Raw genomic sequence first — 228812 nt, forward strand, 5'->3', positions numbered from 1 at the left:
GAGCACGACGTAATACAGCGTGAGGTCGGACGACAGATCCAGCACGCCGAACAGCTTGCCGCGCGGCACGCCCTGCAGGCCGTCTTCGCCGCCGGTGAATGGCACCTGAAGGCAGAAGAAATACAGCATCTGTGCCAGCGCCAGTGTGATCATCGCGAAGTAGATCCCCTGACGACGGATGGCGAGCAGGCCGACGATCAAACCGATGAACGCGCCCGCTGCAGTGCCCGCCAGCAGGCCAAGCTCCGGCGTGACATGCAGGTCGCGCATCATGTAGCCGGCCACGTAGCCCGCGCCGCCAAAGAACGCCGCATGCCCGAACGACAGCAGGCCCGTGTAGCCGAGCAGCAGGTTGAAGGCGGAGGCAAACAGCGCAAAGCACAGCAGCTTGGCGACGAACACCGGATACGCGCCCACCAGCGGCGCGGCAATCAGCGCCACCAGAAGCAGCCCGTACAGCACGTATTTGAGGGAAGAAGAGTTGGTCATGTTGGCCGCGCCGCTCATTTCTCTTTACCGAACAGGCCCGCCGGACGCACCAGCAGCACCAGCACCATGATCACGAACACCACGGTCGCCGACGCCTGTGGATAAAACACCTTGGTCAGCCCCTCGATCACGCCCAGGCCCAGCCCGGTGACGATCGAACCGAGAATCGACCCCATGCCGCCAATCACCACCACCGCAAACACGGTGATGATCATGCTCTGCCCCATCAGCGGCGAGATCTGGATGACCGGCGCCGCCAGCACACCAGCAAACGCCGCCAGCGCCACGCCAAAGCCGTAGGTAAGCGTGACCATCAGCGGCACGTTCACGCCAAAGGCTTCGACCAGCTTGGGGTTCTCCGTGCCGGCGCGCAGGTAAGCGCCCAGCTTCGTCTTCTCGATCATGAACCACGTGGCAAAGCACACCGCCAGCGACGCCACCACCACCCACGCGCGATAGTTGGGCAGCATCATGAAGCCGAGGTCGGTGGCACCCTGCAGCAGTTGGGGCGTGTCATATGGCAGGCCAGACACACCGTAGATGGCGCGGAACACGCCTTCGATGACGAGCGTCACGCCCAACGTGAGCAGCAGGCCATAGAGGTGATCGAGCTTGTAGATGAACCGCAGCAGCGTGCGTTCGATCACAACGCCCAGCAAGCCGATCGCCAGCGGCGAGAGCGCGAGCATCGCCCAATAAGGCACGCCCAGGTACGAGAAGCCCATCCACGTGAGCACCGCGCCCAGCATGAACAGCGCGCCGTGCGCAAAATTGATGACGTTGAGCAGCCCGAAGATGACCGCAAGGCCCAGGCTCAACATCGCATAGAAGGAACCGTTGACCAGACCCAGCAGCAGCTGGCTGAGCATGGCCGGTAGCGGAACGCCGAAGATTTCCATCGCGGTCAGGGGAAGAACACCAACACAACGTTGATGGCGCCGCCCCCCACACGGACGGCGGCGCCGGATTGCCTACGCTTTTACTTCTTCATCAGCGAGCACTTGGACTCGGCGGGCGTGGTGAAAGCCTGCTCGCCCGGGATCGTCGCGACAACCTTCAGGTAATCCCACGGCTTCTTCGATTCGGCCGGCGTCTTCACCTGCAGCAGGTACATGTCGTGGATGGCACGGCCGTCCTGGCGGATATAGCCCTTCGTGTAGAAGTCGTCGATCTTGGTCTTCTTGAGCTGGGCGATGACCTTGTCCGGATCATCCGTGCCAGCAGCGGCCACGGCCTTGATGTAGTTCGACACCGCCGAGTAATCCGCTGCCTGCAGGCTGCTCGGCATCTTCTTCATCTTCATGAAGTAGCGGTTGGCGAACTTGCGCGACGCGTCGTTCATGTCCCAGTACCAGCTGTCGGTCATCAGCAGGCCTTCGGCCGTCTGCAGACCCAGGCTGTGCACGTCGTTGATGAACATCAGCAGGCCTGCGATCTTCATCGTCTTGGTGATGCCGAATTCCTTGGCTGCCTTGATCGAGTTGATCGTGTCGCCGCCAGCGTTGGCCAGGCCCAGGATCTGTGCCTTGGACGACTGCGCCTGCAGCAGGTACGACGAGAAGTCCGATGCCGACAGCGGGTGCTTGACCGAACCCACCACCGTGCCGCCGTTGGCCTTCACCACAGCCGTGGTGTCGTTCTCCAGCGAGTGACCGAACGCGTAATCGGCGGTCAGGAAGAACCACGACTTGCCGCCCTGCTTGACCACCGCGCTGCCCGTGCCCTTGGCCAGTGCCACGGTGTCGTACGCATAGTGGATCGTGTACGGCGTGCACTCTTCGTTGGTCAGGCGCGCCGTGCCCGCACCGATGTCGATAAACACGCGCTTCTTCTCGGAAGCCACCTTGTTCATGGCCAGGCCCGTGGCAGAGTTCGTGCCGCCCAGCAGCATGTCCAGGCCTTGCTGGTCCATCCATTCACGCGCCTTCGATGCTGCAATGTCGGCCTTGTTCTGGTGGTCCGCCGTCACGAGTTCGATCGGCTTGCCGAGCACCTTGCCGCCCGCATCCTCGATCGCCATCTTCACCGCCTCGACACCGCCCTGCCCGTCGATGTCGGCATACAGCCCCGAAAGATCGGTGATGTAGCCGATCTTCACCTTGTCGCCGCTCACCTGCGCATGCGCGCCGAATGCGGCCGCCCCCAGCCCTACCGCCATCAATGCACCAGCCAGCTTCTTGAGTGTCATGGTCTTGTCTCCTGTGTCGTGCGCGCCGCGGATCACGCTGGCGCATGGGTCTTGCAAGTCGATCGGGAAAACCTCTTAAACGCCGAGCAGCTCGTGCAGCACCGGCATCTTGTCCTGCAACTGCGCCGCCTCGAAACGCTCGACGATGCGGCCGTGTTCCATCACATAAAACCGGTCTGCCAGCGGCGCGGCAAAGCGGAAGTTCTGCTCCACCATCACCACCGTGTAGCCGCGCTTCTTGAGCATCAGGATCATGCGGGCCAGCGCCTGCACGATCACCGGCGCCAATCCTTCGGAAATCTCGTCGAGCAGCAACAGGTTCGCGCCGGTGCGCAGGATGCGCCCGACCGCCAGCATCTGCTGCTCGCCGCCCGACAGGCGCGTGCCCTGGCTTTGGCGGCGCTCGGCCAGGTTGGGGAACATCTCGTAGATCTCGTCGATGCTCATACCGGCATTGCCGGTCTTGGCCACCTGGCCCTTCAGCACCGGCGGCAGCATCAGGTTCTCTTCGCACGACAGGCTCGAGAAAATGCCGCGCTCCTCGGGGCAGTACCCGATGCCGCAGTGGGCGATCTTGTGCGTGGGCAGGTCGATCGTTTCCACACCCTGGCCGCCAGCGTCATGCACGACGATGGAGCCTTTGCGCGTGCCCACCAGGCCCATGATGGCGCGCAGCGTGGTGGTACGGCCCGCACCGTTGCGGCCGAGCAGCGTGACCACCTCGCCGCGGTTCACGGTCAGGTCGACACCATGCAGGATGTGCGATTCGCCGTACCAGGCGTGCAGGTCCTTGATCTGGAGCGCGGGCGTGCTCATGCAGTGTTCTCGTGTGTTCGGGTCTAGCGTTCACTTACGTTTGATACGCGGCGTGCAGCCGCGTCGCGTGATCGATCAACGTCGATCAGTGGCCTCAACAGCGTCAACGGCCTCAATGGCCTTCCAGCGCCGCATCGGCGGTGCCCATATAGGCTTCCATCACCTGCGGGTTCTTCGAGACGTCTTCGTACGGGCCTTCGGCCAGGATCTGGCCGCGCTGCAGCACCGTGATCTTGTCGGCGATGGACGAGACCACGTTCATGTTGTGTTCGACCATCAGGATCGTGCGGCCCTGTGCGACGCGCTTGATCAGCTCCGTCACGCGGTCCACGTCTTCGTGGCCCATGCCCTGCGTGGGCTCGTCGAGCAGCATCAGCTCGGGCTCCATCGCCAGCGTGGTGGCAATCTCCAGCGCGCGCTTGCGGCCGTAGGGCAGCTCCACCGTCACAGTGTGCGCGAACTCGGTCAGGCCCACCTGTTCGAGCAACTCCATCGCCCGCGAATTCAGCGTGTTGAGCGACTGCTCGCTGCGCCAGAACGCGTACGCCGTGCCGAGCTGCCGCTGCAGTCCAACGCGAACGTTTTCCATCACCGTCAGATGCGGAAACACGGCGGAGATCTGGAACGAGCGGATGACGCCGCGGCGCGCGATCTGTGCCGGCTTTTCCGACGTGATATCGACGCCGTTGAACAGGATCGTGCCGCGCGTGGGCACCAGGAATTTGGTCAGCAGGTTGAAACAGGTCGTCTTGCCGGCACCGTTCGGGCCGATGAGCGCATGGATGGACCCACGCTGCACGCGCAGGTTGACGTCGGACACGGCGGTAAAGCCCTTGAAGCCCTTGGTCAGTCCGCGCGTTTCGAGAATGATGTCCTGCGCCATGATTCCCTCTGGTCTCCCGCCCTTTTTATGGTGCGGATGATTGTCAACGGCTGTTGCGTTGCAAAACATCGGGGTTTTTACCGAGACGATTACACCCTGCTTACCCCCCGGAAACCCGCACCGGTATTGGATTTCCGACTCACGCCCGGGGGTTACGTAGAGTTACCTATCGGGGCAATGCGGATTGCGCATCCAGTGGACACGGGCGGTGTGTCATGCCCGTGTCATCGGCACGCGAGCTGGTGTCAGGCCGGGACGGCCTCACCGCGGGCTCGGGCCTTGCGCGCGGCACGGATCATCTCGCTCGCCTTCTCCGCAATCATGATCGTCGGCGAGTTGGTATTGCCCGACGTAATCGTCGGCATGACGGACGCGTCGACCACCCGCAGGCCTTCGATCCCGCGCACGCGCAGCTGCGCGTCGACCACCGCGTTTGCATCATCGGCGCGCCCCATGCGGCACGTGCCGACCGGGTGGAAGATGGTCGTGCCGATCTCGCCGGCGGCGCGGGCAAGTTCCTCGTCGGTTTGAAACGCCGCGCCGGGCAGGTACTCCTCGGGCCTGTATTGCGCCAAGGCTGGCTGCGCGACGATGCGGCGTGTGAGGCGCAGCGAATCGGCCGCGACCTTGCGGTCTTCCTCTGTGGACAAGTAGTTCGGCGCGATGGTCGGCGCGGCAAACGGGTCGGCGGACGTGACATGCACCGTGCCGCGCGAGGTCGGCCGCAGATTGCACACGCTCGCGGTAAACGCATTGAACGCGTGCAGCGGATCGCCAAACTTGTCGAGCGAGAGCGGCTGCACGTGGTACTCCACATCGGGCCGCGACACGTGCGGGTTCGAGCGCGCGAACACGCCCAGCTGCGACGGCGCCATGCTCATCGGCCCGCTCTGGTTGAACGCGTATTGCATGCCGATGAGCGCCTTGCCCCACCAGTTTGAGGCGCGCGTGTTGAGCGTGGGCACGCCGTTCACCTTGACCACGCTGCGCAGTTGCAGGTGGTCCTGCAGGTTTTCTCCGACACCCGGCAGCGCCTGGCGCACCGGAATGCCGAGCGCCTGCAGACGTTCCGGCTGACCAATGCCGGCCAGCTCCAGCAATTGCGGCGAGTTGATCGCGCCCGCCGACAGGATCACCTCTTCGCGCGCGGCCACCGTGTAGTCCTGCCCGGCCCCGCGATACGTCACGCCAGTGCAGCGCTTGCCGTCAAACGTCAGCGCCCGGACTTGCGCACCCGTCACGATGGTCAGGTTCGGACGCTGCGAGGCCGGGCGCAGAAAGCCCTTGGCCGTGTTCCAGCGGATGCCGCGCTTCTGGTTGACCTCGAAGTAGCCAACGCCAAAGTTGTCGCCGCGGTTGAAGTCACTCGTGCGCGGGATGCCCGCCTGTACGGCCGCCTCGATGAAGGTCTCCAGCACCTGCCAGTGCAGGCGTTGCGGCTCGACGCGCCATTCGCCGTTTGCGCCGTGCCATGCGTTCGCGCCGCCGTGATAGTTCTCGCTGGCCTTGAACAGCGGCAGCACGGCGTCCCACCTCCAGGAATCATCACCGGTGATGGCGGCCCAGCCGTCGTAGTCTTCACGCTGACCACGCATGTAGATCATGCCGTTGATCGACGAGCACCCACCCAGCACGCGGCCGCGCGGGTAGCCGAGCGAGCGGCCGTTCAAGCCGGGTTCTTCGCGGGTGCGATAGAGCCAGTCGGTGCGCGGGTTGCCGATGCAGTACAGATAGCCGACGGGGATGTGGATCCAGTGGTAATCGTCCTTGCCGCCGGCTTCCAGCAGCAGCACGGAAACGTCGGGGTCGCGGGTCAGGCGGTTGGCGAGGACGCAGCCTGCGGAGCCTGCGCCGATGATGATGTAGTCGTAGGTGTCCATGTCTCCGTGCTTCTTTTCCTTGGTGTTATTGGTTTTTGTTTTTTGTGGTGCAACCAACTCACTTCAAATCAAATCCGCGAAGCCAACCACTCCGTCATCTTTCCGAATACCTCGCTAAGCAGCGGTTCGGCTTCGTTGAAGATCTCGTGGTACCCCGATTCAAACCACGCCAACGAGCGCAAATCCTCCGGCGCATTCGCATAAAAGTCGCGGCTGCCAGACGGATCGACAATCGAATCCGCGCCGCCGGCCATCAGCAGCATCGGCGCTTCCAGGCGCGGCGCGTCTTGCTGCGCCTGCGTGATCGCATTGAGCATGAACTCCAGCAATGATGCGCTGATCGTGCTTTGCACCAATGTGTCTGCCCGATAGGCGATGGCGATGCTCGGATCGTGCGAAAGCTTGGCCGGATCAACGGGATTGGGCACCGGCAACCTCGGCGCGATGGCGGAGAGAATCCCCCGCACGATGCCCGTTCCGAGCGGCAACTTCACGCGCAGTGCGGGCGATGACAACAGCACGCCGCGCACGGGGCGGATACGCGCGGTGGTGAAGCGCGCGACGATCAATCCGCCCATGCTGTGGCCGAGCACGAACGGCATCTCGTGCCATTCGGCGACCGCCGCATCGACGATTTCTGCGAGATCGGTGAGGTAGTTGTCTTGCGCGTCGAGCGCCATGCGCGGGCCGCCGCTCTTGCCGTGGCCCCGCAGGTCGAAGGCACGTACGCGCAAGCCCAGGTTGGTGAGCACCTTGGCCACATGCGGATAGCGGCCGCTGTGTTCGGCCATGCCATGGACGAGGATGACGGTGCCGCGCGGCTCGCCGGTGTCGGGCGCGGGCAACCAGGTGCGGACCAGCAGTTCAGTGCCGTCCTTCATGCGCTGGCGGCTTTCCAGCGCTGGATGGGCAGTGACCTGAGCGGGGGCTTGCGTCATCGGCGTCTCCTCCTTGGGTTGCCAGATTGTGGCATAGACGCCGCCTGTCGCAATCTGCGTTAATCGTGCGGCCCGTCAGTGGCAGCAGGCATCGGTGCCGCCGCTTTCATCACCCTCGCCGGCCACGCTCTGGAGGATCGGGCAATCGGGGCGGTCATCGCCGTGGCAGGCGTTGGCAAGCGTCATGAGCGTGTCGCGCATGCTTTGCAGCTCGCTGATGCGCGCATCGAGATCCGCCACGTGGCGCAGGGTGACAGCTTTCACATCGGCGCTGGCGCGTTCGCGGTCGTTCCACAACGACAGCAGCGTGCGGATCTCCTCCAGCGCGAAACCCAGAGAGCGCGACCTGTGGATAAAGCGCAGCACATGCAACGCCCGCGCGTCGTACATGCGGTAGTTGCCTTCGGTGCGCGGACTGGGCGGCAGCAGGCCGATACTCTCGTAGTAGCGGATCATCTTGGCCGACACGCCACTGGCCTTTGCGGCCTCGCCAATGTTGACGGGGCCTGGGTCGATGAGATGGGTGCGCGTCATGCGTTGTCTCCGGTGGCGCGCCAGCGGCGCAGCATCAGCGCATTGGTGACCACGCTCACGCTGGAGAACGCCATTGCCGCGCCGGCAAACGTGGGGTTCAGCAAGCCGAATGCCGCCAGTGGAATGCCCACCACGTTATAGATGAAAGCCCAGAACAGGTTCTGGCGAATCTTGGCGACGGTGCGGCGCGACAGGTCCAGCGCATCGCTCACCAGGCGCGGCTCGCCGCGCATGAGTGTGATACCGGCGGCCTGCATCGCCACATCGGTGCCCGTGGCCATGGCGATGCCGACATCGGCCGCCGCCAACGCGGGCGCATCGTTGATGCCATCGCCCACCATCGCCACCACATGGCCGCTCTGCTGCCAAGCCGTCACACGCGCGGCCTTGTCTTGCGGCAGCACTTGCGCGGCCACTTCGTCGATGCCGAGCGCGTGCGCCACGCTGTGCGCGGCGCCGGCGTTGTCCCCCGTCACGAGCGCGGTGCGCACGCCCCGCGTCTGCAGCGCCGCTACGGCCTCCTTGGCACCGGGCTTGAGCGCATCGCCAAACGCAATCAGGCCCCGCAGTTGCACCCCGCCTTCATCACGCTGCGCAAGCCACGAGACGGTGTTGCCCTGCGCCTCCAGCGCATCGGCACGCGTTTGCAATGCGCCGCGATCCAGTCCCAGTTCGTCCATCCACCGCGCATTGCCGAGTTGCAGCGATGCGCCATTCACGATGCCGCGCGTGCCGCGCCCCGCCAACACTTCCGGCGATTGCGCGGGCGTGATTGCACGGCCCCGCTCCATCGCATATTCACGCGTAGCGTGTGCCAGCGGGTGCGTGTTCTCAGCCTGCAGCGCGGCAAGCTGGTCGAGCAGCGTGTCGGTGTCGACGCCGGATGCCGCTTCCACCGCCGTCACACGCGGCTGGCCGACGGTGAGCGTGCCGGTCTTGTCGAAGACCACGAAATCCACCTGCTGGGCGCGTTCGAGCGCCTGCGCATCGGCAATGAGAATGCCGCGCCGCGCGCCCGCACCCGTGCCGGCCATGATGGCAGACGGCGTGGCAAGGCCGAGCGCACACGGGCAGGCAATCACCAGTACGGCCACGGCGTTGACGATGGCCGTCTCCCACCCCGCACCAGCGATGAACCAACCGGCCAGCGTGAGCAGGGCCGCCACCAGCACCGCCGGCACAAAGATGGCGCTCACGCGGTCGACCAGTTGCTGGATCGGCGGCTTGGCGGCCTGCGCGTCTTCCACAAGGCGGATGATGCGCGAAAGCATCGTGTCCGCGCCGATGGCCGTGGTGCGCACGAGCAGCACGCCGTCGGTGGCGATGGCGCCTGCGGTCACGCGGTCGCCTTCGTGCTTGGGCACGGGCAGGCTTTCGCCGGTCAGCATGGATTCATCGACGTGGCTCGCGCCTTCCAGCACCACGGCATCCACGGGGATGCGTTCACCGGCACGCACGGACACCACATCGCCCACGCGCACCTGGGCGACCGGGGTATCGCGCAGCATGCCATCGGCGCTGCGCACGCGAGCGGTATCGGGGCGCAGCGCCTGCAGGGCACGGATGGCCTGCGCGGTCTGGCGCTTGGCACGCACTTCCAGCCACTTGCCAAGCCGCACCAGCGTGATGACCACGGCGGCGCTTTCGAAGTACAAGTGCGGCGCATGGTGCATCCCGTCCGCACCGGCGCGCCACCACAGCCACAGCGACAGCCCATACGCCGCCGACGTGCCGAGCGCGACCAGCAGGTCCATATTGCCGGCACGCGCACGCAGCGCCTTCCAGCCCGCCTTGTAGAAACGCGCGCCAATCACGAACTGCACTGGCGTCGCCAGCAGCCACTGCACCCACGCAGGCAGCATCCAGCCGCCGCCGAACCACCCTGCGATCATGGGCAACACGAGCGGCACGGACAGGGCGGCGGCAATCCACACGGGGCCGGCACCTTCCCAGAAGTCGGGTTCGGCAGCAACGGAGGCGGCGGTTTCATCGGAAGCGACGCGCGCCTCGTACCCGGCGGCAGAGACTGCGGCGATCAGTGCATCGCTGCCGGCACCGCCCTGCACGCGGGCGCGCTCGGTCGCGAGATTCACGCTGGCTTCGGTCACGCCTGGCACGGCGCGCAAGGCACGTTCGACCCGGCCCGCACAAGCCGCGCACGTCATCCCGCTGATATCGAGGTCGGTGGAGGTCACGTCGGCAAGGCTGGCGGCGGTCATGGAAGCGTCCGTTCTGAAGAAGATGGCATCAGCCTAGACCTTCCCATCTTGGTAAGGTCAAGCCCTCATTCTACGCTTGCACTTCCCACGATGGGAAGGTTCATACTGCTCCCGTGATTCTCTTCCCTCTTTTCAGGAGCACGCCATGACAACGTCTTCCACAACCTTTTCTGTGACCGGCATGAGCTGCGGCCATTGCGTGTCGGCTGTCACGCGAGCAGTGCAGCAGGTCGATGCAAGTGCCAATGTACAGGTGGATCTGGACAAGCAGACCGTGGCCGTCACCAGCGGCGCCAGCGCCGATGCAGTCAGGGCGGCCATCGAGCAAGCCGGCTACCCGGTCAAATCTTCCGCCTGAGCCGGGCGTTGGCAACAAAAAAGGCGTGCCACAGCGGCACGCCTTTTTGTTGACGCGGAAGCCGCTTAGAAGCGGTAGCCGACGTTCAGGAAGGTCACGACCGGGTTGATCTTGATCTTCGCTTCGCTCACGACGTGGACGCCGGTCGCCGTGGTGCTGTCGATCGTTGCCGTGGTCTTGAGCGGCAGGTACGACACCGACAGGCCAACGAACCAGTCCTTGGTGATGGCGTACGTGGCACCCACGTTCAGCACCGGGTTCAACGAACCGTCGGTGGACACATTGCTCTTGCTGCCCGGGCCAGCCAGCTTCGTCTGGAAGGCGCTGTTCGTGATCTTCTCGTCGGAGAACCAGGTGTAGTTCAGGCCCAGACCCACGTACGGACGGAACTTGGTGTCGGCGTTGAAGAAGTACCACTTCGCCAGCACGGCCGGGCTCCATTGCTTGGCCGAGCCGATTTCGCCGTAACCTGACAGCGCGCCCGTCCCTTCGATCTTGTGGCGCGGCGGAATGCCACCCACCAGTTCAACGGCAACGTTGTCGGTAAAGAAATGCGTGAAGGCGAGACCAACGGTATCGGCTTCCTGAATCTTGGCGCCCGTGCCGGACTGTGACTGATTCACCGGGATACCGCCGATGCTCTTGACCACCAGCGGGTCGCTCGAGCTATTCGGCATCACGCGGAACCAGCCGAGGCTGACGATGTTGCTGCCGGCAGCTTGTGCGTGCGCGGCGGTGACGAGGATCATCCCGGCGGCAGCCGCCAGTGCTTTTTTATAGGCCATCTCTATATGTGCTCCTGTGTCAGACGCATCCGACGTAAACGTGATCAATACGTTGCGGTGCGCTCTACGTCTCCTCCCAGGCGGAAGGGATGGCCATTATCCCGTGTGATTGCCTTGGCTAGAACCCTTTTTCTAGAGGTTTTCTGTTACAAGCGGTGCCTGACATCCGCCTGGGGCGGGCGTCTTGAGCACATGCTAGGTTTTTAAACAGTTCTGGATTTGGATAGCGCCAGCACGCAGGCGGCCAGATCCCACAGGGCACTGCCGACGCTCTTGAACACCACGGGCGATATCGGCGCAGGCTGCGTAAGCGTGTCGGGCGGCATATCGATGCACTGTTGTAATGGCCGCACACGCGACCACGGCACACCGGCCTGCAGCAGGTCGCCGGCTTCGGCTTCCAGGTCGACCAGCGTATCGGCGTACAGCCGATCGACCGCAGCGGCATGCACGCACAGGCGCGGCGGCAGCTCGGCCATGTCGGGCCGAAACGCGCCAACCGCAGCGATGAAGTGATGCGCGCCCCACGCATAGCCAGCGGGGTGGCCAGGATCGCCCAAATCAGGGAGTACCGGTTGCGATGACGGTGTTGCCGTGACGACCAGCGGCGCCTGCGGCAGCACGGCACGGGCAGCATCTGCCACGCCCGCAGCGTCGCCGCCCGCCAGCGCCGTGGCGTCCATGCCGAGCGCGCGCGCGTAGCCCGCCAACCCATCCGCGCTGTCAGCCGTGCGGGCGATGATCGTGACGCGTCGTGTGCCGAGCCCGAAGCGGAAGGCTTCCAGGTGCGCGCGCGCTTGGGCACCGGCGCCGATCAGCAGCAAATCCCCGGCCGGCTCAGGCGCCAGCAAGCGCGCCGCCAGCAACGACACGGCTGCTGTTCGGTGCGCGGTCACGGTCGGGCCATCCAGCATCAACCGGCGTTCGCCGGTGCGGGCGTTCATCACCACCACCTCGCCGTGAATGGCCGCCAAGCCCTGGGCGGGGTTGTGCGGGTGCACGGTGATCATCTTGGTGATGGCGATGTCGTCATTGGACGCCGGCATCAGCAGCAGACTGCCGGAGCCCGCCACGGGCATCACGAGCCGCGCGGGCGCCTGGGCGCGGCCGGCGCGTGCATCGCGCAGCACCTGCGCGATGGCATCGGCCAACGCGGCATACGGCAAGCGGGCCGCCGTGGTGGCAGCGTCGAGGGTCTGCAACATGGGGCTCTCGCAGCGGAAGAAACGTCGGACAGACCTTATGCCGTGGCGCGGCGCGCGGGCGGCGTACGGCGCGTGAGCAATCCCGCACTGATGAGAAGCTGCGCAGCGGCGTAGCTCCACCAGATGGCCAGCTCATGGTCGGTGAACGGAAAGACGAACACGCTGATGCCGATCATCGCATCCGACGCTGCAAAGGCAAGCGCGCCCCAAGCTGTCAGCGGACCAGGCAGGCGCGCCAGCAATGCCGCGCACACCATCGCCGACAGCACGAGCATGTAGGCGATCACCGGCCCCTTCAACTCACCCAGGCCCGGCCAGTACCACAGCAGCATGCCGATGGCCACGCCGATCATCACGCCGACACCGATCATGCGGATGGCCGATGACACGCCACGCAGCCCCACCAGCACCCGCAGGTAGCACAAGTGCGCCAGCAAGAAGCAGCCCAGGCCGGCCATGAACGAAAACGACAGCCACGGCAGCGCAAGCCACAGATCTCCCATCGCGGAGAACCCCATGGCGCCGATCAGCCAGCGCCGCTCGCGCGGAATCTCGTGTAGCGAGGCGGCGCGCGCCAGCAGCAACGCCATGAGCATTTTCCACAGCGGCTGCGCGACGATGCGACCGACCAGCGGGGTGCCGGGCGGTACGTCCACGGCCACCATGGTCAGCATGCCGCCGTAGGTCACGCCTGCCACGGCAGCGGCGACCCACCACGCGCGAACCCGTGCCGGCATGCCGTAGCCGCCTGACAGATGCGCCGGCGCGTGCGCCGGATGCGTGGTGTGTCCTTCAACCATCGTGGTCTCCCGCCCAAGAGAGGCGATTCATATCAGCAAGGGATGTCGGCTTGCAGCGTGACACGCCGCGCACCCTGGCGCAAGGCGCGAATCTACCCACCAAGGTGGGATAGCGGCAACGCGCCATCCCGCTTCAAGGCCGTTAGTACGATATTGGAACGTACATTGTCCACACCCGGCACACGCATCAGCTTGCGCATGACGAATTCCGACAGCGCGGGCAGATCGGGCACCACCACGCGCAGCATGTAGTCGGCGTCGCCCGCCACCGAATAGCACTCCTGCACCGCGTCGAGCAGGCTGATCTCTTCATGAAAGCGTTCGACGATGGCGTCGCCGTGGTGCGCCAGCTTGACGCTCGCGAACACCGTCACGCCCAGCCCCAGCCCGGTCGGCGAGAGCACCACCCGGTAGCCCTCGATCACGCCTTCCGATTCAAGCCGCGCCAGGCGCCGCCCGACTTGGCTGGCCGACAGGTGGACTTGCTCCGAGAGCTGCTGATGCGTCGCACGGCCATCGCGCTGAAGGGCCGCCAGCAGAGCCAGATCGAAGGTATCAAGCGAAATCATGCACGTCTCCTGCGTTTACAAGCGGCATTCTGCATGATTTCCGCAAACTAGGCGCAATGGATCGCCGTTTTGCGGGCAACCCGCGTGGCCCCGCCCATACACTGGCCGGACTCTGATTGCACGAGATCGACATTACAAATGGCCATCGCAACCACCGCCCCCGATGCAGCGCAAAACGCCGCCCCGGCCGGCTTCAACGGCACCCTGACCGATAAGCTGCGTGAACAATTTGCCGAAGGCCTGGACGGCCAGACACTGCGCGCTGATTTCACCATGCAGCAGCCGGTGCACCGCTACACCGCTGCCGATCACGCAACGTGGCGCACGCTGTACGACCGGCAGGAAGCGCTGTTGCCGGGCCGTGTCTGTGATGAATTCCTGCAAGGCCTGTCGACGCTGGGCATGAGCCGCGATGCCGTGCCGTCCTTCGACCAGCTCAACGAAACGCTGATGCGCGCCACCGGCTGGCAGATCGTCGCGGTGCCGGGCCTGGTGCCCGACGAAGTGTTCTTCGATCACCTCGCCAACCGCCGCTTCCCTGCAAGCTGGTGGATGCGCCGCCCCGATCAGCTCGATTACCTGCAAGAGCCGGATTGCTTCCACGACATCTTCGGCCACGTGCCGCTGCTGATTAACCCGATCTTTGCCGACTACATGGAAGCCTACGGCAAGGGTGGCCTGAAGGCCGCGCGCCTGGGCCAGCTCGACATGCTGGCGCGCCTGTACTGGTACACAGTGGAATTCGGCCTGATCCGCACGCCGGCCGGCCTGCGCATCTACGGCGCGGGCATCGTGTCGAGCAAGAGTGAATCGGTGTACGCGCTGGATTCGGCGAGCCCGAACCGCATCGGTTTCGACGTGCGCCGCATCATGCGCACGCGCTACCGGATCGACACGTTCCAGAAGACCTACTTCACGATCGACAGCTTCGAGCAACTGTTCGATGCCACACGCCCGGACTTCACGCCGCTCTATCAAGAACTCGCCGCGCTGCCGACCATCGGTGCGGGTGATGTGGTGGAAGGCGATGTGGTGCTGAACGTCGGAAACCGCGAAGGTTGGGCAAACACGGCGGACATCTGAGCGCAGATCGTTGCGCGCTGACTATACTGCGCGCATTCAAGACAGAACTTCGCACCCATCATGATGCCGACCCTGAACGAAGACCAACGCAAGGCCCTTTTTGCCGAAGTGCCCGGCTGGACGCTGCAGAGCGAGCGCGATGCCATCCAGAAGACCTTCACCTTTGCCGACTTCAACGCCGCGTTCGGTTTCATGACGCGCGTGGCGATCAAAGCCGAGCAGATGAATCACCACCCGGAGTGGTTCAACGTCTGGAATCGCGTGGACATCACCTTGTCCACACACGATGCGAACGGGCTCACGCACCGTGACGCCGATCTCGCACGCTTTATCGAGCAGGCCGCAAAAGGCACAGGCGCGAAGTAATCACCGCAATGCTGGCGCTCAGCCCTGTGTGGCTGCGCGCCACGCCTCATACGCCGCCCGCGCCTTGTCGCCCAATTGCTCAGGGGCGATGCGGGTGGCGCCTTGTACAATCATCAGCGCATACGGCTTGGCCAGCGCCGACGCCTCGGCACACAGCCGCAGTTCTTCGCCTTCGGCGGGCGAACGGGCACGCCAGAAATTGATGGCGGCCTCCAGATCGGTGATGTTGAGCAGGGCATCGGTCATCCGCGCATTGTAGCGCTGCCAAATGATGCCGATCGCCACGATTTCGCCCTTGTTGTCCTTTTCCGCCCCGCACTCCGGATCGAGTCAATGCGCATCCTGCTGATTGAAGACGACCGCGCCATCGCCAGCGGCATCCATGCCGGACTCACGCAAGCCGGGCATCGTGTGCAGGTCGTGCACGACGGTGTCTTCGCCACTGAACAACTTGCCAGGCAGACACACGACCTGGTGATCCTCGATCTTGGGCTGCCCGGTATCGACGGCATGACGCTGCTGTCGCAGTTTCGTGCGCGCGATCGCGTGACACCCGTGCTGATCCTGACCGCCCGCGACGGCCTGCTCGACAAGGTGAACGGCCTGAACGCGGGCGCGGATGATTACCTGCTCAAGCCGTTCGAGATGCTCGAACTCGTGGCCCGCGTGGGCGCATTGCTCCGCCGTCGCGGTGATCCGACCGAACCCGCCGCGCGCCCTGACATCCTGGTCGGACGGCTGCGCATGAGCGGAGTGGAGCGGCGCATCTTTGTCGACGCCGCCCCGCTGGAACTGTCGCCGCGCGAATTTGCCGTGCTGGAGTTGCTGATGCTGCGCCAGGGCCGCGTGGTCAGCAAGGTGCAGTTGCAGGACCACCTTGCGAGCTTTGGCCACGCCATCGGCGAAGCCAGCCACGACGTGGTGGGCGACACGGCCATCGAAGTCTATGTGCATCGGGTGCGCCGCAAGATCGAGCATTCCGAGGCCGAGATCGTCACGGTGCGCGGCTTCGGCTATTTGTTGCAGGCACGCGCCGCGGCGTAGTTCTCGTCCATGTTCAAGCGCCACCGTCCCGCCTCGTCGTCGGCTTCAGCACCTCCGGCCAAGGGTGGCAACGGTGCCGTCAGCCTGCGCCTGCATCTGTTGCGTGCGCTGGCGACACCGCTGTTTGGCCTGATTGTGGGAACCGGTGCGCTGTCGTACTGGCTGGCGGCGCACTACACCGCGCAGGTGTTCGATCGCGCATTGGTGGGGGTGGCGAACACGCTGGCCGAGCAATTGCGCATCGCCGGTCCGCATGTGCCGGCGGCCAAGCTCTACGACATCGCACTGACCGCCCAAACACTCGTCCAGAACAGCGGCGAAGACCGCATCTACTGGCGCATTTCCGGCCCAGCAGGCACACTGGTCGGGCGCGACACGCCGCTCGGCTATGGCTCAGGCCAGGTTCGCATTGGCGAGGCGCGCGTGTTCTACAGCTGGATCGACGGCAAGCAGGTACGCGCCGTCCATCTGCTCGTTCCGGGTGTGAGCGCGGAGGTGCCCAAGCCGCGCTCGCCGCGCCAGCCTGCGCCGCCCGACCCCGAAGACGACGTTACGCGCCCCGCGCTCGCGCCCACGCAGGCGCAGACGGCACCGGCGTTCAATCCGTCCAACCCGCCCGATGCCATGCAGGCCGAAGGCGGCATCGTCGTGGAAGTGGCGGAGCTGCTGGACCATCGCGATACGGCCGCCAAGGAAGTGCTGCTGTCGGTGTCGATTCCATTGATCGTGCTGCTGGCGATTGGCGGGCTGATTCTTTCACTCGTGCTCAAGGAAGAGCTGCAGCCGTTGCAGACGCTGGCCGACACACTCAACAAGCAGAGCGCTCGATCAGTGACGCCGCTGCCGCCGGAATTAGCAGAACACGTGCCAGCCGAACTGCAACCGCTCATCAATGCGATGAACGCGCTACTCGCCCGGCTGCGCGACGCACTCGAAGCGCAGCGCACGTTCATCGCAGACGCGGCACATCAACTCCGCACGCCGCTGACCGCGTTGAAGCTGCACGCCGATCGCGCTGTCGACGCCAAGACATTGGACGACGCCCGCCCCGCGCTGCTCGAGCTGCAATCGGGTGCCAACCGCGCGGTGCGTCTATCGAACCAGTTGCTCACGCTGGCGCGTGCCGAGCCAGGTATGACGCTGGACCAACTGGGCACGCCGATGCGCGTCGATCTCGTCTCGCTAGCGTTCGATACCGGCGCCGAGTGGGTGCCGCGCGCGCTTGCACGCGGGCTGGACCTGGGCTTCGAGGCCTGGCCGCAGGAAGCCACGTCGCCGGGTTCGTTGCAGGCCCCGGTGCTGGCCAACGTGCTGCTCCTGCGCGAAGCCATCAACAACCTGCTCGACAACGCCATCAAATACGTGCCGGCCGGCGGACGCGTGACCTTGCGCGCCGGCATGGAGGCCGACGCGACGTCCCAGTGGTGGGGGGTCGTCAGTGTGGAAGACAATGGCCCGGGCATTCCACCCGAGCGGCGCGGTGAAGTATTCCAGCGTTTCTTCCGAGGGGATGCGGATCACCGCCCGGGACAGCCGCAAGGCAGCGGTCTGGGCCTGGCCATCGTGCACGACATCGTCCGTCTGCACGGCGGCACCGTCGCCATCGATGATGCGATTGCGCGCGACGGCACCCGCGTGATGCGCTTCGTGTTGCGCCTGCCGCTGGCAAGCGAGTCCGTCTGAACGGCGGACCTTCGGCTTACTTCTTCTTGGTCTTCGCGGGCGGCGCCAGCATCGTGCCGCGGCACCTCTTCGCGCCGCAGCGGCAAGCAAACTGTTCCTTCAGTGCCTTGGTCTGCCGACCTTCGATGACGAGGCCGTAGTCGTAGAACAGCTCTTCGCCAGGTTCGATATGGCGCAGCGCATGAATGAACACGCGACCATCCTCTTCCCGCGCTTCGCAGTTCGGCTTGCAGGCGTGGTTGATCCAGCGCGCGCGGTTGCCGCTGAACTTGGCGTCGATCACGCTGCCGTCTTCCAGGCTGAAGTAGAACGTGTGATTCGGATCGGACGGGTCATGCGGATGGCGGCGCAGTGCCTCCTTCCACGTTATGTGCTCGCCCTTGTATTCGATGATCTTCTTGCCGCGTGCGATCGCGACCACAGCATAGACACCACGTCCGTGCACACCAGATTCACGCACCTCAATGCGATCGCGGCGGCGCAGTTTGGCCGGAGCTTCCGGCGTGGGCGAGGACTCAGCCAGAGCCGGTGCGGTATCAGGGGACGTGCGTGTCATGAGGAAATGGCGCGGTAAAGCGAAACAAGAACGTCGATCAACGAAGCCGTGAGCCTACACCAAAAGCACGGCTTCTCGACACGTGCCGCAACCCCATGTCGTCCCACCAATGTGGATAACCCGGCCTGCAGCTGTGGATAACTACCGGCAAAGGCTGTTGGCTGTCTGTGACTGCCCTGTCGACGGTGTGGGCACAAGTGACGGGCTGCCAGTCGGGCGGTCGGAAAAATCAGCAAGCTATCCACCTGAGGACACACGCGGTACCCTCGGTTTTGCGTGCAACAAGTGCTTGAACATAAAGCGCTTTTTCCACTTATCCACAGAAACTATCCACCGTTATCTACTACTACTATCTGTATACATAAGAAAAAAGGTAAACCAACCGATCGACTTGCGTCGAACCTATCTACGAGCAGACAAGCCAACGGCAAACCAGGACATCAATCGTCAACATTGATGTGATGGGATCGCCTCGCAACGTAGGCCCCATGCGGGTTTGCGGAACCCGGATGCCAGGCGCGGTTACAAAGCTCACGTGCCGGCGCTGTTCGCATGCCGGTATCATGTCGCCCTTGGAGCCATCCCCCGGACGCTCTGTTGTGTGTTTTATCTACTCTTGAAGGGAGTCAAGCAATGACGAAAACCGAACTGATCGACGCCATCGCCAGCGGCGTAGACGGTCTGACCAAGGCCAAGGCAGAGCAGGCACTGAACGTGACGCTGCAAGCCATCATGGAATCCGTTGGCAAGGGCGATGCGGTCAGCCTCATCGGCTTTGGTACCTTCAGCCAAGGTGAGCGTGCCGAGCGTATGGCCCGCAACCCGCGCACCGGCGAAGAAATCAAGGTCGAAGCGGCCAAGACGGTCAAGTTCAAGGCCGGCCAGAAGTTCAAGGACGCTGTCAACGCCTAAGGCAATGACGACCCTGGCGTGACCAGCCGGGCTGGTTAGCGCCAACGACGTGGCATGCGATTGCATGCGTGAATCGACCGCCGCATTGGCATACCACGTCGGAAGGCCTGTCTCCTCGTCAGGCCATCCCTTCCCCCCTCTTTCATGCCCCGCTCTTTCCTGCGCAATTCGCTAGCTCTGCGCATTGCCCTGTCGATCGTCCTGGTCGCTCCCGCTCTCTGGCTTACCGGTTGCGCGACGCCGCCTGCGCGCCCGCAAGCCGAACCGCTGCCTGACAACGAAGTCGTACAGACCCGCCCAGGTGCCACGCCGCGCGAAAAGATGATCGAGATTGCCCTGACCGAATGGGATCGGTGGGGGCGCCAAGTGGTGCGTGTGGGGCGTGACGACACGTATTGCGTGGCCGGTGGTGGTCTTCCCGACCAGCCGCATGGCCGTTGGCTGACACCCGAAGACCCCACGCCTGCCCCGTCGGATGAAGAAAGCGGTACCGACATGCCGCTGCCCAATGCGGTTGCCACGCCTGCAGTGCCGCCCCCAACGCCCTGCCTGCGCTATCCGGACGGCACCGGCGGTGAAGCCACCGCGCGCGGCTGCATGCTGGCCAAGCGCTACTGGGGCATCGTCGGCAAGACACCGACCTGCCAGCAGTTGACCACCGGCGGCTGGGCGTGGTCTGCGGTGTTCATCTCGTGGATCATGCGCAAGGCCGGCCTGCAGAACGATCAATTCCTGACCGGCGCCACGCATGCGGAATATGTGACCGACGCGCGCGATCATCTGCTCAAGCATCCCGCCTTTGTCCTTGAGCGCACACCGGCCGTGCCGCGTCCGGGCGACCTCATCTGCACCGCACGCGGCGCCGATCGCTTCATGACGGATCCGGCGGAGATCCAGGCCGGCAGAACGCCCATGCACTGCGACCTCGTCGTCGAGGTGGACCCGGTGCGCCATGAGGTGAAATCGATTGGCGGTAACGTGCAGCAATCCGCATCGATGAGCATTACCGAGCTGAATAACGCCAATCAACTCGATCCTTATACCAATTCGGTCATGCAGTGGCTGGTGATCCTGCGCAACCAGTTGCCCTAGCAGACGGCAGATGTAACGTGGTTTGACGCCCGACGCAAATTCATTAACATGTGAATCACTTAAGCGCCGGCAACACGACCGGCGCATGGCCCCTGCGATCAGGAGACAGGTCATGACGGTGTTTTCGCTTTCGCCCGATTCCGGTTCGGACATCCAGGCCCATCGCCCGACCTGGTGCGGCCCAAGAGAATGGGGGGCGCGCGTGAAGCTGGCGGCGTGCTATCGCATCTTTGCGCAGCTGGGCTGGACCGAACTCATCTACAACCACATCACGCTGCGCCTGCCACCCGAAGATGGCAGCGCCGACGATGGCGGCCCGCATTTCCTCATCAACCCGTTCGGCCTGACGTATGCCGAGGTTTGCGCGTCGAACCTCGTGAAGATCGACCTGCAGGGCAATGCGCAGCGCGCGCCGGGTCAGCCGGACTGGCCCGTCAACCCGGCCGGCTTTACCGTGCATGCCGCCATTCACGCGGGTATTCCGGGTGCGCATTGCGTGATGCACACCCACACGACCGCCGGCATGGCCGTCGCCTGCGCGCGCGATGGTCTGTCGATCAGCAATTTCTATGCGGCGCAGTTGCACGGCAAGGTCGCGTATCACGACTTCGAGGGCATCACCGTGCATGCCGATGAAGGGCCGCGCCTGGTCAGGAACATCGGTGACAAGCCCGCGGTCATCTTGCGCAACCACGGGCTGCTGGCTTGGGGCGATTCGATTGCGCGGGCGTTTGCGGTGCTGTGGCTGCTCAACCGCGCATGCGAGATCCAGCTCGCCTCAACATCGATGGGCCCGGTGTTGGAGATTCCCGAAGCGATTGCGCGCAACTGCACGCGCGATTCGCTGCAGTTCAACCCAAACTTTGGCGCAGGCGAAGATGTGTTCGCAGCACTGACGCGCACCATCGACCGCATCGATCCTTCTTTCCGAACCTGATCACATGACACGCATTTGCATCGTGGGCGCCGGCGCTGTCGGCGGCTATCTTGGCGCGAAGCTCGCGCTGGCAGATCAACCGGTCAACGTGCTGGCACGCGGTGCGACGCTTCAGGCATTGCGAGCCGAAGGACTGCGCCTGACCGAAGAAGGCAATACACGGTCTGTGCCGGTGCACGCGAGTGACGACGCGCGCGCGTTCGGTGTGCAGGACGTCGTGATCGTTGCTGTAAAAGCTCCCGCCATGGAAAGCGTGGCGCAAGGCATTGCTCCGCTCATCGGCCCCGAGACCTGTGTGGTGGTGGCGATGAACGGCGTCCCATGGTGGTTCTTTGATCGGCACGGGCCGCTGGAAGGCCTGTGCCTGCAATCGGTGGATCCACACGGACGCATTGCGCAGGCCATTCCAACGAAGAACGTACTGGGTTGCGTGGTGCATCTGACGTGTTCAACGGCGGCACCAGGACACGTACGTCATGGGTTCGGTAAGCGATTGATTCTTGGCGAACCCGCAGGCGGCACCTCATCACGCCTGGATGCACTCGGTGCGCTCTTTGAACGCGCTGGTTTGCAGATCGAACGCAGCGAAGCCATTCAACGCGATATCTGGTTCAAGCTGTGGGGCAACATGACGATGAACCCGGTGTCGGTGCTCACGGGCGCGACGTGCGATCGCATTCTCGATGATCCACTGGTCAGCGCGTTTTGCCTCGGCGTCATGGAAGAGGCCAAAGCAATTGGTGCACGCATCGGCTGCCCGATCGAGCAGAGCGGCGAAGAACGCAGCGCGGTGACGCGTCAACTCGGCGCGTTCAAGACGTCGATGCTGCAGGATGCAGAGGCCGGACGCGGCCCGCTGGAGGTCGATGCGCTGGTGGCGTCGGTGCGGGAGATCGGTCAGCATGTGAGCGTGCCGACGCCGCAGATTGATGCCCTGCTGGGTCTGGTGCGCCTGCACGCCCAGACCCGCGGGCTTTACTGAAGAGAACGCCGTATCACGGCGCGAGCGCCGGATGCTTCAGCGCATGTGCCGTCTCAATCCACTGCTGGTGATACGCAGCATCGTCGCGCTTGAGACCGAGTTCGCCGTTCTGGTACGCCATCGCCAGGACCTGCACGGCTTCGGGCAATTCGTGTTCAGCCGCGTCCTGGTACAGCGCAAGCGCGCGGGCTTCGTCACGCGGCACGCCATCGCCGTCACGATACGCATTGGCCAGCATGAACATCGCTGCCGGAATCTCGTGGCGCGCCGCACGATCAAACCAGTGCGCAGCCTGCGTCGTGTCGATGGGCGTTCCGTAGCCGCTGCGATACATCACACCGAGGTAATACGCGGCTGCCGCGTCGCCCTTGTCAGCGGATTGACGCAGCAGGCGCAGCGCGCGCGGGTAGTCGCGTTCCACACCGCCGGTACCGAGCAGCAGCGCCTTGCCCAGCGATAACTGCGCACGTGGGTCGCTCGATGCAGCGGTTTCAAGCCAGCGCATCCCTTCGTTCCGCAAGGCGCCGTCGTGCGCGCTGAGCAAGGCTTCGCCCAACGCTGACTGCGCCGGCACGGAGCCGCTGCGTGCGCGCTGACACAATTGCTGCAGCGCCTCGGGCTCCATCGCTTGCACGACCATTGCGCGCCACGATTCCAGCTGCGTGGCATCGACGGCGGGTGCCTGGCGCGCATGCGACAGCCAACCGCCTGCCGCCACGATGATCGCCAGCGCCGCGGCCACGGTGAGCATCGGCACCGATTGTCGCGGAGATTCCATGGCCGGTGCACCCGCCCATGCGGAACGAAGAGATGGCATCGTCGGCTCCTGCTTACTGCGTCAGGTCGATCTGGTACACCGCCAAGCCCTTGCCCGAACCGTCATCCGCAGCCACCTGTGTGACGTTGGTGATGCCGGCGGCCGTGGCGCTGGCCAGCTTGTTGGGCGCAGACGTGAACTGCACCTGCGCCACCGAGCTCGCCAGCTTCGTGAAGCGCCAGCTGCGCTGCGAGCCGTTCGTCGCCCGCTTCACGCTGCCGATCTTCTTGATGTAGCTGATCAGCACGTCGCGGTTGGCATCGGGCGACGCATAGATCGTCTTGCTGCCGTCCAGGCCCGGGAAGTTGCCGCCGCCGCTTGCACGGTAGTTGTTGGTCGCCACGATGAACTGCGCTGCCGGGTCGAGCGCCACGCCCTTGTACATCAGGTTCTTGATGCGGCTGCCGACCGGTTGCGTGACGTCAATCTCATACGTCAGGTCCGGCGTGGTGAACATGTCGAAGTTGTAGCCCGGGAACGTGCTCACCAGCTTCTGCACCGTCGCCTGCGTCGGGTCGATGGTGTTGAAGCGCTTGGCTGCCGTTTCCAGCCAGTTCTTGATGTCGGAGCCCGCCACCTTCACGGCGTAGACCGTGTTCGGGTACAGATACAGGTCGGCCGCGTTGTTGATCGCCAGCGGGCCGGCCGCCACATCGGTGAAATCCGTACCGCCACCAAAGCCGCTCTTGAACGGCGCGCTCACCGACAGCACCGGCAGCGACGCGTACTGCGGCAGGTTCGCCTGAACGTACGCCGACACGTAGTCAGCCTGTGCCTGGTTCACGATCTCGATCGCACCCGGATCGCCCACGTCGGCAAAGTACGTGCTCATGTTGAAGTCGGTGCTGCCCACCGGCGTCTTCACGTAGTTGATCGTCGCCTGGTGTTCGGTGGCGATGGCGGCCGAGACCGTCGGGTCGGCCGCTACGTACGTCTTGTCGGCGTTCTGAATCGAGCGCGCTTCCACCGTGGTCTGCGTCTTGTCCACGGCCCAGTTCGTGCCGTTGAACGTCAGGCCCAGCTTGATCACACCCAGGTGCTTGCCCCAGTAGTTGGCCATTACAGTCGGCACGCCGTTCACGGTGCCGGCCACCTTGTCCACACCCGGCAGGTTGAACTGGCTGACCGTGCTCTTTGCATCCGGGAAGAGCTGGTGCGAGTGGCCGATCAACATGGCGTCGATGCCCGGCACGGTGGACAGCCACCAGCTGCCGTTTTCCATCGTCGGCGAATACGTCGAGTTATCCAGCCCGCCGTGCGAAATCGCGACCACAAGGTCGGCGCCCTTCGCGCGCATTTCCGGGATGTACTTGGCCGCCGTTTCCTTGATGCCGACGGTGTAGACCTTGCCGTCGAGCCAGCGCTTGTCCCAGCTCGTGATGGTGGGCGGCGTAAAGCTGATGATGCCGACCTTGACCGGCGCGCTGATCGTGCTGCCGTCCGGCGCCGTGGCGGTCACCGTCTTGGTGATGATCGTGTACGGCTGGAAAAACGGCGCATTGGACTTTGCGCTCATCACGTTGGCCAGCACCTGCGGGAAGGCCGGGCCCGCGCATTTCTGCTGCGTGGCCGGGTCGGGCAGGCCATCGACGTTGAACGTATTGCCCGTGACCTGCGACAGATACGGCAGGCCATAGTTGAACTCGTGGTTCCCGATACCGCCGCCGTCGTACTTGGCGGCGTTCATTACCTTGTAGATCGCCAGCGTCTGGTCGCAGGTGATGGGGCTCACCATGGCCTGGTAATCCGACAGCGCGGTGCCCTGGATGGTGTCGCCGTTGTCCAGCAGCAGCGTATTCGGGAATTGCGTGCGCGCCTGATTGATGAGCGTCGCCACGCGCTCGAAGCCGAGCGAATTGTCGGCAGCAAGCTTGAAGTAGTCGTACGACAGCACGTTGGTGTGCAGGTCGGTCGTTTCCAGCACGGCCAGCGTGGCCTTGGTGCCCGCGGGGGCAGCGCTGCCGGCAGGCGTGGTCGGAGTATCGTCGCTGCCACCACAGGCAGCCAGCGACATCGACAAGAAAACAGCAAGCGGCAACGCCGCCGAACACAATGGTCGGACTCGCATGAACTTCTCCCTGAAGTCTATTTTTGGTATGCGAACTACGGACTGCGGAATGCGATTGCTGCTGAAGCGAATGACAAGCAGACGCGCACGCAAAACCGGGGGAACCGTTTGCGCAATGCGAGAGGACAACAGACTGGACCGGGGGGCTCAGGAGCGAAGAAGTATCGAAAGCGCGCATGACGATGCCGTGACCGTCGGATGACATTTGCGCGTGGCGCCCGCCATGCGGAGATCGGCGCCGGCTGTGCGTCTCAGCCGGGTGGCCGATCGGCGGCTTCAAAAAATTCAAGGCGCTTCGTCAACAACGTTAGAATGAGCCCATTTTTCCGCGTAGCCGTTCTATGTCCCAGAAGAAAGCGCCGCTGTTCGAGATCCGCAGCGGCACCGTCGATGCCCTGCTGCTGTCGCCGCGCACCGCCGACATGGACGCCCTGGCCGCCGAACTCACGCGACGCTTTGCCGACACGCCGGAGTTTTTCTCCAACGACGTCATCGCCATCGATGTGCGCCGCCTGGCGGAAGACGAGCGCCTGCCCATCGACCGTTTGGTGGAGACCCTGACCGCGCTGCGCGCCCGCGCGATCGGCGTGGTTGCCAGCCCCGAACAGGCCGGGTGGGCCCAAGCCTTTGGCCTTCCGCTGCTCGATAGCCACGGCCGCCGCCCGCGTGGCGGAAATGACGCCAAAGATGCCGACCGCAATGACGCGCAGGACGCACAGGATGCGCCCGAGCACGCCCAGGCCGCTGAAGCCTCCGCCTCCACTTCCGCTATTCCTCCCGCCGATGCCGCGGCTATGCAGCCCGGCACGATGATCGTCGATCGCCCGCTGCGTTCGGGCCAGCGCATCTATGCGCGCGGCGACCTCGTCGTGCTCGATCTGGTGAGCGACGGCGCCGAGGTGATCGCCGAGGGCAACATCTACGTGTATGCCTCGCTGCGCGGCCGTGCGCTGGCAGGTGTGAAGGGCAACCTGGAAGCGCGCATCTTCTGCACGTGCCTGGAGCCCCAACTGATTTCCATCGCCGGCATCTACCGCACCGGCGAAACCCCGTGGCCCGACGCCTACGCCAGCAAGCCTGCGCAGGTCCGGCTCGCGGACAACACGCTGGTTTTCGAACCGTTGCGGATGAAGTGACGCACCCCGTGCGCCGAGCGATTTAACTTACAGAGTTACGAGCCATGACCAAGATCATCGTAGTCACCTCCGGCAAGGGCGGCGTCGGCAAGACGACCACCAGTGCGGCGTTTTCCGCCGGCCTTGCGCTGCGCGGCCACAAGACCGCCGTCATCGACTTCGACGTCGGCCTGCGCAACCTCGACCTCATCATGGGCTGCGAGCGCCGCGTGGTGTATGACCTGATCAACGTGATCCACGGCGAGGCCAACCTGAACCAGGCCCTCATCAAGGACAAGAAGTGCGAAAACCTCTTCATCCTCCCCGCCTCGCAGACGCGCGACAAAGACGCGCTCACGCGTGAAGGCGTCGAGAAGGTGATCGAAGGCCTGAAGGAAATGGGCTTCGAATATATCGTCTGCGATTCGCCGGCCGGTATCGAGTCGGGTGCGCTGATGGCGATGTACTTTGCCGACGAGGCCATCGTGGTGACGAACCCGGAAGTCTCTTCCGTGCGTGACTCCGATCGCATCCTCGGCATCCTGTCGTCCAAATCCCGCCGCGCGGTGGAAGGCAAGGAGCCGATCAAGGAACACCTGCTGCTCACGCGCTACAACCCGAAGCGCGTGTCCGAAGGCGAGATGCTGTCGCTGACCGACATCCAGGAAATCCTGCGCATCAAGCTGATTGGCGTGATTCCGGAATCGGAAGCTGTGCTACAGGCGTCCAACCAGGGCACGCCCGCCATCCACATCGAAGGCTCCGACGTGGCGAATGCCTACCACGACGTGATCGATCGCTTCCTGGGCAAGGAGAAGGAGCTGCGCTACGTCGAATACAACAAGCCGGGCTTCCTGCAGCGCCTGTTCGGCGGCGGAAAATAAGGAGACGCACATCCATGTCGATTCTGTCTTTCCTGCTGGGCGAGAAGAAGAAGACTGCAAGCGTTGCCAAAGAGCGCCTGCAGATCATCCTCGCCCATGAACGCACCGCCAGCGGTGCGCCCGCCGACTACCTGCCCGCGCTGCAACGCGAACTGGTGGCCGTGATCTCGAAGTACGTGAAGATCGGCAACGACGACATCAAGGTCAACCTCGAGCGCCAGGACAACCTGGAAGTGCTTGAGGTGAAGATCGAGATTCCGCAGGCCTGATTGCGCTTCAGCGCACACGAATGATGCGGCCCGCCGGTGCCTCCGGCGCGGCCGGCATCGGCCCCACATAGGCGGCTCTCGGGCGGATCAACTGCCCCGCCGCGCGCTGCTCCAGCGCGTGCGCAATCCAACCGGCCGTACGGCCCGCAGCAAACAGGCCAAAGCCTGAACCCTCCGGTAGCCCCAGCACGCGGCGGGTCGCCACCAGCGCGAAATCCACCGATGGCCCATCGCCCGTCAACCCGGCCACGGCGTCCATCACCGTTTGCAGCCGCTTGCGCACCGCGCCCGTCTTCGGCAAGTGCGCCAGGATTGCACCCGCGCGAGGGTCGGCCTGGCGATACAGCGGGTGGCCAAAGCCCGGCAGCGCATCGCCGCGATCCAGCCGGCGGCGCAGTGCCGTTGCCACGGAGCGCTCGCTTTCCAGCTCGCTCAGCAAGGCCTCCACACGCGCCGTGGTGCCGCCATGCCGGCCACCCGTGAGTGCAGCCAGCCCCGCACTGACCACCGCGCCCAGGCTGGCGCCGGTCGATGCGACAACGCGCGCCGCAAAGCTCGAAGCATTGAGTTCGTGATCGGCGCATAGCACCAGCGCGACGCGGATGGCCTCGGCGGCGTGCGCGTCAAGGTTCCATGCCTGCTGACATTGCAGATGCACGGGTGCGGTGTCTGGCTTGCGGCCGAGCATCGCGGCAAACACCACGCGGAGGAGGGCACCGGCATCGCGCGCCGTGCGTGCGGAATCCTGGCGCCACGCAGCTTCGTCGAGTGCCGGCAAGGCAAGCGTGCACAGCGCCATGCAGCGTTGGCGGATGTCCGCGTCTGCCAACGGCGTGAGCGCCGCGTACCAGCTCTTCGGCAACACCGGCGCGGGCGCGTTGAAGGCTGCGGCTTCTTCGTATTGCCACAGGTGCGCCGCAACGGCCTCTAGCGTGGCCCGTTCGGCCAATTCCACAGCAGGCGTGCCGCGGTAGAACAACTGCCCGTGATCGATCAATGTGATGGCCGATTCCATGACCGGCAGGCCCCAGTCCAGCGCATGGCGTACCACCTGTCGCGGGCGCCGTCCGCCGGAACGCTGATCGGCGAGCCGGGCCACATCGGCCTCGCGGTAGCGGCTGCCGCGGCCGTCGGGCGAAAGGTATGCCGCCAGCAGCCCGCGGCTCACATAGGCGTACAGCGTGGGGCGCGAGATGTGCAAGCGCTCGGCGGCATCGGCGGCATTGAGGTAGGTGGTCATCGGGCCGGATGAAGTGGGCGGCAATCGAGGTTGATCAGTCTAGTCAATGTTGACGCTATCTGCGGTGCGGGACTGTAATGGGCGCACCTTCTTTGCGGAGCCCCGCCATGCCGTCACCTGTTGCTGATGTGGTCGATCCTTCCCCGCAGACTGTCAGCCCCGCCGGCGCGCTCAGTCAGTTGTGGACCGTGCTGGGCCAGCCGGCGGATGCGTTGTCGCGCGCGACGCTCACGGGCACGGAGCCGGCGCTGCCGTCGTCGTTTGCCGTGGGCACGCTCGCGCAGAGCACCATCGCTGCCGCCGCGCTGGCAGCGGCGCAGGTCGATACGTTGCGCAGCGGGCGGCAGCAGACGGTGTCAGTCGACATGCAGCACGCTGCGCTGGAATTCCGCTCCGAGCGCTATTTCCGGGTCGATGGCCAGTTGCCGCCCGAACCCTGGGACAAGATCGCCGGGCTCTACCGCTGTGGCGATGGCCGCTGGGTGCGCCTGCACACCAACTTTCCGCATCACCGTGACGGCGTGCTGAAGTTGCTCGGCTGCGCGTATGACCGGGACGCCGTGGCCGCCGCGCTGAACCAATGGAAGGCCGAAGCGTTTGAAGAGGCGGCGGCGCAGGCGGGCATGGTCGTGACGGCCGCACGCACATTTGAAGAATGGGATGCGCACCCCCAAGGCATTGCCGTGGCGGGGCAGCCGCTGCTGACGATCGAGCGTATCGGCGATGCGCCGCCGCAGCCGCTGCCTGAACATGCCGACGGCCGCCCGCTCTCCGGCGTGCGCGTGCTTGACCTCACGCGCGTGATTGCCGGACCCGTCTGTGGCCGGACGCTGGCGGCGCATGGGGCCGACGTGCTGCTCGTGACAGCGCCGCATCTGCCCGCCATTCCGCCGCTGGTGATCGACACCGGGCGTGGCAAGCGCTCCGCGCAGCTTGACCTGCGCGATGCGGCCGCGGCCGCGCAACTCCGCACGCTGCTGCGCGACGCCGATATCTTCGTGCAGGGGTATCGGCCCGGGGGCCTGGCTGCGCTGCAGTTTGGTCCCGAGCAGGTGGCGGCCCTGCGCCCGGGCATCGTCTACGTGAGCCTGTGCGCGTACGGCTATGACGGCCCGTGGGCCAATCGCCGAGGCTTCGATTCGCTCGTGCAGACCGCCAGCGGCTTCAACTGGGCCGAAGCGCAGGCCGCCGGAGAGGCCAAGCCACGGCCCCTGCCCGCTCAGGCGCTGGACCACGGTGCCGGCTACCTGATGGCCGCCGGCGCCATGACGGCGCTCGCACGCCGCATGACTGAAGGCGGAAGCTGGCATGTGCGTGTGTCGCTCGCGCAGACGGCGCATTGGCTGCGCAGCTTCGGCCGCATGGCCAACGGGTTCGATGCGGCCGACCCGCGCTATGAAGAGATCGGTGCGTACCTGGAAACGTCGCCGTCGGGTTTTGGCGCGCTCACGGCGCTGCGGCACGCGGGGCAGCTTTCCGACACGCCGCCGCACTGGACGCTGCCCAGCGTGCCGCTGGGGACGCATCCCGCGCGGTGGTAGCATTCGCGCCTACCGTTTTCTCCGCCCGCGCCTGATACTCCGGGCGCACATGGCCCGCCGATGCTCAGTTACCGCCACGCCTTCCACGCCGGCAATCACGCCGATGTCCTCAAGCACGCCGTGCTTGTGCAGATGCTCGATTACCTCACGCAGAAGGACAAGCCGTTCTGGTACATCGACACGCACGCCGGTGCCGGCCTCTACGCGCTGGACCACGAATGGGCGCAGAAGAAGGCCGAATTCGATACCGGCATCGGCCCTTTGTGGCGCGCGGCCGCAGGCGGCGAAACGCTGCCGCCGCTGCTCGATGCCTACCTCGACCAGGTGCGCGAACTGAACCCGAACGGCGAACTCAGGCACTACCCTGGCTCGCCGTGGCTGGCGTGGCAGATGCTGCGCGACGCCGATCGCCTGCGCCTCTTCGAGCTGCACAGCTCCGAAATCAAGGTGCTGTCCAACAACTTCCGCGGTGCAGGCCGCAAGGTCATGCTGTACGACGGCGATGGTTTTGCCGGCATCAAGGCGATCCTGCCGCCGCCGCCGCGCCGTGCGCTGGTGCTGATCGATCCGTCCTTCGAAGACAAGCAGGATTACGCCCGCACCGTGCAATCGCTGCAAGACAGCCTGCAGCGCTTTGCGACCGGCATGTATGCGGTCTGGTATCCGCTCGTGCAGCGGCGCGAAGCCGCGCAATTTCCCTCGCGCCTGAAGCAGCTGCGACCGGCGGACTGGCTGCACGTTACGCTCACCGTGAAGCATCCGGTTGAGGGTGGCCTAGGCTTGCACGGCAGCGGCATGTTCATCGTCAACCCGCCGTGGACGCTGAAGGCGCAACTGCAGGAAGCCATGCCCACGCTGGTGCGCCTGCTCGGCCAGGACGACGGCGCCAAGTTCATGCTGGAAGGCGAATCCAGTTAAGCCTTCGGGCGGCGTGACGCCCGCATGTCACTCCCCTGCCACGTGCCCGTGCTACCTAGTCGGGCTTAGACTTGTACTGCGTTGCCCAAGCGCGGCGCCCCTCTCGGCAATATCCGCAAGATCGGCAGGAGCAACACACCATGAGCGAACGCGACGCAGCCCGGCAGGCGCGCCTGCAGGAAGACCTCCTCGACACGCTTGATGAAGAGCTGGAGATGGAAATCGACGACCACCTGCTCGGCGGGGGCGAAGGCATCAGCGATGAAGCGCGCGAAACCCGGCGCATGTACTTCCGCGAGCTGTTCCGCCTGCAAGGCGAACTCGTCAAGCTGCAGGACTGGGTGATCGAGACCGGCCACCGGCTGGTGGTGATCTTCGAAGGGCGCGATGCCGCCGGCAAAGGCGGCGCCATCAAACGCATCACGCAACGGCTGAACCCGCGCGTGTGCCGCGTGGCCGCGCTGCCGGCGCCCACCAACCGCGAACGCACGCAGTGGTACTTCCAGCGCTACGTGGCGCACCTGCCCGCCGCCGGCGAGATCGTCCTGTTCGACCGCAGCTGGTACAACCGCGCCGGCGTCGAGCGCGTGATGGGCTTCTGCACCGACGAGGAATACGAAGAGTTTTTCCGCTCCGTGCCCGAGTTCGAAAAGATGCTGGCACGCTCCGGCATCCAGATCGTCAAGTACTGGTTCTCGGTCACAGACGAAGAGCAGGAAGTGCGGTTCCAAAGCCGCATCGACGATCCGCTCAAGCAGTGGAAGCTCAGCCCGATGGATCTGGAAAGCCGCCGCCGCTGGGAAGCCTATACGCGTGCCAAGGAAGTGATGCTCGAGCGATCGCACATTCCCGAATCGCCGTGGTGGGTGGTGCTGGCCGACGACAAGAAGCGCGCCCGCCTGAACTGCATCCACCATCTGCTGGGCCAGGTGCCTTACCACCCGGTGCCGCATTCGCCGGTGCTGTTGCCCGAGCGCGTGCACCATGCGGAGTACATCCGCCACCCGGTGCCGGAAGAGATGATCGTGCCGAACGTGTACTGATCAGCCGGTACCTCCGTCAGCGAAAGAAAGGGCGGCCTGCGCGGTCGCCCTTTTTCCGTCAATGCGCGTTCAGACGTTCAGAAGAGCGCGCGGAACAGCCAGTGCAAGCCGCCTGCCAGCGCGATCGATGCGGGCAACGCCACCCAGGCTGCGTGCGGTTTTCATTGCGTCCTGGAGCCATTGGCTGCCCTCGTTTCGTGTCGACTCCGTGTCCGTTGATTGCCCAAAATTACACCGTCGGGCGGATCTCAAAACCCGGTACGGGCGCCTCATGATCGCCCGTGATTACGTCCAGTTGCGTGACCTGGGCGCTGTCCGGCCCTTCCCACATCCATTCCCGCATGCTCAGCACATTGGCCTCGGGGCCGGCCAGGAAGGCCTCGACGGCGCCGTCGGGGCGATTGCGTACCCAGCCGCGCAGGCCCAGCAGGCGGGCGCGCTGGACACACGCGGCGCGATAGCCCACGCCCTGCACACGGCCCTGTACGGTAATGATCACTTGCGCAATGACGGCCATGGCGGGTCTCCGAAGCAACCGGGCGATGTGTTGGATAAAACATGACAAACCGGCGCTGTCGTATCTCTGTCACATTTCTGGAATGTGACGTCGTCAGACTGACAACCGCGCGGCGGGCTCTGACGTTACGCAAGGTAAACTAGGCGGCTTGCCGCCGGGTGCCAAGCAACGCTTTCGCAAAGCACCGCGCCCAGCCCCGCACGGCCATGTATTGCGCCTCGGCCCAGGCCTTGAGGCGCCCAAATTTCGTCCGCGGTTTCCGTCCCGGTTATCCAAGATGCAGCAGAACGACAACGAAACCACCATCCGGGGCCGCTTGGGTACCACCTTCGGTACCAACCTTGGCGTCAATTTCGGCAACCTGCTGACGGCGCCGCCCAACCGGTTTGACCTGGCGCTGCTGCCGATCATCCTGGCCGCCATCGTGCTCGTGGCGTATGCCGCCAAGCAGATGAACGTGCCCTACACGCCCGGCGAACATCTGGACGTCAGCCTCGACGTCATTGAATTGCCTTATTACCTGCTGCGCACCAGCATCCGGATGCTGCTGGCGCTGGGCGCGTCGCTGGCGTTCTCGTTCGCGTTTGCGGCCATCGCCTCCAAGAACCGCACGGCCGAGAAGGTGATGGTCCCGGCGCTGGACATCCTGCAATCGATTCCAGTGCTGGGTTTCCTGTCGATCACGGTCACGGGCTTCATTGCGCTGTTTCCGGGCAACCTGGTGGGCGTGGAGTGCGCGGCCATCTTCGCCATCTTCACGTCGCAGGCGTGGAACATGGCGTTCTCGTTGTACCAATCGTTTCGCACCATCCCGATTGACCTGGAAGAGGCGGCCACGGTGTTCCGCCTGTCGAAGTGGCAGCGGTTCTGGCGCCTGGAAGTGCCGTTCGCCATGCCGGGCCTGCTGTGGAACATGATGATGTCGATGTCGGGCGGCTGGTTCTTCGTGGTCGCGTCGGAAGCCATCTCGGTGTCGGGCCACGACATCAAGCTGCCGGGCATCGGTTCGTACATCTCACTGGCGATCCAGCAGCAGAACCTGCCGGCCATCGGCTGGGCCATCCTGGCGATGCTGATCGGCATCATCCTGTACGACCAGCTGCTGTTCCGCCCGCTGATTGCCTGGGCGGACCGTTTCCGCTTCGACGCGATGTCGTCGGAGCGCGAGCCGCAATCGTGGCTGCTTGACCTGCTGCGCCGCTCCGAGTGGGTCAAGGCGCTGCTTGAGCGCACCGCCGCGCTGGCCGAGCGCACGCTTTCCTGGGGTGCCGAGCGCACGCGCCCCACCGCGGCCGGCGGCAACGGATTCCTGCCGCGCTTCCCGTGGTCGCACCGCGTGGCCGATGTGATCATCATCCTGGCCGCGCTGGTGGCGGTGGCGCATGTGCTGCAGTTCGTGCGCTCCGAGGTGGGCTGGGCCGAGGTCGGCCACGTCTTCTGGCTCGGCTTCCTGACCATGGTGCGCGTGATCCTGCTGATTGCGCTGGCTGCGCTGGTCTGGGTGCCGATCGGCATCCGCATCGGCCTGAACCCGAACGTGGCCCGCATCGCCCAGCCGGTGGCGCAGTTCCTGGCGGCGTTCCCGGCCAACCTGATGTTCCCGCTGGCGGTGATGCTGATCGCGCGCTTCGCGCTCAACCCCGAGATCTGGTTGAGCCCGCTGATGATTTTCGGCACGCAGTGGTACATCCTGTTCAATGTGATTGCCGGCGCGTCGGCCATCCCGACCGAACTCAAACTGGCCGCCCGCAACTTCGGCCTGCGCGGCTGGCTGCTGTGGAAGCGCTTCCTCATCCCCGCGGTGTTCCCCAACCTGCTCACGGGTCTGGTGACGGCCGCCGGCGGCTCATGGAACGCCAGCATCGTCTCCGAATACGTGTCCTGGGGTGATCGCACGCTGGTGGCAACGGGCCTGGGCAGCTACATCGCCGAGATGACGGCCAAGGGCGACTTCCCGCGCATTGCGCTCGGGATTGCCGTGATGAGCCTGTTCGTGGTCGGCTTCAACCGGCTGCTGTGGAACCGCCTGTACGACATCGCCCAAGAGCGCACCCGCCTGTAAGAACAGGCTCATGATCCTACTGCGCACCCCGATCTTGAGCGCGTTCTAAGACGACCTTATTTAGCTGAGAACACACATGGTTACCACCAGCACCCATAGCCCGAGCGCTGAAAGCGTCATGGAGCTGCGCGGCGTCTCGAAGATCTTCCGCACCGCAGACCACACCGACCGTGCCGTGCTCGAAGGCCTGGACCTCAACCTGCGCCAGGGCGAGATCGTCGCCATGCTCGGCAAGTCGGGCTCGGGCAAATCGACGTTGCTGCGCATCATGGCGGGCCTGGTGCGCGCCGATCGCGGCCAGGTGCTGTTTCGCGGGCGCGAGTACAGCGGCCCTGTGCAGGGCATTGCGATGGTGTTCCAGTCGTTTGCGCTGTTCCCGTGGCTGACGGTGCAGCAAAACGTGGAGCTGGGCCTGGAAGCGCAAGGTGTGCCCAAGGCCGAGCGTGAGGAGCGGGCCGAACAGGCCATCGACCTGATCGGCCTGTCGGGCTTCAACAGCGCCCTGCCGCGCGAACTCTCGGGCGGCATGCGCCAGCGAGTGGGCATTGCGCGCGCGCTGGTGACCGAACCCGACCTGCTGCTGATGGACGAAGCGTTCTCGGCGCTCGACGTGCTGACCGGCGAAAACCTGCGCGACGAAATGCTCGACCTGTGGGAAGACCGCCGCACCAATATCAAGAGCATCCTGATCGTCTCGCACAACATTGAAGAGGCGGTGATGATGGCGGACCGCATCGTCATCCTCTCGAGCGATCCGGGGCGCATCCGCGCCGAGGTGCGCGTGCCGTTCCCGCGCCCCCGCAACCGAGATTCCGCCGCGGTGCGCAACCTTATCGACGAAGTGTATGGGCTGATGACATCGCCGGAGCGCGTGGGCGTGCATGTGGGCGTGGAGCCCGCTGCCGAGCAGCTTGCCTACCGCCTACCCGATGCCGAGATCGGCCAGATGGAGGCCATCCTGGACCTGCTGGTCGAAGCGCCGTTCAACGGCCGCGCCGACCTGCCACACCTGGCAGAAGAAGCCGGCGTGACCGACGACGACCTGCTGCCCGCCTGCGAAGCGCTGGCGCTGCTGCAACTGGCCACCATCGAGCGCGGCGACATCATCGTCACGCCGTTCGGCAAGACCTACATGGAAACCGAACCGCCCGAGCGCAAGGTGCTGTTCGGCCAGAAGCTGCTGGAACGCGTGGCCCTGGCCGCGCACATCCGCGCCGAGTTGGAAGCCAACGAAGACGGCGAGATCCGCGAAGAGCATGTGCTGCGCGAGCTGGAGGCGTACCTCAAGCCCGAAGAAGCCGAGCGCGTGCTCAAGATCGGCATCGAATGGGGCCGCTACGGCGAGGTGTACGAGTACGTGTACAACACCGGCATGCTCACCCTGCCCCGTGAAGAGCGCGAGGAACGCGAAGAGCGTGAGGCGCAGGAAGGTGGAGACAACGCAGCGTAAGTGCGCGTTGCTGCTGATGTCAGAAGAGCCGCTCGATGCGGCTCTTTTTCATAGTCGCTACCGTTTGTAACCCCGTCAACGCCACCGCGAACCACGCCGTTTTGCGTGTGCGGGCATCGACTCTCGCAAGCCCGCCCGCTCCGGTCTTCCCCCGTCTGCCTTCCTTTGCCGCCCCGCCCCGGAGGTTGAAATGCGTCGCGCTTACCTTCGAACGTTGTTCGCTCTTTCGCTGGCCGTCGGCGCAGGCTTCGGCTTGGTGCATGCGGCCCGCGCCTGTGAGATTCCCGCACCCGTCCAGACGATCGATCCCCTCGGCTTTTACGACGACGCAGCCGGCTACGCGCGCGACGTAAAACCGATGCGCAATTCCATCGCGCAACTCAACGCATCAGCCGACAAGGGCGATTGGACGTGCGTGCTGAGCCAGCTTCGAACCTGGGCCGATGCCGATGCACTGATGGGCACGATTTCCGGCTATCAGGGCCACTACGAGCGGTCGTGGGCCGGAACGGATTTCGCCATGGTGCTGCTGCGCATGCCGAGCGACATTCGCAAGCGCAACCAGGCGCAGCTCGATGCCATCACACCGTGGCTCGAACGCATTGCGATCGCCACCCGCAACGCCGAGGCGATCAATCATCTGCACAACAACCTGGTGTACTGGGCCGGCCTCAACCTGATTGCCATCGGCACCGCAACCGACAACAGCGACCTGATCAACTCCGGACTCCTGCGCATTCGCGAGGGCATCCGCGATATCGGCCCGGACGGCGCGCTCGCACGCGAGGTCAAGCGCGGGGACCGTGCGCTGCACTACCACACGTTCGCGCTCATTCCGCTGGTGTTTGCGGCGGAGCTGGTGCAGCGACGCCATATCGATCTGTACCGGGAGAACGGCCACGCCATCGGCCGCCTGGCGAACCTTGTGATCAATGCGGTGGTTGACCCGGCGAGCTTCGAAAAAATCACGCCGATCAAGCAGGCGCTGTTTCCATGGACCCTCCAGGATGAGTTGTGCTGGATGGAGCCCTACTACGCCCACGTGCGAGACCCGAGGCTGCCTGCGTTGATTGCGCCGCGCCGCCCATTCTCTGAATGGAGGCTCGGCGGCAACGTTACGGCGGCGTGGGGCGCCGAGCTGCCCGGCCATTGAGAGGGGCCGGTGTTGTGTGGAATCCCGCTACCCACAAGCGCACAATCACCACCTCCGCCCCACCGCCAGGATCCCTCATGAGAAGGCTCTCGACCGTCGGCTTGTTGCGCCGCCTGTTCCGCGTTGTTTCCGTCATGGCGCTGATCTCCGCGCCCGCATCGGCGCAGCAAATCGTCAGCGATCTCTCGGCACAACCCACCGGCCGCATCCACTTCAACAGCGTCACCCCCAAGAGCAAATGGGAGCTGGTGCATCGCAAGTTCGACAAGACGCCCACGCCCGTCTGGGGCACGTTGTACCTGCCCGAGAACCTGCAGGGCCCGGTGCCAGCGATGGTGATCTCGCACGGCTCGGCCGGGCCGCAGCAGAAAGACGTCGACCGGTGGGTGCGGCTGTTCAACCAGATCGGCATGGCCGCGTTCGTGGTGGATTCGTTTGGCCCACGCGGCATTGCCAATACGATGGACAACCAATCGCAGTTGAACCCCGCCGCCAACGACGCCGATGCCCTGTTCGCGCTCAAGCTGCTGAGCACCGACCCGCGGATCGACCCGAAGCGCATCGGCCAGATCGGGTTCTCGCGCGGCGGCGGTGTGTCACTGGACATGACGCTCGACGCGTTCCGTAAAGGCGTCATCGATGACGACACGCGGTTTGCAGCGCTCATCGGCTTCTACCCCGGGTGCTCGGCGCTCTGGTGGGAGATCCCGCCGCCACCGCTGACCGGCGCCCCGCTGATGCTCGCGCTGGGCGAGAAAGACGACTACACGCCCGCGCAGTTCTGCCGCAACGCCGCGGAGATCATGCAGCGTGATGGGCAGACCGTGGAGGTGCACGTGTACCCCGGCGCGTATCACGACTTCGACAACACGCGTGCGTACTTCAAGTACTTCCCAGGTGCGACTACGGCGCGCGATTGCCCGCAGACCCTGATCGACGTGCAGCACGATGCGTACTACCGGCTGCCAGGCGGCGAGAAGTACGCCAACCTCCAGGCCATGCAGGCCGACTACACGCGCTGCACCACCCGGGGTGTCTCCACTGGCGCCAACCTGGAGCAAGCCAAACGCGGCGAGGCCGACGTCAACACGTTCCTGGTGAAAGCCATGGGCCTGTCGCTGCGCTAATGTAGCAATCTCTACAACATTGCAGCGGTTGTGACGCACACCTATGCTGCCGTCATGACCGCCTCCCCCGATTCCTGGTTGTTGCTGATCGTCAGCCTACCCACTGCCCGAGCCACCGCGCGCATGCGTATCTGGCGCGCCATCAAGGCCATCGGCTGTGCGGCGTTGCGCGATGGCGTCTACCTGCTGCCTGCGCGTGCCGAGCATGCGGCACAGCTCAACAAGCTGGCAGACGAGACGCTGCAGGAAGACGGCCAGGCATGGGTGCTGCGCGTGCAAGCCGGCGATGCGGCGGAAGACGCGGCCTACCGCGCCCTGTTCGACCGCACGCCAGACTACGCCGAATGGCTGGCCGAGCTGTCTGAGGCGCGCAAGACGCTCCCCGACCTGCCCACCGCCGAGCGCAACCGGCTTCTGCGCCGCCATGCCCGCGCCTATGAGGCCATCCGCAAGATCGACTTTTTCTCCAATGAAGCGACCGTGCGTGCCGATGCGCAATGGCGCGACTTTGCTGCGGCGGCCGAAGCCACACACTCGCCGGGCGAACCGCGTGCCGCGGCGGGCGGCATCCCCCGGCGTGATCCCACGCAGCACCAGGGCCGCCTGTGGGCAACCCGCCGGCACCTGTGGGTGGACCGCGTTGCCAGCGCCTGGCTCATCCAGCGCTTCATCGACCCGCACGCCCGGTTCCTGTGGCTCGACAGCCCGGCCGATTGCCCAGCAGAAGCGCTAGGTTTCGACTTTGACGGTGCCACCTTTACGCATGTTGGCGAGCGCGTTTCGTTCGAGGTGCTCATCGCCAGCTTTGGGCTCGATGACAACCCGGGGCTCGCGCGGCTGGGCGCCATGGTGCATGCGCTCGACGTGGGGGGCGCGGCCACGCCTGAAGCCGGCGGGTTCGAAGCGATCCTGGCGGGCGCCCGCAAACGGCTGGCAGATGACGATGCGTTGCTCGCAGAGATCGGCACCGTGCTCGACTCGCTGTACGTGCATTTTTCCGGCAGCCGGAAACCCTGACGGCTTTCACCCATGACAGGCAACTCATGAACCTTGCTCCCGAACGCCCCACCTACACGCTGCGGCAACTATTGCTGTATTTCCTGCGGCTTGGCGCGCTCGGCTTTGGCGGCCCCGTTGCGCTGGCAGGCTACATGCGCCGCGACCTGGTGGACACCCGGCAGTGGATCACCGAGGCCGACTACAAGGAAGGCCTCGCGCTCGCCCAACTCGCGCCGGGGCCGTTGGCGGCGCAACTGGCCATCTACCTGGGCTACGTGCACTACCGCATCGTGGGCGCCACGCTGGTCGGCATTGCGTTCGTGCTGCCTTCATTCCTGATGGTGGTGGCGCTGGGCTGGGCTTATGTGCGCTTTGGCGGGCTGACCTGGATGCAATCGGTGTTCTATGGCGTGGGTGCCGCAGTGATCGGCATCATCGCCATCAGCGCGCACAAGCTCACCACCAAGAGCGTCGGCAAGGACAAGCTGCTGTGGGCCGTCTACCTGTTGCTGGCGGCGGTGACGGTCGTGACTGAATCCGAGGTGGCGTGGCTGTTTGTGGCGGCGGGTGTGCTGGTGTGGTTCTGGCGCGCCCCGCCCCGGTGGCTGCGCCAGGGGCGCATGAACGCGGTGGCCGCCGCCCCGGTTGCCGCGGCCAGCGGCATGCTGGGCACGCTCGACTGGCCGCTGCTCTCGCAGCTTGGCGCGTTTTTCGCCAAGGCCGGCGCGTTCGTGTTTGGCTCGGGGCTGGCCATCGTGCCGTTCCTCTACGGCGGCGTGGTCACGGAGCATCACTGGCTCAACGAAAAGCAGTTCGTCGACGCGGTGGCCGTGGCGATGATCACGCCCGGCCCGGTGGTCATCACCGTCGGCTTTATCGGCTACCTGGTGGCGGGCCTGCCCGGCGCATGCGTGGCTGCGCTTGGCACGTTTCTGCCCTGCTACCTCTTCACCATTCTGCCGGCGCCGTACTTCAAGAAATACGGCAAGCTGCCAGCCATCCTTGCTTTTGTCGATGGCGTAACAGCAGCGGCCGTGGGCGCCATTACTGGCGCGGTGATCGTGCTGGCCAAGCGCTCCATCGTCGATGTGCCGACGGCGCTGCTGGCCGTGGCGACGGTGTTGCTGCTGGTGAAGTTCAAGAAGCTACCCGAGCCGGTGATCGTGGCGGGGGCAGCGTTGCTTGGCTTGGGGCTGTATCCGCTGCTGCATCGATGACACAACGCGCCCGGGCGTGACCTCATTTCCACTGGGTGCCGATCTCCGCCAACCCCGCCTTTTGCAGGTCCTCGGCACTCATCGCAATACGGAACTCGCAGTCTGCGTTGAACAGCAGAAACCACGGCTCGGCCAACGCTGGTATGTGCGAGGCCGATTCCACATTCACGATGAGCACCGCGCCGCGGTGGCCGCTCTGCTCGGTGAAGTAGACAGCTTCGGGCTTGCACTCGGCCATCACGCGCGGAATCAACTCGGCGATGGAGCCATCGCGCACATAAGTGTTGAAGGGTTCGTGCGGAATCCGCACGTTGACGAGCATGCGCATGGTTTGCCTCCTGGATGATGGCCAGGGCAAGCGCCGCGACAAAGCCGCCACGGCCGCGCATGGCCGAACACCGTAGGTATAGAACGGGCGCCGCGTTCGCGTTATCAGCCTTTGGCTAGGCGAGATGGCCTAGAGGCCAGGATGAGGGCACGCAGCATCCACGCCCTGTGCGGCACGGGAAGACTTTTCCTACCATGGCAACCACCCCGCCGTAAAAACGATGAGGTATGCAATGGCCCTTCCCACGCACACCCGCCAGACCTGCCCAACACACGATCCCGCCGCCCAGCGTATGCGCGGGGTCGTACGTACGCTATTCCTTGCGGCCGCGCTGCTGCCCCTGGCCGCCTCGGCTGCCGACCCCATCGATGACGCGCTGGAGCAATGCCTGAAGACCCCGCGCGGCGAGACCACGGCCGGCATGACCGAGTGCACGCACACCGCCTACCAAGCCTACGACCGGCAGATGAACACGCTATATCAGGCCGTGATGCGCAAGTCCGACCCCGTATCGCGCGAGGCCATCCGCAACGCGCAGCGTGCGTGGCTCGCCTATCGAAATGCCCAGAAGGCGGCCGACAACGCGCCGTGGCGGGCAGACAGCGGCTCGATGGCGAGCCCCGATATCGAAGGGCTGAACGTCGAGGCAATCCGGGCGCGCATTGCGGAGTTGGAGTACTACCCGCACTAGTCGGGCGTCAAGAACTCCGCTGTGGATAACTCACCCTCCCCCTGTGAATAACTCCAGGGACAAGCGTGTTGGTTCTCCGGGGTCAGCAGGCAGACAGCACGGGAACAACTTCCCACCGGGTCGACAGGGTCAGACGCGATGCCCCCGACTCATCCACGCGAAAGCACACGCTGTCCGGTGGGTTGTCCGTTCTGCAAGCCGTTGATACCAAAGCGGTTTTGCTGCTTATCCACAGGACTTATCCACCGTTATCTACTACTACTATCTGTATACATAAAGAAGTAAACCGATAAACCCTCTGTCGGGCATCGAGCCCGTGGCTGGGTTGTGGGTAAAGCCGCCTGCAGGGCAGGCCATGGGTGATGCAGCCACCGAACGCCTCCGCCCAATCTCTCGCGCAATAGCGTCAAGTGCCTCCCAAGTTGTTCCCGACATCAAGGGCTGCTCGTCTTGCTGCCGCCATATATTTCGAATATATTGGAAATATGGAAGAAAACGACGCTATACGATCCCTCGCCGCGCTGGCCCATGGAATTCGCCTGCAAGTGTTTCGCATGCTGGTAGTTGCGGGGCCGACAGGTCTGACTCCGGGCGCGATTGCCGAACAGCTCGACGTGCCGGGCGCCACGCTGTCATTCCACCTCAAGGAGCTGACAGCCGCGCGCCTGGTGACGCAGGAGCGCGACGGCCGCAACCTGATCTACCGCGCGGCTTATGACCACATGAACGCCCTGCTGGGCTTCCTGACGGCCAACTGCTGCCAGGGCGAAGCCTGCCTGGAAGCCAACGCCGCCGCCTGCAAATGCTGAAGGAGCATCCCCATGAAACGATTCCACGTCCATGTCCACGTTGACGACCTGAGCAAGAGCATCGCCTTCTACTCCAAGCTGTTTGCAGCTGAGCCGACGCGTGTGGAGACCGACTACGCCAAGTGGATGCTGGATGACCCGCGCATCAACTTCGCCATCTCGACGCGTGGCAGCGCCGCGGGCGTGGACCATCTTGGCTTTCAAGTCGATGACGCTGCCGAGCTGGCCGAACTGAAGGCCCGCGCCGAAGCCGCAGACATGGCCCTATTGGATGAAGGCGAAACCACCTGCTGCTATGCCCGTAGCGACAAGCACTGGATTACCGACCCCCAGGGCATCGCCTGGGAACACTTCCATTCGCTCGGCAACATCCCGGTATTCAGCGAAGACAAGAAGGAAGAAGCCGCGACGGAAAGTTCTGCCTGTTGCGCACCGCGTGCCCCGAAAGGCAAGCCGATCGGTATCGCAGTGAAATCAGACGCCGGCTCATCCTGCTGCTGACAGCGAATCGAACCCATGACCACCAACGTCCTCATCCTCTGCACCCACAACTCCGCACGCAGCGTGCTGAGCGAAGGCATGCTCAACCACTGGGCCAAACAGCTCGGCAAAGACGTGCGCGCCTACAGCGCCGGCAGCGCACCGAGCGGACGCCTCAACCCGTTCGCCCTGGAAGCCCTCACCAACGCAGGCATCGACACCACCGGCTACCGCAGCAAGAGCTGGGACGAATTCGTGGGCGACGGCGCCCCGCAGATGCGCATCGTCATCACCGTATGCGACAGCGCCGCAGCGGAAACCTGCCCCTACTGGCCCGGCAGTCCCGTGAAGGTGCATTGGGGCTATGCCGACCCCTCAAATGCCACGGGCGGTGACGAAGGCAAGCGCCAGGCCTTTGAGCTGACACGCCAGGCCATCGGCTACCGCATGCTGCAGTTGCTGGCCCTGCCGCTGGACACGCTCAGCAACGCCGAGCTGCAGGCCGCGCTGGAACGCATTGCACAGGCCTGAGCACCATGGTCGAACTGCGTAGCCGGCTCACCGCCGAAGCCCTGGGTACAGCATTGCTGCTGGCCATCGTGATCGGCTCCGGGATCATGGCCGAGCGCCTGGCGGGCGGAAACGTCGCCATCGCGTTGCTCGCCAACACAGCCGCCACGGTGGGCGGCCTCTACGTCCTGATCGAAGCCTTGGGGCCCGTCAGCGGCGCGCACTTCAATCCGGTGGTCAGCGCGGTCATGGCGGCCCGTGGCGAGCTGCCCGGCGCTGCCCTGCTGCCGTACATCGTTGCGCAAATGACGGGCGCGGTGCTGGGCGCATGGCTCGCGCACGCCATGTTCGACATGAGCCTCCTGCAGTTGTCCACCAAGGTGCGCAGCGGCACGGGGCAGTGGATTGCCGAGGCGGTGGCTACCGCCGGCCTGCTGCTCGTCATCCTGCGGGCGCCCAACGGGCGGGCCGCGTCGATGGTGGCGGCGTACATCGGCGCGGCGTACTGGTTCACGGCGTCGACGTCGTTCGCCAACCCGGCGGCCGCGTTCGGGCGCATGTTCAGCAACAGCTTTGCCGGCATCGCGCCTGGCAGCGTGCCGGGGTTTGTGCTGGCCGAATGCGCGGGCGCCGGGCTTGGCGTGCTGCTGCACAGCCTGCTTGAGCCGCGCTTTGCCGCAAGCGGCCATCCCAACGTCATCGAATCGTCGGGCGAGCATCCGCCGCAGACGTAACCCCGAGGCGCCAGCGCGCGCCTCCCACCCCTCTTGTTCACGCTTGCGCCCCGCGTGGCGCGTACTACTCTTGACGAGGCCCGGCATCGCGCGTTTCCGACGGTGTATGGCCCGATCTGCAGGCTGCTTTCCCCCGTCCCGGCCAGCCCCCGCTCCCCCCAAGAGAGAACAGCCATGCGAAAACTGTTTGCAGCCGTCGCGCTCATGCTGGCCATGACGCCCCTAGTGCAGGCGCAGGTAAAGCTCTATCCGCCGAGCTTTCGGCACCAGAACATCCAGACCGACGGCGCGACGCTGTTTGTGCGCGTGGGCGGCAGTGGCCCGGCGGTGGTGTTGCTGCACGGCTTTGGCGACACGGGCGACATGTGGGCGCCGCTGGCAGCCGAGCTGGCACGCACGCATACCGTGGTGGTGCCGGATCTGCGCGGCATGGGGTTGTCGTCGCACCCTGAAGGCGGCTACGACAAGCGCACCCAGGCCGGCGACATCCGCGCGGTGCTCACCAAGCTGAACATCGACCAGGCCGATGTGGTCGGCCACGACATCGGCACCATGGTGGCGTTTGCCTATGCAGCGCGCTATCCGGACAAGACCACGCGGCTGGTCGTAATGGACGCCCCCGTGCCGGGCGTGCCGCCGTGGGAACAGATCGTCCGCTCGCCCAAGCTGTGGCACTTCTCGTTCGGCGGCCCCGATGCCGAGCGGCTGGTCAAAGGCCGCGAGCGCATCTACCTCGACCGCTTCTGGAATGAGTTTGCCGGCAACCCCTCCAAGATCGACGAAGCCACCCGCGTCCACTACGCCCGCCTTTACGCCAAACCGGGCGCCATGCATTCAGCGTTTGCGCAATTCCTGTCGATTCCGCAAGACGCGGAAGACAACCAGAAATCCATCGCCACCAAGCTGCCCATGCCGGTGCTCGCCATCGGCGGCGCCAAGTCGTTTGGCGAAAACGAGGCCATCGTCATGCGCAACGCCGCCACCAACGTGCAGGCGCTGGTGATTCCGGATGCGGGGCATTGGTTGATGGAGGAGCAGACGCAGGCTACGGTGGGTGCGGTTGTTAAATTTCTGGCGCAGTAGCGTCGGTCTTCCTCATTGGTCTTTCAACGCATCTCAACGAAAGGAGTCTCCAATGCAGCCAGTCGTCCGAGTCTCGATTCTTCGGTGTGCGCCAGACAAGTTCGCTGAGATGCGGCAGATGATGAACGACCTCGAAGCCGTGCTGCGGCCCGGTATCGAAGCCATGCGCGGGTTGGTCGCGTTTTATGTGGGCGAAGACGAGTCAACGTCGTCGCTGTCGAACGTGAGCCTGTGGACTGACCTGGACGCGGCCAAGCAACTGGATACGTTCCGCCCGATGCTGGATTCGGGCAAGCCCTTTATCGACAAGGGCGGCACGTTTGAGCGGCCGATCATGAATTACCTGCCGATGTGGGAGTTGAAGCCGGTGGCGAAGGTTTGAGGGTTTGTCGCTGCCCTGGCATTCCCGCCCGTCACGGGAATGCGTCAACCTGTTGTTATTGGCTGTAACCACGCCGCTCTATGGCGGCTAACACATCCCACGTCTGCGGATCGATCTCGCGTCCCCCGAGCGACATCGAAACGTACGCGTCAATCGCATCCACAAAGCCTTTGATGAACGCCGGCGGGAACGACTGCGCAGAGAACACTTGAAGCTGTTCGCGCAGCATGCCTGGCCGGCATTGGCCGTGCGTGCACATGGCGGTGCGAGTTCGCTTGAGATACGCCTGTGCCGCGATGGCGCCGTTCAGGTAGGTGCGGTTCTTGGTGAGCCTGCCTGTGTCCGATGACGTGGGCGCTGCGGGTGGAGACGATGGTGGTGATGGATACGACGCGATTCTCCGCGCCGTCTGTTCACTGCTAGACATAAGGACCTCTCGGAGATGGTGAAAGGCCCAACTTTCGTCGCTAAACGAGGGAGGCGGGCCCGACGATGGGGTTAGCGATCCGGCTCTCCGAGAAAACCGGTAGACCCGAAGGTCTCCCCACCCGGCCCGCCATAGAAAGCGCGCGAGTGTGCTGAGGCCTGCCGCGTGTGACGGCGGCCTCTTCGGAGAGTTACGGATCGCTAAACCCGTGCTGCCGTTGGTGCGGCAGCGGGGGGAATTATAGCGATGGGGGTTACGCACCGGATTCTGATTTTCGTACGTCGAGCTCCAAGCTCGGGCGATCGAGCAAAAAGCCCCACACATCGAGCTCCGAGCTTGGGCAGCCGAGCAAAAAGCCTCGCAAGCCGAGCTCCGAGCTTGGGCAGCCGAGCAAAAAGCCTCGCAAGCCGAGCTCCGAGCTTGGGCAGCCGAGCAAAAAGCCTCGCAAGCCGAGCTCCGAGCTTGGGCAGTCGAGCAAAAAGCCTCGCACGCCGAGCTCCGAGCTCGGCCAGCCGAGCAAAAAGCCTCACGCGCCGAGCTCAGAGCTCGAACGGCCGAGCAAAAAGCCTCACACGTCGAGCTCAGAGCTCGGGCGGCCGAGCAAAAAGCCTCATATGCCCAGCACCGAGCTCGGGCCGTCGAGAACGCCGCTCGATGTGTCGAGTTGTGAAGGCCGCATCAGATCATTCTGATTCTTCGCCCAAAACCCCCTCCTGGCATTGCGGACCAGCGCCGTAGCCGCCAATCTCCCGCCCTCGTGCCCTTGATGGCACGGCACTGCCAATTGATTTGCGAGGAGTGAAATGCCGCAGAACTTGATTTCGTATCAGCTGACCTCGGCCGATCTGGCCGCCGTGGACGGCGCGCTGAAGACGCTGGAAGACCGGCTCGCCAGCCTGATCGACCTCACCCCGGTTCAGCGCCGAACGCTGGTGAAGATGGGCGACAAGTCCGAAGCCTTCGCGCGCAAGGCCGTGGAGGTGCTGAACAACAACCCCAACGTGCTGCCCGGCAATTTCGACCTCGCCGAACTGCGCCGCGATCTGGCGGGCTTCGATCAGCTACGCAGCCGCCTCATGCGCGTCGCCCGCATTCACGAACGCATGGCGGATTCGCACTTGGCGCTGGGCAGCGATGTGATGAGCGCCACGTTAGAGGGGTATGCGTTCCTCAAGGTGGCGGGCCAGGGCGAAGGGTTGGATGCGGCGCGCAAGGCGCTGGCGGTGCGGTTTAGTCGGGGAGCAAAGCGAAAAGGCGACGAAGCTGGCAGAAGTGATGAAAGATCGCCGGATGAGGTGCCGCGGGCGGAATACTCGTAGACGTGTTTGGATTAGGCGGAGAGGTTTGGTACGAGAAGGATGTGAAGAAAATCTTTTGAATTGGAATAACACAACTTCCAATAAATACGACACAAATCTCAATCCTTAAACTACGCCTTAAGTCCTAGCATTCTCGGAAATATCTTGTGAGAGATATTTTCAATCAACTGAATGCGAGGAAACTATGTGGGACAGCAATGCAGCTGCCAATTATGTTCGACAGCATGCGCAAAGCCAAAGCGGTGGGAACTGTGCAAAGTATGTCCGAAAGGCGATTGAAGCAGGCGGAATTAGTGTGGCGCCAACGCTATCGGCAAAGGACTATGGATTCCCCTTGCGTCAGGCCGGATTTATCGAACTGGGGGATGCTTTGTCGCCTCGTCGAGGTGACGTGATCGTGATCCAACCCATCCCGGGGCACCCTCACGGCCATATGGCGATGTTTGACGGATCAAGATGGATATCAGACTTTGTCCAGAACAATGGGTTTTATCCTGGGAAAGAGTATCGAACGCAAAAGCCGCCGTACAAGTTGTATCGGCATCATTGAGGCAAGCATGAAAAAAATACTCTCATGCTGGATTGCCAGTTTTCTGATGGCATTCTCGTGCGCTTCCTACGCCGACGCCGTGACATCTCTTGGTCCGCAAGCGAAGCAATTCTATGTCTGGTACATCAACAAGCAGGTGAACCAAGTGTTTCCGCTTCTAGATCATGAGATCGGTCGCTACGTTGACGCGTCCACGGTTGAGAGCCTGCGCAGAGACTACAAGCGAGATCAACTTCCTGGCGGTGCGGACTACTTCATGAAGGTGCAGGACTACGACGAACGTGACTGGCTCGCGCATATCAAGCCAGGTCGGCGGCTCACGTTCGGCGATGCTGTTGTCGTGCCTGTGAGTTTTGGATCGCGTAGCGAGGTCACTGTTCTTGTGTTTTTCACTAAGCAACATGATGGTTGGAAGATCATCAAGGTCGATGACATGCTGCCCTATTCCTCACCGGGTAACTGACAAAGAGACCATTGGGCTACTTTCCAGCGTTGACGAAATCTAGGCGTTGTAGTGTCCTTTCTATTGGGTTCGTGTCACCCGGCGGGCCAGAGCCAGCAGCTCTCGCCACCGCCGCTCACCTGTAAAAATTTCATGAACCGGGATTTGGCTAGTGAAAGACATCAAACGATTTCAATTTCTCCGATGGGTCGAATTCCGTGAGGCCGTTACAGCAGCCCAGGCCCGACCATCGCTGCCCACAGGTCGATATACCTACTATGACGAAACCTTCGGTTCAATCGCCGATCTCTTCCAGGACCCTTTAGCAGAAGGGGTGCAGCTTCGTCGCCCCTTAAACGACGACATCTCCAGTGAGCTTGGGGCGCTGGCCAAGGAGGTCGTTTTGTCCAGCATGCTCGCGCATACACCGCTAGAACCATACTTTTCCGTCGTCCATATCCTGAGGGATTCGCTCAACGGGAAAGGTGCGATACCCACGATTTCTGCAACAGACAATAGATGGATCGATGCAATTCAGATTGCTTTGACCTATCGCGAGCGCAGGGACATGCAGTGGGCTACAGCGAACCACCCCCAACCCGCGGATGTCACGTTCGCCCACGCGGTACGCTTCTTCAACAAGAAAAATATCAACGTTGGACTGATTGGCGATCAAATTTTGGTTTCATCAAACTGCGTCTGGTCAGCGCTTTCCGACACCGCAGTCGCGCCGATGATGGTCTTAGGAGATACGGCGGCAATCAAGCAAGTGGATCGCTGGTTGCAGAACAAATTTGATCCACTTGTTCGCCGCTTTCATCTCCATCCGACTCCGGATTTGATGGGGCGAAAGTTAGACCGCTCCGTACCGCTCGGCCACCTGTATCGCGCGGCGATCAAGACCCTGGGACGCAGACCTGGGCCCAGCAAGATTCGGGTAAAAGAGTCGGCAATAGCCGAAGCGGCGACCCATTTTGCAGCGCTCTACGAGGTGGAACCGTTCACAACTTACGAAACAATGTTTCCGCCCTATCCGAGGCGTGTCCTTGAAATGCTGCTTCGGGTGGTGTTGTATGACGAGTTATTCGCTGTGCCGCAATGCGACCCCGAGCACATGGAACTCCTAATGCTCAGTCTCTTCGCGGAGGTCTCTAAGGCCGATGCTTCGGTGCGCACGGGGTGGAAGTTCAATGACGCCGTCGTGCTTTGGAAAATTCTCCTGGCTGTATCCACTTCTGATGCCGCATCCACGTTCATTGACCGTTCGAATCTAGAGCGATTTTTGGCCCAGAACATTGGAGTCGCAGCCAGTGAAGCGCTGCTCAATGACTTCGCTCTTTCGGAACCGAATCGCCGCTATCGCGTACCGTCTGATGCTGCACTTGCAGACACACGAGAATGCGCCATCGCAAAAGCATCAGGCCAGCGATACTGGATCGCACCGCGCCCCTTTCTCGGGCCAGCATTTTTTTCGCGGCTCGTTGGACACTACGCAAGGGTGGATAAAGAGGCGAGCAACAAGATCGGGATAGCTTTTGAAACACACATGCTCGATCGACTGGCGCAGCTCGGCATTAGTTGCCGTCGTGCTGACATAGAAGGGAGCACTGGTTTTAAAGGCGGAGATATCGACCTGATCGTTGAAACCCCGGAAATCGTGGCGCTGTTCGAGATGAAGAAGAAAGGGCTCACGCGCAAGACGAATGCCGGCAATGAGGTCCAACTTGCAGTTGATTTGGCTCGCGGCGTTGTGCGAGGTTTCAACCAGTTGGCGCGACACGAGCTCACCTTACTTCGATCCGGAGAGTTGCGGTTTAGTGACGGTACGGCGCTATACCTGAGCGGGCGACGCCTCATCAAATGCGTGGTTTCACTTGCCGACTATGGCGGCCTCCATGACGGAGCTGTCGTGCGGAATATGCTGCACACGTTCTCGCAGGTTACCTTGAGCCCCGGTCCGTCGCTGACCGGAGAGCAACTGGCTCATCTCAAGGAGGCGAATGAACAATTGAGACTATTGCAGTCACGCTACAAGGATTTTGTGACGCTCTACCCTGACGACCCTCAGGCCAATCCATTCGACAATTTTCTATTTCACAACGTATTCTTTGTTGAACACCTTTTGCTCTCCGCGCGCACGGCCGATGGATTTTTGCAGGCACTACTAATGGGACACCGGGTGGTCACAGGATCTCGCGATCCATTTTTCGATCACGAAAGGCTGCGGCCGTTACGCATATAGGTCTGCAATAGGACGGTGGCCTACGGATCCTGAACGCAGGTTTGAAAGAACTGCGAATTTAGTTGAAACCTGCCAGCGAAACCGCAGCTGGCGCAGTTTCAGTTTTTACACGGCGTTTACACCCCTCCCCCAACCTTTACCCCGTTTTTACCCCCCTTTCCCTACTGTTGCACTGCACGCAGGCCCTGTGACGGGAGCCTGCCTGCACGCCGCATCCGGCCCCAGTTGACGCGCACCTGCGCCGGGCCGGGCGGCACCCAAACTACAAGGGAAAGGTCCATGCAAGCCAAGGCTTCTTTGCCCGCCACCATCATTGGCAGCATTGTTTCCATGCCGCGGCGCACTTCCCCCACATCGGCTCCACCTACCCCACATTCATCGGCAGCAGCACCATCTGCCTGCCCTGCACATGCAGGCGCGTCTGAATCTCGAGCGGCGTCTGGTTATGCAGCCATGCGGTCAGGAAGTTGACCTGTTTGAAGATCAGCTTGCTGGCAAAGCAGACGCTGTTCGGAAACGCGTCCATCGTGGTTTCGGCCAGTCGGGTGAATTCGGCAATCGGGTGGGTGCCGAAGGCGATGCGGTAGTCGGCCGCCATGCCGTGCCGCCGGCAATGCGCGACGTAGTACTCCAGCGATGCGCTGATGGTCTGCCGCAGGTGGTCCAGGTGCTCCGCGCCCTCGTAGCTCTGTGCGTCCACTTCGCCCACGGCCAGGAAGATGACGTTCTTGAAGTGACCCGGAAACAGCCGGTTGACCCAGAGCAGCGCGTGCATGCTGGCGCCGCGATGCTTGCCCACCAGCAGGATGGCAGTCGGCTGCGACGGGTCGGGTGTTGCCGGTGCCGTGGTTGGGTCAACTGCCGGCGGCTGGCCGGCAAACAAGGCGTCTTCCTTGGCGATCAGTGCGCGCGTTTCGTCGTAATGCCGCCGGATCAGGAAGCAGAGTGCGACCACCGCGCTGGTGACGACCACGGTCAACCAACCGCCGGCCATGAATTTCTCGACCAGCGTAATGACGAGCACCGTGCTGGTGACCGAAAGCCCAAGCGCCGACAGACCGAAGTGCGTGTACCAGTTGCCGCCATCGCGGCGGCGGCGCCACCAATAGGTGCACAGTCCCAGCAATGACAGGCTGAAGGTCAGGAAGACGTTGATGCTGTAGAGCACCACCAGTACCGCCACCTGGCCGTGCGTCCACAGCAGGATGATGACGCTGGCCACACCCATCACGATGATGCCGTTCTGCCGCACCAGTCGCGTCGACAGATCACGGAAATGACGTGGCACCCATGAGTCCTGGGCCATGTTCGACAGCACCGCGGGGCCGTCCAGGAAACCGGTTTGCGCCCCCACCAGCAGCAGGCCGGCCTCGAACGCAAGCACGGCGGCCAGCAGCGCATTGCGTGCGAAGTCGGAGCCCAGGCCCATGTGGTCGATCACGTTGCCGAACACCACGGCGTTGAGCGTTTGCCCTTCCACCGGTTTGGCCTGCCAAAGCATGTAGAGCAGGATGATGCCGCCCGCCGTAAAGGCCAGCGACGTTGCCATGTACACCATGGTGCGCTTGCCTGCGGGAACACGCGGTTCGGCCAGCATGTTGACGTTGTTGGAGACGGCCTCAAGCCCCGTATAGGTACCGCCGCCCATCGAGAACGCGCGCATCAGCAGCCCGATCATGACCAGCGGCCCGAACGCCTGCGACATGCCATGCGCCTCGCCGACGGCCTCGGGCACGACAGCGGCAAGGTGCTCGCCGTGCACCGCTACGCCATAGACGATCAAACCGAGGTGCAGCACCACGAAGCCGATGAAGATGGGCAGCAGCACGAGGATGGATTCGCGCATGCCCCGAAAGTTGAGCCCGGTCATCAGTACGACCAGCACAACCTCGGTGCCCAGCTTGAAAGCCTGCGCGCTCACGGGCAACAGGCTGAAGAACGCGTCGACGCCACTGGCGAGCGACGTTGCAACGGTCAGCACGTAGTCGACAAGGAGTGCGGCGCCCGATACGAGCCCGGGCCGGGGCCCGAGCAGCGCCGTGGCTACGCGGTAACCGCCTCCGCCAGTCGGAAACAGCTCGATGACCTGGTTGTAGCCCAGCGCGATGATGAACACCGTGGCGGCGGTGGCCAGCGCAAGGAACAACGCAAGCGGCGTGTGCTGGCCCAGTGCCAGGAAGGCTTCTTCCGGGCCATAGCAGGAGGATGAGAGACCATCTGCGCCCAGACCGACCCACGCCAGCAGTGGCGTTACGGCAATAGCGTGTCGTGTGCGCGGGTCCAGCGGGTCCAGTGGTTTGCCGAACAGCAACTGCCACATCTTGGCCAGGCTTGCCATGGTGTCTCCCCAGCAGCAGACGATATCGATGCGGGCGGCGTCGCCGCGGGAGGCTGTCTTTCTCACCCGTGCGCACCGAGTTAGATCGCGTTCTAGTGGGCAATCTAAAGCAACACCATCGGCAACGCTACCGATGCATGCCCAGGCTGCCTTGCCGTGCTGTTCGCCTGGAAACCCTTGTCCGGGACCGCAACAGTGCAGACGCGCCGGCAAGGCGTTTACAAGATTTTTCTACGGCCACGCCAAGTCTCTACACGTTTTTGACAACCGCCTGACTACCCTTCTATGAACTGGACTATGGGGGCGCAGTGCGCCCAATCATCATGACTTTGGCCGCCAGATGGCTACTCGGTGCGGGTGCCGTGCTCGCTCTCGTGATGTTGTTCCTGGTGCTCTACCTCGACGAGCGCAGCGCGTCCCGACGCTACGGGCGCGCAATCGAGCACCATGAAAAAGGGCTCTCGAACTCCGGGGATCCATCCTGAAGACTTCTCCTGCCGCTGCTGGTGCCGCTGCCGACGTCATCCGACGCCGCGCTGACGGCGCACGCGTTGCAGGCAACCTTTACAGGTTTTTTATGGACGTGGGGCGCAGTCTTTACACCGTCTTTGCGACGGCGTTCGTATAACAGCGACAGGCCGTCACGCTGTTCAAACGGCCACACCCCGGCAATGTGCAGGCAACGACCCGACTCACCCTGCCGCCGGTCGATCAACGTGATCAGGGTTACGCAATGCTCAAGCTTCTCGTCCCCGTCAACGGTTCCCGCCACGCGCTCGACGCGGTTCGCCATGCAGCCTTTCTCTGCCAGGACCGTTGCGCGTCGGACATTGTGCTGCTCAACGTGCAGACCCCGATTGAAGGGGGACGCGCCAGCGCCTACCACTCGCTGCAGGCCCTGCGCGAACTTGAAGAACAAAGCGGTGAAGAGGCCCTGCGACGCGCGCGCGCCATCCTGGACGATGCCGGCGCGCACTATGTCGCTCAAGTCCGGATCGGTCGCGTGGCCGAGACCATCGCGCAAACCGCGGCCGCCAACCAATGCGACATGATCGTGATGGGCTCGGCAGCCCGCTCGCCGCTCGGCTCGCTGATGGCCGCCCGGCTCTCCAACCGGTTGATGCGCCTGTCGCGCATTCCGGTGACGCTGGTTCGCTAACCAGCGTGCCCGTACGCAGGACGCTCGTCGTCATGACGTAGCGTTGCCGTCATCCGCGCGGGGCGCCGGCCAACACTTGCGTAGCCATCAAAGTCGACCGCGCCAGAGCCCGCCGCAATGCGGGTGGCCGTATTCCCCGAAATCCGACAACCAAGACCGGCGCTATCCGCTACGGAATGTCTCGCCTTTGCTCTGAGCTGTATCGCGGCCCGGTGTGTCTGGCTTGTGGGCTCTCCTGATGCAACCGGGGCAGTCATCGCCTGGGCAATCGACCGTTTTTACACGGCGTTTACACCCCTCCCCTCAAGCTTTATCCCGTTTTTATCCCCGCTTCCCTAATGTTGCACTGCACGCAGGCCCTGTGACGGGAGCCTGCCTGCACGCCGCAATCGGCCCCAGTTGATGCGCACACGCGCCAAGCCGGGCGGCACCAAAACTACAAGGGAAAGGTCCATGCAAGCCAAGGTTTCTTTGCACGCCACCGTCATCGGTGGCGTTGTCTTCTGTGCCGCAGCACTGTCGAGCGCGGCCGCTTTTGCGCAGTCCACTGACGCTGCCCCGGCCCCCGCCGCTACACCCGCCAGCCCGTTGACGGCCAACGTCACGCTGGCCAGCCAATACCGCTATCGCGGTCTCATGCAGACCAACAACAAGCCTGCCATCCAGGGTGGTGTGGATTACGCGCTGCCCAACGGCTTCTATGTGGGCAACTGGAACTCATCGATCAGCTGGCTGGGGGATTCCAACCCCAACGTCTCTGCCCCCATCGAGATGGATTTCTACGGCGGCTACAAGACCGAGCTGATGAAGGATGTGCCCATTGATGTGGGCGTGCTGCAGTACTACTACCCGGGCAGCTACCCCGACGGCTACACCCGCCCGCACACCACCGAGGGCTATGCGCAGATCGGCTACGGGCCGGTCACGTTCAAGTATTCGCATGCGTTCTCCAACCTGTTCGGTTTTGCAGATAGCCACCACAGCCAGTACTTCGATCTGTCCGGCAATTTCGACACCGGTTTCTGGGGCCTGACGCTGAACCTGCACGTGGGCTATCAACAAGTGCCGCACCAAGTGGTGCGCACGTCCTATGCCGACTGGAAAGTGGGCGTAACGAAGGATTTTGGTTCGGGCTGGACAGCTTCTTTGAGCTACATCGACACGAATGCATCGCGTCTGGCCTACACCAACACACGAGACAGCTACATGGGCAAGGCGACCGCCCTGCTCGCCGTGACCAAGACGTTCTAACCACCACGACCTGAAGGAAAGGGGAGCGCATATGGACCTCGTTTATCTCGCCGGCCTAGCGGTGCTGGCCCTGGCAGTGGGCGGATTGCTCGCCCTCTCCGGCCGGCTTGCCACCAAAGACCAACCCACCACGCACGCGATGGAGAAACAGCAATGACCTGGCTCTATGTGCTGTCCGGAGCCATCACGGTGGTTCTGCTCGTCTACTTGTTCGTGGCCCTCTTGTGGCCCGAACGCTTCTAACAACACTGCGAGGCACACCATGAATGCGTTCCTCCTCCAGCTGGCGATCTATCTGGTCGTGCTGCTGGTTTTGGCCAAACCGCTGGGCGCGTATATGACCGGCGTGTTTGGCGACAAGCCATCGCGCACGCACTGGCTCGGCCCCATCGAGCGGCTGTTCTATCGCGTGGCCGGCGTCAACCCGCAGGCCGAGATGGGCTGGAAGCGCTATGCGCTGGCCGTCATCGTCGTCAACGTGCTGGGCGCGCTGGCGGTGTATGCGCTGCAGCGCGCGCAGCAGTGGCTGCCGCTCAACCCGCAGGGCTTTGGCGCGGTCACGCCCGATTCGTCGTTCAACACGGCGGTCAGCTTTGTCACAAACACCAACTGGCAGGGCTATTCGGGCGAAAGCACGATGAGCTATCTCACGCAGATGCTGGGCCTGGCGGTGCAGAACTTCCTGTCTGCCGCCACCGGTATTGCGGTGGTGATTGCGCTCATTCGCGGTTTTGCGCGGCACTCGGCCAACACCATTGGCAACTTCTGGGTCGACTTCACGCGTGCCACGGTTTACGTGCTGCTGCCGCTGTCGATTCTGGTATCGGTGTTCTTCGTGAGCCAGGGCGTGATCCAGAACTTCGATGGCTACAAGGAGGTGACCACCGTCACCGCCACCACGTACGACAACCCGAAGATGGACGCGCAGGGCAACCCGCTCAAGGATGCCCAGGGCAACCCCGTCACGGAAAAGGCCACCACGCAAACGCAGACCCTGCCGATGGGTCCGATCGCCTCGCAAGAAGCCATCAAGATGATCGGCACCAATGGCGGCGGCCCGTTCAATGCCAACTCCGCGCACCCGTATGAGAACCCGAATGCGCTGACGAACTTCGTGCAGATGCTGTGCATCTTCATCATCCCGGCGGCGCTGTGCTTTACGTTTGGCGGCATGGTGGGCGATGGCCGGCAAGGCTGGGCCGTGCTGGCTGCGATGACGGTGCTGTTTGTGGTGCTCGCCGTCTTCCTGGCATGGGCTGAGCTGCACGCCAACCCGATGCTCGCCAACCTCGGCATCGATCAGGCCGTGGGCAACATGGAAGGCAAGGAGACGCGCTTCGGCATCGTGGCCTCGTCGCTGTTTGCCACCATCACCACGGCGGCGTCGTGCGGGGCGGTCAATGCCATGCATGACTCGCTGACCGCGCTGGGCGGCTTCGTGCCGATGTTCCTGATGCAACTGGGCGAAGTGGTGTTTGGCGGTGTGGGCTCGGGCCTGTACGGCATGCTGGTGTACGCCATCCTGGCCGTGTTCATCGCGGGCCTGATGATCGGCCGCACGCCGGAATACCTAGGCAAGAAGATCGAGGTGTTCGAGATGAAGATGACGTCGATCGCCATCCTCGTCACGCCGCTGCTGGTGCTGGTGGGCACGGCCGTTGCCGTGGTGGTCACGCAGGGCAAGGCCGGCATCTTCAACCCCGGCACGCACGGCTTCTCTGAAGTGCTGTACGCCTTCTCGTCGGCCTCCAACAACAACGGCAGCGCGTTCGCAGGTTTGTCGGCCAACACGCCGTTCTACAACATTGCGCTGGCTATCTGCATGTGGCTGGGCCGCTTCTGGATCATCGTTCCGGTGCTGGCCATGGCAGGCACGTTTGCCGCCAAGAAGCGCCTGCCCGTGACGGCCGGCACGCTGCCCACGCATGGGCCGCTGTTTGTGGTGCTGCTGATCGGCTCGGTGCTGCTGGTGGGCGCGCTCACGTACATCCCGGCCCTCGCACTTGGCCCCATTGCAGAGCATCTCGCCCGCTAAGCGCACGGCGAGTCGTCTACCCAATATCAACAGGTGCCTTATGGCTATCCGTTATCCCGAATCCGAACCGGCTGTGCGTACGGTCAAGCACAAGCTTGAGCCCACCGCCGGTACTGGTACTGTCGCAGCCACCGAGCCGCAGGCGCACGGCCCGCACAAGACGCTGTCTGCCAAGGAGGTGCGCAAGCTATCGATGTTCTCGTCGGCGCTGGTCAAGCCCGCCATTGTCGATAGCTTCCGCAAGCTGTCGCCGCGCGCGCAGGCCAAGAACCCGGTGATGTTTGTCGTCTACGTCGGCAGCATCCTCACCACCATCCTGTGGATCATGGCGCTGCGCGGTCAGGCTGAAGCGCCGGCTGGCTTCATCCTCGCCGTGTCGGTGTGGCTGTGGTTCACGGTGCTGTTCGCCAACTTTGCCGAGGCGCTGGCCGAGGGCCGCAGCAAGCAGCAGGCGGCATCGCTGCGCGGCATCAAGACCACCGTGCAAGCCAAGGTGCTGGCAGACCCGCACCGTCGTGACCGCGTGGAATCGCGCGTCGCCACCGCGCTGCGCCGTGGCGACATCGTCCTCATCGAAGCCGGCGACATGGTGCCCGGCGACGGCGAGGTCATCGAAGGCGTGGCCTCGGTGGACGAAAGCGCCATCACGGGCGAATCGGCACCGGTCATCCGCGAATCGGGCGGGGATTTCTCGTCCGTGACCGGCGGCACGCGTGTGCTGTCGGACTGGATCATCGTGCGCATCACCGCCAACCCCGGCGAGAGCTTCCTGGATCGGATGATCTCGATGGTGGAGGGCGCCAAGCGCCAGAAGACCCCCAACGAGCTGGCGCTGACGATTCTGCTGGTGAGCCTGACCATCATCCTGATGCTGGCGACCGTCACGCTGCTGCCCTATTCGATCTTCTCGGTGGAAGCGATGAAGGCGGGCTCGCCGATCACGATTACCGTGCTGGTGGCGCTGCTGGTATGTCTGATCCCGACCACCATTGGCGGGCTGCTCTCCGCCATTGGCGTGGCGGGCATGAGCCGCATGATGCAGGCCAACGTGATCGCCACGTCGGGCCGCGCCGTGGAAGCGGCCGGTGACGTGGATGTGCTGCTGCTCGACAAGACCGGCACGATCACGCACGGCAACCGCCAGGCCTCGCGCTTCATCCCTGCGCCGGGTGTGACGGCCAAGCAGCTGGCCGAGGCGGCATGGCTGTCGTCGCTGGCCGATGAAACGCCGGAAGGCCGCAGCATCGTCACGCTCGCACGCAACCTGGGCGAGGCGTCCATCGATGAAGCGGCCCTTACGAAGACGCAGCCCGTGTACGTCGCCTTCTCTGCGCAAACGCGCATGAGCGGCATCAACGTCTCCCATGCAGGCGACGCCCGTCAGATCCGCAAGGGCGCAGCCGATGCGATCCGCACGCATGTGACGCTGCTGGCCGGCAAGTTTCCGGAGGCCGTATCGACTGCCGTCGACGACGTCGCGCGCCAAGGCGGCACGCCGCTGGTGGTGTCCGACAACGACCGCGTGCTCGGGGTGGTGGAACTGAAAGACATCGTCAAGGCCGGCATCCGCGAGCGCTTTGCCGAGCTGCGCCAGATGGGTATCAAGACGGTGATGATCACCGGTGACAACCGCCTCACCGCCGCGTCCATCGCGGCAGAAGCCGGCGTTGATGACTTCATTGCCGAGGCCACGCCCGAGACCAAGCTCGCGCTGATCCGCGAACAGCAGGCGCAGGGCCGGCTTGTTGCCATGACCGGTGACGGCACCAACGATGCCCCCGCGCTGGCACAGGCCGACGTGGCTGTCGCCATGAACAGCGGCACGCAGGCCGCCAAGGAGGCCGGCAACATGGTCGACCTGGATTCCAGCCCGACCAAGCTGATCCAGATTGTCGAGATCGGCAAGCAGATGCTGATGACGCGCGGCTCGCTCACCACGTTCTCGATCGCCAACGATGTGGCGAAGTACTTCGCCATCATCCCGGCCGCATTTGCCACGACGTATCCGCAGCTCGCCGCGCTGAACGTGATGCACCTGGCCACGCCCGCATCGGCCGTGATGAGCGCGGTGATCTTCAATGCGCTGATCATCGTGTTCCTGATTCCGCTGGCGCTCAAGGGCGTGAAGTACCGCGCGCTGGGGGCCGCCACGCTGCTGCGCCGCAACCTCTTGATCTACGGCCTGGGCGGCCTGCTGCTGCCCTTCCCGGGCATCAAGATCATCGACATGTTCCTGGCCGCAATGGGCTGGGTTTAAGGAAGGAGTGCATTCATGGCAACCACAACTCAAGCGCGTCAACCTGTTCAGGCCGATGTGCCGCAACAAGGTGGGCTGCTGCGTGCGGCGCTGGTGGTGTTTGTTGGGCTGTCGCTCATTACCGGTGTGCTGTATCCGGTGGTGGTGACGGGGGTTGGCAAGGCGCTGTTTCCGGCGCAGGCCGGCGGCTCGATCATCGAGCGTCATGGCAAGGCCGTTGGCTCGTCGTTGATCGGGCAGAACTTTGATACGCCGGAGTATTTCTGGGGGCGGATCTCGGCGACGGCGCCGAACCCCTATAACGCGCAGGCGTCAAGCGGCTCCAACCTGGGGCCGAGCAACCCGGCGCTGACGGAGGCGGCCAAGGCGCGGATTGCGGCGCTCAAGGAATCGGACCCGACGAACACTGCGCCGATTCCTGCTGATCTTGTGACGGCTTCGGCTAGCGGGCTGGACCCGGAGATCAGTCCTGCTGCTGCGGCGCACCAAGTAGAGCGTGTGGCCAAGGCTCGCCACATGTCGCCTGATCTGGTGAAGAAGGTGGTGGCTGAGAACACCAAGGGGCCGGTGCTTGGGGTGTTTGGCGAGCCGGTCGTCAACGTGTTGGAGCTGAATCTGGCGTTGGATGATTTGAAGTGAGGGTTGTGGGCCACTGGCTTGACTTTGATGTTGGTGGTCTATCCCCCTTTCGTACCCTGCCGGGCACGACTCACTTTTCTTTGTCTTGCCAAAGAAAAGTAAGCAAAAGAAAGGCGCGCCCGAGATGGCGACTTCCCCTTGGATTTGTGTCGCGGGGAGGGAGGGGAGGCAAACTCGCTTCGCTCAGACAGGCCTCCCCTCTTTATCCTCCCCGCAACAAAAATCCAAGGCGCCATCTAGGGCAGGAACGTCAACGGCCAAAACGGTGGTTTACGTGGTCTGTCGAAGTTTCGTTTGTTGCGGTGTGCTGCTTCGCTTCGCTCGCACTCCACTGGTTCGCTCGCTTTGCTTCGCGTCTTGTCGCTTACGCTCTACTGCGGTGGTGCTTCGATGGTGTGGCCGTACCCTGCCCTAGATGGCGCCTTGAATTTTCGTAAGCGGGCGGAAAAAAGACGGGAAACTGTCTGAGCGCAGCGAGTTTTTCCCGTCTCCGCCCGCTTACGAAAATTCAAGGAATCTTTCGCCATCTCGGGCGCGCCTTTCTTTGCTTACTTTCTTTGGCAAGACAAAAAAAAGTGAGTCAGCCCCGGCAGGGGATGAAACAAGGGATGCACCACAAGAACGAAAAGCACCCAAAATACAAACCATGCCAGCCGACCAGCGCCCGAACCCCGACCAACTCCTGGCCGAACTCCAATCCGGCAAGGAACAGTCCGCCCGCGGCAAACTCCGCATCTACTTCGGCGCCTCGGCCGGCGTAGGCAAAACCTACGCGATGCTGGCAGCAGCCAAGGCCGCTCGCGCAGCCGGCATCGACGCCGTCATCGGCCTGGTCGAAACCCACGGCCGCGCCGAAACCGCCGCGCTGGTCGCCGACCTCGAACACCTTCCCACCCGCCAGATCGAATACAAGGGCCGTACGCTGCCTGAGTTCGATCTGGATGCCGCGCTGGCGCGAAAGCCCGCACTCATCCTCGTCGATGAGCTTGCCCACTCCAACGTGGCGGGCTCGCGCCACCCGAAGCGCTGGCAGGACATTGAGGATTTGCTCGCCGCAGGCATCGACGTCTGGACCACCGTCAACGTCCAGCATCTCGACAGCCTGAACGAGGCCGTCGGCAGCATCACCGGCATCCGCGTGTGGGAAACCGTGCCGGATGCGGTGTTCGATGCGGCCAACGAAGTCATCCTCGTCGACCTGCCCGCCGATGAACTGCTGCGCCGCCTGGCCGAGGGCAAGGTCTACATGCCCGAGCAGGCGCAGCATGCGGCGCGCAATTTCTTTCGCAAGGGCAACCTCATCGCCCTGCGCGAACTCGCCCTGCGCCGCACCGCCGACCGCGTCGACGATGACGTGCAGGCCTATCGCCGCGCGCGTCGCATTGAAAACGTCTGGCGCACGCGCGAGACCGTCGTTGCGTGCCTGGACCCGCAGGGCGATGGTGAACAGGTCATCCGCAGCGCCGCGCGTCTGGCCGCGCAACTGGAATGCGACTGGCATGCGGTGGCGGTGGTGATGCCGCATCTGCGTGCCGCCGATGCGCGCACCGAGCGTTTGCATGCCCTGCTCAAGCTGGCACAAGACGCCGGTGCCAAGGTGGAAACGCTGGCCGGCACCAACGCCGTCGAGGCAATCACCGGTTATATCCGCCGCCACAACATCACCAAGGCGGTGATCGGGCGGCCGCCGGAGAAGCGCTGGCGATCGGCGCGCGCGGTCGTCGTTGCGCTGCGGCTGGCGATCGGGCTGGAGCGCCGCCTGCCCAGCGGTGACTTTGCCGAAGCGCTCGCACGACATTGCCCCGAGGTCGACGTGATTCGCGCCGCGGCGGACCCGGCGCATATCCAGCTCACGCCGCGCGCAGCAGAGGTCGGCCGTGCTGATGTGCGCAGCGAAGCCCAGCGCGCGGCAGATGCGCAGGCCGGTTGGCTCAAGCCGTCTTACGTGGCCGCGTGCGTGTATGTGGGCGTGGCGACAGCGTTGTCCAGCCTCGTGCGGCCGGTGTTCGACCTGGCCAACATCGTCATGCTGTTCCTGGCGGCGGTGGTGGCGGTGGCGATGCGCCATGGGCGGGGTCCGGCAGCGCTGGCTTCGGTGCTGTCGGTGGCGCTGTTCGATTTCTTCTTCGTGCCGCCACGTTTTTCCTTTGCCGTGAGCGACGTACAGTACCTGCTGACCTTTGGGGTGATGCTGGCGGTCGGCATGCTGGTGGGCCAGTTGACGGCAGGCTTGCGTGAACAAGCGGAGGTAGCGGTGCAGCGCGAGGCGGCGGCACATGCGCTGTATGAGGCCGCACGCGAGTTGTCTGCCGCACTCACGCTGGACCAGATCGTCAGCATCGGTGGGCGCTTCGTCAACGCGACGTTTGGCGGGCGCTGCGCGTTCTTTTTCGTCGGGCTCGATGGGCGGCTGGGTGCGCCGCAAGTCGCCAAGCCCGAAGGCAGCACCGATGCACCGTCCGGCATGCCAAACCTGGACCGCGTGCTGGCCGATTGGACATACCAGCACGGCCAGCCTGCCGGTACGGGCACGCACACGCTGCCGTCGGGTTCGGTGCTGTATCTGCCCCTGAAAGCGCCGATGGCCATTCGCGGTGTGCTGGCCGTGGAGCCCGAAACCTTCCACGTGCTCGCACAACCCGACAATCGCCGCCAGATCGACGCCTGCGCCACGCTCGTCGCCATCGCCATTGAGCGCGTGCATTACGTGGAAGTGGCCCGCGACGCCTTGGTGCGGATTGAATCGGAGCGGCTGCGCAATTCACTGCTGGCCGCCGTGTCGCACGATTTGCGCACACCGCTCACCGGGCTGGTGGGGATGGCCGAGACGCTGTTGCGCGCGCAGCCGCCCCTGCCAGCGCTGCAGGCAGAAGCTGCGGCCGCCATTGGGCAGCAGGCGCAGCGCATGCGTACGATGGTCACCAACCTGCTCGACATGGCGCGCCTGCAGAACCAGGACGTCAAGCTGCGGCTGGAGTGGCAATCGGTGGAGGAACTCGTCGGCGCGGCGCTGCAGGCGATTCCGCTGCCCGATCATCGCGTGGTTGTGGATGACCTCGCAGCCCTGCCGCTCATCCGCTGCGACGGGCCGCTGATGGAGCGCGTGCTGTCGAACCTGCTGGAGAACGCGGGCAAGTTTGCGCCGGCCGGCACCGAGGTGCGTATCTCTGGCGAGATTGTCCACGACGAAGCACGCGGCAACGAACTCCGCCTGCGTGTGCGCGACCACGGCCCCGGCGTGCCGGCGGGTTCGGTGCAGACCATCTTCGAGAAGTTCACGCGCGGCGAGAAGGAATCGGCCACCACCGGCGTCGGCCTGGGTCTGGCCGTGTGCGAGGCCATCGTCAGCGCGCATCACGGCCGCATCTGGGTGGAGGCACCGGCTGACGGCGGCGCGTGCTTCGTCGTCGCCCTGCCCGCCGCCGAGCCGCCGCCTGTGGAGGACGCCGAGTCCATCGCCTAGCCTGCACCGTTGCAGGGCATATGGACATGCCGAAAAAGTCGTTCGGTTACATACGCCGCTATGACAGGATCACGTCACACGCCCGCCACCCGCGGGCGGATTTCATTCACGACAAGATCCACGAGGTTTCTCCATGTCCCTGTTCTCCCGCCTTGCGCGGGTGGCCGTACCGGCCATCGCCTTTGCCGTTGCCACCGCCGCCCACGCCGATACCAAGCAGATCAAGCTCGGCACCATGAGCGGCCCCGATGCGCAAATCTGGGAAGTCGTTCAGAAGGTTGCCAAGAAGGATGGCCTCGACGTCAAGATCATCGAGTTCAACGACTACGCTCAGCCCAACCCCGCGCTCGATTCGGGCGACCTGGACGCCAACGGCTTCCAGCACCAGCCCTTCCTCGACAGCCAGATCCAGGCGCGCCATTACAAGATCGTCAATGTTGGCCTGACCTACGTGGCGCCGATGGGCTTCTACTCGAAGAAGATCAAGTCGCTGGCGCAGCTCAAGGAAGGCGCCAAGGTCGGCATCCAGAACGATCCGTCCAACGGCAACCGCGCGCTGCTGCTGCTGCAGAAGGCCGGCGTGATCAAGCTGAAGGCGGGCGCCGGCACGAACGGCAACAACGCCACCCCGCGCGACGTGGTCGAGAACCCGAAGAAGATCAAGCTGATCGAGCTGGATTCGGCGCAGCTGCCGCGCTCGCTGGATGACTTGGACGCCGCTTCGATCAACACCGACTACGCGGTCAAGAACGGCCTGACGCCGACCAAGGACGCCATTGCACTGGAAGATCGTCAGGGTCCGTACGCCAACCTGATCGCCGTGCGTGAAAAAGACAAAAACCAGCCGTGGGTGAAGACGCTGGTGCGCGCCTACCAATCGGAAGACGTGCGCAAGTTCATCGACACGCAGTTCAAGGGTGCGATCTTGCCGGCGTTTTAAGCGGCGGCTGCTAAGTCAGCGGTTACTTTCGCGGGCTGACCCGAGATTGAAGCGTGGCATGCCGGGAGCCTGTCCAGTCTTCCGGTGCGCCGCCGCGTTTTGTTGCGCTGCGGCATTATGTGACAGGTGCAATCGTTTTCGTCACGCGTGGCGCCGTGGCAACGCTTGTAGCCTCTCGTTACATTAAGTAGTTCTACGTTATTGCAACGCAACAAACGATTCGCTATAGTAGGAACTGTCTCCTCCACCCTCCTTGGTGGATTGTGGCCCGAGCACCTGGTGCTCGGGCTTTTTTCTTTGGCGCGCGGCTTTTGTTCTTCTTCCGGCCGCCTTGCATCTCGGCCGGTTCCGGCTACCCTGAATTCTCGATTTTTCTGCGTGTTTCCCTCGGCGGCGTTGCCCGATAGCAACGAGCACGGATTTTTCAAGCGTGCGCTTCGAGCCACGCTTCAATCACTGCCACGCACGTCGGCGGAGAAAGATCAAAGCGCTGTTTGAATCACGTTTTCGCCGCGAATGTGCGCGCAACGGTGTGCTTTGTGCCGCTAACATCGCGAAATTTCGTCAGTTTTTGTCCTACAAGGGTTTCGGCGAACCCCGGACAGTCTGACCGCACCCCCTCCACTAAACTTCACCTTGCTCTCTCTTTAGAGAGCACTCCCCCCCTTTTGAGCCCGCCCCTGTTGCGGGCTTCATTTTTTTCGGGCACGATTTCCTCCATCCCGACGCTGTCGACACCGGCGCCGGAAGCTCAAAAGGTTGGGGGAATCTCTCAAGGCCCGCGCAGTTGAAAAGCTGCGCGGGCTTTGTTTTTTCCGGCGCCGCGTGCTGACTTCGCCTGACAAGGCTCCCCGGCGGTGATTCAATGGCGGCTGATGGTGCCGTCACACAGCGCAAACGGGATGCGCCTCGGCCCGATACCCACAACAACAAGGACTGGCCGATGGAAGGTTTCGCGCAACTCGCCGTGCTGGTGGTGGATGACCACCCCGTGCAACGGGCTGCCGCCCGGCAACTGCTCCATACGCTGGGCGTGCAGCAGATCCTGACCGCGTGCGACGGCCGCGAGGCGCTCTATCTCCTGCAGCTTTGCCACGTCGATCTGGTGCTGTGCGACATCGACATGCCCGCGATGAACGGTCCCGAACTGATGGAGCAGATGCACTTGCGCGGCGGCCGCATCTTTCCACGACAGGCGCCCGTGTGGGCGTGGGTCAGTGCGATGGATGCGCCAATTGTCGAGTCGCATGTCAGCCTGGCCGATGCGATCGGGTTGACGCGCACGCGCGGCGTGCAGAAGCCGCTGCGGCCTGCACACGTGCTGCCGCTGCTGGAAGAAGCCGCCGCGCGCGAACGGGACCGGGCGCCTGCCGCAACCGCCGGCTTGCCGCAGTTTTCTGACGACGAACTTGCCGCGCTCATCCACGAAACGCCCGAGCAGATCGAGGTCGTATTCCAACCCCAGCACGATCTGGCCAGCAACCAGATCGCCGGCGCCGAGGCGCTTTGCCGCTGGATGCACCCGGTGCATGGGCGCGTGTCGCCCGCCGCTTTCGTGCCGCGCCTGGAAGCGCTGGGGCTGGCGGACGGTCTGTTCTTCCACGTGTTGGAGCATTGCGTGCGCGTGCAGCACGCGCTGTCCGCGCACGCGTACCCCGTTTCGATTGGCGTGAATGCGTCTGCGCAGACGCTGAGCCGGGCCGGCACCGTAGACCGCATCGATGCCATCGTGCGCGAGGCGCGTATTGCGCCGGGCGCCATCGCCATCGAGCTGACGGAGGATTCGCCGGTGCACGATGCCGCGCAGCTCACCATCGCGCTCAACCGCTTGCGCCTGCTGGGCCATCCTCTGGCCATCGACGATTTTGGCGTGGGCATTGCCACGCTCAAGCTGCTGGCCGATCTGCCTTTCACCATCCTCAAGATCGATCGCTCGTTTACAGCCGCGGTGGACCAGGCCAGCCAGCGCGGCGTGATCTGCCGCACGATGATCGAGCTGGCGCGCGCGCTGCATCTCGAGTGCATTGCCGAAGGGGTGGAAACCGAAGCGCAGCGCCAGACGCTGCGCGCTTTGGGCTGTGCGACCGGGCAAGGCTATCTGTGGGCGGCACCACTGTCCGTGACCGCGTTTCTTGCGCACGTGCAGGCGGCGGCTTAAGGGCGAACGCCACCGCGTCATTCAGTTTTCCTCAACCCAGATAAAAGCAGCTTCTGCCCCGAAAGGTTACGCGGAGCCAAAGTAAGAAAAGTCTGATCCCGCAGGGCATATCCGGTGAGTAAGGTACCGGCTCCTTTCAGCGGCGCTCCTGACTTCCATGACGGCTCCGATCTCTTCCACCCTGTTGCTCGCCGCGCCGGCCATGTCCTCCACGGCGACGCGCCTGACCTGACGGCGTGCGCATGTGCCCTGTCCTCTCGATCGTGCTGGCAGACGATCATCCGGTGATTCTCATGGGGCTGGCGGCGGCCATTGGGCAGTTTCCACAGCAGCAGGTCGTCGCACAGGCACACGACGGGCGCGAGCTGATGCAGGTGCTTGCGCACATCGACTGCAACGTCATCGTTACGGACTACAACCTGGGTGGCGAACCCGCCTTCGATGGCATGCAACTGCTGGTGCGCCTGCGTCAGCAGCATCCCAGGTGCGGCATCGTCGTCTGCACGATGGTCCACAATCCGGCGCTGTTACGCGGCATGCGGCAGATTGGCGTGGCTGGGATAGTCAGCAAGAACGATGACTTTGTTCATGCCGGACACGCCGTCATGGCGGCCGCGCGCGGCGTGCGCTATGACAGCCCGCGCATTCTGGAAGAGGCGGGACTCGGTTCCAACGACCGGAATGGGTTCGAGCGGCTGAGCGCACGTGAGCGGGAAGTGCTTCGCCTGTATGCCGCGGGCACGGCCGTGTCGGACATCGCACAGATGCTCGGTTCGAGCGTGAAGACCGTCAGCACACAGAAGGCCGTAGCATTGCGCAAGCTGGGCCTGGTGCGCGAAATCGATCTCTTTCAGTACGCCCGCGCCAGCGGGCTGACAGCGCCCCGCTGAGCGCCGGTCATCAACTTGCCTGGCGATGCATCGGCACGGCTTGCGCTGGTGCGATGGTGGTGCCGGATGCCAGCGCGGGTGCTGCGTCCACACCCATCAGCCAATTGAACAACGGCGTTGCCAGCAACGTGCCCACCAGTTGCGCCAGCATGTAGCCCGGGACATCGCCGGGGCGGATGCCGGAGGGGCCGTCGGTCAGCGCGCAGGCAAGAGCCAACGCGGGGTTGGCCAGCGATGACGACGACGTGAACCAGTACCCGGCCGCGATATAGGCGGCCACCACCAGCGGCAATTGCTTTGGCGCATGACGGCCGCATGCGATGCCAACCCCGATCAGTCCGAACGTTGCCAGCGCTTCGCTCCACCACAGCGCCGGCCCTGTGGCGGCGTGAGTGCCCGCTGCCCACGCCGGCATGCCGAACATGGCATGCGCGGCTGCCACACCCAGCGCGGCGCCCACGGCCTGTGCAGCCTGATAGGCCAGCGCCTCATGCCCACGCAGACCGCCCCGCAGCAACGCGGACAGCGTGACCGCCGGGTTCAGGTGCGCCCCCGACACTGGCGCGAACACCGTCAGCAGCGCCAGCAAACCGGCGCCGCCGGCCAGCGATTGCGCCAGCAGCGTCCAGGTGGCATCGCCGCCGGAGAGCCGGCTTGCGTGGATGCCCGTGCCGATCACTACCGCAATCAGCAAGGCCGTACCAAGCCCTTCCGCGACGATGCGGCGAGCCAGGGACGGTGGAGCAGACATGGCCGAAGCCGCGGTACGAAGGTGGGAAACAGTGGCCATGCGGGAAGAAGGCGAGCAATGCCAAGCGCATCGCGCGGGAGTGTGGAATCACCGCTGCGGCCGATCAATGCACACGGGCGCGCTTGTGTCGCGCGCCCGAGTATCGAATGGTGGAAGTGGTTTGATGGTGCGGCTCAGGCCGGACTTGCCGCGCTAGCGGCCGCCAGTTGCCGCTGCTGTGCCCCGAGCCGCGCAAAGCCCACGGCCGCTGCGCCGAGCGCTGCCAGCATGGCGATGCATCCCGCCATCGTGCCGCGCGCCATGCCGTTGGCACCGCCGGCAGCGGCAAAGGTGAAATACAGCCCGCCGATACAGGCGACGCCCAGTGCGCCTGCCAACTGCTGCACGGTAATCAGCAGCCCCGCCGCTGCGCCGGCCTGCGTACGTGCAACGCCCGTCAGCACCAGGCCGATCAGCGGGACGACGACCAGGCCTTGCCCTGCCCCGTACAGCGCCACGGCAATGCCGATGCGCATCATGTTCGGCGTGGCGGGGTGCGCCCATTCCGTCCCGAATCCCGCCAGCAGCACCAACAGGCCCACCGCCATCAGGCCGAGACCCGCCAGCAGCGCGCGAACGCCATAGCGCCGCACCAGCGCATTGGCCACCCGCGACGTGATCAAGAAAGTGATGGCCAGCGGCAGGATGGCCACACCCATGCGCACGGCTGACAGCTGCCGCCCGTTCTGCAGATACAGCGTCAGCACCAGGAAGAACGCCATCATCCCGATGTAGTGCAGCGCCGACGCCGTCAGGCCCGTCATGAAGGCGCGATGCTGCAGCAAGGTGGGCGGCAGCAGCGGCGTCCCGCCGGCGCGGTCGACACGGGCCTCGAGCTGCTGGAACGTTGCCATGCCCAGCACGCCTACGACCAGCAGTGCCAGGGTCCACACCGGCCAGTGCAGCTCGCGGCCGAACAGCAGCGGCACCAGCACGGCGGCCACGCTGACGGCCATCCACGCCACGCCGGCGGTATCGAGATGCACCTTTGCGGCGTCGGCGCTCGGGTGCGGAATCCAGCGCCAGCCAAGCAGCGCGGCAGTCAAACCGACCGGCACGTTGATCAGGAAGGCCGAGCGCCAGCCCAGCCCGGCGACGTCGGCGCTGGTGAGTGCGCCGCCCACCAGCAACCCGGCCGCCCCGCCGGTGCCCATCACCAGGCCGAAAATCGACAGCGCGCGGTCGCGCTCGGCGCCGGCAAAGAGCGCCTGCACGCTCGCCAGCACCTGCGGCACCATCATCGCGGCCGACAGGCCCTGCGCGAAACGCCATGCGATCAGCGCCGCCGCGCTGCCCGCCAGCCCACAACCGGCCGAGGTGGCGGTAAAGGCGACGAGACCGAGCAGGAACACGCGTCTGCGACCGAACAGATCGCCCAGACGGCCGCCAGTGATGAGCAGAATCGCGTAGCCAAGCTGGTACACCGCCAGCACGGCCTCCAGTTGCGCGGGCGTGGCATGCAGGCTCGTACGGATGCTCGGAATCGCCACATTGGCGATGAACGCATCGACGATGAACATGAATTGCGCCGTCACCATCACACCAAAGGCAAGCCAGCGGCGGCGTTCCGATACGGAGGAAGCAGAAGAAGGGTGAGTCACGATCGGCTCCGGAAAGAGAGGTGAACGCAGCGTAGGTGCGCGAGCCGATTCGATGCAGAGCTAGGATTAACCTAGGATTAGCTTGTCCCTCCCACCTGCGCATGCCAGCGTGTGTAATACCGCCATGGACGATTTCACCGCCGACCTTGCGCCCTTGCCCGCCGCGCCCCGCAACGAGCTGGGCGAGTTCCTGCGCAGCCGCCGCAGCCATCTGCGTCCGCAGGACGTGGGGCTGCCCGAGGGCAGCGGGCGCCGCCGCACCGCCGGGCTGCGCCGGGAAGAAGTCGCGCAGCTCGCCAACATCAGCATCGATTGGTACGTGCGCATCGAGCAGGGGCGTGACGTGCGGCCCTCGGTGGCGACCATCGAGGCGATCGGGCGGGCGCTGAAGCTGTCTTCGGATGAGCGCGCGCACATGCGGGGCCTGGCGCGCGCAGAGTCGGTCTTGACGGGTGCCGCGGCTGCGGCGTCCGGGCGTTCAGCCGCCGAAGCAGTGCCCGATGTCCTGCGCCGGGCCGTTGCCGGCATGGTCTTGCCTGCCCACGTGCGCAGCTATCGCACGGAGCTGCTGTGCTGGAACGAGGCGACCTCGGAACTCTTCATGGATTTCGGCACGATGCCACCGGAAGACCGCAACTCGCTGGTCTACATGTTCCTGTACGCCAATGCGCGCGAGCGTTTTGTCGAGTGGGAAAACGAGGCGCGCCGCATGCTGGCGAAGTTTCGCGCGGTGTACGACCCGCATGCAGACGACCCGGTGCTCGTGGCGCTGGTCGACCGGCTGCGCGCCTGCAGCCGCGAGTTCGATACGTGGTGGCGTCAGCACGAAGTGCGCGCCCAGCGTGCAGAACATAAGCTGATCCGCACGCCCGGCGGCCAGGTCGTCCGCTACGACTACATCGGCCTGCCGGTAATGGAAGACCCGCGCCTGCGCATGGTGCTGTACGTGCCCGTCGAGGACGGGGCCTGAAAGCTCAGGCCGTCAAGGCCGAGAGGATGGTGCCGGTGTCGCGCACGCGGCCCAGTCGCGGGAATACGTTCTCCACCGACGACCGATGCATGGCCGCATCGTTCGAGCTCATCGCATCTTCGGCCAGCACCAGCGCGTAGCCGTGTTCCCACGCGGCGCGCGCGGTCGATTCCACCCCCACATGCGTCGAGATACCGCCCAGCACGATGGTGGTGATGCCGCGACGGCGCAGTTGCAGATCAAGTTCAGTGCCGTAGAACGCGCCCCATTGGCGCTTGGTGATCTGGATGTCGGTGGGTGCGACTTCCAGCTCGGCGGGCTGTTCCCACCATTGCGCCGGCAGACCGCCCGGCTGTGTGGGCGCGGGCCGGTCGACGGGCTGGCGCGGCGCATCGGCGTAGTCCGGCGCCCACCCCACGCGCACCAGCACCACGGGCGCAGCCAGCTCGCGAAAGCGCTTGGCGAGCCTGGCGGACGCACTCAATACCTGCTCGGCCGAGTGCGGCCCCTGGGCAAACGGCAGGATGCCGCGTTGCAGGTCGATCAGCACCAGCGCGGTGGTTTTCGCAGACAAGGCAGACAGGGTTTGCAGCGGTTCAGACATCAGGTGCTCCAGGTCAATCGGAATCACGGACGGCGGATGACACACGTTGCCGTGGCGTGCGCGAGCAATGTGCCGTCCTGCGTCTTGAGCGTGCCCTCCGACACGCCGATCGTGCGCGAGAGATGCAGCACGCGCCCAACGGCCACCAGCGGTGTATCCACCGGCACGGCCTTCACCATCTTCACGTTCAGGTCAACCGTGCCGTAGCCGACGCCGGCTTCGAGCATCGAATGCACGGCGCAGCCGGTCACGGAGTCGAGCACCGTCGCCGCAAAGCCGCCGTGCACACCGCCCAGCGGATTGAGGTGGCGCTTGTCGGCCTGGGCACCGAAGTGCACGGTGCCTGCTTCGATGACATCCATCGTCATCGGGATGGTTTCGCTGATGGACGCGCGCGGGAGATCACCGTGCGACATGGCCTGCAGCAGTTGCAGGCCGGTCATTTGGGACGGATGCATGGGCGGGGTCTGGTGGAGGTGATATGAGATGAGACGAGGTGACTCAACACTCTACCGCGAGGCCGATTGCCGGGGCTGCAATGCATTGCATTGGGCGGCGCAACAACCGCGCGTCTGCGCATGCCCCAATACGGGTAGACCCTAGCGTTGCGCGCACGCCGACGCGAAAGGCTCCAGAAAGGTGCCCCCTTCTACGCTCGCCCAGCGATTGCATCGGCGGCCTGACCCACTGCCGTTGCGCGTTTCCCGAAGCCGGCATCACGACCGGACACCATCACCCACAAAGGAAGGAGACTTCAATGTCCCGCATCAAGTTTGCCCTTGCGGCAACTGCAGCTGCCGCGGCCACGCTGGCCGCCAGCGCCGCCCATGCCCAGTCAAACGTGACGCTTTACGGCCTGATTGACACCACCATCAGCACCGTCAACAACACCAACGCCGCGGGCGCGCGCACCACCGGTTTCCAGGTGCCCTGGTTCTCGGGCAGCCGCTGGGGCCTGACCGGCAAGGAAGATCTGGGCGGCGGCACGTCGGCCATCTTCAAGCTGGAATCGGAATTCGAGACGCCGACCGGCAACATGGACACCCCGGGCGTGTTGTTCAACCGCGACGCCTGGGTGGGTCTGTCGAGCGAATCGCTGGGCAAGCTGACCTTCGGCCGCCAGAACGCGATTGCGCGTGACATCTCTGGGATCTACGGCGACCCGTACACCAGCGAGAAAGTCGGTCTGGACGAAGGCGGCTACACCAACGTCAACAACTTCAAGCAGCTGATCTTCTACGCAGGCAGCGCCACCGGTACGCGCATGAACAACGGCGTGGTGTGGAAGAAGATGTGGGGCGGCCGCTTCCTGACGGCCCTGGGCTATCAGTTTGGTGAAGTGCCGGGCCAGTTCACGCAAGGCACCACCGAATCGTTGGCGCTGGGCTACAACGGCGACAACTTCCACCTCGCAGGCTTCGCGCAGCAAGCCAAGGTCAACGGCTTCATGGACCGCTCGTACTCGGTGGGCGGCAACGTGATCTTCGGCATGTTCCGCGTGAACGCCGGCTACTTCCACTACACCGGCGAGCAACCGGCCGCACTGGGCAACCGCAAGGACGACGCCTACACCGTGTCGCTGAAGATCGCTCCGCAAGGCGCCTTCGACTACGAAATCGGCTACCAGATCATGAAGGCCGGCAACGCCGCGTTCAGCGCCGATGGCAACACGCTCAACGCTTATGCCAACGTTGCGGGTGCCACGGCAGCGGGCAGCGGCCGCAAGAACACGCTGTACGGCTCGGTGTTCTACCACGTGTCCAAGCGCACGGAGTTCTACGTCGCGGCTGACTACATGAAGCTGAAAGATCAGTACATCGTGGGCGGCACCAACGGCCACAACAGCCAGACGGAGTTCGCCGTCGGTATGCGCACGCGCTTCTAAGCGCCTGTTTGGCTTGAGCTAGCGGCGCTCGCGCACCTGATCGACAAACCTGTTGGTGTAGGTGCGCGAGAGGTCGATGTGCTTGTCGCGCGCGTTGGCATTGCTGGCGGCGAGGACGCGCAGGACGGTGGGTGGGCCGTCGTCCGGCATGCGTCCGTCGGTGCTGAAGGTGGGCAACGCGGCGGCAAGCGCTTTTGTGTACAGCTCGGGATGATCGCGCCGGAATTCAGGCGGCATGCGGGCGGCAATGTCTTCTGCACCGTGCGTGTGCATGTAATGCAGGGTGCGCACGAATGCGTGGGCCAGTTTGGCAGCGATGTCCGGATGTGCTTCCAGCCATGCGGTCTGCAGGTACAGGCACGCGGCCGGGTACGAACCGCCGAGCGCCGCTCGTGTGCTCTCGAGCGTGCGCAAGTCGAGCAGCACGCGGGCCTCGCCGCTGTGCACGAGGCGCGAGACCGTCGGGTCGGTGGTCATGCCTGCATCGATGCGGCCGTTGCGCAGCGCAGTGACGAAACTGTGTTCCGCGCCAACCGGCAGCATGGTGTAGTCGCCGGCCGAGAGCCCCTGCTGCACCATCAGGTAGCGCGTGAGAAAGCTCGTGGATGCACCCAGCCCCGTCACGCCCAGCGTGCGGCCGCGCAAGTCACGCATCGACTGGACCGTCGCCGGCAAGCGTGTCGACACGACTTCCGCTTCGCCCGGCACCTGGCTGAATACGACAATGGCGCGCACTTCCTTGCCCTTGGCCTGGAGGTCGATGGTGTGGTCATAGAAGCCGACCACGCCTTGCGCAAAGCCGGTGAGCAGTTCGCTCTCCGCATCAACGCCGGCGGGCTGCGAGAGCAGTTCCACTTCGAGCCCTTCGTCGCGGAAATAGCCCAGACGTTGCGCCAGCGTGGCCGGCAGGTAGATCATCTTGGCGGTGCCGCTGACCATGAGCGTCAGGCGCGTCGGGTCTTGTGCGAGAGCATGCGAAGTTGCCACTGCCAGAAGGGCAGCGAGCCACGGCGTGATCCAGCCCCGGACGCCGTGTGCGCGGGCGGTCGTGCAGGTAAAAACACCCATTGAGTTGTCTCCGGCTCTTTTGTAGATATCGGTATCGCGCGGTCCGGATCTGGTGAGTGATGCCTCCGGCGCGCGTAGGCAGCCGCCACCATTCTAGGAAGCGGCAACCCACAAATCGCTTTCATTTTCCAGACGCGCTGTTTTCGCATGAAGCTGCTCCTGATCGAAGACAACGCCCCGCTGGCGCACTGGCTGTCCGAAGCCCTGCGCCGCGCCCAATTCACCGTGGATCACGCCAGCGATGGCGAATCCGCCGATACCCTGTTGCTGACGCAACACTACGACGTCGTGCTGCTCGATCTGCAATTGCCTACATTGTCAGGGCAAGGTGTATTGCAACGTTTGCGCGGCCGGCGCAACCCGGTGCCGGTGCTCATCCTGACAGCCAGCGGCGGGATCGACGACAAGGTCGCCTGCCTGGGTGCCGGCGCCGATGACTACCTCGTCAAACCATTCGAGATTCGCGAGCTGATTGCGCGGATTCAGGTGCTGGTGCGGCGCAGCACGCCAGATCAGTCTGTCGAGCTGCAATGCGGCGACCTGACATACCACACCGGCAGCCGCACCTTTAATCTGGCCGGCCAGCCCCTGGTGCTGCCCGCACGCGAGCACACGGTGCTTGAAATCCTGATGCTCAAGCTGGGTCGCACGGTGTCCAAACCGGCGCTGGTGAACGGCGTTTTCGGCATGGACGATGAAGCCAGCCCCGAGGCCATCGAGATCTATATCCACCGTCTGCGTAAGAAGCTGGAGCATTCCGCCGCCACCATCGTCACGCTGCGCGGCCTTGGTTACCTGCTGCGCGATGCCTCCGCCGCGCAGTCCTGATCAAGCGCCGGCGCAGTCCGCCCCGGCGCGTGCCCGCAGCCTGCGTGCGCGGCTGGTGCTATGGCTGGCGTTGCCGCTGGTCGTCTATGTGGCGGCCGATGGCTGGCTCGACCTGGCCGCCGCACGCCACAACGCCGATCTCGTGCACTTTCATGCGCTGGACACGGCCGCCCAGATGATCAGCGGGCAGATCGAATGGGACGAAGGCCGCCTGCGCGTGTCGGTGCCGCCGGCTGCGCTGGCGGTGTTTGCCGCGCCCGAAACCCCGGTGCGCGATCAGGTGACGTACCAGGTCAGCACCGAGCACGGCCGCCTGCTGGCCGGGCGGCTCGACTTCGGCACGCGCCCCGCGTTTGACGCCGCCGGCCTGGCCGATGCCGGCACCTACACCGATACCGTGGAGGGCCAGCCGGTGCACGTGGCCGCCGTGGTGCGCACCATGTACGACGCCGGGCGCACCGAACGCGTCGTCACGCGCGTCGCGCAAACCATGAACGGGCGCGACGCGATGATCCGCCAGCTGTGGTGGCCCGCCACCGTGCGCCAGCTCGCGCTCGTGGGGCTGGCGCTGGCGATGATCCTCATCGGCCTGACCCTGGAGTTGCGGCCGATCTTGCGGCTGGCCGGTAATGTGTCGGCACGGGCGCCCACCGACCTCGCGCCGCTCGACCCCGACGGCCTGCAGCACGAGCTGCAGCCGATTGCCGGCGCGTTCAACCAGTACCTGCAGCGCATTGCCGACAACGCGATCACGCAGAAGCGCTTCATTGCCGATGCTGCGCACCAGATGCGAACGCCGCTGGCAATTCTCGATACGCAGATGCAGGTGGCGGCGCAAACGAACGCCGATGCCGCGCTGCATGAAGTCCTGAAGGCCGCGCGAACCAGCACACGCAACCTGGCGGACCTCATCAACGACTTGTTGCTGCTGTCTCAGGCCGAAGCATCGGCCGCGACGAGCGAGGCCGTCGACCTCTCGCATGTGGCGCGCACCGTGCTGGAAGACCTGGCGCTGCTGGCCGATGGCCGCCGGATCGATCTGGGGATCGAACCTGCCGAGCAGCCCGTATGGACGTCGGGCAACCGCGCGCTGATTGCCGCCCTGTTGTTCAACCTGGTCGACAACGCTGTGCGTTACACGCAGGAAGGCGGCCACGTGACGGTGCAGGTGTCGGCGGACTACGGTTGGGCGATGCTGACCGTGACCGACAACGGCCCCGGCATTCCCCCCGAGGCGTACACGCGCGTGTTCGAGCGCTTCACGCGTCTGGACGGCACGCAGACCCAGGGCACTGGCCTGGGCCTGGCGATCGTGCGGCAGATCGTCGATCGCATGGGCGGCCAGATTGCGCTGGCGCCCGGGCCCGGTGGAACCGGGCTGGCGGTGACGGTCTGGCTGCGGCGGACGAACGCGCCCGCTGCAGGGTAAATCACCGCCCCTGCCTTACGGCTTCCGCACTTACTGCACCGACACAAACACCGGGTTCGAGTAGAACCACAGATCGTTGTAGTTGCGACCGTTGATGGCCTTGAAGCGCGCGGCGTTTTCCGTCACCACGGTCTTCTGGTCGGGCATCGGTCTCGAACCCATCAGCCAGGAAGGTGTCGGCCATTCATGGTCACCTCGATCAATGATGGGTTCAACCCGCGGAATCATTTCGCTGCGGTTTTCAACTGCTCCGCCATCTGCAGATGCTCACGCAGGGCCGGCAGGTTGTGCGCGAAAAATGCCTTGATGTCGGGGTCCTTCGCGCCCTTCGAGGCCTTGTCGAACAACGAGACGGCTTCCTTGTGGGCCTTCACGCCCACCTCGTCGGCGTAGGCCTTGTCGAATTTGGCGCCCTCCAGTGCATTGAGCTTGTCCACCTTCGCACGCTCGCCGGCGGGCAGGCTCTCTGGCACTGCGATGCCCTTCTTGCCGGCCAGCGTCTTGAGTTCGTCGCCAACGGTGGTGTGGTCCTTCACCATCCGTTGTGCAAAGGCGCGTACGTCGGGATTGCCTGCGCGTGTAATCGCCGCCTGGCTCGCCTGAACCTCTAGCATCCCGGCGGCCGCAGCCTTGGTGACGAAGGTGGTGTCGGACTTGTCCACCGCCGCCCGCGCCACGCTCAGCCCACCGCCAAAGCCAAGTGCAGCTGCCAGAAACAACGCGGCAACGCGCTGCACTCCAATATGCTGTGTCGATCTGTTCATGAGTCGTCCTCCTGCTCGCATGCGCATCACTTTTCGTTGCTGACGGCCTTCGAAACAGCGGCCGGCGTGTCGTATTCGTCGTCGGGCATGTCGCGCAGCGTCTTCAGTGTGCTGTCAACTGCGCCGTTGGCCTGCGCGGTCTTCACCAGCGCCTGCTTCTTCGCCGGGTAGGACGCGCCCTTCAGGGCCTTTTGAATGCCGATCGGCGAGTGCGCTGCGTGTTCATCCCCGCCGCCGTGGCCGCCGCGCTCATGCGACTTGGCACCGGCGCGTTCGGAGGATTTGCCGGCGCTGCCGTGGCTGGCGTGCCCGCCGCGCTCCTTGGCCGATGCGCTGCTGCGATTGCTCTGCGACGTCGATTTCGAGTGCGACGCGTACTTGCTCTTGTCGCGCGTGGGTTTCATGACACCTCCGCTGGTCGGGTTGATCGGGCCGTCACCGGAAATGGCGCGGCCAACGACCGTCTCGCAGCAGTGAACATGCCTGCGGTGCGGCGGGGTGGAAAGAGCTGGGGGGGCGGGCGACAGCTTAGTTACGTAGGCCCGACATCGTGCTTCAGTGCTGTGCTACGGCAACTCCGACGAGCGCCTACGCTGCAACGCCTTTGCGCCGGGCCGCACGCGGCATCGGCAGCGGTGCCTCGCCCAATGCGCGGCTGACCGCATTCGGTTTGTCGACCAGATCCTGCAGCGTATAGCCGTCGAGCACCTCAAAGTACGCCCGCAACGCCGCGTGCAGCACGCCACGCAGGCCGCACACGCGCGTGATGACGCAGTGGTTGTCGTCGCCGTGGAAGCACTCGACCATGCGGAAGTCGGGCTCGGTGGCGCGGACCACGTCGCCGAGGTTGATTTCGGCGGCCGGGCGGCCGAGCGTGATGCCCCCCGCGCGCCCCCGCACGGTATGCAGGAAGCCGTCCTGCCCAAGCTGCTGGACGATCTTGATGAGGTGGTTCTTGGGAATGTCGAAGGCATCTGCAATGCGCTGGATCGTGACGAGCTCGTCCGGGTGCACGGCCACGTAGATCAGCGTGCGCAGGGCGTAGTCGGTGTAGTCGGTCAGTCGCATGGCGGGGGTGCGGCGTTGCCGCAGGTAGAAACATTCATGAGAGGCACATCTTATCGGGAAGTTGCGCACAAGATGCGCCGGTTTGCCGCAGGTCAATTTGTTGCATCACAAATATACGTTTAATAGAATTCAGTGCAAGCGGTTGCCTGAGCACCAGGCCATCCAGAAAAAAGCGTGACGGCGCCCCCCGTCTTATTTGTTGCATATTTCACGCATATTTGGAGTCCAGCATGCTGTCCGACAAGTCCAAGCCCTACATCGATGCCAGCGTTCCGGTGCTGCGCGAGCATGGCTTGACCATCACCCAGACCTTCTATCGCAACATGTTCGCCAGCCACCCCGAGCTGACCAACGTGTTCAACATGGGCAACCAGGCCAATGGGTCGCAGCAGCAGTCGCTGGCTTCGGCGGTGTTTGCGTACGCCGCCAACCATGGCAACAACGCGGCGCTGGCGCCCGTGGTCAACCGCATCGTGCACAAGCATGCCGCTGTGGGCATCAAGCCGAGCCACTACCCGATTGTCGCGCGCCACCTGCTGGGCGCAATTGCCGAAGTGCTGGGCGACGCCGCCACACCAGACCTGCTCGCCGCCTGGGACGAGGCCTACTGGCTGCTCGCCGCCGAGCTGATCGCGGCTGAAGCGCGCCTGTATCAGCACACCGGCAGCGGGCCCGACCATCGTCAGCCGGTGCGCATTGTCAGCCGCCGCCAACAGGCCGAAGATGTGGTGTCGCTCACGCTCGAAGCGGTGGGGGATGCGCCGTTGGCCGATTTCCTGCCGGGTCAATACATCTCGGTGCAGGTGGAGCTGGCGCCGGGCGCACTGCAGCAGCGTCAGTACAGCCTGTCGGATGCGCCGAATGGCCGCACGTGGCGCATCTCCGTCAAGCGTGATGCGGGTGACGCCGATCGCCCTGCGGGCACCGTGTCGAGCTGGCTGCACGCCAATGCGCGCGAAGGCGACGTCCTGCTGGTCAGCCAACCCTACGGCGACTTCGTGCCGCAACTGGCGACCAGCAACCCGATCGTGCTGATGTCGGCCGGTGTTGGCATCACGCCCATGATCTCGGCGCTCAACACGCTCGCGCAGCAGAACAGCGCGCGCAAGATCGTATTCAGCCACGCCAGTCGCGCGGCCTCGCATGTTGCCCACGCGGACGATCTGGAGCGTGCCGCACAAGCGCTGCCTGCATTCGAGGCGCACGTATTCCTGGAGTCCGGCGAAGACGCGGAATTCGCGCAGCGCCCGGCCCACCCCGGCCGCATGACGGTCGACACGTTCGTGCGCGACCACGGGACGGAAGCGGACTTCTATCTCTGCGGCCCGCTGCCGTTCATGCAGGCACAGCGTGCGGCGTTGCTCGCCAGCGGCGTGCCGTCGGAGCGCATCCACCGCGAAGTGTTCGGCCCCGATCTGCTGGACGACACCCTCTGACCTGAACCACGGAAATCACCATGCCCCGCCAAGCCCCGTTGCTCACCATCGGCCAGCCCGACCCGGCAAGCCGTTTGCCTTACACGGGGCGGGCCGTCTTCGCGCTCGGCTTCCGGCCGTTCTACCTGTTGGCAGCCGCCTTTGCCGCGCTGGGGATGGCGTTGTGGGCAGCGTTGCTGCTGGGGGTGCTGCCGTCGGCGCAGGGCCCCGCCACCATGGCGCCGCTGTTCTGGCATGCGCACGAGATGGTGTTCGGCTTTGCGGCGGCAGTGGTGGTGGGTTTCCTCTTCACGGCGGGCAAAAACTGGACGGGCCTGCAGACGCCACAAGGCGCGCAACTCGCTGGGCTGGCGGCGCTGTGGCTGGCGGCGCGTGTGCTGATGTGGACGGGCCCCGTGCCGCTTGCGGTGGCGGCGGATGTGGCGTTCCTGCCGGCATGCGGCGTGGCGTTCCTGCGCGTTCTGCGGCGCGCAAAAAGCGCACGCAACTACGGCCTGGCGATCGCGCTGCTTGTGCTCGGTGCCATCAACGCGGCGTTCCATGCGGCGCTGGCTTGGGACGCGCCGCTGGCTGCATTGCGCTGCCTCGACGCGGCCGCTGGGCTGGTGTGCCTGTTTGTCACGGTCATTGGCGGGCGCGTCATCCCGATGTTCACTTCAAACGCGGTCCCTGGCGTGCACGTGCGCCGCGTAGTGTGGGCCGAGCGCGCTATCGTGCCGGCGACGGCGCTCGCCGTTGCCATGTTGGCGACGCCGCTTCAAGGCATCGTTCCGGCCATCGTGTTTGCGGCGGCAGCAGTCGTGCAGGCCGTCCGCTGGGCCGGCTGGGACACGCGCCGCACGCTGCGAACGCCCATCGTCTCCATCCTGCATGTGGCGTATGCCTTCCTGCCCATCGGCTTTGCCATGTTGGCTGCCGCAGCGCTCGGTTGGGGCGACCGTTCCACCGCGCTGCATGCGCTCACGGCAGGAGCCATCGGCGGCGCCATCATCGCAATGATCACGCGCACCGCGCTGGGCCACACCGGCCGGATGCTGCGCACGGGCCGGGCAGAGCATTTCGCCTACGCTGCCGTCGCGCTGGCTGCACTCGTGCGCGTCGCAGGCCCGGCGTTGCTGCCGCGCGAGGTGTGGATCGGCGGGGCGAGCCTGCTGTGGGTGGCGGCGTTCGCGACGTACCTGTGGCGCTACACGCCGTGGCTGATGGCGCCGCGCGCTGACGGCCGGGAAGGCTGAGCTTCACCCCTGCCCTTTCCGCCTCCGGCGGCTTCCGTAGAATGGCGCAGCCCCTTCGCACACTGCGCCCACGATGGATGTTCATTTGACGATCCACGGCCGGCACGACCTTGCCGGCCAACTCTATCGACAACTCCGCACCGCCATCCTCGATGGTCGGCTCGTGCCGGGCGAGCGTCTGCCCTCCACGCGCGACCTCGCGCTGCAGATCGGTGTGTCGCGCAAGACCACGCTCGACGTATTCGAGCGCCTCATTGCGGAAGGCTATCTACAGCCGCGCGCCGGCTCCGGCACGTTTGTGGCCGAAGCCACCGAAGGATTGCGCGCTCGCACGCCGGCCGCCTCGCCTGCGGCGCAACTTGCGTCGCCCACGCCAGCCGTACGCACCTTCGACACGCCCTGGAACAACATGCCCGCGGTGCTGCCCCTGCCGCGCGCGAATCTCGTCTACGACTTTGTGGGTGGCGTGACGGAGAAGCGCCAGTTTCCGTTCGACGTGTGGCGCCGTTGTGTTGCGCATGCGCTGCGCCAGCAGGCACGCGGGCGTGGCGGCTATCAGGACCCTGCGGGCGACCAGGCGCTGCGCCTGGCCATCTCGCGGTATCTCGCATTCAGCCGCGCGGTGGTGTGCGCTTGGGCCGATATTGTCGTCACGCAGGGCGCGCAGCAGGCCATCGACCTGATCGCTCGCGTGCTCGTGCGCCCCGGGGATACGGTGGCGATTGAAGACCCGGGTTACCCACCCGCGCGCATTGCGCTGCAGGCGCGGGGTGCCAAGGTCGTGCCGGTGCCGGTCGATGCGGAAGGCCTGGTCGTCGATGCGCTGCCCAAGCGCGCCAAGCTCGTCTACGTAACGCCGTCGCACCAGTTTCCGCTGGGCATGCCGATGAGCCTGGCGCGCCGCGCGCAACTGCTCGACTGGGCGCAGCGCCATGACGCGCTGATCATCGAAGACGATTACGACAGCGAATTCCGCTTCGACGGCCGTCCGATGGAATCACTCAAAAGCCTGGACGCTGCCGGTTGCGTGGCGTACGTGGGTACGTTTTCGAAGACGATCTTTCCGGAGCTGCGCATCGGCTACGTGGTGCCGCCGGCTTCGCTGGTGGCGCCGTTGCGGCACGCCAAGCAGGTGGCCGATTGGCACAGTGAATCGCTCATGCAGGCGGCGCTCGCCAAATTCATGCTCGACGGCGACTTCGGCAAGTACCTGCGGCGCATGCACAAGGAATACGCCGTGCGCCGCAATGCGCTGCTGCGGCATCTGCGTGGTCCGCTGGCACCGTGGCTGACGCCCGTGCCGTCGGCGGCGGGCATTCACATGGCGGCGCAGTTGCAGACGCCCTTGCCCGAAGCCGAACTCGTCAAGCTGGCGGAAAGCGTGGGCGTCGGGTTGTACGGCACAGCCAGGATGTATGTGGCGCGCCTGCCGCAGCCCGGGCTGCTGATCGGCTACGGCCACGTGAACGTTGCGGAGATCGACGCGGGCCTCGGCAAGCTGGCGGAGGTGCTGGCCAAGGTGGCTACCTGATATTCGCGAGGATTGGCGATTCCAAGGTGCCACTGGGGTGCCTACACTGGCTTCAGTTCTCAAGCACAGGAGCCATCTCATGGAACCCCGCCTCGACTTCTATCAAAGCAATCCCGCCGCCATCCAGGCAGTTATGGGCCTGGAAAAAGCGCTGGCCAAAAGCACGCTGGAAAAACCGCTGACTGAACTCGTGCGCCTGCGCGCCTCGCAAATCAACGGCTGCGCCTATTGCGTCGACTTGCATACCGCCGATGCGCGCAAGGGCGGTGAAGACGACCGCCGCCTGGCAACGGTGTTGGTCTGGCATGAAACGCCCTTCTTTACCGACCGCGAACGCGCCGCGCTGGCGTGGACGGAGGCGGTCACCCTCGTCGCACAAACGCGCGTGCCCGACGACGTCTGGCAGGCCGTGCGCGTGCAGTTCTCTGATGCCGAGCTGGTCGACCTGACGCTGCTGGTCAGCACCATCAACACCTGGAACCGCCTGGCCATCAGCTTTCGCAAGCTGCCCGCCTGAGCGCCGCATATACTGCCTCCCACGGCGCGCGCCGCACACGGAGGCCACATGCTGCACAACGTCCGCACCCTGAGCATCAACGTCGAGCGTCACTTCGATGACGTGGCCATGTTCCTGGCCGAGCCGCTGAACTTTCCGATCTGGGCGACCGGGCTGTCGGAAGGGCTCGCCCCCGCTACGCAGGGCTCGGGCGCGGCCCCCGATGAATGGATTGCCAAGGCCGCGCCCAGCAGCGACGAAGGCAGCGTGTTCATCCGCTTCAGCCCGCCCAACACCTTTGGCATTGCCGATCACTGGGTCCGCCTGCCGGACGGATCGATCATCTACGTGCCGCTGCGCGTGGTGCGCAACGGCGCGGGCACCACTGTCTCGCTCACGCTGTTTCAGCAACCGAACATGGATGACGCGCAGTTCGACGCCGATGCCGAATGGGTGCAGCGGGATCTCGTGAAGCTGAAGACGGTGCTGGAATCCGAATAACCGCTCAGGCCTTTTCCGCGCGCGGTGCTTGCGGCACCGTTTGCGGACCGGACGCGCCGGCGGGTGCAGCGGATGCCGGTGCTGCAGGTGATGCAGCCAGCGACGGGTCGCCCTGCGCATCCGATCCCTTCACCTGGCTCACCCAGAACACGCAGAACAACCCCGCCGCCACGGCCAGCCAGCCGTTGAGGCCATAGCCCTCGATGCGGCCGCTGGCGCCACCGGACAGCAGCAGCCCGCCAAGCCACGCCCCCACGCCAGTGCCCACCGACATCACCGCGCTGTTGGCCGAGAGGAACGCGCCGCGCACCTGCGGGGCCGGCACCGTGGTCATCAGCGCCTGCATCGGCACCATGCGGCTGGAGAGGATCACCATGAAGAACGGGAAGAACAGCAGCATGCCGATGAACGGCCAGTCAGGCAGATGCGTCATGAGCAGCACCGGGATGAACGCCAGCAGGGCCGCGCCCACGAACACGCGGCGACGGCCGTAGCGGTCCGCCAGCTTGCCGACGGCGCGCGAGCTGAAGAACGATGCCGCGCCGCCCGCCACATACAGCCACGACAGGTTTTCAGGCGCCACGCCGTGGTTGGCCACCAGCACCGGCGAGATGAACGGAATCACCAGCATGTGCGAGCCCATCATCACGAAAGTCAGCACGAAGGCACGCAGATGGCGCGGGTTGGTGAGCAACCGCCACAGGCCCGAGAGCACTTCGCCCAGCGTCTGGCTGCGATTGCCTGCCAGATGTTCGGCCAGCGGCGGAATGGTCCGCCGCGCGCCCAGCCAGATCAGCACCGTGAGCGCCGTCAGCAGGAAGAACGGCGCCGACCAGCCGAAATGCGCGCCAATGGCAATGCCCACAGGCACGCCTGCCATGGCCGCCAGCGCAAACGACGACATCACTACGCCGGTAGCCGCGCCGCGCCGCGCGGGCGGAATCACGTCCGACAGCACGGCCATGATGATCGACCCGAGCACACCGCCCGTGACGCCCGCAAACGCGCGGGCGAGCAGCAGCATGCTGTAACTGCCTGACAGCGCGCAGGCCAGGTTGGCCAGCGTGAAGAGGCCGTAGACGGTCAGCAGCAGCCGGCGCCGGTCGAAGCGGTCGACATAGGTGGCGGCCAGCAGGCCGGAGGCACCCGAGCACAGCGAATACACCGACACGGCCGTGGCGAACGCCGCCGGACCGATGCCAAACGTGTGCATGATCTGGGGACCAAGCGGCATCATCACCATGAAATCCATGATGACGGTGAACTGCGTGAGCGCGAGTAGCCAGAGCAACCGGCGCTCGCGCGAGGAATCAAGTAGAGGCATGAGGGCGAACGAAGAAAGAGAGGAGGCGGCGCACGCGGCTGCCAGCAGAAGGCAGTAGGCCGGCGCGCCGTGTTATGTCGAAAAACATATCTTACGATAGTTGTCGCGACATAAGAAGTCAAACTTTATTCAGCGGGATTCTGCGCCTCGTCACGTGGCCAAGGCGCGCGATGCGCTATTTCGCGCGCAGCATCCAAAGCACGTCCAGCACGTGCTGCGTCGATCGCTCGACGTGGCCGGCCCGGTGCGCGATGCCAAGTTCACGCCACAACGCCGGCCGCAGCGGCCGCATGGTGATGCGCACATCCGACGGTACGGCGGACGCCTCGTGCGGGAGCAGCGTGGCGCCATAACCGGCGGCAACGAGGCTTTTGATAGCGTCGTTGTAGTTGAGCTGGATGCGCGGCACGGGGTGATAACCGTCCGTGGCGAACCACTCGGTCGTCTGGCGCGAGAGACGTGTGGTGGCGTCGTTCAGGATCAGCGGCTGCGCGGCAAGCCACGCGGGCGTGATGCGTGCCGGACTCGTCCAGTGCGAAGGCAGGAACGCCATCACGGGATCGCGCCGCCACGGCTTGATCGCCAGCCCCGCCACCTGCGATTGCGGCAGCGCCACAAGGCCAATGTCGAGCGCGCCATCGGCCAGACCCGCCAGCGTTTCCTGCGAAGTGAGCACTGCCACCTGCACGTCGATGCCAGGGTGGTCTTGCCGGAGCACCTCCAGCGCCTGCGGCAGCAGATGCGCGATGGCGCCGGTGGATGCGCCCAGCCGTACGCGCCCGCTCAGTCCCTGCACCTGGCGTTGGATGTCGTCCAGCGCCTGCTCGGCATCGGCGAGCAGCTTGCGCGCGCGCTCCACCATCACCTCGCCAATGGCGGTGGGCTGCACCTGCCCGCGCTTGCGTGACAGAAGTTGCGCGCCCACGCGATCTTCCAGCTCGGCGATATGCAGGCTCACGGTGGGCGCTGCCAGATGCAGGGCCTGCGCCGCGTCGGCAAACGATCCGCGGCCTGCGACTTCGACGAGGGTGCGCAGGCGGTCCAGGCTGATCTCTCGCATGATTCAGAAAAGCTGAATGTGAGGGTTGGGAAATTCAACTTTTCATATTCTAGGTCGCGCTCGAAGATGGGGGCTCGCATTCATCACCAACTTCTTTCCCTGGGAGCGCCCCGCCATGTCCACGCCCCTCGTCTTCATCGACGGCGACCAAGGCACCACCGGCCTGCAGATTCACGAGCGGCTGCGCGGCCGTGTCGAGCGGCAGGCCCTGAAACTGCTGACGCTTCCCGCCGACGCCCGCAAAGACGGGCAACGCCGTGCCGAGGCGATCAACGCCTGCGATATTGCCATCCTGTGCTTGCCCGATGCGGCCGCGCGCGAGGCAGTCGCGGCCGTCGTCAACCCGGGCGTGCGCGTGATCGACGCCAGCTCCGCGCATCGCACCACGCCGGGCTGGGTGTACGGCTTTCCGGAGATGAGCGAGGGGCAGGCCGATCGCGTTGCGGCAGCGTCGCGCGTGACCAACCCGGGCTGCTACCCGACCGGCGCGATCGGGCTGCTGCGTCCGCTCGTGCAGGCGGGCCTCGTGCCGGCGGATTACCCGATCAGCATTCATGCCGTATCCGGCTATTCGGGCGGTGGCCGTGGCGCAGTGGAAACCTACGAGGGGCAGGAGGCAGCAAACGCGCTGCCGTTCCAGGTGTACGGGCTGGGTTTGGCGCACAAGCACACGCCGGAGATCCAACTGCACGCCGGGCTCAGGCAGCGGCCGATGTTCGTCCCGGCCTACGGCGCGTATCGCCAGGGCATTGTGCTGACGGTGCCGCTGGAACTGCGTCTGCTCAACGCCGGCGTTGACGCGACCGCGCTGCACGCATGTCTGGCTGACCACTACGCCAGCGCGCAGCATGTGGAGGTGATGCCGCTGCAGGCGCCGTCCGCCGTGCCGCATCTCGACCCGCAGGCGCTCAACGGCACAAACGATATGCGGCTGGGCGTGTTCGCCAACGACCACGGCCAGGTCTTGCTCACGGCGGTGTTCGACAACCTCGGCAAGGGCGCATCCGGCGCAGCGGTTCAGAACCTTGATCTGATGCTGGCGCGGTAGTGGCAAATCGAATGGAAGTCATCGCAACATTTAATTGGTCGATTGTGGGCGACTTCGCTATCGTCAACGCCGCCCGCGTACGAACCGCCTGTTGCTGTTTGCGCTCGGGGCCGGACCAACCCATTGCCTGAATGCAACATGTCTAAGACCACGTATTACGCGCCGCATGGCGGCCATCCGCCGCAGACGGATCTGCTGACCGATCGCGCGATGTTCACCGAGGCATATGCGGTGATCCCCAAGGGGGTGATGCGCGACATCGTCACAAGCTGGCTGCCGTTCTGGACCCAGACGCGCCTGTGGGTGATCGCCCGCCCGCTCTCGGGCTTTGCCGAGACCTTCTCGCAGTACATCGTTGAAGTGAACCCGGGCGGCGGCAGCGACAAGCCCGAGCAAGACAAGAACGCCGAAGCCGTGCTGTTCGTCGTGGAAGGCGAAGCGGAGCTGACGCTGCAGGGCAAGAAGTACACGCTCACGCCGGGCGGCTACGCCTTCATTCCGCCGGGCGTTGACTGGACGCTACATAACGTCAGCGATGCTGCGGTGCGCTTCCACTGGATCCGCAAGCACTACCAGGTCGTCGAGGGCATTCCCCTGCCGGAAGCCTTCGTGACCAACGAACAGGACGTCGAGCCGATCCCGATGCCGGGCACCAACGGCGCATGGGTGACGACACGCTTTGTCGACATGAGCGATATGCGCCACGACATGCACGTCAACATCGTCACGTTCGAGCCGGGCGGCGTGATCCCGTTTGCCGAAACCCACGTGATGGAACACGGCCTGTATGTGCTCGAAGGCAAGGCAGTCTATCGCCTCAATCAGGACTGGGTCGAAGTGGAAGCCGGCGACTTCATGTGGCTGCGCGCGTTCTGCCCGCAGGCCTGCTATTCGGGTGGCCCTGGCCGCTTCCGTTACCTGCTGTACAAGGATGTGAACCGTCACATGAACCTGACGTTGAACCCGTCGCGTTAAGCGTCGCATGTGTCAGATAAAAAGCCCGCCGGTGGTTTGCCGTCGGGCTTTTTCATGGCTGTCGCTTTTGATTCTGAGATTGGGCCTACTTGCGCGTCGCCACGATGAACAGGCGCGGAAACGGCAGCAGCACCGTGCCTTCGTCGAGTGCGGGATAGGCCCGGGCAATCATGTCGCGATAGCGCGTCAGGAATACGGGGCGCTCGTCCTCGCTCAGCGCTGCGAGGAATGGCCGCAGCGCGCTGCCCTTGAACCATTCGACCACCGCATCGACGCCGCCTTGCAGCGGATGCATGTACGTGGTGCGCCACACGTCCACGCGCGCGCAGCGGCGCGAGCAGCGCGTAATAGCGGCGCGCATCGAAGCGCTCCGTGCGCTCTACACCCTTGAGCTTGCCGGCCCACGGCCCCTCAGCGGCCACTTCGCGCATCAGGCGGTGCGCCGGTTCGTCAAGGTTGTCCGGCATCTGCACAGCCAGGTGGCCACCCGCCGCCAGCTTGCCGATCAGCTTCGGCCGCTGACGAACGATCCGTATGTCCTCGTCTGCCGCGACGATCATTCGCTGGCCAAGCGGCGCCGCATCCGGTGACAAGCCTTGCAGCCCCACCCGCTCATCTTTGCCGGCGAGGTCAGCGGCAACCGCAGCCTGCTCGATGGCGCGCTCAAGGCGAGCGGCGTGATGCTGCATTCGTTCTACGAAGTGCAGCGCAGCTCAACGGCGCTCGGGTTGGTGGCGGAAGGGTTGGGCGCGGCGGTGGTGCCGCGGCTCGCGCTTCAGAAGAGCGCGTACCCGATGATCCGCACAGTCGAACTGGTCGAGCCGGAAGTGTCGCGCACGCTGGTGCTCGTCACGCGCAAGGCGGCGCAGCTGTCGCCTGCGGCGCGTGCCCTATACGACCGCATCGCCGAGGGGGCAACGCCGGCGGTCTGATGCTGGCGCAGAGGGGGCGTGTCGTCCAGCGCCCCGCTCATGCAACCGCGGCCATTCACGCACGCGAGCCGTCGTTGCCGCCGGGGTAGCTCGTATCGCCGCGCCATGCCAGCACATCGTGTGCGCTGGCTTGCCGATCCGCGCCTTGCGCATACGGATCGAAGCGATCGTACTTCCACGACAGATAGCCATAGGTGTCGGCCTGGCGATCCGCACCTTGCGTGAACGGGTCCGTCTTGTCGACGGCGCCTTGCGTATACGGATCGAACTTGGCCTGCGCGGCGGCAGCCGGTTGCGCGATGAACAGTGCGGCAGAAGCGGAAAGCGTGGCGAGCAAGGCCAGAGTAATGCGGCGGGTATGCATGGTGAACTCCTCGTACAGTGAACGTGCCGCCGGAGGCGGCATCCATTGGATCGCTGGCGGAGCGTGGCCGCTCGGATCCCACAGGTTGGTCGCGGTGCACATGCAAACCTGACACTGCATCGACGAAAAAAATTGCCGCACCAGCCTGTACCTGCAGATACGCAGGCCACGCGGCAATGGATGCAGCCTTGCGAAAAACGCGTGGACGTTGGTGCGGTCAACGGGCTGATGGCGGCGGTCATCGAGGGCCACCTGAGCGATCACGTGATAAAGGAACCTGCCGAGGCGCAGCGCCAGGAAGATCCCGATGCAGTGATGCAGGTGATCAAGTCGTATCTGCAGTCGTGAGCGCCGGGCCTCTTGCGCCGTGCGGCCGATCCCGCTAGGCTGCCGCAACGCCATCGGCCGTGCCGCTTCACCGATTCCCAGAGACCCTCGTCTTCATGTCACGACTTCACGCCACCCTCCTCGCTGCCGGCCATCGCGCTCGCGTGGATGACGTGTGCGTGCAGCCCGGGCCCCTCCCTCCTCCTGTCGTCTCGTCGGGCTACGACGTGATCGGCGCACCGCCGCCGCCACATCTGCCCGCGCTCGGCTGACTCCCAGCCGCTTCGTTTCCGGTTGACCTGAACCAGGCTCGGGCACACGCCCGAGGCAGGCGCCTGCCTGCGCGCCGGAACCCGACATCTCTATTCGACAGGTGAGTGGTATGCGTTCCATGCAAGCCGCGCTGGCAGGCTCCGGCGCGACGGTTCTATTCGTGCTGCTGTGGAGCAGCGGTGCAATCTTTGCGGAGATCGGGGTGCAGCATGTCCCGGCGTTCGCGTTTCTGGTTGGGCGCTTTGCGCTCGCGTCTTTGGTGCTGGCGGGCCTCCGCCTCCGGCGCGGGCAGTGGTGGGCGGCGCCGGGATCACGGCTGAAGGTAGCCGCCACCGGTGCATTGCTGACCGGCGGCTATTCGATTTGCTATCTTCTCGCGCTCGACTCCGGCCTCACGCCCGGGCTGCTGGCCACGGTGCTCGGCGTGCAGCCGCTGCTCACGCTGCTGGTGACCGAGCGCACGTGGTCTGCACGGCGGATGGCCGGCCTCGTGCTCGCGCTGGGCGGCCTCTCGCTTGTAGTGGGTGGGGCCGACGCGCGCCAAGTGCCAATGGCCGGCTTCGGCTATGCGTTTGCCGCGCTCCTCAGCATGACGCTGGGCGCCATCGGCCAGAAGCGGCTGAACCAGTCGCCCATCGATACGCTGCCGCTGCAGAACGCGGTGAGTCTCGTGCTGTGCATGGGGTTTGCCATCGCGCATCCCGCGCAATCGCTGGCGTTCACGCCCATCCTGCCCGGCATCGCTGCCTTGTTGTGGATGGGCGTGGTGATGTCGGTGGGTGCGCAGTTGCTGTTCTACCGGCTCATGCAGCACGGCAACCTCGTCAACGTGACGAGCTTGTTCTACCTCGTGCCGGTTGTCACGGCGCTGCTGGATGATCTTGTGCTGGGGCATCGCCTTGCGCCCGTTGCAGTGGCGGGGATGGCGATGATTCTGCTGGGGTTGGCGGTGGTATTCCGGGTGCGGCGGTAGAGCGGTGTGCGGTTGCCATTGCATTAGGCGGCTGGCAACCGCACCGTCACCCGCAACCCGCTGGCACGATCATCCGCCTCGCCGAGTTCCACTTCCCCGCCGAGTCGCCGCACCACCGTACTCACGATCGACAACCCGAGCCCCGAGCCGGTCGCCTCGTTGCCGAGCACGCGATAGAACGGGTCGAACACGCGTGCGCGTTCGTCGATGGGGATGCCGGGGCCGGTGTCCTGCACGGCAATCGACACAACCTCCGCGTCAATGGCCACCGACAGGTCGATGCGACCGCCTTCCGGTGTGTAGCGGATGGCGTTGTCCACGAGGTTGCGCACCACGACGAAGAGATCGAGCTCGTTGGCATGCACGCGCGCATCGGCTTCGGTGGTGACGCCCATGTCGAGCTGCTTGGCGTCGGCAAGCGGCATGAGGTCTTCCAGCACGCTGCGGAACACGCTCTGGACGGAGACGGTGCCCGTTGGCACGCCGGTGGCCTCTTGCGCGCGCGCCAGGGTGAGGAGTTGTTCGAGCAGCCCGCGGCTACGCTCGATGCCCTGGCGCAGCGTGCCAAGCCGCGCCTGCGCGTCGGGCGACATCGCGGCCTGCCCGAGCCGCTCGGCCTGCAGCGACAGTGCGGAGAGGGGCGTGCGCAGTTCGTGCGCGGCATCAGCGACAAAGCGGTGCTGGGCGTCCATGGACTGTTGCACGCGCGCGAGCAGGCGGTTGATCGCCACCACGAACGGGCGCACCTCGTCGGGCACGGCTTCGGGCGCGATGGCGTGCAGTTGGCGCTCGTCGCGTTGGTCCACCTCATGCGCGAGCCGCTTGATGGGCGCGAACATCTTGCGCAACACGTGGGCGACGGCCAGCAGCAGGATCGGCACAAGTATCAGGAACGGCATCAACGTGCGCAGCGCGCTGTCGCGGGCGGTTTCGTCTCGCACGGCGGTTTCCTGCGCCACAGCGATGCGCTGGCCGTTGGCGAGCGTGCGGACCCACACGCGGTAGTCGCGTTTGCCCAGGCGTGCGGTCTGCATGCCGTCGGTCAGCACGGGCGGGCTGGCCGCAGGCACCGCGCCGGCCGGCGGCAACACCTGCACGATCACGCGCGCCTCCGTGTCCGAGACCTTGGGCGCGTCGGCCGCCTCGCCTGGTGCGGGCAGGTGGCCGGGGGCGAACATCGCCCCGACCTGGCGTAAGACGTCGTCCTGCAATTCATACGCTTCGCGGAAAGCCGAGGCAAACGCAAAGCCGCCGGCCAGCACCGCCACCGCCACGATGATCACCGACAGCCACACCGATAGCCGCTGCTGCACGGATGCAGCCGCAGATGTGGCTGCTGTCATTGGCCCCTCGGCACCATCCATCCCACTCCCCTGACGTTCTTGATGGCCTGCGCGCCGAGCTTTTTGCGCAGTGCGTGGATGAGGAATTCGACCGCGTTGCTCGCTACCTCGTGGCCCCAGCCGTAGATGCGCTCTTCCAGCTCCGTGCGCGAAAGGATGGCGCCCGGCCGCAGCATGAGCGCCTGCAGCAATGCAAACTCGCGCGCGGACAGGCGTACCGGCTCGGCATCGCCCATGCGCGCTTCGTGCGCGGCGGGATCGAGCGTCAGCACGCCATTGGTGAGCACGGGGCTCGCTGCCCCACCCTTGCGGCGCAGGACGGCGCGCATGCGGGCGAGCAGTTCAACCATCTCGAAGGGCTTGAGGATGTAGTCATCGGCGCCGCCGTCGAGACCGCGTACGCGCTCATCCACCGCATCGCGCGCGGTCAGGATCAGCACCGGGACAGGATTGTCGCGGGCGCGCAGGCTGCCGAGCACTGCATGGCCGTCCTTTCCGGGCAGGCCGAGATCGAGCAGCAGCAGGTCGTAGTGTTGGTGCGCGGCCACATCCAACGCGGTCTGGCCGTTACGCACCCAGTCCACCGCGTAGGCGGCGTCCTGCAGCGCGGCTTCCACGGCCGCGCCAATCATCGGGTCGTCTTCAACTAGGAGGACTCGCATTCAGTGTCGGGTGAACGGTCAGACCGATTGCAGCGCACCGCGCCCCGGGCCTGCCAACTCGGCGGATTCTCCAGAGCGATGGAGGAAGATTCCGCACCAGTCTGCCGAGGCAGACTTAGACGAGCCATAGCCGCCCGGTGGCCGATGCCTTACTGCGCCAGCTGCCGCAACTTCCATTCCCCGCTTGGCTGTTTGCACAGCCACGCGGTCCACTGCTCTTTGCTGCTGCCGCGCGCGAGTTCGCTCTGCAGGCGTCGGCACGATTGGCCGGCGTCGGTCTTCGACTCCAGCGGCGTAATGGTCGCGTCGATGGCGGGCTGCTTGCCCGTCGCCGCAGACGTCCATTGTGCGGGCGTGTTGTCGGCGGTGCTCCTCAGCACATCGCCGATGGCCTTGGTGAACGACTTCAACTCCGTCGGGCTCATCGAGCCGATGATGGTGCTGGCCAGCACGTTGCGGAAATAGGCAAACGACGGCGTGGCAGCAGCAAACAGTGCAGCGCCCGCGAAGGCGAGTGCAAGACGGCGGCGATGCGACATGGGGTCCCCCAGGATGTGAAGAAAAAGGTGCCTTCATCCTAAACCATGCCGCGTCGGGCTGTGGGGGTGCGCGCAGCGGAGCGTAGCTGCGACCGCCCCGCCGCCGTCAAGCCTTGGGCGCCTTCACGAGCACCACCGGGCATTCAGCATGGGCGAGCACCCGGCCTGCCACCGAGCCCATCAGCGCCTCGACGAACACGCCCCGACCATGCGAGCCCATGACGATGGCCGCCGCTCCCGCACCTTGCGCGTGATGCACGATGCGCTCCGGTGGAAAGCCCACGAGTGCGTGCCGCTCGAACGGCACGCCAGCCGCACCCAGGATCGCGCAGACCGAGGCCATGGCGCCGGTGCTTTCCTCCGCGTACCACGCGTCAACCTCTGCCTTGCCGACGAGCGATTTGATGTCGCCGGAGAGGTCCGGCATGCAATGCACGACGTGCACCGTCACGTCGCTGCCGAAGAGCGTCTTGTCGGCAATGCAGCGGGCGGCCGCATCGGAGTAGTTCGATCCGTCCGTTGCCAGTACCAGGGTTTTCATGTGGCCTCCTTGCCGTGTGTGCCGCCGCGCCCGTGCGCGGCTGGTATCTGTTTCCACGGTAAGCGCTGCTGAAAGCGGCGCGTTGATACGAGTCAACGGAAGCACCCGGTGCGATTACGCTGTCAGCGCTTGCACAGGAAGGCAGGCAAAATGCGCAAGTTGACCCAGACGCCGCGCCCCACATGACAACCACGCCATCCCTTTCCGATTACCCGCTGCAGTCGACCGACAAGCTCCGCTACGGCGACACCGACCGCCAGGGCCACATCAACAACGCCGTCTTCGCCACGTACCTGGAAACGGGCCGCGTAGAGATGCTCTTCTCGCCCGACAACCCGCTGGCGGCGCCCGGCTGCGAGTTCGTCATCGCGCAGCTCGTGCTCGACTTCCGCAACGAAATCCTCTGGCCCGGCTCCGTGCAGATCGGCACGCGCGTGGCGAGCGTGGGCCGCAGCTCGGTCAAGCTCGAGCAGGCCATCTTCCAGAATGGCGAATGCGCCGCGACATCGCAATCGGTGATCGTGCAGATCGACGTTGCCACGCGCCAATCAAGCCCCATTACCGACAGCGCCCGCCAGCGTTTGGCTGCGCTTACCGCCACCCCCGCCGGCGCTGAAGCGGAGTGACGCGCGCTGTACGCAAACGAACGCCCGCAGAAAATTTTTAACTTTGCTTGCACTTGCGCCCCTTGCCGGTGGGAAGATGGCTCTCCCGTTCAATCACGCGGAGGTGACCATGGGACTGTTGGATGAAGTGGGCAAGATCGCCGGCGCCGTCGCCGCGGTTGAAGCCGCCGAGAAAGTCGATCCGGATGCCGGCCTGCTGACCAAGGCCGTCGCCGCCGTCGCCGGTTTCAAGGGCGCGGGCGCGCTGGAAGAGATGATCGAAAAGAAGGAGGAAGCCAAGGCCGAAAGCGCCGAGGCGGCTCCGCAAGATGGGGCCGCGCCGCAGGCTTGATTGGCTTGCAGGCTCAAAAGGATTTGGGGGACCCCGCCGGTTGGCGGGGTTTTTGTTTTATCGAACCGATGAGCCCGCTGCGGCCTTATGGTTCAACCCAATTGTCTGGAGCGCATAGCTTCATTGATTTCAAGGGAATTGCTCCAAAGACATTCTCTTTTGGAATCAGGGAGAAGTATTTCCAGTCGGTTTCATTGACGAAAACCTCTCCGCTCTTGCATAGCATGTGTGCCTGCCTTGGTTGTTTTCCGCATGAAGCACCGCCAATTGCACAACGTTGCCATTGAGCAATCATGCCGACAGATTGAGGTTGGCCCTTCTTGAGTTCTGTGTACGTCTGAACATCGCGGGTCGCAATCGCCATATACATGAAGTCCAAGTCCGGCTGTACGGGCCTTGCTGCCTCTGCTCTGAGATACCGTGTGTGTAAATTAAAGACGTAGTGAACAAAGGCTAAAAGAATGGCCACTAGCATTAATGTCGACAAAGTGGCGGCTATTCGACGTGTCGTAGAGTTTCTTTTGCGTGTGAAGAAAAATCCGAGAATCGGGAATGCGAGAACAGTTGCGAGACCCGACAGCAAGGCGGCTTCGAGTTCGGGGCTTGCGCAATCCAATCCGCACCCGGGGTTGTTGTCAAAGGCGGTCATGATGCGTATGACGATCGCGGCAGTTACGAAACCGGTAAATACGAAACCCATTAGCATCATCACGCGCTTCACTTAACCTCCCAAAAGAGAATTTTCTTGGAGTCACCCAAATCAGAGAAGCCAAACGATGATCCAGGGAAGAGCGAATTCATTCCAAACATTCGGCCGACGGTTGCGATTGAGTTAATTGGCCCGCTGATTGTCAACCGCGAGCCGTTCCAAAGATCAATATGGCCACCGCTGGCGTCGCCCGCAGAATCGCTGCTGCGAGACCAGTAGCTATCGAACATGATGATGCCGGTTCTCCCCTTGACCTTCGATTCCCAATCCCTGCCTGTAATGTCTTCCGTTCTACGCAGTCCACAAAACGGGTGCTTGCTCAACCAAGACCCCATCTGATCCGCAAGGACAGCCGTGTACCTACCCTCCATCAGAATGCGCCCAAATTGGTGACCGGGCTTGACTGACACATTCGCAGGCGTGAACGACTTCATTTCTATGCCGACCTTGTGCAACGTCACACTCATCCGAATCGCGCACTGGTTTCCGAAGCCGGGTGGCACGCCGCCGGTCTTGGCATCCCGATAGGGCTCGCCCGTGACGTAGTTGTCCCAAAGGTCGGAAAACTTCACCGCTGGCACGTCGATCTTGCACACCGAGCCCCGCGTTGTATTGGTCCGAACCCGCGCCTTTTGTTTGAGCGGTTTGCGTTGCGCTGCCGTCATGCCTGTGCCTCCGTTTGCTTTGCCAGTGCCTCGTCGCCCCAGAGCACCGTGTATGGCTCTTCACCTTGCGTATCAATGCGCGGCAGCAATCCACTTGCGGGTACCCGCCCTGAGAAAGTGCGGCCGTCTTCGGTTTCGATGTAATACGGGATGCCCTCAAGGGCTGCGGACACGAGATGCGCCTGTTCGTCGTACGAAGAACAGGCATTGAAGTGCCTTGTCGCTGACAGCGCAGTACGCAAAGGGTTACTGCTTTCACCGAACCCCAGTGCAGCAAGCTCATGGTGCTCAAAACTCTGGAAGCTGTCGTTTTGAGACGCAATCATGATTGGCGGAGGCTGGCATTTGCAGATGCAGACGTCCCCCTCGAGTGCCTGCTCTTTCTCCATCATGAAATCGGGCCATCGCGGCCCTTGTGCGGCGATCAAGCCAACGGTCTTGCATGCGTGGCAGTAGACCTTGGCCCCAATGAATGCCAGCGCGGTACCGTTGTGCGTGCAGGTTTCCTCGCCTTCAAGCACTTCAGCTCCGACGGTTGATCCGTCGCCCTTCTTCAGAAAGTTGCGCCTCAAGTTAACCTCCTCGTTGGTGTTAGTCCTCGAGGATTCTCTTGGCCGAACGAAGCACCATGCGGGATTTGGCGAAATATTACGAATAGGATGGATGTATCCGATCGCTATAATCCCCACCGTCACCGCCTTCGCGGTGACCGGGTTTCGCAGCCCATTTCCCTCCAGACGGACAGCCGCTTCCGAGCGGCGTTTTCATGTCCGGTGCTTGCGCACGCCTATGTTTTTTGCGGCGGGCCGGGCAGGGAGACCTTCGGGTCTGCCGGCGAGCTGGAGTGGGCCGGTCTGCGAACCCTGTCGTCAGGCCCGCCACCCTCGTTCGCAGCGAGACCGGGTCTCCTTCAATCCACTCCAGGAGGCCACATGGCTACCGCACTCAGCGGGCATCGCCCCGCGTCTTACCCTTCCCCACCGCCTTGGCGCTGCAGGCTTCCCACACAACCGGGAGGTGCCGCATGTCGCTGACCAAAAACCGCCTCTACCTGGATGGCGCGGTGTCAGCGCGCGCGTTTCTGTGCCGCACGCACAGCGTCATGCGCGACCCTGGGCATTGCCGGCCCGGCAGGCTGCGCGAGCAGCTCACGTATTTTTCGGAAAACGCGTATCCGCCGGCATTCGTGAAAGGCTTTATCGATGCCATCGACGCGTATCTTTCGATGTCGCTCGGGGGGAGCGACGTGGATCCGCACACATGGGAGGTATTGGCCGCCATCGAGCGACGGCAGATCACCGCCGCATAACAACAGACAGAGCCATCCCCGAGACGGGCGGGGATGCCGGCACCACGCCGCAACGCCGTGGAAGGCGCTGTGGCATGCTGGGCCCTCACATTTGAGGCGCATACAGCGGGAGCCATCTTGAAGCTCGATCACATTGCCTTCGTCGCGCAATCGCTTGAGCAGGCGCAGGCCTATGCCGCGCAGCGGTTTGGCGTGGAGCTGCCTGCGGGCGGCAAGCATCCCTTGATGGGCACGCACAACCTGGTCACGCGGATTGCGCCCGGCGTCTTTCTGGAGTTCATCGCCATCGACCCGGAGGCGGCGGCGCCCAACAGGACGCGCTGGTTTGCGCTCGACCGCCTGACGCGGGAAGGCACATTGGAAGAGGCGCCACGGTTGTTCGGCTGGGTCGCGAGCCGTCCGGATCTGGCGCGCAACGTAAGCGAATCACCGCAGCACGAATTGCTCGAAGTGACGCGTGGCGATTTGCGATGGCACTTCTTTCAACGCAGCGACGGCGAAGCGGAAGCGGGCGGTTGCTGGCCCGCACTCATCGATTGGGCCGGCGGCCAAAGCCCGGTCGGCAGGATGCAGGAGGTTGGGCTGCGCCTGAACCAATTCCAACTCGCACATCCGGAGATGCCGGGCATCCGCGCAAAGCTTCAGGGGCTGGGGTGGGATGCTTCCGAACCGGAGAACCGATACGTCGAATTGTCGGAGGCGGCACGGCCGGCTTTGACGCTTGTGCTCGATACGCCGAATGGGCTCGTGCAGATCGAAGGCGGCGGCCTGTAACCGCTGGCCACGGGTCAGGCGGCGCGCCGCTCGCCCACCCGCTGCCGCGTAGAGAACCCGTCGCGCACGCACTGCGCCAACGCCAGCGCCGCCGCACTCGTGCCTTGCGCAGGCAGCAGCAGGCTGATCGCAAACATCGGCAGTTCCGGAAGGCCGGCTTCAGGCCCGAGGATGTCGAGGTCCGCCGGCACCGTCGGCGTCAGCCATGCCGTGACGGCCAGCCCGGTGCGCACCGTGGCGGTGGTCGCTTCAATGTTGCCGCTCTCGAACACCGTGCGCCATTCGATGCCGTGCTCGCCGAGCGCCTTGAGCACGCGGGCGCGGAAGGCGCAGTTTTCATCCACCATCGACAGCGGTAGCGGGCGCTTCGCATGCACGTTGCCGCCGCGCGGGCCGACCCACACCAGACGCTCCACGCACAGGCATTCGCCCGTGGCTTCGTCCACCGGCGCTTCGACCACGGCGACGTCCAGCTCGCCGCGCGCAATGCGCTCCGTCAGCTCGGGCGAGGTGCCGCAGACGATGGTCAACTCCACCGACGGCCACGCTTCGGTAAAGGCCTTGAAGATCGGCGGGAAAACGGTGCCGACCAGGTCGTAAGGCACGCCCAGGCGCACCGGCCCCTGCAGCGGGCGCGCCGCCATGTCGGTCCAGATTTCGTCGTTGAGGGCGAGCAGGCGTTTGGCGCGGCCGAGGAAGCGTTCACCTGCGTGGGTGAGTTCGAGCCGCCGGCCGTCGCGCTCGAACAGGCGGCACTCGAAGGCATCTTCGAGCCGCTTGATCTGCTGGCTGATGGCGCCCTGCGTGAGGTGCAGCGCGTTGGCCGCCACCGTCATGCTGGCGTTTTCCGCCACGGCAACGAAGGTGCGGACGAGGGTGATGTCGAGGTTCTTGGCCATCGCCACATTCTAGAAGCTAATGCTTGGGCACAAAAACCGCATCGTTGCTAATGGCTTGTCAGCGCACGGGGCGGGCGGATCGGTGGCCCGCTGTGTGCGGCATGCCCCGCTGCCAGGGTCGCGCGCAACCGTGTGCCAGTGCGGAATTGCTGCATTGCCGCATGTCGCAATCGCCACCAAGGCAACGGTCTGCCAACTGCAGCGTGCGGGTTTGCTGCATGCCGTCGAGCGATGCCTCTAATGCGGGTAAGCCCGGTCGTTTGAAACAACCCGGCGCGCCTACGATGTGAAGTCGTGACCGGCAACAAGCCGGCGGCGTCGCTCGCCCATTAGAAAACCATCCGGAGACATCCATGGCCAACGATTTGCCCACCTCGGCCCTCACCTTCGATTACGTCATCGTCGGCGCCGGTTCGGCCGGTTGCGCGCTCGCCAGCCGGTTGACCGAAGACCCGGACGTGACGGTCGCGCTGCTCGAAGCCGGCCCGCACGATCATCACCTGTCGGTCTGGGTGCCGGCCGGTTGCGCGGCGTCACTGCCGTTCAAGAACAAGCGCAACTATGGGTTCCAGACCGTACCGCAAGCGGGGCTTGGCGGCCGCCAGGGCTATCAGCCGCGAGGGCGTGGGCTGGGCGGCAGCTCGTCGCTCAACGCCATGATCTACATCCGCGGCACGCCCAGCGACTACAACCACTGGGCGGCGCTCGGCTGCACCGGTTGGAGCTGGAACGATGTGCTGCCCTACTTCAAACGCTCCGAAGGCAACGAACGTTTTGCCGGCCGCGATGACGACGCGCTGCACGGCGGCACCGGCCCGCTTCACGTGAGCGACCTGCGCACCGGTAACCCCATCGCACAGCGCTTTGTCGAGGCCGGCGTGGCCGCAGGCTACCGCCTCAACAACGATTTCAACGGCCCCGACCAGGAAGGCGTCGGCCCGTACCAGGTCACGCAATACAACGGCGAGCGCTGGAATGCCGCGCGCGCCTACCTGCATGGCGGGGACAAGGCCGACGCCACCTTCAGCCGCAATCGCCGCCAGTTGACGGTGTTGCCCGACACGCAGGCCCTGCGGATCGTGTTCGACGGCAAGCGCGCGGCAGGCGTGGTGGTCGAGCGGGCGGGCCGCACAGAAACGCTGCGCGCGCGCCGCGAGGTGATCGTCTCATCGGGCGCGTTTGGCTCGCCGCAATTGCTCATGGCCTCCGGCGTGGGCCCGGCGGAGCATCTGCGCTCGCTCGGCATTCCGGTCGTGCACGACCTGCCCGGCGTCGGCCAGAACCTGCAGGACCACCTCGACATCATCCTGCACAAGAAGGTCTTCAACCTGGATTTGATCGGCTATTCCGCGCGCGGCAGCGCCCGCATGCTGGGCGAGATCCTGCGCTACCGGCGCGAGCGTCGCGGCATGCTGGCAACCAACTTTGCTGAAGCCGGCGGCTTCATCAAGAGCCGGCCCGATCTGGCCGATCCCGATCTGCAACTGCACTTCGTGGTCGCCATGGCTGACAACCACAACCGCACGTTCAACTACGGCCACGGCTATTCGTGCCACGTGTGCGTACTGCGCCCGAAGAGCCGCGGCGAAGTGCGCCTGGCCACCGCCGACACACGCGCCGCGCCGCTGATCGACCCGCGTTTCCTGTCCGACCCCGAAGACATGACCGGCATGCTCGCCGGCTTCCGCGCCGTGAAGAGCATCTTCGCGCAGCGCCCGCTGGCCGACCTGGGCGGGCGCGAGCTGTATTCCGGAAACATCCGCGGCGATGGCTCCGACGACGAAGCCGTGCGCGCCCTGATCCGCCAGCATGCCGACACCATCTATCACCCCGTCGGCACCTGCAAGATGGGCAGCGCCGACGACGCAATGGCCGTGGTGGACCCGGAACTACGCGTGCGTGGCCTGACAGGCCTGCGCGTGATCGACGGCTCCGTCATGCCGACGCTCATCGGCGGCAACACCAACGCCCCGATCATCATGATTGCCGAGCGCGCTGCCGACCTGATGCGCCAGGGCGGACGCCTGACGTTGAATGTGGTGAGCGGCATCCCCGCGCAAGCAGTACCGGCCGAGGTGCATTGAGCAACAAGCCACATCCTGGCGCAAACGCACGCACACCGGTGGTTTGGCCGTTGGAGCCCTAGATGGCGCCTTGAATTTCTGTTGCAGAGAGGAAAAAGGAAGGGAAACTGTCTGAGCGAAACGAGTTTTTCCCTTCCCCTCTCTGCGACATAAATTCAACGAGTCTTTCGCCATCTCGGGCGCGCCTTTCTTTGGCAAGACAAAGAAAGCGAGTCAGCCCCGGCAGGGGATGAAACAAGGGATGGACCAACAACACCCATAGCCACCCCGCGTAAGCAAGACATTAGTTGCCAGCACTATCCGTAGGCGTATTAAACGAATCCCGCAGCAAATAACTCATCGGCACCTCCAGATTCACCCCGTTGGGCGGAATCGGCTGCTGGAACCACTTCTTGTAGAGCTTCGGCACCTCGCCATCGACAATCAGCCGCGTCATCGACTGGTCGATCAGCTTCTTGAACTCCGGGTCCTGCTTGCTCAGCATGATCGCGTACGACGATACGAGCTGCGTCTTGCCCGCCAGGCGGTAGTCCGCCGGGTTCTTGGCCGTGGCGCGCATGCCCGAGAGCAGGATGTCGTCACCGGCAAACGCGTTGGCGCGGCCATCGGCCAGCATCGCAAACGCGCTGCGCAGATCGTTGGCATCGACCACCTGCATCGTCATGCCCGTCTCGTTGAGCTTGCGTGCGAGGTCGGCATTGGTCGAGCCGCGCGCGGCCACTACCGTCTTGCCGTTGAGGTCTTCCCATTGCTGGATCGGCGAGCCGGTCCTTACCAGCATGCGGCCCTTGGTGATGTAATGCGGAATCGTGAAGGCGACCTTCTCACGGCGCTCGCGTGAGTTGTTGGTCGAGCCGCATTCCAGGTCGGCCTTGCCCGAAGCGACCACGTCCATGCGCGTGGCGGCTGTCACCGGCACGTACTGCACCTTCAGGTCAGGGCGCTTAAGCGAGGTCTTGATCGAATCGATCAGCCGCGTGCAGATGTCGATGGCATAGCCGACCGGCTTGCTGCCATCGAGGTACGAAAAAGGAATGGAGTCTTCCCGATACGCCACATGCACCGTGCCCGAGTCGCGGATGCGATCGAGCGTCGGGGTAGCGGCAACGGCGTTGGACGGGAAGAAGGCGGTGGAAACAGCAGCGGGAACGGCAAGCGCGGCCAGCAGCCACGTGCGCGCAGCGAACGGCATCGTCAAAGGTCCTAGGAGAGGTTCGGGCTTCTAATGGCCAGCCGACCGCATCGGGGCCCTATCGACGCGGCGGTGCGCGCAATCGATTGCCAGGCGACGTCCGCCCGGCTGCGCAGCATTGGCTGGGGCGCGCCGTCACTCCCCCCGGGGAATGCCAAAGCGTGAAGCAATGTCACGCGCCGCCATGGGCGCGCATTATGCGCTGAATGCGGGTATACCCTCAAGCACCTGTTCGGTGCGTGGATAAGCGGCCGGAGGTCGCGATGTGGTTTTGAGCGTTACACAAAAGCGTGCGCTCACATTTAGCCGCATCCCCAGGGTGCGCTACACGGGCCACGCGCGTTGCAGCACTGCGCCCAGTTCCTGCGCGTGTCCGTCGAGCGTGCCAAACACGCGGCCATGTTGATGATGGAAGCGGCTGGCGATAAAGCGCTCGGCGTCGTCCGGGTGGGCGTACGCCAGCATCAGCGCAGCCTGTGCCGTCAGTGCCAGCCCCTGCGCGATGCGGCGTGCGGAGGTTTCCTGGATGTCGCCCGGCTGATGCAGCATCGCCTGCAGCGCGGCCAGCTCCGCACGCACGGCACGGTGGCCGTGCGCGCGCTCGCCAATGTCGTGCACCAGGCGCAACGCATCGTCCGGCGTGCGGGCGATGGCGCGCAGCACGTCCAGGCACATCACGTTGCCTGAGCCTTCCCAGATGGAATTGACCGGCGCCTCGCGGTACAGACGCGCCATCGGGCCTTCTTCGACATAGCCGTTGCCGCCCCAGACTTCCATTGCCTCGCCGGTTGCTTCGATGGTGCGCTTGCAGACCCAGAACTTGGCTGCGGGCGTGACGATGCGCTTCCACGCTGCGGCCAGCGGATCGACATCGGCGCGCTCGAACGCGTCGCCCAGTTCCATCATCAGCAACGTTGCCGCTTGCGATTCGAGCGCGAGATCGGCCAGTACGTTGCGCATCAGCGGTTGGTCGGCCAGCAGGCGGCCGAACGCCATGCGGTGGCGTGCGTGGTGCAGCGCCTGCATCAGCGCGTGGCGCAGGATGGCCGCGCTGCCGATCACGCAATCCAGCCGCGTGTGTGTCGCCATCTCGATGATGGTCGGAATGCCGCGTCCTTCCTCGCCGATGAGGATGCCTTCTGCGCCGCGGAATTCCACTTCGCTGCTCGCGTTCGAGCGGTTGCCGAGCTTGTCTTTCAGACGCTGGATCTGGATCGGGTTCTTGCTGCCGTCATCGCGAAAGCGCGGGACAAAGAAGCACGACAGCGGCCCGTCTTCCGCGCCCATGCGCGCGACTACCAGGTGCGCATCGCACATCGGTGCAGAGAAGAACCACTTGTGCCCGGTGATGGCGTACGTCGCGCCACGGCCCTCGCCACGCAAGGGCGTTGCCACCGTGGTGTTGCTGCGCACATCGGAGCCGCCCTGCTTTTCGGTCATGCCCATGCCGACGAGGATGGCGGTCTTCTGGCGCCACGGCAGGTCACGTGCGTCATGTTCGCGGGCGTAGAGACGCGGCCCCAGATCGGCAAACAGCGCGGTCTCGTTCTGCAGCACGGGGATGCTGGCGAATGTCATTGTCGCCGGGCACAGCGTGCCGGATTCGATCTGCGCCTGCATGAAATAGCCCGCGGTGCGGGCGGCCCATGCGCCGGGGCGCGGGTCGGCAAACGGCAGGGCCTGCAGCCCCTGGCTGCGCATCAGGCCGAGCAGCGCATGCCACGCGGGGTCGAAGCGGATGGCGTCGATGCGCTCGCCAGTGCGGCTGTGGGTGTGGAGTTCCGGGTGGTAGGAGTTGGCCTCGGCGGCCCACTGCAGCGTCTCGGGCGCGCCGAGTTGGTCGCCGAAGGCTTGCAGCGCGCTGGCGTTCCAGCCGCCGCCCAGACGTTCGAGCGCGCCTTGCAGCGTGGTGTCGGACGTAAACGGGTTGAAGCCGGTCAGGTCCGGGACTTGGTTGAAGACGCGGTGCGTGGCCTCGGTGGGCATTGGGGGTCTCCTGGGTCACCTTTGTTTGTGAACACATGGTAGACCCGTGGCGGTTCGGCTGCGTAAACGGACTCCGTGGCGGGTGGCTGGTTGGTCGACCGCTCGCCATTGCGCGCCGCGCACCCTCGTAATGGAAATACAAATGCGAAGAGGCGGGTTTATTTAGACCGCCACTCCACAAGCGCTTATTCATTCGAAAATTCCAAAATGATCGGCGTCCGATATTTGAGTGATAAATGGTCTCTGTGTCTCAACGCCCGGTCATGCCGTCTCAATATGCATTCTATTAACGAGATAGTGCCGCGATATAAAGGGAAAAAAAGCCTAAAAAGCCTTGTGTGGTAACGGTTTCACCGGCGACCAGTGTTGACGGATGGGGAGGCTTTTCTTAGCATCGCGTCCGGATCAATGTGCCAGTCAAAATAAATAAGAAAGGCTGCGCTGGTCTGACGGGGGATTTCCAAGGGGTAACACGCAGCCATTGCACCGATTGTCGGTGCCGGTATGCAAATCCCACGCGCTATTCCCTCGTGACGGGGGAGTGCCTGGCAGCAGTCAGGCTCTGAATTTCGCAAGAACGCTCGAGAGAAAAAGCTCGCAAGACAGCGGGCCTGAACGAGGGAGAAATGCGCGTGCTCACACAAAACAGCCCGTTTGGCCGGCGTGGGGTTGCCGGATGGTCGATGTTCCGGCGTCTGGAGGCGCAGGGGCGGGAATGGCTGCGCCAGGGCCTGCTGGCCGTGCTGGCGATCTGGCTGACGGTGTTGTCGCAAGGAGCGCTCGCCGCTGCCTGCACCGTCTCATTCTCGACCAACATGAATGCGCAGAAGTCCTATGTCTTTACGGCTGCGGACACGAGCAACTGCGACCCCTTCCTATCCGGCATTGCTTACGATTCTTCCGGCGGTACAAACAGTTCATTCGGCCCGCTCTTTCTTACGGCGACCGCCCAAGGCGGCAAAGTCGCCATCTACAGCGGTTCGGTACCGCCATCGGGGGATCCGTATACCAATGGTTTCGTTTACACGCCGCCGAGTAACTTCAGCGGCACTGATACCGCCACGTTCTACACCAGCAATGACAGCGTCACCTGGGTGCCTAACGGTATCGTGAGCATTGCTGTAATCCCAACTGCGCCGACGGTGACGGGCATTGCGCCGAACACAGGGACGACCGGCGGCGGCACCTCGGTCAACATCAACGGCACCAATTTCACCGTCGCCACGGCCGTCAAGTTTGGCGCGACCAACGCCACCAGCTTCACTGTCAACAGCGCCACGCAGATCACGGCAACATCACCGGCGGGCAGTACTGGCGTTGTTGATGTGACGGTGACCAACGGCGGCGGCACCAGTACCACCAGCGCGGCTGACCGGTTTACCTACGTGCTGCCGCCAACCGCCGGTCCGACCAGCATTACCGTGGCGCACGGCAGTACTAACAACCACGCTACGGTGGACGTCACCGGTGCAACCAGCGTGGCTGTCGGCACGCAGCCGACCCACGGCACGGCCACGGTCTCGGGCGGGTCGATCACCTACACGCCCAACCCGTCGTACTCAGGCATGGACTCGTTCACCTACACGGCTAGCAATGCGGGCGGCACGACGGCGCCGGCCACAATCACCGTCACCGTGTCGAATGCGACGGTCAACTACGCGCCGTCCTCACCCGCTGGCGGCACTGTCGGTGCGGCCTACAGCCAGTCACTGGCGTCGGCCAGTGGCGGCACGGCGCCGTACACCTATACGATCGCGTCCGGCGCGTTGCCGCCAGGGCTGACGCTGACAAGCAACGGCATGCTATCGGGTACACCAACCGCCGATGGCAGCTTCAACTTTGCGGTAACCGCCACCGACAGCAGTACGGGCACGGGCCCGTTCTCTGCCACCAGCGGCGCGCTGTCGCTGGTGATCGGCACGCCAACTATTACCGTATCGCCGGTTTCGTTGACGAACGCGACGGTGGCTGCGGCTTACAGCCAGACGATAACGGCCAGCGGTGGCACAGGGCCATACACCTATGCCATCACCTCCGGTGCGCTGCCCGCCGGGCTCACGCTCAGTTCGGGCGGCGTGCTGTCGGGGACGCCCACGGCGGGCGGCACGTTCAACTTCACCGTGACCACCACCGACAGCAGCACCGGTACTGGCCCATATACGGGCAGCCGTACCTATACGCTGGTCGTCAATGCACCCACGTTGGCGCTCACCCCGGCATCGGGCAGTCTCAGTGCTTCAACCGGCGTGGCGTACAGCCAGACCTTCACAGGCAGCGGCGGTCTGGCGCCATACACCTATAGCCTTGCGGTCCATAGCGGGACGATGCCGACCGGTCTCTCGTTCAACACCGGAACCGGCGTGTTGTCCGGTACGCCGACCACCACGGGCGTGGTCAACTTCTCGGTGACTGCCACCGACCACGCAACGGGCGCGGGGCCGTACAGCACGTCTGGCACCTACACGCTGACCACCTCGGCGCCCACCATTACCGTGTCGCCCACCACCCTGAGTGCGGCGACTGTCGGCGCCGCCTACAGCCAGACTGCCGCGGCCGGCGGGGGTGCCGCGCCTTACAGCTACGCGCTGACTGCCGGTGCGCTGCCGACGGGCCTGAGCTTGAACGGCAGCACTGGCGCGATCACTGGTACGCCCACGGCGGGCGGCACCTTCAACTTCACGGTCACGGCTACTGATGCCAACAGCTATACCGGCTCGCGCGCGTACACCCTGACGGTCAACGCAGCCACCGTCTCGGTCAGCCCGAGCACGTTGCCGGGCGGCACCATCGCTACGGCATACAGCCAGACCATGTTGGCCAGCGGCGGCACAGGTCCCTACACGTATGCCGTCACGGCAGGTTCGCTGCCGACGGGGCTGACGCTGTCCAGCAACGGCACGCTGTCGGGTACGCCCACGGCGGGTGGGGTGTTCAACTTCACCGTCACCGCGACTGACAGCAGTACCGGAACCGGCCCTTACACGGGTAGCCGTGCCTACTCGCTGACGATTGGGTCGCCCAGCTTGACCATCACGCCGGCCTCGGGCTCTCTCAGCGGTGTCGCAGGCACCGCTTACAGCCGCAACTTCACGGCAAGTGGTGGTACGAACCCATACACCTATGGCTTCGTGGTGAATAGCGGCACTGTCCCCACGGGCCTTACGTGGAACGGCACCACCGGCAGGCTGGCAGGGACCCCAACCACGGCCGGCACGGTCAGCTTTACCGTCACCGCTACCGACAGTTCGACGGGGACGGGTGCTCCGTTTGCGGTAAGCGGTGTCTACACGCTCACCATTGCCGCGCCTAGCCTGACGGTATCGCCGGCCACGCTCCCCAACCCAGGGATTGCAACGGCGTACAGCCAAACCATAACGGCGGCCAACGGCACCGCGCCGTACACCTATGCTGTTACGGCGGGCGCATTGCCGGCTGGCCTGAGCCTGAACACCTCCGGGTTCCTGTCGGGTACACCCACCGCAGGCGGAACGTTCAACTTCACCATCACGACAACGGATGCCAACAGCTTCACGGCCAGCCGTGCCTACAGCGTCACCATCGGTGCGCCCACGGTCACGGTGAATCCGGCGGCCGCAACGTCGGCCCAAGTCACCACGGCCTACAGCCAGACCTTCACAGCTACCGGCGGTACCGCGCCCTACACGTACGCCGTCACCACCGGCACGTTGCCTGCGGGCCTGAGCTTGAACGCCAGCACTGGCGTTCTGTCGGGCACGCCCACTACGCTGGGCAGCAGCTCATTCACAGTGAGGGCCACCGACAGCAGCACGGGCACTGGCGCCCCGTACAGCGGTACGCGCAGCTTCACGATCACGGTGGGCCAGGTGATCGGCACCGCGCCGGCAATCACGGCCACCACCATGTCGACGGCACCGATCACGCTGCATGCAACGGCCAATGCAACCGGCGGTCCGTTCTCGTCCGTCACGATTGTCAATCCGCCTGCCAGCGGCACTGCCGTCGTCAACGGTCTGGACATCGTCTACACGCCGACCCAGACCACCTCCGGCGCAGTCAATTTCACTTATGCGCTGATCAACACGGCCGGCACGTCCGCGCCGATTCCGGTAACGGTCAACGTGAACGCCGTGCCGATTGCGGTGGCGCAGAGGCAGGCCATCACGTCGTCGGGCCAGGGGGTGAGCGTGGACTTGACCGAAGGCGCCACGGGTGGCCCCTTCACGGCGGCGACGCTGGTGTCGGTGGTGCCCTACAACGCGGGTACGGCCAGCATCGTGCAGAAGGCGATCCAGACACCGGCCGGCCTGAAGCCGCAGGCGGTGGCGGCATCGACGTACGTGCTGAACTTCACCCCGTCAGGCACCTACAGCGGCCAGGCCGTGCTGACGTACACGCTGTCCAACGCGTTCGCCACCTCGACGGCTGCAACGGTGCAGGTGAGCGTGGCGCCGCGCAAGGACCCCTCGGCCGATCCTGATGTGGCAGGTCTGATCAACGCGCAAGTGCAGGCCGCGCGCCGCTTCGCCACCACGCAGATTGACAACTACAACCGCCGCCTGGAAGCGCTGCACGGCACTGGCCGGGCACCCTCGAGCAACGGTTTGACGGTCGCCATGCCGGGCCATCGCGCAGACATGCAAGCGCGTTGCCAGGATGTGGCCGGCATTTCCGCGCACGATGCCTGCATGCGCGGTGACGGTCAGGGCGTGCGGCCATTCGCACGCGGCAAGCGCAACGCCGATGCGGCCAGCGGCAGCACCGACAAGTCAACCGCCGATGCCGGCCCCGATCTGCCCGGCGCTGATGCCGCCAGCGCGGGCCCGGACAACACCGACCCGAATCTCGCGTTCTGGAGCGCCGGTACGCTGGACTTTGGTTTTGCCAGCGCTGGCACGCAACGCTCCGGTTTCCGCTTCACCACAGGCGGTGTGACGGCCGGCGCGGACTACCGCGTGTCCGATCAGCTCTCGATCGGGGGTGGGTTTGGCTACGGGCGTGACTCCACCGACATCGGCAACGCGGGCACCAGGAGCACGGGCGACAGCTATAGCCTCGCGCTGTACGGCAGCTATCGCCCGCTGCCTTCGTTGTTCGTCGATGGTGTGGCCGGCTTCGGCACGCTCAGTTTCGACTCGCGCCGCTGGGTGACGGACTCCAACGACTTCGCCACCGGCAAGCGCAGCGGCAAGCAGGTGTTCGCCTCCGTGTCGGCCGGCTATGAGCATCGCGATCGTGCGTGGCTGATCTCGCCTTACGGGCGCCTGTCGGTCTCGCAATCGACGCTGGATCAGTTCACCGAATCGGGCGCCGGCATCAACGCGCTGACGTATTTCGACCAGACGGTGACGACGGTATCCGGCACGCTCGGCCTGCGTGCGGAATACACGCAGAAGACCAAGTGGGGCACGTTCCTGCCGTTCGCACGGGTGGAGTACCAGCACGACTTCAATGGGCAGAGCAATGCAGGTTTGGCGTATGCCGATCTGGCATCGGCAGGCCCTGCTTATTACGTGCCGGGTACACCGTTTGGGCGCGATCGCATGCAGATCGGGTTGGGGACAAAGTTCCGGACTGGCCCGCTCACGTTTGGGTTGGACTACAGCGTGATGGCGGGCATGGGGGGCTTGCAGCAGGGGGTTCGGTTGACGTTTGCTGCACCGTTCTGAAGCAACAAGCGGTAAGCGCTAACAAAAATCCAGCCTTCGGGCTGGCTTTTTGCTGGGCGAAATGTCAGCGCATCAGGGTGAAGTCGAGGATACCGCCGGCTTTTCCCCAGTCAGCAAGTAATGCATCAGTTCCCGCACCGGCCGAATCGCCTGCCCAAATGGGAGCTTGCCCGCACCGCGGAAAAACAATCCGCGCTCCACATCCCCACGCAGCGCCTGCGCAAGCTTCAGGTCAATGCAGAACTGCCCGACCTTGCCAATCCCATCCCGCAGCCCGCAGGTCTGCAAACAATCGAACCCCTGCAGACAATCCCGCACCTTGGCCTTGGCCTGCAGCGCGCTTTCGCGTGAGAGATACCGCGACAACCACGGCGTCATCACTGCCCGCGCCGGCAACCCAGCCACGCTGACAAACTCGCCGATATCCCCTTGCTCCGCGCCCGTCAGCACCCGCTTGAAGCGCACGTGCGCATCGCCCTCTTCCGTCACGGCAAATGCAGTGCCGAGCTGCACCGCAGCGGCGCCCTTGTCGAGCCAGTGCTTCACCTTGGCATGCGAATCGATGCCGCCCGCGAGGATGATCGGAATCTGCTCCGCCGCCAGTCCCAGCTTGATGAACAATTCACGGCATTCATCCAGCACGCGCGCAAACGAGAACCGCTCGTCTCGCAGATCTTCGATGCGGGCTGCGCCCAGGTGGCCGCCCGCATGTGTGGGATGCTCGATCACCACCGCGTCGGGCAGCCGCGCCTTCTTCATCCACCGTTTGAGCACGACGCCTACGCCGCGCGAGTCGGAAAGAATCGGGATGAGCGCCACCTTCGGATGCTCCGCCGTCATCTCCGGCAGATCGAGCGGCAGGCCCGCGCCCATGACGATCGCATCGGCGCCGCTCTCGCACGCCTGGCGCACCAGCGCAGGATGCGATTCCACCGCCTTCATCACGTTCACGGCGATCATGCCATTGCCTTGGCTGCCTTCACGCGCGGCGCGAATCTCGCGGTCCAGCGCAACGAGGTTGGCGGCGTTGATGGCGTCCTTGTCGCGCGATTTCTCGGTTGCGGCGACGAGATCTGCGTGGTGATGCCGCAAGTCGATGCTGGCGATGGTGCCGACGCCGCCTTCGCGCGCCACGGCGCCGGCCAGCCGGTGCGCCGAAATACCCACGCCCATCCCGCCCTGCACGATGGGTACGAGGCTGCGCCCCGCGAGTGTGAACCGACGCTCCAGCATGACAACTCCCAGCGGCAATGCCGCAATGCAATAGAAAAGGGATTGAGCGTCGCATAGGTGAAACGCGGCGGGGTTGCGCAAGATCAAGGCCGGCTGCGTCGGTGCGCGCCGCCGCACATTGCATGGCGGTTTGGACTGAAATGACCCGTCGGCCGTCACCTCATTGGTTTTCGTGCTGGCAACGCCGGCAGCCCTGTGCTTAAATTCAGCCTCGTTGGATGAAACAGGGGTGCCGTACGGATGGGCCGTGCGGCTGAGAGAGTCCCTTCGCACCCGATCCGGTTCGTACCGGCGTGGGAAGTTTCAGAACACCGCGTAGTCTCTGGCAGTCACCCATCAGGTTCTTCGGGTCACGCCACCTCTCCCGGTTTCGTCCACTGCCTGCTCCACCAGGCCACAGAATCTAGGACGAGACCATGCCCCAAGCCAAAAACGCCCCCGCCGCATCGTTCGACTCGCTGCAGTCCGAGCTCGACCAGAAGTTCGCCTATCCGGCCTCCAGCAAGACCTACATCAACGGCAGCCGCCCGGACATCCGCGTGCCGATGCGCACCATCAAGCAGACCGCCACGCGCACCGACAAGGGCGAGATGCTGAACCCGCCGGTGCCGGTGTACGACACGTCGGGCCCGTACTCCGATCCCGATGTGCACATCGACCTGCAGGCGGGCCTCGCCCCGCTGCGCGCCAAGTGGATCGACGAGCGTGGCGATACGGAAATCCTCTCTGGCCTGTCGTCCGAATACGGCCAGACGCGCGCCAACGACCCGGCCACGGCGCCCCTGCGCTTCTCGCACATCTCCAAGCCGCGCCGCGCCAAGGCCGGCGCCAACGTGAGCCAGATGCACTACGCGCGCCGCGGCATCATCACGCCCGAGATGGAATACGTCGCGCTGCGCGAATCGCTGAACCTGCAGGCACTGCAAGACAAGCCCGAGTACCGCCAACTGCTCAAGCAGCATCCGGGCTTCTCGTACGGCGCGAACCTGCCGCAGCGCCCGGAAGACATCACGCCGGAATTCGTCCGTGCCGAAGTCGCCGCGGGCCGCGCGATCATCCCCGCCAACATCAACCATACCGAGCTGGAGCCGATGGCCATCGGCCGCAACTTCCGCGTGAAGATCAACGGCAATCTCGGCAACTCGGCGGTCACCTCGTCGCTGGCCGAGGAAGTGGAAAAGATGGTGTGGGCGATCCGCTGGGGCGCCGACACGATCATGGATTTGTCCACCGGCAAGCACATTCACGAGACGCGCGAATGGATCCTGCGCAACTCGCCGGTGCCCATCGGCACGGTGCCCATCTACCAGGCGCTGGACAAGACCGGCGGCGTGGCTGAAGACCTGACGTGGGAGATGTTCCGCGACACGCTGATCGAGCAGGCCGAGCAGGGCGTGGACTACTTCACCATCCACGCGGGCGTGCTGCTGCGCTACGTGCCGCTCACGGCCGACCGCATCACCGGCATCGTCTCGCGCGGTGGTTCGATCATGGCCAAGTGGTGCCTGGCGCATCACAAGGAAAACTTCCTGTACACGCACTTCGACGAGATCTGCGAAATCATGAAGGCGTACGACGTGTCGTTCAGCCTGGGCGATGGTCTGCGCCCCGGTTGCATTGCCGACTCGAACGACGCCGCGCAATTCGGCGAGCTGCACACGCTGGGCGAGCTCACCAAGAAGGCGTGGGAGCACGACGTGCAGGTCATGATCGAAGGCCCGGGCCACGTGCCGCTGCAGCGCGTGCAGGCCAACATGGACGAAGAGCTGAAGCACTGCTTCGAAGCCCCGTTCTATACGCTGGGCCCGCTTGTGACCGACATCGCCCCGGGCTACGACCACATCACCAGCGGCATCGGCGCGGCCAACATCGGCTGGTACGGCACGGCCATGCTCTGCTACGTCACGCCCAAGGAACACCTGGGCCTGCCGGACAAGGAAGACGTGCGCGAAGGCATCATCACCTACAAGATCGCCGCGCATGCAGCCGACCTTGCCAAGGGCTGGCCGGGTGCGCAGCTGCGTGACAACGCGCTGTCGAAGGCACGCTTCGAATTCCGCTGGGAAGACCAGTTCAACCTCGGCCTCGATCCGGAGAAGGCACGCGCCTTCCACGATGAAACGCTGCCGGCCGAGGGCGCCAAGATCGCGCACTTCTGTTCGATGTGCGGTCCGAAGTTCTGCTCGATGAAGATCACGCAGGAAGTGCGCGACTACGCGGCCACGCTCGACGCCAACGCCACCGCCGCCGCAGTTAACCCAACTGCGGGCATGGAAGAGAAGTCGATCGAGTTCCGCAAGAGCGGCAGCAAGATCTACAGCTAACCCACCGGTGCAATGCCAACCTCAACTTCATTCGACGTAACGATCCTCGGTGGCGGCCTCGCCGGCCGCCTGTGTGCCTGGCAACTCGCGCAGACGGGGGTGCCCCCCGCGCGCATTGCCTTGGTGGAGCGCGGTCCGCGTGACGGCAGCGGTGCCGCGGCGTACGTTGCCGCGGCCATGCTGGCGCCGCTTGCCGAAGCCGCCGTGGCCGATCGTTTTGTCGTGGACTTGGGGTTGGCAAGCCTGGCGCTGTGGCGCGATTGGTTGCCCAAGCTGCGCACGCCGGTCTTCATCCAGGAGGCCGGCACGCTGGTGGTGTGGCATGCGGCGGACCGTGGTGAGGCGTCGTTGTTTGCCAACCACGTGCGCAATGCCGCGCCGCCCGAGCGCGTGGCCGCCGATCTGCGTGCCGTGGACGCGTCCGGCATTGCCCAACTCGAGCCGCTGCTCGCACAACGCTTCACGCAGGGGCTGTATCTGGCAGGCGAAGGTCAGCTTGACCCGCGCGGCGTGCTGGATGCGCTGGCGACCGAGCTGGAAGCGCTCGGCGTGCAACTGCGCTGGAATACCGAGGTTGTCGATCCGAGCCCCGACGCACTGGCTGCCGCCGGGCTGGGTGCGCGCCTGGTGCTCGATTGCCGGGGCCTCGGTGCCAAGCCGCAGTGGCCGCGACTGCGTGGCCTGCGCGGCGAAGTGGCGCGCATCCATGCGCCGGACGTGTCGCTCACGCGGCCGGTGCGCATGCTGCATCCGCGCTACCCGCTCTACATCGCGCCCAAGCCGGGCAATGTCTACGTGATCGGCGCGACCGAGCTGGAATCCGACGACATGTCGCCAGCAAGCGTGCGCTCCACGCTGGAATTGCTGTCTGCGGCCTACGCCGTGCACCCCGCGTTTGGCGAGGCGCGCGTGCTGGAGCTGAACACGCAGTGCCGCCCGACGCTGCCGGACCACCGTCCGGCCGTCCGCTGGGATGGCGCTGGCACGTTGTCGGTCAATGGCCTGTACCGGCACGGCTACATGATCGCGCCCGCCGTCACCCAAGCCGCGGTGGCAGCGGCGTGCGACGTGCTGGACGGCTGTGCCTTCGATACGGAAGACTGCGAATGGCCCGAGCTATTCGCCGCCGCTGCGTCGCCTGAACCTGTTTTGTCATGACGCTGAACGTCACCCTCAACGACCTGTCGCTGGCCCTGCCTTTGGGCAGCACGCTGGCCGACGCCATTGGTGCGGCCACGCCGCAACTGCAGATCGCGCCGCCGTTTGCCGCATCCGTGAATGGCGATTTCGTGCCCAAGGCGCGCCATGCGCAGCACGCGCTCAAGACAGGCGACCGCATTGCACTCGTGCAGCCCGTCGTGGGCGGCTAGGAGTCTTCGATGACCACTACGAACCTTTCCGCCGTGGCTGATCCGCTGCGCCTCTACGACGAAACCTTCGCCTCGCGCCTGCTGCTCGGCACGGCGCGTTATCCGTCGCCGCAATCGCTGGAAGACGCCGTGCGTGTGTCCAACCCGGCCATGTTGACGGTGGCGCTGCGCCGCCAGAGCGCCGGCTCGCCCGAGGGCGGCGCGGGCTTCTGGAAGATGCTGCGCGAACTCGGTGTGCCCGTGCTGCCGAATACCGCCGGCTGCTATTCCGCCGACGAGGCTTATACCCTCGCGCAGATGTCGCGCGAAGTGTTTGAGACCGACTGGATCAAGCTCGAAGTCATCGGCGATGACTACACGCTGCAGCCCGACACGCTCGCGCTGCCAGCCGCCGCCGAACGCCTCATCCGCGACGGCTTCAAGGTGTTGCCGTATTGCACTGAAGACCTCGTGCTGTGCCGCCGCCTGCTCGACGTCGGCTGCCAGGCGCTGATGCCGTGGGCCGCACCCATCGGCACCGGCCGCGGGCCAACCAACCCGTACGGCCTGCGCCTGCTGCGCGAGCGCCTGCCCAACGTGCCGCTCATCGTCGATGCGGGCCTGGGTGTGCCGTCGCACGCGACGCAGGTGATGGAATGGGGCTACGACGCCGTGCTGCTCAACACCGCCGTCGCACAAGCCGGCGACCCGGTGGCGATGGCGCAGGCGTTTGCGATGGGCACGCAGGCCGGTCGCCTTGCGCGGCTGTCGGGCCCGATGCCTGAGCGTGATGTCGCGCAGGCTAGCACGCCCGTCGTCGGCCTGCCGTTCTGGCATGCGGAAGAGAGAAGCGCATGAGCCTGTCAGCCTTGCGTTTTTCCGCCGCGTGGCCGGAAGCTGCAGCGCTTGCTGCGCAGATCGTCGATCGTCATACCGAAGCCTTCGGTCGCGCACCGCACGCCTGGAGCGTGACCGACCACGCTGACGAAGCCACGAGCGCCGCCACGGTCCTGCTGACGACCGATACGGCGCGAGCCGAACGTGCTCGCTCTGCTGGCGCCGCTGTTGTGTTGGCTGCAGTGGAAGGCGACCAGCGCATCGACACCGTGTACGACCGCCTCGGTATGTACCGCTTCACGTCTGCGGCGCAAGGCGATGCATTCGATGCGCGCTTCGTCGCCATCTTCGGTGCGGCACTCGCGCTGGCATTCGAACCGCGCGATGCGCTATGCGTCGCGCGCGCGTGGGTCGCGGAAGCGAATGCCGATGCGCTGGCCTGGCCCACGCAATTCGATGCATTGCCTCGCGTGCTCGAACCGGCGTTGCCGTGCCCGACCGCAGCGGAGCTTGCCTTTGCGCTGTGCCCGACGCAACTGGGCGTCTACGCCGTCGTGCCGGATGCGGACTGGGTGGCGCGCCTCGTCGCGCTCAAGGTGCCGACGGTGCAACTACGCTTCAAGTCGGACGACGCGCAAGCCGTGGTCGACCAGGTGCGCCGGGCAGAAGCCGCGGCGCGCGGCAGCGCCACGCGCCTGTTCATCAACGACCACTGGCAAGTCGCGCTTGACGTGTATACGCAGGCGCCCGACAGCGGCATCTACGGCATTCACCTCGGCCAGGAAGACATCGACGAAGCTGACCTGGTGGCGATCCGCTCGGCCGGTTTGCGCCTTGGCATCAGCACGCACGGCTTTGCCGAAATGCTGCGCGTCGCACCGCTGAACTCGAGCTACCTTGCACTCGGCGCTGTGTTTGCCACGCCCACCAAGACCATGCCGACGGTTCCGCAGGGCCTCGGCCGCCTGTTCGCCTACGCGGCCGCCATGCGCACGCGCGTGCCGGCGCCGCCGCTGGTCGCCATCGGTGGCATCGACCTGGCAGCGATGCCGCGCGTGCTGGAATCGGGCGTGGGCAGCGTGGCGGTGGTGCGCGCCATCACCCAGGCGGCCGATGTGCCGGCTGCGGTGGATGCACTGCAAGCGACGTTCGCGGCGCACGTGCGCGCGTAAGCATCGTCCGCCGCACGTCTGCGCGCTTGCGCCGCGCACCCGCGTTTTCGCTGACCTATCCTGTTCGTGCGCCGCTGCGTTTGTTGCCGCAGCGGCTTTCCGACACACGCTGCAGGAGACAAGACATGGCGGTCCAGCCCATCCCCGAGGGTTACCACAGCGTCACCCCGTACCTGAGCATCAAAGGCGCCGCGCGCGCGCTCGATTTCTATAAGCAAGCCTTCGGCGCCACCGAACTCGTTCGTATGGATGGCCCCGACGGCACCATCGCGCACGCTGAAATCCGCATCGGCGATTCCCCCATCATGATGTCGGACGAAGCGCCGGACACGGTCTGCGCCAGCCCCGACACGCTGCAGAGCACGTCGGTGGGGCTGATGATCTATGTGCCCAACGTCGATACCGTGTTTGCCAATGCCCTGAAGGCCGGCGGCACGGAAGTGCGCCCCGTGGTGGACCAGTTCTACGGCGACCGCTCCGGCACGCTCAAGGACCCGTTCGGTCACGTGTGGACGGTGTCCACGCATGTGGAAGACGTGGCGCCCGACGAGATGGCCAGGCGCATGGAGAAGTGGACGAAGGAGCAGGCGGCGGCATCGGCCTGACATCGGCGGTGCAAAGAAAAAAGCGCGGACGAGAGCCGCGCTTTTTTTTGTTCCTGCGTTCTCGACTAACTGCCGCGTCGAACATATCCCATCGTTGTTCATTCGTGCCGGCCTCAGGGGCGATGAAGTCAAAGAGTGTTGAGTCTCGTCGATTTCGTGCGCGCCGCTCCGACACTGGTGGATCTGTGTGCATTTGCATCTTCCACCCTGAGGTCCTGCACGATGACTATCCCTGAACAGGCTCTGCCCGAAACTACCGTCACCGCCCGCCGCCGCTCGTTCTACGGCATCAAGGTGACGGATATCACCCTACCCGGCGGCCCATGCCGCAAGGTCGTCTATCCCGCACCGCTGCCCGGCGTCATCATCTTCGTCCATGGCGTCAACTCCACCGGCGAATGGTTCGACGCCGCAGAGGAAGGCCTTTGCAAGGGGCTCAACGCCCGCCTACAACGCAACGACGAGCAGGTCGCCTACCCCAAGGAGAGCGGCAAGCTCCGCCCCATGCGCTATACAGCCGAGCTGACGGAAGACGGCTATATACGCCGCGACCTCAAAGCCAACACCTTCATTGAACCGGGCAGCGGCACCAGCCCCGTCATCCGTTTCCGCTGGGGCTACAAAGCCAGCAGCGAAGACGTCGTCCAGGAAGATGGCACCGTCCGCAACGAGCTTGCGAGTGTGGGCGGCAATATTCTGCTCGACGAGAAAAACGCCTGGGGCGGCGGTCCGTTCGTGAATGGCGCCTCCGCTCTGCCGGATCTGTTCGGCAAGGGCACTGACAGCGAAGTTTTGGGCGGTCTGTTTGAACTTCAGCACTTGCAGACGAGTGACCGCCAGATCTATAGCGCGCCCACGCGCCACTACCAGGCCTTTGCCGCGTGGCGGTTAGCCAAACTGGTCGCTCGCATCCGCGAGCTGCACCGCGACATCTTCGAACGCGATTGCCCCGTCACCGTCGTCTGCCATAGCCAGGGCAACATGGTGGGCTTGGCCTCTGCCTACTTCGGCGCCAACCATATTGAATTCGGAGCGAACAAAGAAACCGGCGCCAAAGGTTGGGGCGTAGCCGACACCTACGTCCTCGCCAACCCGCCTTACAGCCTGCGCGGTAGCCGCCTGGATAACTTCAGCCAATTTGACGGCGCAGGCCGCGTCACCTACGACGCGCGCGTTGCAGGCCTCAAGGGCTTCTTCGACATCGTGCGCCACTTCCGGGCCCGGGCCCAACACTACAGCCACCACGCCGTGGATCAGCTCGGATTCAACGCGTGCCCCAAGAATGGCGACACCCCGCGCACTGCCGCACAGGACAGCGCTGACCACCAGACCCGGGGGCGCGTCTTCCTCTATTGCTGCCCGCACGACCGCGTCATCTCTGTCTCACCGGTGCAGGGCATGGGCTGGCTTGGCTTGAACGACAAGGATGTGCAAGCCACCGGGGCTCAGCGCATTCTGTTCCAACGCGTCTGGGCGCAAACCAAGCCGGGTACCCCGTACAAGGTTGGGGCAGAACCCGGCTACCGTTACCGCTATTGGCACGACACCATCGGCGCAACGCCGGCCGATGTGGGCAGCGGTTGGGATGACACCACCGGCACCTTCAAACCGCGGAACACCAAGCCCACCTTCTGGACGCCGTCCCCTGACACCGCGGGCGTTTCCTTCGCCAGGATCTGGGGCGATTCGCGCAAGAGCATTTGGGGCAAGCTGGTCGCCAGCGCTGCCGGCGTTCCAATCCAAGCCATCATGTGGGGCGGCCAAGCCGTGAAGGGCGCCACCAACGTCAATGCCGACCCAGCGGATGACTGGGCCGTGCTGGTCAATGCCCCCCAGGTGCCCGGCGGCGGCATCGTGCCCCAAGCCGTCTACCTGCCGCACGGCGCGCCTCGACCCGGCGAGACCTCACATCCGGATGGCGTGCGCACCATCGGCCCCTTCAACGCGCACAAGGAATCCGCCAGCGATGCGCTGAACCGCAAGCGGAGCATTCCAGAAGGCCAGTTCGACCCCTACGCCGAGCAACGCAAGACCGGCCACGGCAATGCCGCCAGCGAAGCCGCCATGCGCTACGACCAGAACGCCGGGGTGCGCCAGCGCGCGCGGCGCGAACTCTACAACGACGACGGCTTCCTCAGAAAGGGCGTGCTCTTTGCGGAAGACGACGTCGAGAAGATGAACGCCGCACAACACCACACCTTGCGCGGCACCACGTTTGGCGCTTTCGAACAGCAAGAGCGCACCGCGCTGATGAAGGACGGCGAAGACGCGCAAGCCACCAACCACTCCACCATCCTCACCAACGCCATGCATGCCGAACATGTGCTCGCGTATGACGTGGACGTGGGCTTGTGCCACTTCGATGAGTTGTTGATGAACCAGTTGCGGCGGATGGCGGATTGGCGGTGGTGTGAGCCAGTAGACAAGGACGAATACCCGCCGGGGCGCGATCCCAAGAACGACAGCGAGTTCACGTACTACGGCACGAAGGCAGCGCTCTACGACAACGGCCCGTTGGAGCAACACAAAAACCTAGCGGCTATCAAGGGCGCTGTCAGGGCTATTGGCATTGACGACGCGCGAAATCCCGGGCGCTTAGATGCGTACCACACGTCGCCAGACGGACCACGCTACGCCTGAGGAACCCACATGCGCGATTCATTTCATCTCATCGCTTATCGGCGTGCCGTCACCCACGTGCTCGCAGCCGCCTGCTTGTTGCTTTCTGCCTGTCAATCCGGAGTCCAGATGCCCAATAACAAAACCTACTACCGCCAACCCATCGCCTGGCCGCGCATGCAAAAGCAAGCACAACAAGGTGATCAGGGCCAGGCCCCCGCCGCAGTCCTGCTGGGGGTGCAATGGCTTAACCCGCTGATGTGGCGGGACTACCCAACCCAATGGAATCTGCTGTGGGCACAAGGGCTCGCACAGCCCAATGACGACGACCTGCAGGCGAAGCGCTTCAAGCTGGGCGATGCAGTGGGGCAGCTGACGCTCGGCTTGTCGCGCCATGAACGATTGGAGGATTTTCCACATGTAAAGCGCGACAGATTCGAGTCGGCATTGAGCAAATTGATTACCGCCCCACTGCTCACCTTCAACGACTACCTGGAGGACGCGAATTATTTCTATTCCCTCAAGCGGGGTACCAGCCGCCCTAACTACTTCGACCCGAACGTGTTCTTTGGCTTGCCGCGCGAGTGGTTGAACACGCCAACCTACCTTGACGACACTCACCCCAGTACGGGACAGAAAGACCTTCTTGAAGAGCAAAAGGCCATGGGCATGCCCGCGCCCAGCATCCTCGCCTACGACGCCGCCCATGCCGAAGAACGCATGCGCGACTACTGGGTCACGCTGCACAAAGACGACAGGGGTAGGACCGTACGCGGTACGCGCGTCTTTCCGGAAATGATTATTGGCGAGCGCACCCTGTCACTGCAGGCAGTGCGGCGGCTGGTGTTTCACGAGATCGCAAGCGACGCCCAAGCCAAAAGCATGCTGCTCAACCCCGAAGGCAGGTTGCCCAACGTCACCGTGTCGGCAGGCGACACCAACGTCGGTTTCTACAACCTCCAAGACGCCCTCAAGTTCTTGGCGCAACACCCTGACAAGCTGGCGTGGGTATGGAACGTAGACGCGCCCAACTACCCCATGGGCGAGCAGACCAACGAAAACACCGCCCTGTTGATCCTCGGCCACCCGAGCGCCGACTGGGGCTACACAGCACTGGCCTCGTTCTACACCCCGCATCAACACCAAGGCGCCATTGGCAACAAGGCGGCCAACCCAGGTGGAGCATGGACCGGTCTCATGCAAGCCGTGCAAGCGCAGGCCGCAGAACAGCATCTGGTCGAGCGCGTCTACTACGACGTGCCAAAGCATGCCGACAATGTCACTTCCTTGATGCGGCCGTTGCGCGCCGCTATTCACCAGCAGTGGCCCGGCCTGGACCAGATCGCCAACGTATATAGCGTGGCGGAGCACATGGAGGGACCGGCGCGGGCAGCCAGCTTTGCCGTCAATGCCGCGTTTGCGGCGGCGTATGCCGACCAGAGCGGCAAGAGTGCTGTCGTCACCAGTGTGGCGGATTCCACCGACAGCTGGGCAGTGCTGATTGGGCCGCCGCCGGGTTGGCAGCCCAAGCCGCCCGTGACGTACTGGCCGCGCGCACGAGGCGAGAACCGGGCGTACTGGGCTTGGTTTGGGGAACGGACCGACGGCAATAAGGCCAACGTTCAATGAGCCCGGTACGAGACAGGTTCAGCGCGCCTGACACGTCACCTGCACATTGTTCACATCGCCATTGACCGTGCCGCTGCCATTCGTCACCACGCAGTTGGCCGATGCGGGCTGCGTGCTGATCGTCACCACATAGCTGCCGTCGAACGGCACCAGCCCGCCAAACACGAACGGGCCGTTAGCGGCCAGCGTGAGCGAATCGCGGCCGTTGTTGAGCAATACGATCGCCTGCCCGCCGGGCAGTCCGGACAACGTGCCGCCAATCGAGAAAGCGCTGCCGATGGGCGAGCCCAGGCTGATGTAGCCATTGCAGGCACCGAGCAGTGCGCACAGCGCTGCCACTGGCAGACAGCGCACCAGCGGGATCGGCAGGCGTTTCATGGCGGCTCCCCTGATCAGTCTTCCTCGACATCCACGTCGAGCGAACGCGGCGCTGCGAGCGGTCGCGGTGCGAACCCGTGGTTCAACGGACCCGCCCCGCGCCCAAGGGCCAGATGCCGGCCCGCGCCAATTGCGTGCAGCAGGTAATCGAGCGAGGCTTCGATGGCCGCTTCCAGCGCATCGCCACGCGCCAGATGTGCGGCAATGGCGGCCGACAGCGTGCAGCCCGTGCCGTGCGTGTGCGGCGTGTCGATGTAGGTGTGGGCGTAGATGCGCTCGGCGCCGTCGGCGGTGACCAGCACGTCTTGCAGCACGCCGTCTTCGCCGGCGGTAGACGCGCCGGCCAGATGCCCCCCCTTGAGCAGCACGGCGCGGGGCCCAAGCGCCAGCAGGTCGCGCGCGGCGGGCAGCATGTCGTCGGCGGTGCGCACCTCGCGGCCGAGCAGCGCGCTGGCTTCCGGCAGGTTCGGCGTGACAAGCAACGCGCGCGGGAACAGCCATTTCGCCATCGCCTGCGCCGTGGCGTCGCTACCAAGCTGCGCGCCGCTGGTGCTGACCATGACCGGATCGACGACGAGGTTAGCGATCGGGTGGCGGTCCAGCGCCGAGAGAATCGCTTCCACCACCTGCGGCGTGCCGAGCATGCCGGTCTTGGCGGCGTCCACGCCAATGTCGCTTGCCACGGCGTCGATCTGCGCGGCGACGATGTCTGGGGTGAGCGATTCCACCGCCGTCACGCCCAGCGTGTTCTGCGCGGTGATAGCGGTGATGGCCGACATGCCGTAGCAGCCGAGCGCGGCAAACGTCTTCAGGTCAGCCTGGATGCCCGCGCCGCCGCCGCTGTCCGAACCGGCGATGGTGAGCACGCGCGGCACGTGCGAGGCGGGAGCGGCAAACGCAGCGAGGGTCGGGTCGGTGATCGTCATGTCGTGCGAATGTTGGGGGGGTGTTTCGCACTATAGCGCTATCGCGCACCGACCGAAGCGTCAGTCCATCAGGTCGGTGTAATCGGTGGCGGCGTAGCGCTGGGCGCGTTCCCACGGCGCGGCGGCGGGCGCCGGCAATGCAGTCACGCGCGTGAGCTTGCGTTGCGTGCCGGTGGCGTTGCGCGATTCCACGCGACGCGGGTATTGGCCGGCCACGTCCCAATCGACGGTGACGGTGCGCTCGCCCTGCGTCGCGCGGTAGGTCTGCACGCCATTGCGTACCAGGCCTTCGGCACGCATGCCTTTGAGCGCCGCGGGGTCGAGCAGGTGATACGCCGTCGCCCACGAGCCGTCGAAGCCGATGTTGGAATATTCGGCCGGTTCCACGGCGTAGTTCTTCTGCTGCGACTCGCTCACCACGCGCACGGTCAGCGCGCCCTTGGCGTCGCGCTCAATCCAGCGCGGGGCAGTGTCGGTATCGGCGTGTTTGTGGCCGGCGTGGGCATTGGCGTGGTCATGCTCGGCGTGCGCCGACGCGGGCGGCAGTTCGCGGGCGATCCAGACGCGGTCGCCCTGCCGGTAGACGCGCTCGGCAAAGCGGACGTCGCGCTGGATGCCGTCGGCGCCGAGCGACGACAGTTGGTGTTCGACGCGCAGGGCGGTCAGCGAGTTGGATGAAGCAGGGCCGGCGGCCTGTGCCGTGGCAGCGAGCGCAGCGAGGGCAAACGAAAACAGAATGCGGACAGATCGGGTCATACGAATGCGGTCAGGCTGAAACGAAAAAAGCGCATGCCGATTGCCTCGGCATGCGCATCAATGGAAACGCAGGAATCAGAGGCCCATGGCCGTCTTGACCACGCCGAACACTTTCGTGTTGTCCAGCGTGCCCTTCAGCGGTGCGCTGCCCGGACCAGAGGAGAACAGCATCACATCCCCGCCGCCGTGCGTTTCCGAACCAGGCGTGCCGAGCTGCACCCCCACTTCCTGCAGGTAATCGTCTGCAGCCGTATCGACCGCGGCCACGTTGTCGCGGGTGGCCTTGCGCGTTGTGCCGCCGTTGCCGAACACCAGCGTGGTGTACGGCAGGCCGTCGGCGGCCAATTGCGGCTGGCCGGTCTTGATGTCGTTCGACACGCCGAGGATCGGGTTGCCTTTGCGGGGGTAGCCGTTGATCGTCATCGTGTGGTCGTGGTCGGCTGTGACGACGATGAGCGTGTTCGACAGATCCGCCGTGCCCAGCGCACGCTTGATGGCTTCGTCGAATGCGCCGGCATCTTCCAGTGCGCGCTTGGCATTGGTGCCGTGCAGCGCGTGGTCGATACGGCCACCTTCCACCATCAGGAAGTAGCCCTTGCCGTTTTTCTGCAGCACGCGGATGGCCTTCTCGGTCATGTCCGCCAGGCTCGGCTCGTCCACGCTCTTCTTCACGCGGTCCAGCTCGTAGTTCATGTGGTCGAGGTTGAACAGGCCGAGCAGCTTGTTCGTGGTGGCCGGGTTGACAGCCGCCAGTTGCGTGCCGGTGGACACATAGGTGTAGTTGGCTGCCTGGAACTGGGCGATCAGGTCGGTCGTGTCGGTGCGCTTGCTGCCCGTCGTGCCTTGCGGCAGGTAATGACGGCGGCCGCCGCCGAGCAGCACGTCCAGGCCATCCTTGAGCGCGGCGTTGTACAGCGCGTTGCCAGGCGTGCCTTGCGCGGCGATCTGGTTTTCACCGTCGCGGTGGCAGATGTGCGAATACGTGGCGGCCGGCGTGGCGTGCGTAACGCGCGTGGTCGTCACCGCGCCCACCGATTTGCCGGCAGCCTTGGCGAGTTCGAGCAGCGTCACGGCGGGCGTGCCGTTGTTGGCGGGGCACGTGCTGTCTGCACCGCTCACGTAGCCCTTGCCGGTGGCGTCGCTGGCCTTGGTGTCGGCCGACATGGAGATGACTTCGTTGTTCATCTTCACGCCGGTCATGTACGCCGACATCGACGGCGCGCTGTCGGTGGTCTGCGCATCGTTGGAGTACGTCTTGATGCGCGCCGTGCGCTTGAGCGATTCCATGGTCAGGCGGCCGGCCTCGCCCACCTTGTAGATGCGCGTGGCGGTGACGGTGGTCGGGCCCATGCCGTCGCCCAGGAAGAAGATCACGTTCTTGGCTTCACCGGCGGCGTGCGCTTGTGCGCAGGCACCGGCCGCCAGCGCCAGCAGCGTGGCGCGCAGGATACGGTTCGATTGCGTGTTCATGATGTGCCCTCTCCCTCTTACAGACCCACGGCCTGCTTGATGAGGCCGAAGACCTCGGTGTTGTCCATCGTGCCGGTAAAGCGCTCGGCGCCCAGGCCGCGTGCGCCGATGAAGACATCGGTGCCGCCATGCGTTTCGCCACCCGGAGCAACCGGGATCACGGCTTCCTGGTGGTAGCTCTTGTCGTACACGGCAGCATCGGTCAGCGCGCCGCGCGTGGCCGGGCGGTTCTCACCCGTGCCGAAGCCGATGATGGTGAACGGGTTGCCGCCCGTGTCGGTGGCGTTGGCGCCCGTCACGTAGTTCTTGAGCAGGCCCAGCACGCCGGGGTTGCTGTCACTGGTCGGACCCGTGCGCTTGGCGTAGCCGTTGAGCACCAGCGTGTGGTCGTGGTCAGCCGTGACGACGATCAGCGTGTTCTTCAGGCCCGGGTCGATCGTGTTGAGCTTGTCGATCGCGCCGCGGATGGCGGAGTCGAACGCCACCGTGTCCTGCAGCGCCTTGCGGGCGGTGGTCTCGTGCAGCGCGTGGTCGATGCGGCCGCCTTCCACCATCAGGAAGAAGCCCTTCTTCTTGGCGGCCAGCACGTCGATGGCCTTGTTGGTCATCTCGCCCAGGCTCGGTTCCTTGCTCGGATCACGATCCAGGTCGTACGACATGTGGCTGCTCGTGAACAGGCCGACGACCTTGCCGTCGGTGGCTTGCAGCGTGTCGAACTCGGCCTTGTTGCTGGCATAGCGGTAGCCGCCCGCCTTGAGTTCGGCGATCAGGTCACGGCCATCGGTGCGTGCGCCGCCTGCGGTGGTCGGCTGGAAGTGCTTGCGGCCACCGCCGAAGACCACGTCCACACCATCGCCCAGCGCAGCGTTGAAGCCTTTGCCGGCCGGCGTGAGCTGCGCGGCGATGGTGTTTTCGCCGTCGCGATGGCAGATGTGCGAATACGTGGCGGCCGGCGTGGCGTGCGTGATGCGCGTGGTGGTGACCACGCCCGTGCCGTAGCCCGCGGCCTTCATCAGTTCGAGCAGCGTCGTGACGGGCTTGCCGTTGCCGCTCGGGCAGGTGCTGTCGGCACCCGAGATGTAATCTTTGCCGCCCGCGTCATAGGCCATCGTGTCCGGCGACATCGAGATGACCTCGTTGTTCATCTTCACGCCGGTCATGTAGGCCGACATCGACGGCGCCGAGTCGGTCACCTGCGCGTTGTTCGAGAACGTACGCACGAAGCCGGTTTCCGGCAGCGTGTCCATGGTCAGCTCGCCGTCTTCGCCCACCTTGTAGATGCGCGCGGCGGTCATGGTGGTCATGCCCATGCCGTCGCCCAGGAAGAACACGACGTTCTTGGCGGGCGTGGTGGGCGTACCGGCGTCGGGCGCTGCGGTGCCGGCGTTGCTGGATGTGCCGTCGCTGCCGCACGCTGCCATGGCGAGCGCGGCTGCCACGGCGGCGGCGTACTTCGTAAGTTTGTGGTTGTGCATCGTTGGCTCCCTGAACGATGCCCGGCACTTTGGAGGCCGCGTGTTGCACATCCATGATGCGGGTGCGCCACTTCCTAACCGGATCGCAAGGTTGGCCTGTGACAGCGCATTGACACTACGGCGCGTTGCGCGCTACCGAGGCTCGATTGCCTGAGCAGACAACCGGTCCCGGGCCGGCAGGCGGGGCGATACGATGCGGCATCTGCGATTTGGCCCGCGCTTTCCATGCTCACTCGCCAGTTCGTCAGCCATGTCACGCTGCGGCGCGAGACCGTTACCGCCTTCGACGCCGATCCGTTCAGCCTGCCGGCCGTGCGCGCCCTCAATACGCTGGAGTTGCATCCCAAAGTCACGTTCTTCGTTGGCGAAAACGGCTCAGGCAAATCCACGCTCATGGAGGCGATTGCCGTGGCGCTCGTCTTCAACGCCGAGGGCGGCTCGCGCAACTTCCACTTCAGCACGCATGCGTCGCACTCCGAGCTGCACGCGCATCTGCGCATTGCCAGGGGCTTTCGCAAGCCGCGCACCGAGTTCTTTCTGCGCGCCGAGAGCTTCTTCAACGTGGCCACCAAACATCCAGCAGATGGATGAAGAACCGGGCCTGGGCGGGCTCGTGATCGATTCCTAAGGCGGTCGATCGCTGCATGCGCAATCGCATGGGGAATCGTTTCTCGCGCTGCTGATGAACCGCTTCGGCCCGAACGGCCCGTACCTGCTCGACGAACCGGAGGGCGGCGCTGTCACCGCAGCGGCAACTGGCGGTGCTCTCGCGCCTGCATGATCTGGTGCAGGCGGAAAGCCGGTTCGTGATCGCCACGCACTCGCCCATCCTGATGGCCTATCCCGACGCGTGGATCTACCAATGTGACGGCGGCGGCATCCGGCGCATCGCCTACGAAGGGACCGAACACTTTGAGGTCACGCGGGACTTTCTGGCGAATCCGCAGCGGATGCTGAATATGCTGCTGGAGCAATGAACGGCCGTGGTGGCGGACGGCCGAATCCGCTACAATCCAGCCCATTCCGAGGAGCGTTGCAACGACCGGCCCAAGTTCAGACGGGGCGGCCGCCAGGCTCGGAAGTTCAAACGGCGCTCGCAGTATCGTGGCTGACACGATGGCGAGAACGCTTCTATCCGGGGCCCCAGCATGGGCCCTGTCCCAGTGGTCATCTCCCCGCGTGCGGTCACCCCTCTTTTTCGGAGTGATCCAATGAACGCTGTCACCGATCTGAAACACGACTACCTCGTCGCCGACATCAAGCTGGCCGACTGGGGCCGCAAGGAAATCGCCATTGCCGAGACCGAAATGCCCGGCCTGATGGCGATTCGCGATGAGTTTGCCGCGAGCCAGCCGCTCAAGGGCGCGCGCATTGCCGGCTCGCTGCACATGACCATCCAGACCGCCGTGCTAATCGAGACGCTCAAGGCACTCGGCGCCGACGTGCGCTGGGCCTCGTGCAACATCTTCTCGACGCAGGACCACGCTGCCGCCGCGATTGCCGCAACGGGCACGCCGGTGTTTGCGTTCAAGGGCGAATCGCTCCAGGAATACTGGGACTTCACCCACCGCATCTTCGAATGGGCCGATGGCGGCACCCCCAACATGATCCTGGACGACGGCGGCGACGCAACGCTGCTGCTGCATCTGGGCGCCAAGGCCGAGAAGGACGTCTCCGTGCTTGCCCATCCGGGCAGCGAAGAAGAAACCTTCCTGTTTGCCGCCATCAAGGAAAAGCTGGCCAAGGACGCAACGTTCTACAGCCGCAACCTCGACGCCATCAAGGGCGTGACCGAAGAAACCACCACGGGCGTGCACCGCCTGTACCAGATGGCCCAGCGCGGCGAACTGCGCTTCCCGGCCATCAACGTCAACGACTCGGTCACCAAGAGCAAGTTCGACAACCTGTACGGCTGCCGTGAATCGCTTGTCGACGGCATCAAGCGCGCCACCGACGTGATGATCGCCGGCAAGGTGGCGATCGTGGCCGGCTACGGCGACGTGGGCAAGGGCTCGGCACAGGCACTGCGCGCACTGTCGGCGCAAGTGTGGGTGACCGAGATCGACCCGATCTGCGCGCTGCAGGCCGCCATGGAAGGCTACCGCGTGGTGACGATGGACTACGCCGCCGAGCACGGCGACATCTTCGTGACCTGCACGGGCAACTACCACGTCATCACGCACGACCACATGGCCAAGATGAAGGACCAGGCCATCGTCTGCAACATCGGTCACTTCGACAACGAGATCGACATCGCCTCCGTTGAAAAGTACCAGTGGGAAGAGATCAAGCCGCAGGTCGATCACGTGATCTTCCCCGACGGCAAGAAGATCATCATCCTGGCCAAGGGCCGCCTGGTGAACCTCGGCTGTGCCACGGGCCACCCGTCGTACGTGATGAGCAGCTCGTTTGCCAACCAGACCATCGCGCAGATCGAGCTGTGGACGGAAGCGGTGAAGGGCTCGAACAAGTACCCGGTGGGCGTCTACACGCTGCCCAAGCACCTGGACGAGAAGGTCGCGCGCCTGCAACTCAAGAAGCTGAACGCGCAACTGACCGAGCTGACCGACCAGCAAGCTGCCTACATCGGCGTGAGCAAGGAAGGCCCGTACAAGGCTGACCACTACCGCTACTAAGCCGTACCTGCCGGCGGCAATCTCCGCCGCCGGCATTCAACCCGAGGACTCCCCATGAGACTGCTCGCTGTCTGGGTCATCAACGCGCTGGCGTTGCTTCTTGTCGCCTATCTGCTCAAAGGCATTCACGTCAACGGCTTCGGCTCCGCGCTGATCGCGGCGCTCGTGCTGGGTCTGGTCAACACGCTGATCCGCCCGATCCTGGTGATCCTCACCCTGCCGGTGACGCTGCTCACGCTCGGGCTGTTCATCTTCATCATCAACGCGCTGCTGTTCCTGTTTGTCGGCAACCTGCTGGCGGGCTTCCAGGTGGCCAGCTTTGGCGCCGCGCTGCTGGGTTCCATCCTGTACAGCGTGATCTCGTGGCTGCTCTCGAGCCTGTTGCTGCGCGAGGCTTAAGGTTTCTGTCATGCAAGACCGTCAATTCAGTTTCGAATTCTTCCCGCCCAAGACGGCGGAAGGCGCCGAGAAGCTGCGCAACACACGCGCGCAGCTTTCGCCGCTCAAGCCGCGCTTTATTTCCGTGACGTTTGGCGCGGGCGGCACCACGCAGCAGGGCACGCTCGACGCCGTGGTGGAAATCCAGCGCGAAGGCATCGAGGCGGCGCCGCACCTGTCGTGCGTGGGCTCGTCGCGCGAGAGCATCCGCGGCATTCTCAACACGTATCGCGAGCACGGCATCCGCCGCATCGTGGCGCTGCGCGGCGATATGCCCTCAGGCATGGGCGAGATCGGTGAATTTCGCTTCGCCAATGAGCTGGTCGAATTCATCCGCCAGGAAACCGGCGAGGCGTTCCACATCGAAGTGGCGGCGTATCCGGAATACCACCCGCAGTCGCGCTCCGCCCGGCACGATCTGGAGAACTTCGCCCGCAAGGTGAAGTCCGGTGCGGACTCCGCTATCACGCAATACTTCTTCAACGCCGACGCGTATTTCCAGTTCGTCGACGACGCACGCAAGCTCGGCGTGGACGTGCCCATCGTGCCCGGCATCATGCCGATCACGAATTCGTCGCAGCTCATGCGCTTTTCCGAGATGTGCGGTGCGGAAGTGCCGCGCTGGATCGCCAAGCGCCTCGAAGGCTTCGGCGACGACCGTGAATCGATCCGCGCCTTCGGTCTGGACGTGGTGACGGCCATGTGTGACCGCCTGCTGCAAGGCGGCGCGCCGGGCCTGCACTTTTACACGCTCAACGCCGCCGGCTCCACGCGGGCGATCTGGCAGCGGCTGGGCCTGTAACCGGAAGAGCGCAGCAAAGGAGATCGTCATGGCGGCCGCACCCGATCCACTGATCGCCTGGTTGCTTGACGAACTCCGGCCGCTCGCCGCACAGATCGGCGAGATCCGCGCCCGCCGGATGTTCAGCGGTGCGGCGCTGTACTACGACGACATCGTGTTTGCGCTGGTGATGCGCGGCACGTCTTACCTGCGCGTGGACGACCTCACGCGCGAACGTTTCCTTGCTGAAAAATGCACGCCGTTCAGTTACGAGCGCAACGGCCGCACCATCAGCATGACGGGCTATCTGAGCACGCCGACAGAGGCGCTCGATGGTGGACAGCCATTGCGCGACTGGGCGCGGCTGGCCATTGAAGCCGCGCTGCGTGATGCCAATGCCAAGGCGGCCAAGCCGAAGCGCGCTGCAGCGAAGACTGCCAAGGCGCCCAAGGCAACAAAGACAACGGCGACCAAGAAGGTCGCCGCAAAAAAGACAGCCAAGCGCTGAACGCTCAGTACAGCGTGGTCTTCAGGCGCTCGGGCAATTCGCGATCATAGGCGTCGCCATCAAATGCGCCACCGCTGATGTGCTGCAGGATCTTGCCTGCGGTGGGCACGGCCGGTTTGTTTTCCTGTGCGCCGCGTTCCCAAAGCTTTGAGCGCACCAGCGCCTTCGAACAGTGGAAATACACCGTCAGCACCTGCACGAGGATCACGCTGCGCGGCAGCCTGCCCTGCACCGCAAATGACGCGAGCAGCTCCGGATCGGCCGAGATGGTGGCCGTGCCGTTCACGCGCAAAGTTTCACCCACGCCCGGCACGATGAAGAGCACCGACACGCGGCCGTCTTCGACGATGTTGCGCAGGTTGTCGATGCGATTGTTGCCGGGTCGATCGGGAATCGCCAGTAGGCGTTCGTTCAGGATGCGGACGAAGCCCGGCGCGTCGCCCTTCGGCGAGGCATCCGTGCCCTGCGCGCCCACCGATGACAGCACGATGAACGGCGACGCCTCCACGAACGCGCGGTAGTCGGCGTTCAGGTGGTCGATCTCCTTGAGCAGCGAGCGCGGGTTCGGGGCGCCATACACCGCTTCAAGGTCGGCAAAGGTTTTCAGCGTGTGGGACATGGTCTTCCTGTGGCGGATTAAAACGCGCCGCACTCGGTGATGATGCAGTCCATCGCGATGTCGTGCGATTGCGGTGCGATGGATTCCACGCGGCTCACTTCGTATGCCACGCCAATCGTGCGGGGGCGGTGTCCGGCGGCATGCAGCGCAGCGAGCGTGCGGTCATAGAAGCCGCCGCCGTAGCCAATGCGATAGCGCTGCGCGTCAAAGCCCACGCAGGGGATCAGCAAGGCATCGGGCGTTTCCGTCTCACCCGAGCGGGGGATGGGGATGTTGTACGCGCCGGGCGTCATTTCACAATTGGGCGTCCATCGCCGAAACTGAAGTGGCGAAACTTTGTCAGTCACTACAGGCAGCAGTGCATGGCGCGTGGCGTCGGCCGCCAGCCAGTGGTCCAGCACGGTCAACGCATCGAACTCTCCCTGCGTTGGCCAGTAGGCGGCCAGGCGCTTGACGGGCAGTGTATTCAGCAACCCAGCCAGGTGATGCGCCAGCGCAGCATCGTGGGCAATGCGATCCGGCAGCGCGGCGCGTGCATCGAGCAACATGGTGCGCAGCGTGCGGCGCGATTCGATTGGCGTGGTGGGATTGGCCGGATCGTGCGGGTTGCCTGAGGCTGGCATGGGATAATTCGGCAGACCTAACAGTGATTGGATGGGGCAGGAGATGACATTGAAGGCCAAGGCAGTATATCGCGCGGTCGCGCTGGCTTTTGCGGGCGTGGTGGGCATGAGTGTGGTCGGCCCGACGCCGCTGGCGGTGGCCGCAAAGCGCCAGGCGCCGCAGGGCATTCCAGCCAATCCGGATGACGCGTTTGTCGAGCTGCGCAACGCGGCGCGCCGCAACGATGTGTCGCGCAGCTGGGAGCTGGCCGACAGCCTCTCCGATTACCCGATCCAGTCCTACGTGCAGTACTTCCGCATCAAGCCGCAGCTGTACGATGCCAGCGGCTATGCGCGTACCGATGCCCCGGAAGATGAGATCCGCTCGTTCCTGCAGCGCTACAAGGGCGAGGCGATCGCCGACCGGCTGCGCAACGACTGGCTGCTTGTGCTCGGCAAGAAGCGCGATTGGGCCACCTTCGATGCCGAGTACCCCAACTTTGTGCTGAAGGACGATGCGCAGGTCGAGTGCTATGCCCTGCTCTCGCGCGCGATGAAGGGCCAGAACGTGGCAGCCGATGCACGGAACACGCTGTCGGATCCCAAGGGCTATGGCGAAGGGTGTGTCGACCTGATCGGCTATCTGGCGCAGTCCAAGCAGTTCACCCGTGCGGATGTGGCCTTTGCGGCGCGGCTGTCGCTGGAGCAGAACCTCGTCACGCAGGCGTCGCGCATTGCCGCGCTGCTGCCCGACGGCGATCGCGTGGACAACGATACGCTGGCCAACGTGACACGCATGGCGCGCAACGATCCGTCGCAGGCGACGGCGTATCTGTTGGCGCAAACCGGCAGCCTGTCGCGCGAAGAGCAAGGCGCGGGCTGGGGCGTCATCGGCCAGTACGCCGCCAAGAAGCAGACGCCGGATGCGCTGGACGCCTACCGTCGCCAGCTGACGCTCGGCGGCGATGCCTACCTCTCCGACGAGTCGCAGGAGTGGCGCGTGCGCGCGGCCCTGCGCGCGGGGGATTGGAAGATGGTGCGTCAGGCCGTTGAAAAAATGCGTCCCAGCCTGCGCGATCGAGACCCCGCCTGGACGTACTGGTATGGCCGTGCGCTCAAGGCCGACAATCGCAACGATGAAGCTCGCCAGCAGTTCCAGTCGATTGCCGGCCAGTTCAACTTCTATGGCCAGTTGGCGCAGGAAGAACTCGGTCAGCGCATCACCGTGCCGCCCCGCACGACCGTGGCCGACGCCGAGATCGACGTGATGGGCCGCAACCACCCGGGCTTTGGGCGTGCCAAGAAGCTGTACGACCTGAATCTGCGCTTCGAAGGCAACCGCGAGTGGAACTGGGAGCTGCGCAACATGAGCGACCGCGAGTTGCTGGCCGCAGCCGAATATGGCCGCAAGCTCGGCCTGCTCGATCGCACCGTCAATTCGGCGGACAAGACCAAGACTGAGCACGATTTCTCGCTGCGCTTCCCGACGCCGTACCTCAATGTGGTCCAGCGCAACGCCGATGCGGTGGGGTTGGACATTGCCTGGGCCTACGGCCTGATCCGCCAGGAATCCCGCTTCATCATGGACGCACGTTCGTCGGTGGGTGCCTCGGGCCTGATGCAGGTGATGCCGGAAACCGCCAAGCACATTGCCAAGAAGATTGGCCTGCCGGGGTTCCGCGTTTCGCAGATGAGCGACATCGATACCAACGTGCTGCTGGGTACGGCCTACCTGTCGATGATCCTGACCAACCTGGACAGTTCGGTCACGCTGGCGACTGCCGGCTACAACGCGGGCCCAGGCCGCCCGAAACGCTGGCGCTCGACGCTCGCGCGCCCGGTGGAAGGCGCGATCTTCGCCGAGACGATTCCGTTCAACGAGACGCGCACGTATGTGAAAAACGTGCTGTCGAACGCGACGTACTACAGCGCATTGCTGACAGGTCGCCCGCAGTCCTTGAAGGACCGCCTGGGCAAGGTGGTGCCGGAATCCGTGACGCCGGACGATCTGCCGTAAGCGCATCATCGTCATCCGGTTGTCACCCAATGCCCGCCGCAACGCGGGCATTTTTCATGGACGCGTGCGCTGGCTGGCGCACAGAAGTGTGGCCTGCGGCACGCCGTGTCGACTTACCTTGGGGGCGATCGCGTTCGGGATGTATTGTGGTGTTGCCCCCCCACCCGTCTTGGAGATGCCTCCATGCAGCCCTCCAATCTGCTCATCTTTGGCGGTACCGGTTTTATCGGTTCGCAGTTGCTGTCGCGGCTCGTGACGGAGACATTTTCTGCGCCGGGCCTGCCCGAAGGCCGCATGATCGTGCCCACGCGCGATCCTGAGTCGTCCCGCGCGCACAACCTCACGCTGCTGCCCCGTGTGGACGTGATGGATGCCGACATCTACGCCGACGACGCCCTCGACGCGCTGTTCCTGGCGCTGACCGAGCGCGGCGGCGAGCACTGTGCCGTCATCAACCTCGTCGGCGTGCTGCAGGATGCGCGCGAGATGCCGTACGGGCCGAACTTCCAGCGCGTGCATGTCGACCTGCCCCGCCGCATCGTCGCCGCATGCCGACGCCATGGCGTGAACCGGCTGCTGCACATGAGCGCGCTGGGCGCCGACCCGGCCGGCCCATCGATGTACCTGCGCAGCAAGGGCGACGGCGAACGCGTGGTCATGAACAGCGAGCTTGACTGGACGGTGTTCCGTCCCTCGGTAGTGTTCGGGCCGCAGGACCACTTCCTGAATCTGTTCGCGAGCATGCAGCGGATGGCGCCGTTTGTGCCGCTGGCCTGTGCCGATGCGCGCTTCCAGCCCGTGTACGTGGACGACGTGGCCGCCGCGTTCATCAATGCGCTCAAGAAGCCGGCGACGATCCGGCATGCTTACCCGCTGGTCGGGCCGCGCGTCTATACGTTGGCCGAACTGATGCGCTTTGCCGGACGTGCCAGCGGCCACCCGCGCTGGATCGTGCCGCTGCCCGAAGGCCTGGGTCGCATGCAGGCCGCGCTGCTGGAGCACCTGCCCGGCGCGCCGATCTCGCGGGACAACCTCGACTCCATGCGTGTGGACAACGTCAGCATGGAACCGGTCGCGCCCGAACTCGGCATCCACCCGCTCGGCATGGAGGCCGTGATGCTGCCGGCCCTGGCCGGCTTGGGGCCGGACCGCGGATTGCGTGCTGCACGTACGCGGGTCCATCGCTAGCCGCTACGGAAACGCGGAGGATTCGCCCTGTTTGTGAATCCGCTTCACAACCGTGGCCAATCCGTTTCATTTTGTGGCGCTGCAGCGCAGGGCTAGAATGGTTCGCTCGCCTTCGCGCTGCCGCTCGCCGCTTCCGATACAACAAAACTAGAGCGCCCGGCATTCCTGCGCGATGCTGGCGGGCTCCCACAACAATTGCAGTGCACTCTCCAAGGACGGGAATCATGAAACTGGTCATCGGCAACAAGAACTATTCGTCGTGGTCGCTACGGCCGTGGCTGCTCGCCAAGCAGGCCGGCATTCCGTTCGAAGAGATCCGCGTGCGCCTGCTGAGCGAGACCTTTGCCGCCGACGTGGCACGCCATTCGCCCGCCGGCCGCGTGCCGGTCTTGGTGGACGGCGACATGAACGTGTGGGATTCGCTCGCCATCTGCGAGACGCTGGCTGAGCGCTTTCCGCGCGCGCAACTGTGGCCGGCTGACCCGAAGGCCCGCGCGCATGCCCGCTCGATCTGCGCTGAAATGCACAGCGGCTTCACCAACCTGCGCAACAACATGCCGATGAACGTGACGGCCGTGCTGCCCGGCATGGGCTGGAACGTGGCGGTGCAGCGCGACATCGACCGCATTGCCGCTATGTGGACCGAGCTGCGCCAGAAGTACGCGGCAGAAGGCCCGTTCCTGTTCGGCCACTTCACGGTGGCCGATGCGTTCTACGCGCCGGTGGTCAGCCGCTTCGCCACGTATGGTGTACGTCTGCCGGAGGCCGCCAAGGCCTACGCCGACTCCATCCTCAACCTGCCCGCCATGCAGGAATGGATCGACGGTGCGCGCGCCGAGCATGACTTCCTCGCCGACGACGAGCCGTACCGCACCGCGCCGGACGAAGACACGCTGGTTGCCGCCAATCAATGACGGAACGCGCATCACAGACGGAAGCCATCGTCGATCCAGCCACGCACGGGCTGGATGTGTATGCCGTGGGCGGTGCCATTCGTGACGCGCTGCTCGGGCTGCCGGTGCAGGACCGGGATTACGTTGTGGTCGGGGCCACGCCCGAAGCCATGGAGGCACGGGGCTTTCGTGCCGTCGGCAAGGATTTCCCGGTGTTCCTGCACCCCGCTACGCATGCCGAATACGCGCTCGCCCGCACCGAGCGCAAGACGGCTGCCGGCTACAAGGGCTTCTCGGTCTACTACGCGCCGGACGTCACGCTCGAAGACGACCTCATCCGCCGCGACCTGACCATCAATGCGATGGCGCAGCGCGTGGCGGAAGACGGCGCGCTGGTGGGCCCCGTCGTCGATCCGTATGGAGGGCAGGCTGATCTGGCCTCGCGCACGTTCCGGCATGTATCCGATGCGTTCATGGAAGACCCGGTGCGCATCCTGCGGCTGGCGCGGTTTGCTGCGCGCTTTGCCGATTTTCATGTCGCACCCGAAACCAACGCGCTGATGCAGCGCATGGTGCAGGCCGGCGAAGTCGATGCGCTGGTGCCCGAGCGGGTGTGGCAGGAAATTGCCCGAGGCCTGATGGAGGCGCATCCGCAGCGCATGTTTGCCGTGCTGCGTGACTGCGGTGCGCTGGTGCGCCTGCTGCCCGAACTTGACCGGCTGTGGGGCGTGCCGCAGCGCGCCGACTACCACCCCGAAGTCGATACCGGCGTGCACACCATGATGGTGATCGAAACCGCTGCTGCGATGGCGACGTCGCTGCCGGTACGCTTTGCCGCGCTGGTGCATGACCTCGGTAAGGGCACCACCCCCGACGACGTCTTGCCGCGCCACATCGGCCACGAAGGGCGCAGCGTGCCGCTGATCGAAGCCGTCTGCCAGCGCCTGCGTGTGCCGACAGAGTGCCGCGAGCTCGCCCTGGTGGTGGCGCGCGAGCACGGCAACATTCACCGCTGCGATGGCTTTGATGCGGCAGCGCTGGTACGCCTGCTTGAGCGTTGCGACGCCCTGCGCAAGCCCGATCGTTTTCGTCAGGCCCTGCAGGCGTGCGAGGCCGATGCGCGTGGTCGTCTCGGGTTTGAAGACCGCAGCTATCCGCAGACCGCGCGTCTGCTGCGCGCGCTGGAGGCCGCATCATCCATCGACGCGGGCGCCGTCGCCATGCGCCATGCCGACAGCCCGGCGCACATCAAACAAGCCGTGCATCAGGCCCGCATCGAGGCCGTCGCGCAGGCCGGCGTCTAGGTTGGCACCCAGAGCCGGCCGTGCGGCCGCTTACTCGAACGGCGTGTCGTTCGGGTTGGCGTACAGCGCCTTCAACTGATCGTTCATCGGGAAGTTGAAGTTCAGGTTCTTGGGCGGCACCGGCTTTTCGAACCACTTGGCGTAGAGCGCCTTGATTTCGCCGCTCTTCATCACGCTGGTCATGGTGTCGTCCACCAGCTTCTTGAACTGCGGGTCGTCGCGGCGCAGCATGAAGCCGTAAGCTTCGAACGATTGCGGCGTGCCGGTCACGACCCAGTCGTCCGGCTTCTGCGCCAGCGTGCGTGAGCCGGCCAGCAGCACGTCATCCATCATGAACGCCGCCACGCGGCCGCTCTGCAGCGTGAGGAACGATTCACCGTAATCCTTGCCGCTGATCACGTTCATGTTCATCTTCTTCTCGTCGTTCATCCTGCGCAGGATGCGTTCCGACGTCGTGCCCGCGTTGGTGATCACCGACTTGCCCGCCAGGTCGGGAAAATCCTTCACGCCCGATTTCACGTTGGTCAGCAGGCGCGTACCGGCAATGAAGAAGGTCGTCGAAAAAGCGGTCTGCTGCTCGCGTGATTTCAGGTGCGTGGTCACGCCGCATTCGAGGTCCACCGAGCCGTTCTGCACCAGCGATGTCCGGTTCTGCGACGTCACCGGAATCTGCTTGATGTCCAAGTTGGGCTTGCCCGTCTTCTTCCTGACGGCGTCGATCACGCGCGAGCAGAGGTCTGCCGAGAAACCGACGATCTCGTTCTTGCTGTCGCGGTAAGAAAACGGAATCGACGATTCGCGCACGCCGATCAGGATCGTGTTGCTGTCCTGGATTTTCTTCAGCGTGCCGTCCAGCGCCTGCGCGTGCGCGCCGATCGCGAGCAGGCTGGCCAGTGCCAGCGGGAAGGTTCGGATACAGCGGGTGGTCAAACGCATCTTTCCTCCAATGGTTGTGGTGCGCGGCCTGTTGTGTTGCGGCCGTCTGTGCTTTGACTTCGTGGCGATGAATGCGGTGCGTCTTAACGGCCGAACCAGTTGCGCAACTCTGCCGCGCTGGCCAGCGGCAGGTGCAGCGCGTCGAGATGCCGCCGCAGGTTGCGGACGAGCGCCGCGTTGTCGGGCGCCGTGCTGCCGTCGGGCAGCGCCATGTTGTTTTCGAACCCCAGGCGCGCATGGCCGCCGAGCAGCGCTGCGCTGAGCGCGCATTCGGCTTCACGCGGGCCGAACGCACACATCGCCCAAGGCACGTTGGCGGTGATGGCACCGCCGTCGGTCCACGCTTGCAGGAAGGGCAACAGGTCGGTGGGATCGGAGCGCTGGCCGGCGCTGTAGCGGCCGAGCACGAACAGCACCCAGTGCGGCGTGTCGGGCAGCACGCCGCGTGTGCGCAGGTCGCGGTAGCGCATCACGTCGTCAGCGGAATAGAGGATGTACTGGATCGCCGTGCGCGCGGCGGCAAGCTCACCAAAGAAACGCGCGGCTTGCGCGTCGTGCGCGGCATCCGGTGCCAGTTCGCGCAGCGCGGCGGAAATCGCTTCAGGCTGCAGCGCACGCACCGATGCCATCTGCTGTTCGGGCGTGTAGATGCCAACGGCCTCGGTGGTGATCTGAATCACCAGCGCATCGCCCACGGCTCGTTGCACGGCGGCGATGGCCGGACGGTAGTCGTCAGGCTCCAGGCTATGCGTGCCGTCGGCGCGGCGCACATGCAGATGCAGCATCGCGGCGCCGGCATCCACGCATTGGCGTGCGCAGGCGGCCAGTTCGTCGGGCGTGATCGGCAGTGCGGGATGATCGGCGTGCGTCTTGCGCGCACCGTTGGGCGCAACGGCGATGGCGATGGGCCGGGTCACCACGCGGCCTCCAGCGCCTTGGTGGTGGCGGCGTCAACCGCATCGCCCAAGCGTTCGACGATGGCGTCGATGTCCTGAGCGGTGGCGATGAACGGCGGCGCCAGCAGGATGTGGTCACCGCGCCGGCCGTCAATCGTGCCGCCCATCGGATACACCATCAGGCCGCGCTGCATCGCTTCGGCCTTCACGCGCGCGTGCGTCTTGCATGCAGGTGCCAGCGGCGCCTTGGTTGCGCGATCCGCTACCAGCTCCACGCCGATGAACAGCCCGCGCCCGCGTACGTCGCCTACGTGGGCGTGGTCGGCAAAGCGTGCACGCAGCGCTGCACGCAGTTGCTCGCCACGCGCCTGCACGTTGGCAAGCAGGTTCTCTTCTTCGATCACCTTCTGCACTTCCAGCGCCGCCGCGCACGCAGTCGCGTGGCCAATGTAAGTGTGGCCATGCTGGAAGAAGCCGCTGCCTTTCGTGATCGCGTCGACAATGCGGCGATTCACCAGCGTCGCGCCGATCGGCTGATACCCGCCGCCCAGCCCCTTGGCAATGGCGACCATGTCTGGCACCACACTATCTTCCTCGCAGGCGAACAGGTAGCCGGTGCGCCCCATGCCGGACATCACCTCATCGAGCAACAGCAGCACGCCGTGGCGATCGCACACTGTGCGGATCTTGCGGAAGTAGTCACCCACCGGCGGCACCGCGCCGGCCGTGGCGCCCACCACCGTCTCGGCGACGAAGGCCGCGACGTTCTCCGTGCCGAGTTCGACGATCTTCGCGTCCAGTTCATCGGCCAGGCGCTGCACGTATTGCGCGTCGCTCTCGCCATCCAGGCGCTCGCGATACGCATAGCAAGGGGATACATGGTGGGCAGGCACTAGCAGCGGCAGGAAGGGTTCCCGGCGCCATGCGTTACCGCCAATCGCCAGTGCGCCCAGCGTGTTGCCGTGATAGCTCTGGCGCCGTGCGATGAAGTACTGGCGCTGCGGCTGGCCGATCTCAACGAAGTATTGGCGTGCGAGTTTCAGCGCCGCTTCAATCGCTTCCGAACCGCCGGAGACGAAGTACACGTGGTCCAGATCGCCCGGTGCCGCAGCGGCCAGGCGTGCGGCCAGTTCTTCGGCCGCGTCCGTCGTGAAGAAAGACGTGTGCGCATAAGCCAGCGCGCGCACCTGCTTGCAGATGGCGTCCACCACGCGCGGGTGGCCGTGGCCGAGACACGAAACGGCGGCACCGCCGCAGGCGTCGAGATAGCGCTTGCCGTCGGAGTCGATGAGGGTCATGCCATCGCCGCCGACAGCGGTGGGCAGCGTCTTGCGTGGGTCGCGGTGGAAGACGGAGGTGGTGGACGGTGTCATGGGCGATCGGGAACGGTCAACGTTGGGTGGGTGGCACAGCGACAGCCGCTTCACTGCGGCGGGCGCTGCGCACGTAGGCGGCTTGTTGCTTGAGCTGGGCGTCGCTGTCGGCCAGGTGGGCGAGCGCCGTTGGGCCGGCGTGGCGGAACCACGTCATCAGCAGCGCGTCGAGCAGCGCCATCGGTGCGGCCAGCGAATGGAAGAACGACGGAATGGCGACAGGCGCGACGAGGTGTTGCCACGCCAGTTCAGCGCCGGGGGCGATGGCGCTGTCGGTCACGTACACGAGGCGCGCCCCGCGCGCATGCGCGTACTGCATCGCCTCGATGACTTCGCGCGTGTAGGGATCAAAGGTGACAGCCACCACAATGTCGCCCTCGCCGCAAAAGCGCAGCGGGTCGGCCAGCGTGTTGCCGCTGCCAGCGCACAACGTGACTTTCTCGTCGAACAGCTGGGCGGCATAGCCGAACGCATGCGTCAGCGCCAGGCAGCTGCGCGCGCCCAGCAAAAAGACGCGGCGCGCCCTGCAGAGGGCGGCGGCCACGGTGTCGAGCGCCGCCAGGTTGGCCGGCGAAAACGCCGATTGCACATGCGCACCGATGGCCATGCCGATGCGCTCGGCGTCTGATGCGCCTGCCGCATCGTCGCCCTGCAACGCGCTGGCGCGGCCGGCAAAGCCATCGGCCTGTTGGCGCAGGTGGTTCACGCAGATGTCGCGCAGGGCGGCAAAGTCATCAAAGCCCAGCGCGCGTGCCAGGCGCGAGAACGTGGCCGGCGGCAGGTCGCAGCGGCGCGCCAGGTCCCGCATCGAGAGCAGCGCGATGTCGCGCTGGTGCGTCTCAAGCAACATGGCGGCGCGCTGCAATTGCGGGGACAGATCGCCCGCGCGGTCGCGCAGCGTCTGCATGAGCCCATCGAACGTCATGAGGTGATCGTGGTGATTCAACTGTTTCGTAAACTACTTATTTGAAACAGTTGAGTCAATACCGAATTCACCTTGGCGGCGGTGCGCAAAAAATAAAACGGCCGCATCTCAAGGCGTGCGGCCGTGGCGGGCAAACAAAAACGGAGGCCGAAGCCTCCGTTGTGCGTGTGATGCGCGCGTTTCTCAGGTTGCCGGTGCGTCGACCTGCTCCATGCGGAGCTGGAAGAACCCAGCCCCGATCAGGCCAAGCAGGCTCAGCGCCATGCACGTACAGGCAAGAATCATCACCGCGCCCAGCGACGAGATCCCGCTCATGAGCGGCGTATGCATCAAGGCTGACAGATTGCCGCCCACCCACATGGCCGCGACGAGGGCCATCAAACACATCAGCGCTGCGGCATTGCGCAACCATGTCAACCGCGTCTTGCGGCTGATGCCGTCGAAAGCGTGGAAATGGAAGTGGTGGTGACCGGTGCCAACGAGTGCCATGGAGAATCTCCTTGTGCTTGCCGTTTGATAGCGTTGAGTCACTATACCGAGACCTGCGACAGTTTGGCGCAGTTTGCGCCGCTAGGTATACCCTGAGCTGCGCTGCGTCAAGAGGTGCGGGTACATTTTTTGTGAGTGCGACACTGCGCCGCAGATCGGCGGCTGGAGCGGCAAAAGGGAGAGGGCGGGCGCCTGCGAATGGCGCCGCAGGAATGAAAAAAGACCTCGCGAGGAGGTCTTTTTTGTTGCTCTGCAAAATCGATCGATCTTGAAGAGCGAAGAATTTTGGTGGCCTGGGGCGGAATCGAACCACCGACACGCGGATTTTCAATCCGCTGCTCTACCAACTGAGCTACCGGGCCAAGCAAAGAAAAGCAAGTATGACAGGGTGTGCGCCTTGTCGTCAAGTACCTCCGAGCACTTTGATGATCAGGTCGCCGGTTCGCCCTTGTTACGCGAGAGTTCGACGCCCAGTTGCTTGAGCTTTCGGTACAGGTGAGTCCGCTCCAGACCGGTCTTTTCTGCTACGCGCGTCATGCTGCCGCCTTCACGCTGCAGGTGATATTCGAAGTACGCGCGCTCAAACAGGTCGCGCGCCTCGCGCAGCGGCATGTCGAACGAGAACTGCATGCCGCCGCTTTCGGCTGCACGGGTCGGTACGCCATTGATGTCGGTGCGCTCGAGCGCGGCGGGTGTACCTGCGGCGGCGTTTGGCATGGCGCCTGCGAGTCCCGCCACCGGAGCGGCAGCCGGTGTGGCCGAGCGCGGCTTTTCCTTGCTGCGCGACAGCCCCTGCTCCACCGCGGTCAGCAGTTTCTGCAGCGCGATGGGCTTCTCCAGGAAATTCAGCGCGCCGATCTTGGTCGCCTCGACAGCAGTGTCGATGGTGGCGTGGCCCGACATCATGATGACGGGCATGGTCAGCAGACCTTGCGACGCCCATTCCTTGAGCAGCGTCACGCCGTCGGTATCCGGCATCCAGATATCGAGCAGGACGAGGTCGGGCGTTGCGTTCGCGCGGTATTCGCGCGCGCGCTGCGCGTTCTCGGCGACTTCAACAACGTGCCCTTCGTCTCCGAGGATTTCGGAGAGCAACTCCCGGATACCCATTTCGTCGTCGACAACGAGGATGGTGGCCATGCTTTTCCTCTATGTGCGGCGGGATTGCCGTCCGCGCTACGCGAGTTTTACGAACAGTATGGAAACCTGGGCGCCGACGATGTCGGTACCCGATGTGCCCGATGTTGTGCTGGACTGGCGGTTGCGCAATTCGATGCGCGCCCCGTGCTCGTCCATGATTTTCTTCACCATGGCCAAGCCCAATCCTGTGCCCTTGGCTTTGGTCGTGACGTACGGCTCGAAGGCGCGGTTGAGGATGCGGGAAGAGAACCCGCCGCCGTTGTCCGCGATCGCAAGCCGCACGGCCTGCCGCCGCGCGCCCGAGGCGTCGTCGTATTCTACCGTGTCAGTTTGCAACACGACATGCGGAGCAGGTCGCCCGGCCGCTTCGTTCTCTGCCACGGCGTCCTGCGCATTCTGCAGGAGGTTGTGGATGACCTGGCGCAGTTGCGTCGGGTCGCCCTTGATGAGCGGCAGATTGGCGCCCAGCTTGGCCTCGATGACGGGATGGTCGCGGCGGTCAGGGTGATCGATGCCGTACAGGTGCAGCACCTCGGCGGCAAGCGCGTTGAGGTCCAGGTCCTGCAGCATGGCCGGCGGTGTGCGGGCGTAGTCCCGGAAGTCATCGACCATGCGCTTCATCGCCGCCACCTGGTTGACGATGGTGGTGGCGCCGCGCCGCAGCACTTCGGCGTCGGTGTCCGACAACTTGGGCGAGAGCTTCATCTCCAGGCGCTCGGCAGAGAGCTGGATGGGCGTGAGCGGATTCTTGATCTCGTGCGCGAGGCGCCGCGCGACCTCCCCCCACGCCACCGAGCGCTGCGCCGAGATCACGTCGGAAATATCGTCGAACACCACCACGTAGCCGCGCTCGGTGCCGTGTGCGCCCACCGACGGGCCGGGCAGGCGCGTGCCGCGCACCAGCAGCGTGAGGGGTTCATCTTCGTCTTCAAGCGGAATTTCGACCTGCTTCTGCCAGTGGGCTGCCGCGCCGCCGGCGGCCGTGCTTGCGTCTTGTTCGGCAAAGGCCTGTTCGACCACCGGTGCGAAGGCGGCCACCGGCGTGATGCTGGTCAGCGCCTGGCCGACCCACGCGCCGAAGGGCTGTTTGAAGATGCGCTCGGCACCCGGGTTGGCAGTCAGCAGCACGAAGCGATGGTCGAACACGAAGACGCCGGCGGTCAGGTTGGTCAGCACGCTCTCAAGATAGGCCTTCGATTGCTCAAGTGCCGCTCGATTCTGCTCTACGGCGCGGCGCGCGTCGGCCAGCTGCCGCGTCATCTGGTTGAACTGTTGGGTGAGCACGCCGAGTTCGTCGCGCGTATGCAGCTCTCGCTTGGGCGAGAGGTCGCCCTCGGCCACTTCGCGCGTGCCCTGGAGCAGCATCAGCAGCGGCCGTGCCAGCTGTGCGCCGAGCAGCAGCGCGAGCATCACCGCGATGAACACCGCCAGGAACAGCGTGAGCGTGAGCGTGCCGATGTACATCTTGCGCAGGCCCGTGCGGCCGAGCGCTTTCTCCTGGTATTCCTGGTAGGCGCGCTGGACGGCATCGGCATTGCGGGCGAGCGCCTGCGGCACCGGTTGCACGAGCTGCAGGAAGCGTTCGTCGCGGCCGCTCTCGCCGATCAGCCCGAAGCCGCGCGAAGTGCTGCTGCCATCGTCCGGCCGGCGGTCTGCCAGCAAACCGGTGCCGGCCCATTTGCGTGCGGGCGTGCTCAGCCCGAGGCTCGGCTCTTCGCGGAACGACGTGCCCAGCGCCACCACCACATGCAGTTGGTATAGATCGCTGCGGCGGCCACTGTTGCGTGCCGATGGCGCCGCGGCGGCCGGCGCGGAGGCGCCATCGGTTTCGGTATCGCTGCCGCCTTCCACGCTGGCATAGCCGCCCGGCGCGCGGGCCTGTTCGAGCACTGCCTGGTCGGGCAGGTTCGGCACAAGTGTGTCGTAGCTGTTTGACGCGGTGGCGATCACGCGGCCGCTGGCCGTGAAGATGGTCGCCTCCTGCACGCCGAACTGCTCGCGCAATCGATTGAGCGTGATGGCCGTGGCCGAGGTGGACCCATCGCCCACCTGCTCCGCGATCAGGCGGCCCTTGTTCTGCAGATCGGCCAGCGCCGTGTCCATGGTCGAGCGGCCAAGGTTCAGGCCGGCCTCCAGCGCCGATTCGACCTTCACGTCAAACCACGACTCGATACTGCGCGACACGAACTGCAGCGACACCAGATAGATCAGCACCCCCGGCAGGACGCCCACCACGCCGAAGAACACCGCCAGCTTGGTCATCAGCCGCGTGCCGAACTTGCCGCGCCGCGCGCGCAGCGCCAGCGCCAGCATCAGCCCGCCGATGATCACCACCAGCAGCACCCCGATGACGAGGTTGACCTTGTAGAGCAGCGCGAAATACCGGTCGAAGAACTCGGTGTTGGCCGATGCGGCAGCCAGCAGCCCGACCAGCACGATCGCCAGGAAGACGATGGTGCCGGCCACCACCTGATAGAGCAGCCGCTTGTAGCTGCGATCGAAGATCATTTGGCGGGCGCCAGCAACGTGCCTGCGCTGGACGGGCCGGCGCTCATCCCCCAGCCCGGATTGGGCGACAGGCCCGACGAACCGGAAGCAGGCGGCGAGGATGCCGGTGGGCTGGCCGGTGGCGAAGCAGGCGTGGGCGCCGGGGCAGGCGGCTCGTTCGGCACCAGCAGGCTGAAGCGCCTCCACTCTGAACTGAGATTCCAGTCGCGCGTGTTGACTGCGTTGATCTGGAATGGTTTGGGCAGCTGCGTCACGTCCAGGCGCATGCGTACCTCGGCCTGGACGGTTTCGCCGGCCTTGACGGCGCGCTGCTCGAACACGCGCCAGCCGCGCACGTGCTGCATGAAGTCGACGGCGTCTTTCAGCCGCGAGAATGGCACCTGCAGGCCGCCGGTCGATACGCGGTATTGGCGTGTGAGCGGGTGATACGACAGCCGCACCACACGCGTGGCGCTGATGGCGTGGTCGTCAAACCAATACCAGCGCGGGCGGATCAGCTCGAATTCGACCAGGAAGTAGAGCGCGATGCCCTTGTTGACCGCGTCTTCGAGGTTGCTGGGCAGGTCGAAATCGAAATCGGCGGACAGGTTCCAGCCGCCGTCGGCGTATTCGAGCTGGGCCCGGTTGATTTCGATGGACTGTGCGGATGCCGTGACCGGGCACCACAGGAACAGCATGCTCAATGCGACCAGCGCGACCAGCCGTTGCAGAATCTGCCGGAACCGGGTTTGCAGCAGCCGGATCGATGGGCGAAGGATGGCAGTCACAACGGTCGGTGCATCAGGGCCGTTTCTGGAAAACCGCGTAAAAGAAGCCGTCGTGATCGAGCGGCATGGGCGACGCGCCGGAGGCGAACCCGCTGGCCTGCGCCGCGTCGGGCGAGACCGGCAGCAACTGGCCGGGCGCGTGCAATCGTATCGCATCTTCCAGATGGCGTTCAAACCATCGGGCCTGGTCCTCGCCTTCCGTCGGAAAAATCGAACAGGTGACATAAACCAGCTTGCCACCGGGCTTCAGGCATGCCCACAGGGCGCGCACGATGTCCCGCTGCAGCGCGACCAGCGCCTTGAGGTCGGCCGGGCGACGCAGCCAGCGGATGTCCGGATGGCGCCGCACGATGCCGGCGGCCGAGCACGGCACATCGGCCAGGATGCGGTCGAACGGTCGGCCGTCCCACCAGGTGTCGGGTTTCGCCGCGTCGCCAACGCAAATGGTGGCGGTCTGGTTCAGGCGGGTGAGATTTTCGCTGATGCGCACGGCGCGTGCGGCATCCGACTCTAGCGCCGTTGCGTCCAGGCGGTCGGCTAGCTCAAGCAGATGGCCCGTCTTGCCGCCGGGTGCGGCGCAGGCATCGAGCACGCGTTGGCCGGGTGCCACGTCGAGCAGCGTTGCCGCCAGTTGCGCCCCGGCGTCCTGCACCGAGACATCGCCATCGGCAAAACCGGGCACATCGGAAACGGGAATGGCACGCGCAAGGCGTACAGCCTGTTCGCCGATGCGCTCGGCGTCGATGCCTGCTTCGGCCAGGCGCGCGAGATACGCGTCGACGGCAATGCGGCGCGGGTTCACGCGCAGCACCATCGGCGGGCGGCGGTTGCCGGCGGCCAGGATGGTTTGCCAGGCGTCGGGATACGCGCTGCGTACGGCGTCGATCCACCACATCGGGTAGTTGGTGGCGGCCGACGGATCCGCCTGCATGTCTGCGACCAGCGCAGGTTGCTCGCGCAGGAACCGACGCAGCACGCCATTGATCATGCCCTTGCCGTGCGAAAGCTTCGGGTCGGCCGACGCGGCCGTGACGGTCTGATCGACCACGGTGAGCGGCGCGTACGGCAGCGGGTCGTCCAGCAATTGCGCGAGCGCCACGCGCAGCAGATTGGCGGCGCCTTCGGCTGGCGGGCGCGGGATCAGCGTGCGGATCAGCCAATCGGTGCTGCCGAGCCATCGGGTGGCGCGGTAGGCGAGATCCTGCACGGCGCCGCGCACGGGTGCGGGCTGCCCTTGGCAGACGGCATCGATGGCTTGCGGCAATGCCGTGCCGTGCCGCAGCTTGCCCAGTGCAACGGCGGCAAGCGATAAGGCATGGGCGAGGGAATCGGGCGGCAGACGCATCGGGCAGCAGGAAATCAGGCGGACAAAATGCAACGAGCCCGCGATGGGCGGGCTCGTGCGGACTGCGGAAGTATAAAGGAAGCGCCCGGCCGGGCTGCCGCTTTTACGCCGGATATTGACCCGTCTGCGCCATCTGCATCAGGCGCGCGATGCGCTCTTCCGTGGCCGGGTGCGTGCTGAACAGGTTGGCCAGGCCCCCGCCGTGCAGCGGGTTCATGATCATCATCTGCGCGGTAGCCGGGTGGGCTTCAGCGGCGGCAAACGGAATGCCGGCCGCATAGCGGTGGATCTTGTCCAGCGCTGAGGCCAGCGCCTGCGGGTCGCCGCTGATGGTCGCGCCCCCGCGATCGGCCTCGAACTCACGCGCGCGGGAAATCGCCATCTGGATCATCGCGGCCGCCAGCGGCGCGAGGATCGCCACCGCAATCCCGGCGATCGGGTTGGCGGGACGGCCTTCGCTGTCGCGCCCGCCGAAGAACACGGCAAAGTTCGCCAGCGCCGAAATCGCGCCGGCCATGGTGGCCGAGATGGTCGAGATCAGGATGTCGCGGTGCTGCACATGCGCCAGTTCATGGGCCATCACGCCGCGCAGTTCACGCTCCGACAGGATGTTGAGGATGCCAGTCGTGGCCGCCACGGCGGCGTGCTCGGGGTTGCGGCCGGTGGCGAAGGCGTTGGGCTGGGCTTCGTCGATCAGGTAGACGCGCGGCATCGGCAGGCCGGCGCGGCCGGCAAGCTCCTGCACCATGCGGTAGAACTGCGGCGCGCTGGTCTCGTTGACTTCCTGCGCGTTGTACATGCGCAGGACCATCTTGTCGGAGAACCAGTACGAGAAGAAATTCATGCCCAGCGCGAACAGCAGCGCCAGCATCATCCCGCTGCGTCCGCCGATCATGCCGCCGATGACGATGAACAGCGCGGTGATCGCTGCCATCAACATGAAGGTCTTGATCCAGTTGAACATGGGGGCGTGGCTCATGTGGGTCTCGGGTCTTGTGAATGCGTTAGATCGCGATAATCGCTGAGAATTCAAGGGTTTGCGCGGCACTTGCGCGATATTTCGCCGCAGATGGCGCTTGACGCATCAACGGGTGGTGAACGCCAGCCGCGCGCCCAGGCCGATGAACGCCGTGCCGACCACGCGATCGAGCCAGCGCTTGATGCCGGGCTTGCCCGCCACCCGGCGCGTGACGCTGGCGGCTACCCACGCCACGAGGCTATTCCAGATCGTCGACATGACAATGAACACCGCGCCCAGTGCCAGGAACGCCAGCGCCTTGTGCGCGGCGTGCGGATCAACGAACTGCGGGAAGAACGACAGGAAGAACAGCACGACCTTCGGGTTCAGCACATTGGTGAGAAAACCCTGCATGAACAACGACTTGAGCGGACGCGGGCGTTTGGCGGCGGGCGTTTCCGCTTCTTCGGCCGGGGCGTCGTCGAGTTCGGGCGGCGCCAGCAGCATGCGGCCACCCAGGTAGATCAAGTACGCCGCGCCCACCACCTTGATGACCGTGAACGCCACGGTGGACGCGGCCAGCAGCGCCGTCAGCCCGAACGCGACCGCCAGCACGTGCACGCAGCAGCCCGCCGATACCCCCAGCGACGACAGCAGCCCCGCCGCGCGTCCTTGCGAGACGCTGCGCCCGACGATATAGGCCGTGTCGGGCCCCGGCGTTACATTCAGCAGAAATACGGCCAGCATGAAGAGCGGCAGATTGACGATGCCCAGCGCGGTCATGACGAAATCCTCTTCTATATAGAGGGGGCGGTTAGCCGCGCGATGCGAAGCGCTGGCCGGGCTGGATCGCCAGGCCTTGCAGGAATTCGCGTGCGGGCAGGCGCTTGCCGCCTGGCTTTTGCAGTTGCGTCACGCGTAGCGCGCCGGCGCCGCAGGCGATGGTGACGCCCTCGGCATTGGCGGCGAGTACCACGCCGGGTTCCGCCTCAGCCGGGCGATCGGCCAGCACCTCCGCCTGCCAGAACTTGATCGCCACGCCATCCAGCGCGGCCGAGGCGCCAGGAAACGGATTGAACGCATGCACCTGGCGCAGCAGCGCGGCGGCGTGGCGCGACCAGTCGAGCGCGGCTTCGTCCTTGGCGATCTTCTCCGCATACGTGATGCCTTCGGCCGGCTGCGGCGTGGCGTGGAGCTTGCCGTCTTGCGCCAGCTTGGCGAGCGCCTCCACCACCATGCGTCCGCCGAGCGCGGCCAGCGTGTCGTGCAGCGTGCCGGTCGTGTCGGTCAGGCCGATGGGCACGCGCTCCATGGCGATCATGTCGCCGGTATCCAGTCCCGCATCCATCTGCATGAGCGTGATGCCGGATTCGGCGTCGCCCGCTTCGATTGCACGGTGAATGGGCGCGGCGCCACGCCAGCGCGGCAGCAGCGACGCGTGGATGTTGATGCAGCCAAAGCGCGGCAGGTCGAGCACTTCCTGCGGCAGGATCAGGCCGTAGGCCGCGACGACCATCACGTCGGGGCGCTGGGCGGTCAGGGCGTCGATGACTTCCGCGGCTTCTCGCGGATATTTGCCTGCGCGGCGCAGCGACGGCGGCTGGAGGATGGGCGCGAATCCATGCGTGACTGCGTACTGCTTGACGGGGCTTGCCTGCAATTGCATGCCGCGGCCAGCCGGGCGATCCGGCTGACTCAGCACGGCAATCACGGGAAAGCCGGCCTGGTGGATCGCCGCCAGGGCAATCTGCGCAAATTCAGGCGTGCCGGCAAACGCTACGCGAAGGGTGGACGTCATGGATGGGAAACGGAAAACGAGGGGAAGCGCGCTACACGACAGCGTAGCGCATTGGGCCTAACGACGGCCGCGATACGGGGTGTCGGTCAGCGGCACAATGGGCTCGGGCGACGGCAGCGCCTCAGACACGCCATTGCCGCGCCGCTGGAACAGCGAGAAGGTTTCGTTCGTGTCGCCCGGACGGCTGCCGCGCCAGACCATTTCCCAGTTGTTGCCATGGGGGCGGCGTCGGGCGTGTTCCGGCCGTTTTTCGAGCACCAGTATCAGGTCGCAGGTGCGCGCGATCGGGTTGGGGCGGTGATCGTCGCCGGCGCCGCTGTGGCCCAGCAGCCATTTGACGGGGCGCACGCCGGTTTCGTAGTGCATCAGCGCGCGCTCGCTTTCGCCCATGCCGCGTGTGGCCACGCAGATCTGCGCGGATTCGAGCACCGGCTTGATCGCCTGGAACAGCGGTCGGTAGCTGCGGGCGTCATCCACCCACGGCATCAGCAGGGTGCCGAGCAGGCCCCACACCATACCCAGGCCTGCCGCCCATGCGACCACGCCCGAGCGCGCGGGCCGCAGCCACACGCAGACGGCCCACAGCGCCGTGATTGCCCCTGCCGCCAATACGGCAAACGGGTGGACCAGCATGTCATACGGCAATGGCAGCACGCGGCCCAGCACCTTGGCCAGCCAGCCCGGCAGCAGCTGCCCGCCGCTGGTAACGAGCGCGCCCCACACGGCCCAGACCACCAGCCCGAGCACACCAAACAACGTTACCGCCGCGCCCCATGCACGCGCACGCCATGCGGGCGCAATCAGCAGCAGCATCGGCGCGCCCAGCACGGCCAGCGCCGGCTGCAGCGGCATCAAGTAAACATCGCGCAGCACGGCCGAGCGCAGCACCACGGCAATCGTCACCAGCACGAACAGCGAAACGACAAGGTGCCCCTGATACGGCAGCAGCCACGCCGTGCGCGCGCCGCGTCCGCGTTGCCGCGCGAGCTTGTACAGCGACACGCCCAGCACGGCCACCGCCGGCCACACAGCGGGCGTGCCGGTCAGGAAGATCGATCGGATGGTGGTCGTCAGCGACCCTTTCTCGCCGCCCAGATGTGAGAAGCCGAAGAAGCGGCCCAGGTTGTTGACCCAGAACCATTCGATGAACAGGTCCGGCGATTCGTGCCAGAAGATGGCCGGCCAGATCGCCAGCCACGGCAGCGCCACCAGCAGCGATAGGCCATAAAAACGCCATGCCTGGCGGTTGCGGAAATCCGGCAGCAGCGCGATCGCCGCCAGCAGCGTGATCGCGAACAGTCCCGGCACAAGCACGCCCTTGCCCAGGAAGGCCACACCGATGCCCGTGCCGAACCAAAGCGCTGGGCGCAGCACATCGACGCCCTTTGCGCCACCGGCTTCGCTCTCTTTGACAAAGCGCACGAGGCCATACAGGGCGATCGCCGCGCCGGCCAACTGCGGCACATCGGCAATGAACTTGTGGACGTGCTCGACCAGCCCGATGCAGCCGGCAAACAGAAGCAGCGCGCCCAGCGCATAGTCGCGCAGCGCAGCACCGCCAGCGTCGAGACCGGCTTCGCGGCGTGCGGACAGCGTCAGCCCCGGACGTCCGCGCGCCAGATCCGCACCGACGCGCAAGCGCCAGTCGCGCGCTTCGCTGCGCAGCAGGCGCGCCGTGCGCCAGACCGCCCAGCACGTCAGCGCCATCCAGAACAGCACCGCCACGCGCACGGCTTCGTGGGGCGGCATGTCGGGCAGCGCCAGCGCGGCCAGCGCGCCCGTCCAGTACATCAGCGGGGGTTTTTCGACGAACGGCTCGAAGGCGACATTGGGGATGACCCAGTCGCCGCGCTCGATGATGTTGATGACGATGCCGAAGGAATACGGCTCGTCGGCCTTCCACGGCGCGCGCCAGAACGTGCCGGCAACAAAATACGCGCACAGCATCAGCACGACGACGGCGCGCCAACGCCTCGCCAGCAGCGCCGACAGGCGACGCGGGCTTACGTTGGTGCCTGCTTTGGCGGGAGCGATCGGCATCAGCGGGATGGAGCGAGGGCGCGCGTCGGCGTCGGCAGGCATCGGAACGCGTTCAACGGTGGGGCGCCGCGTCGCGTTGGTGCTTCTTGAGCTTGGACCGGATGCGCGTCTGCTTGAGCGGCGAGAGGTATTCGACGAAGACCTTGCCCATCAGGTGATCCATCTCATGCTGGATGCACACGGCCAACAGGTCGTCTGCCTCAAGCTCGAAGGTGTCGCCCTTCTCGTTTAGTGCGCGCACGCGCACTCGCGCCGGGCGGTCGACCTTGTCATAGATATCGGGCACCGACAGGCAGCCTTCGTCCCAGACCTTGTGCTCGTCACTTGCCCAGAGGATCTCCGGGTTGATGAACACGCGCAGCTCGTCGCGCGACTCCGACACGTCGATGGTGATCACGCGCTCGTGCACGTCGACCTGCGTGGCAGCCAGGCCAACGCCCGGCGCCTCGTACATGGTCTCGGCCATGTCGGCCACCAGTTTGCGGATGCGGTCATCCACAACGGCAACCGGTTTGGCGACTTTGTGCAGCCTCGGGTCAGGGTATTGCAGGATATTCAGTAGGGCCATGATGCTTGGCAACAACGGTTGCAGAAGGCCACGCTAACGAGGGGTTGCCTTCAATTGCGATCGCTTGGAATGTCATGCAGAATCGGGGGCGCTATCCGCCACATGGCTTAGGAAAAAGCCTGACGAATGTTGGATGCCATACCCCTCTTGCTGCAGCGCAGAACTGCGTACAGCTGCGGCGGTGAGGCGTCGAACAGGCACGCGGACCACTCGCCGATTCTTCATAGAATAATGCGCCATCGTAACACACCGATGCTCTCTCAGCCCGCCATGCAAGCCGCCACGAAAGCGCGCCAGCCTTACGTTTGCGCCCTGTCGGCGGTTGCCGCGGCAGCGCTTTTCTGCATGGGCGCCGCCCACGCCGCCGAGCGCACTGTGACGCCGGCGCAACAGGCGCAGGCCGCGACTGCCGCCCAAGCTGGCATCCCCGAATCCGAACTGGCCGCCACCGCGCCCGCACAGTACACCGTGCGCCGTGGCGACACGCTGTGGGCAATCTCGGGTAAGTACCTCAAGCGGCCACATCGCTGGCCCGAGCTGTGGGGCATGAACCGCGAGCAGATCCGCAACCCGCATCTGATCTATCCGGGCCAGATCCTGTATCTGCATCACGCGAATGGCCGCGCATGGCTGTCGAGTTCGCCGGCATCGGCGGATGGCAGCACGGTGCGCCTGTCGCCGCATACCCGCGTGTCGGGGCAGGACGGTGACGCCATCTCAAGCATTCCCGCCGCCGCCATCGAGCCGTTCCTGACCCAGCCGATCGTGGTGGATGAAGACACGCTGGCCACGCCGGCGCGCATCTTCTCGCTGCCAGAAGGCCGCGTTTATCTGGGCAAGGGCGAAAACGCCTACGCCCGCGGCCTGCCGCAGGGCGAAGGCGGCCAGGCCGGTAGCGAATGGCAGGCGTATCGCCCAGTCCGTCCGCTCAAGGATCCGGTGACGGGCAACGTGCTCGGCTACGAAGCCGACTTCCTCGGTACGCTGCGCGTGGTGCGTGCGGCGACCGGCCCGCAGGCGGTGACCAAGATGGAAGTGCTGTCGTCCAAGGAAGAAATGGGCGTCGGCTCGCAACTGATGCCACTGCCCCCGCGCGTGCCGGTGCGCTATGTGCCGCATGCGCCGGAAGGCGACATGCACGGCGCGGTCGCCAAGGTGACCGGCGGCGTACGCTTTGGCGGTACCGACCAGGTGGTTGTGCTGAACATCGGCAGCCAGCAGGGGCTCGAGCCGGGTCACGTGCTGTCGCTGGCACGCGCCGGCGCCGTCGTGAAGGACGCGACGGGCGGCAACGAAGCCGTGCAGCTGCCCGCAGAGCGCTACGGCCTGGCCTTCGTGTTCCGCGTGTTCCCGCACGTGGCCTATGCGCTGGTGACGGACGCATCGAACGCCGTGGAAGTGGGCGACAGCGTCAGCAACCCGATGTCGCAGCAACCCTGAACTACGCGCTACCGCAGTCCTCGATTTGACCGATGCCTCTCAGGCCGCGGCGTCCGCCGCGGCCGATTCCACTGCCGCCCTCTCCTGCACGCGCGATCCGACTGAACTGGCCGGGTGGCTTCGTCTGACTGAAACCCCCGGCGTTGGGCCCGTTGCCGCGCGGCAATTGCTGGCGGCTTTCGGGTTGCCGCAAGACATCTTCGCCCAGCCATATGCCGCGCTCGCCAAGGTGCTCCCGGAGCGGCAAGCGCGCGCGGTGCTCGCCGAGCCCGACGACACGCTCGCGGCGCTGATCGAGTGCACCGTCGCCTGGGTGAACGAGCCGGGCAACGCCATTTTCACGCTGGCTGATCGCGGCTACCCGCCCCGCCTGCTCGAACTGCCGGACCCGCCGACCCTGCTGTACACCAAGGGCAATGCTTCCCTGCTGCGCGCCGCAGCGGTGGGCGTGGTGGGCGCGCGCAGCGCCACGGCGGCCGGCATCGACAACGCGCGCGCGTTTTCCCAGGCGCTGTCGGCGGCAAGCGTGACGGTCGTGTCCGGCCTGGCGCTCGGCATCGATGCGGCGGCGCATGAGGGCGCGCTGGCTGGCCCGGGAAGCACCATCGCAGTCGTGGGTACGGGGCTGGATATTGTTTACCCGGCCCGCAATCGGGCGCTGGCGCATCGCATTGCCGAGGCTGGCGTCATCATCTCCGAATACCCGCTTGGCATGGGCGCACGCGCCGAGAACTTCCCGCGCCGCAATCGCCTCATCTCGGGCCTGGCGCGCGGGCTGCTGGTGGTGGAGGCGGCGGCGCAGTCCGGCTCGCTGATCACGGCGCGGCTGGCGGCCGAGCAGGGGCGCGATGTGTTCGCGATTCCGGGGTCGATCCATTCGCCACTGGCCAAGGGCTGCCACCTGCTGATCAAGCAGGGCGCCAAGCTGGTGGAAACCGCCGCCGATATCCTCGACGAACTCGGCTGGGGGCGTGCTGCAGCGCCGGCCAAACGTGCGGCGCGCACGGCCACGGTCCAGGTACCTGAGACTGCGCCGGCCCCCGCCCGCGCGGCGCCGAGTGCCGCTGAAACGGCGCTACTCGACGCGCTCGGCTTTGATCCCGTCGATCTGGATACCTTGTGTGAGCGCACCGGGCAGGCAGCGGCCGCGCTCTCCGCACAGCTCCTGGCGCTGGAGCTTGATAGCCGCGTCGAGCGTCAGCCCGGCGGGCGCTTCCTGCGGCTTCCGTGAAAGCGTGCCTACAATAGGCGCGCCGCTTCGTTACCCCGCTGGTCGCTCAGCGCCTTTTTTCATGCCACTGCTCTTGCCTGACACCGACGCCGCCACGCTGCACGCGCGCATTCGCTCGGGCCAACTCCTGGTGGCGTGCCTGTGTGCCGAGTGGTGCGGCACGTGCCGCAGCTATCGCAAAACCTTCACTGAACTCGCGGCGCGGCACCCGGAGTGCTGCTTCGTCTGGGTCGATGTGGAAGACCATGCCGACGCGCTGGGCGATTTCGATGTTGAGAACTTTCCGACCCTGCAGGTGCAGCGTGGGAACGATGTGTTGTTTTTCGGCCCCGTCTTGCCTCACGCGGGTGTCGTTGAGGGATTACTTTCGCGTGATCTGCACGTTGCGCCCACGGTGCCAGCGGCCCCGGACTTGCGAGGCTGGCTGTTGGAATCGGCGTGATCGCCGGCCTTGACAACCTCAAGCGAAGCATGCGCCACTCTATTGCGCCTGAAAAGGAACCGCGCTTATGATTGGCGGCCAAATTTGGGGCCGACGGGTTATTGAAGGCCGCCTAACGGGCACGCTGACAAGCGCCCGCGGCACTTGAAGTCGGCAGGCGTTGCCATAAGACTCTAAAAAACACGCGAACGGTCGTTATAGAAAAGCGACTTCTTCTTTACCCGATCACTTGCGATCGCCAGGATCCGCTCACATGTCCAAGGCTCTCATCATTGCCGAAAAACCGTCGGTCGCCGCTGATATCGCGCGCGCGCTGGGTGGCTTCACCAAGCACGACGAGTACTTTGAGAGCGACGAATACGTCCTCTCGTCGGCGGTTGGCCACCTGGTCGAGATTGCTGCCCCCGACGAATATGAAGTCAAGCGCGGGAAATGGAGCTTCGCCCATCTGCCGGTGATCCCGCCGCACTTTGATCTGCGCCCGATCGCCAAGTCGGAGTCGCGCCTGAAGGTGCTGACGCGCCTGATCAAGCGCAAGGACGTCACCGGCCTGATCAACGCCTGTGACGCGGGGCGCGAAGGTGAATTGATCTTCCGCCTGATCGCGCAACACGCGAACACCAAGCTGCCGGTGAAGCGCCTGTGGCTGCAGTCGATGACGCCGCAATCCATCCGTGATGGCTTTGGCAAGCTGCGCAGCAACGAGGACATGATGCCGTTGGCGGATGCCGCGCGCTGCCGCTCCGAGGCCGACTGGCTGGTCGGCATCAACGGCACGCGCGCCATGACCGCGTTCAACAGCAAGGGTGGCGGCTTCTTCCTGACCACTGTGGGCCGCGTGCAAACGCCCACGCTGTCGATCGTGGTGGAGCGTGAAGAGAAGATCAAGCGCTTCGTCCCGCGCGATTACTGGGAAGTACGCGCCGAATTCATCGCCGCGGCCGGCCTGTACGAAGGCCGCTGGTTCGACCCGAAGTTCAAGAAGGACGAGTTCGATCCCGAACGCCGGGATTCGCGCCTGTGGAGCGAGGCCGAGGCCAAGAGCATCGTTGCCGCGTGTCGCGACAAGCCGGGTTCGGTGACGGAAGAATCGAAGCCATCGACGCAGATGTCGCCGGCACTGTTCGACCTGACCAGCCTGCAGCGCGAGGCCAACGGCCGCTTCGGCTTCTCGGCCAAGAACACGCTGGGCCTGGCGCAGGCGCTGTATGAAAAGCACAAGGTGCTGACCTATCCGCGTACCGATTCGCGCGCGCTGCCCGAAGACTACATGGGCACGGTCAAGCAGACCCTCGACATGTTGGGCGAAAGCTCGCCCAACTACCTGACGCACGCGAAGAAGATTCTCGCCAACCAGTGGGTCAAGCCGAACAAGCGGATCTTCGACAACAGCAAGATCAGCGATCACTTCGCCATCATCCCGACGCTGCAGGCACCGAAGAACCTGTCGGAGCCGGAGCAGAAGCTGTATGACCTGGTGGTGCGCCGCTTCCTGGCGGTGTTCTTCCCGGCGGCCGAATACCAGGTCACCACCCGCGTGACCGAGATGGCTGGGCATCACTTCAAGACCGAAGGCAAGGTGCTGGTGAACCCGGGCTGGCTGGTCGTCTATGGTCGCGAGGCACAAGGCGAAGATGCCAACCTCGTGCCGGTCGCCAAGGACGAGAAAGTCAAGACTGACAAGGTCGAGCCGGTCGGCCTGACCACCAAGCCGCCCGCACGCTACAACGAAGCGACGCTGCTGTCTGCCATGGAAGGTGCCGGCAAGCTCGTCGACGACGATGCATTGCGCGAAGCCATGGCCGGCAAAGGCCTGGGCACGCCAGCCACGCGCGCGGCCATCATCGAAGGGCTGCTGACGGAAAAGTACCTTGTGCGTGAAGGCCGCGAGCTGATTCCGACGGCCAAGGCGTTCCAGCTGATGACGCTGCTGCGCGGCCTGGGCGTGGAAGAACTGACGCAAGCCGAGTTGACTGGCGGCTGGGAGCACAAGCTTTCCCTCATCGAGCGTGGTCAGCTGGAGCGTGACGAATTCATGCGCGAGATCGCGCAGATGACGCAGCAGATCGTCAAGCGCGCCAAGGAATACGACAGCGACACCATCCCCGGCGACTACGCGACGCTTTCCACGCCGTGTCCGCAATGCGGCCACGTGGTCAAGGAGAACTACCGCCGCTTCGCCTGCAGCCACTGCGACTTCTCGATCAGCAAGATCCCGGGTGGCCGCCAGTTCGAGCTGGACGAGGTGGAAGAGCTGCTGACCAACAAGACCATCGGCCCGCTGCAGGGCTTCCGCAGCAAGATGGGCCGGCCGTTTGCGGCCATCCTCAAGCTGGCGCAGGAAGATGGTCACTGGAAGATGGAGTTCGACTTCGGCCAGAACGACGAAGACGATGGCGAGCCGGTCGATTTCTCCGGGCAGGAAAGCGTCGGTCACTGCCCGAAGTGCAACGGCAACGTCTACGAGCACGGCCTGAAGTACGTGTGCGAGAACGCCGTGGCGCAGCCCAAGACCTGCGACTTCACCACCGGCAAGATCATCCTGCAGCAGGAGATCAGCCGGGAGCAGTTAGCCAAGCTGCTGACCGAGGGCAAGACCGACCTGCTGACGGGCTTCAAGTCGGCGCGCACGGGGCGCAACTTCAAGGCGTTCCTGGTCAAGCAGCCGGACGGCAAGATCGGCTTCGAATTCGAGCCGCGCGGCGAAGGCAAGGGCAAGCCCGGCGCCAAGACCGCGGCGAAGAAGACGACGGCCGCGGCAAAAACGCCCGCTGCCAAGAAGGCGCCGGCCAAGACCGCGGGCAAGACGGCCGCCAAGAAGGCTCCGGCGCGCAAGAAAGCCACGGAAGCCGAGACCGACGAGGAAAGCACCAGCGAAACTTGATTGCGGTTTCGCAGGCGCCCACGCAAACGGGAGGACACTGTCCTCCCGTTTTGTTTTGGCAATACGGTCTGCGCTTATGCGGCTTCACTCAGGCCGCGGCCCGCGCGCGCCTCACTGTGCTTGACCTCCATCGCTTGGGCCAGCATGTAGTCGATGAACGTGCGGACCTTCGTTGGCAGGAACTTGCGGCTCGGGTACACCAGCGACAGCGACCGCTGCGGCAGCTTGTACTGCGGCAGCAAGCGCACCAGCCGTCCGGACTCCAGATCCGGCCGGGCCATGTACGACGACAGAATCGCGATGCCCATGTCGGCGAGCACGGCACGGTGCATCAGTTCGGCATTGCTGGTGACGAGTGAGGGCTGCACCGGCACCGAAATCGACTGGCCGTCGGCGGTGCTCATCTCCCATTCGTGACGCAGTTGCGGGTGCCACATCGCAATGACGCGGTGCTCGGCAATATCTTCGGCGCGCTGCGGCGTGGAATGCTGGCGGAGGTAGGCCGGCGTGGCGGCCATGACCATCTCGGCGGAAATCATGCGGCGCGCCACCAGGTGCGAGCCGAGGCCGAGCTCCGAGACCATGATGCCGACGTCGCGGCCATCCTCGACGATGTCGATGGGGCGATCGGACAGCGCCACGTCAAACGTGACCTCGGGATAAAGCTGCTGGAAGCGCGCGAGCAGCATCGGTAGCACGTGCAGCCCGAACATGACGGGGGCGACGATGCGCAGACCGCCGACCAGCGCCTGGCTGCGCGAGGTGGCGAGCGATTCCGCCTCGTCAATGTCGAGCAGGATCTGCGCACAGCGCTGCAGGTAGGTTTCGCCCACGTCGGTCAGCGACAGGCTGCGCGTGGTGCGGTTGAGCAGGCGCGTGCCGAGATGCGCCTCAAGGTCGGCCACGTAACGCGTGACCACGGCATTGCTCATCGACAGATGCTGGGCCGCCCGGGCGAAGCTGCCAAGCTCCACCACCTTGGAAAACACCCGCATCGACTGCAAACGATCCATTCCAGCCTCTCACATAATTTGTTGTCAAAAATAGAACAAATCTGTCATGGCGGCAAATATTTAATATTGTCACAAGCAATTCACTGCCTAGGGGCGATCCTTGAATGTGAGCACGCGCTCATGTGAGAATGCCGACGCAATTTGCGTTTGCGATGTTTCATTGCCGGGGCTGCGTATCCGACTTCTCACCGATTGACGCAACAGCTGATTTGCGCCGAGACTTTATACCGAACGGTAGATTTTTGTGGGATTCGTCTTGCGCGAGGTTAGGTTCGGCCCAAATCGTGGGTGGAACAGGGTCTTGCGCAAATCGGTGCGGCGGTAGCCAGACGGCTTCGCCATACTCAAATGATGGATGCCGCGAACCCTGACCCGCATGAGCGCCCCGCAACGAGGGCAGCCAGCACGGCCGATGTATCGCCCCGCGATGCCGGCGGCCGAGGAGACACCACATGACCATCCAGAACCGCGAACCGGTCAATTATCTGGCAGGCGAGATGCCGCTGCACCGGTATTGCGCCCACCATGCGCAGCAAACGCCCGAGCGCATCGCCCTGTTGTGGTACGGCCGCACGATCTGCTGGCGCGAGCTGGATCAGGCCTCGACGCGGCTGGCGGTGCAGTTGCAGCGGCTGGGCGTGACGCGTGGCGATCGCGTTGCACTGTTTCTGCACAACTGCCCGCAAGCCATCATTGCCCATCTGGCCACGGCCAAGCTGGGTGGCATCGTCGTGCCGTGCGGGCCGCTGTCGCGTCAACACGAGCTGCGCGACCAACTGACCGATTCCGGCGCCAAGATTCTGGTGGCCGCGGCAGACCTGATGCCGATCGTCGAGGCCGCCCGGCCCGGCACGTCGGTCATGACCGTCATCACGACGCGCTATGCCGATCTGCAGCCCTCGCAGCCGGCCTGCCGCAAGGCGCTGGCCGTGCCGCCCGAACTGATTGCCGCCGATGCCTCGTCGGCGCCGCCGCTCAAGAACAAGCCGGGCGCCGCGCAGCTTGACCTGATGCAGCTGATGGCTGAGCCCGTGGATGTGGCTGAGCGCAACGCCGTGGCGGCTATCCAGGTGAGCCTGGATGACGTCGCGCTGATGGTCTACACCTCCGGCACCACCGGCCGCCCGAAGGGGGCCATGCTCACGCATCGCAACGCACTGTACAAGACCGCCGTCACGGTGCAGGTCAGCGGCATCCACGCCTCGGACGTGATGCTGGCGGTGGCGCCGCTGTCTCATATCGCCGGCATGCTGATGGGCATGAACGTGATGCTGTATTCCGGCGCGACGACCATCCTGCTCTATCGGTTCGATCCCCTGGCGGTGCTGCAGGCCATTGACCGCTACCGCGTGACACGCTGGTACAGCATGACGCCAATGAACCTCGCGGTCATGGCGCATCCGGACGCGGCGCAGTACCGCATGGAATCCTTGGTGGCCAACCCATGCACCAGCTTCGGTGTCACGCTGACCGAAGCGATTGCCGAGCAGTGGCGTGCTTTTGCCGGCTCGCAATGCCGCATCTACGAAGCCGCCTATGGGCTGTCGGAAACCCACACCTGCGACGCCATCACGCCTGCCGATGCCCCGCGCTGGGGGTGGCACGGCAAGATTGTCCCGCAGACCGAGGTACGCATCGTCGACCCGCATACCGGCGCAGAACTGCCACCCGGCCAGGCCGGCGAAATCACCATCCGCAGCCCCGGCGTGTTCCGTGGCTACTGGCAGCGAGACGAGGCCACGCGCGCCGTCCTGCACAACGGCTTTCTGCGCACCGGCGACATCGGCCAGGTCTCGCCCGACGGCTACCTTCAATGGCAGGGCCGCATCAAGGAAATGATCAAGGTGTCGGGCTACAGCGTGTTTCCGGAAGAGGTCGAGGCGCTGCTGTCGCGCCATCCGGGCATCCGCCAAGTGGCCGTGACGCCCATCCCCGATCCCGAAAAAGGCGAGGTCGTCTGCGCGCACGTGGTGCCGATGACCGGTGTAACGCTCTCGGAAACCGAACTGATTGCCTGGTCGCGCGACAACATGGCGCCGTATAAGGTGCCGCGGCGCGTGAAGTTCCATGAGGCGCTGCCGGCTACCGCGACGGGCAAGGTGCTGCGAAGGTTGTTGCGCGAAGACGCCATCGCCGCGTGAAAGCAAAACGGCCGCCAGAATTGGGCGGCCGTTTTGTCAGGTCTGCACGAAGCGTTTCTGTCGGGCGATGCTCATCAGGATGCCGATGCCCATGCCCAGCGTGACAAGCGCCGTCCCCCCATAACTGATGAGCGGCAGCGGCACCCCCACGACAGGCAGGATGCCGCTCACCATGCCCATGTTGACGAAGGCGTAGGTGAAGAAGATCAGCGTGATGGACCCGGCGAGCAGGCGCCCGAACAGCGTGCCCGCATTGGCGGCAATAAACAGCCCACGCAGAACCAGCAGCAGATACAGGAACAGCAGCACGCCGTTGCCGACCAGCCCGAATTCCTCCGAGTACACCGCGAAGATGAAGTCGGTGTGCTTCTCGGGGATGAACTCAAGGTGGGTTTGCGTGCCCTTCAGCCACCCCTTGCCCGTCACGCCGCCCGAGCCGATGGCAATGATCGACTGGATGGTGTGGAAGCCCTTACCGAGCGGATCGGTGGTCGGGTCGAGCAGCGTACAGACGCGGTGTTGCTGGTAATCGTGCAGGATCGGCCAGTTCACGCCCGGTGCGCAGATGCGCGATTCGAACGACACCACCAGCGTGATCGCCGTGACAGCAATGACCAGCACCGGCACGATCAGCCGCCAAGACAGCCCGGCGAAGTAGATCACGTAGATGCCTGCCGCCAGCACCAGCAGCGCGGTGCCCAGGTCGGGCTGTTTGGCAATCAACCCCACGGGAATCAGCAGCAGCAGGGCGGCCGCCAGATAGTCGTACCAGTGGATCACGCCCTCGCGCTTCTGGAAGTACCACGCCAGCATGAGCGGCATGGCGATCTTCATGATCTCGGAAGGCTGTACCACCACGCCGATATTGAGCCACCGCCGCGCGCCCTTGCGGATCAGCCCGAACGCCGCCACGCCAATCAACAACGCCACGCCGACGGTGTAGAGCGGCACCGCAAAGCGCATCAGCGTCTGCTGCGGCAGGTTGGCGATGATCCACATCAGCACGAACGACAGCAGGATGTTGCGGACCTGGTCTTCCACCCGGCCCGGCATGTCGATGGCGGCCGAGTACAGCGCGACCAATCCCGTGCCGAGCAGCAGGAAGACGATCAGCGCCAGCGGGCCATCGAAGCCGGTGAAAAGCGATTTGATGACGTTGAATATGCGGCGCTTGTCCAGTTTGTCCATGGCGAGATCCTCAAGCGCAAATATCAGGGCGCGGCCGGCTTGGAGGCCGGTTTCTGCGCGGGCTTCGGTGCCGGCTTGTTGCCCGGCTTGGTGTCCTTCGCACCCTTTGGCGTGGTCGCTGGAGCCGAAGCCGGTGCGGCAGCGTTGCCCCGTCCGCGCGGTGGCAGTTCGGGCGCCGGTTGTGCATGCGACAGCGCTTGCAGCACCTGGGCGTCCAGGGTGGCCGGGGCGACGGCTTCGGCGCTGGTGCCAGCCTCGCGCAGGGCCGGGGCTACCAGGTCCGGCGACAGCGGCGGCACACCGCGTGTGGTGCCCCCTGCCACCGACGACGCTGCCGGCGCCGAAGCGGCGGCCACCGCACTGGCGGCGGAGGCTGCCACGCCCGAAGCAGCAGCGACCCCGGATGCCGGCTCTGCGGTCACCTGCGGCGCAGCCGTCGCGCTGGCGATGGTGGCCGTCTTGCCGGTCGAGAACACACTGGGCGTATCCACCGGCGGTTGCTGCTGGGGCTTCGGTGCGGTGGCGGCCAGTTCCGCAGGCCACTTGCCGGTCAGGTAATAGTCCATGACCGCGCGTGCGATGGGTGCGGCCGATGCGGCACCAAAGCCGGCGTTTTCCACGATCAGCGCCAGCGCGATCTTCGGATGGTCCGCCGGTGCGAAAGCCTCGAACAGCGCATGGTCGCGCTTGTTTTCGGGAATGGCGTGGTGGTTGTACTTCTCGTTCTTGCCCAGCGAGTACACCTGCGCCGTACCGGTCTTGCCCGCCGACACGTACTGCGCGCCGATGAACGCCTTGGCCGCCGTGCCGGCCTGGTTCACGCCCACCATGGCGCGCTTGATCACGTCGATGTTCGCCTGCTTGAGCGGAATCCGGTAGCTCTCGGTCGGCACCGTCAGCGCGCGCGACTTGGACAGCGAATCTTCGACCGCCTTTACCAGGTGGGGCTTCATCACCACGCCGTTGTTGGCCAGCGTCGAAATCGCATGCGCGAGCTGCAGGATGGTGAAGTTGTTGTAGCCCTGGCCGATGCCCAGCGAGATGGTTTCGCCGTCGTACCACTTCTGCTGCTCGGGGCGCTTGTAGGCTTTGCGCTTCCAGTCGGTGGACGGCAGGATGCCGGTGCGCTCGCCCTCGATGTCGATGCCCGTCACCTGCCCGAAGCCGAACGGCTTCATGAAATCGTGGATGGCATTGACGCCCATGTCGTTGGCGAGCCGGTAGTAATACGTGTCGCACGACGCCACGATGGAGCGGTACATGTCGACCCAGCCGTGCCCGCCCGGCACGTCGTCGCGGAAGGTGTGGTTGCCGAGCGTGAACGAGCCCGGATCAGCCATGCCCCACTGCGGCGTGCGCTTGCCCAGCTCCAGCGCGCCCAGCGCCATGAACGGCTTGTACGTCGAGCCCGGCGGATACGTGCCGCGCAGTGGCCGGTTCAGCAGCGGCTTGTCCGGCGAGTTGTTCAGTTCGCCCCAAGTCGTGCTGTCGATACCCTCAATGAACAGGTTCGGATCGAACGTCGGCTTGGAGACAAAGGCCAGGATGTCGCCCGTCTCTGGCTCGATCGCCACCAGCGCCCCGCGCCGGTTGCCGAAGAGCTGCTCGGCCAGCCGCTGCAGGTTGATGTCGAGCGACAGGATCAGGTTGTTGCCCGGCGTTGCCTGTGAGGTCGACAGCGTCCGGATCGGCCGGCCACCCGCGCTCACCTCCACCTCTTCGTAGCCGGTCAGGCCGTGCAGCTCGGTCTCGTAGCTCTGCTCGATGCCGACCTTGCCGATGTACTCCGTGCCGCTGTAGTTGTTGGAATCCTTGCGCGGGTCATACGTCACGCCAGGCTGGCTGTTGGCATCGCTCATGTTGTCGATGCGGTCCAGGTCGCGCTCGGAGATGCGCCCGATGTAGCCGATCACGTGCGACGCCGATTCGCCAAGTGGGTATTGGCGGAACAGCCGCGCATGCACGTCCACGCCCGGAAAGCGGAAACGCTGCGCCGAGAAGCGCGCGACTTCCTGGTCCGTCAGCTGACTGCGGATCGGCAGACTTTCGAAGCTGCGCGCGTCTTCCATCAGGCGCTTGAAGCGGCGGCGGTCGCGCGGCTGGATATCGACGACCTGGGCAAGCTGGTCGATCGTGTTGTCGAGCGTGTCCTGCAGCTTGGACGGCGTGATCTCCAGCGTGTAGGCCGAATAGTTGCGCGCCAGCACCACGCCGTTGCGGTCCATGATGATGCCGCGGTTGGGCTCGATGGGCGCGACAGAGATGCGGTTGTCTTCCGCCTTGGCCGAGTACTGCTCGTGCTTGACCTGCTGCAGCCAGAAGAAACGCGCCAGCAGCAGCCCGAAGCAGATGAGCACGAACAGGGCGGCCGCCGCCAGCCGCAGGCGGAAGCGCGACAGCTCCTGTTCGACGTTGCGGATTTCGGTCATGCCAGGTGAGGGCGAATAGCGGGGCGCATCAGGTCGGCCGCCTTAGATGGGCCGGGTTTCGTCGACGCTCTCCGGGCGACGCTGCGGCGCCAGCAAGAAGGCGTTGGCGAACGGCCACAGGGCGGCTTCGATCAGCGGCGGCAGGATGACCTGCCAGTCCGGCAGGTGCGCGCCCATCAGCAGACGGATGACGATCGGTACGGCGTGCGCCAGCACCAGCAGCGGCAGCACATGCAGCGCCTGCGACAGCACCGTGAACCACAGCACGCGCCGGTGAATCGTGATCGCGAAGTACGACAGCATCGTGTACGCCATCGCATGTTCGCCAAGCAGGCGCGCTTCGTGCACGTCCATCAACAGGCCCAGCAGGAAAGCCACCACCATGCCCACGCGGCGCGGCTGATGGATGTTCCAGAACACCAGCACCAGTGCCACCAGATCGGGAATCCACTGCATGTGGCCCCACGGCATCAGGTTGAACAGGAACGCCAGCACGAAGCTGAAAGCGATGAAGCCAGGGTTGACCGGGCGCAGCAGATATTGGGGCGAGTTCATGATCGATGGCCTCGCTTCAGCGTTTTTGCGCTGAATCGGTGTCCAGCGGATTGCCGTCGGCGTCGGTCGGGCGCGGTGGCGGGGCGTTTTCGTCGGCTGCGGGCGCGGGTGCCGGCACATTGGCTTCGGCGGCGGCGCGTGCGGCGCGGTCCTTTTCTTCGCGGGCATCGCGGGCAGCGTTCTTGCCTTTGGCTGCGGGCGGCGGCGACAGATCCGTCGGCGGCGGGAAGCCCGATTCGTACTTCACGATCAGCAGGTGCCGGTTGCTGCGGATGCCGGCCACCGGCTCGCAGATCACGCGCGAGAACGCGGTATCAGCCTTGCGCTCGATTTGCGAAATGCGCGCCACCGGCAGGCCCGCCGGATAGACCCCGTCCAGCCCCGACGTCACGAGCAGGTCGCCCTGCTGCAGATCGGCCGAGGCGGCCATGAAGCGCAGGTCCAGCGCGCCCGGTCGGGCACCGCCAAAGGCGACGCTGCGCAGGCCGTTGCGCACCACCTCCACGGGGATCGCCTGGTCCTTGTCGGTTAGCAGCGTGACTTGCGATTCGAACAGCGACACGCGCGTCACCTGGCCGACCACGCCGCGGTCATCGATGACCGGGTAGCCGGCGCGCACGCCGTCCTTCGAGCCGCGATCGATCACGATGCGCTGCGTATAAGGGTCACGTGCTTCGTAGAGGACTTCCGCCGCCACCGTGGGCACCGCCGCGTGCTGCTTCAGATTGAGCAGCGTGCGCAGATTGCGGTTCTCGGCTTCGAGCTGCGAGGCGCGCAGCGATTGCTGCGCCTGGGCAACCGCCGATTCGCGCAGGTTGCGGTTATCGACGGCCAGCCTGGTGGACGATTGGGTGTAATCGAGCGCGGCGCGTGCCGTATCGCGTGGAATCAGCACCAGGCGCTCGACGGGGTACAGGATGACCGACACGACTTGCCGGACTACACCCAGCACGGACATGCGGGCATCGATCACCAGCAAGGCAAGTGCAAGCGCGAGCAAAGCGACCAGCCGCGCGGTGGCGGACGGACCCTGCTTGAAGAGGGGCGGCGGGGAGTAATCCATGACCCGGACGCTTCAAATGGGCACGGCAGACGCGTGACGGTCAACGTCAAGGTCAACGGCCTGCCGGCAACAGATTGGGTGTGGCGCTGGTGCGGTGCCCAAGCCCTGGGTGGGCGGAGCACGGTGCACCTGCGCGAGACGCATCTCAGCGGTCCGCGAAGGCGGCTGGCGTGACCACAACGGCAGTCACGAAATCGGTCGCAACAGCGGAACGCGGATCGGCGTGGCGCATGGTCCCGTTATTCGTACGAGAAGATGCTGCCGAGCTTGTCCATGCGCTCAAGCGCCATGCCCGAGCCGCGCACCACGCAGGTCAGCGGGTCTTCGGCCACCAGCACCGGCAGACCGGTTTCTTCGGCCAGCAGGCGGTCGAGGTCGCGCAGCAGTGCGCCGCCGCCGGTGAGCATCATGCCGCGCTCGGCAATGTCGGCGCCCAGTTCCGGCGGGGTTTGTTCCAGCGCGATCTTCACCGACGAGACGATCTGGTTCAGCGGGTCGGTCAGCGCTTCCAGAATTTCGTTGGACGACACCGTGAAGGCGCGCGGAATGCCCTCCGACAGGTTGCGGCCCTTCACTTCCATCTCGCGCACTTCCGAACCCGGGAAGGCCGAGCCGATTTCCTTCTTGATGGCTTCGGCGGTCTGTTCGCCGATCAGCATGCCGTAGTTGCGGCGGATGTAGTTGACGATGGCCTCGTCGAACTTGTCGCCGCCCACGCGCACGCTGCCCTTGTAGACCATGCCGCCCAGCGAGATGATGCCCACCTCGGTGGTGCCGCCGCCAATGTCCACCACCATCGAGCCCGACGGCTCCGACACCGGCAGACCGGCGCCAATGGCAGCGGCCATCGGTTCTTCAATCAGGTAGACCTGCGATGCGCCGGCACCCAGCGCCGATTCACGGATGGCGCGGCGCTCGACTTGGGTCGAGCCGCACGGCACGCAGATGATGATGCGGGGGCTCGGGCGCAGCAGCTTGGTGTCGTGCACCATCTTGATGAACTGCTTGAGCATCTGCTCGGTGACGGTGAAGTCGGCGATCACGCCGTCTTTCATCGGGCGGATCGCCTCGATATTGCCCGGCACCTTGCCCAGCATCTGCTTGGCTTCCTTACCGACAGCCTGGATGGTCTTCTTGGCGTTCGGGCCACCTTCCTGGCGGATGGCCACCACCGACGGCTCGTCAAGGACGATGCCCTTGTCGCGGACGTAGATCAGGGTGTTGGCAGTGCCGAGGTCGATCGCGAGATCGTTGGAGAAATAGCTGCGCAAAAAGCCGAACATCGAATGAATCCTGTTTTTCGAGTCATGGGCGGCCCAGCAGCAGGATTGCGGTGCTACGGCTGCACCTACGCGCGGACGTCGCAAGGGCATGCCATGCGGTCCGATCCTGCTACTGCGCTCCCGGGAATGTCGCGGGCTCCGTGGTGATCGACGGTGGGGTGCCGTGGCACTGGCCATCCTGCCGAGGCTGGGCCGCCCGGAGAGGGGGCCCCCAAGGAACCTTTGATTAAGTGTCGCCTGATGCTGACGGTGCGACTGCCGGGAGGTTCCCGGGGTACTTAATCAGAGGGTCCGTGACTGCACGAAGTCGCCTGCTGACTTAGAAATTTAGTCGGCAATCATACCTTATAATTCGAGCGTTTCGCGGGCGTTTGCCTCCAATTTTGCGGCCAATCGGCACATCCGGGGCCCACCTGCGCGTGCGTTGCGCGCAGTACCCGTCGCTTGCCGCAGCCGCTCATGCTGCCCGCCCGCCGCTGCACTCACTGATCCACTCCGATGGCACTCGAACTCTCCGACGTCAAACGCATCGCCCATCTCGCCCGTATCGAAGTCTCCGAAGGCGAGGCCGCGCAGACCCTCACGCAGCTCAACCAGTTTTTCTCGCTGGTCGAGCAGATGCAGGCCGTGGACACCACCGGCATCGAGCCGATGGCCCACCCGATCGAGCAGGTCCAGGCGCAAGCCCAGCGTCTGCGCGACGATGCCGTCACCGAGGCCGACCGCCGTGCGGACTACCAGCAATGCGCCCCGGCCACCGAAGCCGGTCTGTACCTCGTGCCCAAGGTGATCGAGTAACGCGCGGTAATTCGCGTAAACGGCGCGTCCGCGCTTGTCTTGAGCCCACTCCATTCGACGTCGCCGGCCGCTGCCGGCAGCCCATCCGAACGTATTCGATGACCGCATCCACGATCAAAGCCCTGTCCGCCCAACTCGCCGCCAAGGAGGTTTCGGCGGAGGAACTGGCGCGCCATTACCTGTCGCGCATCGAGGCCGGGGCGCACCTCAACGCCTTTACCCATGTCGACGCCGAGGCGACGCTTGCCCAGGCGCGGGCCGCCGACGCACGCATCGCGGCCGGCAACGCGGCGCCGCTGACCGGCGTCCCGATCGCGCACAAGGACGTGTTCGTCACCCGCGGCTGGCGTGCCACGGCGGGCTCCAAGATGCTCGGCAATTACACCAGTCCGTTTGACGCCACCGTCGTCGAGCGCCTGGGCGCGGCCGGCATGGTGACGCTGGGCAAGACCAACATGGACGAATTCGCGATGGGCTCGTCCAACGAGAACTCGGCGTTCGGCGCGGTCAAGAACCCGTGGAACCTCGAGCACGTGCCGGGCGGCTCGTCGGGCGGCTCGGCGGCAGCGGTGGCGGCCGATCTGGCGCCTGCTGCAACCGGAACGGACACCGGCGGCTCGATCCGCCAGCCGGCATCGTTCTCGGGCATTACCGGGATCAAGCCGACGTACGGCCGCGTGTCGCGCTACGGCATGATCGCTTTCGCTTCGTCGCTGGACCAGGGCGGCCCGATGGCGCGCACGGCCGAAGATTGCGCGCTGCTGCTGTCTGCCATGGCCGGCTTTGACCCACGCGATTCCACCAGTCTGGAACCCGGTCGCGGTGGCGACGTGGAAGACTTCGGCCGCCTGCTCGGCCAGCCGCTGCAAGGCGCAGATGCCGCACGCCCGCTGGCCGGCCTGCGCATCGGTCTGCCCAAGGAGTATTTTGGCGAAGGCCTGGCCGATGACGTACGCACCACGGTACGCGCCGCGCTGGCCGAGCTGGAAAAGCTCGGCGCCACGCTGGTCGACATCAGCCTGCCGAAGACCGAGCTGTCGATCCCGACGTACTACGTGATCGCTCCGGCAGAGGCTTCGTCGAACCTGTCGCGCTTTGACGGCGTGCGTTACGGCCACCGCGCGGCGGAATACCGCGATCTGGCCGACATGTACCGCAAGTCCCGTGCTGAAGGTTTCGGCTGGGAGGTCAAGCGCCGCATCCTGGTGGGTGCCTATGTGCTGTCCCACGGTTATTACGACGCCTATTACCTGCAGGCGCAGAAGATTCGCCGGATCATCGCGCAGGATTTCCAGAACGTGCTGGCCGGTGCCAACCGCCAGTGCGACGTGATCATGGGCCCCGTGGCCCCGACCGTCGCCTGGAAACTGGGCGAGAAGACGAGCGACCCCGTGCAGATGTACCTGGCCGACATCTACACGCTGTCGACCAGCCTGGCCGGCCTGCCGGGCATGAGCGTGCCGGCCGGTTTTGGCGCCAACGGTCTGCCGGTTGGCTTGCAGATCATCGGCAACTATTTTGAAGAGGCACGCATGCTGCAGATTGCGCATGCGTTCCAGCAGGCGACCGACTGGCACCACCCCCAGCCGGCGGCTTGAGGCCCGAACAGACGTATCCGCTCCATGCAGGAGGCACGCATGAACCACTGCATCCGCACTGCACTCGGGCTGGCGCTTGCCGCCGGCCTGCTGGCGGCGTGCGTGCCGATTCCGCTGCCGTCGATTCCGGGCATCAGCCGCCCGACGACCAAGCCGCCGCCGATTTCCGACCGCCGCATCGACGTCAACGGCTACTGCAGCCAGACCGAAGAAGACGGTTTCCGCGAGCAGGCGACGCTGACCGTGGCCGACAACAATGTCAGCGCCATGCAATGGCAGTTGTGGGTCGGCCGGCGCGGTTCGTGTCAGTTCGATTTGTCGACGTTCCGGCAGACCAAGCGCCGCCCCAGCATCGAGCTGCGCGAGCGCTACGGCAATTGCACGCTGATGGTCTGGCAGGACCCGCGCCGCGTCACGCTGGCGCACGCCAACTGCGAGGCGCATTGCACGCCCGGCATCTACGAAGAAGCCTGGCCGGTGATGTTCGACCCGCAAACGGGCCAGTGCGCCCGGAATGCCCGGTGACGCGGACATCGCTTCGTGTGCTGGCGGCGCTGGCGGGCGCGCTGGCGTTGCACGCCGTCGCGCAACCGACGCCGGACGCCGAAGGTGCCCTGCCGGATATGCCCGCTGCGCGTGCGCTGTCGTCGGCGGAGCTTGGCGTGCAGACGGTGGAAATTCCGCGTGCGTCCATGAAAGACGCAGAGGATGCACCGCAAACGCTGACCGCCTACTGGGTCGCATCGCCCCTCAAGGCGCCGGCGACCGGTGCGCCGGTGGTGATCGCGCTGCACGGCTGCAGCGGCCTCTACACGCCGGCCGGGGCGGATGTCAGGGCACTGGGCTCGCGGTATCGCGGTTATGCGCAGTGGCTGGGTGCGCGTGGTTACGCGGTGGTGTTTCCCGACAGTTTCGGCCCGCGCGGCAAACCCCACGGCATCTGCACCGAACGCACCGCCACGCGCGATATCAATGGCGCGGTGCGCCGCGCCGACGTGCTGGCAACGATCCGCTGGGTGGCGGGGCAGCCGGGCGTGGACGCGCGCCGCATCGTACTGCTCGGCTGGTCCAACGGCGCGCAGGCTGTGCTGGAGGCCGTCGACGCCAGCCGCGCCTGGCCCGCAGATACGCCCCCGGTTAATCGCGCGGTCGCGTTCTATCCCGGCTGTGCGTCGGCGCAGAAGCGGCCGGACTATCGGCTGAATGCGCCATTGCTGCTGCTGGCCGGCGGCAACGACGACTGGACGCCGGCTGATCACTGCCAGGCGCTGCAGACGGCCGTACTGGCGCGGCAGCCGCAGGCCCGTTTCGAGCTGGACATGTTTGGCGGTGCGTATCACGGCTTCGACGGCACGGCGCCGGTCACGGAGCGCAACGGCGTCCCGAAGGGACGTCGCTACGGAACGGTCACCGTCGGTGGCGATCCGGCAGCGCGCGAGGCCGCGTTCGCGAAGCTCGCGGCGTGGCTCGATGCGCCGCACCCCTGATCGCACCAGGCAAGAACACCTGAATACCGGAATACCTGAGTACCTAGACATTCACACCACAACAATCGACAGGACACACGCAACATGCAATGGGAAGTGGTGATCGGCCTCGAGACGCACACGCAGCTCTCGACGGTCTCGAAGATTTTCTCCGGCGCGTCCACCGCCTTTGGCGCGGCGCCCAACACGCAAGCGGCGCCCGTTGACCTGGCGCTGCCGGGCGTGCTGCCGGTGCTGAACAAAGGCGCCGTCGAGCGCGCCATCGTCTTCGGCCTGGCCATCGGCGCCAAGATCGCGCCCAAGAGCATCTTCGCGCGCAAGAATTATTTCTACCCTGATCTGCCCAAGGGCTACCAGATCAGCCAGTACGAAATTCCGGTGGTGCAGGGCGGCACGCTGACCTTCCAGGTGGAAGGCAAGAACGGCCAGCCCGGCTATGAGAAGACCGTGCAGCTCACGCGCGCCCATCTGGAAGAAGACGCCGGCAAATCGCTGCACGAAGACTTTGCCGGCATGACAGGCATCGACCTGAACCGCGCCGGCACGCCGCTGCTGGAAATCGTGACCGAGCCGGACATGCGCAGCGCCGCCGAGGCCGTGGCCTATGCCAAGGCGCTGCACGCGCTGGTGATGTGGCTGGGCATCTGCGACGGCAACATGCAGGAAGGCAGCTTCCGCTGCGACGCGAACGTGTCGGTGCGCCGCGGCCCGGACGCACCGTTCGGCACACGCTGCGAAATCAAGAACCTCAACTCGTTCCGCTTCCTGGAAGAGGCGATCAACTATGAAGTGCGCCGCCAGATCGAGCTGATCGAAGACGGCGGCACCGTGGTGCAGGAAACCCGCCTGTACGACCCGGACCGCAAGGAAACGCGCTCGATGCGCAGCAAGGAAGACGCGCAGGATTACCGTTACTTCCCGGATCCCGACCTGCTGCCGCTCGTCATCGGCGACGACTGGATCGAGCGTGTGCGCGCCACTCTGCCCGAACTGCCGGCGGCCATGGCTGCGCGCTTTGAGTCGGCGTACGGCCTGCCGAAGTACGACGCCAGCATCCTGACCGCCACCAAAGCGACGGCTGCCTACTTCGAGGCCGTCGTGGCCGATGCGGGCGCTGCGAACGCCAAGGCTGCCGCCAACTGGATCATGGGCGAGGTCGCCTCGAACCTGAACCGCGCCGATCTGGACATCGACGCTGCGCCGGTGTCGCCTGCGCAACTGACCAAGCTGCTCGCACGCATTGCCGACGGCACGATCAGCAACAACACCGCCAAGAAGGACGTCTTCCCCGCCATGTGGGCAGGCGAGCACGGTGGCGATGCCGACGCGATCATCGCCGAGAAGGGCCTGAAGCAGATGTCGGATTCGGGCGAGCTGGAGAAGATCATCGACGACGTGCTGGCAGCCAATGCCAAGTCGGTCGAGGAATTCCGCGCCGGCAAGGAGAAGGCATTCAACGCGCTGGTCGGTCAGGCCATGAAGGCCACGCGCGGCAAGGCCAACCCCGCGCAAGTTAACGATTTGCTGAAGAAGAAACTGGGCGCAGCCTGATGAGCACCTCCACGATGAACGCACAAGACGTCGCCAACTACCTGCAGGCGCATCCGGCCTTCTTTGAAGAGCACGCCGAGCTGCTGGCCGCCATTCAACTGACGAGCCCGCACAGCCATCGCGCGGTGTCGCTGCAGGAGCGCCAGATGGAAATCCTGCGCGACAAGAACAAGCACCTCGAGCTCAAGCTGTCGGACCTGATGCGCCACGGCAACGAGAACGACCGCACGCAGCAGCGCGTGCACGCATGGACGGCGCGCCTGCTGGGGGAGGCCGACACGCATGCGTTGCCTTATGCCGTGCAGGATGGTCTGCGTGAAATCTTTGACGTGCCGGCTGTCGCGCTGCGCGTGTGGCAGGTCGGCGAAGAATTCGCGCACCTGGAAGTCGCGCAGGGCGTGAGCGAGGAAGTGCGCCTGTTTGCGGCCGGCCTGCGTGCGCCGTATTGCGGCGCCAATGCGGGCTTTGAAGCCGCCGGCTGGCTCGACACGTCGGATACCGGCGGCGCACCGATCGAATCGCTCGCCATCGTCACGCTGCGCGTGCCGGTGCGTGGTGATGCCGACGCCAGCGCCGCGCCGGCATTCGGCCTGCTGGTGCTCGGCTCGCCGGACGCCCGCCGCTTCCATGACGGCATGGGCACGACCTACCTCGCGCAGATCGGCGAACTGGCCGCTGCCGCGCTCAACCGCCTGCGCGACTGAGCGCAGCCCGCCGCATGCCGCAATCCGCATCCGTCGATGACCATGGCGCCCAAGCGCCGCATCCGCAGATTGCGGCGTACCTGGATGCGCTGAAATTCGAGCGGCAGCTCTCGCCGCATACGCTGCAGAGCTACACCCGCGAGCTGGCCGTGTTGCAGCGCCTGGGTGCGCAGCACGCCGCCAATATCGACCTGACGCAACTGCAGTCGCACCACATTCGCCGCATGATGGCGCAGCTGCATGGCGACGGTTTGTCCGGTCGCAGCATTGCGCGGGCGCTGTCGGCGTGGCGCGGCTGGTTCAAATGGATGGCGCTGCGCGATGCCGCTGTCACCGCCAATCCCGTCGATGGCGTACGCGCCCCGAAGAGCCCGAAGCGGCTGCCGAAAGCGTTGTCCGTCGAGCAAGCTGTTGCGCTGATGGAGCAATTGCCCGGCGACGACGCCGAGACGATTCGCGACCGCGCCGTCAACGAGCTGTTCTATTCGTGCGGGTTGCGGCTCTCCGAGCTCGTCAGCCTCGACATGCGCCACGTGAAGGCCGGCGCGTATGAATCGGCGAGTTGGCTTGATCTGGAGGCGCGCGAGGTGCAGGTGCTCGGCAAGGGCAGCAAGCGGCGCACCGTGCCGGTGGGCACCAAGGCGACGGAAGCGCTGGCTGCGTGGCTGGCGGTGCGCGCGCAGCTTGCCAAGTCGGACGCCGCACCTGAAGACGCGCACGCGCTGTTTCTCTCGCCGCGGGGCAAGCGGCTGGCGCAGCGGCAGATTCAATTGCGCATGAAGCGCAACGCCATCGCGGCGGGTGTGCCGGCGGATGTGCACCCGCACGTGCTGCGGCATTCGTTCGCCACGCACATGCTGCAGTCGTCCGGCGACCTGCGCGCGGTGCAGGAACTGCTCGGGCACGCCAGCATTGCCAGCACGCAGGTTTATACTTCGCTCGATTTTCAGCACCTGGCCAAGATCTACGATCAGGCGCATCCCCGCGCGAAGAAGAAGTAGCGCATTGCCCGAGCCTTCGGGCGCCCCATCCCCAGTCGTATGCAAACCCTGATTCTGAAGCCCGGCAAGGAGCGCTCGCTGCTGCGCCGGCACCCGTGGATTTTCGCCAACGCCATCGATCGCGTGGAGGGCAAGCCGGCCTCCGGTGCGACCGTCATCGTGCGCGCGCACAACGGCCAGTTTCTGGCGCGCGCCGCGTTCAGCCCCGTCTCGCAGATTCGCGCGCGCGTGTGGTCGTTCGACGAAGCCGAGCCGGTCGACCACGCATTCTTCAAGCGCCGCATTGCCGCCGCCGTGGCGTACCGCCGCGCGTGGGTGCGCGACACCGACGCCGTGCGCCTCGTCATGGGCGAAGCCGACGGCCTGCCCGGGTTGATCGTCGACCAGTACGGCGCAGGCAAGGATGGTAACGGGGGCCAGCTCGTCTGCCAGTTCAGCGCCGCGGGCGTGGAGCACTGGAAGCAGGCGATCATCGCCGCGCTCATCAACGAGACGGGTTGCCCGAACGTCTACGAACGGTCGGACGTGAGCGTGCGCGAGCGCGAAGGCCTGGAGCAGATGACCGGTGTGCTGGCCGGTGCGGAACCTGCCGCCGACCTGTCTGCCACCGAGCACGGCGTGCGCTACTACGTGGATGTGCGCGAAGGCCACAAGACGGGCTTCTACATCGATCAGCGCGACAACCGCGCGCTCGTTGGCGCCTTGGCGCGCGATCGCGATGTGCTGAACTGCTTCTGTTACACCGGCGGGTTTTCGCTGGCGGCGCTCAAGGGCGGGGCGCGCTCGGTGGTGTCGATCGACTCGTCGGGCGAGGCGCTGACGGTGGCTGAGCGCAACGTCACGCTCAACGGCTTCGATCCGGCGCGTGCCGAATGGCTGGATGCGGACGTCTTCAAGTCGCTGCGCAATTTCCGCGCGGAAGGCCGCCAGTTCGACCTGATCGTGCTGGATCCGCCCAAGTTTGCGGCGTCGGCGCAGCAGGTCGATCGTGCGGCGCGGGCATATAAGGAGATCAACCTCGTCGGCATGCAGTTGCTGCGACCGGGTGGCCTGCTGTTCACGTATTCGTGCTCGGGTGCGATCGACGCAGACCTGTTCCAGAAAATCGTCGCGGGCGCGGCGGCCGATGCCAAGGTCACGGCGCGTATCCAGCGCCGGCTGGCTGGCGGCGTCGACCACCCGCTGCTGACGAGCTTTCCGGAAGGCGAGTACCTCAAGGGGCTGCTGCTGCAAGTCGGCTAGCAATTTGTCGCAATTTTTGGCTTGTCCCGGCAAGCCGCCATTGCGAAGATGCGGTCCTTCGTTTTCCGCATCTCGTCGATGGCTTCCAATGCTGCCCATCACGCGACGGGCTGGGCAGCAGGCCTGATTGCCGCCACCCTCGTCGCACAGGCTTCCCATACGTCTCTCGAACATCTCGGCAGCATCCTGGCGTTTTGCGCGGCGGTGGCCGGCAGCACCGCGCCTGACTGGATGGAGGTGGCCTGGTGGACCCGTGCGCGCCGCCTCTGGATCACGCACCGCACCGCCACCCATTGGGGCATCGGTTGGATAGCCGTGCTTGTTCTGTCGTACCAGGCGCTGGGCCATGCGCACCTGTGGGCGCCGCTGCTGTTCGGCTTCGCCTGTGGCGGCCTGATGCACCTGCTGGCGGACTGGCCGAATCCGTTGGGCGTGCCCTGGATCTGGGGGCGCCATTCCCTGAACTTGTGGAAGAGCGGCCACTGCGATCTGATTGTGGTGATCCTGGCATGGGCCGCGGCATGCTGGCTCGTGCGGCCGTTGTGGGCGGCGACGGCAACGCGCGTAGTTGGATGGTTCGCCCACGTGGCGCGATGAGCCGGCTGCATCGGCATCGTCTGATGGAAGCCGGGCCCGCGAACGACTAAGTTGGAACCGCCGGACGCCACGCGTCCGAATCCAACTTCGTTTGCGCAACGCTTGCGCAAACGCCCTCACCGGGAGTCGTCGATGACACTGGATGTGACGCGCCAAGACCCTCGCTACAACACGCTCAAACATGGCTTCAACCTGCGCTGGCCCACAACGGATGCACAGGCCGCCAGCCGCATCGCCCTCATAGAAAAGCCCGACGATGTGGCGCCCGCCGTGCAGCGCATCATCAACGCGGGCCAACGCCCGACGGTGCGCAGCGGCGGGCATTGCTATGAGGATTTCGTCTCCAACAACCCCGACGGCACGATCGTCGATCTGAGCCTGCTCGCTACGCCCGAGGTGCACGCCGACGGCACGGTGCGCATTCCGGCCGGTACGCAGAACTGGAACGGTTACCTGGAACTGTACAAACGCCACAACGTGACGCTGCCCGGCGGCTCGTGCTATTCGGTGGGCGCGGGCGGGCATATTTGCGGCGGCGGGTATGGACTGCTCTCACGGCTGCAAGGGCTGACGGTGGATTGGCTCTCGGCCGTTGACATCGTCACGGTGGACAAGACCGGCAAGACGGCTGCCCGCACGGTGGATGCAGCGCACGATCCCGATCTGTTCCGTGCGTGCCGCGGTGCGGGCGGCGGCAACTTCGGCGTCATCACCGGCTACACGTTCGCCAAGCTGCCCACGGCACCGCAGGAAGTCGCGCTCGCCACCGTGGCCTTCGACTGGGCCACCATGACGCCGCAGCGCTTTGCAGAACTGCTGCGCATCTACGGCGAATACTGGGACACGCGCGGCAAGGACCCTGACACGTGGGGCATGTTTTCGCTGCTCAAGCTCACGCACAAATCGTCGGGGCAGATCGTCCTGCTCACACAGTTTTGCAACCCCGACGGCACGTGCCGCGATCTCTCTGTCCTCAATGATTTTCTGAACCGCTTCCAGGCCTGCGCGCCCACGCCGGTCAAAGGGCGCCCGCCCGGCTACGGCCCCGCGCACAAACAGGGCGTGGGGCAGCTGCTCTGCTCCAAGCCGCACACCATCGTGCAGTACGACTGGCTGACGGCCACGCAGTATCTGAACGGTTCGGGTGCCAATCAGCGTGGCAAGTACAAATCGGCCTACATGAAGCGCGGCTTCACGGCGCGCGAGGCGCAGCGCATCTACGCCCACCTCACGCGGACGATGCCGGGCGTCGATCTGAGCCAGTCGCTGCTGCAAGTCGATTCGTACGGCGGCGCCGTCAACAAGGCGGAGCGCATTGGCGATACCGCCGTGCCGCAACGCTCTTCCATCATGAAGCTGCAGTACCAGACGTATTGGGCCGCGCCTGCCGATGACGCCGGCCACCTGCGCTGGATCAGCGATTTCTACCGTGACGTCTACGGCGCCCCCGACGTGCCCGCGCCGCACAGCGGCACGCCGTACCCCGGCGACCGGTACGAGGGCTGCTACATCAACTACCCCGACGTCGACATGCTCGCCTACCCGTTCTGGCCGCAGCTCTACTACGGCAGCGGCGACCTGTACGCGTTTCTGCAGGACGTGAAGCGCCGGTATGATCCGAACAACATCTTCCACCACGCGATGTCCGTGCGTGTTTGATGGAGCCATCCCATGACCAATCGTCTTCGTCGAACTTTCATGCAGTGGACTGGTAGCTTGCCTTTGCTGGGCGCTCTTCCCAAAACCGTCATGGCCCAGGCGGGCGAGCAACCCGCCGCGTCGGGCGCGCAGCCCGCAGGCAATGCTCGCCCTTCCCGCTTTGCCTATGTCGGCACGTACACGTTCAACGCACCGGGCGGCACCGCCGGCGGCCCGGCCGCACGTGGCATCTACGTGCTCGCGCCGCGCGGCGAGGCGTGGACCCAGGTGCAGGTGGTCGAAAGTGCCAATCCGTCATTCCTGGCCGTGCACCCGAACCAGCGGTTCCTGTACGCCATCAATGAATTGGAGGTCTACGAGGGTCGCCCAAGCGGCAGCGCCGAGTCCTATGCGATCGACCGGCACGACGGCAAGCTGACGCTGCTCAACCGCCAGCCGCTCTCTTTGTCGGGTACCAACCCTGCGCACGTGGTGGTGTCGCCGGACGGCAAACACCTGTGCGTGTCGATCTACAGCGGTGGCGCGTACAACCTCCTGCCGATCGGTGAGGACGGCAAGCTCGGCACCGTGTCCGGCATCTTCAAGGACACCGGCTCCGGCCCCCGCCCCGAACAGGAAGCGCCGCACGCGCACATGATGCTGTTCGACACCACCGGCCAGCACGTGATCGGTACCGACCTGGGCACCGACCGCATCAACGTGTTCGCCATCGAGGGCGGCAAGCTCGCCCCGCGGGATCGCGCGCAGCTCAAGCCCGGCAGCGGTCCGCGCCACCTGGCGCTGCATCCGCAGGGCAAGCTGCTCTACGTCATCAACGAACTCGAGGGATCGGTCGCCTGCCACGGTTACGACTCCGCTACCGGCCATGTGTCGGAGGAGCGCCAGCGCATCTCCACAACGCCCGCCGACTACACCGGCCAGAAGAGCGGCGCCGAGATTCTTGTGCACCCGTCGGGGCGCTTCCTCTACGCCAGCAACCGGAAGCTGAAGTCCGATCATCCGCTGGCCGACAGCGTGGCCGCTTTCGGCATCGACGCCTCCGGCAAGCTGGCGCCGCTCCAGTACTGGAACGAAGGTGTGCACTTTCCGCGCGCGATGACGATGGCGCCCGACGGCAGCCACGTCTACGTGCTCAACCAGAAGGGCGACACGATCCTGCGGCTGCGCATCGACGGGCAGACCGGCAAGCTGGACCAGCCCGCGGTGGTGGCGAAGATCCCGACGCCGGTGTGTCTGGTGTTTGCGGCATAAGCGGTAACGAAGAAGCGCGAAAAGAAACCCTGGGCGGTGCAAGGCCGCCCAATTGCAACTCAATTGCAGCAACCCGCGCCCCGTGGGACAATCTCGCGCATGAATACCCCGGCCTCGCGCGACGATCTCGCCACTCCGCAACCCCATTCGCCTGAAGAGGCTGCCCGCGCACGCCTGCGCGGCCTGGGCAGCCGTGTGACCGAGCCTCGCGTGCGCGTGCTGGCCGTGCTGATGCAGGGCGCCGATGCGCTCTCGCACCAGGCTGTATGCGACGCGCTGCCGGACGATTCCGGCATCGACCGCGTGACGGTCTACCGCGTGCTCGACTGGCTCGTGGCAGGCGGCATCGTCCACAAGACGGCAGGGACGGATCGCGTCTTCCGCTTCAGCCTGGCCGAGCACGATGCCGCGCGGGAAGCTGCGCACCGCTCGCACAGCCACTTCCATTGCACGCAATGCGGGCGCGACTTCTGCCTGGAAGGCGCCGAGCCGCCGGCCATGCCGATGGCCGCCCTGCCCGCCGGCTTCGCGGCCGACCATGCTGAACTCACCATCAAGGGCGCCTGCGCGGATTGCGCGCATCTGGCGCCCCATCACAAGACAGGAAACGCACCATGTCCAAAATGATCCCCGTTACCATCCTGACGGGCTTTCTCGGCAGCGGTAAGACCACGCTGCTCAAGCGCATCCTGACCGAACAGCATGGCATGAAGATCGCCGTGATCGAAAACGAGTTCGGCGAAGAGAACATCGACAACGACATCCTCGTGCAGGACGGCAACGAGCAGATCGTGCAGATGAGTAACGGCTGCATCTGCTGCACCATCCGTGGCGATCTGGTGAAGGGGTTGTCCGACCTGCTCACGCGCCGCGACAACGATCAGATCCAGTTCGATCGCGTGGTCATCGAAACCACCGGCGTTGCGAACCCCGGACCCGTTGCCCAGACGTTCTTCATGGACGACGAGATCGCCAGCCGCTACCTGCTGGATGCCGTCATCACGCTGGTCGACGCCAAGCACGGCAACATGCAGCTCGACAAGCAGGAAGAGGCGCAGCGCCAGGTGGGCTTTGCCGACGCCATCTTCATCACCAAGAGCGACCTGGTGTCCGCCGCCGATGTGGATGCGCTGCGCCACCGCCTGCTGCACATGAACCCGCGCGCGCCGATCCGCACCGCCAATTTTGGCGAAACGCCGATCGACACCATCTTCGACCTGCGGGGCTTCAACCTGAATGCCAAGCTGGAGATCGACCCCGACTTCCTGCGCGAAGACGATCATGACCACAACCACGATCATGATCACGACCACGCCTGCTCGGCCGATTGCGACCACGATCATGATCATGGCCACCACGGTCACGACCATCACCACCATCACGGGCACGCGCACCATACCGATCGCATCGCCTCGTTCGTCTTCCGCAGCGAACGGCCGTTCAATTACACCAAGCTGGAGGAATTCCTCTCGAGTGTGCTGAACATCTACGGCGAGAAGCTGCTGCGCTACAAGGGCGTGCTCTATATGGAGGGTGTCGACCGCAAGGTCGTGTTCCAGGGCGTACACCAGCTCATGGGTAGCGATGTAGGCGGAAAATGGGACGGCGAGACCCCTTCCAACCGGATGGTGTTTATCGGTGTCGACCTGCCGCGCGAAACGATTCTGAAAGGATTGGAGAACTGCCTGGCCTGATTCGGCGGCTTTCCCCCTCCTTTTGGGTGGCCCCGCCGCGCGCTTTCAGGCAGAATCCGGGCCGGATTTCCTGTCCGTGTTTCTCCGATAGTTCAGTTAATATCGTTCAGCTACAATAGGTCGGTTTAGAAGCACGTCGTCCGAAGCACGTCCGATAGGAGAGCAGGCGATGGTGACTAAGACCAAGGAAGGACGCGGCGCCAACGGCGGTGCCGGGCGGTCCGTAACGGAGTCGGCAGCAGCCCAGGCTGCGCCAGCCACCCGAAAAAAAGCGGCAGGGGGCGCCGCTGCGGGAGAGGCAAAAGGAGGCGCGCGGGGCGGCAAGTCCGCCGCCAGCCAGAATGAGTCCGACGCATCCCCGCGCGAGGACGACGCGACAGCCGACACGGCGCGCGATTTACCAGGATCATCCGCAGCAACCATGAGCAGCAAGAAACTACTCACCGAAGCCGAAATCCTGAAGATGGGCGACAAGGATTACATGAACGAGGCGCAGCTCGCCTTCTTCAAAGACCGGCTTGTAAAAATGCGCGACGAAATTCTCGCGAACGCCAATCAGACCGTCAGCGACCTGCGCGAGACCGTAGTGGTGCCGGACCCGGCTGACCGTGCCACCATCGAAGAAGAGCACGCGCTGGAGTTGCGCACGCGGGATCGTGAGCGCAAGCTGCTCAAGAAGGTGGAGCAGTCGATTGCCCGTATCGACGCTGGCGACTACGGCTACTGCGATGAAACCGGCGAGCCAATCGGCGTGCCGCGCCTGATCGCCCGCCCCACCGCCAACCTGACGCTGGAGGCGCAGGAGCGCCGCGAAAAGCGCCAGAAGATGCATGGTGACTGACGCACGCGTCGCATGCGTTTGACGCGTTTGTTTGAGTTTGGCAGCCCGGTAATCCACCGGGCTGTTTGCTTTGTTAGGCCACGAACCGAGGCCACTGATCATGTCCCGTCCGCTTCCTGTTACCGTGCTGTCCGGCTTTCTGGGCGCCGGCAAGACCACGCTGCTCAACCACGTACTCGCCAACCGCGAGGGCAAGCGTGTGGCCGTGATCGTCAACGACCTGTCGGACGTCAACATCGACGCGCAGCTCGTGGGCGATGGCACAGCCACCAGTGCGCAGCTCTCGCGCACTGACGAGCGCATGGTGGAGCTGTCCAACGGCTGCATCTGCTGCACGCTGCGCGAAGACCTGCTCGACGAGATCGCGCGCCTGGCCCGCGAAGACCGCTTCGACTATCTGCTGATCGAATCGACCGGCGTGGCCGAGCCGCTGCCGATTGCCGAGACGTTTACGTTTGAAGACGCTGAAGGCGACGTGCTGTCCGACCTCGCGCGCCTGGACACCATGGTCACCGTGGTCGATGCGCAGCACTTCCTGGCCGACTACGACGCTGCTGATTTTCTGTCCGATCGCGGCCAGGCGCGTGATGAAGACGACGACCGCACCGTGGTCGACTTGCTGATCGAACAGGTCGAGTTTTGCGACGTGATCGTGCTCAACAAGATCGATCTCGTGAGCGATGCCGAGCGCGAGCGCCTGGCCGGCATCCTGCATTCACTGAACCCGCGGGCGCGCATCGTGCCGGCATCGTTCGGCGCGGTGCCGCTGGACGAAATCCTCAATACGCATCGCTTTGATTTCGATGCCGCGTCTGCAGCCCCGGCGTGGCTGGCCGAGCTGCGCGGCGAACACGTTCCCGAGACCGAAGCGCTCGGCATTCGAAGCTTTGTCTATCGCCGCCGCGTGCCATTCCACCCGCAGCGCCTGTGGAACCTGATGCACACCGAATGGCTGCGCGAACACGGCCGCGTGCTGCGCTCGAAAGGCTATTTCTGGCTGGCCTCGCGTATGGACACCGCTGGCAGCTGGGGGCAGGCCGGCGGCGTGATGCGCCACGGCGGCGCCGGTGCATGGTGGGCTGCGGTGGATGAAGCCGAGTGGCCCGACGAAGAAGAAGCCCGTGCAGACATTGCCGACAAGATGCACGACAACGGTGCGCCCGCACGCTGGGGCGACCGTCGTCAGGAACTCGTCTTTATCGGCACGGACCTGGATGAAGCCGCGCTGATCGCGCAACTCGACGCCTGCCTGCTGACCGATGCGGAGATGGCTGCCGGACCCGAAGCGTGGGTCGCGCTGGCCGATCCGTTCCCCGCGTGGGCCTACGACGACCACGGCGATGAAGACGGTGACGACGAACACGACCACCAACACGGTGACGACTGCGACTGCGGTCACCATCACTGAGCACGCAGATCCCCTGCTTCATCGACGTTGACACCGGCGTCATCCGGTCCTGACAATCCCCGAACGTTTTGCTTTCGTCATGAACCATCGGGGAGTCGTCATGCCGGTCCTGCGTCTGCTGCGCGCCGCGAACCTTGTTGCCGCGCTGTCTTTTTCCACGACGCTCTCGGCGCTCGCGCCGATTGCGGCGCATGCTCAGCCGGCATCCACGCTGGTGATCGGGCTGTCGAGCGATGTCACTTCGCTTGATCCGCACTTCCACAACGTCACGCCAAATTCGAACGTGGCCGAGCATATGTTCGAGGCGCTGATTGCCAAGGACGAGAAGATGCGCCTCAAGCCTGGCCTCGCCGTGTCGTGGAAAGCCCTGAGCGATACGGTGTGGGAGGTCAAGCTGCGTCCCGGCGTGCATTTCCATGACGGCAGCGAGTTCACCTCGGCCGACGTCGTGTATTCGCTGGCGCGCCCGGCCACGATCAAAAACAGCCCATCGCCGTTCACGATCTACACGCGTGGCTTCAAGGAGGTGACGGCCCTCGACAAGCTGACTGTGCGCATCACCACCAACGGCCCCTATCCGCTGGTGCCGAACGACTTGTCGACCATCTACATGGTGTCGAAAAAAGCCGTCGAAAAAGCCGGCGCGGACGATTTCAACAATGGCCGCGCCATGATCGGCACCGGGCCGTACAAGTTCGCGTCGTTCACGCGCGGCGATCGGCTGGAGCTGACGCGCTTTGACGGCTACTGGGGTAAGAAGCCGCAATGGCAGCACGTGACGCTGCGCATTCTGACGGCAGACGCACCGCGCGTGGCAGCGCTGTTGGCGGGCGATGTGCAGGTCATCGAGAACGTGCCGAGCTCGGACATCAAGAAGCTGTCGGCTGACCCGGCGGTGTCGGTATTCAAGATGCCGGTGTTCCGCATGATGTATCTGCATATGGATTCGAACCGCGATGTATCGCCGTTCGTGACCGACAAAGCGGGCAAGCCGCTGCCGAAGAACCCGCTCAAGGATGCCCGCGTGCGCGAGGCGATTTCGCTGGCGATCTCACGCCAAGCCATCGTCGACCGCGTGATGGAAGGCGCGGCAGAACCGACGGGCCAACTCGTCAACAGTGCGCTGTTCGGCCACGTGCCGGGCCTGAAGGCACCGGTGGCGGACCTGCCCGCAGCGAAGAAACTGCTCGTTCAGGCCGGCTACCCCGATGGCTTTGCCATCACGCTGCACGCCACCAATAACCGCTACCCGAACGATGACCGCGTGGCTCAGGTGATCGCTTCGATGCTTTCGCGGGTGGGCATTGCCACCAAGGTCGAAACGCTGCCGTCAGCGTCGTTCTTCACGCGGGCGAACAAGCTGGATTTCTCGTTCCTGCAGGCCGGCTGGGGAGCAGATACGGGTGAAGCCAGTTCGAGCCTGAAGGCGCTGCTGGCCACCTTTGATCCGGCCCGCGGCTGGGGGGCGTCCAATCGCGGGCGCTATTCGAACCCGGCGCTCGATGCCAAGCTGGCTGAAGCCCTGCAAACCCTGGACGACAGCAAGCGCGAAAGGCTGCTGCAGGAGGCCACGGAAATCGGGATCCGCGATGACGGTGTGATTCCGCTCTACTTCAACATCAACGTGTGGGCAGCGCGCAAGGGTTACACGGTGGTGCCGCGTCTGGATGAACGGACCTACGCGTTCGATGTGACGCACTAAAACGGTAAGAAGCACCGTAAGAAGCGATTTTTGGCGCACAAAAAGCGTGCGTCGTGACGGAAATCAGGCTTGAAATCCTGTGGGCTGGCGTCAAGTATGAAGTTCTTTGGCCGGCCCGCTGGGGGCCGCGCCAAGCCGGACCCCTAGGAACAAGCGCATGGAACAGTATCACGGCACCACCATCGTCAGCGTGCGGCGCGGCAACCAGGTCGCGCTCGGCGGCGATGGTCAGGTCACGCTGGGCAACATCGTGATGAAAGGCTCGGCCCGCAAGGTGCGCGCCATCTACGACGGCAAGGTGCTGGTCGGCTTTGCCGGCGCCACCGCCGACGCCTTCTCCCTGCTCGACCGCTTTGAGGCCAAGTTGCAGAAGCACCAGGGCAACCTGCTGCGCTCCGCCGTCGACCTCGCCAAGGACTGGCGTACCGATCGCGCCCTGCGCCACCTCGAGGCAATGCTGATCGTCGCAGACCGCGAAGCCACCCTCGTCATCACCGGCAATGGCGACGTGCTGGACCCGGAAGGCGGCATTGCTGCCATTGGCTCGGGCGGCTCGTATGCCCAATCGGCCGCCAAGGCGCTGATGGAGAACACCGACCTCGCGCCGCGCGATGTGGTGGAAAAATCGCTGCGCATTGCCGGCGAACTCTGCATCTATACCAACACCAATTTCGTGATCGAGACGCTCGAATAAACGAGCGCCTTCATCGACAGGATTCCCATGTCTGAAACCATGACGCCGTCGGAAATCGTCTCCGAACTCGACAAGCACATCATCGGCCAGCACAAGGCCAAGAAGGCCGTGGCCGTGGCGCTGCGCAACCGCTGGCGCCGCCAGCAGGTGGGAGACCCGCTGCGCCAGGAAATCACGCCCAAGAACATCCTGATGATCGGGCCGACTGGCGTGGGCAAGACCGAGATCGCGCGCCGCCTGGCCAAGCTGGCCGACGCACCGTTCATCAAGATCGAAGCGACCAAGTTCACCGAGGTCGGCTACGTCGGCCGCGACGTCGACACCATCGTGCGCGATCTGGCTGAGATGGCCGTCAAGCAGACGCGCGAATCCGAGATGAAGAAGGTGCGCGCCAAGGCCGAAGATGCAGCCGAAGACCGCATTCTCGACGTGCTGATCCCGCCGCCGCGCGACATCGGCTTTGCGCAGCCGGAAGAGAAGGATTCGACTGCGCGCCAGACCTTCCGCAAGAAGCTGCGCGAAGGCCAGCTCGACGACAAGGAAATCGAGCTGGAAGTGTCGGCGGGCGCGCCGAGCATGGACATCATGGGCCCGCCCGGCATGGAAGACATGACCGAGCAGATCCGCTCGATGTTCGCGGGCCTGGGCCAAGGCAAGAAGAACCGTCGCAAGATGAAGGTGAGCGAAGCCTTCAAGCTGCTGATCGACGAAGAGGCGGCGAAACTCGTGAACGAAGACGAGCTGAAGCAGAAGGCGGTGGCCAACGTCGAGCAGAACGGCATCGTGTTCCTGGACGAGATCGACAAAATTGCCAGCCGCAGCGAATACGGCGGCGGCGAGGTGTCACGTCAGGGCGTGCAGCGTGACTTGCTGCCGCTGGTGGAAGGCACTACCGTCAACACGAAGTACGGGATGATCAAGACCGATCACATCCTGTTCATCGCGTCGGGTGCGTTCCATCTGTCCAAGCCGAGCGACCTGATTCCGGAACTGCAGGGCCGTTTCCCGATTCGCGTGGAACTGGATTCGCTGTCGGTGGAAGATTTTCGCGCGATTCTCACGCAGACCGATGCGAGCCTCACCAAGCAATATCAGGCGCTGCTGAAGACGGAAGGTGTTGATCTCGTGTTTGCCGAAGACGGTATCCGCCGCCTTGCCGAGATCGCATGCTCGGTCAACGAGAAGGTCGAGAACATCGGCGCACGCCGTTTGTACACGGTGATGGAGCGGCTGCTGGAAGACCTGTCGTTCCACGCGCACAAATCGTCAGGCGAGACGGTGACCATCGACGCCGCGTACGTCGACGAGCGCTTGAGCGAGCTGTCGGGCAACGAAGATCTGTCGCGCTACGTGCTGTAAGCGTGTAAGCAACGCATTCCAAAATGCCCTGCGGGCCGCATCGGAGACGATGCGGCCCGTTTTGTTTGGGCGCCCGCGAAGCCAAGCCGGGCAAGGGTTTGCTCAGGATCGTGCCGGGTCAGGTCCGTTATCTGCTGAAGAAGGTGGTGCCGCACAGACAAATGCGCGCCGCGCACCTGGCGTGCGCGATTCCAACCACGACAAGGAGAGAAACGTATGAAACCGATCCAACGCCTGGCCCTGTGCTGCGTGCTTGCCTGCGCCCCCTTTGGCATTGCCCACGCCCAGACCACACCGGCGCCCACCGGCCCCGCCGGCGCCTCAGCCCCGAACGATGCCAAGCGCGCCGCCCACGACAGTGCCGTGAAGCAAGCCGATGCCAATTACAAAGCTGCCAAGGACAAGTGCGATGCGATGAAGGGCAACGACCGCGACGTCTGCCGCGCGCAGGCCAAGGGCGATTACAACGTCGCCAAGGCCAATGCGGTGGTGGAGCGCGATGGCACTGAAGCCGCCCGCAACCGCGCCGCCAAGGAAAAGGCCGAGGCTGATTACGACGTCGCCAAGACCAGGTGCGATGCCATGAAGGGTAACGACAAAGACACCTGCGTGAAGGATGCCAAGGCCGCGTACACGCGAGCCAAGGGCGGTGAGGAGGTGAGTCACGCCAAGGCGACCGGCACTGCGAAGGACGTCAGCGAAGCGCGCCGCGATGCTGTCAAGGACACCAACGACGCCAACTACAAGGCCGCCAAGGAGCGCTGCGACGCCATGTCGGGCGATGCCAAGACGAAGTGCCAGAACGACGTGGCAGCCAAGTTCAAGAAGTAAGCCGGACGAAAGGGTCCATACGGGCGGCCTGCGGGACGCCCTGTTTTGTCTCAATCTCTCAATCGCAACGGAGGACGTATGAACTGGGATCAGATCGAAGGTAAATGGGATCAGGCCAAGGGCAAGATCAAGGAGAAGTGGGGGCAGCTCACGGACGATGACCTGACCGTGATCCGCGGCAAGCGCGACCAGCTTGCCGGCAAGATCCAGGAGCGCTACGGCTACACGAAGGAACGTGCCGAAGACGAACTCAAGGCGTGGGAGCGCGATACCCGCTGGTGATGCCGCGCTGATGTAGCCTCACGCGGCCGGCGTTCATTTGGCGACCGGCCGCTTGCCCAATTTGCGCTGCAGCGTCCGTCGGTGCATGTTGAGCGCCCGCGCGGTCGCAGAGATATTGCCGCCGTGTTCGGCGAGCACGCGCTGAATGTGTTCCCACTCCAGGCGCGCGACTGACAGCGGCGCGGGGTTTTCCATGGTCTGTTCGGCCACGGCTTCAGACACGCCCACCTGCAGCGCCAGCAGAATCGAATCGACATTGGCCGGCTTGGCCAGGTATTCGTCAGCCCCCAGCTTGACCGCCTGCACGGCGGTGGCAATGCTCGCGTAGCCCGTGAGGATCAGCATGCGCGCCTCGGGCAGCGCCTGACGTAGCGGGGCAATCCAGTGCAGACCGGAATCCGTGCCGCCGTGGGGCATGAGGCCCTTGTCGCTAGCAGCCAGATGTAGATCGACAGTGACATACGAGAAGCGTGTCTGGCGCGCCAGGGCCAACGCTTCGCCGCCGGTGTGGGCGATCTGCGGAGCGAAGCCGCGACGCGTGAGCGCGCGCGCCAGCGTCTGCGCAAAGACGTCGTCGTCATCGAGGATCAGAAAGGGGGCGGGCTGCTGCATGGTGTTCTCCGGGGCCGTACGTGCACGGGGCTGCGTCAGGCCGTCTCGTTATGTGAAGAGGGTGGGCGCGCCAATGATGGGGGCGGCGGCGTATTCCATCGGACCGCCAACCGGCAGGCGGAGTTCGGCAATGGCGCCTTGCGGCGGATTCGGGCGTAGCACCACGGTACCACCCAGGCGGCGCGCGGTGGTGGAGGCCAGGTACAGCCCGATGCCGTGACCGCCATGCCGGCTTGGCACCGGCGTGCGGCCGAGCGAGGTCCTCAGGTCTTCCGGCAAGCCCAACCCCGTATCGACGATGGACAGCACGATCTGCGGCGGCATATCGCGGAGCACGTCCGGATTGGCGTCGATCTTGGCGGTCAGCAGCAGCGGTACCAGGTCGCGTCCAGCGTGATGCTGGCTGCGGGCGGCGTTGTCCAGCAGGATCGTGAGGATCTGGCCGACGTTCACCGCATCGAGCTCCACCGCTTGTGCCGCAGGCGACGTCTCCGTGTGGAGGCGGATGTCCGGATGCCGCAGCTGCCAAGTCTGTGTGAAATCCGGTAGCCATTGGCCGAGCGGCTCGGGTGCGCCGTCGTTGGGCTTGCGCTGCAGGCGCGCCAGTGCGGCGCGGCACAGTTCGAGTTGCTGTTCGATGGCGCGCAAGTCTTCACGGTACGGGCCGAGCGGTGAATCGGGCTGCTTCGCGTCGTGCTGCAGCTCGCCGGTGATGACGGCCACGGTAGACAGCGGCGTGCCCATCTCGTGCGCCACGCTAGCGCCTTGCGACATCAAGGCTTCGATGCGTTGCTCGCGCAGCAGCCGCTCGCGCGCTTCGGTGAGCTGCGCCTCACTCTCGCGCAGTGCGGCCGACAGGCGCGCCGTAAAGCCGGCGATCATCGCGCTGCTTGCCACGAAATCGATCCACATGCCTGCCAGGTGATACGCCAACGCATCTGCCGGGTTCGCCAGCTTCAGCGGGATGTAGTTGCCGAGCATCATGCTGTAGGCGGCCAGCGCGTACAGCGTCAGGCCCACCACATGAGCGAGCGGCAGCATGGCCGCCGCGATCGCCAGCGCCGGCAGATAGAACGAGACGAACGGGTTGGTCGCGCCGCCGGTGAAATACAACAGGGCGGACAGCGCGGTCAGGTCCACCAGTAGCTGAACGGTGATCTCGATATGCTGCACGGGCCGGTTGCGCCGCACCCGCCACCCGGTCAGCAGGTTGAACAGCGCGTGCAGGCCCATCACGCTCAGCAGCGGCACCACCGGCAGTTGCACGCCAAATACCAGCGGCGCGAGCAGCATCAGGACCAGTTGGGTGGCCAGCAGGCTCCATCGCAGCCAGAAGAGGCGGCGTAGACTGGATGCGTCCAGCAGCGGGGCGGCAAGAGACAGGGTGGAAAGCATGGTGGACAAGTGTAAACGTGCGCACCGCGCGGTTCTCCGTGCGGCGATGCGTCAATCGGCCGCACAATTGTGCACCCAACCTATCTCCCCGCAGGCGCTGTGCTTTAATGCGCTGCACGTTTGTCCCCGACAGGAGCCCTGATGATGTCCCGATCGAACCGTTCTTCCGTTTGCCTGGCTGTGCTCACTGCTGGCCTGCTCGCCAGCGCCGCCGCTTTCGCACAGGTCACGGTGCAAGACGCCTGGGTGCGCGGCACGGTGCCGGGCCAGACGGCCAGCGGCGCGTTCATGACGCTGCAATCGGCGGACGGCGCCAAGGTGGTGGGTGTGACGACGCCCGTTGCGGGCACGGCCGAGATCCACGAGATGAAGATGGAAGGCAATGTTATGCGCATGCGCGCCGTCCCGTCGCTGGAGCTGCCGAAGGGCCAGACGGTGCAACTCAAGCCGGGTGGCTACCACGTGATGCTCATGGACCTGAAGCAGCCGCTGGCCAAGGACGCCACCGTGCCGCTCACGCTGAAGGTGGAGCTGGCCGACAAGCGCGTCGTCGAGCAGAAGGTCGAGGCCCGCGTGCGCGACCTGACCGCCGGCAACATGCCCGCCATGAACCACGGTGGCGAACACAAGCATTGATGGCTTGCGGCGAGTGTCGCTTCAAGCCACGTAAGGAAGCATTCCGATGGCTAACAAGACATTGGGCACTCGCCAGAAACTGACCTTCCGCATCGAGCCTTCAACGAAGGCCGGTACTGCGCGCCCGCGCAATTTTCTCGTTCCGCTCACCCGCGGCCGCAGGGCCGGGGCCCACACCGAAGGCGGCCACGCTGAACGCCAGCGCGGGCGGGCCGACGTCCGCCGTGCACTGCGCACGCTGGACGACGACAACAAAGACAAAGACTGATCGGTCAGCAGGATTCAGACGCTGCCTTTGCCTGCGCAATCGCTTCGCGCAGGCAACGCTGGCAGCGGCAGCCCTGTCCCGGGCGCCGCGCGCTGGCAGGTAGCATTCCTTCTGTCGTGCACCAGCATGTCGCGTCGGGCTGCTTACCGTCGCCGATCGCTCCGCAGCGCATCTGCGCGCCGCAGACCGCGCATACGGTGTTGGCGGCGGACGGGGTCACCCTTGGCTGCTCCCGTCGTCGTCTTGCCCGAGCTTGTGCATCGCCTGGCGCAGCAATCCCATCTGGTGTGAGAACCGCGTGCAGGCATCGCACGCGAACAGATGCACGCGCAAGCGCAGGCGTTCGCCGGTGCGCAGGTCGCGGTCCATTGCGCTCACCAGCACGCGGTGCGCTTCCTTGCAGGTGAGCATTCCCCAACGGTTTGGCATGTGGTCTTTCTCGGTGGTGCGATAGCGATGCGGTTCAGGCGGCGGCCGGCTGGTTGCCGAACCAGTGCAGGTCAAGGCACTCGCGCAGGCGCATGCGGGCACGGTAGAGCAGTGCCCAGGCATTGGTCGCCGTGATCTGCAATTCCTGACAGATTTCGTCGGTTTCCAGCTCCAGCCACTCACGCATCATGAAGACGCGCCCAACGCGCGGCGGCAGGCGATCGACGCACATTTGCAGCACGTCGAAAAACTCGCGCCGTGACAGCGCGGCATCGGGGTCGCCCCAGTCGGACGGTGGGCTCGTGTAGTGGCCGTCGGCGGCGAACAGACTGTCGAAGACCGCCTCGTCCGAACGCATGCCGGCCTCGTCGGATTCACCCCCCGCAAGCAGCGAGACGCGCACTTCGCGCCGCCCCGAGCGGATCGCATCGATGATCTTGTGTTTAAGGATGCCGATGACGTAAGTCTTGAGCGAGGCGTTGCCGGCAAAGCGCTCGGGATGTTCGAGCACCGCCAGGATGGTGTCGGCCACCGTATCTTCAGCCAGGGCGGTGTCGCGCAATTGCAGTTGCGCAAAGCGCAGCAGATGAGGGCGCAGCGCGTCGAGTTGGTCGGGTGCGATGGCCATGATTCCCCAGGGTGTTCTTTCGTGGCAACGGTATGGCGGGCACGCAAGGTGCGCCACCAGACCGTAGCGCCTTTTCTTGTAAAATCGCGCCTGCCGAAAATGGGCTGCTTCGTTTTTTTGTGTTGCAGGCGACATTCGGCGTTCCATCATACCTGCCCAACCGGATGTCACCGTCATGACCGCTTCTGCTGCCCCCGACCCTGCTGGCCTCGACCCCGAACTCGCGCATATCGCGCCGCCGGTGAAGGCTGAGATTCTTGCGCAGGCCCTGCCTTACATTCGCAAGTTCCACGGCAAGACCATCGTCATCAAATACGGTGGCAACGCCATGACGGAAGAAAAGCTCAAGCACAGCTTCGCGCGCGACGTGATCCTGCTCAAGCTGGTCGGCATGAACCCGGTGGTGGTGCACGGCGGTGGCCCGCAAATTGACGAAGCCCTGAAGAAGGTCGGCAAGCAAGGCGCCTTCATCCAGGGCATGCGCGTGACCGACGAAGAGACCATGGAAGTGGTCGAGTGGGTGCTCGGCGGCGAAGTCCAGCAGGACATCGTCATGCTGATCAACCAATACGGCGGCCAGGCAGTCGGCCTGACCGGTAAGGACGGCGGTCTGATCCGCGCCAAGAAGCTGAAGATGCCGGACCGGGAGAAGCCGGGCGAGTTTATCGACATCGGTTTCGTGGGCGACATCGAGACGATCAACCCGGCCGTGGTCAAGGCGCTGCAGGACGACGCGTTCATTCCGGTCATTTCGCCCATCGGTTTCTCTGACGAAGGCCAGGCCTACAACATCAATGCCGACGTGGTCGCCGGCAAGATGGCCGAGATCCTGAAGGCCGAGAAGCTTGTCATGATGACCAACATTCCCGGCGTGATGGACAAGCAGGGCAACCTGCTGACCGACCTGTCGGCGCGGGAGATCGACGAGCTGTTTGCCGACGGCACGATCTCGGGCGGCATGCTGCCGAAGATTTCGTCGGCGCTGGATGCCGCCAAGAGCGGCGTGAATTCGGTGCACATCGTCGATGGCCGCATCGAGCACTCGCTGCTGCTGGAAATCCTGACCGAACAGGCGTTCGGCACGATGATCCGCTCGCACTGATGCGAACCACCCGGGCGGTGCGGGTGCGCCATGCTGCGCGCACCTTCCCGCGCGAGGTGCCTGCGGGCTCCGCGCCCGCCCGGCAGCCGGTCTGGCTGTTTGACCTCGACAACACCCTTCACCACGCATCGCACGCGATCTTTCCACAGATCAACCGGCTGATGACGGCATACGTGGCCCGCGTGCTCGGCACGGACGACGCCACCGCCAGCCAAGTGCGCGTGGACTATTGGCGCCGCTATGGCGCCACGATTCTCGGCATGGTGCGCCATCACGGCGTCGACCCCGATGATTTCCTGGCCGAGGCCCACCGCTTTGATGACCTGCGCGCCATGGTGCGCGCCGAACGCGGCCTCGCCCAACTGCTGCGCGCCCTGCCCGGGCGCAAGATTCTGCTGACCAACGCGCCCGTCGCCTACGCGCGCGAGGTGTTGCGCCTCATTGGCCTGAAACGCGCATTCCTGCGCGAAATCGCCGTCGAACACATGTGGGTGCACCGGCGCCTGCGCCCGAAACCCGATCCGCTGATGCTTCGCCGGCTGCTTGCACGCGAACGCATTGCGCCATCACGCGCCATCCTCGTCGAAGACACGCTTTCTCACCTCAAACGCTATCGACGCCTGGGGATCGGCACGGTCTGGGTGACGGGCTATCTGCGGCGCGTGCCGCCGGGCGTCCAGCCGACCTCCGCTGCCGATGCATTGCATCCAATGCAAGCGGCAGCCGTGGGCGCGCGTGCAAATTCACCACATCAACCGGCCGCCACACCGATTTTGTTCGCCAACCGGCCCGGCTATGTGAGCGTGAAAGTAAAATCGGTGCTTCAACTAAAACGAAGGCTTGTTCGACGCGGCTAGGCAGTGGTAACTCCGCGCTCGCAACGGGAGAGGGGCCAGGAAGTCATGAGCAACGCGCAAACGGAGTTTCCGACCGCCGAGCCGGTCGCGGACGTCGCCATAGCAGCACCGCCGGTACGCAAACGCCCCCGCCCGGGCGAGCGCCGTGTGCAGATTCTGCAGACGCTCGCCGGCATGCTCGAGCATCCGCGTGGTGAAAAGATCACAACCGCTGGCTTGGCGGCACGGCTGGACGTATCCGAGGCGGCGCTGTACCGCCACTTCGCCAGCAAGGCGCAGATGTTCGAAGGGTTGATCGAATTCATCGAGCAGACCGTCTTTGGCCTCATCAATCAGATCACGCTGCGTGAAGAACACGGCCTGCGCCAGGCGCATGCCATCGCGCACATGCTGCTGTCGTTTGCCGACAAGAACCCGGGCATGACACGCGTGCTGGTGGGCGATGCGCTGGTCGGCGAAGACGAGCGCCTGCCCGAGCGCATGGCGCAGTGCCTGGATCGCATCGAAGCATCGCTCAAGCAGAGCCTGCGCATGGCGGTCACGCAGGGTGCCTGGCCGGCAGATACCGACATCGCTTCGCGCGCCAACCTGCTCGTGTGTGCGGTGCTCGGGCGTTGGCATCGGTATGCCAAGAGCGGTTTCCGGAAGTCTCCGGTGGAAGGCGCGGACGCGCAGTTGCGGGTGCTGTTGGCCTGAGTGGGCTTCCCCCCAAGCAAAAGCCCCGCGATGCGGGGCTTTCTTGTTGTGTGCCGCGTGGGTCAGCCGATGGTGCGTACCGCCTCCGCCAACGTATGAAAGCGCGCCGCAATCTGCTCCGTCTCCACATGGCCATAGCCAAGCAGCAGCCCAGGCAGGCGACGCGCATCGTCCTGGTAATACCGTGAGAGGGGGCGAGTGACGACGTCATTGGCGAGCGCCAGGTCGGCAACGGCCACATCGTTGGTGCTGGCCGGCAAGCCCAGCACGAGATGCAGGCCCGACGCACCGTCATGCACGGGCAGTGCGTCGCCAAACTCGTGGGCGATGGAAGCCAGCAGCGTTTCGCGCCGTTCCGCATACACACCGCGCATGCGCCGGATGTGGGAGACGAAATGGCCCTCCGCAATGAAGTCCGCCAGCACGGCCTGCGTGAGAATCTGGCCGCCGCGGAACATCTCTGACAGCCCCGTCGCAAACGCATCGGCCAGCGCCGGCGGCACGACCAGATAGCCAATCCGCAAGCTGGGGAACAGCACTTTCGAGAACGTGCCCATGTAAAGCACGCGCCCACCCTCATCCAGTCCTTGCAATGAAGGCAGCGGGCGGCTGCCGTAGCGGAATTCGCTGTCATAGTCGTCTTCGACGATCCACGCATCGGTTGCCTGCGCGGTGGCCAGCAGCGCGCGGCGTCGCGCCAGGCTCATCACCGAGCCGAGCGGATATTGGTGCGAGGGCGAGACCACCATGAGCTTCGGCGGCTTGCTGCGCTGGCGCCCGCGCGTGGGGAGGTCGAAGCGCATGCCTTCGTCGTCCACCGGCAGCGGCACCGTGCGCACGCCCGCAGCGGTGAGCACGCTGCGCACGCCCCAGTAGCCCGGGTCTTCGATCCACGCGCTGTCGCCGGCGTCGCACAGCAGTTGGGCGATGAGCTGGAGCGACGGATGGATGCCGGCTGTGATGATGATCTGCTCGGGCTCGCAGCGCACGCCACGCGCGGTGCGCAGGTAATCGGCCAGCGCGGTGCGCAGCGGCAGGTAGCCCGCGCCCACGGGATACGTCAGCAGTGCGGGCGACGGCTTGCGCAGCAGCCGGTTGTGCAAGCGCGACCAGATGCGCGCCGGAAACATCCGCACCTCCGGTACGCCCGGCATGAACGCGCCCCATTGGCGCGAACTGGCGCCTGCATCGCGCACCAGGGCACGGCCGCGCGTGGAAAGGATCGGCGCGGACGGGGCGGCCGCCTCGGCTATCGGCGCTGCTGCCACTGCGGCCACGGCTGCGGCCGGTGCAGGCGCCGCGTCCAGCCGGTCCGGCGCGGTATCGGCGACGAAGGTGCCGCTGCCTACGCCCGCCGAAACATAGCCTTCCACGCCGAGTTGTTCATAGACGTGGATGACTGTGTTGCGCGCGATGCCCAACTCCGTGGCCAGCTGCCGCGACGACGGCAGGCGCGTGCCCGGCTGCAGCTCGTCGCGCAGGATGCCCTCTTGCAACACGCGATACAGGCGGCGGTGGTCGGGCTCGCCCCCCGGCTCTGCACGGTCGAAGCGGCGTTGCAGGTAGTCGACCAGCATACTGGCGCGGTGTGTGGGTGAGTGGTCTGCCATGGTGTGCGATGGAGCCAAAGTGGTTCCAAAAGAAAATCCTGATTGGGTCTTATTGTACAGAGCCAATGAGGCCACACTGGCTCGCATCACCTCTTTCTTGACCCAACGCACACGACCGCCATGAACGCCCGAGACCCGCAACAGAACGCCCAATGGAATGCCCGCCGCCTCGCCGCTACGCCGCGCGGTGTCGGTGTGATGACCGATCGCTACGCCGAGCGCGCCGAGAACGCCCTGTTCTGGGACGTGGAAGGCCGACGCTACGTCGACTTCGCGGCCGGCATTGCCGTGGTCAACACGGGCCATCGCCACCCGCGTCTGGTGCAGGCCGTGCGCGAACAGCTGGATCACTTCACGCATACCGCTTTCCAGATCGTGCCGTACGGCTCGTACGTCGAATTGGCCGAGCGCCTGAACACGATCACGCCCGGCACGCACGCCAAGAAGACCGCGTTCTTCACCACCGGCGCAGAGGCAGTGGAAAACGCCATCAAGATCGCACGGGCGCACACGGGCCGCCCCGGTGTGATCGCACTCACGGGTGCCTTCCACGGTCGCACGTTCATGGGCATGTCGCTGACGGGCAAGGTGGTGCCGTACAAGACGGGCTTCGGGCCGTTCCCGGGCAGCATCTACCACGTGCCCGCGCCGGTCGCGCTGCATGGCGTGAGCACGCAGGATGCGCTGGATGCCATCCAGCGTCTGTTCAAGGCGGATATCGATCCGCGCCAAGTAGCGGCCGTCATCTTCGAGCCTGTGCAGGGCGAGGGCGGCTTCTATCAGATGCCCGCCGACTTTGTGCGCGCCATCCGGGCGCTGTGCGACGAGCATGGCATCGTGATGATCGCCGACGAAGTGCAAACCGGCTTTGCCCGCACCGGCAAGCTGTTTGCCATGGAGCACACCGGCGTGCTGCCCGACATCACGACGATGGCCAAGGGCTTGGCCGGCGGCCTGCCGCTGTCGGCCGTCACGGGCCGCGCAGAGATCATGGACGCGCCTGCTCCGGGCGGGCTCGGCGGCACCTACGCCGGCAACCCGCTGGCGGTGGCGTCCGCACACGCGGTGCTCGACATCATTGCCGACGAGAAGCTCTGCGAGCGTTCCGCCGCACTGGGTGCGCGCCTTGTCGACGCACTGAACGCTGTCAAAGCCCGCCAGCCGCGCATTGCAGAAGTGCGCGGCGTGGGCGCGATGGTTGCTGTCGAATTCAACACGCCGGACGGCAAGCCCGACGCCGACTTCACCAAGCTCGTGCAGCAACGGGCGCTCGAAGCCGGCCTGCTTTTGCTGTCGTGCGGTGTGTACGGCAACGTGATCCGCTTCCTGTTCCCGCTCACGATTGAAGACGCGGTATTCGAAGAGGGCCTTGCCATCCTGCAACGCGCACTGGAGGGCTGACACCATGACCCGCACCGACTTGCCGAGCGCGCCGGTTACGCCGCCGATCGCACTGAAAGACCCCGGCCTGTGGCGCACGCAAGCGTTCGTCGCCGGCACCTGGGCCGATGCCGATGACGGCGCCACACGTGACGTGACCGACCCGGCCACCGGCCGCAACATCGGCACTGTGCCCGGCATGGGCGCCGCCGAAACGCGCCGCGCCATCGATGCCGCACAGGCCGCGCAGCGCGTCTGGCGCAAGGTCAGCGCGCGCGATCGCGCGAAGATCCTGCGCAAGCTGGCCGATCTGATGATGGAGCATCAGCACGATCTCGCCGCCATCCTCACGGCCGAGCAAGGCAAGCCGCTGCCGGAAGCCGCCGGTGAAATTGCCTACGCCGCCTCGTTCATCGAATGGTTTGCGGAAGAGGCGCGCCGCATTTACGGCGACACGATTCCCTCGCCGCAGGGCGATCGCCGCATCGTCGTGCAGAAGGAGCCGATTGGCGTGAGCGCGGCCATCACGCCGTGGAATTTCCCCATCGCGATGATGACGCGCAAGGTCGGCCCGGCGCTGGCAGCCGGCTGTTCGATGGTGGTCAAGCCCGCGCTGGAAACGCCCTACTCTGCGCTGGCGTTTGCCGAGCTGGCAGTGCGTGCTGGCGTGCCGGCGGGCCTGCTGTCCATCGTCACGGGCGATTCGCAGGCGATTGGTGGCGAGCTGACGTCCAACCCGATCGTGCGCAAGCTCAGCTTCACGGGTTCCACTGCGGTTGGCCGCCTGTTGATGCGCCAGTGCGCCGACGACATCAAAAAGCTGTCGCTCGAACTGGGCGGCAATGCGCCGTTCATCGTGTTCGACGATGCCGACGTCGATGCAGCGGTGGAAGGCGCGATGATCGCCAAGTACCGTAATGCGGGCCAGACCTGTGTCTGTGCGAACCGCTTCTATGTGCAGCGCGGCATCTACGACACGTTTGCCGCCAAGCTGGCCGACGCCGTGCGTGCGCTGCGCGTCGGCAACGGTACGGAGCCCGGAGTGCAGCAGGGGCCGCTGATCCACATGCGCGCGATGGACAAGGTGCAGCAGCATCTGGACGACGCCGTACGCCAGGGCGCCCGCGTGCTGGTGGGCGGCAAGCCGCATGCCCTGTCGGCGCAGGGCGGCGCGTTTTTCGAGCCGACCGTCGTGGTCGATGCGAAGCCGGGCATGCTGGTCGCGCATGAAGAAACGTTCGGCCCGCTGGCGGCGCTCATCCCCTTCGACACGGAAGACGAAGCCGTGGCCGCTGCCAACGACACCGAGTTCGGTCTCGCTGCGTATTTCTACACGCGCGATCTGGGCCGGGCGTGGCGCGTTTCGGATGCGCTGGAGTCGGGCATGGTCGGCGTCAATACGGGCCTGATCTCGACGGCCGAAGCGCCGTTTGGCGGCGTCAAGCAATCGGGTCTGGGCCGCGAAGGCTCCAAATACGGCATCGACGAGTACCTGGAGATCAAGTACATCAACATGGCCGGCCTCTGACCGGCGTATGACAGAAGATTGGACGCATCACGCAGCAGTGATGCGTCTGCCGCCGCTTGCTCTATAATCACTCTCCTCTGGCGCGCCGATTTGACGACTGGCTTGCGGGCGCGCGGGAGTTCAGACATCCACGGATGTGGCGCTGGGCTCTCATTACAAATGCGGCTAAAGAGGTTCGGTCAGAGCGGGGTGGTGAAAGTAAGCGCCCTCCGTGCGCCACATGAGAACCCGATTGGTTGCGTGAACAGCGTTGCCGGTCGGGTTTTTTCTTTGGTGCCATGACAGACATCCAGGCTGACCCCGCGGTCACCGCAGCCGATGCGGCGCAGGCCGATACCTCCTCTCCGGCGGCACACCAGGGCAAGCCGGCCAACGCCATCGGCCTGGTCGTGCCCGAGCGCATGCACTTTGCCGAGCCGCTGCAACTGCGCAACGGCTCGCAGATCAGCGGCTACGACCTGATGGTCGAAACCTACGGCACGCTCAATGCCGACCGTTCCAACGCCGTGCTCATCTGCCACGCACTCAACGCTTCGCACCACGTGGCGGGCGTGCACGCCGAGGGCGAAGTCGGCTGGTGGGACAACATGGTCGGCCCCGGCAAGCCGGTCGACACCAACCGCTTCTTCGTCATCGGGGTGAACAACCTTGGGTCTTGTTTCGGCTCGACGGGCCCCATGAGCCCGCATCCGGAAACCGGCCTGCCCTATGGCGCGCGCTTCCCTGTGGTGACGGTGGAAGACTGGGTGAACGCCCAGGCGCGCGTGGCCGATCGTTTCGGCATCGAGCAGTTTGCGGCGGTGATGGGCGGCAGCCTCGGCGGCATGCAGGCGCTGGCCTGGAGCCTGATGTATCCGGACCGGCTGCGGCATTGCGTCGTGGTGGCGTCCACCCCCAAGCTGTCGGCGCAGAACATCGCCTTCAACGAGGTGGCGCGCAGCGCGATCCTGTCCGACCCCGATTTCCACGGCGGCGATTACTACGCGCACAACGTCAAGCCCAAGCGCGGTCTGCGCGTGGCCCGGATGATCGGCCACATCACGTATCTGTCGGACGAAGACATGGCCGCGAAATTCGGCCGCGAGCTGAAGGCGGATGACATCCGTTTCTCGTTCGACGTCGAGTTCCAGGTCGAGAGCTACCTGCGTTATCAGGGCGACAAGTTTGCCGAGTACTTCGATGCGAACACGTATCTGCTGATCACGCGCGCGCTCGATTACTTCGACCCCGCACTGGCCTACGGCGGCAGCCTGACCAATGCCGTTGCGCACACCAAGGCGAGTTACCTCGTCGTCAGCTTCATGACCGACTGGCGATTCGCCCCTGCGCGCAGTCGCGAACTGGTCAAGGCGCTGCTCGACAACAAGCATCCCGTCACCTACGGCGAGATCGACGCGCCGCACGGTCACGACGCTTTCCTGTTGGAAGACGCGCGCTACCACGCGCTGGTCCGCGCCTATTACGAACGCATCGCCCAGGAGATCGGCGCATGACAACGCAAACGCTGAACCCCGCGGCACCGTCGGCGGTGCCGAACATCCTGGCGGACCGGGCGGATTTTCGTGCCATCGCTCGCTGGATCGAGCCGCGCTCGACCGTGCTCGACCTCGGTTGCGGCGACGGCAGCCTGTTGCGCGTGCTGCAGGATGAGCTCGACGTGCTGGCCTACGGCATCGAGATCGACGATGCGGGCGTGCTGGCCTCCACGCAAAAGGGCGTGCACGTGATCCAGCAGAACATGGAAGGCGGGCTGGCGCTGTTCGAGGACAAGAGCTTCGATACGGTCATCCTTTCGCAAACGCTGCAGACCATCCACAACACGGCGCAGGTGCTGCGCGAGATGCTGCGCGTGGGGCGCGAGTGCATCGTGTCGTTTCCGAACTTCGGCTACTGGCCGCATCGGCTCTCGATTTTTCGCGGGCGCATGCCGGTGTCCAAGTCGCTGCCGTACGAGTGGTACAACACGCCCAACGTGCGTGTGCTGACCATCCGCGATTTTGAAGCGCTGGCGCCCAAGGTGGGGCTGGTGATTCTCGACCGTGTGGTGCTGCACGAAGGCAACGTGGTGCGCTGGGGCGCCAACTGGCGTGGCAGCGTAGCGGTGTACCGGGTGCGCGCCGGCTGATTGCCCGGGCATCGATGGACTTGCCGTGTGCTGGTTTGTGCGCGCCCACACGCAGCACAGTGGCGCGCTACACTGGACCCTCTTCCGGTGAGGAGCGTGCGATGAGCAGACAGACCAGGCGCAGTAGTCCGCGCATGCTGCAGACGGTGTTGGTGATTGCGATGGGGATGGCGGCGCCTTTTGCACTTGCCGCAACCTCGCCGCAAGCTGTGCGAGGCGACGCCGACGCCCTCACCCAGATCGCCATCGCGCACTATGAGAAGAACGATTTCGGCCACGCCTTCGATGAATTTGCCGAGGCAGCCCAGCGCGGCAACCGGCTCGCGCAATTCAACTACGCGATGATGCTGATGCGCGGCGAAGGCGCCGTCGCCCGGCCCGACGAAGCGGTCAAATGGCTGCGCCGTGCCGCCGACAACCAGATGACCCACGCGCAGTTTGCCTACGGCGAATTGTTTGAACGCGGCGAACTGGTACCGCGCTCGCTGGAAGAAGCCAACAAGTGGTACGAGCGTGCCGCCGCCGGCGGGCATGTCGAGGCGCAGCGTGCGCTGGCCACCGATTACTTCACCGGGCGCGGTGTGCCACGCGACTACGGGCGCGCATTCAGTTGGTACAAGAAGGCGGCCGAAGGGGGCGATGCGCCATCGCAGTACATCGTCGGCAGCTATTACGAGCGCGGCGAGCCTGGTGTCGTGCCGCAGGATATCGAGCAGGCCAAGAAGTGGTATGGCAGGGCGGCCGCCCAAGGCGATGTGGGCGCGCTCGGCAAGCTGCGTGAACTGGTGGAGAAAACCTATCGGGCCAAGCACGGCGATCCGCCCACAGCGGCACGTCGGTCCATGTAGGGCACGCAAGAAAAAACCGCCGGGCATGGCTGCATGCACCGGCGGTTTTTTGTTTGGGAGCGCGTTCAACCGGTCATCAACAGCAGCGGCCGACGCGTCCGGCGTAGCGCGCGTCCTGGCGTTCGCGGAAGAAGTCTTCGTACGTCATGACGGCCTGGCCGGGGTGCGTCTCCTGCATGTGCCGCACGTAGGTGTCGTAGTCTGGCACGCCGACCATCAGGCGCAGCGTCTGGCCCAGGTAGCGGCCGAAGTTTTCGAGTTCTTCGCGCATGCCCGTGCTCACGCGCCCAGCGCTTCGTACGGCGTTTCGTTGGCGGTCGGGCGGCTCGCGGCGCGCGCCTTGAGCACCGTGCGCAGGCCATACCACGCGATGCTGACCACCACGAGAATGAACAGGCCGCACAGGAACGCGTCAATGCGGTCGTTCAGCACCACCTGCTGCATCTGCGCCATCGACTTGGCGGGGGCCAGCAGCTTACCTTCGGCAATCGCGCTGGCGTACTTGTTGGCGTGCGCCAGGAAGCCGATCTTCGGGTCCGGATCGAACAGCTTCTGCCAGCCGGCGGTGAGCGTGCAGAGCAGCAGCCAGAGGGTCGGCAGCAGCGTCACCCACACGTAGCGGTCGCGTTTCATCTTGACCAGCACGCAGGTGCCGAGCGTCAGCGCAATCGCGGCCAGCATCTGGTTGGAGATGCCAAAGAGCGGCCACAGCGTGTTGATGCCGCCCAGCGGATCGACCACGCCCTGGTACAGGAAGTAGCCCCACAGGGCGACGGTCGCGGCCGTGGCAATGAGGTTGGCGACGAGCGAATCCGTGCGCTTGAGTACCGGCACAAACGTGCCCAGCAGATCCTGCAGCATGAAGCGCCCGGCGCGCGTGCCTGCGTCCACGGCGGTCAGGATGAACAGCGCCTCGAACAGAATCGCAAAGTGGTACCAGAAGGCCATCATGGCCTGGCCGCCCACCACCTGGTGCAGGATGTGCGCCATGCCCACAGCCAGCGTCGGGGCGCCGCCCGCACGGGCGAGGATGGTGTTTTCGCCGACGTCCTTGGCGGTCTGGATCAGCACGTCAGGGGTGATGACGAAGCCCCAGGTGGACAGCGTGTGTGCCACCGTATCGGGCGTCGCGCCCACCAGCGCCGCAGGGCTGTTCATCGCGAAGTACACGCCCGGGTCGATGACCGAAGCGGCCACCAGCGCCATGATGGCGACGAACGATTCCATCAGCATCGCGCCGTAGCCGATGAAGCGTGCTTGGCGTTCGTTCTCCAGTAACTTGGGCGTGGTGCCCGACGCGATGAGCGAGTGGAAGCCCGACACCGCGCCGCACGCAATGGTGATGAACAGGAACGGGAACATGTTGCCCGACCACACCGGGCCGCCGCCGCCAGCAAACTGCGTGAGCGAAGGCATCTGCATCTGCGGCGCGACGATCAGGATGCCGATGGCCAGCGCCATGATCGTGCCGATCTTCAGGAACGTCGACAGGTAATCACGCGGGGCCAACAGCAGCCACACCGGCAGCACCGAGGCGACAAAGCCGTAGCCGATCAGCATCCACGTGAGGGCCTTGCCGTCGAACGTGAACAGCGGCGCCAGCGCGGCATTTTCGTGCACCGCCTGACCGCCGATGATGGCCAGCATCAGCAGCACGAAGCCGATGATGGAGATCTCGCCGATGCGGCCCGGGCGGACGTAGCGCACGTACACGCCCATGAACAGCGCGATGGGGATCGTGGCGGCCACCGTGAAGGTGCCCCACGGCGAGCCGACCAGCGCCTTCACCACGATCAGCGCCAGCACGGCCAGGATGATGATCATGATGAGGAACGCGCCAAACAGCGCGATCACGCCGGGCACGGTGCCCATCTCGCTCTTCACGAGGTCGCCCAGCGAGCGGCCGTCGCGGCGGCTGGAGATGAACAGCACGATGAAATCCTGCACCGCGCCGGCAAACACCACGCCGGCCAGAATCCAGAGCATGCCGGGCAGATAGCCCATCTGCGCGGCCAGCACGGGGCCCACGAGCGGGCCTGCCCCGGCAATGGCCGCGAAGTGGTGCCCGAACAGCACGTGCTTGTTGGTGGGAACGTAATCGAGCCCGTCGTTGTAACGCCAGGCGGGCGTCTTGCGGGTGCCGTCCAGGCCGAGCACCTTGTCGGCAATGAAGCGGCTGTAGTAGCGATACGCGATCAGGTAGATGCATACGGCGGCCACCACCACCCATAGCGCACTGACTGCCTCGCCGCGCGCAAGCGCAACGGTGGCAAAGGCAGATGCGCCAAGAATGGCGACGACCAGCCAGATCAGGTGTTGCCTGACGAAGCTCATGTCGATCTCCTCGAACCTTGGTCGAAGCTATTTGCTGAACGCGGGATGTGGGTTCATCCCTGCGGTAAGTCCTGCCCCGTGACAGGGGCGTGTAGTATTTGCCAGCCTCGCCCCGCGCCACAAGCGGAGGACTACGCAGCACAGGTCCGTAGTTCTACGCAGGGGCCACACCCGACCGAGACCGCGGCGCCACCTTGCGATGCCGCAACGTACGCCGCGTTTTGCCATGAAGCTCCGCCAGAAGATCCTGCTGCTCGCCGTCGCGCCGCTGACCATCGCCATGCTGGCGATCATGCTGACCGTGCGGCACCAGTCGATTGCACTGGCGCGGCACGAACGACAGTTGGTGGAATCGGCGTACCTGCAGGCCAAGGAGACCGAGCTGCGGTCTTACGTCAAGCTTGCGCAGAGTGCCATCGCGCCGTTGCTTGCGTCCGGCCAAAGTGGCGACCCGGCCCGGGACGAAGCCACGCGCGACGAAGCGATGCGCACGCTCGCCCGCCTCGACTTCGGCACCGATGGCTACTTCTTCCTCTACGACTTGCGCGGCCGCAACCTCATGCACCCGCGCCAGCCCGAACTTGTCGGGCGCGACTTGTGGGACCTGACGGACTCCGGCGGCCAGCCGACCATCCAGAAACTGGTGGCTGCCGCCCAGGCCGGCGGCGGTTTCGTGCGCTACATGTGGGACAAGCCATCGACGCACCAGAGCGTGCCCAAGCTCGGTTATGTCGAACCGATTCCACAGTGGGGCTGGATGGTGGGCACCGGCCTGTACCTGGACGACATCGAACAAACCTTGCGTGAGATCGACCGGCGCGCGCAAGCCAACATCGACCAGACATTGGCCTGGGTGGTCGGCATCGCCGCGATCAGCATCCTGCTGGTGGCCGGCAGCGGGCTGGCGCTGAACGTGAGCGACCACCGCCAGGCCGATGCCAAGCTGCGCCAGCTCGCGCAGCAGGTGGTGAAGTCGCAGGAAGACGAACGTGCGCGTGTCTCGCGCGAGTTGCACGACGGCATCAGCCAGGTGCTCGTCTCGACCAAGCTGCTGCTGGAAACCGCGCATGGCCATCTCGAAGCGTCAGCGGCATCGCCGACGTCGATCGAACGGGCGGGCAGCATGCTGCGCCGGGCGCTCGACCGGTTGAACGGCGCGCTGGGCGAGGTGCGGCGCGTGTCGCACAACCTGCGCCCTGCGCTGCTGGATGATCTCGGCCTGGCTGCCGCACTGGAGCTGCTCGTGCGCGAAACGCGCGAGGCACATGAAGACAGCCAGCCGGGGTCTGCGATTGCGCTTGAACTTGTCGGCCCGCCGGTGCAATTGCCGGATGCGTGCAACACCGCGCTGTTCCGCATTGCGCAAGAGGCCGTCTCGAACATCGAGCGCCATGCCACGCAAGCCACGCGCATCGGCGTGCTGCTTGAAAACGATATCGATGCCGTGCGCTTGTCCGTTCGCGACAACGGCCCCGGCTTCGACGTGGAATCCGTGCAGGTGGACCCACAGCACGGCATCGGCCTGCGCAACATGCGTGAGCGCATGGCCGCGCTGGGCGGCACCTGTGCGATCGCCTCCGGCCCGCACGGCACCGAGGTGTGCGCCGTGCTGCCGCATGTCGTCATCGCCCAACTGGCTTCGGCCCCCTCTTCTCCACTCGTATGAACATGCGACCACCCACGCCCGTCAAACTGCTCCTCGTCGACGATCACCCGCTAGTGCGCGATGGCGTGCGCGTGCGGCTGGAAGCCGTGCCGCATTTCGAAGTGGTGGGTGAAGCCGGTGACGCGGATGCCGCCCTGCAGGCCGCGCGCACACTGTCACCCGATCTGGCGCTGATGGACATCGGCATGCGCGGCATGAACGGCATTGCGCTCACCGAGAAGTTTGCCGAGGAATTTCCCGAGATTGCCGTGCTGGTGCTGTCGATGCACGACAACCTGGAGTACGTGCGGCAGGTGATTCGCGCCGGCGCGCGTGGCTACGTGCTCAAGGACGCGCCCGCCAGCGAACTGGTCGAAGCCATCGACGCCGTGCTGGCCGGCCGGCCGTTCTACAGCGCGCAGCTGGCGATGCGCATGGCGGAGCAGGCTGTCATGCCTACACCGGTCGAGGCGCTCACGCCGCGCGAGCGCGACATTCTCGAGGGCATCGCCAAGGGTTATGCCAACAAGCGCATCGCCGACGAGCTGGGCTTGTCCGTGCGTACGGTGGAATCGCACCGCCTGAACCTCAAGCGCAAACTCGGCATCGAGGGGCAGGCAGAACTGGTGAAGTTTGCGGTGGAGCTGGGCAAGGGCCGTTAGGCGCCCTTCGCGCTGTCCACGTAATCGCGCACCATCGCCTCGAACGAGGTGTCGCGGCCAAAGCCCAGCGCATCGGCGCGCGCGGTATCGAAGCGCGCCGGCCAGCTTTGCACGATGGCCTTGATGCGCGCGTCCGGCTCCCAGCGGATGCGCGAGACCGGCGCATCGCCCGCCACCTTGCGCAACGCTTCCACCATCTCGCCCACGCGCACCGTAATGCCCGGCAGATTCAGTGAGCGGCGATGGCCCCATGCCGAGGCCGGCAGCGTGTACGCGTGCAGCAGCGAGGCCACGACCTGGCGCGGGGAGGCGAGCCACAGCTCAGTCTCGGCTTCCACCGGGCAGATGGCTTCCTCGCCTGACAACGGCTCGCGGATGATGCCGCTGGCAAAGCTCGAGGCCGCGCCGTTCGGTTTGCCCGGGCGCACCGACACCGTGGGGATGCGCACGGCGCGGCCGTCGATGTAGCCCTTGCGCGAATACTCGCCGACCAGGAATTCGCCCATGAGCTTCTGCACGCCATACGAGGCCTGCGGCGTGGCCGCCGTGTCGTCGGTGACAACGGCCGGCAGTTGGCCACCGAACACTGCCACGGAGCTGGCGAACAGCACGCGCGGCGCACGGCCGGTCTTGGCGTGCTGCGCGCGCAGCGCATCGAGCAATGCGCGCGTGCCGTCCAGGTTCACGCGCATGCCGAGGTCGAAGTCGGCCTCGGCGGTGCCGCTCACCACGGCGGCCAGGTGGAACACGCCGCCCACATTTTCGTCGATCACCTGCGCGATGAGGGCGGGGTCGGAGGCATCGCCGGTCACGTAGCGCACGCGCGCATCGGCAATCTGACCGGCCACCTGGTCCAGCACGATGAAGGTCTCAACGGGCTGCACCGAGCCGTCCGCAGCCGGCAGGCCCGGTTGCTGAAGCAGTGCCGCCAGCACGCGCTGGCCCAGGAAACCGGCGCCGCCGGTGATGACGATATTCATGGTGTCTCCTTCTTGCCTGACGTAAGCCGCCGGGCGTTTTGATCGATGCCTAGGGTAAACAGGGATGAAGCGCTACGACTCAACTTGTATGATGACACGACGAATTTACGCTTGCCAAGACATCCCTGCCACCATGTTTGAACGACTCGACGCCGCGCCCTCCCTGTCCGACCGCGTGGCCCAGACCCTGATGGACAAGATCGACGCGGGCGAACTGCGCCGCGGCGAACGCATGCCGTCCGAAACCGTGCTCGGGCAGGAATTCGGTGTGAGCCGAACCGTGATCCGCGAGGCCATCTCGCGTTTGCGCCACGAGGGCGTGGTCGAAGCGCGCCAGGGCAGCGGCGTGTACGTCACGCAGCAGGCCGGCCTCAAGCCGCTGCGGATCGACGCGGCGCAAGCCGGCTCGATCGATGCCGTGCTGCACATCATCGAACTGCGCCGTGCGCTGGAGGCTGAAGGCGCCGCCCTCGCGGCCCAGCGCCGCACCGACGCCGAGATGATCGAGATCGACGCCGCACTCGACAGCATCGACGCTGCGGTGGCGGCCGGCGGTGACGGCGTGACCGAAGACCTGCGTTTTCACCGCGCCATCGCGGCCGCCAGCGGCAATCCGTTCCTCGTGCAGGCACTCGGCTTTTTCAGCCAATACCTGGAGGAAGCGATCGGCGTGACGCGCAGCAACGAAGCGCGCCGCGAAGACTTCGCCCGCCAGGTCCGCGACGAGCACCGCGCGATGGTCGAAGCGATCCGCCACCGAGACGCACTCGCTGCACGCAATGCCGCGCAGACCCACATGTTCAATGCCGCACGTCGCTTGGCCGAGGGCCGCGATGCAGCGCAAGACTGATTTCAGGAGCCATTCATGACGCAATCGGCGGCTGACCGGAAGGTTGGCGTGATCGGACTCGGCGCCATGGGTCTGGGCATTGCCAAGACCCTGCGCAATCACGGCTACACCGTGCATGCCTGCGATGCGCGCCCAGGTGCCGCTGCAGATTTCGCCAAGGAAGGCGGCGTGGCCTGTGCGACGCCTGCCGAGGTGGCGGCGGGCGTGGACGTGGTGGTATCGGTGGTGGTCAACGCCGCGCAGACCGAAGCTGTGCTGTTCGGAGAGGCCGGTGCAGCGGCCGCCATGCGACCGGGCAGCACGTTTGTCATGTGTTCCACGGTCGCCCCGAACTGGTCGATTGCGCTGGAGGCGCGCCTCGCGCAGCAGGGCATTCTGTATGTGGATGGCCCCATCTCCGGCGGTGCGGCCAAGGCTGCATCGGGCCAGATGACCATGATGACCTCGGCCACGCCCGAGGCGTATGCGGCGGCGGGCGACGTGCTCGATGCCATGGCTGGCAAGGTCTATCGCCTGGGCGACAAGGCGGGCGCGGGCAGCAAGGTCAAGATCATCAACCAGCTGCTGGCCGGCGTGCACATTGCCGCCGCCGCCGAAGCCATGGCCCTGGGCCTGCGCGAAGGCGTGGCAGCGGATGCGCTGTACGAAGTCATCACCCATAGCGCCGGCAACAGCTGGATGTTCGAAAACCGCATGGCCCACGTGCTGGCCGGCGACTACACGCCGCTGTCCGCCGTTGACATCTTCGTCAAGGATCTGGGGCTCGTGCTCGATACCGCGCGCGCGACCAAATTCCCGCTGCCGCTGGCGGCTACCGCGCATCAGATGTTCATGCAGGCATCCACGGCCGGTTATGCGAAGGAAGACGATTCGGCCGTGATCAAGATCTTCCCGGGGATCACATTGCCGGAGGGCCAACCGAAATGAGCGCAGCGCCCACGTCCCGCCCGGTCCTCGGTTGCATCGCCGATGACTTCACCGGTGCGACCGACCTCGCCAACATGCTCGTGCGCGCTGGCATGCGCACGGTGCAGACCATCGGTGTGCCGCAGGCCGGCGGCGAGGCCATCGCGGCGGATGCCGACGCCATCGTCGTTGCGCTCAAGTCGCGCACGATTGCCGCGGCCGATGCCGTGGCGCAGTCGCTGAGCGCACTGCGCTGGCTGCGCGCGCAAGGCTGTTCGCGCTTCTTCTTCAAGTACTGCTCGACCTTCGATTCCACCGACGCCGGCAACATCGGGCCTGTGGCCGAGGCGTTGATGGCCGAACTGGGTACCGATTTCACATTGGCCTGTCCCGCATTTCCCGAGAACGGCCGCACGATCTTCCGTGGCCATCTGTTCGTGGGCGACGTGCTGCTCAACGCGTCGGGCATGGAGCACCATCCGTTGACGCCGATGCGCGATCCGAATCTCGTGCCGGTGCTGGCTCGCCAGAGTGCGAGCAAAGTCGGCCTGCTGCGTTACGACACCATCATGCGCGGCGCACAGGCCGCTCGCGATCGGGCCCAGCAATTGCGCGCCGACGGCGTGAAGCTGGCAATTGCCGATGCCATTTCGAACGACGACCTCATCGTGCTGGGCGAGGCATTTGCCGATCTACCGCTGCTCACCGGCGGCTCGGGCCTGGCGCTTGGCCTGCCGGCGCAATATCGCCGCGCGGGGCTGATCACCGCGCACGGCAACGCGGCGCAACTGCCGATCGTGGCCGATTCGGCGATCGTGCTGTCGGGCAGCTGTTCACGTGCGACGAACGCGCAGGTGGCGCACTGGCGTGTATCGCGTCCGGCGGTCCAGGTGGATCCGCTGGCGCTGGCCGAAGGCAAACCGGTGGTGGTCGAGGCGCTTGATTTCGTGCACCGCCATGCAGGTCAGACGGTGCTGGTATACGCCACCAGTGCGCCGGAGCAAGTGGCTCGCGTGCAGCAGACGCTGGGCGTTGAGCGCGCGGGCAAGTTGGTGGAAGACGCACTGGGCCGCATCGCCCGCACGTTGCATGCCGATGGCGTGCGCCGCTTCGTGGTGGCCGGCGGCGAGACCTCGGGCGCGGTGGTGCAGGCGCTCGATGTGCGTGCGCTGCGCATCGGTCCGCAGATCGACCCCGGTGTGCCCTGGACCGCCACCATCGATAGCGATCCGCTTGCGCTGGCATTGAAGTCCGGCAACTTCGGCACGGTGGATTTCTTCGAGAAGGCGCTCGCGCAACTGGCGCACGCAACCACGGAGCCGATCGCATGACCACCACGAACGAAAGCGCGCTACGTGAAGAGATCACCCGCGTCGGACAGAGCCTGTATGCGCGCGGTTACACCGTCGGCACGGCAGGCAACATCAGCGCGCGCCTGCCTGACGGCTGGCTCATCACGCCCACCGATGCCTGCCTCGGCACGCTGGACCCGGCACGTATCGCCAAGGTGCTGGCGACGGGCGAATGGGTCAGCGGCGACAAGCCGTCGAAAACGCTGGCCCTGCATCGCGGCATCTACGACCGCAATGCGGAGGCGCATGCCGTGGTGCACACGCATTCGACGCATCTCGTAGCGCTCACGCTGGCGGGCGTCTGGCACGAAGCCGACGTGCTGCCGCCCATTACGCCGTACTACGTGATGAAGGTCGGCCACGTGCCGCTTATCGCGTATCGGCGACCGGGCCATCCGGATGTGGCCGCGCGGATTGCCGCGCTGGCCAATGATGTGCGCGCCGTGCTGCTCGACCGGCTGGGGCCCGTGGTGTGGCACGGCTCGGTGTCGACTGCGGCTTACGCGCTGGAAGAACTGGAAGAAACCGCACGGCTTTGGTTGATGACCGAACCCAAGCCGGCGCCGCTGTCCGACGCGCAGATCGACGAACTGCGCCTGACGTTCGGGGCCCGTTGGTAGAGCAACCGGCAGCAGATCGGTAGTGCCCGCCGCTCGGCCCATATAACACTTACACCGGAGACAAAATGAACACCTCGACCGCCACCACGGCGGCGTTGCCTTCGCACGCCGTTTCAAAAGAGGACAGTGTCTACGCGCGCGTGTCGCGCCGCATCGTCCCGCTCATCATGCTGTGCTACGTGGTTGCCTATCTCGACCGCGTGAACGTCGGGTTTGCGAAGCTGCAGATGTCGCAGGCGCTGAATTTTTCCGAGACGGTGTACGGGCTGGGCGCCGGCATCTTCTTCCTCGGCTATTTTCTCTTCGAGGTGCCGAGCAACCTGCTGATGAACAAGATCGGCGCGCGTATCTGGATCGCGCGGATCATGATCACGTGGGGTTTGATCTCGGGCGCGTTTGCATTTGTGCAGACGCCCACGCAGTTCTACGCGATGCGCTTCCTCCTGGGCTTGGCGGAAGCGGGTTTCTACCCCGGCATCATCCTGTACCTGACGTACTGGTATCCGTCGCATCGCCGCGCGCGCATCGTGGCGATGTTCATGGCGGCCATTCCCATCTCGGGCATCTTCGGCAACCCGCTGTCGGGCTGGATCATGAGTGCGTTTCACGGAGCGGGCGCAGCCGGCGGCTGGCAGGGCTGGCAGTGGATGTTCGTGATCGAAGCCATCCCTGCCGTGCTCGTTGGGCTGCTGGTGCTCTGGAAGTTCGATGACAGCATCCGCAAGGCCAAGTGGCTGTCGGAAGACGAAAAGCAGATCCTCGAAGCCAACATTGCGGCCGACAACAAAGGCAAGACCGAGCACCCCGGCATCGGCAAGGTGTTCTCCGATCCGCGCGTGTGGATGATGAGCCTGATCTACTTCGCCTTCGTCATGGGCCAATACGGCTTGACGTTCTGGATGCCGACGCTGGTGAAGAGCGCCGGCGTGAAAGACACCTTCATGGTGGGCATGCTCTCCGCCATTCCGTATCTATGTGCGGCGATCACCATGGTGCTGATCGGCCGCAGCGCCGATGCACGCCGCGAGCGCCGCTGGCACCTGGTTGTGCCGGCGCTGATGGGCGCAGTCGGTTTTGCCGTGGTGGCAACGGCGGGTCACAACGTGGCCCTGTCGATCGTGTTCCTGTCATTGGCCGCCGCGGGCGTGCTGACGTGCGCGCCGCTGTTCTGGTCCCTGCCGACGGCGTTCCTGCAGGGCACCGCTGCTGCGGCCGGCATTGCCGCCATCAACTCCGTCGGCAACTTGGCCGGCTTCGTGAGTCCCTATATGATCGGTGCGCTCAAGGACATGACGGGCAGCACATCCGCCGGCATGTACGCGCTGGCGGGCGTGCTGGTGCTCGGCTGCATTGCCGTGTTGCGCACGCCGCCGAAGCTGGTCAATAAATAAGCAATCGTATTCAGAGGTCTGTCATGCCGCGCTTTGCCGCCAACCTGTCCATGATGTACCAGGAGCACGCGTTCCTCGACCGCTTTGCCGCTGCGGCAAAGGATGGCTTCGAGGGCGTGGAGTTCCTTTTTCCCTACGACTTCGACAAGGCCGATATCCGCGCCCGTCTTGACGATACAGGTCTCACGCAGGCGCTGTTCAATGCGCCGCCGGGCGATTGGGCGGGCGGCGAGCGCGGCATCGCCTCGCTGCCCGGTCGCGAAGAGGAGTTCAAGCGCGGCATTGCGACAGCGCTCGAGTATGCGCAGGTGCTCGGCAACACGCGTCTGCACGTGATGGCCGGCCTGCTGCCCGCCGGTGCAGACCGCGCACGCCATCACGCCACCTACGTGAGCAATGTCGCCTACGCTGCGCGCGAGGCTGCCGGCGCAGGCGTCACCATCGTGCTGGAACCCATCAACACGCGCGACATGCCGGGCTTCTTCCTCACATATCAGGCGCAGGCGCATGCGGTGTGCAAGGAAGTCGGCGCGGCCAACGTCAAGGTGCAGTTCGACCTCTATCACGCGCAGATCATGGAGGGCGATCTGTCGGTCAAGCTCAAGCAGTACGTCGATGGTGTGGGCCACGTGCAGATTGCTGGTGTGCCCGATCGCCACGAACCGGACAAAGGCGAACTGCACTATCCACACCTATTTGCATTGCTCGATGCGCTCGGCTACAACGGCTGGGTCGGCTGCGAATATCGGCCGCGTGCCGGCACCAGCGAAGGGCTCGGCTGGCTCAAGCGCTGGCGTGAGAGCCAGCGTTGACGCTGCACCACAAGAAGGAGCGGCGGCAATCTGCCCGGGCAGAGGTGCGTATCGCCAAGCGCTGATGCAAAAGAAAACCGCCGCTGCGCGATGCGCCAGCGGCGGTCGATTCCGGCGGAGAGGCTCGTCAGGCGCCCAATTGAGCGGGGCCGAGCGAGCGCGTTGCGGGGACGCGGCCGTATGCCGGCAGTTCGGCCTTGCGGGTTGCGGCTTCCAGTTGCATGCCGATCGCTTCGGCCGCATGCGCGGCCGTCGTGCCGCCAGTGCCGGCCACGAGCCGATAGCCGCCGCCGCGCACGGTCTGGATCAGGCCATCGCATGGCGTACCGGCCAGCGCCACGCGCAGTTTGCGCACATGCACATCCACCGTGCGCTCACCCACGAAAACATGGTTGCCCCATACGCGGTCCAGTAGCTGCGTGCGCGAATGCACGCGTTGCGGATGCGCGACGAGAAAGTGCAGCAGACGGAATTCCAGCGGGCTGAGCGCAATGGCGCGGGGGCCGGTTTCGGTCTGGGCAGTCACACCCAGCGTGAGCGGATCGAGGCGCAGACCGTTGACCTGCAGGATGTCGTCGCCATGCTGGTGCGGCGCGCGGCGGCGCAGTACGGCGCGGATGCGGGCATGCAGCTCACCCGTGTCACACGGTTTGACGACGTAGTCGTCGGCGCCGGCGTCGAGCGCGGCAATCTTGGCGCGCGCATCGCCATGACGGGACAGCACGATGACCGGCAGGTCGCGCGTCTGCATGTTGGCGCGCAAGGCCAGCAGCATGTCGATCGACTCGCGCTCGGGCCACGTCCACTCCATTAGGAGCAGCTCCGGCATGGCGGCCAGGATGGCAGGCTGCGCCTGGCTCGGATGGCTGACCCGTTGAACATCGTGTCCACCATCACGCAGGGAAAACGACAGACGCTCCCCCTCTGCCTGGTCGTGTTCGACCAGCAAGATCTGAATACCCACTTTGTAATACCTCCCGTCTAACCAGCCGACACACTCCGGCGAGCAGCCCTGCGGCTGCGCTCTGCTGTCTGCGGTGCGCGTTGTTATGAGTGCCATGCGGGCAATTGCGCCTGTGCTCGCATGTCTTTTCTTGCGGGCGCTGTTGCCCGGCCGTTGGCCTTGCGCGCATCGTCATGCTGCTGTCCCCGTCGACGATCGCCAGCGGAGCCTCCTGGGTGGTGTCCAGGGTGGTCCTGAGAAAGGTCTGCAAGCCCCTCGGTGCCAGTCGCAGCGTGCCGGACCATGCAATCGTTTGCACAGTGTGCGGTATCGCTTACGCGCAATCCGAGCCGGCGCCCCCCCGAGCGCCGGTGAAGCAGGGATCCCCCACCTCCGTTGGCATAAGGCTTGTTCGCCCTTTCCCGTTTCCTCTAGTCATGAACCCCCCTCTGGCTCAGAGAGAAAGGATTCCGTTTTGCCGGATTATAAGAATCCCGTAGGGATTCGTCACGCAGGAACTCTAAAATTTCGAAATTCATTCAATTCCCCGTGAACTGGGATGGCGCGGTTGAAATTCATTCTTCATAAAGCTACGCCCAGCAACGTTCTTGGCGGATACCATGCATGCAATGATTCAAGTCTGGCATAAATGCATAACGATTATGCTCGCGCCGGCATAATGATTGATTTCATGTGTGCGCCGGTATTTTTTACAAAACAATCGGATTTGCTAAAAATCAATTGATCTGTTTTGTGGCAGGGGTAATTCGTGCGATTTAAAACTTTAGGATTACTGCTCGTTGTTTGGGCAACCTGTTGTGGGCGGACGCAAAAAAGCCCGCGCGAGGCGGGCTTTCTTATCCTGATGCCGAGGAGGCAGCGGGCGTCAGCCGCCCAGGCGTTCTTCCAGGCGGGTCTTGGCATCGGGCAGTGCTTGCGGAAGGCCGTGCGCCAGTTTCGTGAACAGCTCGTCGTGTAGCGCCAGTTCCTGCTTCCAGGCGTCCGCGTCCAGCGAGATCACCTTGGCGAACTGCTCCGCCGTGAAGTCCAGACCGTCCCAGCTCAGCTCTTCGTAGCGCGGCGACACGCCAAAGACGTGTTCCTCACCCTGCGCCTGGCCTTCGATGCGATCGATCATCCACTTGAGCACGCGCATGTTCTCGCCAAAGCCCGGCCACACGAACTTGCCGTTTTCATCCTTGCGGAACCAGTTCACGCAGAAGATCTTCGGCAGCGTTGCGCCGCTGTCGGCCAGCTTCTCGCCAACCTTGAGCCAGTGTGCGAAGTAGTCGGCCATGTTGTAGCCGCAGAACGGCAGCATGGCGAACGGGTCGCGGCGCACCACGCCTTGCTGGCCGGCAGCGGCAGCGGTGGTTTCCGAGCCCATCGTCGCGGCCATGTACACGCCTTCGGTCCAGTCGCGCGCTTCGGTAACGAGCGGCACGGTGGTCGAACGGCGGCCGCCGAAGATGAACGCATCAATGGGTACGCCGGCCGGGTTGTCCCATTCCGGATCGATCGAGGGGCATTGCGCGGCGGGCGCCGTGAAACGCGCGTTCGGATGCGCTGCCTTGCGGCCGGTTTCCTTGGCGCTCGCAGGCGTCCAGTCCTGACCCTGCCAGTCGATCAGGTGCGCCGGCGGCGTGTCGGTCATGCCTTCCCACCACACGTCGCCGTCGTCGGTGAGGGCCACGTTGGTGAAGATGACGTTCTCTTTGAGCGTGGCCATCGCGTTGAAGTTGGTCTTCTCGCTCGTGCCCGGCGCCACGCCAAAGTAGCCGGCTTCCGGGTTGATGGCGTACAGGCGCGTCTTGCCGTTGGCGTCCTGGCGGGGCTTGATCCAGGCGATGTCGTCGCCGATGGTCGTCACCTTCCAGCCGTTCAGGCCTGCAGGCGGAATCAGCATCGCAAAGTTGGTCTTGCCGCAGGCCGACGGGAAGGCCGCAGCCACGTGGTACGTCTTGCCCTCCGGCGACGTCACGCCCAGGATCAGCATGTGCTCGGCCAGCCAGCCCTGGTCGCGGCCCATGGTGGAGGCGATCCGCAGCGCGAAGCATTTCTTGCCCAGCAGCGCATTGCCGCCGTAGCCCGAGCCGAACGACCAGATTTCGCGCGTTTCCGGGAAATGCACGATGTACTTGGTCGGGTTGCACGGCCACGGCACGTCCTTTTCGCCGGCGGCGAGCGGCTTGCCGACGGTGTGCACGCACGGTACGAAATCGCCGTCAGTGCCCAGCACGTCGTACACCGCGCGACCCATGCGGGTCATGATGCGCATGTTGACGGCCACGTACGGGCTGTCCGACAACTCCACGCCGATGTGCGCGATCGGCGAGCCCAGCGGGCCCATCGAGAACGGCACCACATACAGCGTGCGGCCGCGCATGCTGCCGTCAAACAGGCCGTTCAGCGTCTGGCGCATCTCGGCCGGGGCCGTCCAGTTGTTGGTGGGGCCGGCGTCTTCCTTCTTCTGTGAGCAGATGAAGGTGCGGTCTTCCACGCGTGCCACGTCCGACGGGTCCGACAGCGCCAGGTACGAGTTCTTGCGCTTGGCCGGGTTGAGCTGCTTCATCGTGCCGGCGGTCACCATCTCGGCGCACAGGCGGTCGTATTCCTCTTGCGAACCATCGCACCAGACGATGCGCTCCGGCTTGGTGAGCGCCGCCACCTCGCCCACCCACGCGGTCAGGCGCGGGTGTTTCACGTAATCGGGCACGTTCAATGCGGGCACGCCCTGCATCACGGGTTGATTCATGACCAAAACTCCAATGGAAGTGAGAAAGAAATCGGTGTCGGATCAGCACGGCGGCCGCGCCCAGCGGCGGGGTGGAAAGCGATCGACGGCGCATCGGAAGCGAGCCGGATCAGCGGTTTCCAGAGGGAGAGGTGAGGCAGGCGGAGGGACGGGAGCCGTGCTGATTTCACATTCAGTTACAAAGCGGTGCACTGACGGAAGGTGGGTTTTTCCGGGCAGCGAGGGCCGCGTGCGCTAAAGTGGCGGGACCGAGGTCAACAGACCGTAGAACAAGGACTCGTCACCAGCGAGGCTGCGCAAATTGCGTGCCCGCGGCGGGCAATTCCAAACGTCGACACGGATTGTCGTGCGACGAGGGATGGGAAGAATACCACCGCGAGGGATCGCTGTTTTTTGCTGCGCACCATTGTTCGAAGTGAGATGTCGATGAAGATTGCCGTACTGGACGACTACCAAGACGCTGTTCGCAAGCTGGATTGCTTCAGCCTGCTGCAAGACCACGAAGTCAAAGTGTTCAACAACACCGTCAAAGGTGTGGGGCAATTGGCCGCACGCGTGGCGGACGTTGAAGCCATTGTGCTGATCCGGGAGCGCACGCGCGTGACGCGTCAGTTGCTCGATCGCCTGCCCAAACTCAAGATCATCAGCCAGACGGGCCGCGTATCGCGCGACTCGGGCGGCCATATCGATCTGGATGCCTGCACCGACAAGGGTGTGGTGGTGCTGGAGGGGAAAGGCTCGCCGGTGGCGCCGGCCGAGCTGACCTGGGCGCTGGTGATGGCCGCACAGCGTCGTATTCCGCAATACGTGGCGAGCCTCAAGCACGGCGCGTGGCAGCAGTCGGGGCTGAAATCCACGACGATGCCGCCCAACTTTGGCATTGGCCGCGTCCTGAAGGGCCAGACGCTGGGCATCTTCGGCTACGGCAAGATCGGCCAGCTCGTGGCCGGCTACGGCCGCGCTTTCGGCATGAATGTGCTGGTGTGGGGCCGCGAAGGCTCGCAAGAGCGGGCCCGCGCCGATGGTTTTGCCGTAGCGGATTCGAAGGACGCGCTGTTCGAGCAGTCCGATGTGCTGTCCGTCCACCTGCGCCTGAACGACGAAACGCGCGGCATCGTCACGGTGGCCGACCTCACGCGCATGAAGCCGACCGCCCTCTTCGTCAACACGAGCCGAGCCGAGCTGGTGGAAGAAAACGGCCTGGTGACGTCGCTCAACCGCGGGCGCCCTGGCATGGCCGCCATCGACGTGTTTGAAACGGAGCCCATCCTGCAGGGCCACACCCTGCTGCGCATGGAGAACTGCATCTGCACGCCGCACATCGGCTATGTCGAGCGCGAAGGTTACGAGCTGTACTTCAGCGTCGCGTTCCAGAACATCCTCGATGTTCTGCAGGGCAACGTCGACAGCGTGGTCAATCCGACGGCACTGGCGCCTGCGCTGATCCGCGCATAACGCCAGTCGTTCTACCTGTCGTTTCCGTTAATCAAGCCGCGGCGCGCAGCTGCGGCTGATTGGCGCCCGCGCCGTCGAAGCGGAAGCTGTCCATGGCCAACGATCCGTATGTCACTGTGTCGACCACGTGCTGGGCCTGCACGCCGCCCGGCGTGGCTTGGCCCGGCTGGCCCATGGCGGCACCCAGGGCCACGTACAGCGGCATCAGGTGTTCGTCGGTCGGGTGGGCGTGGGCGGCGTTCGGGGCTTGCGCGCGGTAATCGCAGAAGCGGGTGAAATCGCCGCTGCGGATGCCGTCGGTCATCGTCTCGATCATCCATTCGCGGAAGGCCGTCACCCAAGGCTCGACCGGCACGCCGTGCTGCGCCATGCCCGGGCCGCGCATCAGCGCGCGCAGGTTGTGCGTGAAGCTGCCGGAGCCGACGATGAGCACACCCTCGTCGCGCAGCGGCGCGAGGGTGCGCCCCATCGCCATCTGGCATGCCGGCGACAAGCCCGGCATCAACGACACCTGCACGACGGGGATCTTCGCCTCGGGAAGCATCAGCATCAGCGGCACCCACGCGCCGTGGTCCAGCGGCTGGCGCGGGTCCAGCACGGTGGAGGCCTGTTCTTCCAGCCCGGGGACGATGTTGCCGTCGATCAGCGCACGGATGCGTTCTGCCACGTCGGGCGCGCCCGGCGGGGCGTATTCCAGGGCGTAGAGCTGCGGCGGGAAACCGCCGAAGTCGTGCCAGGCCTCCTGCTGCGCGCGGGCAGTGACGGCCGGCCGGCGCGTCATCCAGTGCGGTGAAACCACGACGATGGCGCGCGGCTTGAGGGCTGCCATCTCTTGCCCGAGCGCCGCAAGCATCTTGCCGACGGGGCCCGGATCGGCCGCCAGCATGGGCGATCCATGGGACAGATAGAGCACGGGGAGCATGTCAAATTTCCTGAAGAAAGTGTCTGCCATTGTGCGCCGACGCAGCACCTGTAACGTGCATGGATTTGCAGGGCGGGATCAGGAAAATTGAACGAGTGCGCTTACATGCCCAGCAATTCCTCCGCCACCGTCGGGTGCAGGCCGACGGTCGACTGCAGATGCTTGAGGCGTACGCCCATGCGCACGGCCACCGCCATCGCCTGGATGATCTCCGGCGCGGCGTTGTCGACGATGTGCGCGCCGAGCACGCGGCCGCTGCGCGCGTTGCACACCAGCTTGATCAGCGATTCCATGCCCGAGCCCGCAAAGCGCTGCTCCAGCGAGACAAAGCGGCGGACGACGATGTCGATGCGGTCGGCCAGGGCGCGTTTGTCGGTGTCCGGCCCGCGTTTGCCAAGTTCGGGCCAGCGCGTGCGCGCGTCGGCCTCGGTCAGGCCCACGCTGGCGATGGCCGGATCGCAGAACACGGCCATCGGCACGGTGTTCATGTCAGGCAGCTTGATCCCTTTGCCGAACAGGCGTTCGGCCACGTAGCGGCCCTGCGCGACGGCCACGGGCGTCAATTGCAGCGGGCTGCCGCCGCAGATGTCCCCTACTGCATGGACGCCGCGGGCGCGTGTACGGAAGTGGCGGTCGACGGCAATGCGCCCGTGCGCATCGAGCGTGACGCCTGCGGCCTCCAGGCCAAGGCCTGCGATGTTCGACGTGCGTCCGATGGCGCTCAGCATGCGCTGGGCGCGCAGCACGCGCGGAACGTCGCTGCCCTCGGTGCTCGCGTATACGGCCACGCCGCCGCCGTTCACGGCATCGCGTTCGACGCGGACGACGTCGGTGTTCAGGATCAGGTCGACGCCGCAGCCAGCCAGCGACTGCGCGGCGGCCTCGGCCACCGTGGCATCAAATTCCGGCAGCACGCGCGCATCGCGCGTCAGCACGGTGACCCGCACGCCGAAGCGCGCCAACGTGGACGCCATTTCCACCGCGATGACACCGCCGCCCGCGATGATGAGCGATGCGGGCAGCGTGTCCCAACCAAACACGTCGTCGGACGTGCACGCCAGCTCCGCGCCGGGTACGGGAAGCGGCGTGGGGCGGGTGCCGGCAGCCAGCACGATCTGGCGCGCACGCAGCGTGGTCTTGCCGGACTCGGCTTGCACCCTGACGATGCCGCGGCCGCGCAGCGAGGCCATGCCGCTCAGCCATTGCACGCCGGCATCGGCCAGGCGGGCGAAATGCGTTTCGTGCAGCCGCGCGACTTCGGTGCGCGTGCGGGCGATGGCATCGGCCCAGGCGTCCGAGGTGTGTGCGGCGCGCAAGCACCGAGCCATCGTCTGCGACCAGGCGGCACCGTAGCCGAGCAGTTTCTTGGGCACGCATCCGCGGTTGACGCAGGTGCCGCCGATTTGCGCGCGGTCGATCAGCAGCGTGCGGGCCCCAAGTTCCGCAGATCGGCGCGCAGCCGCGAGCCCGGCCGAACCGGCGCCGATCACGATCAGGTCAAACGCATGTGCAGGGTTTGCGGGCATGAGGTGTCCGTCGAAGAAGCATCGGCCGGACGACCTTGGCGGCACGCCGGCGGGCGCGCCATGTGCAGCAAGCGGCGCGCCCGCCGCCTGTCTTGGAGGAGGTGGTTACGCAGCCACTGCGGTGGTGAACCCGCGTGGAAGTTCGCGCAGGAAGGTTTCGCCGTCATGACGGCCCAGCGCATACGCGTCGCGCATGGCGCCCGGGCGGGTGTAATCCCAGCTCGAAATGGGGACCTTGCGTGAGGGCTGTACGTAAAAGCGGCGCTGCACGCCGTCGGGCACCGGCACATCCATGCGGAAATACGTTGGGCGCGGGTACAGGCGCGTGACCAGCACCAGCGCGTCGCCCGGGATGGCGTCCAGCGCGTGCACGGGCACGTTGTCGACCATGCCGCCGTCAAGCACCGGCCGCCCCGCGCGCCGCAGTACCGGCGTGAACGGCGGGGTGGAGGCTGATTGCAGCAGAAGATCCGCCAAGTCCTCGGGTGTGGCGCAGTCCTGCGCGCGCACGATTTCCGCCGTAAAGCCGAGGCGTGTGCCCAGCGTTGGGTGCAGCGTCTTGCGAACGTGCTTTTCGATGTTGTAGGCAATCAGACCTGCTGCCACCGCCGAGCGTGCGCCCAGCCAGCGCGGGATATGCGCCACGCCGATCCGGATCTCGGGCGCCTGTGCCAGCCGCCCGAAGCGGCCCTCGCTGAAGACCGTCAGCAGCGCCGTGCGGTACATGCCGTAGTGCGGAAACACGCGCTCACCGCGCAGCAGGTTGCCCCAATGGGCGTTGCGGGTGTTCTGGCGCAGGGCCTCGCCGTAGTAATCCATCAGCTCGGCGGAATTCCACGCATGCAGCATGCACGCCGTCGAAGCTCCCGCCGAGATGCCGGCAATCACGCGCGGCGCCAGGCCCAGTTCGGGCTGCACGACGTCCCACCAGCCGGCCTGCCACCAGCACCGGTTGCCGCCGCCGGCAAACACCATCTGATCGAACTCGGGCGCGTTCATGCCGGTTCCCCGGTGCGGACGGTAGCGGCCGCTGCCGGCTCCAGCCGCAGCGACGGCGCGTATTTGAGCGTGTCGATGCACGCATCCAGCAGTCGCTCACGCTTGGTGGCGAGGCTGGAGACGTCCGGGTAGAAGAGGTAATCGCCCATGATGCCGTTGAACGTGGCATGGAAATGCGCCACGGCCAGTGGGATGTCGAGGTCGGCCGGCAGCTGCCCGCGCCGCGTCGCCTGCTCGATGATGCTCGTCAGATGGGCCATGCCTTCTTCAAACGATTCCTGCTGGCGCTTGAGGATGGGGCTTGTGTCTTCGACGAATTCGCACTTGTTGAACATGATCTCGAAAACCTTGCGCCAGTGCGCGTCTTCCACGAGTTGCCGCAGCAGGAAGTTGCCCACCGTGCGCAGTTCGCCCAGTGGATCATTGGCCTCCACGCCCAGCGGGGTGCACATGGTCTCCATGGGCAGCTTCACGCGCTCGCACATGGCGGCAAACACGTCGGCCTTGTTGCGGAAGTGCCAGTAGATGGCGCCGCGTGTCACGCCCGCGGCCTGCGCGATATCCGATAGCGATGTGCGTGCCACGCCCCGCGCATAGAACACGTCTTCCGCCGCATCCAGGATGCGGTTACGTGTTTCCAGTGCCTCTTCCTTCGTTCGTCTGACCATGATCTTCCAGGGGAACGCCGTGCCACCCCGGGCGGCGTTCTTTCGATTGGCTTTTGTGCAATGCACAATTCAAGGCAACGCACTATTGCGCTTCGCACAACGCGGCAGCAGGCCGGTTGGCTGACAATCCTTGTCGCAGCGCGGTATCCGCTGCATGTTCGCTTGATCGCCGTCATTGCTACGAACTCCGGAAAGGTGTCAACGGAGTCCCTATTCCTCAATGGCGTCACTTACATACATACGCGAACGTATCTATAATAGCGCGCACTCCGTCCCTTGCCCATGGCCGTACGCGCCACATCCATCCCGGGCAGGTGCGCTGGGGCAGACTGTGTGTCTGTCGGCGACCAGGTCGGAGATCGACTGCCGATCGCTCCCGCGTCTTAGCTTTCTGGTCCGAGTTGTTGCGAGTTCGTCGCGAAGGCCATATCGCATGCCGCCAGATGCAGCTAGCATCGGACGTTTTCGTTTTTGTGTTTTTTTTGGTTTCGCTGACGGTTTGCCGGCGTCGCACTCGTTTGCGCGACGATGCGGCACCCGGCATTCCGCTTATCGCCACATGGGGTCATCTATGACGAACACCCGCCGTTATCACCAACTCGCTGCCGCCGCATTTATGGTGGTGGCACTTGCAGCCTGCGGTAACAAGCAGGCACAAGGGCCGGGCGGCGCCGGCATGCCTCCGACCGAAGTCGGCGTTGTGACCGTGCAGCCGCACTCCGTTGGCCTGACCAGCGAGTTGCCGGGCCGCCTGGAGGCTACGCGTGTGGCACAGGTGCGCGCACGGGTCGCGGGCATTGTGCTCAAGCGCACCTACGCAGAAGGCAGTGACGTGAAGGCCGGCCAGCAGTTGTTCCAGATCGATCCGGCGCAGTACCGGGCATCGCTGGACAGCGCCAAGGCACAGCTGGCGCGATCGGAAGCCACACAAACGCAGGCGCAACTGAAGGCCGAGCGCTACAAGCCGCTGGTCGCCACCAACGCCATCAGCAAGCAGGACTACGACGACGCCACCGCCGCCGCCAAGCAAGCCACCGCTGACGTGGCCGCCGCCCGCGCTGCCGTGGAAACCGCCAAGCTGAACGTGGGCTACGCCAGCGTGACATCGCCCATTTCCGGCCGTGCCGGTCTGGCGCAGGTCACTGAAGGCGCGCTGGTGGGCCAGGGCGAGGCGACGCTGCTGACGACCGTGCAGCAGATCGATCCGATCTACCTGACCTTCACGCAGTCGAGCACCGAAGTGATGCGTCTGCAGCAGGCGCTCAAGGACGGCAAGCTGGCCAAGGCCGGGGGTGATGCGGCCAAGGTCACGCTCGTGACGGAAGACGGCCGCGCCTACGCGCAAACGGGCAAGCTCTATTTCTCGGACCTGACGGTGGACCCTGCTACGGGCACGATCACGCTGCGCGCGATTGTTCCGAACGCCGACCGCACGCTGCTGCCGGGCATGTACGTGCGTGCCCGCCTGGAGCAGGCCGTGGACGAACAAGCCATCACGGTGCCGCAACAAGCGGTGACGCGCAGCCCGGACGGCGCCTCCGTCATGGTCGTCGACGAGAAGGGCACGGCAGCCGTGCGCCAGGTCCAGGCCGACCGCTCGACCGGTACGGAATGGATCGTCTCCAACGGCCTGAAGGCCGGCGACAAGGTGATCGTCGACGGCCTGCAGAAGGTGCGTCCGGGAGCTCCGGTCAAGGCCGTGCCGTGGCAACCGATGTCGGCAGGCCAGGGCAAGGGCCCGCAAGGTCAGGGCGGCCAGGGTAGCGGCGCAGCACCCGTACCGGCAGCCAGCGCGCCTGCTGCAAGCACTCCCGCTGCCAGCGCACCGGCAGCCAAGCAGTAAACAAGGAGCCATCGCATGGCAAAGTTTTTTATCGATCGCCCAGTCTTTGCCTGGGTGCTCGCGCTGTTCATCATCCTTGCTGGGGCGATTTCGATTACCCAGCTGCCGATCTCGCAGTACCCGACCATTGCACCGCCGTCCATCATCATCACGGCAACGTATCCGGGCGCAAACGCGAAGACGCTGGACGAATCCGTCACGAGCATCATCGAGCAGGAAATGAACGGTGCGGACGGCCTGCTCTATATGGAGTCGGTCAGCCAGGGCGGTAACGGCCAGGCGCAGATCACCGTGACGTTCAAGGCCGGTACCGATCCGGCGCTGGCGCAGGTGGACGTGCAGAACCGCTTGAAGCGCGTGGAAGCGCGTCTGCCTTCGCAGGTGACGCAGCAGGGTGTGCAGGTCGACAAGGCCCGCTCCAACTTCCTGCTGTTCGCGACGCTCGCATCCACCGACGGCAAGATGGATCCGGTGGCGCTGGGCGACTACATCTCGCGCAACGTGCTGAATGAAATCAAGCGCGTGCCGGGTGTCGGTCAGGCGATTCTGTTCGGCACGGAACGCGCCATGCGCGTCTGGATCGATCCGGCCAAGCTGGTCGGCTACAAGCTGACCCCCACGGACGTCTATAACGCCATCCGCGCGCAGAACGCGCTGGTCTCGGCCGGTACGATCGGTGATCTGCCGTCCGTCTCCGATCAGCCGCTCGCGGCAACGGTCGTGGTGGAAGGTCAGCTCACGACCACCGAGCAGTTCGGCAACATCGTGCTGGTGGCCAAGCCGGACGGTTCGCTGGTGCGCGTGAAGGACGTGGCGCGCCTGGAACTCGGCGGCCAGACCTACTCGACGTCTGCACGGATCAACGGCCAGCCGATCTCGGCGATTGGTGTGCAGCTTTCGCCGACGGGTAACGCGCTGGGCACTGCCAAGGCCGTGAAGGCCAAGCTGGAAGAGCTGTCGAAGTACTTCCCGGCGGGCGTGGAATACAAGGTGCCGTACGACACCTCCAAGTTCGTCCAGATCTCGATCGAAGAAGTGGTCAAGACGCTATTCGAGGCCATGGCGCTGGTGTTCCTGGTGATGCTGCTGTTCCTGCAGAACATCCGCTACACGCTGGTGCCGTCGATCGTGGTGCCGATCTCGCTCCTGGGCGCGTTCGCCACCATGAACGCGATGGGTTTCTCGATCAACGTGCTGACGATGTTCGGCCTCGTGCTGGCGATCGGTATTCTCGTTGACGATGCCATCGTGGTAGTGGAAAACGTCGAGCGGATCATGGCCGAAGAAGGCCTGCCCCCGCGCGAAGCGACCCGCAAGGCCATGGGCCAGATCACAGGCGCCATCATCGGTATTACGCTGGTGCTGATGGCCGTGTTCATCCCGATGGCGTTCTTCTCGGGCTCGGTCGGCGCGATCTATCGCCAGTTCTCGCTGTCGATGGTGTCATCGATCTTCTTCTCGGCACTCATGGCGCTGACGCTCACGCCGGCACTGTGCTCGACGCTGCTC

Annotated in this window: 209 protein-coding genes, 1 tRNA gene, 3 pseudogenes and 2 riboswitches (1 of these 215 running past the window's edge); of the genes and pseudogenes, 126 read left to right on the forward strand and 87 right to left on the reverse strand. The window is 64.9% G+C overall.

The annotated features are described in order from the left end of the window. From CFE42_RS14400 to CFE42_RS14440, 9 genes are all read right to left on the reverse strand, one after another. Positions 1 to 489, reverse strand: a 489-nt coding sequence (locus tag CFE42_RS14400) for a branched-chain amino acid ABC transporter permease (protein WP_296158491.1), incomplete at its 3' end; no start/stop codon positions are given. 14 nt (positions 490 to 503) lie between these two features. Further along, on the reverse strand, positions 504 to 1388 hold the full coding sequence (locus CFE42_RS14405; protein WP_004628588.1) for a branched-chain amino acid ABC transporter permease: 885 nt from the start codon (positions 1386 to 1388) through the stop codon (positions 504 to 506). A gap of 80 nt (positions 1389 to 1468) precedes the next feature. Further along, entirely contained in the window at positions 1469 to 2677 is a 1209-nt protein-coding gene (locus tag CFE42_RS14410) for an ABC transporter substrate-binding protein (RefSeq protein ID WP_004628586.1), read from the reverse strand. A gap of 75 nt (positions 2678 to 2752) precedes the next feature. Further along, the gene (locus CFE42_RS14415) at positions 2753 to 3493 is read right to left on the reverse strand and encodes an ABC transporter ATP-binding protein (protein ID WP_004628584.1); all 741 of its coding nucleotides are present in this window, start codon (positions 3491 to 3493) and stop codon (positions 2753 to 2755) included. 112 nt (positions 3494 to 3605) lie between these two features. Further along, positions 3606 to 4376: an ABC transporter ATP-binding protein gene (locus tag CFE42_RS14420; RefSeq protein WP_004628581.1), complete on the reverse strand. Its 771-nt coding sequence runs from the start codon at positions 4374 to 4376 to the stop codon at positions 3606 to 3608. 245 nt (positions 4377 to 4621) lie between these two features. Next, positions 4622 to 6256 (reverse strand): choline dehydrogenase, encoded by a 1635-nt coding sequence (locus tag CFE42_RS14425; protein ID WP_004628580.1) that lies wholly within the window; start codon positions 6254 to 6256, stop codon positions 4622 to 4624. A 68-nt stretch (positions 6257 to 6324) separates the two neighbouring features. After that, the gene (locus CFE42_RS14430; protein ID WP_004628577.1) at positions 6325 to 7194 is read right to left on the reverse strand and encodes an alpha/beta hydrolase; all 870 of its coding nucleotides are present in this window, start codon (positions 7192 to 7194) and stop codon (positions 6325 to 6327) included. A 75-nt stretch (positions 7195 to 7269) separates the two neighbouring features. Then, positions 7270 to 7728, reverse strand: a complete 459-nt coding sequence (cueR, locus tag CFE42_RS14435) for a Cu(I)-responsive transcriptional regulator (protein ID WP_004628574.1) — start codon at positions 7726 to 7728, stop codon at positions 7270 to 7272. Then, positions 7725 to 9947 (reverse strand): heavy metal translocating P-type ATPase, encoded by a 2223-nt coding sequence (locus tag CFE42_RS14440; RefSeq protein WP_004628573.1) that lies wholly within the window; start codon positions 9945 to 9947, stop codon positions 7725 to 7727. Before CFE42_RS14440 ends, cueR begins: the two co-directional genes overlap by 4 nt. A 145-nt stretch (positions 9948 to 10092) precedes the next feature. On the opposite strand from CFE42_RS14440, the gene CFE42_RS14445 reads away from it, so the two are divergent. Continuing rightward, a complete protein-coding gene (locus CFE42_RS14445; protein ID WP_004628571.1) occupies positions 10093 to 10305 on the forward strand; it encodes a heavy-metal-associated domain-containing protein in 213 nt (70 codons plus the stop codon). Positions 10306 to 10370: 65 nt separating this feature from the next. On the opposite strand, the gene CFE42_RS14450 is transcribed toward CFE42_RS14445, so the two are convergent. From CFE42_RS14450 to CFE42_RS14465, 4 genes are all read right to left on the reverse strand, one after another. Next, on the reverse strand, positions 10371 to 11090 hold the full coding sequence (locus CFE42_RS14450) for an OmpW family protein (protein WP_004628569.1): 720 nt from the start codon (positions 11088 to 11090) through the stop codon (positions 10371 to 10373). Positions 11091 to 11293: 203 nt separating this feature from the next. Continuing rightward, complete coding sequence (locus CFE42_RS14455) at positions 11294 to 12295, reverse strand: delta(1)-pyrroline-2-carboxylate reductase family protein (protein ID WP_004628567.1); 1002 nt, start codon at positions 12293 to 12295, stop codon at positions 11294 to 11296. A gap of 35 nt (positions 12296 to 12330) precedes the next feature. Further along, complete coding sequence (locus CFE42_RS14460) at positions 12331 to 13095, reverse strand: lysoplasmalogenase (RefSeq protein WP_004628564.1); 765 nt, start codon at positions 13093 to 13095, stop codon at positions 12331 to 12333. A gap of 92 nt (positions 13096 to 13187) precedes the next feature. After that, a complete protein-coding gene (locus CFE42_RS14465) occupies positions 13188 to 13664 on the reverse strand; it encodes an Lrp/AsnC family transcriptional regulator (RefSeq protein WP_004628561.1) in 477 nt (158 codons plus the stop codon). 138 nt (positions 13665 to 13802) lie between these two features. On the opposite strand from CFE42_RS14465, the gene phhA reads away from it, so the two are divergent. Further along, a complete protein-coding gene (phhA, locus tag CFE42_RS14470) occupies positions 13803 to 14747 on the forward strand; it encodes a phenylalanine 4-monooxygenase (RefSeq protein WP_004628558.1) in 945 nt (314 codons plus the stop codon). Between the two features lie 60 nt (positions 14748 to 14807). Beyond that, entirely contained in the window at positions 14808 to 15113 is a 306-nt protein-coding gene (locus CFE42_RS14475; RefSeq protein ID WP_004628556.1) for a 4a-hydroxytetrahydrobiopterin dehydratase, read from the forward strand. A gap of 18 nt (positions 15114 to 15131) precedes the next feature. On the opposite strand, the gene CFE42_RS14480 is transcribed toward CFE42_RS14475, so the two are convergent. Next, the gene (locus CFE42_RS14480; RefSeq protein WP_024542450.1) at positions 15132 to 15359 is read right to left on the reverse strand and encodes a DUF3717 domain-containing protein; all 228 of its coding nucleotides are present in this window, start codon (positions 15357 to 15359) and stop codon (positions 15132 to 15134) included. Positions 15360 to 15446: 87 nt separating this feature from the next. Here CFE42_RS14480 and CFE42_RS14485 point away from each other — a divergent pair, with 87 nt between their 5' ends. After that, on the forward strand, positions 15447 to 16157 hold the full coding sequence (locus CFE42_RS14485) for a response regulator transcription factor (RefSeq protein WP_004628552.1): 711 nt from the start codon (positions 15447 to 15449) through the stop codon (positions 16155 to 16157). A gap of 9 nt (positions 16158 to 16166) precedes the next feature. After that, complete coding sequence (locus CFE42_RS14490) at positions 16167 to 17840, forward strand: sensor histidine kinase (protein WP_004628551.1); 1674 nt, start codon at positions 16167 to 16169, stop codon at positions 17838 to 17840. 16 nt (positions 17841 to 17856) lie between these two features. On the opposite strand, the gene CFE42_RS14495 is transcribed toward CFE42_RS14490, so the two are convergent. Next, positions 17857 to 18396, reverse strand: coding sequence for an SET domain-containing protein-lysine N-methyltransferase (locus CFE42_RS14495; protein WP_004628549.1), 540 nt, complete (start codon positions 18394 to 18396; stop codon positions 17857 to 17859). Between the two features lie 633 nt (positions 18397 to 19029). On the opposite strand from CFE42_RS14495, the gene CFE42_RS14500 reads away from it, so the two are divergent. The 4 genes from CFE42_RS14500 (at position 19030) to CFE42_RS14515 (ending at position 22319) form a co-directional block, all read left to right on the forward strand. Further along, entirely contained in the window at positions 19030 to 19308 is a 279-nt protein-coding gene (locus CFE42_RS14500) for an HU family DNA-binding protein (RefSeq protein WP_004628548.1), read from the forward strand. Between the two features lie 144 nt (positions 19309 to 19452). Then, positions 19453 to 20400: a DUF2272 domain-containing protein gene (locus CFE42_RS14505; RefSeq protein WP_004628546.1), complete on the forward strand. Its 948-nt coding sequence runs from the start codon at positions 19453 to 19455 to the stop codon at positions 20398 to 20400. Between the two features lie 112 nt (positions 20401 to 20512). After that, positions 20513 to 21337: a class II aldolase/adducin family protein gene (locus tag CFE42_RS14510; RefSeq protein ID WP_004628545.1), complete on the forward strand. Its 825-nt coding sequence runs from the start codon at positions 20513 to 20515 to the stop codon at positions 21335 to 21337. A gap of 4 nt (positions 21338 to 21341) precedes the next feature. Next, on the forward strand, positions 21342 to 22319 hold the full coding sequence (locus tag CFE42_RS14515) for a 2-dehydropantoate 2-reductase (RefSeq protein WP_004628544.1): 978 nt from the start codon (positions 21342 to 21344) through the stop codon (positions 22317 to 22319). A gap of 13 nt (positions 22320 to 22332) precedes the next feature. On the opposite strand, the gene CFE42_RS14520 is transcribed toward CFE42_RS14515, so the two are convergent. Together CFE42_RS14520 and CFE42_RS14525 are read right to left on the reverse strand one after the other, a co-directional pair. Continuing rightward, complete coding sequence (locus tag CFE42_RS14520) at positions 22333 to 23136, reverse strand: tetratricopeptide repeat protein (RefSeq protein ID WP_004628543.1); 804 nt, start codon at positions 23134 to 23136, stop codon at positions 22333 to 22335. Between the two features lie 13 nt (positions 23137 to 23149). Then, positions 23150 to 25204, reverse strand: coding sequence for a bifunctional 2',3'-cyclic-nucleotide 2'-phosphodiesterase/3'-nucleotidase (locus CFE42_RS14525; protein ID WP_004628542.1), 2055 nt, complete (start codon positions 25202 to 25204; stop codon positions 23150 to 23152). A gap of 341 nt (positions 25205 to 25545) precedes the next feature. Here CFE42_RS14525 and minC point away from each other — a divergent pair, with 341 nt between their 5' ends. Genes minC through minE form a run of 3 tightly spaced genes read left to right on the forward strand, consistent with a single transcriptional unit; the run spans position 25546 to position 27472 of the window. After that, on the forward strand, positions 25546 to 26340 hold the full coding sequence (gene minC, locus CFE42_RS14530) for a septum site-determining protein MinC (protein WP_004628541.1): 795 nt from the start codon (positions 25546 to 25548) through the stop codon (positions 26338 to 26340). A gap of 44 nt (positions 26341 to 26384) precedes the next feature. Beyond that, positions 26385 to 27203: a septum site-determining protein MinD gene (gene minD / locus CFE42_RS14535; protein WP_004628539.1), complete on the forward strand. Its 819-nt coding sequence runs from the start codon at positions 26385 to 26387 to the stop codon at positions 27201 to 27203. 14 nt (positions 27204 to 27217) lie between these two features. After that, the gene (minE, locus tag CFE42_RS14540; protein WP_004628536.1) at positions 27218 to 27472 is read left to right on the forward strand and encodes a cell division topological specificity factor MinE; all 255 of its coding nucleotides are present in this window, start codon (positions 27218 to 27220) and stop codon (positions 27470 to 27472) included. A gap of 7 nt (positions 27473 to 27479) precedes the next feature. Here the strand turns inward: minE and CFE42_RS14545 are convergent, their stop codons facing one another. Next, entirely contained in the window at positions 27480 to 28712 is a 1233-nt protein-coding gene (locus CFE42_RS14545; protein WP_004628535.1) for a citrate synthase family protein, read from the reverse strand. A gap of 107 nt (positions 28713 to 28819) precedes the next feature. Between CFE42_RS14545 and CFE42_RS14550 the strand changes: the two genes are divergently transcribed. From CFE42_RS14550 to ppk2, 3 genes are all read left to right on the forward strand, one after another. Beyond that, complete coding sequence (locus CFE42_RS14550) at positions 28820 to 30253, forward strand: CoA transferase (RefSeq protein WP_004628533.1); 1434 nt, start codon at positions 28820 to 28822, stop codon at positions 30251 to 30253. A 60-nt stretch (positions 30254 to 30313) separates the two neighbouring features. Beyond that, a complete protein-coding gene (locus CFE42_RS14555; protein WP_004628531.1) occupies positions 30314 to 31171 on the forward strand; it encodes a 23S rRNA (adenine(2030)-N(6))-methyltransferase RlmJ in 858 nt (285 codons plus the stop codon). 140 nt (positions 31172 to 31311) lie between these two features. After that, on the forward strand, positions 31312 to 32214 hold the full coding sequence (ppk2, locus tag CFE42_RS14560; protein WP_004628529.1) for a polyphosphate kinase 2: 903 nt from the start codon (positions 31312 to 31314) through the stop codon (positions 32212 to 32214). Between the two features lie 229 nt (positions 32215 to 32443). Here ppk2 and CFE42_RS14565 read toward each other — a convergent pair whose 3' ends face one another. Further along, positions 32444 to 32731, reverse strand: a complete 288-nt coding sequence (locus CFE42_RS14565; RefSeq protein ID WP_004628527.1) for an acylphosphatase — start codon at positions 32729 to 32731, stop codon at positions 32444 to 32446. A gap of 277 nt (positions 32732 to 33008) precedes the next feature. On the opposite strand from CFE42_RS14565, the gene CFE42_RS14570 reads away from it, so the two are divergent. The 6 genes from CFE42_RS14570 to CFE42_RS14595 all read left to right on the forward strand — a co-directional run bounded on the left by CFE42_RS14570 (position 33009) and on the right by CFE42_RS14595 (position 40739). Next, positions 33009 to 34793 carry an ABC transporter permease subunit gene (locus tag CFE42_RS14570; protein ID WP_004628526.1) on the forward strand — a complete coding sequence of 595 codons (1785 nt, stop codon included), beginning with the start codon at positions 33009 to 33011 and terminating at the stop codon, positions 34791 to 34793. Between the two features lie 76 nt (positions 34794 to 34869). After that, positions 34870 to 36243: an AAA-associated domain-containing protein gene (locus CFE42_RS14575; protein WP_004628524.1), complete on the forward strand. Its 1374-nt coding sequence runs from the start codon at positions 34870 to 34872 to the stop codon at positions 36241 to 36243. A gap of 190 nt (positions 36244 to 36433) precedes the next feature. Next, positions 36434 to 37396, forward strand: coding sequence for a mannuronate-specific alginate lyase (locus CFE42_RS14580; RefSeq protein WP_004628523.1), 963 nt, complete (start codon positions 36434 to 36436; stop codon positions 37394 to 37396). 77 nt (positions 37397 to 37473) lie between these two features. Beyond that, positions 37474 to 38523, forward strand: coding sequence for a dienelactone hydrolase family protein (locus CFE42_RS14585; RefSeq protein ID WP_004628521.1), 1050 nt, complete (start codon positions 37474 to 37476; stop codon positions 38521 to 38523). Positions 38524 to 38577: 54 nt separating this feature from the next. Further along, positions 38578 to 39540, forward strand: coding sequence for a chromate resistance protein ChrB domain-containing protein (locus CFE42_RS14590; RefSeq protein ID WP_004628518.1), 963 nt, complete (start codon positions 38578 to 38580; stop codon positions 39538 to 39540). A gap of 26 nt (positions 39541 to 39566) precedes the next feature. Then, complete coding sequence (locus tag CFE42_RS14595) at positions 39567 to 40739, forward strand: chromate transporter (RefSeq protein ID WP_004628516.1); 1173 nt, start codon at positions 39567 to 39569, stop codon at positions 40737 to 40739. Positions 40740 to 40761: 22 nt separating this feature from the next. Here CFE42_RS14595 and CFE42_RS14600 read toward each other — a convergent pair whose 3' ends face one another. Continuing rightward, entirely contained in the window at positions 40762 to 41067 is a 306-nt protein-coding gene (locus tag CFE42_RS14600) for a hypothetical protein (protein WP_004628515.1), read from the reverse strand. A gap of 232 nt (positions 41068 to 41299) precedes the next feature. Between CFE42_RS14600 and CFE42_RS14605 the strand changes: the two genes are divergently transcribed. From CFE42_RS14605 to CFE42_RS14635, 7 genes are all read left to right on the forward strand, one after another. Then, on the forward strand, positions 41300 to 41758 hold the full coding sequence (locus tag CFE42_RS14605; RefSeq protein ID WP_004628512.1) for a lysozyme inhibitor LprI family protein: 459 nt from the start codon (positions 41300 to 41302) through the stop codon (positions 41756 to 41758). 485 nt (positions 41759 to 42243) lie between these two features. Beyond that, positions 42244 to 42567 carry a metalloregulator ArsR/SmtB family transcription factor gene (locus CFE42_RS14610; protein ID WP_004628510.1) on the forward strand — a complete coding sequence of 108 codons (324 nt, stop codon included), beginning with the start codon at positions 42244 to 42246 and terminating at the stop codon, positions 42565 to 42567. A gap of 12 nt (positions 42568 to 42579) precedes the next feature. Then, on the forward strand, positions 42580 to 43068 hold the full coding sequence (locus CFE42_RS14615; RefSeq protein ID WP_004628509.1) for an ArsI/CadI family heavy metal resistance metalloenzyme: 489 nt from the start codon (positions 42580 to 42582) through the stop codon (positions 43066 to 43068). Positions 43069 to 43083: 15 nt separating this feature from the next. Continuing rightward, positions 43084 to 43578, forward strand: a complete 495-nt coding sequence (locus CFE42_RS14620; RefSeq protein WP_004628508.1) for an arsenate reductase ArsC — start codon at positions 43084 to 43086, stop codon at positions 43576 to 43578. A gap of 5 nt (positions 43579 to 43583) precedes the next feature. Further along, positions 43584 to 44291: an MIP/aquaporin family protein gene (locus CFE42_RS14625; protein WP_004628507.1), complete on the forward strand. Its 708-nt coding sequence runs from the start codon at positions 43584 to 43586 to the stop codon at positions 44289 to 44291. A gap of 174 nt (positions 44292 to 44465) precedes the next feature. Next, complete coding sequence (locus CFE42_RS14630) at positions 44466 to 45374, forward strand: alpha/beta hydrolase (protein ID WP_004628506.1); 909 nt, start codon at positions 44466 to 44468, stop codon at positions 45372 to 45374. A 118-nt stretch (positions 45375 to 45492) separates the two neighbouring features. Further along, the gene (locus CFE42_RS14635; protein WP_251471222.1) at positions 45493 to 45756 is read left to right on the forward strand and encodes a hypothetical protein; all 264 of its coding nucleotides are present in this window, start codon (positions 45493 to 45495) and stop codon (positions 45754 to 45756) included. Positions 45757 to 45811: 55 nt separating this feature from the next. Here the strand turns inward: CFE42_RS14635 and CFE42_RS14640 are convergent, their stop codons facing one another. Beyond that, the gene (locus CFE42_RS14640; RefSeq protein WP_004628504.1) at positions 45812 to 46183 is read right to left on the reverse strand and encodes a hypothetical protein; all 372 of its coding nucleotides are present in this window, start codon (positions 46181 to 46183) and stop codon (positions 45812 to 45814) included. 803 nt (positions 46184 to 46986) lie between these two features. Between CFE42_RS14640 and CFE42_RS14645 the strand changes: the two genes are divergently transcribed. The 3 genes from CFE42_RS14645 (at position 46987) to CFE42_RS14655 (ending at position 50736) form a co-directional block, all read left to right on the forward strand. Beyond that, entirely contained in the window at positions 46987 to 47502 is a 516-nt protein-coding gene (locus CFE42_RS14645; protein WP_004628503.1) for a hypothetical protein, read from the forward strand. A gap of 557 nt (positions 47503 to 48059) precedes the next feature. After that, a complete protein-coding gene (locus CFE42_RS14650) occupies positions 48060 to 48515 on the forward strand; it encodes a DUF3828 domain-containing protein (RefSeq protein WP_004628499.1) in 456 nt (151 codons plus the stop codon). Positions 48516 to 48666: 151 nt separating this feature from the next. Further along, positions 48667 to 50736, forward strand: a complete 2070-nt coding sequence (locus CFE42_RS14655) for a hypothetical protein (protein ID WP_004628497.1) — start codon at positions 48667 to 48669, stop codon at positions 50734 to 50736. A gap of 364 nt (positions 50737 to 51100) precedes the next feature. Here CFE42_RS14655 and CFE42_RS14660 read toward each other — a convergent pair whose 3' ends face one another. Further along, positions 51101 to 53074, reverse strand: coding sequence for an APC family permease (locus CFE42_RS14660; protein WP_004628495.1), 1974 nt, complete (start codon positions 53072 to 53074; stop codon positions 51101 to 51103). Positions 53075 to 53807: 733 nt separating this feature from the next. Between CFE42_RS14660 and CFE42_RS14665 the strand changes: the two genes are divergently transcribed. From CFE42_RS14665 to CFE42_RS14715, 11 genes are all read left to right on the forward strand, one after another. Further along, positions 53808 to 54233, forward strand: coding sequence for a universal stress protein (locus tag CFE42_RS14665; RefSeq protein ID WP_004628493.1), 426 nt, complete (start codon positions 53808 to 53810; stop codon positions 54231 to 54233). 453 nt (positions 54234 to 54686) lie between these two features. After that, complete coding sequence (locus tag CFE42_RS14670) at positions 54687 to 55484, forward strand: TorF family putative porin (RefSeq protein ID WP_004628491.1); 798 nt, start codon at positions 54687 to 54689, stop codon at positions 55482 to 55484. Positions 55485 to 55515: 31 nt separating this feature from the next. Next, positions 55516 to 55641, forward strand: a complete 126-nt coding sequence (locus CFE42_RS14675; RefSeq protein ID WP_004628489.1) for a hypothetical protein — start codon at positions 55516 to 55518, stop codon at positions 55639 to 55641. After that, positions 55638 to 55727, forward strand: a complete 90-nt coding sequence (gene kdpF / locus CFE42_RS14680; RefSeq protein ID WP_004628487.1) for a K(+)-transporting ATPase subunit F — start codon at positions 55638 to 55640, stop codon at positions 55725 to 55727. The genes CFE42_RS14675 and kdpF overlap by 4 nt, the downstream gene beginning before the upstream one ends. A gap of 19 nt (positions 55728 to 55746) precedes the next feature. Next, positions 55747 to 57519, forward strand: a complete 1773-nt coding sequence (kdpA, locus tag CFE42_RS14685) for a potassium-transporting ATPase subunit KdpA (RefSeq protein ID WP_004628486.1) — start codon at positions 55747 to 55749, stop codon at positions 57517 to 57519. A 40-nt stretch (positions 57520 to 57559) separates the two neighbouring features. Further along, the gene (gene kdpB, locus CFE42_RS14690) at positions 57560 to 59776 is read left to right on the forward strand and encodes a potassium-transporting ATPase subunit KdpB (RefSeq protein WP_004628484.1); all 2217 of its coding nucleotides are present in this window, start codon (positions 57560 to 57562) and stop codon (positions 59774 to 59776) included. 15 nt (positions 59777 to 59791) lie between these two features. Further along, positions 59792 to 60415 carry a potassium-transporting ATPase subunit KdpC gene (kdpC, locus tag CFE42_RS14695; RefSeq protein ID WP_004628482.1) on the forward strand — a complete coding sequence of 208 codons (624 nt, stop codon included), beginning with the start codon at positions 59792 to 59794 and terminating at the stop codon, positions 60413 to 60415. Between the two features lie 646 nt (positions 60416 to 61061). Continuing rightward, the gene (locus CFE42_RS14700; RefSeq protein WP_004628479.1) at positions 61062 to 63878 is read left to right on the forward strand and encodes a sensor histidine kinase KdpD; all 2817 of its coding nucleotides are present in this window, start codon (positions 61062 to 61064) and stop codon (positions 63876 to 63878) included. 133 nt (positions 63879 to 64011) lie between these two features. Next, entirely contained in the window at positions 64012 to 64818 is an 807-nt protein-coding gene (locus CFE42_RS14705) for a MetQ/NlpA family lipoprotein (RefSeq protein WP_004628477.1), read from the forward strand. 943 nt (positions 64819 to 65761) lie between these two features. Next, complete coding sequence (locus CFE42_RS14710; RefSeq protein WP_004628475.1) at positions 65762 to 66976, forward strand: EAL domain-containing response regulator; 1215 nt, start codon at positions 65762 to 65764, stop codon at positions 66974 to 66976. 242 nt (positions 66977 to 67218) lie between these two features. Further along, the gene (locus CFE42_RS14715) at positions 67219 to 67866 is read left to right on the forward strand and encodes a response regulator transcription factor (RefSeq protein ID WP_004628473.1); all 648 of its coding nucleotides are present in this window, start codon (positions 67219 to 67221) and stop codon (positions 67864 to 67866) included. A gap of 10 nt (positions 67867 to 67876) precedes the next feature. Here the strand turns inward: CFE42_RS14715 and CFE42_RS14720 are convergent, their stop codons facing one another. Together CFE42_RS14720 and CFE42_RS14725 are read right to left on the reverse strand one after the other, a co-directional pair. Then, positions 67877 to 68617, reverse strand: a complete 741-nt coding sequence (locus tag CFE42_RS14720) for an aquaporin (protein WP_004628471.1) — start codon at positions 68615 to 68617, stop codon at positions 67877 to 67879. A 173-nt stretch (positions 68618 to 68790) separates the two neighbouring features. Beyond that, a complete protein-coding gene (locus tag CFE42_RS14725) occupies positions 68791 to 70257 on the reverse strand; it encodes an MFS transporter (RefSeq protein ID WP_004628469.1) in 1467 nt (488 codons plus the stop codon). A gap of 124 nt (positions 70258 to 70381) precedes the next feature. Here CFE42_RS14725 and CFE42_RS14730 point away from each other — a divergent pair, with 124 nt between their 5' ends. Further along, complete coding sequence (locus CFE42_RS14730; RefSeq protein WP_004628467.1) at positions 70382 to 71227, forward strand: helix-turn-helix transcriptional regulator; 846 nt, start codon at positions 70382 to 70384, stop codon at positions 71225 to 71227. Positions 71228 to 71231: 4 nt separating this feature from the next. Here the strand turns inward: CFE42_RS14730 and CFE42_RS14735 are convergent, their stop codons facing one another. Further along, a complete protein-coding gene (locus tag CFE42_RS14735; protein WP_251471224.1) occupies positions 71232 to 71831 on the reverse strand; it encodes a hydrolase in 600 nt (199 codons plus the stop codon). Positions 71832 to 71854: 23 nt separating this feature from the next. Further along, positions 71855 to 72289, reverse strand: coding sequence for a PaaI family thioesterase (locus CFE42_RS14740; RefSeq protein WP_004628463.1), 435 nt, complete (start codon positions 72287 to 72289; stop codon positions 71855 to 71857). 299 nt (positions 72290 to 72588) lie between these two features. Between CFE42_RS14740 and CFE42_RS14745 the strand changes: the two genes are divergently transcribed. Beyond that, a complete protein-coding gene (locus tag CFE42_RS14745) occupies positions 72589 to 73716 on the forward strand; it encodes a porin (protein ID WP_004628462.1) in 1128 nt (375 codons plus the stop codon). Positions 73717 to 73734: 18 nt separating this feature from the next. Here CFE42_RS14745 and CFE42_RS14750 read toward each other — a convergent pair whose 3' ends face one another. After that, positions 73735 to 74784, reverse strand: a complete 1050-nt coding sequence (locus tag CFE42_RS14750; protein ID WP_004628460.1) for an ABC transporter substrate-binding protein — start codon at positions 74782 to 74784, stop codon at positions 73735 to 73737. A gap of 147 nt (positions 74785 to 74931) precedes the next feature. Here CFE42_RS14750 and CFE42_RS14755 point away from each other — a divergent pair, with 147 nt between their 5' ends. Both CFE42_RS14755 and CFE42_RS14760 read left to right on the forward strand, forming a co-directional pair. Then, entirely contained in the window at positions 74932 to 75612 is a 681-nt protein-coding gene (locus CFE42_RS14755) for a response regulator (protein WP_004628458.1), read from the forward strand. Then, a complete protein-coding gene (locus CFE42_RS14760; protein WP_004628455.1) occupies positions 75590 to 77041 on the forward strand; it encodes a sensor histidine kinase in 1452 nt (483 codons plus the stop codon). The genes CFE42_RS14755 and CFE42_RS14760 overlap by 23 nt, the downstream gene beginning before the upstream one ends. 224 nt (positions 77042 to 77265) lie before the next feature. Here CFE42_RS14760 and CFE42_RS14765 read toward each other — a convergent pair whose 3' ends face one another. The 3 genes from CFE42_RS14765 to CFE42_RS14775 form a co-directional block, all read right to left on the reverse strand. Further along, positions 77266 to 77805: a DUF4142 domain-containing protein gene (locus tag CFE42_RS14765; RefSeq protein WP_004628451.1), complete on the reverse strand. Its 540-nt coding sequence runs from the start codon at positions 77803 to 77805 to the stop codon at positions 77266 to 77268. A gap of 26 nt (positions 77806 to 77831) precedes the next feature. Continuing rightward, positions 77832 to 78209 (reverse strand): DUF2795 domain-containing protein, encoded by a 378-nt coding sequence (locus CFE42_RS14770; protein WP_004628450.1) that lies wholly within the window; start codon positions 78207 to 78209, stop codon positions 77832 to 77834. Between the two features lie 184 nt (positions 78210 to 78393). Continuing rightward, positions 78394 to 78873 (reverse strand): Rrf2 family transcriptional regulator, encoded by a 480-nt coding sequence (locus CFE42_RS14775; protein ID WP_004628449.1) that lies wholly within the window; start codon positions 78871 to 78873, stop codon positions 78394 to 78396. 230 nt (positions 78874 to 79103) lie between these two features. Between CFE42_RS14775 and CFE42_RS14780 the strand changes: the two genes are divergently transcribed. The 5 genes from CFE42_RS14780 (at position 79104) to CFE42_RS14800 (ending at position 84072) form a co-directional block, all read left to right on the forward strand. Then, positions 79104 to 80309: a globin domain-containing protein gene (locus tag CFE42_RS14780; RefSeq protein WP_004628446.1), complete on the forward strand. Its 1206-nt coding sequence runs from the start codon at positions 79104 to 79106 to the stop codon at positions 80307 to 80309. Positions 80310 to 80329: 20 nt separating this feature from the next. Beyond that, a complete protein-coding gene (locus CFE42_RS14785; protein WP_004628445.1) occupies positions 80330 to 81544 on the forward strand; it encodes an NnrS family protein in 1215 nt (404 codons plus the stop codon). Positions 81545 to 81617: 73 nt separating this feature from the next. Then, positions 81618 to 83075 (forward strand): PLP-dependent aminotransferase family protein, encoded by a 1458-nt coding sequence (locus tag CFE42_RS14790; protein WP_004628443.1) that lies wholly within the window; start codon positions 81618 to 81620, stop codon positions 83073 to 83075. A 79-nt stretch (positions 83076 to 83154) separates the two neighbouring features. Beyond that, positions 83155 to 83592: a carboxymuconolactone decarboxylase family protein gene (locus CFE42_RS14795; protein WP_004628441.1), complete on the forward strand. Its 438-nt coding sequence runs from the start codon at positions 83155 to 83157 to the stop codon at positions 83590 to 83592. 48 nt (positions 83593 to 83640) lie between these two features. Continuing rightward, positions 83641 to 84072, forward strand: coding sequence for a hypothetical protein (locus CFE42_RS14800; protein WP_004628439.1), 432 nt, complete (start codon positions 83641 to 83643; stop codon positions 84070 to 84072). Between the two features lie 4 nt (positions 84073 to 84076). Here the strand turns inward: CFE42_RS14800 and CFE42_RS14805 are convergent, their stop codons facing one another. Beyond that, a complete protein-coding gene (locus CFE42_RS14805; protein ID WP_004628438.1) occupies positions 84077 to 85396 on the reverse strand; it encodes an MFS transporter in 1320 nt (439 codons plus the stop codon). Positions 85397 to 85571: 175 nt separating this feature from the next. Continuing rightward, entirely contained in the window at positions 85572 to 86456 is an 885-nt protein-coding gene (locus CFE42_RS14810) for a LysR family transcriptional regulator (protein ID WP_004628436.1), read from the reverse strand. Between the two features lie 115 nt (positions 86457 to 86571). Between CFE42_RS14810 and argC the strand changes: the two genes are divergently transcribed. Together argC and CFE42_RS14820 are read left to right on the forward strand one after the other, a co-directional pair. Next, positions 86572 to 87504 carry an N-acetyl-gamma-glutamyl-phosphate reductase gene (argC, locus tag CFE42_RS14815; RefSeq protein ID WP_004628434.1) on the forward strand — a complete coding sequence of 311 codons (933 nt, stop codon included), beginning with the start codon at positions 86572 to 86574 and terminating at the stop codon, positions 87502 to 87504. 138 nt (positions 87505 to 87642) lie between these two features. After that, entirely contained in the window at positions 87643 to 88479 is an 837-nt protein-coding gene (locus CFE42_RS14820; RefSeq protein WP_004628432.1) for a bifunctional allantoicase/(S)-ureidoglycine aminohydrolase, read from the forward strand. A gap of 85 nt (positions 88480 to 88564) precedes the next feature. On the opposite strand, the pseudogene CFE42_RS14825 reads toward CFE42_RS14820, so the two are convergent. Further along, positions 88565 to 88994: pseudogene (locus CFE42_RS14825) on the reverse strand (trans-aconitate methyltransferase); the annotation flags it as partial. Here CFE42_RS14825 and CFE42_RS14830 point away from each other — a divergent pair. After that, a pseudogene (locus CFE42_RS14830) lies at positions 88995 to 89411 on the forward strand (LysR substrate-binding domain-containing protein); the annotation flags it as partial. Between the two features lie 55 nt (positions 89412 to 89466). On the opposite strand, the gene CFE42_RS14835 reads toward CFE42_RS14830, so the two are convergent. Next, positions 89467 to 89775 (reverse strand): hypothetical protein, encoded by a 309-nt coding sequence (locus CFE42_RS14835; RefSeq protein ID WP_004628426.1) that lies wholly within the window; start codon positions 89773 to 89775, stop codon positions 89467 to 89469. Between the two features lie 63 nt (positions 89776 to 89838). Here CFE42_RS14835 and CFE42_RS14840 point away from each other — a divergent pair, with 63 nt between their 5' ends. The 3 genes from CFE42_RS14840 to CFE42_RS14850 all read left to right on the forward strand — a co-directional run bounded on the left by CFE42_RS14840 (position 89839) and on the right by CFE42_RS14850 (position 91348). Then, the gene (locus CFE42_RS14840) at positions 89839 to 90123 is read left to right on the forward strand and encodes a hypothetical protein (RefSeq protein WP_296158573.1); all 285 of its coding nucleotides are present in this window, start codon (positions 89839 to 89841) and stop codon (positions 90121 to 90123) included. A 95-nt stretch (positions 90124 to 90218) separates the two neighbouring features. Beyond that, positions 90219 to 90374, forward strand: a complete 156-nt coding sequence (locus CFE42_RS14845; protein ID WP_170816395.1) for a hypothetical protein — start codon at positions 90219 to 90221, stop codon at positions 90372 to 90374. A gap of 110 nt (positions 90375 to 90484) precedes the next feature. After that, positions 90485 to 91348 carry a DMT family transporter gene (locus tag CFE42_RS14850; RefSeq protein ID WP_004628422.1) on the forward strand — a complete coding sequence of 288 codons (864 nt, stop codon included), beginning with the start codon at positions 90485 to 90487 and terminating at the stop codon, positions 91346 to 91348. A gap of 23 nt (positions 91349 to 91371) precedes the next feature. On the opposite strand, the gene CFE42_RS14855 is transcribed toward CFE42_RS14850, so the two are convergent. The 4 genes from CFE42_RS14855 to CFE42_RS14870 all read right to left on the reverse strand — a co-directional run bounded on the left by CFE42_RS14855 (position 91372) and on the right by CFE42_RS14870 (position 94433). Further along, a complete protein-coding gene (locus CFE42_RS14855) occupies positions 91372 to 92712 on the reverse strand; it encodes an ATP-binding protein (protein WP_052035678.1) in 1341 nt (446 codons plus the stop codon). Then, on the reverse strand, positions 92688 to 93353 hold the full coding sequence (locus CFE42_RS14860) for a response regulator transcription factor (protein WP_004628419.1): 666 nt from the start codon (positions 93351 to 93353) through the stop codon (positions 92688 to 92690). Before CFE42_RS14860 ends, CFE42_RS14855 begins: the two co-directional genes overlap by 25 nt. A 149-nt stretch (positions 93354 to 93502) precedes the next feature. Further along, on the reverse strand, positions 93503 to 93892 hold the full coding sequence (locus tag CFE42_RS14865; protein ID WP_004628416.1) for a hypothetical protein: 390 nt from the start codon (positions 93890 to 93892) through the stop codon (positions 93503 to 93505). Between the two features lie 106 nt (positions 93893 to 93998). After that, positions 93999 to 94433 (reverse strand): universal stress protein, encoded by a 435-nt coding sequence (locus tag CFE42_RS14870; RefSeq protein ID WP_004628414.1) that lies wholly within the window; start codon positions 94431 to 94433, stop codon positions 93999 to 94001. 182 nt (positions 94434 to 94615) lie between these two features. Between CFE42_RS14870 and CFE42_RS14875 the strand changes: the two genes are divergently transcribed. Together CFE42_RS14875 and CFE42_RS14880 are read left to right on the forward strand one after the other, a co-directional pair. Next, positions 94616 to 95059: a thioesterase family protein gene (locus tag CFE42_RS14875; protein WP_004628413.1), complete on the forward strand. Its 444-nt coding sequence runs from the start codon at positions 94616 to 94618 to the stop codon at positions 95057 to 95059. Positions 95060 to 95168: 109 nt separating this feature from the next. After that, positions 95169 to 95390 (forward strand): hypothetical protein, encoded by a 222-nt coding sequence (locus tag CFE42_RS14880; protein WP_004628412.1) that lies wholly within the window; start codon positions 95169 to 95171, stop codon positions 95388 to 95390. 85 nt (positions 95391 to 95475) lie between these two features. Here the strand turns inward: CFE42_RS14880 and CFE42_RS14885 are convergent, their stop codons facing one another. The 3 genes from CFE42_RS14885 to CFE42_RS14895 are packed head-to-tail and all read right to left on the reverse strand — an operon-like array spanning position 95476 to position 97336. Next, on the reverse strand, positions 95476 to 96111 hold the full coding sequence (locus CFE42_RS14885) for a hypothetical protein (RefSeq protein WP_004628410.1): 636 nt from the start codon (positions 96109 to 96111) through the stop codon (positions 95476 to 95478). Beyond that, the gene (locus CFE42_RS14890) at positions 96108 to 96764 is read right to left on the reverse strand and encodes a type VI secretion system amidase effector protein Tae4 (RefSeq protein ID WP_004628408.1); all 657 of its coding nucleotides are present in this window, start codon (positions 96762 to 96764) and stop codon (positions 96108 to 96110) included. The genes CFE42_RS14885 and CFE42_RS14890 overlap by 4 nt, the downstream gene beginning before the upstream one ends. Next, positions 96761 to 97336, reverse strand: a complete 576-nt coding sequence (locus CFE42_RS14895; RefSeq protein WP_004628407.1) for a PAAR domain-containing protein — start codon at positions 97334 to 97336, stop codon at positions 96761 to 96763. The genes CFE42_RS14890 and CFE42_RS14895 overlap by 4 nt, the downstream gene beginning before the upstream one ends. Before the next feature lie 452 nt (positions 97337 to 97788). On the opposite strand from CFE42_RS14895, the gene CFE42_RS14900 reads away from it, so the two are divergent. Together CFE42_RS14900 and CFE42_RS14905 are read left to right on the forward strand one after the other, a co-directional pair. Next, the gene (locus CFE42_RS14900) at positions 97789 to 98073 is read left to right on the forward strand and encodes a hypothetical protein (protein ID WP_004628404.1); all 285 of its coding nucleotides are present in this window, start codon (positions 97789 to 97791) and stop codon (positions 98071 to 98073) included. Between the two features lie 117 nt (positions 98074 to 98190). After that, positions 98191 to 98847 carry a VOC family protein gene (locus CFE42_RS14905; protein ID WP_004628403.1) on the forward strand — a complete coding sequence of 219 codons (657 nt, stop codon included), beginning with the start codon at positions 98191 to 98193 and terminating at the stop codon, positions 98845 to 98847. A gap of 14 nt (positions 98848 to 98861) precedes the next feature. Here the strand turns inward: CFE42_RS14905 and CFE42_RS14910 are convergent, their stop codons facing one another. Continuing rightward, positions 98862 to 99746, reverse strand: coding sequence for a LysR substrate-binding domain-containing protein (locus tag CFE42_RS14910; RefSeq protein WP_004628401.1), 885 nt, complete (start codon positions 99744 to 99746; stop codon positions 98862 to 98864). A gap of 353 nt (positions 99747 to 100099) precedes the next feature. On the opposite strand from CFE42_RS14910, the gene CFE42_RS14915 reads away from it, so the two are divergent. Next, a complete protein-coding gene (locus CFE42_RS14915; RefSeq protein ID WP_004628399.1) occupies positions 100100 to 101830 on the forward strand; it encodes a GMC family oxidoreductase N-terminal domain-containing protein in 1731 nt (576 codons plus the stop codon). A gap of 283 nt (positions 101831 to 102113) precedes the next feature. Here the strand turns inward: CFE42_RS14915 and CFE42_RS14920 are convergent, their stop codons facing one another. Continuing rightward, the gene (locus tag CFE42_RS14920; RefSeq protein WP_004628397.1) at positions 102114 to 103022 is read right to left on the reverse strand and encodes an amino acid ABC transporter substrate-binding protein; all 909 of its coding nucleotides are present in this window, start codon (positions 103020 to 103022) and stop codon (positions 102114 to 102116) included. Between the two features lie 324 nt (positions 103023 to 103346). Continuing rightward, positions 103347 to 105008 (reverse strand): acyl-CoA dehydrogenase family protein, encoded by a 1662-nt coding sequence (locus CFE42_RS14925; RefSeq protein ID WP_004628395.1) that lies wholly within the window; start codon positions 105006 to 105008, stop codon positions 103347 to 103349. A gap of 626 nt (positions 105009 to 105634) precedes the next feature. On the opposite strand from CFE42_RS14925, the gene CFE42_RS14930 reads away from it, so the two are divergent. Further along, positions 105635 to 110656, forward strand: a complete 5022-nt coding sequence (locus CFE42_RS14930) for a putative Ig domain-containing protein (protein WP_004628393.1) — start codon at positions 105635 to 105637, stop codon at positions 110654 to 110656. Between the two features lie 72 nt (positions 110657 to 110728). Here the strand turns inward: CFE42_RS14930 and CFE42_RS14935 are convergent, their stop codons facing one another. Further along, positions 110729 to 111889: a nitronate monooxygenase family protein gene (locus CFE42_RS14935; RefSeq protein WP_004628391.1), complete on the reverse strand. Its 1161-nt coding sequence runs from the start codon at positions 111887 to 111889 to the stop codon at positions 110729 to 110731. 215 nt (positions 111890 to 112104) lie between these two features. Then, positions 112105 to 112206: riboswitch (TPP riboswitch) on the forward strand. A 99-nt stretch (positions 112207 to 112305) separates the two neighbouring features. Between CFE42_RS14935 and thiC the strand changes: the two genes are divergently transcribed. From thiC to CFE42_RS14975, 8 genes are all read left to right on the forward strand, one after another. Continuing rightward, complete coding sequence (gene thiC, locus CFE42_RS14940) at positions 112306 to 114213, forward strand: phosphomethylpyrimidine synthase ThiC (protein ID WP_004628389.1); 1908 nt, start codon at positions 112306 to 112308, stop codon at positions 114211 to 114213. Positions 114214 to 114225: 12 nt separating this feature from the next. Next, positions 114226 to 115371, forward strand: a complete 1146-nt coding sequence (locus CFE42_RS14945) for an FAD-dependent oxidoreductase (RefSeq protein WP_004628387.1) — start codon at positions 114226 to 114228, stop codon at positions 115369 to 115371. Then, positions 115368 to 115583, forward strand: coding sequence for a sulfur carrier protein ThiS (gene thiS, locus CFE42_RS14950; RefSeq protein ID WP_004628385.1), 216 nt, complete (start codon positions 115368 to 115370; stop codon positions 115581 to 115583). The genes CFE42_RS14945 and thiS overlap by 4 nt, the downstream gene beginning before the upstream one ends. Positions 115584 to 115592: 9 nt before the next feature. After that, positions 115593 to 116420, forward strand: coding sequence for a thiazole synthase (locus CFE42_RS14955; RefSeq protein ID WP_004628383.1), 828 nt, complete (start codon positions 115593 to 115595; stop codon positions 116418 to 116420). Then, on the forward strand, positions 116417 to 117571 hold the full coding sequence (locus CFE42_RS14960) for a thiamine phosphate synthase (RefSeq protein ID WP_004628381.1): 1155 nt from the start codon (positions 116417 to 116419) through the stop codon (positions 117569 to 117571). The genes CFE42_RS14955 and CFE42_RS14960 overlap by 4 nt, the downstream gene beginning before the upstream one ends. A gap of 125 nt (positions 117572 to 117696) precedes the next feature. Further along, positions 117697 to 118176 (forward strand): VOC family protein, encoded by a 480-nt coding sequence (locus CFE42_RS14965; RefSeq protein ID WP_004628379.1) that lies wholly within the window; start codon positions 117697 to 117699, stop codon positions 118174 to 118176. Positions 118177 to 118398: 222 nt separating this feature from the next. Continuing rightward, the gene (locus CFE42_RS14970; RefSeq protein ID WP_004628377.1) at positions 118399 to 120816 is read left to right on the forward strand and encodes a DUF3274 domain-containing protein; all 2418 of its coding nucleotides are present in this window, start codon (positions 118399 to 118401) and stop codon (positions 120814 to 120816) included. A 9-nt stretch (positions 120817 to 120825) separates the two neighbouring features. Beyond that, positions 120826 to 122424, forward strand: coding sequence for a hypothetical protein (locus CFE42_RS14975; protein ID WP_004628375.1), 1599 nt, complete (start codon positions 120826 to 120828; stop codon positions 122422 to 122424). An 18-nt stretch (positions 122425 to 122442) separates the two neighbouring features. On the opposite strand, the gene CFE42_RS14980 is transcribed toward CFE42_RS14975, so the two are convergent. The 5 genes from CFE42_RS14980 to CFE42_RS15000 all read right to left on the reverse strand — a co-directional run bounded on the left by CFE42_RS14980 (position 122443) and on the right by CFE42_RS15000 (position 127429). Beyond that, positions 122443 to 122802: a DUF4369 domain-containing protein gene (locus tag CFE42_RS14980; RefSeq protein WP_004628373.1), complete on the reverse strand. Its 360-nt coding sequence runs from the start codon at positions 122800 to 122802 to the stop codon at positions 122443 to 122445. A gap of 14 nt (positions 122803 to 122816) precedes the next feature. Then, a complete protein-coding gene (gene thiD / locus CFE42_RS14985) occupies positions 122817 to 123728 on the reverse strand; it encodes a bifunctional hydroxymethylpyrimidine kinase/phosphomethylpyrimidine kinase (protein WP_004628371.1) in 912 nt (303 codons plus the stop codon). Between the two features lie 60 nt (positions 123729 to 123788). Beyond that, entirely contained in the window at positions 123789 to 124484 is a 696-nt protein-coding gene (locus CFE42_RS14990; protein ID WP_004628370.1) for a hypothetical protein, read from the reverse strand. A gap of 75 nt (positions 124485 to 124559) precedes the next feature. After that, positions 124560 to 125954 (reverse strand): alkaline phosphatase, encoded by a 1395-nt coding sequence (locus tag CFE42_RS14995; RefSeq protein ID WP_004628368.1) that lies wholly within the window; start codon positions 125952 to 125954, stop codon positions 124560 to 124562. 17 nt (positions 125955 to 125971) lie between these two features. After that, entirely contained in the window at positions 125972 to 127429 is a 1458-nt protein-coding gene (locus tag CFE42_RS15000; protein ID WP_004628365.1) for an alkaline phosphatase, read from the reverse strand. Between the two features lie 225 nt (positions 127430 to 127654). Here CFE42_RS15000 and CFE42_RS15005 point away from each other — a divergent pair. From CFE42_RS15005 to CFE42_RS15025, 5 genes and pseudogenes are all read left to right on the forward strand, one after another. Then, a pseudogene (locus CFE42_RS15005) lies at positions 127655 to 128406 on the forward strand (AAA family ATPase). A gap of 42 nt (positions 128407 to 128448) precedes the next feature. After that, positions 128449 to 128532: riboswitch (S-adenosyl-L-homocysteine riboswitch) on the forward strand. Between the two features lie 108 nt (positions 128533 to 128640). Further along, entirely contained in the window at positions 128641 to 130065 is a 1425-nt protein-coding gene (ahcY, locus tag CFE42_RS15010) for an adenosylhomocysteinase (RefSeq protein WP_004628358.1), read from the forward strand. A 54-nt stretch (positions 130066 to 130119) separates the two neighbouring features. Further along, the gene (locus CFE42_RS15015; RefSeq protein WP_004628357.1) at positions 130120 to 130464 is read left to right on the forward strand and encodes a phage holin family protein; all 345 of its coding nucleotides are present in this window, start codon (positions 130120 to 130122) and stop codon (positions 130462 to 130464) included. A gap of 10 nt (positions 130465 to 130474) precedes the next feature. After that, entirely contained in the window at positions 130475 to 131305 is an 831-nt protein-coding gene (gene metF, locus CFE42_RS15020; RefSeq protein ID WP_004628355.1) for a methylenetetrahydrofolate reductase [NAD(P)H], read from the forward strand. Between the two features lie 28 nt (positions 131306 to 131333). Then, positions 131334 to 131792 (forward strand): TfoX/Sxy family protein, encoded by a 459-nt coding sequence (locus CFE42_RS15025; protein WP_004628353.1) that lies wholly within the window; start codon positions 131334 to 131336, stop codon positions 131790 to 131792. A gap of 4 nt (positions 131793 to 131796) precedes the next feature. Here CFE42_RS15025 and CFE42_RS15030 read toward each other — a convergent pair whose 3' ends face one another. Then, positions 131797 to 132411 (reverse strand): pyridoxamine 5'-phosphate oxidase family protein, encoded by a 615-nt coding sequence (locus CFE42_RS15030; protein WP_004628351.1) that lies wholly within the window; start codon positions 132409 to 132411, stop codon positions 131797 to 131799. A gap of 17 nt (positions 132412 to 132428) precedes the next feature. Continuing rightward, a complete protein-coding gene (locus CFE42_RS15035; RefSeq protein WP_004628349.1) occupies positions 132429 to 133034 on the reverse strand; it encodes a 5-formyltetrahydrofolate cyclo-ligase in 606 nt (201 codons plus the stop codon). A 43-nt stretch (positions 133035 to 133077) separates the two neighbouring features. Between CFE42_RS15035 and CFE42_RS15040 the strand changes: the two genes are divergently transcribed. The 4 genes from CFE42_RS15040 (at position 133078) to CFE42_RS15055 (ending at position 138415) form a co-directional block, all read left to right on the forward strand. Further along, positions 133078 to 135030, forward strand: a complete 1953-nt coding sequence (locus CFE42_RS15040; RefSeq protein ID WP_004628348.1) for a lytic transglycosylase domain-containing protein — start codon at positions 133078 to 133080, stop codon at positions 135028 to 135030. Positions 135031 to 135213: 183 nt separating this feature from the next. Further along, positions 135214 to 136218 carry a complex I NDUFA9 subunit family protein gene (locus tag CFE42_RS15045; RefSeq protein ID WP_004628346.1) on the forward strand — a complete coding sequence of 335 codons (1005 nt, stop codon included), beginning with the start codon at positions 135214 to 135216 and terminating at the stop codon, positions 136216 to 136218. A 224-nt stretch (positions 136219 to 136442) separates the two neighbouring features. Next, entirely contained in the window at positions 136443 to 137132 is a 690-nt protein-coding gene (locus CFE42_RS15050) for a glutathione S-transferase family protein (RefSeq protein ID WP_004628344.1), read from the forward strand. After that, positions 137129 to 138415 carry a multifunctional CCA addition/repair protein gene (locus CFE42_RS15055; protein WP_004628342.1) on the forward strand — a complete coding sequence of 429 codons (1287 nt, stop codon included), beginning with the start codon at positions 137129 to 137131 and terminating at the stop codon, positions 138413 to 138415. Before CFE42_RS15050 ends, CFE42_RS15055 begins: the two co-directional genes overlap by 4 nt. Before the next feature lie 30 nt (positions 138416 to 138445). On the opposite strand, the gene CFE42_RS15060 is transcribed toward CFE42_RS15055, so the two are convergent. The 15 genes from CFE42_RS15060 to def form a co-directional block, all read right to left on the reverse strand. Continuing rightward, a complete protein-coding gene (locus CFE42_RS15060; protein ID WP_004628340.1) occupies positions 138446 to 139351 on the reverse strand; it encodes a glutamate/aspartate ABC transporter substrate-binding protein in 906 nt (301 codons plus the stop codon). Positions 139352 to 139434: 83 nt separating this feature from the next. Next, positions 139435 to 140268, reverse strand: coding sequence for a 3-keto-5-aminohexanoate cleavage protein (locus CFE42_RS15065; protein ID WP_037043822.1), 834 nt, complete (start codon positions 140266 to 140268; stop codon positions 139435 to 139437). After that, complete coding sequence (locus CFE42_RS15070; RefSeq protein WP_004628336.1) at positions 140265 to 141620, reverse strand: aspartate aminotransferase family protein; 1356 nt, start codon at positions 141618 to 141620, stop codon at positions 140265 to 140267. Before CFE42_RS15070 ends, CFE42_RS15065 begins: the two co-directional genes overlap by 4 nt. A gap of 16 nt (positions 141621 to 141636) precedes the next feature. Further along, complete coding sequence (locus tag CFE42_RS15075; RefSeq protein ID WP_004628334.1) at positions 141637 to 142545, reverse strand: MurR/RpiR family transcriptional regulator; 909 nt, start codon at positions 142543 to 142545, stop codon at positions 141637 to 141639. Between the two features lie 183 nt (positions 142546 to 142728). Beyond that, positions 142729 to 143034, reverse strand: a complete 306-nt coding sequence (locus CFE42_RS15080; RefSeq protein ID WP_004628332.1) for a hypothetical protein — start codon at positions 143032 to 143034, stop codon at positions 142729 to 142731. Between the two features lie 286 nt (positions 143035 to 143320). After that, positions 143321 to 143396 (reverse strand) — tRNA-Phe (locus CFE42_RS15085). Positions 143397 to 143463: 67 nt separating this feature from the next. Beyond that, positions 143464 to 144174, reverse strand: a complete 711-nt coding sequence (locus tag CFE42_RS15090) for a response regulator (protein ID WP_004628331.1) — start codon at positions 144172 to 144174, stop codon at positions 143464 to 143466. Between the two features lie 36 nt (positions 144175 to 144210). Then, a complete protein-coding gene (locus tag CFE42_RS15095; RefSeq protein WP_004628329.1) occupies positions 144211 to 146682 on the reverse strand; it encodes a PAS domain-containing sensor histidine kinase in 2472 nt (823 codons plus the stop codon). After that, complete coding sequence (locus tag CFE42_RS15100; RefSeq protein ID WP_037043767.1) at positions 146679 to 147449, reverse strand: DUF4390 domain-containing protein; 771 nt, start codon at positions 147447 to 147449, stop codon at positions 146679 to 146681. Before CFE42_RS15100 ends, CFE42_RS15095 begins: the two co-directional genes overlap by 4 nt. Before the next feature lie 13 nt (positions 147450 to 147462). After that, positions 147463 to 148794, reverse strand: a complete 1332-nt coding sequence (rsmB, locus tag CFE42_RS15105; RefSeq protein ID WP_004628326.1) for a 16S rRNA (cytosine(967)-C(5))-methyltransferase RsmB — start codon at positions 148792 to 148794, stop codon at positions 147463 to 147465. A 103-nt stretch (positions 148795 to 148897) separates the two neighbouring features. After that, positions 148898 to 149758 (reverse strand): zinc metalloprotease HtpX, encoded by an 861-nt coding sequence (htpX, locus tag CFE42_RS15110; protein ID WP_012436834.1) that lies wholly within the window; start codon positions 149756 to 149758, stop codon positions 148898 to 148900. Between the two features lie 120 nt (positions 149759 to 149878). Further along, positions 149879 to 150535 (reverse strand): LysE family translocator, encoded by a 657-nt coding sequence (locus CFE42_RS15115; RefSeq protein WP_004628322.1) that lies wholly within the window; start codon positions 150533 to 150535, stop codon positions 149879 to 149881. Positions 150536 to 150566: 31 nt separating this feature from the next. Further along, positions 150567 to 151550, reverse strand: coding sequence for a methionyl-tRNA formyltransferase (gene fmt / locus CFE42_RS15120; protein WP_004628320.1), 984 nt, complete (start codon positions 151548 to 151550; stop codon positions 150567 to 150569). A 57-nt stretch (positions 151551 to 151607) separates the two neighbouring features. Beyond that, entirely contained in the window at positions 151608 to 153632 is a 2025-nt protein-coding gene (locus CFE42_RS15125; RefSeq protein WP_004628318.1) for a glycosyltransferase family 39 protein, read from the reverse strand. A 10-nt stretch (positions 153633 to 153642) separates the two neighbouring features. After that, complete coding sequence (gene def, locus CFE42_RS15130; protein ID WP_004628316.1) at positions 153643 to 154158, reverse strand: peptide deformylase; 516 nt, start codon at positions 154156 to 154158, stop codon at positions 153643 to 153645. A gap of 252 nt (positions 154159 to 154410) precedes the next feature. Here def and CFE42_RS15135 point away from each other — a divergent pair, with 252 nt between their 5' ends. The 4 genes from CFE42_RS15135 (at position 154411) to CFE42_RS15150 (ending at position 160155) form a co-directional block, all read left to right on the forward strand. After that, positions 154411 to 155598, forward strand: a complete 1188-nt coding sequence (locus CFE42_RS15135; RefSeq protein ID WP_004628312.1) for a LysM peptidoglycan-binding domain-containing protein — start codon at positions 154411 to 154413, stop codon at positions 155596 to 155598. 25 nt (positions 155599 to 155623) lie between these two features. Then, positions 155624 to 156829: a DNA-processing protein DprA gene (gene dprA / locus CFE42_RS15140; RefSeq protein WP_004628310.1), complete on the forward strand. Its 1206-nt coding sequence runs from the start codon at positions 155624 to 155626 to the stop codon at positions 156827 to 156829. 61 nt (positions 156830 to 156890) lie between these two features. Next, the gene (locus tag CFE42_RS15145) at positions 156891 to 157271 is read left to right on the forward strand and encodes a thioredoxin family protein (protein ID WP_004628308.1); all 381 of its coding nucleotides are present in this window, start codon (positions 156891 to 156893) and stop codon (positions 157269 to 157271) included. A gap of 253 nt (positions 157272 to 157524) precedes the next feature. Further along, entirely contained in the window at positions 157525 to 160155 is a 2631-nt protein-coding gene (locus tag CFE42_RS15150; RefSeq protein WP_004628306.1) for a DNA topoisomerase III, read from the forward strand. Between the two features lie 74 nt (positions 160156 to 160229). On the opposite strand, the gene CFE42_RS15155 is transcribed toward CFE42_RS15150, so the two are convergent. Next, complete coding sequence (locus CFE42_RS15155; protein WP_004628304.1) at positions 160230 to 161168, reverse strand: LysR family transcriptional regulator; 939 nt, start codon at positions 161166 to 161168, stop codon at positions 160230 to 160232. 452 nt (positions 161169 to 161620) lie between these two features. Here CFE42_RS15155 and CFE42_RS15160 point away from each other — a divergent pair, with 452 nt between their 5' ends. Continuing rightward, positions 161621 to 163309 (forward strand): AMP-binding protein, encoded by a 1689-nt coding sequence (locus tag CFE42_RS15160; RefSeq protein ID WP_004628302.1) that lies wholly within the window; start codon positions 161621 to 161623, stop codon positions 163307 to 163309. 36 nt (positions 163310 to 163345) lie between these two features. On the opposite strand, the gene rodA is transcribed toward CFE42_RS15160, so the two are convergent. The 5 genes from rodA to CFE42_RS15185 all read right to left on the reverse strand — a co-directional run bounded on the left by rodA (position 163346) and on the right by CFE42_RS15185 (position 169827). Beyond that, on the reverse strand, positions 163346 to 164488 hold the full coding sequence (gene rodA, locus CFE42_RS15165) for a rod shape-determining protein RodA (RefSeq protein WP_024541964.1): 1143 nt from the start codon (positions 164486 to 164488) through the stop codon (positions 163346 to 163348). Between the two features lie 32 nt (positions 164489 to 164520). Continuing rightward, positions 164521 to 166926 (reverse strand): penicillin-binding protein 2, encoded by a 2406-nt coding sequence (gene mrdA / locus CFE42_RS15170; RefSeq protein WP_004628300.1) that lies wholly within the window; start codon positions 166924 to 166926, stop codon positions 164521 to 164523. Positions 166927 to 166968: 42 nt separating this feature from the next. Continuing rightward, a complete protein-coding gene (mreD, locus tag CFE42_RS15175; RefSeq protein WP_004628297.1) occupies positions 166969 to 167481 on the reverse strand; it encodes a rod shape-determining protein MreD in 513 nt (170 codons plus the stop codon). A gap of 16 nt (positions 167482 to 167497) precedes the next feature. Next, positions 167498 to 168544, reverse strand: coding sequence for a rod shape-determining protein MreC (gene mreC, locus CFE42_RS15180; RefSeq protein WP_004628295.1), 1047 nt, complete (start codon positions 168542 to 168544; stop codon positions 167498 to 167500). Between the two features lie 239 nt (positions 168545 to 168783). Then, the gene (locus CFE42_RS15185) at positions 168784 to 169827 is read right to left on the reverse strand and encodes a rod shape-determining protein (protein ID WP_004628293.1); all 1044 of its coding nucleotides are present in this window, start codon (positions 169825 to 169827) and stop codon (positions 168784 to 168786) included. Positions 169828 to 170325: 498 nt separating this feature from the next. Between CFE42_RS15185 and gatC the strand changes: the two genes are divergently transcribed. The 20 genes from gatC to CFE42_RS15285 all read left to right on the forward strand — a co-directional run bounded on the left by gatC (position 170326) and on the right by CFE42_RS15285 (position 190526). Then, the gene (gene gatC / locus CFE42_RS15190; protein ID WP_004628291.1) at positions 170326 to 170625 is read left to right on the forward strand and encodes an Asp-tRNA(Asn)/Glu-tRNA(Gln) amidotransferase subunit GatC; all 300 of its coding nucleotides are present in this window, start codon (positions 170326 to 170328) and stop codon (positions 170623 to 170625) included. A 98-nt stretch (positions 170626 to 170723) separates the two neighbouring features. After that, positions 170724 to 172223, forward strand: a complete 1500-nt coding sequence (gene gatA, locus CFE42_RS15195) for an Asp-tRNA(Asn)/Glu-tRNA(Gln) amidotransferase subunit GatA (protein ID WP_004628289.1) — start codon at positions 170724 to 170726, stop codon at positions 172221 to 172223. 39 nt (positions 172224 to 172262) lie between these two features. Beyond that, positions 172263 to 172748 carry a hypothetical protein gene (locus CFE42_RS15200; RefSeq protein ID WP_004628287.1) on the forward strand — a complete coding sequence of 162 codons (486 nt, stop codon included), beginning with the start codon at positions 172263 to 172265 and terminating at the stop codon, positions 172746 to 172748. Next, the gene (locus tag CFE42_RS15205; RefSeq protein WP_004628285.1) at positions 172745 to 173710 is read left to right on the forward strand and encodes a dienelactone hydrolase family protein; all 966 of its coding nucleotides are present in this window, start codon (positions 172745 to 172747) and stop codon (positions 173708 to 173710) included. Before CFE42_RS15200 ends, CFE42_RS15205 begins: the two co-directional genes overlap by 4 nt. An 84-nt stretch (positions 173711 to 173794) precedes the next feature. Then, entirely contained in the window at positions 173795 to 175261 is a 1467-nt protein-coding gene (gene gatB, locus CFE42_RS15210) for an Asp-tRNA(Asn)/Glu-tRNA(Gln) amidotransferase subunit GatB (RefSeq protein WP_004628283.1), read from the forward strand. Positions 175262 to 175275: 14 nt separating this feature from the next. Continuing rightward, positions 175276 to 175965 carry a DUF484 family protein gene (locus CFE42_RS15215; protein ID WP_037043817.1) on the forward strand — a complete coding sequence of 230 codons (690 nt, stop codon included), beginning with the start codon at positions 175276 to 175278 and terminating at the stop codon, positions 175963 to 175965. A 14-nt stretch (positions 175966 to 175979) separates the two neighbouring features. Continuing rightward, positions 175980 to 176966: a tyrosine recombinase XerC gene (gene xerC / locus CFE42_RS15220; protein WP_004628279.1), complete on the forward strand. Its 987-nt coding sequence runs from the start codon at positions 175980 to 175982 to the stop codon at positions 176964 to 176966. A gap of 39 nt (positions 176967 to 177005) precedes the next feature. Then, positions 177006 to 178208: a class I SAM-dependent rRNA methyltransferase gene (locus tag CFE42_RS15225; protein WP_004628277.1), complete on the forward strand. Its 1203-nt coding sequence runs from the start codon at positions 177006 to 177008 to the stop codon at positions 178206 to 178208. 78 nt (positions 178209 to 178286) lie between these two features. Continuing rightward, a complete protein-coding gene (locus CFE42_RS15230) occupies positions 178287 to 178805 on the forward strand; it encodes a metal-dependent hydrolase (RefSeq protein ID WP_024541963.1) in 519 nt (172 codons plus the stop codon). Between the two features lie 132 nt (positions 178806 to 178937). Further along, the gene (locus CFE42_RS15235) at positions 178938 to 180464 is read left to right on the forward strand and encodes an FAD-binding oxidoreductase (protein WP_004628273.1); all 1527 of its coding nucleotides are present in this window, start codon (positions 178938 to 178940) and stop codon (positions 180462 to 180464) included. A gap of 12 nt (positions 180465 to 180476) precedes the next feature. Next, positions 180477 to 181715, forward strand: coding sequence for a lactonase family protein (locus tag CFE42_RS15240; protein WP_004628271.1), 1239 nt, complete (start codon positions 180477 to 180479; stop codon positions 181713 to 181715). A 99-nt stretch (positions 181716 to 181814) separates the two neighbouring features. Further along, on the forward strand, positions 181815 to 182342 hold the full coding sequence (locus tag CFE42_RS15245; RefSeq protein WP_004628269.1) for a Fur family transcriptional regulator: 528 nt from the start codon (positions 181815 to 181817) through the stop codon (positions 182340 to 182342). Further along, complete coding sequence (locus CFE42_RS15250; protein ID WP_004628267.1) at positions 182330 to 183409, forward strand: GTP-binding protein; 1080 nt, start codon at positions 182330 to 182332, stop codon at positions 183407 to 183409. Before CFE42_RS15245 ends, CFE42_RS15250 begins: the two co-directional genes overlap by 13 nt. Positions 183410 to 183830: 421 nt before the next feature. Next, positions 183831 to 184250, forward strand: a complete 420-nt coding sequence (gene dksA / locus CFE42_RS15255) for an RNA polymerase-binding protein DksA (RefSeq protein ID WP_009277214.1) — start codon at positions 183831 to 183833, stop codon at positions 184248 to 184250. 100 nt (positions 184251 to 184350) lie between these two features. Beyond that, entirely contained in the window at positions 184351 to 185658 is a 1308-nt protein-coding gene (gene zigA, locus CFE42_RS15260; RefSeq protein ID WP_004628264.1) for a zinc metallochaperone GTPase ZigA, read from the forward strand. Between the two features lie 100 nt (positions 185659 to 185758). Beyond that, entirely contained in the window at positions 185759 to 187360 is a 1602-nt protein-coding gene (locus CFE42_RS15265; protein WP_004628263.1) for an ABC transporter substrate-binding protein, read from the forward strand. 157 nt (positions 187361 to 187517) lie between these two features. Then, on the forward strand, positions 187518 to 188054 hold the full coding sequence (hslV, locus tag CFE42_RS15270) for an ATP-dependent protease subunit HslV (protein ID WP_004628261.1): 537 nt from the start codon (positions 187518 to 187520) through the stop codon (positions 188052 to 188054). A gap of 27 nt (positions 188055 to 188081) precedes the next feature. Further along, positions 188082 to 189413, forward strand: a complete 1332-nt coding sequence (gene hslU / locus CFE42_RS15275) for an ATP-dependent protease ATPase subunit HslU (RefSeq protein ID WP_004628260.1) — start codon at positions 188082 to 188084, stop codon at positions 189411 to 189413. Positions 189414 to 189629: 216 nt separating this feature from the next. Continuing rightward, on the forward strand, positions 189630 to 190244 hold the full coding sequence (locus CFE42_RS15280) for a hypothetical protein (protein ID WP_004628257.1): 615 nt from the start codon (positions 189630 to 189632) through the stop codon (positions 190242 to 190244). A gap of 78 nt (positions 190245 to 190322) precedes the next feature. Next, positions 190323 to 190526 (forward strand): CsbD family protein, encoded by a 204-nt coding sequence (locus CFE42_RS15285; protein WP_004628255.1) that lies wholly within the window; start codon positions 190323 to 190325, stop codon positions 190524 to 190526. A gap of 33 nt (positions 190527 to 190559) precedes the next feature. On the opposite strand, the gene CFE42_RS15290 is transcribed toward CFE42_RS15285, so the two are convergent. After that, entirely contained in the window at positions 190560 to 191138 is a 579-nt protein-coding gene (locus CFE42_RS15290) for a response regulator transcription factor (RefSeq protein WP_004628252.1), read from the reverse strand. Positions 191139 to 191186: 48 nt separating this feature from the next. Then, entirely contained in the window at positions 191187 to 192533 is a 1347-nt protein-coding gene (locus CFE42_RS15295; RefSeq protein WP_004628250.1) for an ATP-binding protein, read from the reverse strand. 141 nt (positions 192534 to 192674) lie between these two features. Here CFE42_RS15295 and CFE42_RS15300 point away from each other — a divergent pair, with 141 nt between their 5' ends. Beyond that, positions 192675 to 193169, forward strand: a complete 495-nt coding sequence (locus CFE42_RS15300; protein ID WP_004628248.1) for a copper chaperone PCu(A)C — start codon at positions 192675 to 192677, stop codon at positions 193167 to 193169. 46 nt (positions 193170 to 193215) lie between these two features. Next, on the forward strand, positions 193216 to 193437 hold the full coding sequence (locus CFE42_RS15305) for a hypothetical protein (RefSeq protein ID WP_004628246.1): 222 nt from the start codon (positions 193216 to 193218) through the stop codon (positions 193435 to 193437). A 216-nt stretch (positions 193438 to 193653) separates the two neighbouring features. Here the strand turns inward: CFE42_RS15305 and CFE42_RS15310 are convergent, their stop codons facing one another. Beyond that, positions 193654 to 193866, reverse strand: coding sequence for a zf-HC2 domain-containing protein (locus CFE42_RS15310; protein WP_004628245.1), 213 nt, complete (start codon positions 193864 to 193866; stop codon positions 193654 to 193656). Between the two features lie 34 nt (positions 193867 to 193900). Then, positions 193901 to 194494, reverse strand: coding sequence for a sigma-70 family RNA polymerase sigma factor (locus tag CFE42_RS15315; RefSeq protein ID WP_004628241.1), 594 nt, complete (start codon positions 194492 to 194494; stop codon positions 193901 to 193903). Positions 194495 to 194669: 175 nt separating this feature from the next. Between CFE42_RS15315 and argB the strand changes: the two genes are divergently transcribed. From argB to slmA, 3 genes are read left to right on the forward strand one after another with little or no spacing between them, the layout of a single operon-like run. Then, positions 194670 to 195596 carry an acetylglutamate kinase gene (gene argB, locus CFE42_RS15320; RefSeq protein WP_004628239.1) on the forward strand — a complete coding sequence of 309 codons (927 nt, stop codon included), beginning with the start codon at positions 194670 to 194672 and terminating at the stop codon, positions 195594 to 195596. Beyond that, positions 195596 to 196453, forward strand: coding sequence for a pyrimidine 5'-nucleotidase (locus CFE42_RS15325; protein WP_004628237.1), 858 nt, complete (start codon positions 195596 to 195598; stop codon positions 196451 to 196453). Before argB ends, CFE42_RS15325 begins: the two co-directional genes overlap by 1 nt. A gap of 45 nt (positions 196454 to 196498) precedes the next feature. Beyond that, positions 196499 to 197149 (forward strand): nucleoid occlusion factor SlmA, encoded by a 651-nt coding sequence (slmA, locus tag CFE42_RS15330; protein ID WP_004628236.1) that lies wholly within the window; start codon positions 196499 to 196501, stop codon positions 197147 to 197149. Between the two features lie 62 nt (positions 197150 to 197211). On the opposite strand, the gene CFE42_RS15335 is transcribed toward slmA, so the two are convergent. Beyond that, entirely contained in the window at positions 197212 to 198726 is a 1515-nt protein-coding gene (locus tag CFE42_RS15335; protein ID WP_004628232.1) for a PLP-dependent aminotransferase family protein, read from the reverse strand. 153 nt (positions 198727 to 198879) lie between these two features. Between CFE42_RS15335 and gabT the strand changes: the two genes are divergently transcribed. The 5 genes from gabT (at position 198880) to CFE42_RS15360 (ending at position 204640) form a co-directional block, all read left to right on the forward strand. Then, entirely contained in the window at positions 198880 to 200160 is a 1281-nt protein-coding gene (gene gabT, locus CFE42_RS15340; RefSeq protein WP_004628231.1) for a 4-aminobutyrate--2-oxoglutarate transaminase, read from the forward strand. A 4-nt stretch (positions 200161 to 200164) separates the two neighbouring features. Continuing rightward, a complete protein-coding gene (locus CFE42_RS15345; RefSeq protein ID WP_004628230.1) occupies positions 200165 to 201667 on the forward strand; it encodes an NAD-dependent succinate-semialdehyde dehydrogenase in 1503 nt (500 codons plus the stop codon). Positions 201668 to 201945: 278 nt separating this feature from the next. Further along, positions 201946 to 203160: a homoserine O-acetyltransferase gene (locus CFE42_RS15350; protein WP_004628227.1), complete on the forward strand. Its 1215-nt coding sequence runs from the start codon at positions 201946 to 201948 to the stop codon at positions 203158 to 203160. Beyond that, the gene (metW, locus tag CFE42_RS15355) at positions 203157 to 203792 is read left to right on the forward strand and encodes a methionine biosynthesis protein MetW (protein ID WP_004628226.1); all 636 of its coding nucleotides are present in this window, start codon (positions 203157 to 203159) and stop codon (positions 203790 to 203792) included. The genes CFE42_RS15350 and metW overlap by 4 nt, the downstream gene beginning before the upstream one ends. A 101-nt stretch (positions 203793 to 203893) precedes the next feature. Continuing rightward, positions 203894 to 204640: a tetratricopeptide repeat protein gene (locus tag CFE42_RS15360; RefSeq protein WP_004628225.1), complete on the forward strand. Its 747-nt coding sequence runs from the start codon at positions 203894 to 203896 to the stop codon at positions 204638 to 204640. A gap of 76 nt (positions 204641 to 204716) precedes the next feature. Here the strand turns inward: CFE42_RS15360 and CFE42_RS15365 are convergent, their stop codons facing one another. Both CFE42_RS15365 and CFE42_RS15370 read right to left on the reverse strand, forming a co-directional pair. Next, positions 204717 to 204911, reverse strand: a complete 195-nt coding sequence (locus CFE42_RS15365) for a YbdD/YjiX family protein (RefSeq protein WP_004628224.1) — start codon at positions 204909 to 204911, stop codon at positions 204717 to 204719. A gap of 8 nt (positions 204912 to 204919) precedes the next feature. After that, positions 204920 to 206974 (reverse strand): carbon starvation CstA family protein, encoded by a 2055-nt coding sequence (locus CFE42_RS15370; protein ID WP_004628222.1) that lies wholly within the window; start codon positions 206972 to 206974, stop codon positions 204920 to 204922. Between the two features lie 226 nt (positions 206975 to 207200). Here CFE42_RS15370 and CFE42_RS15375 point away from each other — a divergent pair, with 226 nt between their 5' ends. Continuing rightward, entirely contained in the window at positions 207201 to 208640 is a 1440-nt protein-coding gene (locus CFE42_RS15375) for a cache domain-containing protein (protein WP_004628221.1), read from the forward strand. Then, the gene (locus CFE42_RS15380) at positions 208637 to 209281 is read left to right on the forward strand and encodes a response regulator transcription factor (protein ID WP_004628220.1); all 645 of its coding nucleotides are present in this window, start codon (positions 208637 to 208639) and stop codon (positions 209279 to 209281) included. Before CFE42_RS15375 ends, CFE42_RS15380 begins: the two co-directional genes overlap by 4 nt. Here CFE42_RS15380 and denD read toward each other — a convergent pair. After that, on the reverse strand, positions 209278 to 210261 hold the full coding sequence (gene denD, locus CFE42_RS15385) for a D-erythronate dehydrogenase (RefSeq protein WP_004628219.1): 984 nt from the start codon (positions 210259 to 210261) through the stop codon (positions 209278 to 209280). The two genes, CFE42_RS15380 and denD, sit on opposite strands and share 4 nt — an antisense overlap. A gap of 133 nt (positions 210262 to 210394) precedes the next feature. Between denD and CFE42_RS15390 the strand changes: the two genes are divergently transcribed. The 6 genes from CFE42_RS15390 to otnI all read left to right on the forward strand — a co-directional run bounded on the left by CFE42_RS15390 (position 210395) and on the right by otnI (position 216192). Then, positions 210395 to 211111 (forward strand): FadR/GntR family transcriptional regulator, encoded by a 717-nt coding sequence (locus CFE42_RS15390; RefSeq protein WP_004628218.1) that lies wholly within the window; start codon positions 210395 to 210397, stop codon positions 211109 to 211111. Positions 211112 to 211126: 15 nt separating this feature from the next. Continuing rightward, entirely contained in the window at positions 211127 to 212038 is a 912-nt protein-coding gene (ltnD, locus tag CFE42_RS15395) for an L-threonate dehydrogenase (RefSeq protein ID WP_004628217.1), read from the forward strand. Continuing rightward, positions 212035 to 213348, forward strand: coding sequence for a 3-oxo-tetronate kinase (otnK, locus tag CFE42_RS15400; protein WP_004628216.1), 1314 nt, complete (start codon positions 212035 to 212037; stop codon positions 213346 to 213348). The genes ltnD and otnK overlap by 4 nt, the downstream gene beginning before the upstream one ends. Continuing rightward, on the forward strand, positions 213345 to 213989 hold the full coding sequence (locus CFE42_RS15405; protein ID WP_004628215.1) for an aldolase: 645 nt from the start codon (positions 213345 to 213347) through the stop codon (positions 213987 to 213989). Before otnK ends, CFE42_RS15405 begins: the two co-directional genes overlap by 4 nt. Before the next feature lie 65 nt (positions 213990 to 214054). Continuing rightward, positions 214055 to 215380 carry an MFS transporter gene (locus tag CFE42_RS15410; RefSeq protein WP_004628214.1) on the forward strand — a complete coding sequence of 442 codons (1326 nt, stop codon included), beginning with the start codon at positions 214055 to 214057 and terminating at the stop codon, positions 215378 to 215380. Positions 215381 to 215403: 23 nt separating this feature from the next. Then, on the forward strand, positions 215404 to 216192 hold the full coding sequence (gene otnI, locus CFE42_RS15415) for a 2-oxo-tetronate isomerase (protein WP_004628213.1): 789 nt from the start codon (positions 215404 to 215406) through the stop codon (positions 216190 to 216192). 127 nt (positions 216193 to 216319) lie between these two features. On the opposite strand, the gene CFE42_RS15420 is transcribed toward otnI, so the two are convergent. Next, on the reverse strand, positions 216320 to 217156 hold the full coding sequence (locus CFE42_RS15420; protein ID WP_037043759.1) for a winged helix-turn-helix domain-containing protein: 837 nt from the start codon (positions 217154 to 217156) through the stop codon (positions 216320 to 216322). Positions 217157 to 218021: 865 nt separating this feature from the next. Continuing rightward, positions 218022 to 219890 (reverse strand): phosphoenolpyruvate carboxykinase (GTP), encoded by a 1869-nt coding sequence (locus CFE42_RS15425; protein ID WP_004628211.1) that lies wholly within the window; start codon positions 219888 to 219890, stop codon positions 218022 to 218024. Between the two features lie 426 nt (positions 219891 to 220316). On the opposite strand from CFE42_RS15425, the gene CFE42_RS15430 reads away from it, so the two are divergent. Then, positions 220317 to 221345, forward strand: coding sequence for a D-2-hydroxyacid dehydrogenase family protein (locus CFE42_RS15430; RefSeq protein WP_004628208.1), 1029 nt, complete (start codon positions 220317 to 220319; stop codon positions 221343 to 221345). Between the two features lie 31 nt (positions 221346 to 221376). On the opposite strand, the gene CFE42_RS15435 is transcribed toward CFE42_RS15430, so the two are convergent. From CFE42_RS15435 to CFE42_RS15450, 4 genes are all read right to left on the reverse strand, one after another. Then, complete coding sequence (locus tag CFE42_RS15435) at positions 221377 to 222267, reverse strand: class III extradiol ring-cleavage dioxygenase (RefSeq protein ID WP_004628207.1); 891 nt, start codon at positions 222265 to 222267, stop codon at positions 221377 to 221379. 101 nt (positions 222268 to 222368) lie between these two features. Beyond that, positions 222369 to 223793, reverse strand: coding sequence for an NAD(P)/FAD-dependent oxidoreductase (locus tag CFE42_RS15440; protein ID WP_004628205.1), 1425 nt, complete (start codon positions 223791 to 223793; stop codon positions 222369 to 222371). A gap of 105 nt (positions 223794 to 223898) precedes the next feature. Then, on the reverse strand, positions 223899 to 224792 hold the full coding sequence (locus tag CFE42_RS15445) for a patatin-like phospholipase family protein (protein WP_004628204.1): 894 nt from the start codon (positions 224790 to 224792) through the stop codon (positions 223899 to 223901). Continuing rightward, positions 224789 to 225460 (reverse strand): TetR family transcriptional regulator, encoded by a 672-nt coding sequence (locus CFE42_RS15450; protein WP_004628201.1) that lies wholly within the window; start codon positions 225458 to 225460, stop codon positions 224789 to 224791. Before CFE42_RS15450 ends, CFE42_RS15445 begins: the two co-directional genes overlap by 4 nt. Positions 225461 to 226031: 571 nt before the next feature. On the opposite strand from CFE42_RS15450, the gene CFE42_RS15455 reads away from it, so the two are divergent. Continuing rightward, positions 226032 to 227303, forward strand: a complete 1272-nt coding sequence (locus tag CFE42_RS15455) for an efflux RND transporter periplasmic adaptor subunit (RefSeq protein WP_004628198.1) — start codon at positions 226032 to 226034, stop codon at positions 227301 to 227303. Between the two features lie 15 nt (positions 227304 to 227318). Continuing rightward, on the forward strand, positions 227319 to 228812 hold the 5' portion of the coding sequence (locus CFE42_RS15460; RefSeq protein ID WP_004628196.1) for an efflux RND transporter permease subunit. It continues 1659 nt past the right edge of the window; the window shows 1494 of its 3153 coding nt (coding positions 1-1494); the start codon lies at positions 227319 to 227321; its stop codon lies off the right edge, out of view.

This window comes from Ralstonia sp. PBBBR1 (assembly GCF_002256165.1).
GTDB lineage: Bacteria > Pseudomonadota > Gammaproteobacteria > Burkholderiales > Burkholderiaceae > Ralstonia > Ralstonia thomasii.

Coding starts and splice junctions, on each gene's coding strand:
- CFE42_RS14870 (WP_004628414.1), bottom strand. CDS start 94,433: ATGAAAACCCTGGTACTGGCAACGGACGGATCGAACTACTCCGATGCG.
- CFE42_RS14785 (WP_004628445.1), top strand. CDS start 80,330: ATGCCCCGCCAAGCCCCGTTGCTCACCATCGGCCAGCCCGACCCGGCA.
- CFE42_RS14710 (WP_004628475.1), top strand. CDS start 65,762: ATGGAAGGTTTCGCGCAACTCGCCGTGCTGGTGGTGGATGACCACCCC.
- CFE42_RS14800 (WP_004628439.1), top strand. CDS start 83,641: ATGCTGCACAACGTCCGCACCCTGAGCATCAACGTCGAGCGTCACTTC.
- CFE42_RS15240 (WP_004628271.1), top strand. CDS start 180,477: ATGACCAATCGTCTTCGTCGAACTTTCATGCAGTGGACTGGTAGCTTG.
- CFE42_RS14875 (WP_004628413.1), top strand. CDS start 94,616: ATGACAACCACGCCATCCCTTTCCGATTACCCGCTGCAGTCGACCGAC.
- phhA (WP_004628558.1), top strand. CDS start 13,803: ATGGCCATCGCAACCACCGCCCCCGATGCAGCGCAAAACGCCGCCCCG.
- CFE42_RS14780 (WP_004628446.1), top strand. CDS start 79,104: ATGCTGTCCGACAAGTCCAAGCCCTACATCGATGCCAGCGTTCCGGTG.
- CFE42_RS15335 (WP_004628232.1), bottom strand. CDS start 198,726: ATGCTGGTCGACTACCTGCAACGCCGCTTCGACCGTGCAGAGCCGGGG.
- kdpC (WP_004628482.1), top strand. CDS start 59,792: ATGGCAACCACAACTCAAGCGCGTCAACCTGTTCAGGCCGATGTGCCG.
- CFE42_RS15450 (WP_004628201.1), bottom strand. CDS start 225,460: ATGGTCAGACGAACGAAGGAAGAGGCACTGGAAACACGTAACCGCATC.
- CFE42_RS15325 (WP_004628237.1), top strand. CDS start 195,596: ATGCGAACCACCCGGGCGGTGCGGGTGCGCCATGCTGCGCGCACCTTC.
- CFE42_RS15040 (WP_004628348.1), top strand. CDS start 133,078: ATGACATTGAAGGCCAAGGCAGTATATCGCGCGGTCGCGCTGGCTTTT.
- CFE42_RS14805 (WP_004628438.1), bottom strand. CDS start 85,396: ATGCCTCTACTTGATTCCTCGCGCGAGCGCCGGTTGCTCTGGCTACTC.
- thiS (WP_004628385.1), top strand. CDS start 115,368: ATGACGCTGAACGTCACCCTCAACGACCTGTCGCTGGCCCTGCCTTTG.
- CFE42_RS14580 (WP_004628523.1), top strand. CDS start 36,434: ATGCGTCGCGCTTACCTTCGAACGTTGTTCGCTCTTTCGCTGGCCGTC.
- CFE42_RS14475 (WP_004628556.1), top strand. CDS start 14,808: ATGATGCCGACCCTGAACGAAGACCAACGCAAGGCCCTTTTTGCCGAA.
- ltnD (WP_004628217.1), top strand. CDS start 211,127: ATGACGCAATCGGCGGCTGACCGGAAGGTTGGCGTGATCGGACTCGGC.
- CFE42_RS15375 (WP_004628221.1), top strand. CDS start 207,201: ATGAAGCTCCGCCAGAAGATCCTGCTGCTCGCCGTCGCGCCGCTGACC.
- CFE42_RS14495 (WP_004628549.1), bottom strand. CDS start 18,396: ATGACACGCACGTCCCCTGATACCGCACCGGCTCTGGCTGAGTCCTCG.
- CFE42_RS14750 (WP_004628460.1), bottom strand. CDS start 74,784: ATGGGTGTTTTTACCTGCACGACCGCCCGCGCACACGGCGTCCGGGGC.
- CFE42_RS14675 (WP_004628489.1), top strand. CDS start 55,516: ATGGACCTCGTTTATCTCGCCGGCCTAGCGGTGCTGGCCCTGGCAGTG.
- CFE42_RS15295 (WP_004628250.1), bottom strand. CDS start 192,533: ATGCTTTCCACCCTGTCTCTTGCCGCCCCGCTGCTGGACGCATCCAGT.
- CFE42_RS15360 (WP_004628225.1), top strand. CDS start 203,894: ATGAGCAGACAGACCAGGCGCAGTAGTCCGCGCATGCTGCAGACGGTG.
- CFE42_RS15300 (WP_004628248.1), top strand. CDS start 192,675: ATGATGTCCCGATCGAACCGTTCTTCCGTTTGCCTGGCTGTGCTCACT.
- CFE42_RS14925 (WP_004628395.1), bottom strand. CDS start 105,008: ATGCCCACCGAGGCCACGCACCGCGTCTTCAACCAAGTCCCGGACCTG.
- CFE42_RS14485 (WP_004628552.1), top strand. CDS start 15,447: ATGCGCATCCTGCTGATTGAAGACGACCGCGCCATCGCCAGCGGCATC.
- minD (WP_004628539.1), top strand. CDS start 26,385: ATGACCAAGATCATCGTAGTCACCTCCGGCAAGGGCGGCGTCGGCAAG.
- CFE42_RS14460 (WP_004628564.1), bottom strand. CDS start 13,095: ATGGTTGAAGGACACACCACGCATCCGGCGCACGCGCCGGCGCATCTG.
- CFE42_RS14755 (WP_004628458.1), top strand. CDS start 74,932: ATGAAGCTGCTCCTGATCGAAGACAACGCCCCGCTGGCGCACTGGCTG.
- CFE42_RS15030 (WP_004628351.1), bottom strand. CDS start 132,411: ATGTCCCACACGCTGAAAACCTTTGCCGACCTTGAAGCGGTGTATGGC.
- argC (WP_004628434.1), top strand. CDS start 86,572: ATGTCCACGCCCCTCGTCTTCATCGACGGCGACCAAGGCACCACCGGC.
- CFE42_RS15345 (WP_004628230.1), top strand. CDS start 200,165: ATGACCCGCACCGACTTGCCGAGCGCGCCGGTTACGCCGCCGATCGCA.
- CFE42_RS14990 (WP_004628370.1), bottom strand. CDS start 124,484: ATGACCCGATCTGTCCGCATTCTGTTTTCGTTTGCCCTCGCTGCGCTC.
- CFE42_RS15425 (WP_004628211.1), bottom strand. CDS start 219,890: ATGAATCAACCCGTGATGCAGGGCGTGCCCGCATTGAACGTGCCCGAT.
- CFE42_RS14845 (WP_170816395.1), top strand. CDS start 90,219: ATGTCACGACTTCACGCCACCCTCCTCGCTGCCGGCCATCGCGCTCGC.
- otnK (WP_004628216.1), top strand. CDS start 212,035: ATGAGCGCAGCGCCCACGTCCCGCCCGGTCCTCGGTTGCATCGCCGAT.
- CFE42_RS14455 (WP_004628567.1), bottom strand. CDS start 12,295: ATGTTGCAGACCCTCGACGCTGCCACCACGGCGGCCCGCTTGCCGTAT.
- CFE42_RS15290 (WP_004628252.1), bottom strand. CDS start 191,138: ATGCAGCAGCCCGCCCCCTTTCTGATCCTCGATGACGACGACGTCTTT.
- CFE42_RS15370 (WP_004628222.1), bottom strand. CDS start 206,974: ATGAGCTTCGTCAGGCAACACCTGATCTGGCTGGTCGTCGCCATTCTT.
- CFE42_RS14970 (WP_004628377.1), top strand. CDS start 118,399: ATGACTATCCCTGAACAGGCTCTGCCCGAAACTACCGTCACCGCCCGC.
- CFE42_RS14610 (WP_004628510.1), top strand. CDS start 42,244: ATGGAAGAAAACGACGCTATACGATCCCTCGCCGCGCTGGCCCATGGA.
- CFE42_RS14430 (WP_004628577.1), bottom strand. CDS start 7,194: ATGACGCAAGCCCCCGCTCAGGTCACTGCCCATCCAGCGCTGGAAAGC.
- CFE42_RS14450 (WP_004628569.1), bottom strand. CDS start 11,090: ATGGCCTATAAAAAAGCACTGGCGGCTGCCGCCGGGATGATCCTCGTC.
- CFE42_RS15390 (WP_004628218.1), top strand. CDS start 210,395: ATGTTTGAACGACTCGACGCCGCGCCCTCCCTGTCCGACCGCGTGGCC.
- gabT (WP_004628231.1), top strand. CDS start 198,880: ATGAACGCCCGAGACCCGCAACAGAACGCCCAATGGAATGCCCGCCGC.
- CFE42_RS14440 (WP_004628573.1), bottom strand. CDS start 9,947: ATGACCGCCGCCAGCCTTGCCGACGTGACCTCCACCGACCTCGATATC.
- CFE42_RS15025 (WP_004628353.1), top strand. CDS start 131,334: ATGGCGGCCGCACCCGATCCACTGATCGCCTGGTTGCTTGACGAACTC.
- CFE42_RS14660 (WP_004628495.1), bottom strand. CDS start 53,074: ATGGCAAGCCTGGCCAAGATGTGGCAGTTGCTGTTCGGCAAACCACTG.
- CFE42_RS14980 (WP_004628373.1), bottom strand. CDS start 122,802: ATGAAACGCCTGCCGATCCCGCTGGTGCGCTGTCTGCCAGTGGCAGCG.
- htpX (WP_012436834.1), bottom strand. CDS start 149,758: ATGTTCAACTGGATCAAGACCTTCATGTTGATGGCAGCGATCACCGCG.
- CFE42_RS14740 (WP_004628463.1), bottom strand. CDS start 72,289: ATGCATCCGTCCCAAATGACCGGCCTGCAACTGCTGCAGGCCATGTCG.
- CFE42_RS14945 (WP_004628387.1), top strand. CDS start 114,226: ATGCCAACCTCAACTTCATTCGACGTAACGATCCTCGGTGGCGGCCTC.
- CFE42_RS15000 (WP_004628365.1), bottom strand. CDS start 127,429: ATGCACAACCACAAACTTACGAAGTACGCCGCCGCCGTGGCAGCCGCG.
- CFE42_RS15235 (WP_004628273.1), top strand. CDS start 178,938: ATGACACTGGATGTGACGCGCCAAGACCCTCGCTACAACACGCTCAAA.
- CFE42_RS14960 (WP_004628381.1), top strand. CDS start 116,417: ATGAGCCTGTCAGCCTTGCGTTTTTCCGCCGCGTGGCCGGAAGCTGCA.
- CFE42_RS14570 (WP_004628526.1), top strand. CDS start 33,009: ATGCAGCAGAACGACAACGAAACCACCATCCGGGGCCGCTTGGGTACC.
- rsmB (WP_004628326.1), bottom strand. CDS start 148,794: ATGCGTCTGCCGCCCGATTCCCTCGCCCATGCCTTATCGCTTGCCGCC.
- CFE42_RS15265 (WP_004628263.1), top strand. CDS start 185,759: ATGCCGGTCCTGCGTCTGCTGCGCGCCGCGAACCTTGTTGCCGCGCTG.
- CFE42_RS15080 (WP_004628332.1), bottom strand. CDS start 143,034: ATGGCACTCGTTGGCACCGGTCACCACCACTTCCATTTCCACGCTTTC.
- CFE42_RS15305 (WP_004628246.1), top strand. CDS start 193,216: ATGGCTAACAAGACATTGGGCACTCGCCAGAAACTGACCTTCCGCATC.
- CFE42_RS15405 (WP_004628215.1), top strand. CDS start 213,345: ATGACCACCACGAACGAAAGCGCGCTACGTGAAGAGATCACCCGCGTC.
- CFE42_RS14505 (WP_004628546.1), top strand. CDS start 19,453: ATGCCCCGCTCTTTCCTGCGCAATTCGCTAGCTCTGCGCATTGCCCTG.
- mrdA (WP_004628300.1), bottom strand. CDS start 166,926: ATGACCGAAATCCGCAACGTCGAACAGGAGCTGTCGCGCTTCCGCCTG.
- CFE42_RS15215 (WP_037043817.1), top strand. CDS start 175,276: ATGAACGCACAAGACGTCGCCAACTACCTGCAGGCGCATCCGGCCTTC.
- CFE42_RS15410 (WP_004628214.1), top strand. CDS start 214,055: ATGAACACCTCGACCGCCACCACGGCGGCGTTGCCTTCGCACGCCGTT.
- gatB (WP_004628283.1), top strand. CDS start 173,795: ATGCAATGGGAAGTGGTGATCGGCCTCGAGACGCACACGCAGCTCTCG.
- otnI (WP_004628213.1), top strand. CDS start 215,404: ATGCCGCGCTTTGCCGCCAACCTGTCCATGATGTACCAGGAGCACGCG.
- CFE42_RS15350 (WP_004628227.1), top strand. CDS start 201,946: ATGACAGACATCCAGGCTGACCCCGCGGTCACCGCAGCCGATGCGGCG.
- kdpF (WP_004628487.1), top strand. CDS start 55,638: ATGACCTGGCTCTATGTGCTGTCCGGAGCCATCACGGTGGTTCTGCTC.
- CFE42_RS14735 (WP_251471224.1), bottom strand. CDS start 71,831: ATGTCTGAACCGCTGCAAACCCTGTCTGCCTTGTCTGCGAAAACCACC.
- CFE42_RS15200 (WP_004628287.1), top strand. CDS start 172,263: ATGAACCACTGCATCCGCACTGCACTCGGGCTGGCGCTTGCCGCCGGC.
- CFE42_RS15310 (WP_004628245.1), bottom strand. CDS start 193,866: ATGCCAAACCGTTGGGGAATGCTCACCTGCAAGGAAGCGCACCGCGTG.
- CFE42_RS14615 (WP_004628509.1), top strand. CDS start 42,580: ATGAAACGATTCCACGTCCATGTCCACGTTGACGACCTGAGCAAGAGC.
- denD (WP_004628219.1), bottom strand. CDS start 210,261: ATGAATATCGTCATCACCGGCGGCGCCGGTTTCCTGGGCCAGCGCGTG.
- CFE42_RS14975 (WP_004628375.1), top strand. CDS start 120,826: ATGCGCGATTCATTTCATCTCATCGCTTATCGGCGTGCCGTCACCCAC.
- CFE42_RS14770 (WP_004628450.1), bottom strand. CDS start 78,209: ATGAAACCCACGCGCGACAAGAGCAAGTACGCGTCGCACTCGAAATCG.
- dksA (WP_009277214.1), top strand. CDS start 183,831: ATGAGCAGCAAGAAACTACTCACCGAAGCCGAAATCCTGAAGATGGGC.
- hslV (WP_004628261.1), top strand. CDS start 187,518: ATGGAACAGTATCACGGCACCACCATCGTCAGCGTGCGGCGCGGCAAC.
- CFE42_RS15125 (WP_004628318.1), bottom strand. CDS start 153,632: ATGCCTGCCGACGCCGACGCGCGCCCTCGCTCCATCCCGCTGATGCCG.
- CFE42_RS14635 (WP_251471222.1), top strand. CDS start 45,493: ATGATGAACGACCTCGAAGCCGTGCTGCGGCCCGGTATCGAAGCCATG.
- CFE42_RS14550 (WP_004628533.1), top strand. CDS start 28,820: ATGCCGTCACCTGTTGCTGATGTGGTCGATCCTTCCCCGCAGACTGTC.
- CFE42_RS14995 (WP_004628368.1), bottom strand. CDS start 125,954: ATGAACACGCAATCGAACCGTATCCTGCGCGCCACGCTGCTGGCGCTG.
- CFE42_RS15185 (WP_004628293.1), bottom strand. CDS start 169,827: ATGTTCGGCTTTTTGCGCAGCTATTTCTCCAACGATCTCGCGATCGAC.
- CFE42_RS14720 (WP_004628471.1), bottom strand. CDS start 68,617: ATGTCTGCTCCACCGTCCCTGGCTCGCCGCATCGTCGCGGAAGGGCTT.
- CFE42_RS14900 (WP_004628404.1), top strand. CDS start 97,789: ATGTCGCTGACCAAAAACCGCCTCTACCTGGATGGCGCGGTGTCAGCG.
- minC (WP_004628541.1), top strand. CDS start 25,546: ATGTCCCAGAAGAAAGCGCCGCTGTTCGAGATCCGCAGCGGCACCGTC.
- CFE42_RS14910 (WP_004628401.1), bottom strand. CDS start 99,746: ATGGCCAAGAACCTCGACATCACCCTCGTCCGCACCTTCGTTGCCGTG.
- CFE42_RS14630 (WP_004628506.1), top strand. CDS start 44,466: ATGCGAAAACTGTTTGCAGCCGTCGCGCTCATGCTGGCCATGACGCCC.
- CFE42_RS14555 (WP_004628531.1), top strand. CDS start 30,314: ATGCTCAGTTACCGCCACGCCTTCCACGCCGGCAATCACGCCGATGTC.
- ppk2 (WP_004628529.1), top strand. CDS start 31,312: ATGAGCGAACGCGACGCAGCCCGGCAGGCGCGCCTGCAGGAAGACCTC.
- CFE42_RS15075 (WP_004628334.1), bottom strand. CDS start 142,545: ATGACGTTCGATGGGCTCATGCAGACGCTGCGCGACCGCGCGGGCGAT.
- CFE42_RS14445 (WP_004628571.1), top strand. CDS start 10,093: ATGACAACGTCTTCCACAACCTTTTCTGTGACCGGCATGAGCTGCGGC.
- minE (WP_004628536.1), top strand. CDS start 27,218: ATGTCGATTCTGTCTTTCCTGCTGGGCGAGAAGAAGAAGACTGCAAGC.
- CFE42_RS14955 (WP_004628383.1), top strand. CDS start 115,593: ATGACCACTACGAACCTTTCCGCCGTGGCTGATCCGCTGCGCCTCTAC.
- CFE42_RS14775 (WP_004628449.1), bottom strand. CDS start 78,873: ATGCGACTGACCGACTACACCGACTACGCCCTGCGCACGCTGATCTAC.
- CFE42_RS15150 (WP_004628306.1), top strand. CDS start 157,525: ATGTCCAAGGCTCTCATCATTGCCGAAAAACCGTCGGTCGCCGCTGAT.
- metF (WP_004628355.1), top strand. CDS start 130,475: ATGCAAGACCGTCAATTCAGTTTCGAATTCTTCCCGCCCAAGACGGCG.
- CFE42_RS14595 (WP_004628516.1), top strand. CDS start 39,567: ATGAACCTTGCTCCCGAACGCCCCACCTACACGCTGCGGCAACTATTG.
- CFE42_RS15225 (WP_004628277.1), top strand. CDS start 177,006: ATGCAAACCCTGATTCTGAAGCCCGGCAAGGAGCGCTCGCTGCTGCGC.
- CFE42_RS14605 (WP_004628512.1), top strand. CDS start 41,300: ATGGCCCTTCCCACGCACACCCGCCAGACCTGCCCAACACACGATCCC.
- argB (WP_004628239.1), top strand. CDS start 194,670: ATGACCGCTTCTGCTGCCCCCGACCCTGCTGGCCTCGACCCCGAACTC.
- slmA (WP_004628236.1), top strand. CDS start 196,499: ATGAGCAACGCGCAAACGGAGTTTCCGACCGCCGAGCCGGTCGCGGAC.
- CFE42_RS14405 (WP_004628588.1), bottom strand. CDS start 1,388: ATGGAAATCTTCGGCGTTCCGCTACCGGCCATGCTCAGCCAGCTGCTG.
- CFE42_RS15285 (WP_004628255.1), top strand. CDS start 190,323: ATGAACTGGGATCAGATCGAAGGTAAATGGGATCAGGCCAAGGGCAAG.
- CFE42_RS14585 (WP_004628521.1), top strand. CDS start 37,474: ATGAGAAGGCTCTCGACCGTCGGCTTGTTGCGCCGCCTGTTCCGCGTT.
- def (WP_004628316.1), bottom strand. CDS start 154,158: ATGGCCCTACTGAATATCCTGCAATACCCTGACCCGAGGCTGCACAAA.
- CFE42_RS14545 (WP_004628535.1), bottom strand. CDS start 28,712: ATGACCACCTACCTCAATGCCGCCGATGCCGCCGAGCGCTTGCACATC.
- CFE42_RS14965 (WP_004628379.1), top strand. CDS start 117,697: ATGGCGGTCCAGCCCATCCCCGAGGGTTACCACAGCGTCACCCCGTAC.
- CFE42_RS14600 (WP_004628515.1), bottom strand. CDS start 41,067: ATGCGCATGCTCGTCAACGTGCGGATTCCGCACGAACCCTTCAACACT.
- mreC (WP_004628295.1), bottom strand. CDS start 168,544: ATGGATTACTCCCCGCCGCCCCTCTTCAAGCAGGGTCCGTCCGCCACC.
- mreD (WP_004628297.1), bottom strand. CDS start 167,481: ATGAACTCGCCCCAATATCTGCTGCGCCCGGTCAACCCTGGCTTCATC.
- CFE42_RS15135 (WP_004628312.1), top strand. CDS start 154,411: ATGCTCTCTCAGCCCGCCATGCAAGCCGCCACGAAAGCGCGCCAGCCT.
- CFE42_RS14835 (WP_004628426.1), bottom strand. CDS start 89,775: ATGCATACCCGCCGCATTACTCTGGCCTTGCTCGCCACGCTTTCCGCT.
- ahcY (WP_004628358.1), top strand. CDS start 128,641: ATGAACGCTGTCACCGATCTGAAACACGACTACCTCGTCGCCGACATC.
- CFE42_RS15035 (WP_004628349.1), bottom strand. CDS start 133,034: ATGCCAGCCTCAGGCAACCCGCACGATCCGGCCAATCCCACCACGCCA.
- CFE42_RS14420 (WP_004628581.1), bottom strand. CDS start 4,376: ATGGCGCAGGACATCATTCTCGAAACGCGCGGACTGACCAAGGGCTTC.
- CFE42_RS15050 (WP_004628344.1), top strand. CDS start 136,443: ATGAAACTGGTCATCGGCAACAAGAACTATTCGTCGTGGTCGCTACGG.
- gatA (WP_004628289.1), top strand. CDS start 170,724: ATGACCGCATCCACGATCAAAGCCCTGTCCGCCCAACTCGCCGCCAAG.
- CFE42_RS14820 (WP_004628432.1), top strand. CDS start 87,643: ATGTCTAAGACCACGTATTACGCGCCGCATGGCGGCCATCCGCCGCAG.
- zigA (WP_004628264.1), top strand. CDS start 184,351: ATGTCCCGTCCGCTTCCTGTTACCGTGCTGTCCGGCTTTCTGGGCGCC.
- CFE42_RS14625 (WP_004628507.1), top strand. CDS start 43,584: ATGGTCGAACTGCGTAGCCGGCTCACCGCCGAAGCCCTGGGTACAGCA.
- CFE42_RS14565 (WP_004628527.1), bottom strand. CDS start 32,731: ATGGCCGTCATTGCGCAAGTGATCATTACCGTACAGGGCCGTGTGCAG.
- CFE42_RS15015 (WP_004628357.1), top strand. CDS start 130,120: ATGAGACTGCTCGCTGTCTGGGTCATCAACGCGCTGGCGTTGCTTCTT.
- CFE42_RS14590 (WP_004628518.1), top strand. CDS start 38,578: ATGACCGCCTCCCCCGATTCCTGGTTGTTGCTGATCGTCAGCCTACCC.
- CFE42_RS15365 (WP_004628224.1), bottom strand. CDS start 204,911: ATGCGCGAAGAACTCGAAAACTTCGGCCGCTACCTGGGCCAGACGCTG.
- CFE42_RS15090 (WP_004628331.1), bottom strand. CDS start 144,174: ATGGCCACCATCCTCGTTGTCGACGACGAAATGGGTATCCGGGAGTTG.
- CFE42_RS14715 (WP_004628473.1), top strand. CDS start 67,219: ATGTGCCCTGTCCTCTCGATCGTGCTGGCAGACGATCATCCGGTGATT.
- CFE42_RS14670 (WP_004628491.1), top strand. CDS start 54,687: ATGCAAGCCAAGGTTTCTTTGCACGCCACCGTCATCGGTGGCGTTGTC.
- CFE42_RS14705 (WP_004628477.1), top strand. CDS start 64,012: ATGTCCCTGTTCTCCCGCCTTGCGCGGGTGGCCGTACCGGCCATCGCC.
- CFE42_RS14510 (WP_004628545.1), top strand. CDS start 20,513: ATGACGGTGTTTTCGCTTTCGCCCGATTCCGGTTCGGACATCCAGGCC.
- CFE42_RS15315 (WP_004628241.1), bottom strand. CDS start 194,494: ATGGCCATCGCACCCGACCAACTCGACGCGCTGCGCCCTCATCTGCTG.
- CFE42_RS14745 (WP_004628462.1), top strand. CDS start 72,589: ATGTCCCGCATCAAGTTTGCCCTTGCGGCAACTGCAGCTGCCGCGGCC.
- CFE42_RS14515 (WP_004628544.1), top strand. CDS start 21,342: ATGACACGCATTTGCATCGTGGGCGCCGGCGCTGTCGGCGGCTATCTT.
- CFE42_RS14730 (WP_004628467.1), top strand. CDS start 70,382: ATGGACGATTTCACCGCCGACCTTGCGCCCTTGCCCGCCGCGCCCCGC.
- kdpA (WP_004628486.1), top strand. CDS start 55,747: ATGAATGCGTTCCTCCTCCAGCTGGCGATCTATCTGGTCGTGCTGCTG.
- CFE42_RS14855 (WP_052035678.1), bottom strand. CDS start 92,712: ATGGATGGTGCCGAGGGGCCAATGACAGCAGCCACATCTGCGGCTGCA.
- CFE42_RS15055 (WP_004628342.1), top strand. CDS start 137,129: ATGACGGAACGCGCATCACAGACGGAAGCCATCGTCGATCCAGCCACG.
- thiC (WP_004628389.1), top strand. CDS start 112,306: ATGCCCCAAGCCAAAAACGCCCCCGCCGCATCGTTCGACTCGCTGCAG.
- CFE42_RS14810 (WP_004628436.1), bottom strand. CDS start 86,456: ATGCGAGAGATCAGCCTGGACCGCCTGCGCACCCTCGTCGAAGTCGCA.
- CFE42_RS14860 (WP_004628419.1), bottom strand. CDS start 93,353: ATGCGAGTCCTCCTAGTTGAAGACGACCCGATGATTGGCGCGGCCGTG.
- CFE42_RS14645 (WP_004628503.1), top strand. CDS start 46,987: ATGCCGCAGAACTTGATTTCGTATCAGCTGACCTCGGCCGATCTGGCC.
- CFE42_RS14915 (WP_004628399.1), top strand. CDS start 100,100: ATGGCCAACGATTTGCCCACCTCGGCCCTCACCTTCGATTACGTCATC.
- CFE42_RS14640 (WP_004628504.1), bottom strand. CDS start 46,183: ATGTCTAGCAGTGAACAGACGGCGCGGAGAATCGCGTCGTATCCATCA.
- CFE42_RS14765 (WP_004628451.1), bottom strand. CDS start 77,805: ATGAACAGATCGACACAGCATATTGGAGTGCAGCGCGTTGCCGCGTTG.
- CFE42_RS15455 (WP_004628198.1), top strand. CDS start 226,032: ATGACGAACACCCGCCGTTATCACCAACTCGCTGCCGCCGCATTTATG.
- CFE42_RS14480 (WP_024542450.1), bottom strand. CDS start 15,359: ATGACCGATGCCCTGCTCAACATCACCGATCTGGAGGCCGCCATCAAT.
- CFE42_RS14490 (WP_004628551.1), top strand. CDS start 16,167: ATGTTCAAGCGCCACCGTCCCGCCTCGTCGTCGGCTTCAGCACCTCCG.
- CFE42_RS15155 (WP_004628304.1), bottom strand. CDS start 161,168: ATGGATCGTTTGCAGTCGATGCGGGTGTTTTCCAAGGTGGTGGAGCTT.
- CFE42_RS14500 (WP_004628548.1), top strand. CDS start 19,030: ATGACGAAAACCGAACTGATCGACGCCATCGCCAGCGGCGTAGACGGT.
- CFE42_RS14425 (WP_004628580.1), bottom strand. CDS start 6,256: ATGGACACCTACGACTACATCATCATCGGCGCAGGCTCCGCAGGCTGC.
- CFE42_RS14665 (WP_004628493.1), top strand. CDS start 53,808: ATGCTCAAGCTTCTCGTCCCCGTCAACGGTTCCCGCCACGCGCTCGAC.
- CFE42_RS15060 (WP_004628340.1), bottom strand. CDS start 139,351: ATGCGTTTGACCACCCGCTGTATCCGAACCTTCCCGCTGGCACTGGCC.
- CFE42_RS14890 (WP_004628408.1), bottom strand. CDS start 96,764: ATGACGGCAGCGCAACGCAAACCGCTCAAACAAAAGGCGCGGGTTCGG.
- CFE42_RS15115 (WP_004628322.1), bottom strand. CDS start 150,535: ATGACCGCGCTGGGCATCGTCAATCTGCCGCTCTTCATGCTGGCCGTA.
- xerC (WP_004628279.1), top strand. CDS start 175,980: ATGCCGCAATCCGCATCCGTCGATGACCATGGCGCCCAAGCGCCGCAT.
- CFE42_RS14760 (WP_004628455.1), top strand. CDS start 75,590: ATGCCTCCGCCGCGCAGTCCTGATCAAGCGCCGGCGCAGTCCGCCCCG.
- CFE42_RS14520 (WP_004628543.1), bottom strand. CDS start 23,136: ATGCCATCTCTTCGTTCCGCATGGGCGGGTGCACCGGCCATGGAATCT.
- CFE42_RS15435 (WP_004628207.1), bottom strand. CDS start 222,267: ATGCTCCCCGTGCTCTATCTGTCCCATGGATCGCCCATGCTGGCGGCC.
- gatC (WP_004628291.1), top strand. CDS start 170,326: ATGGCACTCGAACTCTCCGACGTCAAACGCATCGCCCATCTCGCCCGT.
- CFE42_RS14790 (WP_004628443.1), top strand. CDS start 81,618: ATGGATGTTCATTTGACGATCCACGGCCGGCACGACCTTGCCGGCCAA.
- CFE42_RS14415 (WP_004628584.1), bottom strand. CDS start 3,493: ATGAGCACGCCCGCGCTCCAGATCAAGGACCTGCACGCCTGGTACGGC.
- CFE42_RS14865 (WP_004628416.1), bottom strand. CDS start 93,892: ATGTCGCATCGCCGCCGTCTTGCACTCGCCTTCGCGGGCGCTGCACTG.
- CFE42_RS15145 (WP_004628308.1), top strand. CDS start 156,891: ATGCCACTGCTCTTGCCTGACACCGACGCCGCCACGCTGCACGCGCGC.
- CFE42_RS15250 (WP_004628267.1), top strand. CDS start 182,330: ATGTCCAAAATGATCCCCGTTACCATCCTGACGGGCTTTCTCGGCAGC.
- CFE42_RS14930 (WP_004628393.1), top strand. CDS start 105,635: ATGCGCGTGCTCACACAAAACAGCCCGTTTGGCCGGCGTGGGGTTGCC.
- CFE42_RS15280 (WP_004628257.1), top strand. CDS start 189,630: ATGAAACCGATCCAACGCCTGGCCCTGTGCTGCGTGCTTGCCTGCGCC.
- CFE42_RS14935 (WP_004628391.1), bottom strand. CDS start 111,889: ATGCTGGAGCGTCGGTTCACACTCGCGGGGCGCAGCCTCGTACCCATC.
- hslU (WP_004628260.1), top strand. CDS start 188,082: ATGTCTGAAACCATGACGCCGTCGGAAATCGTCTCCGAACTCGACAAG.
- CFE42_RS14525 (WP_004628542.1), bottom strand. CDS start 25,204: ATGCGAGTCCGACCATTGTGTTCGGCGGCGTTGCCGCTTGCTGTTTTC.
- CFE42_RS15445 (WP_004628204.1), bottom strand. CDS start 224,792: ATGAACGCGCCCGAGTTCGATCAGATGGTGTTTGCCGGCGGCGGCAAC.
- CFE42_RS15045 (WP_004628346.1), top strand. CDS start 135,214: ATGCAGCCCTCCAATCTGCTCATCTTTGGCGGTACCGGTTTTATCGGT.
- fmt (WP_004628320.1), bottom strand. CDS start 151,550: ATGACGTCCACCCTTCGCGTAGCGTTTGCCGGCACGCCTGAATTTGCG.
- thiD (WP_004628371.1), bottom strand. CDS start 123,728: ATGACGATCACCGACCCGACCCTCGCTGCGTTTGCCGCTCCCGCCTCG.
- CFE42_RS15230 (WP_024541963.1), top strand. CDS start 178,287: ATGGCTTCCAATGCTGCCCATCACGCGACGGGCTGGGCAGCAGGCCTG.
- CFE42_RS14620 (WP_004628508.1), top strand. CDS start 43,084: ATGACCACCAACGTCCTCATCCTCTGCACCCACAACTCCGCACGCAGC.
- CFE42_RS14850 (WP_004628422.1), top strand. CDS start 90,485: ATGCGTTCCATGCAAGCCGCGCTGGCAGGCTCCGGCGCGACGGTTCTA.
- CFE42_RS14650 (WP_004628499.1), top strand. CDS start 48,060: ATGAAAAAAATACTCTCATGCTGGATTGCCAGTTTTCTGATGGCATTC.
- CFE42_RS15440 (WP_004628205.1), bottom strand. CDS start 223,793: ATGCCCGCAAACCCTGCACATGCGTTTGACCTGATCGTGATCGGCGCC.
- CFE42_RS14410 (WP_004628586.1), bottom strand. CDS start 2,677: ATGACACTCAAGAAGCTGGCTGGTGCATTGATGGCGGTAGGGCTGGGG.
- CFE42_RS14465 (WP_004628561.1), bottom strand. CDS start 13,664: ATGATTTCGCTTGATACCTTCGATCTGGCTCTGCTGGCGGCCCTTCAG.
- cueR (WP_004628574.1), bottom strand. CDS start 7,728: ATGACGCGCACCCATCTCATCGACCCAGGCCCCGTCAACATTGGCGAG.
- kdpB (WP_004628484.1), top strand. CDS start 57,560: ATGGCTATCCGTTATCCCGAATCCGAACCGGCTGTGCGTACGGTCAAG.
- metW (WP_004628226.1), top strand. CDS start 203,157: ATGACAACGCAAACGCTGAACCCCGCGGCACCGTCGGCGGTGCCGAAC.
- CFE42_RS15430 (WP_004628208.1), top strand. CDS start 220,317: ATGAAGATTGCCGTACTGGACGACTACCAAGACGCTGTTCGCAAGCTG.
- CFE42_RS15095 (WP_004628329.1), bottom strand. CDS start 146,682: ATGATCTTCGATCGCAGCTACAAGCGGCTGCTCTATCAGGTGGTGGCC.
- CFE42_RS15070 (WP_004628336.1), bottom strand. CDS start 141,620: ATGACACCGTCCACCACCTCCGTCTTCCACCGCGACCCACGCAAGACG.
- CFE42_RS14795 (WP_004628441.1), top strand. CDS start 83,155: ATGGAACCCCGCCTCGACTTCTATCAAAGCAATCCCGCCGCCATCCAG.
- CFE42_RS14700 (WP_004628479.1), top strand. CDS start 61,062: ATGCCAGCCGACCAGCGCCCGAACCCCGACCAACTCCTGGCCGAACTC.
- CFE42_RS14575 (WP_004628524.1), top strand. CDS start 34,870: ATGGTTACCACCAGCACCCATAGCCCGAGCGCTGAAAGCGTCATGGAG.
- CFE42_RS15160 (WP_004628302.1), top strand. CDS start 161,621: ATGACCATCCAGAACCGCGAACCGGTCAATTATCTGGCAGGCGAGATG.
- CFE42_RS15245 (WP_004628269.1), top strand. CDS start 181,815: ATGAATACCCCGGCCTCGCGCGACGATCTCGCCACTCCGCAACCCCAT.
- CFE42_RS14880 (WP_004628412.1), top strand. CDS start 95,169: ATGGGACTGTTGGATGAAGTGGGCAAGATCGCCGGCGCCGTCGCCGCG.
- CFE42_RS15380 (WP_004628220.1), top strand. CDS start 208,637: ATGAACATGCGACCACCCACGCCCGTCAAACTGCTCCTCGTCGACGAT.
- CFE42_RS14920 (WP_004628397.1), bottom strand. CDS start 103,022: ATGCCGTTCGCTGCGCGCACGTGGCTGCTGGCCGCGCTTGCCGTTCCC.